General features: G+C 69.1%; 191 protein-coding genes, 1 tRNA gene, 2 pseudogenes and 1 riboswitch. Of the genes and pseudogenes, 113 read left to right on the top strand and 81 right to left on the bottom strand.

Features of this window, described 5'->3' with window-relative positions; genetic code table 11:
• The 3 genes from AVME950_RS09285 to AVME950_RS09275 form a co-directional block, all read left to right on the top strand.
• The coding region (locus AVME950_RS09285; RefSeq protein WP_284429538.1) for an RHS repeat-associated core domain-containing protein at window positions 1–680 on the top strand (680 nt) is incomplete at its 5' end.
• 13 nt (window positions 681–693) lie between these two features.
• Window positions 694–936 (top strand): hypothetical protein, encoded by a 243-nt coding sequence (locus tag AVME950_RS09280; RefSeq protein ID WP_284429537.1) that lies wholly within the window; start codon window positions 694–696, stop codon window positions 934–936.
• A gap of 203 nt (window positions 937–1139) precedes the next feature.
• On the top strand, window positions 1140–1694 hold the full coding sequence (locus AVME950_RS09275) for a tetratricopeptide repeat protein (protein ID WP_284429536.1): 555 nt from the start codon (window positions 1140–1142) through the stop codon (window positions 1692–1694).
• Between the two features lie 118 nt (window positions 1695–1812).
• Here the strand turns inward: AVME950_RS09275 and AVME950_RS09270 are convergent, their stop codons facing one another.
• Together AVME950_RS09270 and AVME950_RS09265 are read right to left on the bottom strand one after the other, a co-directional pair.
• Window positions 1813–4722, bottom strand: coding sequence for a response regulator (locus AVME950_RS09270; RefSeq protein ID WP_284429535.1), 2910 nt, complete (start codon window positions 4720–4722; stop codon window positions 1813–1815).
• A gap of 47 nt (window positions 4723–4769) precedes the next feature.
• On the bottom strand, window positions 4770–6116 hold the full coding sequence (locus AVME950_RS09265) for an ABC transporter substrate-binding protein (protein WP_284429534.1): 1347 nt from the start codon (window positions 6114–6116) through the stop codon (window positions 4770–4772).
• Window positions 6117–6411: 295 nt separating this feature from the next.
• On the opposite strand from AVME950_RS09265, the gene AVME950_RS09260 reads away from it, so the two are divergent.
• Entirely contained in the window at window positions 6412–10110 is a 3699-nt protein-coding gene (locus AVME950_RS09260; protein ID WP_284429533.1) for an IPTL-CTERM sorting domain-containing protein, read from the top strand.
• Window positions 10111–10242: 132 nt separating this feature from the next.
• Here AVME950_RS09260 and AVME950_RS09255 read toward each other — a convergent pair whose 3' ends face one another.
• Window positions 10243–10941, bottom strand: coding sequence for a response regulator transcription factor (locus AVME950_RS09255; RefSeq protein WP_284429532.1), 699 nt, complete (start codon window positions 10939–10941; stop codon window positions 10243–10245).
• 201 nt (window positions 10942–11142) lie between these two features.
• Between AVME950_RS09255 and AVME950_RS09250 the strand changes: the two genes are divergently transcribed.
• Together AVME950_RS09250 and AVME950_RS09245 are read left to right on the top strand one after the other, a co-directional pair.
• Window positions 11143–11463 (top strand): hypothetical protein, encoded by a 321-nt coding sequence (locus AVME950_RS09250; RefSeq protein WP_284429531.1) that lies wholly within the window; start codon window positions 11143–11145, stop codon window positions 11461–11463.
• A 30-nt stretch (window positions 11464–11493) separates the two neighbouring features.
• Window positions 11494–11742 carry a hypothetical protein gene (locus AVME950_RS09245; protein WP_284429530.1) on the top strand — a complete coding sequence of 83 codons (249 nt, stop codon included), beginning with the start codon at window positions 11494–11496 and terminating at the stop codon, window positions 11740–11742.
• Window positions 11743–11771: 29 nt separating this feature from the next.
• Here the strand turns inward: AVME950_RS09245 and AVME950_RS09240 are convergent, their stop codons facing one another.
• From AVME950_RS09240 to AVME950_RS09215, 6 genes are all read right to left on the bottom strand, one after another.
• Entirely contained in the window at window positions 11772–12821 is a 1050-nt protein-coding gene (locus tag AVME950_RS09240) for a serine/threonine protein kinase (protein ID WP_284429529.1), read from the bottom strand.
• Entirely contained in the window at window positions 12814–14259 is a 1446-nt protein-coding gene (locus AVME950_RS09235) for a bifunctional serine/threonine-protein kinase/universal stress protein (RefSeq protein ID WP_284429528.1), read from the bottom strand. The genes AVME950_RS09240 and AVME950_RS09235 overlap by 8 nt, the downstream gene beginning before the upstream one ends.
• Before the next feature lie 34 nt (window positions 14260–14293).
• Entirely contained in the window at window positions 14294–15052 is a 759-nt protein-coding gene (locus AVME950_RS09230; protein WP_284429527.1) for a metallophosphoesterase family protein, read from the bottom strand.
• 362 nt (window positions 15053–15414) lie between these two features.
• On the bottom strand, window positions 15415–15831 hold the full coding sequence (locus AVME950_RS09225; RefSeq protein ID WP_272567092.1) for an organic hydroperoxide resistance protein: 417 nt from the start codon (window positions 15829–15831) through the stop codon (window positions 15415–15417).
• An 89-nt stretch (window positions 15832–15920) separates the two neighbouring features.
• On the bottom strand, window positions 15921–16394 hold the full coding sequence (locus AVME950_RS09220) for a MarR family winged helix-turn-helix transcriptional regulator (RefSeq protein ID WP_284429526.1): 474 nt from the start codon (window positions 16392–16394) through the stop codon (window positions 15921–15923).
• 288 nt (window positions 16395–16682) lie between these two features.
• On the bottom strand, window positions 16683–17531 hold the full coding sequence (locus AVME950_RS09215) for a 3-hydroxybutyryl-CoA dehydrogenase (RefSeq protein ID WP_284429525.1): 849 nt from the start codon (window positions 17529–17531) through the stop codon (window positions 16683–16685).
• A gap of 140 nt (window positions 17532–17671) precedes the next feature.
• Here AVME950_RS09215 and AVME950_RS09210 point away from each other — a divergent pair, with 140 nt between their 5' ends.
• Window positions 17672–19261, top strand: a complete 1590-nt coding sequence (locus AVME950_RS09210; protein ID WP_284429524.1) for a GMC family oxidoreductase — start codon at window positions 17672–17674, stop codon at window positions 19259–19261.
• Window positions 19262–19309: 48 nt separating this feature from the next.
• On the opposite strand, the gene AVME950_RS09205 is transcribed toward AVME950_RS09210, so the two are convergent.
• The 6 genes and pseudogenes from AVME950_RS09205 to AVME950_RS24380 all read right to left on the bottom strand — a co-directional run.
• Complete coding sequence (locus AVME950_RS09205; RefSeq protein ID WP_272567099.1) at window positions 19310–20152, bottom strand: ABC transporter permease; 843 nt, start codon at window positions 20150–20152, stop codon at window positions 19310–19312.
• 42 nt (window positions 20153–20194) lie between these two features.
• Window positions 20195–20986 carry an anti-sigma factor gene (locus tag AVME950_RS09200; RefSeq protein ID WP_284429523.1) on the bottom strand — a complete coding sequence of 264 codons (792 nt, stop codon included), beginning with the start codon at window positions 20984–20986 and terminating at the stop codon, window positions 20195–20197.
• The gene (locus tag AVME950_RS09195; protein ID WP_272567101.1) at window positions 20983–21639 is read right to left on the bottom strand and encodes a sigma-70 family RNA polymerase sigma factor; all 657 of its coding nucleotides are present in this window, start codon (window positions 21637–21639) and stop codon (window positions 20983–20985) included. Before AVME950_RS09195 ends, AVME950_RS09200 begins: the two co-directional genes overlap by 4 nt.
• Before the next feature lie 46 nt (window positions 21640–21685).
• A complete protein-coding gene (locus AVME950_RS09190; protein ID WP_284429522.1) occupies window positions 21686–22255 on the bottom strand; it encodes a DUF3455 domain-containing protein in 570 nt (189 codons plus the stop codon).
• A gap of 151 nt (window positions 22256–22406) precedes the next feature.
• Window positions 22407–22748, bottom strand: coding sequence for an ATP-binding cassette domain-containing protein (locus AVME950_RS24385; RefSeq protein ID WP_498739044.1), 342 nt, complete (start codon window positions 22746–22748; stop codon window positions 22407–22409).
• A 15-nt stretch (window positions 22749–22763) separates the two neighbouring features.
• Window positions 22764–23279: pseudogene (locus AVME950_RS24380) on the bottom strand (ATP-binding cassette domain-containing protein); the annotation flags it as partial.
• A gap of 161 nt (window positions 23280–23440) precedes the next feature.
• Here AVME950_RS24380 and purT point away from each other — a divergent pair.
• The 8 genes from purT (at window position 23441) to AVME950_RS09145 (ending at window position 30938) form a co-directional block, all read left to right on the top strand.
• A complete protein-coding gene (gene purT / locus AVME950_RS09180; RefSeq protein ID WP_284429521.1) occupies window positions 23441–24643 on the top strand; it encodes a formate-dependent phosphoribosylglycinamide formyltransferase in 1203 nt (400 codons plus the stop codon).
• Window positions 24644–24961: 318 nt separating this feature from the next.
• Entirely contained in the window at window positions 24962–26200 is a 1239-nt protein-coding gene (locus AVME950_RS09175) for a SpoIIE family protein phosphatase (protein ID WP_284429520.1), read from the top strand.
• A 14-nt stretch (window positions 26201–26214) separates the two neighbouring features.
• A complete protein-coding gene (locus AVME950_RS09170; protein WP_284402851.1) occupies window positions 26215–26787 on the top strand; it encodes a SiaB family protein kinase in 573 nt (190 codons plus the stop codon).
• 33 nt (window positions 26788–26820) lie between these two features.
• Window positions 26821–27210, top strand: a complete 390-nt coding sequence (locus AVME950_RS09165) for a DUF1987 domain-containing protein (protein ID WP_284405222.1) — start codon at window positions 26821–26823, stop codon at window positions 27208–27210.
• Window positions 27211–27215: 5 nt separating this feature from the next.
• The gene (locus tag AVME950_RS09160; protein ID WP_284429519.1) at window positions 27216–27962 is read left to right on the top strand and encodes a GGDEF domain-containing protein; all 747 of its coding nucleotides are present in this window, start codon (window positions 27216–27218) and stop codon (window positions 27960–27962) included.
• On the top strand, window positions 27959–30199 hold the full coding sequence (locus tag AVME950_RS09155; RefSeq protein WP_502869372.1) for a putative bifunctional diguanylate cyclase/phosphodiesterase: 2241 nt from the start codon (window positions 27959–27961) through the stop codon (window positions 30197–30199). The genes AVME950_RS09160 and AVME950_RS09155 overlap by 4 nt, the downstream gene beginning before the upstream one ends.
• A 149-nt stretch (window positions 30200–30348) precedes the next feature.
• Entirely contained in the window at window positions 30349–30477 is a 129-nt protein-coding gene (locus AVME950_RS09150; RefSeq protein ID WP_284429518.1) for a hypothetical protein, read from the top strand.
• Between the two features lie 59 nt (window positions 30478–30536).
• Window positions 30537–30938, top strand: a complete 402-nt coding sequence (locus AVME950_RS09145; RefSeq protein ID WP_284429517.1) for a hypothetical protein — start codon at window positions 30537–30539, stop codon at window positions 30936–30938.
• Window positions 30939–31008: 70 nt separating this feature from the next.
• On the opposite strand, the gene AVME950_RS09140 is transcribed toward AVME950_RS09145, so the two are convergent.
• The gene (locus AVME950_RS09140) at window positions 31009–32001 is read right to left on the bottom strand and encodes a LacI family DNA-binding transcriptional regulator (RefSeq protein ID WP_284429516.1); all 993 of its coding nucleotides are present in this window, start codon (window positions 31999–32001) and stop codon (window positions 31009–31011) included.
• A gap of 257 nt (window positions 32002–32258) precedes the next feature.
• Between AVME950_RS09140 and ptsP the strand changes: the two genes are divergently transcribed.
• The 3 genes from ptsP (at window position 32259) to AVME950_RS09125 (ending at window position 37765) form a co-directional block, all read left to right on the top strand.
• Window positions 32259–34814 carry a phosphoenolpyruvate--protein phosphotransferase gene (ptsP, locus tag AVME950_RS09135; protein WP_284429515.1) on the top strand — a complete coding sequence of 852 codons (2556 nt, stop codon included), beginning with the start codon at window positions 32259–32261 and terminating at the stop codon, window positions 34812–34814.
• Window positions 34815–34908: 94 nt separating this feature from the next.
• On the top strand, window positions 34909–35922 hold the full coding sequence (locus tag AVME950_RS09130) for a 1-phosphofructokinase family hexose kinase (RefSeq protein WP_284429514.1): 1014 nt from the start codon (window positions 34909–34911) through the stop codon (window positions 35920–35922).
• Between the two features lie 43 nt (window positions 35923–35965).
• Entirely contained in the window at window positions 35966–37765 is a 1800-nt protein-coding gene (locus AVME950_RS09125; RefSeq protein WP_284429513.1) for a PTS fructose-like transporter subunit IIB, read from the top strand.
• Between the two features lie 47 nt (window positions 37766–37812).
• Here AVME950_RS09125 and AVME950_RS09120 read toward each other — a convergent pair whose 3' ends face one another.
• The 3 genes from AVME950_RS09120 to AVME950_RS09110 are packed head-to-tail and all read right to left on the bottom strand — an operon-like array spanning window position 37813 to window position 42588.
• Window positions 37813–38955, bottom strand: a complete 1143-nt coding sequence (locus AVME950_RS09120) for a GGDEF domain-containing protein (protein WP_284429512.1) — start codon at window positions 38953–38955, stop codon at window positions 37813–37815.
• Window positions 38956–38986: 31 nt separating this feature from the next.
• A complete protein-coding gene (locus AVME950_RS09115) occupies window positions 38987–40468 on the bottom strand; it encodes an AMP nucleosidase (RefSeq protein ID WP_284429511.1) in 1482 nt (493 codons plus the stop codon).
• A 47-nt stretch (window positions 40469–40515) separates the two neighbouring features.
• Window positions 40516–42588 carry a putative bifunctional diguanylate cyclase/phosphodiesterase gene (locus tag AVME950_RS09110; protein WP_284429510.1) on the bottom strand — a complete coding sequence of 691 codons (2073 nt, stop codon included), beginning with the start codon at window positions 42586–42588 and terminating at the stop codon, window positions 40516–40518.
• Window positions 42589–42694: 106 nt separating this feature from the next.
• Here AVME950_RS09110 and dbpA point away from each other — a divergent pair, with 106 nt between their 5' ends.
• From dbpA to dtd, 7 genes are all read left to right on the top strand, one after another.
• Window positions 42695–44101: an ATP-dependent RNA helicase DbpA gene (gene dbpA, locus AVME950_RS09105; RefSeq protein ID WP_284429509.1), complete on the top strand. Its 1407-nt coding sequence runs from the start codon at window positions 42695–42697 to the stop codon at window positions 44099–44101.
• Between the two features lie 165 nt (window positions 44102–44266).
• Window positions 44267–44986 carry a GntR family transcriptional regulator gene (locus AVME950_RS09100; protein ID WP_284429508.1) on the top strand — a complete coding sequence of 240 codons (720 nt, stop codon included), beginning with the start codon at window positions 44267–44269 and terminating at the stop codon, window positions 44984–44986.
• A 19-nt stretch (window positions 44987–45005) separates the two neighbouring features.
• Entirely contained in the window at window positions 45006–46010 is a 1005-nt protein-coding gene (locus tag AVME950_RS09095; RefSeq protein WP_284429507.1) for a tripartite tricarboxylate transporter substrate binding protein, read from the top strand.
• Between the two features lie 4 nt (window positions 46011–46014).
• Window positions 46015–46845 carry an amidohydrolase family protein gene (locus AVME950_RS09090; protein ID WP_284429506.1) on the top strand — a complete coding sequence of 277 codons (831 nt, stop codon included), beginning with the start codon at window positions 46015–46017 and terminating at the stop codon, window positions 46843–46845.
• Window positions 46846–46955: 110 nt separating this feature from the next.
• Complete coding sequence (locus AVME950_RS09085) at window positions 46956–47771, top strand: oxidoreductase (RefSeq protein ID WP_284429505.1); 816 nt, start codon at window positions 46956–46958, stop codon at window positions 47769–47771.
• A gap of 166 nt (window positions 47772–47937) precedes the next feature.
• On the top strand, window positions 47938–48897 hold the full coding sequence (locus tag AVME950_RS09080; protein WP_284429504.1) for a cation diffusion facilitator family transporter: 960 nt from the start codon (window positions 47938–47940) through the stop codon (window positions 48895–48897).
• Window positions 48894–49358, top strand: a complete 465-nt coding sequence (gene dtd / locus AVME950_RS09075) for a D-aminoacyl-tRNA deacylase (RefSeq protein WP_284429503.1) — start codon at window positions 48894–48896, stop codon at window positions 49356–49358. Before AVME950_RS09080 ends, dtd begins: the two co-directional genes overlap by 4 nt.
• A gap of 97 nt (window positions 49359–49455) precedes the next feature.
• On the opposite strand, the gene ybeY is transcribed toward dtd, so the two are convergent.
• Window positions 49456–49914, bottom strand: a complete 459-nt coding sequence (ybeY, locus tag AVME950_RS09070; protein ID WP_272567140.1) for an rRNA maturation RNase YbeY — start codon at window positions 49912–49914, stop codon at window positions 49456–49458.
• Window positions 49915–49958: 44 nt separating this feature from the next.
• Window positions 49959–50918 carry a PhoH family protein gene (locus AVME950_RS09065; RefSeq protein ID WP_284392929.1) on the bottom strand — a complete coding sequence of 320 codons (960 nt, stop codon included), beginning with the start codon at window positions 50916–50918 and terminating at the stop codon, window positions 49959–49961.
• Window positions 50919–50966: 48 nt separating this feature from the next.
• Between AVME950_RS09065 and ruvA the strand changes: the two genes are divergently transcribed.
• The 5 genes from ruvA to AVME950_RS09040 all read left to right on the top strand — a co-directional run bounded on the left by ruvA (window position 50967) and on the right by AVME950_RS09040 (window position 57242).
• The gene (ruvA, locus tag AVME950_RS09060; protein WP_272567143.1) at window positions 50967–51539 is read left to right on the top strand and encodes a Holliday junction branch migration protein RuvA; all 573 of its coding nucleotides are present in this window, start codon (window positions 50967–50969) and stop codon (window positions 51537–51539) included.
• Between the two features lie 124 nt (window positions 51540–51663).
• Window positions 51664–53223: a trypsin-like serine peptidase gene (locus AVME950_RS09055; protein WP_284429502.1), complete on the top strand. Its 1560-nt coding sequence runs from the start codon at window positions 51664–51666 to the stop codon at window positions 53221–53223.
• Window positions 53224–53376: 153 nt separating this feature from the next.
• Window positions 53377–55290, top strand: coding sequence for a trypsin-like peptidase domain-containing protein (locus tag AVME950_RS09050; protein WP_284429501.1), 1914 nt, complete (start codon window positions 53377–53379; stop codon window positions 55288–55290).
• Between the two features lie 10 nt (window positions 55291–55300).
• The gene (gene ruvB, locus AVME950_RS09045; protein ID WP_272567148.1) at window positions 55301–56374 is read left to right on the top strand and encodes a Holliday junction branch migration DNA helicase RuvB; all 1074 of its coding nucleotides are present in this window, start codon (window positions 55301–55303) and stop codon (window positions 56372–56374) included.
• A gap of 235 nt (window positions 56375–56609) precedes the next feature.
• A complete protein-coding gene (locus tag AVME950_RS09040; RefSeq protein WP_284429500.1) occupies window positions 56610–57242 on the top strand; it encodes a phage tail protein in 633 nt (210 codons plus the stop codon).
• A 152-nt stretch (window positions 57243–57394) separates the two neighbouring features.
• Here AVME950_RS09040 and AVME950_RS09035 read toward each other — a convergent pair whose 3' ends face one another.
• The 6 genes from AVME950_RS09035 to AVME950_RS09010 form a co-directional block, all read right to left on the bottom strand.
• Window positions 57395–58564, bottom strand: coding sequence for a DSD1 family PLP-dependent enzyme (locus AVME950_RS09035; protein ID WP_284429499.1), 1170 nt, complete (start codon window positions 58562–58564; stop codon window positions 57395–57397).
• Window positions 58548–59186, bottom strand: a complete 639-nt coding sequence (locus AVME950_RS09030; RefSeq protein WP_284425884.1) for a histidine phosphatase family protein — start codon at window positions 59184–59186, stop codon at window positions 58548–58550. Before AVME950_RS09030 ends, AVME950_RS09035 begins: the two co-directional genes overlap by 17 nt.
• Before the next feature lie 17 nt (window positions 59187–59203).
• On the bottom strand, window positions 59204–59833 hold the full coding sequence (locus AVME950_RS09025) for a DUF4136 domain-containing protein (RefSeq protein ID WP_284429498.1): 630 nt from the start codon (window positions 59831–59833) through the stop codon (window positions 59204–59206).
• A gap of 61 nt (window positions 59834–59894) precedes the next feature.
• A complete protein-coding gene (gene ttcA, locus AVME950_RS09020; protein WP_284429497.1) occupies window positions 59895–60881 on the bottom strand; it encodes a tRNA 2-thiocytidine(32) synthetase TtcA in 987 nt (328 codons plus the stop codon).
• Between the two features lie 5 nt (window positions 60882–60886).
• Window positions 60887–61258, bottom strand: coding sequence for a dihydroneopterin aldolase (locus AVME950_RS09015; protein ID WP_284392946.1), 372 nt, complete (start codon window positions 61256–61258; stop codon window positions 60887–60889).
• 42 nt (window positions 61259–61300) lie between these two features.
• Window positions 61301–62095 carry an SDR family oxidoreductase gene (locus AVME950_RS09010; RefSeq protein WP_284429496.1) on the bottom strand — a complete coding sequence of 265 codons (795 nt, stop codon included), beginning with the start codon at window positions 62093–62095 and terminating at the stop codon, window positions 61301–61303.
• A gap of 8 nt (window positions 62096–62103) precedes the next feature.
• Here AVME950_RS09010 and AVME950_RS09005 point away from each other — a divergent pair, with 8 nt between their 5' ends.
• Complete coding sequence (locus tag AVME950_RS09005) at window positions 62104–63222, top strand: class I SAM-dependent methyltransferase (RefSeq protein WP_284429599.1); 1119 nt, start codon at window positions 62104–62106, stop codon at window positions 63220–63222.
• Window positions 63223–63381: 159 nt separating this feature from the next.
• On the opposite strand, the gene AVME950_RS09000 is transcribed toward AVME950_RS09005, so the two are convergent.
• The 9 genes from AVME950_RS09000 to AVME950_RS08960 form a co-directional block, all read right to left on the bottom strand.
• On the bottom strand, window positions 63382–63831 hold the full coding sequence (locus tag AVME950_RS09000; RefSeq protein WP_284392952.1) for an RICIN domain-containing protein: 450 nt from the start codon (window positions 63829–63831) through the stop codon (window positions 63382–63384).
• Between the two features lie 278 nt (window positions 63832–64109).
• The gene (locus AVME950_RS08995) at window positions 64110–65183 is read right to left on the bottom strand and encodes an ABC transporter ATP-binding protein (RefSeq protein ID WP_284429495.1); all 1074 of its coding nucleotides are present in this window, start codon (window positions 65181–65183) and stop codon (window positions 64110–64112) included.
• A 1-nt stretch (window position 65184) separates the two neighbouring features.
• Window positions 65185–66078 (bottom strand): carbohydrate ABC transporter permease, encoded by an 894-nt coding sequence (locus AVME950_RS08990; protein WP_284429494.1) that lies wholly within the window; start codon window positions 66076–66078, stop codon window positions 65185–65187.
• Window positions 66065–66979, bottom strand: coding sequence for a carbohydrate ABC transporter permease (locus AVME950_RS08985; protein WP_284429493.1), 915 nt, complete (start codon window positions 66977–66979; stop codon window positions 66065–66067). The genes AVME950_RS08990 and AVME950_RS08985 overlap by 14 nt, the downstream gene beginning before the upstream one ends.
• A 7-nt stretch (window positions 66980–66986) precedes the next feature.
• On the bottom strand, window positions 66987–68318 hold the full coding sequence (locus AVME950_RS08980) for an ABC transporter substrate-binding protein (RefSeq protein WP_284429492.1): 1332 nt from the start codon (window positions 68316–68318) through the stop codon (window positions 66987–66989).
• Between the two features lie 18 nt (window positions 68319–68336).
• A complete protein-coding gene (locus tag AVME950_RS08975; protein ID WP_284429491.1) occupies window positions 68337–69293 on the bottom strand; it encodes a TauD/TfdA dioxygenase family protein in 957 nt (318 codons plus the stop codon).
• A 158-nt stretch (window positions 69294–69451) separates the two neighbouring features.
• Window positions 69452–70282, bottom strand: a complete 831-nt coding sequence (eutC, locus tag AVME950_RS08970) for an ethanolamine ammonia-lyase subunit EutC (RefSeq protein WP_284429490.1) — start codon at window positions 70280–70282, stop codon at window positions 69452–69454.
• Entirely contained in the window at window positions 70282–71679 is a 1398-nt protein-coding gene (locus AVME950_RS08965; RefSeq protein WP_284429489.1) for an ethanolamine ammonia-lyase subunit EutB, read from the bottom strand. Before AVME950_RS08965 ends, eutC begins: the two co-directional genes overlap by 1 nt.
• A 27-nt stretch (window positions 71680–71706) precedes the next feature.
• On the bottom strand, window positions 71707–72483 hold the full coding sequence (locus tag AVME950_RS08960) for a DeoR/GlpR family DNA-binding transcription regulator (protein ID WP_284405254.1): 777 nt from the start codon (window positions 72481–72483) through the stop codon (window positions 71707–71709).
• 409 nt (window positions 72484–72892) lie between these two features.
• On the opposite strand from AVME950_RS08960, the gene AVME950_RS08955 reads away from it, so the two are divergent.
• From AVME950_RS08955 to AVME950_RS08910, 10 genes are all read left to right on the top strand, one after another.
• Window positions 72893–73825, top strand: a complete 933-nt coding sequence (locus AVME950_RS08955) for a TauD/TfdA dioxygenase family protein (RefSeq protein WP_284429488.1) — start codon at window positions 72893–72895, stop codon at window positions 73823–73825.
• Window positions 73826–73896: 71 nt separating this feature from the next.
• A complete protein-coding gene (locus AVME950_RS08950) occupies window positions 73897–74946 on the top strand; it encodes an ABC transporter substrate-binding protein (RefSeq protein WP_487090798.1) in 1050 nt (349 codons plus the stop codon).
• An 8-nt stretch (window positions 74947–74954) separates the two neighbouring features.
• Window positions 74955–75947: an ABC transporter ATP-binding protein gene (locus tag AVME950_RS08945; protein ID WP_284429487.1), complete on the top strand. Its 993-nt coding sequence runs from the start codon at window positions 74955–74957 to the stop codon at window positions 75945–75947.
• Window positions 75944–76852 (top strand): ABC transporter permease, encoded by a 909-nt coding sequence (locus AVME950_RS08940; protein ID WP_284429486.1) that lies wholly within the window; start codon window positions 75944–75946, stop codon window positions 76850–76852. Before AVME950_RS08945 ends, AVME950_RS08940 begins: the two co-directional genes overlap by 4 nt.
• A 115-nt stretch (window positions 76853–76967) precedes the next feature.
• Window positions 76968–77162 (top strand): DUF2905 domain-containing protein, encoded by a 195-nt coding sequence (locus tag AVME950_RS08935; protein ID WP_272549218.1) that lies wholly within the window; start codon window positions 76968–76970, stop codon window positions 77160–77162.
• Between the two features lie 94 nt (window positions 77163–77256).
• Window positions 77257–78159 carry an amino acid ABC transporter substrate-binding protein gene (locus AVME950_RS08930; RefSeq protein WP_284429485.1) on the top strand — a complete coding sequence of 301 codons (903 nt, stop codon included), beginning with the start codon at window positions 77257–77259 and terminating at the stop codon, window positions 78157–78159.
• A gap of 149 nt (window positions 78160–78308) precedes the next feature.
• Entirely contained in the window at window positions 78309–79244 is a 936-nt protein-coding gene (locus tag AVME950_RS08925; RefSeq protein WP_272567180.1) for an ROK family protein, read from the top strand.
• Window positions 79245–79394: 150 nt separating this feature from the next.
• On the top strand, window positions 79395–80273 hold the full coding sequence (gene dapF, locus AVME950_RS08920; protein ID WP_284429484.1) for a diaminopimelate epimerase: 879 nt from the start codon (window positions 79395–79397) through the stop codon (window positions 80271–80273).
• Window positions 80270–80965: a DUF484 family protein gene (locus AVME950_RS08915; protein ID WP_284429483.1), complete on the top strand. Its 696-nt coding sequence runs from the start codon at window positions 80270–80272 to the stop codon at window positions 80963–80965. The genes dapF and AVME950_RS08915 overlap by 4 nt, the downstream gene beginning before the upstream one ends.
• A gap of 67 nt (window positions 80966–81032) precedes the next feature.
• Entirely contained in the window at window positions 81033–82040 is a 1008-nt protein-coding gene (locus tag AVME950_RS08910; RefSeq protein WP_284429482.1) for a tyrosine-type recombinase/integrase, read from the top strand.
• Between the two features lie 48 nt (window positions 82041–82088).
• Here the strand turns inward: AVME950_RS08910 and AVME950_RS08905 are convergent, their stop codons facing one another.
• Window positions 82089–83693, bottom strand: coding sequence for a methyl-accepting chemotaxis protein (locus tag AVME950_RS08905; protein ID WP_284429481.1), 1605 nt, complete (start codon window positions 83691–83693; stop codon window positions 82089–82091).
• Between the two features lie 217 nt (window positions 83694–83910).
• On the opposite strand from AVME950_RS08905, the gene AVME950_RS08900 reads away from it, so the two are divergent.
• Window positions 83911–85092, top strand: coding sequence for a class I SAM-dependent rRNA methyltransferase (locus AVME950_RS08900; RefSeq protein ID WP_284429480.1), 1182 nt, complete (start codon window positions 83911–83913; stop codon window positions 85090–85092).
• A 10-nt stretch (window positions 85093–85102) separates the two neighbouring features.
• Here the strand turns inward: AVME950_RS08900 and AVME950_RS08895 are convergent, their stop codons facing one another.
• Window positions 85103–86407: a sensor domain-containing diguanylate cyclase gene (locus AVME950_RS08895; RefSeq protein ID WP_284429479.1), complete on the bottom strand. Its 1305-nt coding sequence runs from the start codon at window positions 86405–86407 to the stop codon at window positions 85103–85105.
• A 208-nt stretch (window positions 86408–86615) separates the two neighbouring features.
• Here AVME950_RS08895 and AVME950_RS08890 point away from each other — a divergent pair, with 208 nt between their 5' ends.
• The 23 genes from AVME950_RS08890 to thiC all read left to right on the top strand — a co-directional run bounded on the left by AVME950_RS08890 (window position 86616) and on the right by thiC (window position 114137).
• The gene (locus tag AVME950_RS08890) at window positions 86616–87698 is read left to right on the top strand and encodes a CobW family GTP-binding protein (protein WP_284429478.1); all 1083 of its coding nucleotides are present in this window, start codon (window positions 86616–86618) and stop codon (window positions 87696–87698) included.
• Between the two features lie 175 nt (window positions 87699–87873).
• Window positions 87874–88611: an RNA polymerase-binding protein DksA gene (dksA, locus tag AVME950_RS08885; RefSeq protein WP_272567197.1), complete on the top strand. Its 738-nt coding sequence runs from the start codon at window positions 87874–87876 to the stop codon at window positions 88609–88611.
• 54 nt (window positions 88612–88665) lie between these two features.
• Window positions 88666–90390 carry an STAS domain-containing protein gene (locus AVME950_RS08880; RefSeq protein ID WP_284429477.1) on the top strand — a complete coding sequence of 575 codons (1725 nt, stop codon included), beginning with the start codon at window positions 88666–88668 and terminating at the stop codon, window positions 90388–90390.
• A gap of 110 nt (window positions 90391–90500) precedes the next feature.
• Window positions 90501–91046 (top strand): ATP-dependent protease subunit HslV, encoded by a 546-nt coding sequence (gene hslV, locus AVME950_RS08875; RefSeq protein ID WP_272567200.1) that lies wholly within the window; start codon window positions 90501–90503, stop codon window positions 91044–91046.
• Between the two features lie 82 nt (window positions 91047–91128).
• Window positions 91129–92460 (top strand): ATP-dependent protease ATPase subunit HslU, encoded by a 1332-nt coding sequence (gene hslU / locus AVME950_RS08870; protein ID WP_284429476.1) that lies wholly within the window; start codon window positions 91129–91131, stop codon window positions 92458–92460.
• Between the two features lie 298 nt (window positions 92461–92758).
• Entirely contained in the window at window positions 92759–93187 is a 429-nt protein-coding gene (mraZ, locus tag AVME950_RS08865; RefSeq protein WP_272569587.1) for a division/cell wall cluster transcriptional repressor MraZ, read from the top strand.
• A gap of 7 nt (window positions 93188–93194) precedes the next feature.
• Window positions 93195–94124, top strand: coding sequence for a 16S rRNA (cytosine(1402)-N(4))-methyltransferase RsmH (gene rsmH / locus AVME950_RS08860; protein WP_284429598.1), 930 nt, complete (start codon window positions 93195–93197; stop codon window positions 94122–94124).
• On the top strand, window positions 94121–94459 hold the full coding sequence (ftsL, locus tag AVME950_RS08855; protein WP_284405268.1) for a cell division protein FtsL: 339 nt from the start codon (window positions 94121–94123) through the stop codon (window positions 94457–94459). Before rsmH ends, ftsL begins: the two co-directional genes overlap by 4 nt.
• On the top strand, window positions 94456–96201 hold the full coding sequence (locus tag AVME950_RS08850) for a peptidoglycan D,D-transpeptidase FtsI family protein (RefSeq protein WP_272567204.1): 1746 nt from the start codon (window positions 94456–94458) through the stop codon (window positions 96199–96201). The genes ftsL and AVME950_RS08850 overlap by 4 nt, the downstream gene beginning before the upstream one ends.
• Window positions 96198–97703: a UDP-N-acetylmuramoyl-L-alanyl-D-glutamate--2,6-diaminopimelate ligase gene (locus AVME950_RS08845; RefSeq protein ID WP_284429475.1), complete on the top strand. Its 1506-nt coding sequence runs from the start codon at window positions 96198–96200 to the stop codon at window positions 97701–97703. The genes AVME950_RS08850 and AVME950_RS08845 overlap by 4 nt, the downstream gene beginning before the upstream one ends.
• The gene (locus AVME950_RS08840; RefSeq protein ID WP_284429474.1) at window positions 97700–99112 is read left to right on the top strand and encodes a UDP-N-acetylmuramoyl-tripeptide--D-alanyl-D-alanine ligase; all 1413 of its coding nucleotides are present in this window, start codon (window positions 97700–97702) and stop codon (window positions 99110–99112) included. Before AVME950_RS08845 ends, AVME950_RS08840 begins: the two co-directional genes overlap by 4 nt.
• Window positions 99103–100281: a phospho-N-acetylmuramoyl-pentapeptide-transferase gene (gene mraY / locus AVME950_RS08835; RefSeq protein WP_284393025.1), complete on the top strand. Its 1179-nt coding sequence runs from the start codon at window positions 99103–99105 to the stop codon at window positions 100279–100281. The genes AVME950_RS08840 and mraY overlap by 10 nt, the downstream gene beginning before the upstream one ends.
• A complete protein-coding gene (gene murD, locus AVME950_RS08830; protein ID WP_502869371.1) occupies window positions 100278–102335 on the top strand; it encodes a UDP-N-acetylmuramoyl-L-alanine--D-glutamate ligase in 2058 nt (685 codons plus the stop codon). The genes mraY and murD overlap by 4 nt, the downstream gene beginning before the upstream one ends.
• Window positions 102332–103630 carry a putative lipid II flippase FtsW gene (gene ftsW, locus AVME950_RS08825; RefSeq protein ID WP_284429473.1) on the top strand — a complete coding sequence of 433 codons (1299 nt, stop codon included), beginning with the start codon at window positions 102332–102334 and terminating at the stop codon, window positions 103628–103630. Before murD ends, ftsW begins: the two co-directional genes overlap by 4 nt.
• A gap of 79 nt (window positions 103631–103709) precedes the next feature.
• The gene (gene murG, locus AVME950_RS08820; protein ID WP_284429472.1) at window positions 103710–104774 is read left to right on the top strand and encodes an undecaprenyldiphospho-muramoylpentapeptide beta-N-acetylglucosaminyltransferase; all 1065 of its coding nucleotides are present in this window, start codon (window positions 103710–103712) and stop codon (window positions 104772–104774) included.
• The gene (murC, locus tag AVME950_RS08815; RefSeq protein WP_272567214.1) at window positions 104771–106204 is read left to right on the top strand and encodes a UDP-N-acetylmuramate--L-alanine ligase; all 1434 of its coding nucleotides are present in this window, start codon (window positions 104771–104773) and stop codon (window positions 106202–106204) included. Before murG ends, murC begins: the two co-directional genes overlap by 4 nt.
• The gene (locus AVME950_RS08810; protein WP_284429471.1) at window positions 106201–107226 is read left to right on the top strand and encodes a D-alanine--D-alanine ligase; all 1026 of its coding nucleotides are present in this window, start codon (window positions 106201–106203) and stop codon (window positions 107224–107226) included. The genes murC and AVME950_RS08810 overlap by 4 nt, the downstream gene beginning before the upstream one ends.
• Window positions 107223–108077 (top strand): cell division protein FtsQ/DivIB, encoded by an 855-nt coding sequence (locus tag AVME950_RS08805; RefSeq protein ID WP_284429470.1) that lies wholly within the window; start codon window positions 107223–107225, stop codon window positions 108075–108077. The genes AVME950_RS08810 and AVME950_RS08805 overlap by 4 nt, the downstream gene beginning before the upstream one ends.
• Before the next feature lie 16 nt (window positions 108078–108093).
• Entirely contained in the window at window positions 108094–109323 is a 1230-nt protein-coding gene (gene ftsA, locus AVME950_RS08800) for a cell division protein FtsA (protein ID WP_092741824.1), read from the top strand.
• Window positions 109324–109494: 171 nt separating this feature from the next.
• Window positions 109495–110721 (top strand): cell division protein FtsZ, encoded by a 1227-nt coding sequence (gene ftsZ, locus AVME950_RS08795; RefSeq protein ID WP_272549194.1) that lies wholly within the window; start codon window positions 109495–109497, stop codon window positions 110719–110721.
• Window positions 110722–110866: 145 nt separating this feature from the next.
• Window positions 110867–111790, top strand: coding sequence for a UDP-3-O-acyl-N-acetylglucosamine deacetylase (gene lpxC / locus AVME950_RS08790; RefSeq protein WP_272567220.1), 924 nt, complete (start codon window positions 110867–110869; stop codon window positions 111788–111790).
• 22 nt (window positions 111791–111812) lie between these two features.
• Window positions 111813–111989: a hypothetical protein gene (locus AVME950_RS08785; protein ID WP_272567221.1), complete on the top strand. Its 177-nt coding sequence runs from the start codon at window positions 111813–111815 to the stop codon at window positions 111987–111989.
• A gap of 45 nt (window positions 111990–112034) precedes the next feature.
• A riboswitch (TPP riboswitch) is annotated at window positions 112035–112158 on the top strand.
• A 116-nt stretch (window positions 112159–112274) separates the two neighbouring features.
• Entirely contained in the window at window positions 112275–114137 is a 1863-nt protein-coding gene (gene thiC, locus AVME950_RS08780; RefSeq protein WP_272567223.1) for a phosphomethylpyrimidine synthase ThiC, read from the top strand.
• A 60-nt stretch (window positions 114138–114197) separates the two neighbouring features.
• Here the strand turns inward: thiC and AVME950_RS08775 are convergent, their stop codons facing one another.
• Window positions 114198–115904, bottom strand: coding sequence for a methyl-accepting chemotaxis protein (locus AVME950_RS08775; protein WP_284429469.1), 1707 nt, complete (start codon window positions 115902–115904; stop codon window positions 114198–114200).
• 274 nt (window positions 115905–116178) lie between these two features.
• On the opposite strand from AVME950_RS08775, the gene AVME950_RS08770 reads away from it, so the two are divergent.
• Both AVME950_RS08770 and AVME950_RS08765 read left to right on the top strand, forming a co-directional pair.
• Window positions 116179–117834, top strand: coding sequence for a methyl-accepting chemotaxis protein (locus AVME950_RS08770; RefSeq protein WP_284405279.1), 1656 nt, complete (start codon window positions 116179–116181; stop codon window positions 117832–117834).
• Between the two features lie 221 nt (window positions 117835–118055).
• Window positions 118056–118646 carry an RcnB family protein gene (locus tag AVME950_RS08765; RefSeq protein ID WP_317356105.1) on the top strand — a complete coding sequence of 197 codons (591 nt, stop codon included), beginning with the start codon at window positions 118056–118058 and terminating at the stop codon, window positions 118644–118646.
• Between the two features lie 44 nt (window positions 118647–118690).
• Here AVME950_RS08765 and ruvC read toward each other — a convergent pair whose 3' ends face one another.
• The 3 genes from ruvC to AVME950_RS08750 are packed head-to-tail and all read right to left on the bottom strand — an operon-like array spanning window position 118691 to window position 121123.
• A complete protein-coding gene (gene ruvC, locus AVME950_RS08760; RefSeq protein ID WP_272567228.1) occupies window positions 118691–119239 on the bottom strand; it encodes a crossover junction endodeoxyribonuclease RuvC in 549 nt (182 codons plus the stop codon).
• A gap of 59 nt (window positions 119240–119298) precedes the next feature.
• Window positions 119299–120303 carry a phosphatidate cytidylyltransferase gene (locus tag AVME950_RS08755; RefSeq protein WP_272567229.1) on the bottom strand — a complete coding sequence of 335 codons (1005 nt, stop codon included), beginning with the start codon at window positions 120301–120303 and terminating at the stop codon, window positions 119299–119301.
• 1 nt (window position 120304) lies between these two features.
• Entirely contained in the window at window positions 120305–121123 is an 819-nt protein-coding gene (locus tag AVME950_RS08750; RefSeq protein ID WP_284429468.1) for a lysophospholipid acyltransferase family protein, read from the bottom strand.
• Window positions 121124–121334: 211 nt separating this feature from the next.
• On the opposite strand from AVME950_RS08750, the gene AVME950_RS08745 reads away from it, so the two are divergent.
• From AVME950_RS08745 to AVME950_RS08730, 4 genes are all read left to right on the top strand, one after another.
• Window positions 121335–122318 (top strand): Bug family tripartite tricarboxylate transporter substrate binding protein, encoded by a 984-nt coding sequence (locus AVME950_RS08745; RefSeq protein ID WP_272567231.1) that lies wholly within the window; start codon window positions 121335–121337, stop codon window positions 122316–122318.
• A complete protein-coding gene (locus tag AVME950_RS08740; RefSeq protein ID WP_284429467.1) occupies window positions 122315–122674 on the top strand; it encodes a cupin domain-containing protein in 360 nt (119 codons plus the stop codon). Before AVME950_RS08745 ends, AVME950_RS08740 begins: the two co-directional genes overlap by 4 nt.
• Window positions 122671–123465: an HpcH/HpaI aldolase family protein gene (locus tag AVME950_RS08735; protein WP_284429466.1), complete on the top strand. Its 795-nt coding sequence runs from the start codon at window positions 122671–122673 to the stop codon at window positions 123463–123465. Before AVME950_RS08740 ends, AVME950_RS08735 begins: the two co-directional genes overlap by 4 nt.
• 73 nt (window positions 123466–123538) lie before the next feature.
• Window positions 123539–124336, top strand: a complete 798-nt coding sequence (locus tag AVME950_RS08730; protein ID WP_272567234.1) for an IclR family transcriptional regulator domain-containing protein — start codon at window positions 123539–123541, stop codon at window positions 124334–124336.
• A 78-nt stretch (window positions 124337–124414) separates the two neighbouring features.
• Here AVME950_RS08730 and mtgA read toward each other — a convergent pair whose 3' ends face one another.
• The 4 genes from mtgA to AVME950_RS08710 all read right to left on the bottom strand — a co-directional run bounded on the left by mtgA (window position 124415) and on the right by AVME950_RS08710 (window position 129044).
• Complete coding sequence (gene mtgA / locus AVME950_RS08725; RefSeq protein WP_284429465.1) at window positions 124415–125146, bottom strand: monofunctional biosynthetic peptidoglycan transglycosylase; 732 nt, start codon at window positions 125144–125146, stop codon at window positions 124415–124417.
• 26 nt (window positions 125147–125172) lie between these two features.
• On the bottom strand, window positions 125173–126024 hold the full coding sequence (aroE, locus tag AVME950_RS08720; RefSeq protein WP_284429464.1) for a shikimate dehydrogenase: 852 nt from the start codon (window positions 126022–126024) through the stop codon (window positions 125173–125175).
• A 72-nt stretch (window positions 126025–126096) separates the two neighbouring features.
• Entirely contained in the window at window positions 126097–126957 is an 861-nt protein-coding gene (locus AVME950_RS08715; protein WP_272567239.1) for an energy transducer TonB, read from the bottom strand.
• The gene (locus AVME950_RS08710) at window positions 126954–129044 is read right to left on the bottom strand and encodes a ribonuclease catalytic domain-containing protein (protein WP_284429463.1); all 2091 of its coding nucleotides are present in this window, start codon (window positions 129042–129044) and stop codon (window positions 126954–126956) included. The genes AVME950_RS08715 and AVME950_RS08710 overlap by 4 nt, the downstream gene beginning before the upstream one ends.
• 83 nt (window positions 129045–129127) lie before the next feature.
• On the opposite strand from AVME950_RS08710, the gene AVME950_RS08705 reads away from it, so the two are divergent.
• Window positions 129128–130687, top strand: a complete 1560-nt coding sequence (locus AVME950_RS08705; protein WP_272567242.1) for a PglL family O-oligosaccharyltransferase — start codon at window positions 129128–129130, stop codon at window positions 130685–130687.
• Window positions 130688–130702: 15 nt separating this feature from the next.
• Here AVME950_RS08705 and AVME950_RS08700 read toward each other — a convergent pair whose 3' ends face one another.
• Complete coding sequence (locus AVME950_RS08700) at window positions 130703–131287, bottom strand: YqiA/YcfP family alpha/beta fold hydrolase (protein ID WP_284429462.1); 585 nt, start codon at window positions 131285–131287, stop codon at window positions 130703–130705.
• Window positions 131288–131397: 110 nt separating this feature from the next.
• Here AVME950_RS08700 and rodA point away from each other — a divergent pair, with 110 nt between their 5' ends.
• Window positions 131398–132561 carry a rod shape-determining protein RodA gene (gene rodA, locus AVME950_RS08695; RefSeq protein WP_272567244.1) on the top strand — a complete coding sequence of 388 codons (1164 nt, stop codon included), beginning with the start codon at window positions 131398–131400 and terminating at the stop codon, window positions 132559–132561.
• Window positions 132562–132603: 42 nt separating this feature from the next.
• Here the strand turns inward: rodA and AVME950_RS08690 are convergent, their stop codons facing one another.
• From AVME950_RS08690 to AVME950_RS08665, 6 genes are all read right to left on the bottom strand, one after another.
• On the bottom strand, window positions 132604–133914 hold the full coding sequence (locus tag AVME950_RS08690) for an MFS transporter (RefSeq protein WP_284393073.1): 1311 nt from the start codon (window positions 133912–133914) through the stop codon (window positions 132604–132606).
• Window positions 133915–133983: 69 nt separating this feature from the next.
• The gene (locus AVME950_RS08685) at window positions 133984–134664 is read right to left on the bottom strand and encodes a DUF4286 family protein (protein ID WP_284429461.1); all 681 of its coding nucleotides are present in this window, start codon (window positions 134662–134664) and stop codon (window positions 133984–133986) included.
• A gap of 128 nt (window positions 134665–134792) precedes the next feature.
• Window positions 134793–135725, bottom strand: coding sequence for a LysR family transcriptional regulator (locus AVME950_RS08680; protein WP_284405289.1), 933 nt, complete (start codon window positions 135723–135725; stop codon window positions 134793–134795).
• Window positions 135726–135753: 28 nt separating this feature from the next.
• Window positions 135754–137121 (bottom strand): amidase, encoded by a 1368-nt coding sequence (locus AVME950_RS08675; RefSeq protein WP_284429460.1) that lies wholly within the window; start codon window positions 137119–137121, stop codon window positions 135754–135756.
• On the bottom strand, window positions 137118–137798 hold the full coding sequence (locus AVME950_RS08670) for a DUF2848 domain-containing protein (RefSeq protein ID WP_284429459.1): 681 nt from the start codon (window positions 137796–137798) through the stop codon (window positions 137118–137120). The genes AVME950_RS08675 and AVME950_RS08670 overlap by 4 nt, the downstream gene beginning before the upstream one ends.
• A gap of 26 nt (window positions 137799–137824) precedes the next feature.
• On the bottom strand, window positions 137825–138499 hold the full coding sequence (locus tag AVME950_RS08665) for a GntR family transcriptional regulator (RefSeq protein ID WP_284429458.1): 675 nt from the start codon (window positions 138497–138499) through the stop codon (window positions 137825–137827).
• 160 nt (window positions 138500–138659) lie between these two features.
• Between AVME950_RS08665 and tldD the strand changes: the two genes are divergently transcribed.
• The 4 genes from tldD (at window position 138660) to AVME950_RS08645 (ending at window position 142505) form a co-directional block, all read left to right on the top strand.
• Window positions 138660–140120, top strand: a complete 1461-nt coding sequence (tldD, locus tag AVME950_RS08660) for a metalloprotease TldD (RefSeq protein ID WP_284405293.1) — start codon at window positions 138660–138662, stop codon at window positions 140118–140120.
• A gap of 40 nt (window positions 140121–140160) precedes the next feature.
• Complete coding sequence (locus tag AVME950_RS08655) at window positions 140161–140706, top strand: hypothetical protein (protein WP_284429457.1); 546 nt, start codon at window positions 140161–140163, stop codon at window positions 140704–140706.
• A gap of 258 nt (window positions 140707–140964) precedes the next feature.
• Window positions 140965–142086, top strand: a complete 1122-nt coding sequence (locus AVME950_RS08650; RefSeq protein ID WP_284429456.1) for a 3-deoxy-7-phosphoheptulonate synthase — start codon at window positions 140965–140967, stop codon at window positions 142084–142086.
• Between the two features lie 107 nt (window positions 142087–142193).
• Window positions 142194–142505, top strand: a complete 312-nt coding sequence (locus tag AVME950_RS08645; RefSeq protein WP_284393083.1) for a hypothetical protein — start codon at window positions 142194–142196, stop codon at window positions 142503–142505.
• Between the two features lie 97 nt (window positions 142506–142602).
• Here AVME950_RS08645 and mpl read toward each other — a convergent pair whose 3' ends face one another.
• Window positions 142603–144012, bottom strand: coding sequence for a UDP-N-acetylmuramate:L-alanyl-gamma-D-glutamyl-meso-diaminopimelate ligase (gene mpl / locus AVME950_RS08640; RefSeq protein ID WP_284429455.1), 1410 nt, complete (start codon window positions 144010–144012; stop codon window positions 142603–142605).
• A 188-nt stretch (window positions 144013–144200) separates the two neighbouring features.
• On the opposite strand from mpl, the gene AVME950_RS08635 reads away from it, so the two are divergent.
• The 8 genes from AVME950_RS08635 (at window position 144201) to AVME950_RS08600 (ending at window position 151058) form a co-directional block, all read left to right on the top strand.
• Window positions 144201–144797, top strand: coding sequence for a hypothetical protein (locus AVME950_RS08635; RefSeq protein WP_284429454.1), 597 nt, complete (start codon window positions 144201–144203; stop codon window positions 144795–144797).
• A 32-nt stretch (window positions 144798–144829) separates the two neighbouring features.
• Window positions 144830–145414 carry a TlpA disulfide reductase family protein gene (locus AVME950_RS08630; protein ID WP_284429453.1) on the top strand — a complete coding sequence of 195 codons (585 nt, stop codon included), beginning with the start codon at window positions 144830–144832 and terminating at the stop codon, window positions 145412–145414.
• A 108-nt stretch (window positions 145415–145522) separates the two neighbouring features.
• Complete coding sequence (gene accB / locus AVME950_RS08625; protein WP_272567273.1) at window positions 145523–145972, top strand: acetyl-CoA carboxylase biotin carboxyl carrier protein; 450 nt, start codon at window positions 145523–145525, stop codon at window positions 145970–145972.
• Window positions 145973–145979: 7 nt separating this feature from the next.
• Complete coding sequence (locus AVME950_RS08620; protein WP_272567275.1) at window positions 145980–146156, top strand: hypothetical protein; 177 nt, start codon at window positions 145980–145982, stop codon at window positions 146154–146156.
• Window positions 146149–147498, top strand: a complete 1350-nt coding sequence (gene accC, locus AVME950_RS08615) for an acetyl-CoA carboxylase biotin carboxylase subunit (RefSeq protein WP_284393093.1) — start codon at window positions 146149–146151, stop codon at window positions 147496–147498. The genes AVME950_RS08620 and accC overlap by 8 nt, the downstream gene beginning before the upstream one ends.
• Before the next feature lie 79 nt (window positions 147499–147577).
• On the top strand, window positions 147578–148480 hold the full coding sequence (gene prmA, locus AVME950_RS08610) for a 50S ribosomal protein L11 methyltransferase (protein ID WP_284429452.1): 903 nt from the start codon (window positions 147578–147580) through the stop codon (window positions 148478–148480).
• A 58-nt stretch (window positions 148481–148538) separates the two neighbouring features.
• Window positions 148539–150128, top strand: coding sequence for a DUF3426 domain-containing protein (locus AVME950_RS08605; RefSeq protein WP_284429451.1), 1590 nt, complete (start codon window positions 148539–148541; stop codon window positions 150126–150128).
• A gap of 33 nt (window positions 150129–150161) precedes the next feature.
• The gene (locus AVME950_RS08600; protein ID WP_284405300.1) at window positions 150162–151058 is read left to right on the top strand and encodes a carbohydrate kinase family protein; all 897 of its coding nucleotides are present in this window, start codon (window positions 150162–150164) and stop codon (window positions 151056–151058) included.
• A 101-nt stretch (window positions 151059–151159) separates the two neighbouring features.
• Here AVME950_RS08600 and AVME950_RS08595 read toward each other — a convergent pair whose 3' ends face one another.
• From AVME950_RS08595 to AVME950_RS08560, 8 genes are all read right to left on the bottom strand, one after another.
• A complete protein-coding gene (locus AVME950_RS08595) occupies window positions 151160–151768 on the bottom strand; it encodes a histone (RefSeq protein ID WP_284393101.1) in 609 nt (202 codons plus the stop codon).
• Between the two features lie 182 nt (window positions 151769–151950).
• Window positions 151951–153147 (bottom strand): ribonucleotide-diphosphate reductase subunit beta, encoded by a 1197-nt coding sequence (locus tag AVME950_RS08590; protein ID WP_284429450.1) that lies wholly within the window; start codon window positions 153145–153147, stop codon window positions 151951–151953.
• 137 nt (window positions 153148–153284) lie between these two features.
• A complete protein-coding gene (locus AVME950_RS08585) occupies window positions 153285–156227 on the bottom strand; it encodes a ribonucleoside-diphosphate reductase subunit alpha (protein ID WP_284429449.1) in 2943 nt (980 codons plus the stop codon).
• Between the two features lie 384 nt (window positions 156228–156611).
• On the bottom strand, window positions 156612–157253 hold the full coding sequence (gene ampD, locus AVME950_RS08580) for a 1,6-anhydro-N-acetylmuramyl-L-alanine amidase AmpD (protein WP_284429448.1): 642 nt from the start codon (window positions 157251–157253) through the stop codon (window positions 156612–156614).
• Window positions 157237–158739: a sigma-54-dependent transcriptional regulator gene (locus tag AVME950_RS08575; RefSeq protein ID WP_284429447.1), complete on the bottom strand. Its 1503-nt coding sequence runs from the start codon at window positions 158737–158739 to the stop codon at window positions 157237–157239. Before AVME950_RS08575 ends, ampD begins: the two co-directional genes overlap by 17 nt.
• 18 nt (window positions 158740–158757) lie before the next feature.
• On the bottom strand, window positions 158758–160464 hold the full coding sequence (locus AVME950_RS08570) for a two-component system sensor histidine kinase NtrB (protein WP_284429446.1): 1707 nt from the start codon (window positions 160462–160464) through the stop codon (window positions 158758–158760).
• Between the two features lie 13 nt (window positions 160465–160477).
• On the bottom strand, window positions 160478–160699 hold the full coding sequence (locus tag AVME950_RS08565) for a PP0621 family protein (protein WP_284425824.1): 222 nt from the start codon (window positions 160697–160699) through the stop codon (window positions 160478–160480).
• The gene (locus tag AVME950_RS08560) at window positions 160696–161493 is read right to left on the bottom strand and encodes a cytochrome C assembly family protein (protein ID WP_284429445.1); all 798 of its coding nucleotides are present in this window, start codon (window positions 161491–161493) and stop codon (window positions 160696–160698) included. The genes AVME950_RS08565 and AVME950_RS08560 overlap by 4 nt, the downstream gene beginning before the upstream one ends.
• An 89-nt stretch (window positions 161494–161582) precedes the next feature.
• Here AVME950_RS08560 and ffh point away from each other — a divergent pair, with 89 nt between their 5' ends.
• Window positions 161583–162962 carry a signal recognition particle protein gene (ffh, locus tag AVME950_RS08555; protein ID WP_272567296.1) on the top strand — a complete coding sequence of 460 codons (1380 nt, stop codon included), beginning with the start codon at window positions 161583–161585 and terminating at the stop codon, window positions 162960–162962.
• A gap of 292 nt (window positions 162963–163254) precedes the next feature.
• Here ffh and mdoH read toward each other — a convergent pair whose 3' ends face one another.
• The 6 genes from mdoH to AVME950_RS08525 form a co-directional block, all read right to left on the bottom strand.
• Window positions 163255–165327, bottom strand: coding sequence for a glucans biosynthesis glucosyltransferase MdoH (gene mdoH / locus AVME950_RS08550; protein ID WP_284429444.1), 2073 nt, complete (start codon window positions 165325–165327; stop codon window positions 163255–163257).
• Between the two features lie 404 nt (window positions 165328–165731).
• On the bottom strand, window positions 165732–167132 hold the full coding sequence (locus AVME950_RS08545) for a sigma 54-interacting transcriptional regulator (protein ID WP_284429443.1): 1401 nt from the start codon (window positions 167130–167132) through the stop codon (window positions 165732–165734).
• 19 nt (window positions 167133–167151) lie between these two features.
• Window positions 167152–167859 carry a hypothetical protein gene (locus tag AVME950_RS08540; RefSeq protein WP_284429442.1) on the bottom strand — a complete coding sequence of 236 codons (708 nt, stop codon included), beginning with the start codon at window positions 167857–167859 and terminating at the stop codon, window positions 167152–167154.
• Entirely contained in the window at window positions 167849–169309 is a 1461-nt protein-coding gene (locus AVME950_RS08535) for an ATP-binding protein (protein ID WP_284429596.1), read from the bottom strand. Before AVME950_RS08535 ends, AVME950_RS08540 begins: the two co-directional genes overlap by 11 nt.
• A gap of 11 nt (window positions 169310–169320) precedes the next feature.
• Window positions 169321–170664: a tRNA (N6-isopentenyl adenosine(37)-C2)-methylthiotransferase MiaB gene (gene miaB, locus AVME950_RS08530; protein WP_284429441.1), complete on the bottom strand. Its 1344-nt coding sequence runs from the start codon at window positions 170662–170664 to the stop codon at window positions 169321–169323.
• Window positions 170665–170780: 116 nt separating this feature from the next.
• Window positions 170781–171203 (bottom strand): hypothetical protein, encoded by a 423-nt coding sequence (locus AVME950_RS08525; protein WP_284429440.1) that lies wholly within the window; start codon window positions 171201–171203, stop codon window positions 170781–170783.
• A gap of 125 nt (window positions 171204–171328) precedes the next feature.
• On the opposite strand from AVME950_RS08525, the gene AVME950_RS08520 reads away from it, so the two are divergent.
• A tRNA-Met gene (locus AVME950_RS08520) sits at window positions 171329–171405 on the top strand.
• Window positions 171406–171541: 136 nt separating this feature from the next.
• On the opposite strand, the gene AVME950_RS08515 is transcribed toward AVME950_RS08520, so the two are convergent.
• Window positions 171542–172030, bottom strand: a complete 489-nt coding sequence (locus AVME950_RS08515) for a winged helix-turn-helix transcriptional regulator (RefSeq protein WP_349817229.1) — start codon at window positions 172028–172030, stop codon at window positions 171542–171544.
• Window positions 172031–172110: 80 nt separating this feature from the next.
• Between AVME950_RS08515 and AVME950_RS08510 the strand changes: the two genes are divergently transcribed.
• From AVME950_RS08510 to AVME950_RS08465, 10 genes are all read left to right on the top strand, one after another.
• Window positions 172111–172986, top strand: a complete 876-nt coding sequence (locus AVME950_RS08510; protein WP_284429439.1) for an SDR family oxidoreductase — start codon at window positions 172111–172113, stop codon at window positions 172984–172986.
• Window positions 172987–173169: 183 nt separating this feature from the next.
• Window positions 173170–174159, top strand: coding sequence for a LysR substrate-binding domain-containing protein (locus tag AVME950_RS08505; protein WP_284429438.1), 990 nt, complete (start codon window positions 173170–173172; stop codon window positions 174157–174159).
• Window positions 174156–175709: a flavin-containing monooxygenase gene (locus AVME950_RS08500; RefSeq protein ID WP_284429437.1), complete on the top strand. Its 1554-nt coding sequence runs from the start codon at window positions 174156–174158 to the stop codon at window positions 175707–175709. Before AVME950_RS08505 ends, AVME950_RS08500 begins: the two co-directional genes overlap by 4 nt.
• 94 nt (window positions 175710–175803) lie before the next feature.
• A complete protein-coding gene (locus AVME950_RS08495; RefSeq protein ID WP_284429436.1) occupies window positions 175804–176778 on the top strand; it encodes an ABC transporter permease in 975 nt (324 codons plus the stop codon).
• Complete coding sequence (locus AVME950_RS08490) at window positions 176775–177701, top strand: ABC transporter permease (RefSeq protein ID WP_272567310.1); 927 nt, start codon at window positions 176775–176777, stop codon at window positions 177699–177701. Before AVME950_RS08495 ends, AVME950_RS08490 begins: the two co-directional genes overlap by 4 nt.
• Window positions 177698–178741, top strand: coding sequence for an ABC transporter ATP-binding protein (locus tag AVME950_RS08485; protein WP_284429435.1), 1044 nt, complete (start codon window positions 177698–177700; stop codon window positions 178739–178741). The genes AVME950_RS08490 and AVME950_RS08485 overlap by 4 nt, the downstream gene beginning before the upstream one ends.
• Window positions 178738–179802 (top strand): ABC transporter ATP-binding protein, encoded by a 1065-nt coding sequence (locus tag AVME950_RS08480; RefSeq protein WP_284429434.1) that lies wholly within the window; start codon window positions 178738–178740, stop codon window positions 179800–179802. Before AVME950_RS08485 ends, AVME950_RS08480 begins: the two co-directional genes overlap by 4 nt.
• A gap of 65 nt (window positions 179803–179867) precedes the next feature.
• Complete coding sequence (locus tag AVME950_RS08475; RefSeq protein WP_284429433.1) at window positions 179868–181457, top strand: ABC transporter substrate-binding protein; 1590 nt, start codon at window positions 179868–179870, stop codon at window positions 181455–181457.
• Window positions 181458–181460: 3 nt separating this feature from the next.
• A complete protein-coding gene (locus AVME950_RS08470) occupies window positions 181461–182783 on the top strand; it encodes an acyl-CoA thioesterase/bile acid-CoA:amino acid N-acyltransferase family protein (RefSeq protein WP_284429432.1) in 1323 nt (440 codons plus the stop codon).
• A gap of 51 nt (window positions 182784–182834) precedes the next feature.
• The gene (locus AVME950_RS08465) at window positions 182835–184010 is read left to right on the top strand and encodes a CMD domain-containing protein (protein WP_284429431.1); all 1176 of its coding nucleotides are present in this window, start codon (window positions 182835–182837) and stop codon (window positions 184008–184010) included.
• Window positions 184011–184041: 31 nt separating this feature from the next.
• Here the strand turns inward: AVME950_RS08465 and AVME950_RS08460 are convergent, their stop codons facing one another.
• Window positions 184042–184773: a DsbA family protein gene (locus AVME950_RS08460; RefSeq protein WP_284429430.1), complete on the bottom strand. Its 732-nt coding sequence runs from the start codon at window positions 184771–184773 to the stop codon at window positions 184042–184044.
• Window positions 184767–185663, bottom strand: a pseudogene (locus tag AVME950_RS08455) (MBL fold metallo-hydrolase); the annotation flags it as partial. The pseudogene AVME950_RS08455 and the gene AVME950_RS08460, both read right to left, overlap by 7 nt.
• A gap of 123 nt (window positions 185664–185786) precedes the next feature.
• Here AVME950_RS08455 and AVME950_RS08450 point away from each other — a divergent pair.
• Entirely contained in the window at window positions 185787–186737 is a 951-nt protein-coding gene (locus tag AVME950_RS08450; protein WP_284429428.1) for a LysR family transcriptional regulator, read from the top strand.
• Between the two features lie 58 nt (window positions 186738–186795).
• On the opposite strand, the gene AVME950_RS08445 is transcribed toward AVME950_RS08450, so the two are convergent.
• The 4 genes from AVME950_RS08445 to AVME950_RS08430 form a co-directional block, all read right to left on the bottom strand.
• On the bottom strand, window positions 186796–187575 hold the full coding sequence (locus AVME950_RS08445) for an enoyl-CoA hydratase (RefSeq protein WP_284405319.1): 780 nt from the start codon (window positions 187573–187575) through the stop codon (window positions 186796–186798).
• Window positions 187576–187648: 73 nt separating this feature from the next.
• A complete protein-coding gene (locus AVME950_RS08440; protein ID WP_284429427.1) occupies window positions 187649–189439 on the bottom strand; it encodes a M61 family metallopeptidase in 1791 nt (596 codons plus the stop codon).
• Window positions 189440–189550: 111 nt separating this feature from the next.
• On the bottom strand, window positions 189551–190270 hold the full coding sequence (locus AVME950_RS08435; RefSeq protein WP_284408030.1) for a DsbC family protein: 720 nt from the start codon (window positions 190268–190270) through the stop codon (window positions 189551–189553).
• A gap of 87 nt (window positions 190271–190357) precedes the next feature.
• Entirely contained in the window at window positions 190358–191488 is a 1131-nt protein-coding gene (locus tag AVME950_RS08430) for an FAD-dependent monooxygenase (RefSeq protein ID WP_284429426.1), read from the bottom strand.
• A gap of 96 nt (window positions 191489–191584) precedes the next feature.
• Between AVME950_RS08430 and AVME950_RS08425 the strand changes: the two genes are divergently transcribed.
• The 4 genes from AVME950_RS08425 to AVME950_RS08410 all read left to right on the top strand — a co-directional run bounded on the left by AVME950_RS08425 (window position 191585) and on the right by AVME950_RS08410 (window position 194726).
• A complete protein-coding gene (locus AVME950_RS08425) occupies window positions 191585–192457 on the top strand; it encodes an MOSC domain-containing protein (RefSeq protein WP_272567326.1) in 873 nt (290 codons plus the stop codon).
• A 101-nt stretch (window positions 192458–192558) separates the two neighbouring features.
• Window positions 192559–193653, top strand: coding sequence for a redox-regulated ATPase YchF (ychF, locus tag AVME950_RS08420; RefSeq protein ID WP_272567328.1), 1095 nt, complete (start codon window positions 192559–192561; stop codon window positions 193651–193653).
• 403 nt (window positions 193654–194056) lie between these two features.
• Window positions 194057–194491, top strand: coding sequence for a hypothetical protein (locus AVME950_RS08415; protein ID WP_284429425.1), 435 nt, complete (start codon window positions 194057–194059; stop codon window positions 194489–194491).
• 25 nt (window positions 194492–194516) lie between these two features.
• Entirely contained in the window at window positions 194517–194726 is a 210-nt protein-coding gene (locus AVME950_RS08410; protein ID WP_284429424.1) for a hypothetical protein, read from the top strand.
• A 216-nt stretch (window positions 194727–194942) separates the two neighbouring features.
• On the opposite strand, the gene AVME950_RS08405 is transcribed toward AVME950_RS08410, so the two are convergent.
• Entirely contained in the window at window positions 194943–197360 is a 2418-nt protein-coding gene (locus AVME950_RS08405) for a DUF4238 domain-containing protein (protein ID WP_284429423.1), read from the bottom strand.
• A 335-nt stretch (window positions 197361–197695) separates the two neighbouring features.
• Window positions 197696–198829, bottom strand: coding sequence for a Kelch repeat-containing protein (locus AVME950_RS08400; protein ID WP_284429422.1), 1134 nt, complete (start codon window positions 198827–198829; stop codon window positions 197696–197698).
• Window positions 198830–199202: 373 nt separating this feature from the next.
• Between AVME950_RS08400 and AVME950_RS08395 the strand changes: the two genes are divergently transcribed.
• Entirely contained in the window at window positions 199203–200129 is a 927-nt protein-coding gene (locus AVME950_RS08395) for a YihY/virulence factor BrkB family protein (protein ID WP_284429421.1), read from the top strand.
• Between the two features lie 178 nt (window positions 200130–200307).
• Here the strand turns inward: AVME950_RS08395 and AVME950_RS08390 are convergent, their stop codons facing one another.
• Window positions 200308–200787, bottom strand: a complete 480-nt coding sequence (locus tag AVME950_RS08390) for a YqaA family protein (protein ID WP_372588224.1) — start codon at window positions 200785–200787, stop codon at window positions 200308–200310.
• 135 nt (window positions 200788–200922) lie between these two features.
• Between AVME950_RS08390 and AVME950_RS08385 the strand changes: the two genes are divergently transcribed.
• The 4 genes from AVME950_RS08385 to purH all read left to right on the top strand — a co-directional run bounded on the left by AVME950_RS08385 (window position 200923) and on the right by purH (window position 204886).
• Window positions 200923–201774 (top strand): c-type cytochrome, encoded by an 852-nt coding sequence (locus AVME950_RS08385; protein WP_284429420.1) that lies wholly within the window; start codon window positions 200923–200925, stop codon window positions 201772–201774.
• 122 nt (window positions 201775–201896) lie between these two features.
• Window positions 201897–202946: a tRNA dihydrouridine synthase DusB gene (gene dusB, locus AVME950_RS08380; RefSeq protein ID WP_272567353.1), complete on the top strand. Its 1050-nt coding sequence runs from the start codon at window positions 201897–201899 to the stop codon at window positions 202944–202946.
• Window positions 202943–203176, top strand: a complete 234-nt coding sequence (locus AVME950_RS08375; protein WP_005799570.1) for a Fis family transcriptional regulator — start codon at window positions 202943–202945, stop codon at window positions 203174–203176. Before dusB ends, AVME950_RS08375 begins: the two co-directional genes overlap by 4 nt.
• An 84-nt stretch (window positions 203177–203260) precedes the next feature.
• Window positions 203261–204886, top strand: coding sequence for a bifunctional phosphoribosylaminoimidazolecarboxamide formyltransferase/IMP cyclohydrolase (gene purH, locus AVME950_RS08370; protein ID WP_284429419.1), 1626 nt, complete (start codon window positions 203261–203263; stop codon window positions 204884–204886).
• Window positions 204887–204992: 106 nt separating this feature from the next.
• Here the strand turns inward: purH and AVME950_RS08365 are convergent, their stop codons facing one another.
• From AVME950_RS08365 to thiD, 3 genes are all read right to left on the bottom strand, one after another.
• Window positions 204993–206261, bottom strand: a complete 1269-nt coding sequence (locus AVME950_RS08365; protein ID WP_284429418.1) for a pectate lyase — start codon at window positions 206259–206261, stop codon at window positions 204993–204995.
• 174 nt (window positions 206262–206435) lie between these two features.
• The gene (hemL, locus tag AVME950_RS08360; protein WP_284429417.1) at window positions 206436–207749 is read right to left on the bottom strand and encodes a glutamate-1-semialdehyde 2,1-aminomutase; all 1314 of its coding nucleotides are present in this window, start codon (window positions 207747–207749) and stop codon (window positions 206436–206438) included.
• Window positions 207733–208686: a bifunctional hydroxymethylpyrimidine kinase/phosphomethylpyrimidine kinase gene (gene thiD, locus AVME950_RS08355; RefSeq protein ID WP_284429416.1), complete on the bottom strand. Its 954-nt coding sequence runs from the start codon at window positions 208684–208686 to the stop codon at window positions 207733–207735. The genes hemL and thiD overlap by 17 nt, the downstream gene beginning before the upstream one ends.
• Window positions 208687–208781: 95 nt before the next feature.
• Between thiD and AVME950_RS08350 the strand changes: the two genes are divergently transcribed.
• From AVME950_RS08350 to AVME950_RS08325, 6 genes are read left to right on the top strand one after another with little or no spacing between them, the layout of a single operon-like run.
• Entirely contained in the window at window positions 208782–208955 is a 174-nt protein-coding gene (locus AVME950_RS08350) for a rubredoxin (protein ID WP_272567365.1), read from the top strand.
• Between the two features lie 51 nt (window positions 208956–209006).
• Window positions 209007–209405 (top strand): response regulator, encoded by a 399-nt coding sequence (locus AVME950_RS08345; protein WP_092741676.1) that lies wholly within the window; start codon window positions 209007–209009, stop codon window positions 209403–209405.
• Entirely contained in the window at window positions 209405–209770 is a 366-nt protein-coding gene (locus AVME950_RS08340) for a response regulator (RefSeq protein WP_092741674.1), read from the top strand. Before AVME950_RS08345 ends, AVME950_RS08340 begins: the two co-directional genes overlap by 1 nt.
• Window positions 209771–209787: 17 nt before the next feature.
• The gene (locus AVME950_RS08335; RefSeq protein WP_284429415.1) at window positions 209788–210315 is read left to right on the top strand and encodes a chemotaxis protein CheW; all 528 of its coding nucleotides are present in this window, start codon (window positions 209788–209790) and stop codon (window positions 210313–210315) included.
• A 21-nt stretch (window positions 210316–210336) separates the two neighbouring features.
• Window positions 210337–212616 (top strand): methyl-accepting chemotaxis protein, encoded by a 2280-nt coding sequence (locus tag AVME950_RS08330; protein WP_284393221.1) that lies wholly within the window; start codon window positions 210337–210339, stop codon window positions 212614–212616.
• A 47-nt stretch (window positions 212617–212663) separates the two neighbouring features.
• On the top strand, window positions 212664–219080 hold the full coding sequence (locus AVME950_RS08325; RefSeq protein ID WP_284429414.1) for a hybrid sensor histidine kinase/response regulator: 6417 nt from the start codon (window positions 212664–212666) through the stop codon (window positions 219078–219080).
• Window positions 219081–219111: the final 31 nt, after the last annotated feature.

Genomic DNA, 219111 nt, shown 5'->3' with positions numbered 1-219111 from the left:
GGCTGATCACGGGGTTTGGAGAGGCGAACCCTACGACGGGAGCGACCGGCTACGCACAGAGCGGGCAGGGCAGTGCAGCCTATGCAGAAGCCATCAAGTTCGACCTGCGGTATCCGGGGCAGGTGTTGGATGAGGAGACAGGACTGGCGTACAACCTGAACCGGTACTACGACCGGGAGGGAGGGCGGTACTTCCAGGCCGACCCGATTGGACTGGAGGGGGGGTGGAATCGGTTTGCTTATGTGAGTGGCAATCCGCTGGCATGGACTGATCCCAAGGGCTTAGCAATTCCGGTAGTGGTAATTGCATGTATGAGTAATCCTTTATGTGCAACTGCTGCCGGAGGAGTTGCTGTTGCAGCAATAAATGCATGCAAACAAACGTTTGATTATTTATCTCCGCGCTTTAAAAACTGGTCGCTGTCGACTAGTAATCCAATGACTGGTGAGCCAGGTTGTGAAGTGGAATGTGAAAATAAAAGTGGTAATAGAAAACAAACGAGGCGGTATGGGCCGGACGGATTTCCTGAAACGGACACTGACTGGGACCATAGTCACGGAGGAATCGGCTCTCCACATTCACACGATTGGAGTCGTCCATCTGACGGGAGTCGACCTACTCACGGAAACCGTGGGGAAGGGCGACCTTCGGTGCCAGGTGATCCAGGACTTGTTAAATAAATAAGAGGTAAAAATGATTTACTTGGCAATTACACCTGTGGGCTTAAAAGAAGCACTTCAACTAAAGAGTAATGGCGGGAGTCATCATATTTGGTGTGGCTCAGATTTAGTTTTTGATTCAATATCAATTAAAGATGTTTCGCAATTTAATTATCCTTTAATGAGTGCGAGTTTGGATATTATTGAGGGCGCGTTGGAGACAATTAGGGAGCACCATCCGAATGAGGTTGTGTGGGTGGAAGGCTGTTTGCGATAGTTGAATGAAAAGCCGCTATAAATGGTCCGCGCGATGAATTGCAGCGTTCAAATTTTTATTAATGCATTGAACGCGGCAAAGCATTTAATTGCTGATCTTGGATAATGGCTGTATCGACTTTATAAGGACCGCGAAATTAGTGCCGATCCATTGTTCAGGAGCGTCCTGGTGCTCGCCGAGTGATGCTTAGATCAAGTCAATTCATGGCAGCACTGCAGGCCTCTGACGAAAATCGTAGTGAAGAGGCACTTCGACTGATGGAGCAATGTGCAACGGAGGGAGATCCCGTTGCGTGCTATTTCATGGCGCTTTGGTATCGCGATGGCGAAGGCGTTCTTGCGAGCGCGGTTCAAAGCGAGCATTGGATGCAGGAAATGCAACGGATCGCTGAGTCCGACAATGCCGAGGCTCAATGGGAATTAGGACAGGCCCTTCGATACGGCAATGTCTTTCCTTGTGACGTCCGACGTGCCAATTACTGGCTGGAGCGCGCCGCGGAAAACGGTTGGGGCGAAGCGCAACATCAGTTGGCGTGGTATCTGGAAACAGGGCAGTATGGCTATGCGGATGATAAGCAGATGGCCGAGCAGTGGTACCAACGTGCATTTGAGCAAGAGCATCCCGAGGCGCTTTACACATATGCCCTGCGCGAGTTCAAGGGCGGCACCATCACGGAGAAAGCGATTGAGTTGCTTAAGCGCGCGGCCGAGAAAGGGTTCAAGCAAGCGGAGCACGTCTTGCGTCAGCACACGCACTGAGCGATGGCCCATGTGATGGAGATTTCCCTCAGAAAGCGCTGAGGCAATGGATTGTTCGAATGCGAAAAGCCTAGCCTTTACCCTTATGGAATGGTGTCAATGGCGATGCGATGGGGGTTCACACGCAACTCAAGGCCATTTTCAACTCCTGGAGCCCAAGAGCCATCGCTTCCTCGGACCATCGAATAAGCGCATCCACCTGTATCCCATCCTTGGCATCTGCGGCCATCTCCAGCGCCCTGGTAATCCCACTCAACCGTTGCAACCCAAAACTCCCAACGGTGCCCCCCAACTCATGGACTTCCTGCCGCAGGCGGTCCCAGGCCTCGGCGCGGCGGGCGTCATGGATGCGGTTCATGCGCTGCTCGCAGTCGAGCATGAATCGGGTGACCAGCGCGTCGAAGCGGTCAGTGGCGAAAACACGGCGCAGTTCCTCCAAGGCCTTTTGATCGAAGAAAGCATCCGCACCCACCTCGGCGGCCCCTTTGACGAGGGCCGGCAGAGCATGGTGGTCGTCGGCCTCTGCACTCGGTGATGTGCATGCCGTTGCAGGCGCCGGGGCAGCAGACGCCGAAGGTACCTCGTGCCCCCCCGGCACCAGCCACCGCGACAGGGTGGCCCACAGCCTTTCCTCCAGCACCGGTTTGGCCAGGTGATCGTTCATGCCGGCCGCCCGGGTGCGCTCGATGTCCTGGCGCGCGGCGTTGGCGGTCATGGCAATGACGGGCAGGTGGGCGAAGCGCGGGTCCTGGCGCAGCGCGCGGGTGGCGGTCAGGCCGTCCATCACGGGCATTTGCATGTCCATCAGCACGGCGTCGTAATGGGTGACGTCGGGCGCTTCGTCGAGGCGGCGCAGGGCTTCGGCGCCGTCGCTGGCGGTGTCCACGTGCAGGCCGCCGGATTCCAGCAGGCCTGCGGCCACCAGGCGGTTGAGTTCGTTGTCGTCCACCAGCAGCACGCGCAGGCCGGCCAGCGCCGCGGGGGCGCTCGGGGCGCGGGCACCGCGCTCGCCCGGGGCGGGCAGGGCCGGGCGGGCGCTGCGCTGCACGCGGGCAGTGAACCAGAAGGTGCTGCCCGCGCCGGGCGCGCTGTGCACACCGGCATCGCCCCCCATCAGCAGGGCCAGTTGCCGCGAGATGGCCAGGCCCAGGCCCGTGCCACCGAAGCGGCGGGTGATGGTGGCGTCGGCCTGGTGGAAGGCCTGGAAGAGGTGGGATTGCTGCTCGGCGGTGAGGCCGATGCCGGTGTCGCGCACGGCGCAGTGCAGCACCAGGTCGCCTTGCGCGCCCGCTCCGTCGGCATGCGGACCGTCGTCGGCCGGCGTGGGGGCGTGCACTGAGACGGTCACAGCGACTTCGCCCGCTTCGGTGAACTTGATGGCGTTGTTCACGAAGTTGACCAGCACCTGCCCGATGCGGTGCGGGTCGCCCAGCAGGTAGGGTGGCACGCCCTCGGCCACTGCCACGTGAAAGCGCAGGCCCTTGGCCTTGGCCTTGTCGTCGAACAGTTCCGACAGGTCGGCGAGCAGGGTGGGCAGCTCGAACGGCACGGTTTCCAGCACGAGGTGGCCGCCGTCGATCTTGGAGAAGTCGAGCGTGTCGTTGACGATGCCCAGCAGCCGGCGTCCGGCGCGGTACATCTGGTCCATGCGCTCGCGCTGCGGCGGGGTCAGGGCCTCGTCCTTGAGCGCGAGCTGGGCCAGGCCCAGGATGGCATTCAGCGGGGTGCGGATCTCGTGGCTCATCACGGCCAGGAAGGTGGCCTTCTCTTCGGCGGCCTGGGCCAGCGCGCGGGCCTGGTTCTTCTGCTCGGTGACGTCCAGCCACACGCCGTTGAACAGCACGGCGCCATCGGGCAGGCGCCGCGCGGTGGCCAGGGTCTTGAGCCACCGCGTGCGGTCGCCGTGCGCCACCTCGACGTCGAAGTCCAGCGGCTGCAAGGTGCGCAGGCTGTGCTCGAAGCGCTCGCGCAGCGCGTCCTGCCCGGATGGCGGCAGGCCGTAGGTCTGCTCGACGGGGCCTTCCAGGCGCAGCAGTTCGTGCGCGGGGCGGCCCTGCAGTTCGGCGGCCTTGTCGCTCACGAAGAGAAAGCGCTGCCAGCCATCGGGGCGCACGTGCATCTGGAACACCGCGCCCGGGATGGCGCCGGTCAGGTCCACGAGCTGCTCGGACAGGCGGCGCGCCTCGGCGCTCGCGGCCACCTCGATCGCCAGGCGGTCGGCGCGCTGCATGCTTTCCTTGAACACCTGCAGCGCCTTGGCCATGGTGCCCACTTCGTCGCGCCGCTCGGTGCCGGTGACGGTGTCGTCGTATTCGCGGTCGGTGAGCCGTTCCATGTGCCGCGTGAGCCGCAGGATGGGGCGGGAGATCTGGAAGACGGCCACCCAGGACGACAGCGCGATCACCAGGGCCAGGCCGATGCCCACGGCCAGCGCGGTGGTCAGGATGGTGTCGCGCGTGACCTGTCCGAGCCGCACGGACGATTCCTGGAACTGCGTGACGGAGTCGTTGCGCTGCTGGTTCATGTCCCGCTGCAGCGCGCGCAGGGCGGGCTCGAACTCGCCGTGGATGATCTGCAGTGCCCGGTCGCCACGCCAGCGCGATGCGGCGTCGACGATGCGCGCGGCCAGCGCGAAGGCCGCCGTGGCGCGCTGGCGGATGGACTGCAGCTGCGCGGCATTGGCGGGCACCAGGGCTTCGGTGGTGTCGATCTGCTGGTTGAACTGGGCCTGCAGCTGGGCCAGGCGGGTCAGGGCGGCGCGCATGGTGGCCTCGTCCTGCTCGGTCAGCACGGCATACACGAGGCGGCTCGATTCACTCAGCAGCAGGGCGGCATCGCCGATGTGCAGCGCGCTCTGCGCCTCGCGCTCGATCAGCGCGTTGTACTGCTGGTCGATGCCGCGCATCTTGCTGGTGGCGTAGAGCATCGATGCCGTGGAGATGACACCCATCAGGCCCACGAGAAAGACGATCTTCGCGGTGAGCGGCAGGTGGGAGAAGGACCGCAGGACATACCGGGACAAGGACATGGTCGCTCCGTGGAAGGGTGGGCGCAAAAGCGGCGTGCGGTTAGGGGTCAGGGCTTACGGGCGATGGCCGCGCGCAGCGCCGCCACGGCGCCGGGTGTGTCCAGCCGCCCCTGCAGGTGGCGGGTGACCACGTCGTAGACGGCGGCCTTTACCGCGGAGGGATGGGCATTGCCCATGGCGATGGAGCCCATGAGGGTGCGGCGCATGTTGGCGCCGCGCAGGTCGGTGATGGCGCGCTGGCCGCAGCGGTTGAACGGGGCCTGCTGCACGTCCACGCGCGCGGGCGCCGCGCCGGTGCGCACGTTCACGGCCACCTGCAGGTCCGGGTCCATGAGGATGGAGGCGAAGCGCTCCTGCGCCGCGCGCTGGCGTGCGGGCTGCTTGAAAAAGACGAACTGGTCGCTGTTGAAAAGGTACATGCCCTGGGTGTCGGGAAAGCGCCAGCACTGGTAGTCGCGGTCGGGCTGCATGCCACGCACCTTGAACTCGCCGTCCACCCAGCTCCCCTGCACCTGCAGGAGGGCCTGCCCGCCGGCGACGAGGTCGGTGGCCTGGTCCCAGCGGCGGCGCATGAAGCCCGCGTCCAGGTACCGGGCCAGTTGCCGCATGCGCTCGAAGATCACGGTGGTGACCGGGGCGTCGAGCGCGGTCGGGTCCAGGTCGAGAAAGGCGCGCCGGTAGAACGCCGCGCCGCCGGTGCCGGCCGCGACCGATTCGAACAGCAGCGTGTGTTCCCACGCTTCCTTGCCGATGGCCAGCGGCTGGATGCCGGCGGCGCGGGCCCGGTCCAGCAGGGCGATCAGGTCGTCCCAGGTGTCGGGCGGCGCGGCGGCTCCCAGTCGGCGCGCCAGGGACTGGTTGACCCAGAGCCAATTGGTGGAATGCGCGTTAAACGGGGCTGCCACCCACTGGCCCTGCCATTTGGAGAGCTGCTGGATCTCGTTGGGGACGACCTCGTCCCATTCCTCGCGCGCGGCGACGTCGTTCAGGTTGTCCAGCAGCCCGCGCCGTGCCCATTCGTGGATCTCGTAGCCGATCATCTGCGCGGCGGTGGGCACCCGCCCCGCGCGCACGCGGGCCGCCAGCACGTCGGTGTAGCGCGCGGTGCCGCTGCCGGGCGAGAAGTCTTCCTTCCAGGCCAGGCCCCGCTGGCGCGTGAAGTCGCGGATCGCGTCCATGCTGGCGCGCTCGCCGCCCGCCACCCACCAGTGGAACACCTCCACGCCCGCCGGCTCGCTGCGGGCGGGCCCGGCCAGCGCGGCCCAGCAGGCCAGGCCGAGCCACAGCAGGGGGCGGAGCCGCCACCACGAAACGGACCGGAGCGGTGGGGGGCGGGTGGGACGAACGGTGGGCACGCCGGCAAAGGGGAGGGCGGCAAGGAAGGCGGGCAGCATGCCGGCAAGTGTCCGCGATGGGCCGCGCGGGAAGGCCGAAGGCCCATGCCGACGGACGTTGCGGCGCGCGCTGCATGTGGTGCCGAACGCACAAATGCAAGACCGAATGTCAACAATTGTTGAATTCTGAAAACCGCAGAGCCCACCCCCTAGATTCGCGGCACTCCCGGCCACGCCGGCAAGGCACCGCGCGCCGGTCCTCCCTTGCCAACGACCCCCTTCCGGCCCTCGCCAGGGCCCCCCGCGGCGTCGCGGCGTGCCCGGACCTGCTCACTACAACAATCTGGAGATCGGTATGGTTCTTTCCTTTGCACGGCGGGCTGCGGGCCTGCTGTGGCCTGCTGCTTTCGCTTCTGCGCCCGCGCGCAGACCTGCCGCCCGCCCAGGCCTGCCGGGCGGGCGGGGATACGGGCTGCTGCTGGCCGGGTGCCTGCTGGCACCCGGGGCCGTGCTGGCCCAGACCACCGACATCCTGGTCAACCAGGACGCGGTGCCCGCATCCGCCTCGGGCCCGGCGGGCGGCACCTTCCATTACGTGGTGACGGTGCGGCACAACACCGGCAGCGCGGCCACCGGCGTGGTCCTTACCGACAAGCTGCCCGTGGGCGCGGTGTTCCAGTCGGTCACGACGACCCCGGCGGGCATGGCCTGCACGCCGGCCATCACCCCTGGCACGGCCATCACGGTCGCCAACCAGACGGTGCAGTGCGACCTGGGCTCGATGGCGGTCAATTCCACCAAGGTGGTGGATTTCGAGGTGGTGCTTCCGACGGTCTCGACCAACTGGATCAACAACGCCCGCGTGACGCGCAACGAGACCGATTCGGACCCCAGCAACGACGCGCTGGACCGCCGCATCACCACGACCGAGGCCGCCGACCTGGCCCTGGCCGTCACCACCAACCCCACGGCGCCTCCCGGCAACCCGCTCTCACCCGGCCAGCCCTACCGCTATGTGGTGGACGTGAGCAACCAGGGACCCATCGGCATTCCCGCCGCAGGGCGCGTGGAGGTGATGTTCAGCGTGCCCACGGGCGCCTCGTTCACCCGCGTGGGCGGCAGCAACGGATGGACCTGCACGCCCACGGCCTCGAACGCTTCGCCGCTCGTGTCCCCCGGCGCGCCGACGCCCGCCACGGTGGTCACCTGCTCCTACGCCGGTGCGCTGGCCAATGGCGGCACGGTGCCGTCGCTGGAGGTGGACGCCGCTCCCAATGTGACCGGCTCCATCACGACGTCGTTCTCGGTCAAGGGCTACAAGGATGCGTCCACGGAAATGCCCGACGGGCAGACCGCCAACAACACCGGCACGGCCGAAGTCAACGTGGCCGGCACGGCCTCGGACGTCTCCGTCACCAAGGCCGTGAACGGTGCCACGACCTATGGGCTCAACGACCAGGTGACCTACACGGTCACGCCCCGGCTGAACGGCGGCACCTTGCTCACCGGCGTGCCCGTGCAGGTGGTCGACACGCTGGGTGCGGGCCTGTCGTTCGTGTCCGCCACGGGCACGGGCTGGACCTGCAGCGCGGCGGGCCAGGTGATCACCTGCGACCTGCCCGGCGGCTATGCGGGCGCCAACTTCAGCAACCTGCCGGCGATCACGGTGGTGGCATTGGTGCAGCAGACGGGCACGCTGCCCAACACCGTCACGATCGACGTGCCGACCCGCACCGATCCCGACACGACCAACAACTCGCCGGCCAGCGTCTTCATCACGGCGACCAACGTGGCCGACCTGCAGATCACGAAGACCGCGTCCAACTACGTGAACGGCCAGGGCGTGGCCGTGGCCATCGGCCAGACCTACCAGTACCGCCTGACGGCGCGCAACCGCGGACCGCTCGCCATCGCGCCGGCCGCCGCCACCGTGCCGGCCGCCCCGAGCATCGTCGTCTCCGACTCGGTGCCCGCCGGCGTGACCCTGACGGGCCTCAACGCGGCCTCGGGCGCGGGCTGGACCTGCTCGGCACTGCCGCTGGTGGGCCCGGGCACCTTCACCTGCGAGCGCACGGCCGGACTGGCCGTGAATGCGAATGCCCCCGACATCGTGGTCAACGCAGTGCGCACGACCGCGGGCTCGGCCACCAACAACGCCTGCGTGAAGTTCAGCCCCGAGACGGGCGGCACCCGCGAGGACCCGTGGTACACCGACCCCGCGCACGGCATCAACTGCCAGGGCGTGGGCGTCGGCGCATCCGACCAGACCCCCGGCAACGAGGTGCAGGCGGACCTGAGCATCGTCAAATCCGTGGACAAGCCCACGGTGCCTGCCGGCGACGTGCTGACTTACACGATGTTGGTGACCAACAACGGCACCAGCGCCGCCACCAACGTGAGCCTGCGCGACGTGCTGCCCAGCCTGGTGACCAGCGCATCGGCCCCGGGCCTGGTGTCGGTGAACACCACCGCCGGCACCTGCACGCCCTCGGGCGCGTCCAACGTCAACACCGCCACGCTGCTGTGCTCGCTCGGCACGCTCAACAGCGGCGCCAGCGCGACGGTGACCGTGGCGATCCGGCCCACGGTGGCCACCACCGCGACCCGCACCAACACCGCCACGGCCTATTCGCCCGAAGTGGTGGACCCGGTCCTGGGCAACAACACCGCATCGGTGACGAGCCAGGTCACGGCCCGGGTGGACCTGGTGGCCTCCAAGACCGTCTCGCCCACGCCGACCGCGATCTCGGGCGAACCCATCACGTACGTGGTGCGCGCCAGGAACAACGGCCCGTCGTCGGCCGAAAACGTGTGGCTGAGGGACGTGCTGCCCGCCAACGGGGTGCTGATCGGCACGCCCGTCGCCTCCAACGGCGGCGTGTGCGATGCGGTGCCCCCCGGCAACGGCGGCACGCTGAACTGCCGCTGGGGCACCACGGGCAACAGCGTTTTCCTCGCCAACGGCGGCCAGTACGAGGTGACCTACCGCCTGCGTGCGGCGGGCGCCTGGGCCCCGGGCGTGAAGCTCTCCAACACGGTCGAGATCGGCACCGCGACGGACGAGCCCGTGCTGACCAACAACCAGGCCGCGGCCGAGATCACGCTGACCCAGCCCGAGCTGGACATCCTGGTGTCGATGGCGCACAGCGCCGACGCCATCGCCCTGGGCGCCGAGACGACCTACACCATCACCGTGAAGAACTCGGGCCCGTCGTTCGGTACGAACGTGGTGATGACGGACACGTTCCCGGTGACCCACCCCACGAACGGCGCCTCTTCGGCCACATTCGGCTTCACGGGCGGCCTCACGGTGGACAAGGGCGGCGTCTGCACCGTGCCGGCCATCGGCGCGACCTCGGGCGGCGTGTCGTGCACCTTCCCGGGCCTGGCCAAGGACGAGGTGGCCACCATCACGTTCAAGATGAAGGCGACGAGCCTGCCGGCCGGGGCCGCGTCGGGCACGATCTTCCACAGGGCCGTGGTGTCGGTAAGCGAAACCGAGTTCCTGCAGGGCGGACAGAACACGCAGGTCAACAACACCACGTACGACCAGACCTCCACCAAGCGCGACCCGATCGCCACCGACCTGTCGATCCTCAAGGCCGGCCCCGATGGCCCGATCGCCCCGGGCGCGGACGTGGACTACACCTTCACCGTGCGCAACAACGGCAACCTGACCAGCAACGGCGCCCAGGTGGTGGACCCGCTGCCCGCGGGGCTGACGTTCGTCTCCTCGTCCGACTGCGTGGCTGCGGGTACCTCGGTGACCTGCTCGGTGGGCGAACTGCTGGCGGGCGCGAGCCGCACCCTGCGCGTCAAGACGCGCCTGGCGCAGCCCTACACCGGCAACGGACCGCTGGTGAACACGGCGACGCTGGACGCGCCGGGCGACACCGACCCCACCAACAACACGTCGAGCAAGACCACGACCGTGCAGCCGCCGCCCGATGCGATCGCCAGCGTGCCGACGCTGTCGCAGTGGGCATTGATCCTGCTGTCGTGCCTGCTGGGTGGACTGGCGCTGCGCCAGTCCCACGGCCCGCGCCGGCGCTGACCTGCCACGGGGGGGCTCACCCCCAGGGAAAAAGGGCGGTCCCGAATGCGGGACCGCCCTTTTTTTTGATGGATGGCGGATCAGGGGGCTGAGAGAGTCGTCGGCGCGTGACGCCGGCGCTGGCGCGCAGGGTCAGGCGGATTGTGTGGCGTCGACCACGTCCAGGCGGTAGCCCATGCCATACACCGCGTTGACGACGTAGCCGTTCTCCGGCGACAGGGCCAGCTTGTTGCGCAGCCGCGAGACGTGCGTGTCCAGCGAGCGCGAGGGCACGTCCTGCACCTCGCTCCAGACGCTCTGGCGCATGTGCTCGCGCGACAGCAGGCGGCCCGCGTTCTGGAACATGAACAGCGCCAGGTCGTATTCCTTGTTCTTCAGGTCCACGGCCGTGCCGTCCATCCACAGCGTGCGCGTCTTGGGCTCGAAGCGGTAGCGGCCGAAATCGAGCGTGCGCGCCACGGTGGACGGGTACGCCCGGCGCAGCAGCGCCGCGGTGCGGGCCATGAGTTCGCCCATGCGGATGGGCTTGGTCATGAAGTCGTCGGCGCCACAGTTGAGCGCCTCGACCACGTCCTGCTCGGCATTGCGGCGCGTCACGAACAGGATGGGCATCTGCGGCGCCAGGCCGGCGCGCAGGGTGCGCACCACTTCCATGCCGCTCATGTCCGGCAGGTGCCAGTCCACGATCAGCAGATCGAAGGTCTCTGTGCGCAGCGCCTTGAGCAGGCTGGTGCCCTCGGTGAAGGGGTGGAACAGGTGCCCGGCATGTTCGACAGAGGCCTGGATCAGCTCCATCAGGATCGGGTCGTCGTCAAGGGCAGCGATACGCATGGGACACCAGGAAACGGCAAAGGCAATGGAATACGGATCGCCGGTAGGGCGCGGCGAGGTGCCGAAACTACCTTTTAATTTCGCTATCGGTTGGAATGTGACAATTGTTAACATTCATCGAAAATCCGCGGTATGTATTTGTGGCATCGACGCATCGGTGGCGCTTCGGGTGCGCCGGGGCCCCTTGTGTCGCGCGCAGACATGGCCGCATTGGCAGCCGCGGTTTCGTTTGAATGCTCCGTTCTTCGCCTTGCCTCGCCGTTGCCCAGCGCTGCCAGGGGATATGGGCCGTTCAAAGACTTTGAGGACAGCTTCATGGGCAATTGCATCGGCGGCTCCAGCGGGACCGCTTCCGTTCGCCGCCGTGAGGATCAAGGCACGGCAAGTACCAATGCCGGTGTGCAGGCCGAACAATCGGCATCGGCTGCGTTCGGCGTCGATGCGGCGCTGTCCGGGCTGCGCTCCCGCGAACGGAGAATCAATGGACTGCTGGGCCCCGACACCAATGAGTTGCTTGGTTAGCCCGTACGCAGGGAACTCGAATCCTTGCGCATGCGGGTGCAGTCAGCGGCGGGAGATTTGACGGCGCTGCAGCAAACGCTGAATCGCCAGAACTCTCAACGCATCGACCTGGGCGATGACCCGGTGGGTGCCGTGCGATTGTTGACCGCACAGTCCGAACGATTGGGAAGGCAAGTGGAGCCCGTCATCCAGAGACACGAGGATGCCATCGACGACCTGCAGAACCGCGCGGGCTTGGCAGAGGATCATCCGTCCATGCGCCTTTCGCAGGGCCGCTAAGGCCATCGAGCATCTTGTGCTCGCCGCTCTTATGCCGACAGCGGCGCTTCCTGCATCGCCTCCATCTGCTCGCGCAGCATGTCGACCTGCCCGCGCCAGTAGTCGCTGCTGCCAAACCAGGGGAAGTTGATCGGAAAGATCGGGTCGTTCCAGCGGCGCGCCAGCCAGGCGCTGTAGTGGATCAGCCGCAGCGTGCGCAGCGGCTCGATCAGGGCCAGCTCGCGCCGGTCGAAGGGGCGGAACTGCTCGTAGCCGTCCAGCAGCGCGGACAGCTGCACGGTGCGCTGGCGGCGGTCGCCGGACAGCAGCATCCACAGGTCCTGCACGGCCGGGCCGGTGCGCGCATCGTCCAGGTCCACGAAGTGCGGGCCGCCGCCGGGCCGGTCGGTGGGCGTCCACAGCACGTTGCCGGGGTGGCAGTCGCCGTGCAGGCGCAGCGGGCGCGCATCCTTCAAGGCAAACGTGCCGCCTGCCGGGGTATTCCATGCACTTTGTGCTATTAATTTAATAGCATCTTCGCAGGCGCTGCGCCAGGCCGACTGCTGGTCCAGCGGGATGATCTCCTGGGCCAGCAGCCAGTCGTGCGGCTCCTGCGCGAAGGTGGCCGCGTCCAGCGCCGGGCGCAGCGCGAAGGGCCGGGCCTCGCCCACGGTGTGGATGCGGGCGAGGAAGCGGCCGATCCACTCGAGCACCTCGAAGTCGTCCAGCTCGGGCGTGCGCCCGCCGCGCCAGGGGCTGACCGAGAACGCGAAACCCGCGTGCTGGTGCAGCGTGCGGCCCTGCAGCACCAGCGGGGCGACCATGGGCACCTCGGCCTGGGCGAGTTCGGCGGCGAACGCGTGCTCTTCCAAAATCTGCGCATCGCTCCAGCGGCCCGGCCGGTAGAACTTGGCGACGACGCGGCTGCTGTCCTCCAGCGACACCTGGTACACGCGGTTTTCGTACGAGCCCAGGGCCATGAGGCGGCCGTCACCGTACAGGTCCACGCTGGCGAGCGCGTCCAGCACGAGGTCGGGGGTGAGGGGCGCGTAGGGATGCGAAGAAGAAGGGGTGGGCTCGGTGCCGGGCAGGTTATCCATGGGGAGCATTGTCGCCCCCGGCCAGTTCGGTGAAGGGCAACTGCTGCTTGACCAGGATGACGGTGCATGGCGCATCGCGTGCCACGCGGATCGGAATGGTGTCGATGAAGCGCTGCAGCGGCACGCCGTGCGTGGCCGCGCCCAGGATCATCACGCCCACGCGGTTGCCCTGCGCGTAGCGCACCAGGGCCTGGGCCACATCGCTCGCCTCGATCACCTGGTGGCTGGCGCTGTGGCCGGCCAGGTCGAGCCCGGCGGACCACTGGCGCAGGCGCACCAGGTGGCGGCGGTGCAGCGTGGTTTCGCTGCGCTCGCTGTCCGATGCGCTGCTGGCCGAGGGCGAGATCACGGTCACGCAGGCCAGCCGCGCCCCGGGGCGGATGCCCAGCGAGCGCGCCGCCGCCTGGCGCAGCGAGTACAGCGTGGCATCGCTCGCGTCCTCGCCCGGCACGGCCACCATGAGGATGGGCGCCGCCTCGATCTGGCGCGCCGGCAGCGGGCTGGGCTGGTAGTGCATGCCCGCCGCCTTGAGCCAGCGGCGCAGGTGCGCCCGCACGCCCGGCCCGCGCAGGCGCCGGCCGCGTTCGGTGACCGGCACCTGCTCGGGGTGCGTCAGGTCGAAGGCCAGGTGCGCGGCCGACGGATAGCGCTGCGCGGCCTCGGGCTCCAGGCAGCGCAGGATGATCTCCTGCAGCCACTCGGGCACCTGCGGCCGGTGGCGACGCGGCGGCGCGGGCGTCATCCACAGCCGCTGGCGCAGGCCGCCGCGCGTGGTGGGGGCACCGAAGGGCAGCTCGCCCGTGGCCAGTTCGTACAGCATCACGCCGATGGCGAAGAGGTCGCTGCGCAGGTCGCCGCGCACGCCCACCACCTGCTCGGGCGCGATCCAGGCGGGCGAGCCCACGGCCTCGCGCATCTCCTCGGCCAGCAGGTCGGGGTAGTGCGCGTGGCACGAGAGGCCGAAATCCAGCAGCACCGCGCTGCCGTCCGCTCGCAGCAGCACGTTGGCGGGCTTGAGGTCGAGGTGGCACACGTTCTGCTGGTGCAGGCTGTGCGCGGCGTGCGCCATGGCCGCGCCCAGTCGGGCCACGGTGGTGGCGTCCGGCGGCTGCGGCAGGTCCAGCCAGTGCTGCAGCGTGTGGCCTTCGATGTATTCCATCACCAGGTAGGGCAGCCGCGCCAGGTCGCCCGCGGCGACGAAGCGCGGCACGTGGCTGCCGCTCAGCGTGGGCAGGATCTGCAGCTCCACCTCGAAGCCGACGATGGTCTCGGCGCCATCGCCCGCCGTCATGCGCGGGATCTTCATCGCCAGCGGAAAGCCCGCGTCGCGCGCGGCGCCTGCATAGCCCACGCGGTACACGTGCGCCATGCCGCCCGCGTGCAGGCATTCGTGCACGACGAAGCCGTCCACCTCGGTGCCGGGCGCGAGCAGCTTCATGCAGCGCTCCGGGCGGGCCGCGCGATGGCCGCGCTCAACGCCCCAACTCCAGCCGGTCGGCGAAGAACGCAGGCAGGCCGGCGGCGCGCACGGCGGCCGCGGCCGCGGCATGGTCGTAGGGCACGCGGTGGAAGGTGACCGTCGCGGCGTGGTCGTCGAACAGCGCATACATGGCGCGCACGTCGCGGTCGCGCGGCTGGCCCACGGAGCCCGCGACGCCCAGCCACTGGCGGTGCGGCGGCACCGGCACGGGCACGCCGGGCTGCGGCGCAAAGCGCATCAGCTTGGCGGTGGGCGTGAGGAAATACAGCGCCTGCTCGTGCACGTGGCCGCAGAACACGTAGCGGATGGCGGGGTCGAGCTGGCTGGCCGCGGCCATGCTGCGCTCGGCCGCGCCCGCGTCCTGCACGTAGTGCCAGTGGCTGGGCTGGTCGGCGCTGGCGTGCACCAGCAACGTGTTCGCACCCAGGCGGCGCGTGAGCGGCAAGGTGGCCAGAAAGGCGCGGTGCCGGGGCGACAGCTGCGCATGCGTCCACTGCGCGCTCTGGTCGCCCATCTGGATGGGCGTTGCGGGCGGGTCCAGCGCCGCGACGTCGTGGTTGCCCAGCACGCAGGGCGCGCCCTGGGCCGCCAAGGCCATGGCCTGCTCGACCACGGCCACGGGGTCGCCGCCGTAGCCCACCAGGTCGCCCAGCAGCGCGAACTGCTCGGCGCCCTGGGCGCGGGCATGCGCCAGGCAGGCATCGAGGGCATGGCGATTGGCGTGGATGTCGGCGAGCAGGGCGATCTTCATGGCGGACGCGGCGGGTGCGCGAGGCTGGGGTCAAGGGTGCGAAAAGGCATCGGCCCGCGGGGGCGGGGCCGCCTGCGATGATGGCTCCGAATGGTGCCATTGGCGGGGGTGAGTGCGCGGGAAGCGCAAAAAAGGTGCCATCGCGCGGGTGTCGCGGCGTGCATCGCCGCCGGGTGTCGCTGCGGCGCCCCGCTGGCGCCCGCTTCGATGGAGTGGGTTGCTACATTTTTGGTAGCACCCGAGGCAAATGAAACCCCGGCATCACGGCGAATCAGGCCAGGGAGGCGTACCGGGCCCCACGCAAAAAGCCCCCCGGCCGCGTCGGATCGCGGCCGGTGGGCTTTTTTTCAGGCCAATGCCGATCAGGCCAGCGTGATCGTCACGTCGATGTTGCCGCGCGTGGCGTTGGAGTAGGGGCAGACCTGGTGGGCGGCGTCCACCAGTTGCTGCGCCTGGGCGCGGTCCAGGCCGGGCAGGCTGACCTTCAGGCGGGCGGCGATGCCGTAGGCGTTGGGGATCTTGCCCAGATCGACTTCGGCGTCCACGGACACGTCCTGCGGCACGGCGATCTTCAGTTGGCCGCCCACGGCCTTCAAGGCGCCGATGAAGCAGGCGGAATAGCCGGCGGCGAAGAGCTGCTCGGGGTTCGTGCCCGTGCCGCTGGTGCCGGGGGCGGAGAGCGTCACGTCCAGGCGTCCGTCATCGGTGCGCGAGGCGCCGTCGCGGCCGCCGGTGGTGTGGGCGCGGGCGGTGTAGAGGACTTGGTCGAGCGATGGCATGGTGATTCCTTTGCAGTGAATGCCCGCGGTGCGGGCGGTTGAGGGACAAAAAAGACAACGAAAGCGAGAACGAAAGTGAGGACGGGCTGCTAGCCGGACCCGATCCGGCGGCGCAGCTGCTGCAGCTGCCGGGTCAGCGCGGTGAGTTCGGGCAGGGTGCACTGGCTGCTTTCCAGCACGCAGGCGGGAATGGCTTCGGCACGGTCGCGCAGGGCCCGGCCGGCGGGGGTGAGCGTGGTGCGCACACGGCGCTCGTCCTGCGCATCGCGCAGCCGCGTCACCAGGCCCGAGGCCTCCAGGCGCTTGAGCAGCGGGGTGAGCGTGCCGGAGTCCAGGAACAGGCGCTCGCCCAGTTCGGAAACGGTGATGCCGTCGCGCTCCCACAGCGACAGCATCGCCAGGTACTGCGGGTAGGTGAGGCCGATGGATTCCAGCAGCGGCTTGTAGAGCTTGGTCATCGCCAGCGACGCGGAATAGAGCGCAAAGCAGACCTGGTTGTCCAGCTGCAGCAGAGCGGGGCTGGGCGTGGAGACCGGGTGGGCGAGGGCGTCGGGGCGGGGCATGGGCTGGATTGTGATACCCAATTCAATTGCGCGCAATTGAATTGGGTATCACCCCATCGGCGCTGGGGGTTTGACGTGCGGCGTGCAGGCGGCAGCGCCGAATGGGTGTACTCCGGGGCGGTGGAAGGTCCTTTGGCGCGTGCGTCCTGCCGCCGAGGGTGTGCGTCAAAGTGGCCTCCGGCGCAATGAATTCTAGGGCATTGTGCTATTAAAAATATAGCAAAAAGCCCTGACCCGTTGGAGGAGGCCGGGGCTGCCCACTGCCCACTGCCCATGGCCCGGGTAAGGTCAGTAAGCGTACACGCCATGCCCGGTCTTGCGGCCCAGGCGACCGGCGGCCACCATTTCCTTGAGCAGCGGGCAGGGGCGGTATTTGCTGTCGCCGAACTCGGTCAGGTACACGTTCATCACCGCCAGGCACACGTCCAGGCCGATCATGTCCGCCAGCGCCAGCGGGCCGATGGGCTGGTTGCAGCCGAGCTTCATGCCCGCGTCGATGTCCTCGGGCGTGGCCAGGCCCTCGGCCAGCACGAAGAACGCCTCGTTGATCATCGGCACCAGGATGCGGTTGACCACGAAGCCGGGCGCGTTTTTCACGGTGATGGGGCTCTTGCCCAGCGACTCGGACAGGGCCTTCACCGTGTCGTGCGTGGCATCGCTGGTCTGCAGGCCGCGGATGATCTCCACCAGCGCCATCATCGGCACCGGGTTGAAGAAATGCATGCCGATGAAGCGGTCGGGCCGCGACGTGGCGGCCGCCAGTTGCGTGATGGAGATCGACGAGGTGTTGGAGGCGATGATGACCTCCGGCGCCACGATGGCGTCCACCTGCTTCAGGATCTTCACCTTGAGCTCGTGGTTCTCGGTGGCCGCCTCGATCACGATCTGCGCGGCCTTGAGGTCGTCGTAGTTCGCCGAGGTGCGGATGCGCGAGAGGGCCGCGTCCTTGTCGGCGGCGGTGATCTTTTCCTTCTTGATGAGCCGGTCCAGGCTGCCGGCCACGGTGGCCAGGCCCTTTTGCACGGCGGCCTCCGAGATGTCCACCATCACCGTGTGGATGCCCGACACGGCGCAGGCCTGCGCGATGCCGTTGCCCATGGTGCCTGCGCCGATGATGCCGACGGTCGTGATCGTCATATAAAGTCTTTCCGGCCAAATAGCCAAATCAAAAAAACAGGGGTTGCGCGGATCGGCGTGATCGTATCGGCAATCGCGGGCGGCGCGGCCGGTGCGCCGCCCCAGCGGCCGCGGCCGCTGGCACAGAGGAGACAACGGACATGTTCGACTACATCGTGATCGGCGGTGGTTCGGCCGGCTGCGTGCTGGCGGGGCGCCTGACCGAAGACCCCGCCGTGCGCGTGTGCCTGCTGGAGGCTGGACCGCCCGACACCAGCGCCCTCATCCACTGCCCGGCCGGCATCGCCCTGATGGCGCGCACCGGCGCCTTCGGCTGGGGGCAGCACACCACGCCACAGCCCGGCCTGAACGGGCGCCGTGGCTACCAGCCACGCGGCAAGGTGCTGGGCGGCTCCAGCTCGCTCAACGCCATGATCTACCTGCGCGGCCAGCCGGCCGACTATGACCACTGGGCCGCCGAGGGCAACCCGGGCTGGGCCTGGAGCGACGTGCTGCCGTACTTTCGCCGCGCCGAGCACAACGAGCGCGGCGCCGACGCCTTTCACGGCACGGGCGGCCCGCTGAACGTGATGGACCTGCCGGCGCCCCACCGCATCGCGCGCGATTTCATCGAGGCCGGCGTGCAGGCCGGCCATGCCCGCAATCCCGACTTCAATGGCGCCACGCAGGAGGGCGTGGGCTGGTACCAGGTCACCCACCGCGCGGGCGAGCGCTTCAGCGCCGCCAAGGCCTACCTCGCCCCGCACCGCGGCCGGCCCAACCTGCAGGTGGTGACGCACGCGCGCGCCACGCGCATCCTGTTCGAGGGCCGGCGCGCCGTGGGCGTGGAGTACCGCCAGGGCGGGCAGTCGCACACGGTGCGCGCTGCGCGCGAGGTGCTGCTGAGCGCGGGCGCGCTGCTGTCGCCGCAGTTGCTGATGCTGTCGGGCGTGGGGCCGGGCGCGGCGCTGCATCGCCATGGCATCGCCGTGGTGCACGACCTGCCCGGCGTGGGCGAGCATCTGCACGATCATCCCGACGTGGTGCAGGTGATGGACGCGCCGCGCCTGACGGACCTGTTCGGCCTCTCGCCCACCGCCGCGTGGCAGATGCTGCGCGGGGTGCGCGAATGGCGGGCGCACCGGCGCGGCATGCTGGTGACCAATTTCGCCGAAGCCGGTGGCTTCATCCGCAGCCGCCCCGAGGAGGCCGCGCCCGACCTGCAGCTGCACTTCGTGATCGGCAAGCTCGTCGACCACGGCCGCCGCACGCTGCTGGGCCACGGCTACTCATGCCACGTGTGCCTGCTGCAGCCCCTGAGCCGCGGCCGGGTGACGCTGGCCGGTCCCGACCCGCACGCCCTGCCGCTGGTGGACCCGGCCTTCTTCGCCGATCCGGACGATCTGCAGCGCATGGTGCGCGGCGTGCGCCGCATGCGCGAGTGGCTGGCGCAGCCGGCGCTGGCCGCCCATGGCGCGCGCGAAATGCCGGCCTCGGCCGCGGCGCAGACCGATGAGGCCATCGGGCAGTTCATCCGCCAGCATGCCGACACGGTGTACCACCCGGTGGGCAGCTGCCGCATGGGGCCCGGCGCGATGGACGTGGTGGGCGCGGACCTGCGCGTGCACGGCCTGGACGGCCTGCGCGTGGTCGATGCGTCGGTCATGCCGCGCATCGTGAGCGGCAACACCAACGCGCCGACCATCATGGTCGCGGAAAAGGCAGTGGACCTGCTGCGCGCAGCGGCCTGAGGCGGATCGCGCAGCTACGCTGCTGGTGAGGCCTCAAGGCGTGTTCCATCAGGCCTGGAACCGCTTGCGCGTGAGCGCCAGCGCCGTCCAGAACGCCACCACCGTGGTGACCACCAGCACCAGGCCGTGGCGCAGCGGGTGCGCGGGCCACTGGTCCATGAACAGCGGGCGCACCAGCTCCACCGCGTTGGCCAGCGGCAGCCAGTCGGACACATGGCGCACCACGGCGGGCAACTGCTCGCGCGGGAAGAACACGCCCGACAGGAACATCATCGGCGTGAGCACCAGGGTGAAGTAATAGGTGAAGAAGTCGTAGCCCTTGGCCAGCGCGTTGAAGATCAGCGCGATGCTGGAGAACATCACCCCCACGAACAGCAGCACGGGCCAGGCCACGAGCAGCTTGGGGCTGTGGCTGATCTTCAACGCCAGCATCACGCCCAGGATGGCGGTGACGGTGAACACGGCCTTGAAGGCGGCCCACAGCATCTCGGCCAGCACCACGTTGTCCAGGCTGACCGGCGCGTTCATGATCCCGTCCCAGGTCTTTTGCACGTGCATGCGCGAGAAGGCCGAGTACAGCGCCTCGAAGCTGGCCGCGTTCATGGCGCTCATGCAGATGGAGCCGCTCGCCAGGAACAGGATGTAGGGCACCTGCGTGCCCCCCACGTTCACCTGGCCCACCAGCGCGCCCATGCCGTACCCGAAGGCGACCAGCCACATCAGCGGCTCGGCGATGTTGCCCACCAGGCTGGGGATGGCCAGCTTGCGCCACACCAGCAGGTTGCGCAGGAAGACGGGCCACCAGCGGGCGGACAGCTCGGGCGCGCGCCAGATCGAGGGGGTGGCCGGTCGGGCCGGCGTGGCGGGGCTGGGGTGGGGGGCGGTGGACATGGCGCTATTGTGCGGCGGCCGAGCGGCGGGCCGCGGCCGGGCTCACAGCACCTTCACCGCCCGGCCGATGTACTGGATCGGGCCGGTGGGCTTGCCGATGGGCGAGCCGCTCGGGGGCTCCAGCGTCAACTCGAACAACTGGTTGGGCTGCAGCGGCGGCAGCTTTTCCAGCGCCAGCTGCAATGACTGGCCGGGCTGGACCAGTCCCAGCGAGACCGGCCCGCTCCAGCTGTCGGCCTTGGTCCAGAACTCCAGCGCGCGGCCCGCGGGCACTTCGGCCACGCCCAGCGGAATGAGCTGGAGCGCGCTGGGCGAACTCGCCTGCACGACCCAGCCAGGCGCCTTGTCCTGCGGTGCCACCAGCACCACCATGAACTGCGGGGGCACGGCCCGCGGCGCCACGCGGGTGACCAGCACCGCGGCCAGCACGGCCGCCATGGCAAAGCCCGAGCCCGCCAGCCCGCGCCACAGGCCCAGGTGGTTCCACCAGTTTCGGGAAGGCCGGGCCGGCGCCGGCCGGGGCGCTGGCGACGCGGCCGGTGAATGGGAATGTGAATGGGCGGCGGGCGCGCTGGCCTGTGCGCCGTCGGCGGCCTGCAGCGAGGCATCGATGCGCGTCCACAGCTGGGCCGGCGGTGCGATCGGCTCGGCCAGCCCGGTCAGCGGCAGCAGCCGCGCTTCCCAGTCGGCCACGGCGCGCTGCAGGGCCGGGTCCGATGCCAGGCGCTGCGCCACGCGGGCGCGGGCGGCGGCGGACAAGGTGCCCAGAACGTACTCGCCGGCCAGCAGGTTCAGGTCTTCGGGCACGGCGGGATGGGGGATCGGCGCGGTCATGCCATGCACTCCCGCAGCGAGGTCAGGCTGCGCCGTATCCACGCCTTCACGGTGCCCAGCGGCGCGCCCAGGCGTTCGGCGATCTCGCCGTGCGAGCAGCCATCCACATAGGCGTGCAGCACGCAGTTGCGCCGCGCCGGGTCCAGGCCCTCCAGGCAGTGCTGCAGGCGGCCCAGGCTGGCGTTGAGTTCGAAGGCTTCCGCGATCTCGCGGTGGGCCTGCACCGACTGCTCGGCCTCCAGGGCCTGCACGGTGTCGTCGTCCACGTCGAGGTGGCGGCCCGCATCGCGCACGGCGTTCAGGGCCAGGTTGCGCACCACGCTGTAGATCCAGCCGCGGGCGCTGCCCCGGCTGGCATCGAAGCTGCCGGCGCGCGTCCAGATGTTCACGCAGGCGTCGTGCACGATGTCCTCGGCCAGCGCCCGCTGCCGCACGATGCGCCAGGCCACGCCCAGCAGGCGCGGCCCCTCGTGCTCGTACAGGCGGCGCATGGCCTGCCGGTCGCCCGCCGCGCAGCGGGCCAGGGTGGCTTCGTAGTCGAAGTCGTCGTCAGCGGCAGGCGTGGAAGGCAAGGGGCGGTGGCTCCAGCGGTCGAAGGCCGGGCGCTGGCGTCGATCGGCCGCCCGGAACGTGGGCCGCATGGTAGCCGACATGACCGTGCTCCAAAGGCTTTCGACCCTGAAAGACCCGCCCGGGCCGTCAGGCGGCCTTCCAGAAGATGTAGTCGGCCTGGTACTTCACGGTCTGGCGGTCGCCCTTGTTGGTGGCGGTGCAGGCCGCGGCCGGGGCCACGCCGCCCTTGAGCGCCACGCGCTGGATGAAGGTCACGCCCGTCAGCGTGCCCGAGCCCATGGCCGGGTTGGCCTTCACGAGCTGGTAGGGCAGGTTGCCGGTGCCGGCCGGCGCCACGGCCAGCTGCGTGGCGGTGACCTTGGAGCCGTCCTGCGCCTCCCAGGTGGCGGGCGGGCCGTAATACGTGCCCACCTGCTTGCCGCTGCGGTCGTTCAGCACGGCCTTCGGTCCCACGAACACCCATTCGGTCTGGCCGGGCATGTTGGCTTTGTCGCGGCATTCGTAGGTGATGTCGCCCACGCCCACGGTTTCCCAGGCCACCTTGTTGCCGGCCGGCACCTTGATCGACTCGGGCAGGCTGTCCTGCGAGAACTTCGGGCCCGATGCCGACATGGAGCCGCAGGCCGCGAGCAGGGCCGCGGCGGCGATGGCGCCGGTCAGGGGGATGAGGCGAGAGAGCGTTGGCTGGATGGTCATGGCGTTTCCCTTGTCTTCGGTTGGGTTGAAAAAAGCAGCAGCAATCTCCGCTGCTGCAGGTACTACCCATGGGAACGCCGTTTGGATGCAGGCCGCGCGAAATATTTTTTTCGAAAGCCGCGCGGCCCGGCTTTTTTACCAGGCGGCCGGTTCAGCCGTCTTCGCGGATCTGCCGGCCGGTGAGTTTCAGGAACAGGTCTTCCAGGTTGGCCGGCCGGTGCAGCGTGCGCAGGTGCCCGTGCGTGCTGAGGGCGGCCAGCAGCGGCCGGGCGTCGTGCGTGTAGAAAAACACCGTCTCGCCGCTCACCTCCACGCGGGCGGCGAGCGGGCGCAGGGCGGCGTCTTCGGCCAGCGCCACGGCGCCCACGCCGAACAGTTCCACCACGTCGGGCTCCAGGTGCTCGGCGATCAGCTCGCGCGGGCGGCCTTCGGCGATCTTGCGGCCGTGGTCCAGCACCAGCAGGCGCGAACACAGGCGCTCGGCCTCGTCCATGAAATGCGTGGTCAGCAGGATCGACTTGCCCTGCTGCACCAGCAATTGCAGGCGCTCCCACATCAGGTGGCGGGCCTGCGGGTCCAGGCCGGTGGTGGGCTCGTCCAGCAGCAGCAGGCGCGGGTCGTTCACCAGGGCGCGGGCCAGCGACAGGCGCCGCTTCATCCCGCCCGACAGCTCGCCCGGCTTGGCGCCGGCCTTGTGCGTGAGTGCCGCGAACTCCAGCAGGCGCGGCACGCGCTCCTGCATCACCGCGCCCTTGAGCCCGAAGTAGCGGCCGAAGATGCGCAGGTTCTCCGCGCAGGTGAAGTCCGGGTCCAGTGTGTCGAACTGCGTCACCACGCCCAGCTGCGCCTTGATGGCCAGCGCGTCCTGGGGCATGGCCAGCGGCGTGCCGGCCCCTTCCGGGTGGAAGTGCACGCTGCCGCCGTCGGGCGCGGTCAGGCCCAGGCACATGCGGATGGTGGTGGTCTTGCCGGCGCCGTTGGGGCCGATGACGCCCAGGCATTCGCCGGGCGCGATGGAGAACGAGACATCGTCGACCACCGTGGCATCGCCGTAGCGCTTGTGCAGGTGATCGATCTGGAGAAGGGGGGGATGCGCCATGGGCGTCTATTATTGTTCGCCGTCCTCCGGGACCGCGCCCCCGTTTTTTCCCGACCCTTCTTCTCCATTCCATCCCTTCACCTGCTATGACCACTCTCGGCACCCCCCTTTCGCCCTCGGCCACCAAAGTCATGCTGCTCGGCTCGGGCGAGCTGGGCAAGGAAGTCCTCATCGCCCTGCAGCGCCTGGGCGTGGAGACCATTGCCGTGGACCGCTACGAGAACGCGCCCGGCCAGCAGGTGGCCCACCACGCGCGCACCATCACCATGAGCGATCCGGCCCAGCTGAAGGCGCTCATCGAGGCCGAGCGGCCCCACCTCGTGGTGCCCGAGATCGAGGCCATCGCCACGCCCATGCTCGAAGAGCTGGAGGCCGCCGGCACCGTGCGCGTGATTCCCACCGCGCGCGCCGCGCGCCTGACCATGGACCGCGAAGGCATCCGCCGCCTGGCCGCCGAAACGCTGGGCCTGCCCACCAGCCCCTACCAATTCTGCAATTCGCTGGAAGAGCTGCAGGCGGCCATTGACGGCGGCATCGGCTACCCCTGCATCGTCAAGCCCGTGATGAGCAGCTCCGGCAAGGGCCAGAGCAAGATCGACGGCCCGGCCGACGTGCAAAAGGCCTGGGACTACGCCATGGCCGGCGGCCGCGTGAGCCATGGCCGCGTCATCGTCGAAGGCTTCATCGACTTCGACTACGAGATCACCCTGCTCACCGTGCGCGCGCTCGGCGAAGGCGGCCAGCCCGAGACGCACTTTTGCGAACCCATCGGCCACATCCAGGTCAGCGGGGACTACGTGGAAAGCTGGCAGCCCCAGCCCATGCGCCCCGCGGCCCTGGAGCGCGCCCGTGAGATCGCCAAGGCCGTGACCGACGACCTCGGCGGCCAGGGGCTCTTCGGGGTGGAACTGTTCGTGAAGGGCGATGCCGTGTGGTTCAGCGAGGTGAGCCCCCGCCCGCACGACACGGGCCTGGTCACCCTGGCCACGCAGGTGCAGAGCGAGTTCGAGCTGCACGCGCGCGCCATCCTGGGCCTGCCCGTCAACACCGCCCTGCGCAGCCCGGGCGCCAGCGCCGTCATCTACGGCGGCATGGATGCGCAAGGCATCGCCTTCGACGGCGTGGACGATGCCCTGCGCGTGCCGAACACCGACCTGCGCCTGTTTGGCAAGCCCGAGAGTTTCGTGAAGCGGCGCATGGGCGTGGCGCTGGCGTTCGATGCCGATGTCGAGGTGGCGCGGGAGCGTGCCAAGCTGGCGGCCGGCAAGGTCAGGCCACGCAAAGCGTAAGCATCGGCATTCACACCACCGATCCGACCGCGGTGGCGGGGCGCTGTCGTCGGGGGCCGAATCGAAACGGCAGGCATGCGCGCAGCGTGCCGGCCCCCGGAGCGTGGCCTCCTTGCCGTGCGCCGCCGTGGGGCTCGCCCCTTCATCGCAACGGAATGGGAAAGCACCCGTTCCTGGCACACCCCCCTTCCTTCTGAAGCCGCCCCTTCAATGGCCCGGAGGCTCGACGGCCTCTGCGCAGCGCCATACCGTCACCATCCTGTCATCGAAGCGAAACATGGAATGAATAACATTTGCTAACAAACACCCCTGGCCCCCATGTCCGCAAATTCCGAGTACCTGAGCAGCTTTCGGCCCCGTTTCCGTCAGCCCAGTGCGGCGGACCTGTGCACCATGGTGCCCTGCATGACGACCGACCAGACCAACGAACAGGTCATGGAGGTGTTCGGCCAGCACCGCGACCTCGTCAGCCTGCCCGTCGTGGAGGGTCGGCAGCCCATCGGGCTGATCAACCGCAACATCTTCCTCTCCCAGATGAGCAAGCCGTTTCGCATGGAGCTCTACGGCCGCAAGAGCTGCATCGCGTTCATGGACAAGGAACCGCTGATCGTCGATGCCGCGCTGGACATCGAGGCGCTGACGTTCAAGACGGTGGAATGCGGCGAAAAGGCCCTGTCCGATGGTTTCATCATCACCCACGAGGGCGCCTTCATCGGTGTGGGCAACGGGCTGCAGCTGATGCGTGTGGTGGCGGACATGCAGGCCTCGCGCAACCGCCAGGTCATGCACAGCATCGAATATGCGAGCGTGATCCAGCAGTCCACGCTGCGCAGCTCGCTCGAGGCGCTGGCACGCGTGTGCCCCGGCGCGCATCTGGTCTGGGAGCCGCGAGACGTGGTCGGGGGCGATTTCTACCAGTTCAGCACCGAGCCTGACGGCTGGTTCGCCACCGTCGCCGACTGCACGGGCCATGGCGTGCCGGGCGCCTTCATGACCCTGATCGCCTCCACCAGCCTCAACCAGGCGATCAAGCAGCACGGCGCCCGCGATCCCGCGCAGCTGCTGGGCAGCGTGAACCGCAGCATCAAGCAGATGCTGGGGCAGCAGGATGCGCAGGAAGGCACGGAGCGCTCCAACGACGGCATGGATGCCGCCTGCTTCTGGTTCGAGCCGGCGCAGGGGCGCCTGGTCTTCGCGGGGGCCCGGCTGTCGCTGTTCCTAGTGCGGCCCGGCGCCGACGCGGTCGAGATCATCGAGGGACAGCGCAAAGGCGTGGGCTACGTGGACAGCGACTTCGATTTCGCCTGGAACAACCAGGAGCTGATCCTGCCCCCCGGCACGCTGGTTTTCGTCAGCACCGACGGCCTGATCGACCAGGTGGGCGGCCCGCGCGCGATCGCGCTGGGAAAACGCCGCGTGCGGGAGCTGCTTTTCGAGCAGCGGGAGCGCACGCCCGCGGAGATCAACCGGGCCGTGCTCGATGCGCTGGAGCAGTGGCAGGGCCAGGGCGATCACCACCGCCGCGACGACCTCACCTTTTTTTGCTTTCGCACCTGAGACGGAAATCCGCCATGCCCTCGTTCATGAACGCTGAAAACCCCGGTTCCTTCTTCAACCTGGCCAGGCAGCACCGCGTCATCTTCTACTACGTGGGCTACTTCTCTCAGAACATCATCGCGGCCATGGCCGATGCGGTGAAACTGCAGCTGGAGGTCGCCGACGTGGCGGGACCGACCCGGCGCAAGCTGTTCTCGTCCTTCGTGGAGATGGCGCAGAACATCATCCATTACTCCGCCGACACCCTCACGCCGCCCAGCCATGACAACGGCGAACTGCGCCACGGCTCGGTGTGCATCCGCCGCGAAGCCGACGGCAGCTTCCTGCTGCTGTGCGCCAACCCGGTGGAGCCCCGCATCGCCGACGAACTGCGCGAGAAGCTGGCCGCGCTGCGCAGCATGACGCTGGAAGAGATCAAGCAGGCCTACCGCCAGACCCTGCGCGAGGAGACCCCCGAGGGCAGCAAGGGCGCAGGCATGGGTTTCCTCACCATGGCACGCGACGCCCGTGAGCCGCTGGAATTTGGCTTCGACGCGACGCAAGGACCCGACCAGGCACCGGTGTTCTATCTGAAAGCGGCGATCTGACGCGCCAAGCCCGCAAACGAATCGAGATCACAGATGGACAACCTCTACATCGCACCGACCCCCAGTTCACCGGAGGTGGACTTCAAGTTCGACGCCCATACGCTGAGCTTGCGCGGCGAGTCCTACCCCGAGAATGCCGCGGCGTTCTATGGCGACGTTCTCACGCAGCTCAGGGCCTACCTGGCCGGGCAGGTGGACACCAAAATCGAGGTGAGCATCGCGCTCGCCTACTTCAACAGTTCGAGCACCAAGATGCTCTTCAACCTGATCGAGGCGCTCAGCGATGCGGCCGGCGCGGGCAACGAGGTCGTGGTGCACTGGTACCACGATGAGGAGGACGACACCATCCTCGAATTCGGCCAGGAACTCAGCGAAGACTTTCCCGCCATCCATTTCTCGACCCACCCCGTCAGCGCGGCCTGATGCCCATGGACGCCGCGACCCCCCCGGACCTGTTCGAAGCCGAAAACCAGGCCTTGCTGGTCGCACGCAGCGCCTACCAGCGGCATGCAGGCCTGGAAGAGGCCCCCTGCCGTCAGGCGCTGGGGGACCTGCTGGTCGCCTACGAGCGGCTGCTGCGGGAGACGCGCCGCCTGGTGCGCCGCAGCGACCGGGCGGAGCTGGACATGAACCAGCTGAACCTTCGGCTGCAGGACCTGGCGGCCCAGCTGGAGTACCGGGCCAACCACGACCCGCTGACCGGCGTGCTCAACCGGGCGGCCATCATCGAGCGGGTCAACCAGCAGCTGCGAAGCGGCGGCCTCGCGCTGATCGTGCTGGACATCGACCATTTCAAGCGCATCAACGACAGTTTTGGCCACCCGATGGGCGACCGGGTGATCCTGGGCGTGGTCGCCTGCCTGCAGGCCGTCGTGCCCCCGACCGCGCAGGTCGGCCGGGTCGGCGGCGAGGAATTCACCGTGGTGCTGCCGGGGCAGGGCCACGACACGGCGATGCCGGTGGCCGAGGCCTTGCGCGAGGCCATCGAGTCCCACCGCTTCGACCTGCCCGATGGCAGCGGCATCACGGCCAGCTTCGGGCTGAGCTGCCTGGCGCAGGGCGGCACCTTCGACAACGCCTATGGTCTGGCGGACGAGGCCTTGTACGTCGCCAAGCGCGGCGGCCGCAATCGCGTGTCGCTCGCCCCGTGCAGCCGCCACCTGCCTGCCGCATGAACGCCGGGGTGGTGCCCGACTGTCCCGCGCCGCAAGTCGCCGCCGCGCGCACCGTCCGCACCTGCGACCCGCAGGGCGGGCCCGACTGGCGCATCCTCGTCGTGGACAGCGACGCGGGCGTGCATGCGGCCATGCGCGCGGCGCTGCAGGGGCGCACGCTTTTCGGCCGCGCCCTGGTGTCGCGGCACGCTTTTTCGGGCGAAGAAGCGCGCGCGTTGCTCGTGGGCGAGCCGAACGTGGCGATGGTGCTGCTCGACGTGGCTTCGGAGCCAGTGGGCAGCGCCGTCGCGGCAGCCGGCACCCCCTTGGCGCTGGTGGACTTCATCCGCCACACCGCACGCCTGCCCAATGCACGCATCGTGCTGCGAACGGGCCAGCCCGGGCCAATCATGGACCTGGACACCCTGCTGCAGTACGACATCAACGACTACCGCCCCAAGTCCGAGCTGACGCATGACCGGCTGCTGGCCCTGGTCGTCACCTCCGTGCGGTCCTACCAGCGGCTGTGCGCCGCCGAGGCCAGCCGCCGCAGCCTGGAACTCATCGTGCGGTCCAGCGCGTCCTTGCTGGAGACCACCGATCCGCGGGCTTTCGCCTCGGGCGTCATCACCCAGCTGGCGGCATTGCTGGGTGTCGCATGCCATGCGCTGGTGTGCGCGCAGCAGGGAGAGACTGCAGACCGGTTCCAGGTGCTGGCGGCGGCCGGCCGGTTCGCCGGCCTCGCCGACGGCCCGTTCGACGCCGTTGCCGCCCGGCCCGAATGGGGCGTGCTGCGCCGTGTGCTGGAAGGCCGCGGCAATGGGTATGCCGCCGATGGCGGCGTGGCGCTGCACATCGGGCACCAGGGCCGGCAGGGCATGGCCGTCTTCATCGACGTGCCCGCGGCGCGCGGCGCGCTCGATACCCAGATGCTGGACGTCTTCTGCGCCAACCTGGGCACCCTGCTGCACAACCACGGCCTGCTCGCGCGGCTGCATGAATACGCCTATTACGACCCGCTGGTCCGCCTGCCCAACCGCGCGCACTTCGTCGAGAAGGTGGACGAATGCGCCCGCCTCGGCACGCGCGGCCACATCCTGGCGCTGCTCGACATCGACGATTTCAGCGCCACCAACGACGTCATGGGCCACCGCTTCGGAGACTGCCTGCTGGAGCGGGTCGCCCGCGCCCTGTCCGCGGCACTGCCACCGGGCGTGCTGCTGGCCCGCCTGGGGGCGGACACGTTCGGCGTGCTGGGGGCGGTGGCGCAGGTGTCGCTGCAGCGGCTGCTGGACTGCGTCCGCCAGCCCCTGGCGGTGAATGGCGTGGCGCAAAAGGTGTCGCTCACCTGCGGCTATGTCTTCCTGCCCGAGGTGCCGCAGGCGGGCGCCGACCTCGTCAAGGACGCCACCATCGCCTTGAAGCGCGCCAAGCGCGACCACCGCGGTCAGCACCTGGAATATTCGGACCACATGGGGGCCGAGGCGCGCACCCGGGCGCTGCTGCTGTCCGACCTGCGGGCGGCCATCGACACGGCCAAGCTCTTTCTGGTCTATCAGCCGCAGATCGACCTGGCGACCCGGCGCCTGGTGGGGCTGGAAGCCCTGGTGCGCTGGCGCGCGGACGACGGCCAGCTGATATCGCCCGACCAGTTCATTCCGGTGGCCGAGCATTCGGGACTCATCGTGGCGCTGGGCAAGTGGGTGCTGTCCACCGCGTGCGCCTGCATGCGGGAGTTGCTGGCGGCGGGCCATGCGCCCGGGCGCATGGCGGTCAACGTGTCGTCCGTGCAGTTGCAGGACCCCGCCTTTTTCGACACGGTCTGCGCGGCCCTGGCGGACAGCGGGCTAGAGGGGCCGCAGCTGGAGCTGGAGATCACGGAGTCAGTGGCCGCTCTGCCCACCCAATTGCTGAACTCGACCCTGTCCAGCCTGCGCGCGCAAGGCATCTCCATCGCGATCGACGATTTCGGCACGGGCTATTCCTCGCTGAGCTACCTGGAGCGCCTGGCGCTCGACCGCATCAAGATCGACCGCTCCTTCGTGCGCCACCTGGGCGAGCCGCACGGCGTCCGGATCGCGGAAATGGTGGCGCAACTGGGTCGCAAGCTCGGGCTGCAGGTGCTGGCCGAGGGCATCGAGGATGCCGCGGCGCTGCGCGCCCTGCTGGACATGGGCTGCCATGAGGGCCAGGGGTACCACATCGCCGTGCCGATGGAGAAGGGGGCCCTCATGGCCTGGCTGCAGCAACGGCGGTGAGACGGGGCCGAGTTCGCCACCCGGGAGTCTGCCCACGATTCGTTTCGCGCCGTCCCTGGTGACACTTTGCAGCATGCGCCCACGCCCATCTGTGCCTGTTGCGATGGGTTTTGGTTAGCATGCCACTCCACATCAAAAGGGAGTCTGATTTGTTGCTGATCGAACAGACGGGGCGCATGGTTCCTCCGAGAGTCAAGCCCGCCACCAGCCCTGCGCTCGCGCTAGGCACCATGCACATCACCACCGGCATCGTCATTCATCCAAAGGCGAAGTGGTGAATCGATTCATTGGGTGGGCGTTTTTGGCGTTGCCTTTCTGCGCCAACGCCAGCGATTCCTTGCTCAAAGCCCAGGTGGAGTCACTGCCCATTCACGTGCAAAAGGTCGAAACCTGCGGCGCCTGGAGCCAGGCGGACCGGGCAGGTTACTACCGCGTGGTCGTTGTCGATGTGCACGAAGGGGCGGGCAGCGAGATCTACGTGCAGTGGCTCACGCAGCCGACGCAGGAGCGGAGGTCGGAGTTGGTCCGGACCCTGGCGTTTCCCGAACTCAATGACGATCACAGCCAGTACGCCATTCAGGAAATGCGGTGCAGGAAGGTGGGCAGCGGAATCGAGATCGCGATCAAGGCGCAGTACGAGCACGACACGGTGGAAAAGACCCATGCCATTCGGGTCCTTGTCAAAGCAGCGGGAACCTACGCGATATCGGGCATGGCGCGCGGCAGCCAACGGCGCTGAGCCTGGATGGGGGTGTGCTGCGCATCGCTCGGCGGACGATGCCCTGCCAACCGTTTCGAGCGCAGCCTCGTCATCCCCTGCGCGTGGAGCCCCGCGCCAGCAGCGCTCCTTCCAGCACCACCCGCCGTACCGTCCGTTCGGGCTCTGCCAGCCGCTGCAGCAGCAACTCGGCCGCGGTGCGCCCGATGTCGTAGGTGGGCTGCGCGATCACCGTCACGTCCAGGGCCGGCAGGGCCGTCCAGTCGTTGTTGTCGAAGCCGGCCAGGCCGATGTCGTTCGGCATGGATAGGCCCGCGGCCTGGATCGCGTGCACCGCCCCCAGCAGCAGCAGGCCGTTCGTGGCCAGCATGGCGTCCGGGCGCGGCATGCCCCCGGTGCCCGCCAGCAGCGCCGTGGCGGCGGCCATGCCGGCCTCGCGCGTGGGGGCGACCCAGTGCGGATCGGGCGCCAGCCCGCGTTCGCGCAGCGCATCCGCGTAGCCGGCCTGGCGCTCCTGGCCCGTGGTGCTGTGCGTGCCGGCCAGCACGGCGATGCGGCGGTAGCCGGCGTCCATCAGGTGTTCGGTGGCCCGCCGGGCGGCCGCGCGGTTGTCCAGCACCACGCGGTCCGCGCGGGTGGTGTCCAGGGCGCGGTCCACCAGCACCATCGGAAACGGCCAGTCGGCGGGCCGCAGGCGCTTGAGGCCTTCCATGGTGGGCGAGAGGATCACGCCGCTGGCCTGCTCGTCGGCCATCAGTTCAAGGTAGGACTGCTCCTTGGCCGGGTCTTCGTCGGTGTTGCACAGGATGAGCCGCAGGCCGTGGCGGTAGGCCACGTCCTCCACCGCGCGGCCCACGTCGGTGAAGAACGGGCTGCGGATGTCCGAGACGATCAGCCCCACCAGCGAGGCCCGCTGCTGGCGCAGGCGCCGGGCCGCCAGGTTGGGGCGGTAGGCAAGCGCGGCGATGGCCTGCTCGACGCGCTCGCGCAGCGGCGTGCGCACGGCGGCAGGGTTCGACAGCACGCGCGATACGGTGGTGGTGGAGACGCCCGCGCGCTCCGCGACGTCCTTGATGCTGGCCAAGCGGCTTTCTCCTACAAAAGAACCCGGCGTTCTGGTATCGATTCCTGAAATCGCTTTGCGACGGCCGATCTTGTCGCCATCAGCGACCGATCGGTGCGCTGATTTTGCGCCGCCTCGCGGGGGGTGCCGTGGCATTCGTTCATAGGGGATTACCCGAATTTCCATAAGGGAGGGGTGCTTCGTGGCCTTGTCCGCCCTGAAAAGCGGTTTCATAATCCCGCTCTGGAATCGATACCAAAACAAGGAGACATCGCACCATGTCCACGATCCCGGTCGAGGTCCGCCTGGGCGCCGCGCCCCACAACCGAGAAGACGCCGTGCGCGCCGCGGGCGCCCTGCTGGCCCAGGCCGGCCATGCCCAGCCCGCCTACACCGACAGCCTGCTGCAGCGCGAGAAAGTCGCCAACACCTTCCTGGGCCAGGGCCTGGCCATTCCGCACGGCATGGTCGAGGACAAGCACCTCGTGCGGCGCACCGGCCTGGCCGTGCTGCAGGTGCCGGGCGGTGTGCGGTGGGGCGACGATGCCAAGCAGGCACGCCTGGTGGTGGCCATTGCCGCCGCGTCGGATGAGCACATCGCGGTGCTGCGCCGCCTGACCCGCCTGATGCGCGACGACGCCCTGATGGACCGCCTGGCGACCACGCGCGATGCCGGCGAGATCGTGCGGGCGCTCACGGGCGAGGAGTCCGCAGGGGCGGCCGAGGCCGCCGGGCTGGAGGACTTTCCGCTCGGCCACGAGCTGTCGCTCAACTACCCCAACGGCCTGCATGCGCGCCCGGCCGGGCAGTGGGCGCAGGCGGTCAAGCGCTTCACCGCGCGGGTGCACGTGCGCTGCGGCGACACGGTGGCCGATGCCAAGAACCTGGCCGCGCTGCTGAGCCTGGGCGCGGGCCGGGGCGCGCAGCTGCGCCTGTCGGCGCAAGGCCCCGATGCGCCGGCGGCGCTGGCGGCCCTGCGCGACACCATCGTGCGGCTGGGCGAGGAGGAAAGCCGCCAGGCCGAGCTGTCCGCCGCCCGCCAGGCGCAGGCCCAAGGGTTGGGGCGCGAGCTGGGCGACTGGCAGCCCACGGCCCGCCAGACCTTCACCGGCATTGCGGCCAGCCCGGGCCTCGTGATCGGCACGCTGGTGCAGGCCGGCGCCGCGGCGCTGGAGGTGGACGACCGCTTCACCTCCGTGGCCGCCGAGGCCGCCGCGCTGGACCAGGCCCTGGCCGCCGCGCTGGCGCAGTTGCAGCAGCTGGCCGATGGCGCGCGCGCGGCGGGCAAGGCCGAGCAGGCGGGCATCTTCACCGTCCACGCGGGCCTGCTGCAGGATGCCGACCTGCTGCTGGCCACCAGCCGCAGCGTGGTGCAGGGCCATGGCGTGGCCTGGGCCTGGCGCCGCGCGGTGGGCGAGCGGGTGGCCGCGCAGCGTGCGCTGGCCGATGCCACGCTGGCCGCGCGCGCGGCCGATGTGCAGGACGTGGGCGAGCGCGTGCTGCGCCACCTGCTGGGGCGCGGACACGAGGCCGAAGGCGGCGCCGCCGCTGCGTGGCCGGCCGATGCCATCTTGCTGGCCGACGACCTGTCGCCCTCGGTCACCGCGCAGATCGACACCGCCAAGGTGCGGGGCTTTTGCACCGCGCGCGGTGGCCCGACTGCCCACACCGCCATCCTGGCGCGCGCCCTGGGGCTGCCCGCCGTCGTGGCGGCCGGCCCCGGCGTGCTGGGCGCCGATGCCGCGGCCGGCACGCCCGCCATCCTGGACGGCTACCGCGGCCGGCTCTACGTGGGCCCAAGCGAGACGGCGCTGATCGAGGCGCGCGAGCGCATGCAGCGCCTGGCCCGCCGGCAGGAGGAAGAGGCCCGCACCCGCCAGCTGCCCGCCACCACCACCGACGGCCACACGGTGGAGATCGCCGCCAATGCCAACCGGGCCGACCAGGCCACGCACGCGCTGGCGGCGGGTGCCGAGGGCGTGGGCCTGATGCGCACCGAATTTCTGTTCCTGGAGCGCGACGCGGTGCCCGATGAGGACGACCAGTACGCCGTGTACCGCGCCATGGTCGAGGCCCTGGACGGCCGCCCGCTGATCGTGCGCACGCTGGATATCGGCGGCGACAAGCAGGTGCCGCACCTGGACCTGCCGGTGGAGGACAACCCCTTTCTCGGCCTGCGCGGCGCGCGGCTGTGCCTGCGCCGCGACGACCTGCTGGTGCCGCAGCTGCGGGCGCTGTACCGCGCGGCGCGGCACGGCCCGCTGTCGGTCATGTTCCCGATGATCAGCACCGTGGAAGAGGTGCACCAGCTGCGCCAGCGCATGGAGGCGGTGCGCCGCGAGCTGGACGCGCCCCAGGTGCCCGTGGGCATCATGATCGAGGTGCCCTCGGCCGCGCTGATGGCCGACCGGCTGGCGGCGCACGTGGATTTCTTTTCCATCGGCACCAACGACCTCACGCAGTACGCGCTGGCGGTGGACCGGCAGCACCCGGAGCTGGCCGGCATGGCCGACAGCCTGCACCCCTCGGTGCTGCGGCTCATCGAACGCACCATCGCCGGCGCCCGGGCCCATGGGCGCTGGGTGGGCGTGTGCGGCGGACTGGCGGGCGAGCCGCTGGGCGCGGCGCTGCTGGCCGGCTTGGGCGTGCAGGAACTGAGCATGAGCAGCGGCGACATCGGCAGCGTCAAGGCGCTGCTGCGCCGCCATTCCCTGGCCGAACTGCAGGACCTCGCCCGCCGCGCGCTGGACGTGGACACCGCCGACGAGGTGCGCGCCCTGGGCGCCGCGCTGCGCCCGGCCGGCCCGGTGGCCGACACAGGGGGTGTACCATGAGATTTGCTATTAAAAATATAGCGGTATGCCATAGTGTTGATTGTGCTGGGACCGTTTTTGATGCGGCATGTGCCATGCCGGGAAAGGCCGCACCATGACGCCCGAAGTTCTGGCCGGCGCGGCCGCGCCTGCCCGCGTGTTCACCATCACGCTCAACCCGGCCATCGACCAGACGGTGCGCATTCCCACGCTCGTGCCCGGCGCCGTGCACCGGGCGCTGGGGCAGCAGACCGAGGCCGGCGGCAAGGGCATCGGCGTGGCGGCGGTGCTGGCGGCCCTGGGCGTGCCGGTGACCGCCAGCGGCTGGCTGGGCGCCGAGAACGACGGCGTGTTCACCACCGCCTTCGCCGCCAGCGGCATTGCTGACGCCATGGTGCGGGTGGCGGGCAGCACCCGCACCAACATCAAGCTGGCCGATGCCGCGCGGGGCGACTCGACTGACATCAACCTGCCCGGCCTGTCCCTGCCGCCCGAGGCGCTGGCGCAGGCCGAAGCCCGGTTGCTGGCCACGCTGCAGCAGCAGGTGCAGTACGGCGACTGGTGCGAGCTGGCCGGCAGCCTGCCGCCCGGCGCGGCGGCGGGCGTGTGGGAGCGGCTGGCGCGCGCCCTCGCGGCCCAGGGCGCGCACATCGTGATCGACACGGGCGGCGACGTGCTGCGGCAGCTGCTGCAGCGCCTGTCCGACCCGGCCACCGGCCCGGCGGTGCCGGTGGCGCTCGTCAAGCCCAACCGGGCCGAGCTGGAAGAACTGGCCGGCCGCGCGCTGCCCACGCTGGCGGAGGTGGCCGAGGCCGCGTCCGATTTGTGCCGGCGCTACGGCGTGCGGCAGGCGGTCGTCTCGCTCGGCGGCGATGGCGCGGTGATCGCCACGCCCCAGGGGCGCTGGCATGCCGAGGCACCGCGCGTGCCGGTGGCCACCACGGTGGGGGCGGGCGACGCGCTGGTGGCCGGAACGCTCGCCGCGCTCGCGCAGGGCGGCACCTTCCCCGGCGCGGCCGCCTTCGGCATGGCCTGCGCCGCCGCGCGCATCCAGCGCATCGCGCCCGGCCTGCCGCCGCGTGCCGAGGTGGATGCCATCGCCGCCGCCATCGCGCCGCAGCCGGTCTGACCGGCCCCGCCCCCTCAAACGAATCCGCACGGAGACCCATCCCATGGCCCACCTCATCGCCATCGCCGCCAGCCAGGCCGGCCCGGCGCACAGCTTCATGACCGGCGAGGCGCTGCGCGCCGCCGCCGAACGGCTCGGCCACCACATCGCCCTGAGCGTGCGCAGCAGCCTGGGCGCGCAGGGCGGCTGGACGGACGACGAACTCTCGCGTGCCGACGCCGTCATCATCGCGGCCGACATGGCCGTGGACCGCAGCGGCCTGCCTGCCGCACGCCTGCACGAGACCACGCCGGGGGCCGTGCTGGCCGATGCGGCCGACGTCGTGCGCGCCGCGCTGGCGCGCTCGGGCGCAGGCGGTGGGACCGTGGCGGCGCACGGTGGGCCGGCTCCAGCCGTAGCGGCGGTGCCGGCGGTGGCCACTGCCGACGTGGCGCGCCCCCTTCGCATCGTCGCCATCACCTCCTGCCCCACGGGCGTGGCCCACACCTTCATGGCGGCCGAAGCGCTGGAGCAGGGCGCCCAGGCGCTGGGCCACACCATCAAGGTCGAGACGCAGGGCTCGGTCGGCGCGCAGAACGCGCTCACGGCGGACGAGATCGCCCAGGCCGATCTGGTCGTCATCGCCGCCGACACGCAGGTGGACCGGGCTCGCTTCGCTGGCAAGCGGCTCCATGCGACCGGCACCAAGGCCGCGATCCATGACGCGGCCGCGGTGTTCGCCCAGGCGGCGGCGCAGGCCACCGTGTGGGGCGATGCGCCCGCAGCGGGCGCGGCCGCGACGCCCGGGGCGGCGCCTGCCGGCGCCGCCGCCCGCAGCACGGAGCGCACCGGCCCCTACAAGCACCTGATGACCGGCGTGTCGTTCACGCTGCCCTTCGTGGTCGCGGGCGGGCTGCTGATCGCGCTGGCCTTCGCGCTGGGCGGCATCTACGTGTACGACGACGCGCACCAGGGCACGCTGGGCTGGACGCTGTTCCAGATCGGCGCCAAGGCCGGCTTCACGCTCATGCTGCCGGCGCTGGCGGGCTACATTGCGTTCTCCATCGCCGACCGGCCGGGCATCGCGCCGGGCATGATCGGCGGCCTGCTCGCGGGCACCGTGGGCGCGGGCTTCCTGGGCGCCATTGCCGCGGGCTTCATCGCGGGCTATGCGGTGCACTGGATGAACCGCGCCATCCGCCTGCCGCGCACGCTCGACGGGTTGAAGCCCGTGCTGCTGCTGCCGCTGCTGGGTACCTTGGTGGTCGGCGTGCTCATGATGATGGTCATCGGCAAGCCCATGGCCGGCGTGATGGCCGCGCTCACCGAATGGCTCAAGGGCCTGCAGACCGGCAGCGCCGTGCTGCTGGGCGTGATCCTCGGCGCGATGATGGCCTTCGACATGGGCGGCCCGGTCAACAAGGCGGCCTATGTGTTCTCCACCACGCTGATCGCCAGCGGCGTGGCCAACCCGATGGCCGCCACCATGGCCGCGGGCATGGTGCCGCCGCTGGGCATCGCGCTGGCGTGCTGGGTGTTCCGCAGCCGCTTCAGCGCCGAAGAGCGCGAGGCCTCCAAGGCCGTCGCGGTGCTGGGCCTGGCGTTCATCACCGAAGGGGCCATTCCGTTCGTCGCGCGCGACCCGCTGCGGGTGATTCCCGCCTGCATGGCCGGTGCGGCGGTGGCGGGTGGCCTGTCGATGATGTGGAACATCGGCCTGCAGGCGCCGCACGGCGGCGTGTTCGTGCTGGCCATTCCGAACGCGGTCAACCACGTGGTGCTGTACGCGCTGGCGATCGCGGCCGGCACGGGGGTGACGGCGCTGGCGCTGGGGGTGCTCAAGCGGCGGGTGGTGGTGGCGTAGCGCCCTCGGCGCAGGGGGCGGCACTGCCCGTTCTGCGTTCTGTTTTCCTAGCCCATGGCCAGCTGCCGCCGCCCCTGTTCCTTGGCGGCATATAGCGCCGCGTCCGCGCGGGCCATGAGCTCGGCCAGGTCCTCTTCGCCGCCGTGCCACAGCGCCGCGCCGGCGCTGTAGTCGATGGGAAACCCCAGGGCCTGGGCGCTTTCGGCCTGCAGGCGTTCGCGCAGGCGCTGGTCGAAGCGTTGCGCTTCTTCCTGCTGCGCATGCAGCAGGAGCACGCCGAATTCCTCGCCGCCGAACCGGCACACGGTGTCATGCGGCCCGGCCATGGACTGGGCGAGCCGGGCGAACCAGGCCAGGGCGCGGTCGCCGGCTTCGTGGCCGTAGGCGTCGTTGATGCGTTTGAAGTGGTCCAGATCCAGCAGCAGGGCGGCCAGGGACAGGCGCTGGCGCGCGGCGCGCTGTCGCAGGGCCTGGCCGTGCGATTCGAAGCCGCGGCGGTTGAGCAGGCCGGTGAGCGGATCGGTCATGGCCAGGGTGCGCAGTTGCTGCTCGGCCTCGTCGCGCCAGGCCACCAGCACGGCCACCGTGCCCAGCACGAGGGTGACGTTGGCGGCCACGGCCGCGGCGATGTTGACGGGGTGCGGCGTGCGGAAGCTGGGGTAGGCGTCGGTGAAGGCGCCCAGCACGCCGCGCGCGGCGGTGAACGCAGCCATCGTGGCCAGGCAGCCCATGAGCAGCAGGCGCCAGCGCCGGTCCACCGAGTGCGCTGGATGGGCCGGGTAGAGCGTGGCGCGCGCCACGGCCAGCAGCAGCGTGGCCAGCAGCAGGTTGGCCCAGCCGACGCGAAACGCGTAGTGCGAAAAGCCCAGGGTGTAGCCCAGCGGGATCGCCACCACCAGCGCCTGCACCAGGCGCCGCCCGGGCCGGGGCCCCAGCCAGATCGCCAGGGCCTCGAAGAGGGCCCATTGGGCCAGGGAATTGGCGGCCATGGACAGGGTGGACAGGGTCTGGTCCCACGCGTAGGAGGACGCGATGATGGCCGCCCAGGCCAGGCCCTGCAGCAGCAGGCTGGCTTGCACCCAGCGCGCGGCGGTGCCCGCGCCGCGGCCCATGATCAGCGGCAGGGCCGCGGAGAGCATGCACAGGTTGGTGGCCGTGATGGCCATCAGGGTGACGAAATCCAGCCGCATCAATCCCTGGTGGCGGCGCCCACCCGGTGCGTCACTGGAAGGCCACCTCGGCGAAGCTGCGCAGCTTGCGGCTGTGCAGGCGGCTCACGCCCCCGGCCCGCAGGATGTCGATGGCGCGCATGCCGATGCGCAGATGCTGGTCCACGCGCTCGCGGTAGAAATGGTTGGCCATGCCGGGCAGCTTGATCTCGCCGTGCAGGGGCTTGTCGCTCACGCACAGCAGGGTGCCGTAGGGCACGCGGAAGCGAAAGCCGTTGGCGGCGATGGTTGCGCTCTCCATGTCCAGCGCGACGGCGCGGCTCTGGCTGAACCGGCGCTGGGGCATGTTGTCGGGCAGCAGCTCCCAGTTGCGGTTGTCGGTGCTGGCCACGGTGCCGGTGCGCATGATGCGTTTCAGGTCGGCGTCCTCGATCTGCGTGACGTCGGCGACGGCCTGCTGCAGCGCCATCTGGATCTCGGCCAGCGCGGGAATGGGCACCCACAGCGGAAGCTCTTCGTCGAGCACATGGTCTTCGCGCACATAGGCGTGGGCCAGCACGTAGTCGCCCAGCTGCTGGCTGTTGCGCAGGCCCGCGCAGTGGCCCAGCATCATCCAGGCGTGCGGGCGCAGCACGGCGATGTGGTCGGTGATGGTCTTGGCATTGGACGGCCCCACGCCGATGTTGACCATGGTGATGCCGCTCTTGTCCGCCCGCATGAGGTGGTAGGCCGGCATCTGCGGCAGCCGAGGCGGGGCCACGCCCAGCTCGTCGCCCGGCTGGGCCGGCAAGCCGGCGCGGCGGGTGACGACATTGCCCGGTTCGATGAAGGCGACGTACTCGCTGTCCGGCCTGGCCATCTCGGCATGGCCCAGGCGCACGAATTCGTCGATGTAGAACTGGTAGTTGGTGAACAGCACGAAGTTCTGGAACCACTCGGGCGCGGTGCCGGTGTAGTGGCGCAGCCGGTGCAGCGAGTAGTCCACCCGCGGCGCGGTGAACAGCGACAGGGGCTGGGCCTCGCCGGGGCGGGGCGCCCAGGTGCCGTTGGCGATGCCGTCGTCCATGGCCTCCAGGTCGGGCAGGTCGAACACGTCGCGCATGAGCATGCGGCGCTGGGCGGTCAGCGTGCCCTCGATGTGGTCGTGCTCGGCGAACGAGAAGTGGATGGGGATGGGCTGGCTGCTGATGCCCACCTCCAGCTCGATGTTGTGGCTGTTGCGCAGCAGGCGGAACTGCTCGGCGTAGTAGTTGGCGAAAAGGTCGGGCCGGGTGAGGGTGGTTTCATACCGCCCCGGGCCTTCCACGAAGCCGTAGGCCAGCTGGGTGGCGGCGCGGGCCACGGTGGTGGTCTGCACCCGCACGAAGGGGTAGAAGGCCCGCACGTGGCTGGCCGGGGTCTCCCCGGCGACGAAGCGCTGCATGGCATCGCGCAGGTGCCCGATCTGCTGCTGGTAGATGCGCTGCACCTGCGACAGCGCCTCGGCGGGATCGGTATGAAGGGTGGGCTCGGTGAAGTCGGGGATCTGGGCCATGGCCCCTATTGTCCACGGGCGCGCGGGTCTGCCCGATGACGGGCCCGCTATCTTTTTTTCAGCAGCCACTCGCGCGTCTGGCGCGGGTCCATGGGCGGCGAGATCAGGTAGCCCTGCGCCAGATGGCAGCCCAGGGCGCGCAGCAGGTCGCGCTGGGCGTCGGTTTCCACCCCCTCGGCCACGGTCTGGATCTGCAGGCTGCGGCCCATCTGGACGATGGCGGTGACGATGGCCACGTCGTCTTCGTTGGCGGGCGTGTCCGAGACGAAGGAGCGGTCGATCTTGAGCTTGTCGATCGGGTAGCGCTTGAGGTAGGCGAGCGACGAGTAGCCGGTGCCGAAGTCGTCGATGGACACGCGCACGCCCAGGGCCTTGAGCGCGTCCAGCGTGTGGCGCACCTGGTCGGCATCGTGCATGAGCACGGATTCGGTGAGCTCGATCTCCAGAAAGCGCGGTGCCAGGCCCGTCTGGCGCAGCACGCCCGCGATCTCGCCGGCCACGTCGCGCTGGCGGAATTCGAGCGCCGAGAGATTGACCGCCACCGGCACCTGCGGCAAGCCCTCGTCGTGCCAGGCCCGGATCTGCCGGCAGGCCTCGACCAGCACCCAGCGGCCGATCGGCGTGATGAGACCGCGCGCCTCGGCGAAGGCGATGAAGTCGATGGGCCCCACCAGGTCGCGCTCGGGGTGGCGCCAGCGTACCAGCGCCTCGAAGCCCACGAGCGCACCGTCGTCCAGGCGCACCTGCGGCTGGTAGTGCAGCACGAACGCGCCGTGCAGGATGGCGTCGCGCAGCAGGCGTTCGTGCTGCAGCACGCCGGTGGAGGGCGTCTCCATGCCCGGGGCGTAGGCCTGGCGGTTGGCGCGGCCGCTGTCCTTGGCCTGCTGCATGGCGGCGTCGGCCCGGCGCACCAGCTCGGCGGCGGTGTCGCCGTCGTCGGGGTACATGCTCACCCCGATGGAGACCGACACCGACAGCGGCGTGCCGTCGGCATGGAACACGGCGCACACGTCGGCCAGCAGCTGGTCGGCCACCGCCAGGGCGGAGGGCCGGTCTTGCGCGTCGCGCAGCACCACGACGAACTCGTCGCCACCCACGCGCGCCACGATGTCCACCGAGCGCACGCCCTGCACGAGCCGGCGGGCCACCTCGCACAGCAGCATGTCGCCGGCCTCGTGGCCCAGCGAGTCGTTCACCGTCTTGAAATGGTCCATGTCGATGAACAGCACGGCGGCGGCCTGCGGCGTGCGCTGTGCGGCCTCGATCACGGCGGTGAGCCGCTCCATGAGCGTGGTGCGGTTGGGCAATTGCGTGAGCGCATCGTGCCGCGCCAGGAAGGCCTCGCGCTCCTGGGCCTGGCGGCGCGCGGTGATGTCGCGAAGCACCGCGATGCGGTAGTCCGATCCCTTCCAGGGCATGGTCTTGCCGACGATCTCCACGGGAACGGCATGGCCGTCCTGGTGCAGCACCGTGACTTCGTAGGGCTCTTCGCGGCCCTCGCGCACATAGGCCTCGGTGACGGGGCGGAACTCCTCGCTCACGAAATCGAGCATGCGCCGGCCGCGCCCCTCGGCCAGGGAGTAGCCCATCAGCCGCGTGAGCGCTTCGTTGAAGTCGGTCACCAGGCCTTCGCGGTGGAACACGATGGCCTCTTCGGTGGCCTGCGAGAACTTGCGCATGCGCTCTTCGCTCTCGCGCACCGCGCGTTCGGCCTCCCAGTGGTGGGTGATGTCGTTGATGAGCACGAAGGCGCCCATCAGTCCCAGCTTGGGGTGCAGGTGGGGAATGAGGTTGACCTCGATCATGCGCGGCGGCCCGCTACGCACCCGCTGCTTGCGCGTGTATTGCACGCGCTCGCCCCGCAGCACCTGCTGGATCTGGGGCTGGATCGAGGCCCAGGCGCTGTCGCCGATGGCTTCCTGCACCGTCTTGCCCAGGATCGCCTCCACCGTGTGGCCGGTGGATTCGGCGTAGCCCTGATTGGCAAAAACACAACGCAGGGTGGACGATTCGAAGTAGGCCAGCAGCGCCGGAACGGAGTCGGCCAGCAGCCGCAGCAGGGAACTGCTGCAGTGGGGGTCCTGGGAAGGACCGTCCGCTCGGCTTGATGTGTCTGGCATGTCCCACCCTTGTATCTCGAAGTTTTATAGCCGATCGGGGCGCCGCTGGCGAGGGGTGCAAGCCCTTGCCCGCCTTGCGCCGGCCGGGCCCCGGGATAATCCGGGGATGACTTCTTCCGTTTCCGGCGCTGGCGCCGAGTTCTCCTCCCTGGCGCTGCACCCCGCGACCCTGTCCAACCTGCAGCAGATGGGCTACACCCGCATGACCCCGATCCAGGCCGCGAGCCTGCCCGTGGCCCTGCTGGGCCGCGACCTGATCGCCCAGGCCAGCACCGGCAGCGGCAAGACGGCGGCCTTCGCCCTGGCGCTGCTGGCCAACCTCAATGCGCGCCGCTTCGCGGTGCAGGCCCTGGTGCTGTGCCCCACGCGCGAGCTGGCCGACCAGGTGGCCACCGAGGTGCGACGCCTGGCCCGCGCGCAGGAGAACATCAAGGTGGTCACCCTGTGCGGCGGCGTGCCGCTGCGCGGGCAGATCGCCAGCCTGGAGCACGGCGCGCACATCGTGGTGGGCACGCCCGGGCGGGTGATGGACCACCTGGAGCGCGCCACGCTCGATCTGCAGGCGCTCAACACCCTGGTGCTCGACGAGGCCGACCGCATGCTGGACATGGGCTTTTTCGACGACATCGCCAAGGTCGCGCGCCAGTGCCCGGCCGAGCGCCAGACGCTGCTGTTTTCCGCCACGTACCCCGAAGGCATCGAGCGCCTGGCGCGCCAGTTCATGAAGGAGCCGCAGCGCATCACGGTGCAGGCCCAGCATGGTTCGGCCAAGATCGCGCAGCGCTGGTACGAGGTGAAGGAGAGCGAGCGCCTGCACGCCGTGTCGCAGCTGCTGAACCACTTCCGGCCCGAATCGGCCATCGCCTTTTGCAACACCAAGCAGCAGTGCCGCGACCTGGTGGGCGTGCTGCAGGCGCAGGGCTTTCACGCGCTGGCCCTCTATGGCGAGCTGGAGCAGCGCGAGCGCGACCAGGTGCTGGTGCAATTCGCCAACCGCAGCTGCTCGGTGCTGGTGGCCACCGACGTGGCCGCGCGCGGCCTGGACATCGCCCAGTTGCAGGCGGTGATCAACGTCGACGTGACCCCCGATCCCGAGATCCATGTGCACCGCATCGGCCGCACCGGCCGCGCGGACGCCGAAGGCCTCGCCTTGAGCCTGGCCAGCCTGCCCGAGATGGGCAGCGTGGGCAAGATCGAGCAGCTGCAGGGCCGCGAGTCGGAATGGCACCCGCTGTCCGAGCTGACCGCCGCTCCCGGCGGGCCATTGCTACCGCCCATGGCCACCATCCAGATCATCGGCGGGCGCAAGGAAAAGATCCGCGCGGGCGACGTGCTGGGCGCGCTCACCGGCGAGATGGGCTTTGCGCGCGAGCAGGTGGGCAAGATCAACGTGAACGATTTTTCCACCTACTTGGCGGTGGAACGGGGCATTGCCCAGGACGTGGTGCGGCGCCTGGCGGCCGGCCGGGTCAAGGGCAAGCTCGTGAAGGCGCGGCTGGTGGATGGCACCTGACGGCCTTTGACGGCCTTTGACGGCCCCTGAGGGGCCCTGGCGGTGGCGGGGGTGGCGGGGCCGGCGCCCCCGGGTTTGTCCCGATCGCGCCGCCTGCGCCCTGTTTTAGACTGCAAGTCATCTAGAGGAGTAGATCAATTGCCGTCGCCCGCATCCCCTCCCGCCGTGGCGGAACACCCCGGCCTCGCCCGCTATGCCGCGCTGGCGGCCGCGCTGCGGCATCGCGTCGTCCGGGGCGAATGGCTGCCCGGCACGGCCCTGCCGGCCGAGCAGGCGCTGGCCGCCGAGCATGGCGTGGCGCTGGGCACGCTGCGGCGCGCGCTGGAACTGCTGGTGGAGCAGGGCCTGATCGAGCGCATCCACGGCAAGGGCACCTTCGTGCGCAGCGGCATTGCCGGCGCGTCAATGCTGCGGTTCTTTCGCTTCGGAGAGGGCGCGGCGGGGCAGGAGCCCGCTTCGCGCATCCTGTCGCGCCAGGCCATGGCGGCCCCGGCCGAGGCGGCCCGCGCGCTGGGCCTGGCACCGGGCGAGCCGGTGCTGCGCCTGCACCGCCTGCGGCTGATCGACGGCGAGCCCTGCCTGCTGGAGCACATCTGGCTGCCGCTGGACCGCTTCGCCGCGCTGGCGGAGGACGACACCGCCGCCTGGCCGCCGCTGCTCTATCCCTTCTACGCCAGCCGCTGCGGCGTGCACGTGCAGCGGGCGGTGGACGACATCGGCTTCGGCGTGCTGTCCGCGCCCCAGGCGCGCAGCCTGGGGCTCGCGGCGGGGCACCCGTGCGCCGTGGTCACCCGCCGTGCCATGGACCTGGCCGGCCGCTGCGTCGAATGGCGCGTCACGCGCGGCGATGCCCACGCCTTTCACTACACCGTCACCCTGACCTGAACCGAACCTGGAGACCCGCATGCCTTCCATCGCATCCCCCGCCAGCGGCGGCGCCCGCCGCCGCTGGATCCTCGGTGCCGCCGGCGCCGCCCTGGCCGCGCCCTGGGTGGCCGGCCGCGCGCAGGGCATCGGCGGCAAGCCCGTGACGCTGGTGGTCTCCTACCCCGCCGGCGGCGGCGCGGACCTGATGGCGCGCATCATCGCGCCGCGGCTGGGCGAAGCGCTGGGCCAGAACGTGGTGGTGGACAACAAACCCGGCGCCAGCGGCCAGATCGCCGGCGCCTACGTGGCGCGTGCCACGCCGGACGGCAGCACGCTGCTGCTGGACGCCTCGTCCTTCGCGGTCAACCCCGCGCTCTATCCCAAGATGGCCTACGACACCGACAAGGCCTTCACGCCGCTGGCCGTGCTGGCCACCTTTCCCAACGTGCTGGTGTGCTCCGCGGGGTTCCAGGCGCGCAGCGTGCAGGACGTGATCGCGCTGGCCCGCGCCAAGCCGGGCGAAGTGGCCTATGCGTCGTCCGGCAACGGCTCGGCGCAGCACCTGGCGGGAGCGCTGTTCGAGGAGCGCGCCGGGGTGCGGCTGTCGCACATTCCCTACCGGGGCGGCGGCCCCGCGATGAACGATGTCATGGCGGGGCAGGTGCCGCTCTTTTTCGCCAACGTGGCCTCGGCGCTGGGCCACATCCGCTCCGGCAAGCTGCGCGCGCTGGCCGTGACGGCCGCGCTGCGGGCCCGTTCGCTGCCGGAGGTGCCCACCATGACCGAAGCGGGCGTGCGCAAGTACGAGGTGCTGGAATGGAACCCGGTGCTCGCCCCCGCCGGCTTGCCCGCCGCCACGCGCACGCGCCTGGTCGATGGCATCCGCAAGGCGCTGGGCGATGCCGAGGTGCTGGCGCGCATCCGCGCGCTGGGCGGCGATGTGTTCGCCGATGCATCGCAGGCCTCGGCCGGGGCCTTCATTCGGGCCCAGCAGGGGCAGTGGGCCCAGGTGGTGCGCGACCGCAACATCTCGGTCGGCTGAACTGATGCCGAAGGACGTCGACCGCGCCCCCCACCCTGATGCCTGGGACGTATCCGGTGCCTGCTGGGACGCGCACGTCCATGTGTTCGACGCCGATGCGCCGACCCAGCCCGGCCACTACCGCCCCGCGCACCATCCGCTGGAGCGCATCGAGGCCCTGGCTGCCGCCCATGGGGTGCGGCATCTGGTGCTGGTGCAGCCCAGCGTGTACGGCACCGACAACGCGGTGATGCTGAGCGCGCTGGCCGCACGGCCCGGCCGGCACCGCGGCGTGGCCGTGGTGGACGCCGCGGTACCCGACGCGCTGCTGGACCGCATGCACGCGCTGGGCGTGCGGGGCGTGCGCTTCAACCGCGTCTCGCCGGTGGGCAACGGGCCCGAGGCGTTTCGCGCCCTGGCGCCGCGCCTGCGCGAGCGCGGCTGGCACGTGCAGTGGTACGCGGGCCCGGAGCATCTGGCGGAGATCGCGGCGCTGCACGCCGGCACCGGCGTGGCCTGCGTGCTCGACCACCTGGCGGGCCTGCATGCCGAGTTGCCGGCGGACGACGCGGCATGGAGCGCCCTCGCGGCGCTGGCCGTGCAGGGCGCGTGGATCAAGCTGTCTGGCTGGTACCGGCTGCGCGCCCAGGCGCCTTACGGCGCGCTGCAGGAGACGGTCCGGCGCGTGGCGGACCTGGCGCCCGGGCGGCTGGTGTGGGGCTCGGACTGGCCGCACACGTCGTTCGCTGCTGATGCCATGCCGGCCTACGCCTCGGTGTGGCAGCCGGTGGTGGAGGCGCTGGGCCCGGACCGGGCCGGCACGGTCCGGCAGAACGCCTCGCGGCTGTATGCCTGACGGAGAGACACCCCAACGTGCTTTGATAATATCTTTTTAGTATCGACTTAATACTGTTTCGATAGTAATATCCCTTCGTCGGCCATCCGGCCCATGACGAAAGGAAAACAATGCGCAAGACGAACAGGGGTATCGCCGTCGTGACGGGGGCGTCGTCGGGCATCGGGCTCGTGACCGCCCGGTCCCTGGTGCAGGCGGGCTACCAGGTCTTCGGCACCAGCCGCAAGGCATCCGCCGATCCGCCCGACGGTGTCACGATGCTGGCCTGCGACGTGACGGACGAGGCGTCGGTCCAGCGCCTCGTGGACGAGGTGGCCAGGCGGGCAGGGCGCATCGATCTGGTCGTCAACAACGCCGGCGTGGGCCTGCTGGGCGGGGCCGAGGAATCCTCGATCGGGCAGGCGCAGCGCCTGTTCGACGTCAACGTCTTCGGCGTCGCCCGCGTCGTCAACGCGGTGCTGCCGCTCATGCGGGCCCAAAAGAGCGGCCGCATCATCAACATGAGCTCGATCCTGGGGCTGATTCCGGCGCCCTTCAACGCCTTCTACGCATCGACCAAGCACGCGATCGAGGGCTACTCGGAATCCCTCGACCACGAAGTGCGCCGGTTCGGCATCCGCGTGGTTCTGGTGGAGCCCGGTGTGACGCGCACGGCCTTCGAGGAAAACCTGTCGCGCGCCGACCGCCCCCTCGCGGACTATGCCGACGATCGCGCCCGCAGCGAAGCGCTCATGCGCCAATGGGTGGAGGCGGGCGATGCGCCGCAGATCGTCGCCGACGCCGTCGTGAAGGCCGCCACGGCCATCCGGCCCAAGCTGCGCTATTCGGCCGGCAAGCAGTCCACCCAGGTCCGCTCGCTGCGCCGCTATCTGCCCGAAGGGCTGGTCGACAAGACGCTGCGCAAGTTCAACGGCTTGCCGGCCTGAGCCGGGCGGGCGCGAGCGCTCTCTCTCATCCCCTTCCGGGTGCCGGCCAGGCCGCAGTGGATGGGGGCCTCGCGGGCGTGGCGGGCTCGCCGTGGCAGGCCGCCGGCGGGTCGGGATGGCGCCGTTCGGGGCAGAATGGCGGCCCCGGCGCTTTCCTTGCCAGCCCATGCCCTCCCGCCCCCTGCCTTCCGATCCGAGCGCCCCGGGCCGCACCGGTCCTGCCGCGCCCGCGCCCCGCACGCTGCTGTGGGGCTCGGTGGCCGTGGCGCTGGTCACCATCGTGCTCAAGACGCTGGCCTGGCACCTCACCGGCTCGGTGGGGCTGCTGTCCGATGCGCTGGAGTCGTTCGTCAACCTGGCGGGCGCGGTGTTCGCGCTGGCCATGGTGACCGTGGCACAGCGCCCGGCGGACGACGACCACCCCTACGGGCACCACAAGGCCGAGTATTTTTCTTCAGGGTTCGAGGGCATCCTGATCGTGGGGGCCTCCGCCGCCATCTTCTGGGCGGCGGCGCACCGGCTGTCCTCGCCGCAGCCGCTGGAGCAGGTCGGCTGGGGCCTGGCGCTGTCGGTGGTCAGCTCGGCGCTCAACGGCGGTCTGGCCTGGCTGATGTTCCGCTCCGCGCGCGTGCACCGGTCGGTGGCGCTGGAGGGCGATGCGCGCCACCTCGTCACCGATGTCTGGACCTCGGCGGGCGTGGTCGTCGGCATCGGCGCGGCCAGCGCGACCGGCTGGCTCTGGCTGGACCCGGTGGTGGCCATGGCCGTGGCGCTGAACATCCTGAGGGAAGGGGCGCACATGGTATGGCGCGCCTCCCAGGGCCTGATGGACGCGGCCGTGGAGCCCGAGGCGCAGGCGGCCATCGACGCGGCGCTGCGCGGCTTCGCGCAGGGCGCGCCGCAGGTGCGCTTCGACCACCTCATCACGCGCCAGGCCGGGCAGCGCCGCTTTGCCGGCCTGCACATGCACGTGCCCGCCGAGTGGAGCCTGGGGCGCGCCGCCCAGCTGCGCGGCGCCGTGGAGGCCGCCCTGATGCGCGCCGTGCCCGGGCTGCGCGTGACCATTGAGCTGCTGCCCGTCGGGGTGGAGGCATTTCTGGAAGAACCGAAGGATTCCCCACCATGATGAGCGTGTTGCAGCGCGTGCGCGAAGCGCGCGTGGAAGTCGATGGCGAGACCGTGGGCCGCATCGGCCCGGGCCTGCTGGTGCTGCTGTGCGCCGAGCGCGGCGACACCGATGCCGAGGCCGACCGGCTGCTGGCCAAGCTGCTCAAGCTGCGCGTGTTCACCGACGAGGCGGGCAAGATGAACCGCAGCGTGCAGGACGTGGGCGGCGGCCTGCTCGTCGTGAGCCAGTTCACGCTGGCCGCCGACACCTCCGGCGGCAACCGCCCGAGCTTCACCCAGGCGGCGGCGCCGGACGAGGGACGGCGGCTGTACGACCTGTTCGTGGCCCGGGCACGGGCGCTGCACCCGGTGGTGGAAACCGGGCGCTTCGCGGCCGACATGCAGGTGCATCTGGTGAACGACGGGCCGGTGACGATCCCGCTGCGCATGGCGCCAGTGGATGGTTTGCTATCGAAATAATAGCTAAACAGGCAATCAATACCACGGCATGGGGTTGTTTGGAGGCCCCATCCGGCCTTTCAGCGGCGGGTAAGGCGCGGCCCGCGCCGTGCTCGACTCAGCCCGCGTACGGGTCGTCGAAGCCCAGTTCCTGCAGGATGGCCGTCTCGTAGGCCTCCATCTCGTCGGCGTCCTCGGCGCTGGTCTCGTGGTCCCAGCCCTGGGCGTGCAGCGTGCCGTGCACCAGCAGGTGGGCGTAGTGCGCGCGCAGGTCGCGGTTCTGCTCGCGCGCCTCGCGCGCCACCACGGGTGCGCACAGCACGAGGTCGGCCATCACCAGGGGCTCCTGTGCGTAGTCGAAGGTGAGCACGTTGGTGGCGTAGTCCTTGCGGCGGTACTCGCGGTTAAGGGCCTGGCCTTCTTCGGCATCGACGATGCGCACGGTGATCTCGGCGTCGCTGGACAGCGCGTGGCGGATGAAGCGCGCCGCGGCATGGCGGGGCAGGGCGGCGCGGTGTTCCTGCACCCCGGGAAAGCGCGCGAACTGCAGCGACAGGGTCAGATGGTTCAGTGTCATTTGGGCCTCTGGCGCATGTTTCACTAGGGCGTTGTGCTATTGATTCAGGAGTGTCCTGCGCGGCTGCCCGCCGCGCGCTGGGCATCGTAGGCGTCCACGATGCGGGCGATGAGCGGGTGGCGCACCACGTCGGCGGTGGTGAACCGGGTGATCGCGATGCCCTTGACGCGCTTGAGCACCCGCTCGGCGTCGATCAGGCCGCTCATCGCGCCCTTGGGCAGGTCGATCTGGCTCACGTCGCCCGTCACCACGGCGCGGGCGCCGAAGCCGATGCGGGTGAGGAACATCTTCATCTGCTCGGGCGTGGTGTTCTGGGCCTCGTCCAGGATGATGAAGGCGTTGTTCAGCGTGCGCCCGCGCATGAAGGCCAGCGGCGCGATCTCCAGCGCGTTGCGCTCGAAGGCCTTCTGCACCTTCTCGTAGCCCATCAGGTCGTAGAGCGCGTCGTACAGCGGGCGCAGGTACGGGTCCACCTTCTGCGTGAGGTCGCCGGGCAGAAAGCCCAGGCGCTCGCCGGCCTCGACCGCCGGCCGCGTCAGCACGATGCGCTGCACCGCGTTGCGCTCCAGGGCGTCCACCGCGCAGGCGACGGCCAGGTAGGTCTTGCCGGTGCCGGCGGGGCCGATGCCGAAGGTGATGTCGTGGCTGGCGATGTTGTCCAGATAGTTGCTCTGCGTGGGGGTGCGCGCGCGCAGGTCGGCGCGGCGGGTGTTGAGCGTCACCGCGCCGTCACCGGGCGCCTCCAGCATGGAACTGTCGCCGGCCAGCATGAGCTGCAGGTGCTCCTCGGCGATGGGCCGCTCGGCCATTTCGTACAGCGCCTGGAGCAGCTCCATTGCCTGGGTGGCCTTGGCCTTCGGTCCATCCACCTTGAACTGCTCGTGCCGGTGCGCGATGCTGACGGACAGCGCCGTCTCGATGGTGCGCAGGTTGGCATCGGCCGGGCCGCACAGGTGCGACAGCCGGTTGTTGTTGTGGGGGGTGAAGGTGTGTCGCAGGATCACGCGGATAATTCCGGTTGGATGGCCGCAACGGTGCGGCGAAGGACATCAATGATAGGCAAACTCACCGGCACGCTGCTGGAAAAGAACCCGCCAGAAGTGCTGCTGGACTGCCACGGCGTCGGCTACGAGGTGCAGGTGCCCATGAGCACCTTCTACAACCTGCCGCCCGTGGGGGAGCGCGTGGCCCTGCTCACCCAGTTCATTGTGCGCGAGGACGCGCAACTGCTCTACGGCTTTGCCACGGCGCCGGAGCGCCAGGCGTTCCGCGAACTCATCAAGATCTCCGGGGTGGGCCCGCGCACCGCGCTGTCCATCCTGAGCGGCATGGGCGTGTCCGACCTGGCGCAGGCCGTGTCCCTGCAGGAGGCGGGGCGCCTGGTGAAGGTGCCCGGCATCGGCAAGAAGACCGCCGAGCGCCTGCTGCTGGAACTCAAGGGCAAGCTGGGGGCCGACATCGGCGCCCATGCGCACGCCACGAGCGACGCGCAGGCCGACATCCTGCAGGCCCTGCTGGCGCTGGGCTACAACGACAAGGAAGCCGCGGCCGCGCTGAAGGCGCTGCCCCAGGACGTGGGGGTGAGCGACGGGATCAAGCTGGCGCTCAAGGCGCTGGCCAAATGAAGGCCATGGGCTGACGAAGAACAACGAATGGGACGCCGCGCGCACGCCCACGGGCGGGGTGGCGCGGGTCCGGGTCGATCCATCAAAAAAAGGGAGTGAACGAAAGATGGCCAAAGGGAAATGGATGGCGCGCGCAGCCGCGCTGGTCGTGGTGGCGCTGGTGTCAGGGTGCGGCGGGGGCGACGGCGGCGCCTTCACCGTGAGCGCGGCGCCGTCCGAGGTGCTGCAGGTGGACTCGGCCGTGCAGCCGGCGGCTGCCGAGGCCGCGGTTTCCCGCACCAAGCAGCGCGCGGCGGGCCCGCGGGTGGAACCGGCCCGCGTGGCCTTGCCCGCCTTCGTGCGGCCCAAGGCGGCGCAGTCCCGGCACGACGGCGCCCGCTGGGTGGGCGATGCCCGCGCCATCGAGGCCACCACCACGGCGGACGGCCTGCAGCGGCTGCTGCAGTGGACCCCGTTGGCCAACGGCGGCATGAAAGCGGCCGTGAGTTTTGCGTCCGAAGACGCGCAGGGCCTGCGCCTGGGCGTGCGGGTGCGGCAGATCCCGGACGAGGCCGTGGTGCGGGTGTACCGCCAGGACCGTCCCGATGCGGTGTACGAGACCACCGGGCAGGCCATCCTGCAGGCCATCGGGCGCAACATCGCGGCGGGCGACGCATCGGACAACGCGCGCACCTGGTGGACCCCCCATTCCGGCGCGAGCGAGGCCACGCTGGAGATCGAACTGCCCGCCGGCGTGCCGGCCGCCGCGCTGGACGTGGCCGTGCCGGCGCTGGCGCACCTCTTCGAGAACCTGTCCCTGCCGCCGGAGGGCGCCCCGGCGGCCAAGGCGGTCGGCGACGCCATCGCCTGCAACCTGGATGCGAGCTGCTTCGACGAATACGCCGCCCAGCGCGATGCCGTGGCGCGGATGCTGTTCGTGGACAACGGCAAGGCCTACGTCTGCACCGGCACGCTGCTCAACGACCGCGATGCCACGCGCACGCCGTACTTCCTCAGCGCCAACCACTGCATCGCCTCGCAGACCGTGGCGTCCACCCTGCAGACGGACTGGTTCTTCCGTTCGCAGGCGTGCAACAGCGGCACGCTGTCGCCCCGCTCCACCGCGCGCACCGGCGGCGCGACGCTGCTCTACGCCAGCGCGGACACCGACACGGCCCTGCTGCGGCTGAACGAGGCGCCGCCCCCGGGTGCCGTGTTCGCCGCGTGGGACGCCAGCCCGCAAGCCGAATCGGCGGCTGTGGTCGGCATCCACCATCCCCGGGGCGACCTGCAGAAGATCAGCACCGGCAGCATCATGGGCACGCTGGCCTGCACCAACGACACGGACGGCTCCATGCTGTGCGACTCCTCCACGGACGCCTCGGCCGGCTACTACGACGTCGGGTTCGACCGCGGCACGGTGGAGGACGGCAGCAGCGGATCGGCCATCTTCCATGGCGGCCGCGTGATCGGGACGCTGTATGGGTTCGCCTCCAGCGCCCAATGCTCGGTCGACGACGTGCGGGTGTACGGCCGCTTCGATCTGGCCTACCAGAAGGCGCTCAAGCAGTGGCTGTCGCCCCCGGTGAGCGTGCCGGTGGCCTGGCGGCATCCCGCCCGCGGATTCGGGGCATCGCACGGGCCGGCGGGCCACTCCGGCGATGGCCCCGCTCCGTTCTGGCGAGAGCGGCTGGCCGCGCGGTAGCGGGCCGGGGAGCGCAACGGGGCCATGACGCGATGCCGCAACGCGGCGATGAAATCACCTGCCGGCAGCCACGGGGCTGTGGCACATTTTGCAATCCGGGGCGGCATGGGACCGCCCCGAACCGATGACAGGAGTTGTTCCATGCAGCTGGTAATGAGGCGAGTTCGATCTTTGGCGGTTCTGGCGGTGGCCTCGGTGCTGGCTGCCTGCGGTGGCGGCAGCGGCGGCGAGGCGGCGCAGTCCGCGGCCGCGCCGCAGGCCAGGGCACTGGTCTACAGCGTGGAGTCGCGCGAGCAGCCGGCTTCCGCCGTGCAGGACGTGGCGCGGGTCAAGGACCGCGCGGTCGGCGCGGCCATCGCACCCGCCCGCATCGCCCTCGGGCCGCTTGACCAGTCCAAGGAAGGGGCGGCCAGCGGCTTCGGCCCGCGCCAGGTCGGCAGCCCCCGCAGCATTGCCCAGACGGCCACGGCCAGCGCCACCTTGCAGCAGCTGCAGTGGACACCCACCGCCAGCGGCGGCCAGGTCGCCGCGCTCAGTTTCTCGGCCGACGGCGCGCACGGGCTGCGCCTGGGCGTGCTGGTGCGCCAGCTGCCCGGCAGCGCCGTGCTGCGCGTGTACAGCCAGGCCCGGCCCTCGGCGGTGTTCGAGATCGCCGGCCAGGAAGTGCTGCAGATCATCGAGCGCAACCAGGCGGCGGGCGATACCTCCGACGCCGGCCGCACCTGGTGGACGCCCGACACGGGCGGCGACGAGGCCACGCTGGAGATCGAGTTGCCATCCGGCACGCCCGCGAGCGCGATCGACCTGTCGGTGCCGCGCCTGTCGCACATCTACGACAACCTGTCGCTGCCCACGGCCGAAGAGCTGGAGCAGCAGACCAAGATCAACGAATCCGACGCCTGCAACCTCGATTCGACCTGCTATGACGATTACGCCGCCCAGCGCAACGCCGTGGCGCGGATGCTGTTCGTGCGCCCCGACGGCAAGACGTACCTGTGCTCGGGCACGCTGCTGAACGACCGCGACGGCACCGGAACGCCCTACTTCATCTCGGCCAACCACTGCATTTCCACGCAGACCGTGGCGTCCACCCTGCGCACCGACTGGTTCTACCGCTCCCCCAGCTGCAACAGCCGCACGCTGTCGTCCGCCACCACGGCCCGCACCGGCGGCGCCACGCTGCTGTACGCGACGGACAGCAGCGACACGTCGTTCCTGCGCCTGAACGAGGCCCCGCCCGCCGGCGCCGTGTTCGCCGCATGGAACGCCAATCCCCAGGGGCTGGGCGGCGCCATCGCGGGCATCCACCATCCCCGAGGCGACCTGCAGAAGATCAGCTTCGGCAACCTGGCATCCCTGACCGCGTGCTCGTCCATCAGCGACACCAACTTCACCTGTAGCGGCACCAGCGGCAACTTCTACCGGGTGACATGGAGCCAGGGTACGACCGAGGGCGGCAGCAGCGGCTCTGGCATCTTCTCCGGCGGCGCGCTGATCGGCACGCTCTACGGCGGCAGCGCCGTGTGCACCAACAAGGCGTCGTCGGACTACTACGGCCGCTTCGACGTGGCGTACAACGCGTCCATCAAGAACTGGCTGTCGCCAGCCACCAGCGCCAGCGGCCGCACCGCCGTGTACCGCTTCTTCAACAGCAGCACGGGCGCGCACTTCTTCACGGCGAGCGCGGGCGAGCGCGACTTCGTGATCAACACCTACCCGGCCTTCGCCTACGAAGGCGTGGCCTTCTACGCCTACGGCGGCGCCACCGCCGGCCAGAGCGCCGTGTACCGATTCTTCAACAAGAGCAACGGCGCGCACTTCTACACCATCGATGCGGGCGAACGCGACTTCGTGCGCGCCACCTACCCGTCGTTCGAGTACGAAGGCCCGATCTGGTATGCCCAGACCGGCGCCGGCAACGGCTCGACCGCGATGTACCGTTTCTTCAACAAGGGCAACGGCACGCACTTCTACACCATCAGCCAGGGAGAGCGCGACTTCGTGCAGGCCACCTATCCGGTGTACCAGTACGAAGGCCCCGTGTACTACGCCTGGACTTCCAACTGACCCGCAACGCATGAGCATCCAGACCGACGACTTCGCCCCCGCACCCGCCAAACGCGTGATCTCCGCCGCGCCGGCCTCCCCGCAGGAGGAAGCGCTGGAGCGGGCGCTGCGCCCCAAGCTGCTGCAGGAGTACGTCGGTCAGGCCAAGGCGCGCGAGCAGCTGGAGATCTTCATCGGTGCGGCGCGCAAGCGCGGCGAGGCGCTGGACCACGTGCTGCTGTTCGGGCCCCCGGGCCTGGGCAAGACCACGCTCAGCCACATCATTGCCGCCGAGCTGGGCGTGAACCTGCGCCAGACCTCCGGGCCCGTGCTGGAAAAGCCCAAGGACCTGGCCGCGCTGCTGACCAACCTGGAGCGCAACGACGTCCTGTTCATCGACGAGATCCACCGGCTCTCGCCCGTGGTGGAGGAAATCCTCTACCCCGCGCTGGAGGACTACCAGATCGACATCATGATCGGAGAGGGGCCCGCGGCGCGCAGCATCAAGCTGGACCTGCAGCCTTTCACCCTGGTGGGGGCGACCACCCGCGCCGGCATGCTCACCAACCCGCTGCGCGACCGCTTCGGCATCGTCGCGCGGCTGGAGTTCTACACCCCCGAGGAACTCTCGCGCATCGTCATGCGCAGCGCCGGGCTGCTCAACACGCCGATCCAGCCGGACGGGGGCTTCGAGATCGCGCGGCGATCGCGCGGCACGCCGCGCATCGCCAACCGGCTGCTGCGCCGGGTGCGCGACTACGCCGACGTGAAGGGCACAGGCCAGATCACGCTCGATATCGCCCAGCGCGCGCTCACCATGCTCGACGTGGACCCCCAGGGCTTCGACGTGATGGACCGCAAGCTGCTCGAGGCCGTGATCCACCGTTTCGACGGCGGTCCCGTGGGGCTGGACAACATCGCTGCGAGCATCGGCGAGGAGTCCGGCACCATCGAGGACGTGATCGAGCCCTACCTGATCCAGCAGGGCTACCTGCAGCGCACGCCGCGCGGGCGCGTGGCCACGCTGGCGGCCTATCGCCACCTGGGCGTGGCGCCGTCGCGCAACCCTGCCGACCTGTTCGGCGGGCCGCCTTCGGCGGCTTGACCCATCGCTTCCTGACCCCTTGTCCAACGCTCCTGCGGCTTCGTGGCAGCAGCCAGATTCGCGCAGGGGGATCGGCGCGCGTTGCATTCTCGACGCCCCGTGAATTCTCGCTTGTCGACCTTCGATTTCTGGTGTTTACTCCCTCTATCCGCCTTCGCTGCGAGATCGTCAAAAAGCATCGCTGCCAGGTGCGGATATTGATCGACAAACCTTTTTTTGGGAGAGGGATACTCACATGGATCCGATTCTGGGCCAGATCATTCTTTGGGCCGTGCCATGGGTTCCGCAGGGCTGGGCTCTGTGCGACGGCACACTGCTGTCAATCAATCAGAACCAGGCGCTCTACTCGCTGCTGGGCACCCGCTACGGTGGCGATGGCGTCAACACCTTCGGCTTGCCCGATCTGCGCAACCGGGTTCCGCTCGGTTCCCAGAACATGGTGACCATCGGCGGTACGAGCGGTGCCGCCACCGCGTCCACCAACGCCATCGGCGCTGCGATCCTGTCGCTCGCCAACCTGCCGGCCCACACCCATGGCGTGACGGTGGCCGCGGGCGGAACGGCCTCGGTGTCCATTCCCGCCGACGACACCACGGGCGACAACAACGTTCCTGGGCCGACTCTGATCGCCGGGAAGGCAACGGCGGGCAACAACACCGCCAAGGTGTACAGCTCCAAGTCCGCCACCACGACGCTCAAGCCCTTCGACGCACCCTTGACCCTGCCCGCCATCTCCACGCAAGCGGCTGGCAGCGCCACGCCCACGCCGGTGCAGATGAACGTGCCCGTCACGGTCAGCACGCTGCAACCCGGCCTCACGCTGAACTTCATCATCGCCGTGAACGGCATCTATCCGTCGCGCCCCTGACCGCGGATGGGCATGCAGGCAGTGGCCTACCTGCCGCCATGGCCACCTGGGTGCGACAAGCGCTTCGGTGGCGATGGCCGACGAGGCCGGGGAACCCGGCCTTTTTCTTTCTTGTTGCAGACCGTCGCGCAGGCGCCTGCCGGTGCTTCAGGTCAGGTCAGCGCGCCCCGGGCATCCACCCGGATGATCCGCTCCACCACGCCGTGCGCCAGTCCGCCGCGCACACCGATCAAGAAGTCGTACAGGTTCACCGTCGGATCGCAATGGCCGGGAATGAGCCACAGCATGCGGCCCAGCGAGGGCAGCCGGGCCTTGTTGCCGTCGGCGTAGAGAATGCCGTGCTCGTCGCCGCCGTTGGCATAGCGCAGCGCCCGCTCGGGCGGCAGCATCGCCACGATCGGCAGGCCGGAGTCGATGGCATGGCTCTTGTGGCCGGCATCGCACACCGCGTGCGTTTCCTGGCTGGAGATGACCTGGGTCTTGACGAACAGCGCATGCTCGAAGGCCGGCTGGGCCGGCTCGCGTTCGTTGCTGGCATAGTCCGCGTCCATGAACAGGAACGAGCCCGCCTGCAGTTCGCCGTAGACGCCGCTGGCGGCCTCGTGCACCAGCGTGCCGGTGCCCGCGCCGGTCACCAGCGGCACAGCAAGGCCGGCGGCGGTGATGAGGTCGCGCGTGTGGCGCGCGGCCTCCACCACGGCGGCGATGGCCTCCCGGCGGGCTTGGGCGCCGCGCAGGTGCTGCGCGCGGCCATGGTAGGCATGCAGGCCCGCGAAGCGCAGCCGGGCATGGCGCGCCACGGCCAGCGCCAGGGTCACGGCCGGTTCGCCGGGCGGCACGCCGCAGCGCCGCTGGCCCACGTCGATTTCCACGAACACATCGATGCCCGCATCGCTGGCGGTGACGGCCATGGCCTCGGCCAGGCGCTCGATGCCTTCCTCGCTGTCCACCGCCAGGGCCAAGCGCCCGCCGCGCAGGCCGAGCTGGTGCGCCAGGCGCGCCACGCGCAGCAGCTTGGCGGCGGCGATGACCTGGTTGCTGATGTACAGGTCGTTCACGCCGGCGGCGGCCAGCGCCTCGGCCTCGCTCACCTTCTGAACGCAGGCGCCCGTGGCACCGGCCTGCTGCAACAGCAGGGCGAGCTCGGCGCTCTTGTGCATCTTGGCATGGGGCCGCCAGCGCACCTGGTGCTTGCGCGCGAAGTCGGCCATGCGCTGGATGTTGCGCTCCATGGCGTCGAGATCGACGACGAGTGCGGGGGTGTCGATCAGGTCGACGCGCAGGCCGATGCTGGCGCGCAGGGATTCAGGAATGGGCTTCATCGCGCGTGGCGTCGTCCAGGTGCTGTGTGTCGGCCCAGCCGACCAGGGTGAGGCCGTCGCCGGTCCAGAGCAGGCGGTTGATGGCCGCGTTGGTGAGTTGCCAGGTGCGTGGGGCCTGCAGTTCCTGGCCGGTGGCGGCGCGGTACAGCACGTCCATCACGCCGCCGTGGGCGACCAGCACCACGAGTTCGCCGGGGTGGCGCTGCGCCAGCTGGTGGGTGGTGCCAAGGATGCGCTCGCGGAACACGATCAGCGACTCGCCCCCGTCGGGCACGAAGTGCGGATCGCGCTGGCGCCAGCGGCGGGCCTCCTCGGGCATTTCGGTCTCGATCTCGGCGAAGGTGCGGCCCTGCAGCTGGCCGAAGCTGCGCTCGCGCAGGCCGGGCTCGGCGACCAGCGGTGCGCCCGTGGTGTCGGCCACCGCCTGCGCGGTGGCATGGGCGCGCTGCAGGTCGCTGGCATAGATGGCGGCCACGGGCTCGCCGGCCAGGGCCTCGCCCACGCGGCGCGCCTGCCACAGGCCGGTGTGGTTGAGCGGAATGTCCAGATGGCCCTGGATGCGCGTGTCCACGTTCCAGGCGGTTTCTCCGTGGCGGATGGCGATGATGCGGGTGGCGTGCATGGCGGCGAGTTCGTCGATCAGGGGGCGGGCGGCGCCAGGGTGGTGCGCACCTGTCGCGAGCCCGCGGGGGGCTGCGGGAAACCGGTCAGGGCGGCGTCGAACAGGATGCCGAAGATGGCCGGGTCGCTGGTCCAGACGTCCTCGTGCACGGCGGAGGTCTCGTACACGATCTGCTGCGTGGCGGCGTCGCGCAGCACCAGGCTGGCCTCGCGGCGGTAGAGCGTGGGGGGGCGGTCCATCATCCAGCTGCCGCCCATGCCCCAGCCCCAGCGGCCGCCATGGCCCCCATAGCCGAGGCCCCAGCCCCAGCGGGGGTAGAACGGGTCGCCATAGTAGGGCCAGTAGGCCGGCGTGGCATAGCTTGCCTGCGCGCCGACCTGCAGCACGAGCCGGGCATTGGCGTCGTCGCGCTGCAGCCCCACGCGCGCCAGCGACTGCTGGGCCATGGCTTCGATGGGGGCGAACGATGCGGCCTGGGCCTGCTGCGAGGGCAGGCGCTCCAGTCGGTAGGTGGGCGGTGAGGGCAGGGCCGCCAGCGTCGAGTAGCTGTGCACCGCGCTGTCCACGGTGCGGGTGACGGCGCAGCCGCCGAGCATCAGGGCGGCCGTGGCCAGGGTGATGGAGAAAGCGCAGCGCAGGGTCTTCATGGGTGTCTCCGGAAAGGGGCCGTCATGGTGCGGTCAGCGCTGGGGCGAGGCGATGGGGCGTTCAGGACAGCTGGACCACCTGCACGCCGGGCAATCCGGGGGCGGCAGGGAAATCCTCGCGGTCGAACGCCTTGTCTCCGTCTTCGCTGGCGATGCCCGTCGCCTTCAGACCCTTGAAGTCGTGCAGTGTTCCATCGAGCAGGTGCGACGGCACGACGTTCTGCAGCGCGTTGAACATGTTTTCCACACGGCCGGGGAATTTCCTGTCCCATTCGCGCAGCATCTCGCCCACCTGCTTGCGCTGCAGGTTCTCCTGGCTGCCGCACAGGTTGCAGGGAATGATGGGGAAGTCGCGGTGCGCGGCCCAGCGCGCGGTGTCCTTCTCGGCCACGTAGGCCAGCGGGCGGATCACCACGTGTTTGCCATCGTCGCTCACGAGCTTCGGGGGCATGGACTTGAGCTTGCCGCCGAAGAACATGTTGAGCAGCAGCGTCTGCAAAATGTCATCGCGGTGGTGGCCCAGGGCGATCTTGGTGCAGCCCAGTTCGTCGGCCACGCGGTACAGGATGCCGCGGCGCAGCCGGCTGCACAGGCTGCAGGTGGTCTTGCCTTCGGGGATGAGGCGCTTGACGATGCTGTAGGTGTCTTCGTTCTCGATGTGGAACGGCACGCCCTGCGAGGCCAGGTACTCGGGCAGCACGTGCTCGGGAAACCCCGGCTGCTTCTGGTCGAGGTTCACCGCCACGAGGTCGAAGTGGATGGGCGCGCGCGCCTTGAGCTTGAGCAGGATGTCCAGCAGGGCGTAGCTGTCCTTGCCGCCGGACATGCACACCATGACCTTGTCGCCCTCCTCGATCATCTGGTAGTCCACGATGGCCTTGCCCACCTCGCGGCACAGGCGCTTTTCCAGCTTGTGGGTCTCGCGCTCGATCTTCAGGCGGGCCGGCGCCGCAGCGGCCTCGGCGCTTGCCGCTGCATCGGGCGTGCCGAGGGGCTCGGGGGCGTCGGCGGTCCAGCCGGGCGTGGGGTCGTTGAGGATGGCATTCATGGGGTTCACCACTGTCCTGTCTCGCTGCGGATGGCCACTTCGCAGTCGTCAAAAATTTCCAATTTGGCGATCTTCACGCGCACGCCCAGCACGCCGGGCAGCAGCATGAGCCGGGCGCTGAGCTTGCCGATCAGCGTCTCCAGCAGGTTCACGTGCTCGGCCGTGCACTCGTCGATGATGATCTGGCGCACCTTGCGGTAGTCCAGCACGTGCAGGATGTCGTCGTCGCTCGGGTGCAGGGGTTGCGTGCCCAGGTGCAGCTCGGCATCGACCTGGATGGGCTGCGGCGTGGTCATCTCGTGCGCGAGGATGCCCAGGTTGGCGTCGAAGCGCAAACCGGTGAGCGTGAGGATCTGGGTGCCTGCGGCGTTGTACATGGGGTATGGGAAGGAAAGGGGGAGGGCGGAGCCGGGCTGCGCTCACATCATCGAAAAGTCGCGCTCGAACCGCATCAGGTGCTGGCCGCCATCCACCAGCAGCGTGGTGCCGGTGATGGAGCGGTTTTCCAGCGCGAACTTCACGGTGGCGGCCACGTCGGCGGGCGTGGAAGACCGGCCCAGCGGGCTCAGCGCGTGCAGCTGGCGGAATTTCTCGCCTTCCAGCAGGTGGCTGGTGAGGGTGAGGCCCGGCGCCACCCCCACCACCCGCACCCGGGGCGCGAGGGCCAGCGACAGCATGGTGCCGGCCGCCTCCAGCGCCGCCTTGGAGAGGGTGTAGCTCAGAAAGTCGGGATTCTGGTTCCAGAGCTTCTGGTCGAGCAGGTTGACCACGGCGCCGTGGATTTCGCCCTGGTCGCCCTCCTCGCCCGCAGCCCGCTGTTCCAGATGCGCATGCAGGCCCTGGGCCAGCAGCACGGGCGCCGCGGTGTTGCTGCGCAGGTGCTGCTCCAGCGTGGCAAACCCGAAGCTCGCGGCATCGTCGTGCTCGAAAAGCGAGGCACTGTTGACCACCGCGTCCACCGCGCCGAAATGCTGCACCACGCGGGGCAGCAGGCCGCGCACTGCGGCCTCGTTCTGGAAATCGGCATCGAAATGGGCGCTGGCGCAAGAAAATCGCCGGCATGCTGCTACGGTTTCAATAGCATCCTGCTCGGAATGCCGATAGTGGACGGCCACCTGCCAGCCGCCGGCGGCCAGCGCGAGCGCGATGTCGCGGCCCAGGCGCTTGGCGGCGCCGGTCACCAGCACGGTGCGAGGACGGGAGGGGGAGGGCATCGGGGACAATCGGGACCGTGACGACGACAGAACCCCCAAGTTTAACGACCGCCCTGGCGGCCCACATTGGCCAGGCCATTGCGCAGGCCGGCGGCTGGATCGGCTTCGACCGCTTCATGGCCATGGCCCTGTACACGCCCGGCCTGGGCTACTACGCCAACGACTCCACCAAGTTCGGCCTGCTGCCCGGATCGGGCAGCGACTTCGTGACCGCGCCCGAGCTGAGCCCCCTGTTCGGCCAGACCCTGGCCGTGCAGGTGGGAGAGGCCCTGGCGCAGACCGGAACGCACGAGCTGTGGGAGTTCGGCGCGGGTTCCGGCGCCCTGGCGCTGCAACTGCTCGATGCCCTGGGCGAGGGGGTGCAGCGCTACACCATCGTCGATCTGTCCGGCAGCCTGCGCGCGCGCCAGCAGGTGCTGCTGTCCCCGCATGCGCACAAGGTGCGGTGGGTGGATGCGCTGCCCGATCGCTTCGCGGGCGTGGTGGTGGGCAACGAGGTGCTGGACGCCATGCCTGTGAAGCTGCTGGCCCGCCACGGCGGGCAGGCGGGCGGCGTGTGGCATGAACGCGGCGTGGTGCTGCAGGGCGATGCCTTCGCCTGGGCCGACCGGCCCACCGATCTGCGCCCGCCCGTGGAGGTGGAAGGCCCGCAGGACTACCTGACCGAGATCCATCCGCAGGGCGAGGGCTTCATCCGCACCCTGGCCGACCGGCTGGAGCGCGGTGCGGCCTTCCTGCTGGACTACGGCTTCGGCGAAGCGGAGTACTACCACCCCCAGCGCCACATGGGCACGGTGATGTGCCACCAGGGGCACCTGGCCGACAGCGATCCGCTGGTGGCGGTGGGCCGCAAGGACATCACCGCGCACGTCAACTTCACGGCCATGGCATTGGCCGCGCAGGACGCCGGCCTGCAGGTGCTGGGCTACACCACGCAGGCGCACTTTCTCATCAACTGCGGATTGGCCCAGCGCATGGTGGAGTTGCCCCTGCTCGAACGCGCGACGGCCGCCAAGCTGGTCATGGAGCACGAGATGGGCGAGCTGTTCAAGGTGCTGGCCCTGGGCGCGGGCGAACCGTGGGAGCCCATCGGCTTTTCGCAAGGGGACCGGTCCCACCGGCTTTGAAGTGCTGCCCTTCAATGCATCACGCCGTCCCGACCCTGATGGGGCGGACGGCGTGATGCGGCTCAGCTTGCAGCCTGCGCACAGGCAGGCGGCCTTCGCCGGAAAACCGATAATCCGATGCCATGGCGGGAAAATAGGGAGCCCGCCAAGGCATGGATATCAGGCTTCTGCCAATTCCAGCATCTTGGACAGGGCAGGAACCGGCAGGGAGCTCCATTTTTGATTCTGGCCGCCGTTATAGGGCCAGATCAGGATCGGGTTGCCGGGGGTAGGGTTGTTGTTGGCATTGTCCAGAACCATCTGGGGGTATTGGACGTTGGAAATAGTGGGTGCGCGGCCCACCCAGTTCCATTGCTGGCTGGTCCGTCCCAGCACCAGATTGGCCACGATGACCTGGCCCTGCTGGCCGTCATAGCCCTGAACGTCGAGGCAGAGGCTGGGGTTCGCCACCAGCGTGATGAAGCCGCTGTTGGGGTCCATGTTCCATTGAGAGGTCGTCCCACCGACCCCGGACAGCACATTCAGGGTGACCAGCGAACCTGCCGAGGGGCTGGCGACGCCGATGCAAAGGTTGGTATTTTGCAGGCTCTGGATTACGTATGCAGTCATTGCTAAACCTCCGTGTATTGTGGATTTGTCGTGCCATATGTTTTTGGCCGACACGCCATTCTGGTGGGAGGAGTATTGAATGCAATAGGGAATATCAGGCCGGGTGGTGGTAATTTGTGATGAATTGTTGGTGATTTCTGAAAATAACTGAATTCTTCTGAATCATTTCAAATCACCTATCAATATTCATATTGGTGATTATCAATTCGGCAGTGAATCACAGTGTCGGACATTGCCGAATTCGGATGCTTTCGAATCTCTCCGACCAGAACGGGGCGTCAATTCAGCCGCAGACCACTGGCCGCATCGAACAGGTGCGCCTGCGCCGCCACGGGCCGCAACTGAAGCGCGTCGCCCGGCCGCACGTCGATGCGGTCGCGGAACGCCGCCAGGATGTCGTGCCGGCCATCGAGCCGCAGCGCCACCTGGGTTTCCGAGCCCGTGGGCTCCACGACGACGACCTGGGCCGGCAGGCCCGCGCCGCTGGTGTCCAGCGCGAAGTGCTCGGGCCGGGCCCCGTACAGCACGTTGTCGCCATGGCGCCCACGGGGCGGGCCGGCCAGGGGCAGGCGCAAGCCGTCGTCGGTGACCACGCTGGCGTCGCCGTCCAGATGCAGCCGGCCGGGAATGAAATTCATGGCCGGCGAGCCGATGAACCCCGCCACGAACGCATTGGCCGGCCGGTCGTACAGATCGAGGGGCGCACCCACCTGCTCGATCACCCCGTCCTTGAGCACCACGATGCGGTCGGCCAGGGTCATGGCCTCCACCTGGTCGTGCGTGACGTACACCGTGGTGGTGCCCAGTCGTTGGTGCAGTGCCTTGATTTCGGTGCGCACCTGCACGCGCAGCTTGGCATCGAGGTTGGACAGCGGCTCGTCGAACAGGAAGGCATCGGGCTGGCGCACGATGGCGCGGCCCATGGCCACGCGCTGGCGCTGGCCGCCCGAGAGCTGGCGCGGCGTGCGGTCCAGCAAGGCTTCCAGGCCCAGGATGGCGGCCACCTCGTCCACCCGGCGCCGGATGGCGGCCTGGCTCTCGCCCTGCAGCTTCAGCGAGAAGCCCAGGTTCTGCGCCACCGTCATGTGGGGGTAGAGCGCGTAGTTCTGGAACACCATGGCGATGTTGCGGTCCTTGGGCGCCACGTCGTTGATCACGCGCCCGCCCAGCCGGATCTCGCCGCTGGTGATGGTTTCGAGCCCCGCGATGGCGCGCAGCAGCGTGGACTTGCCGCAGCCCGAGGGCCCGACGAGCGCGACGAACTCGCCGTCGCGGATGTCGATGTCCACCCCGTGGATCACGGGTGTGCCGCCGTAGTGCTTGACGATCTGGTGAAGGGACAGTTCGGCCATGTCAGTCCTTGACGCCGCCGGCCGTGAGCCCGCGCACGAGGTAGGTGCGCACGAGCACCGTGAAGATCACCACCGGAAACATCACCAGCGTGCCGCTCGCGGCGATCTTGGTCCACTCCCAGCCTTCGTACTGCAGGAAGTTGACGATGGCCACCGGGGCGGTGATGGCATTCGTGCGCGTGAGGATCAGCGCGTAGAAGAAGTCGTTCCAAGAGAAGATGAAGCACAGCACGGCGGTGGCCGCCAGCCCGGGGGCCGCCAGCGGCAGCGTGATGCGCCAGAAGGCCTGCCAGACGCCGCAGCCGTCGATGTAGGCCGCCTCTTCGAGCGCGGTGGGCACCGCTTCGAAGAAGGTCTGCATCAGCCAGATCACGATCGCCAGGTTGAAGGTGAGATAGACGATGGCCAGGCCCACGATGGTGTCCTGCAGGCCGAGCCAGCGGTAGGCCAGGAAGAACGGGATGGTGAAGGCGATGGGCGGCGCCATGCGCGTCACCAGGATCCACAGGGCCACCTGGCGCCGCCACCGGAACTGCCAGCGCGTGAGTGCATAGGCGGCCGGCACGCCGATCAGCAGCGACAGGCCGGTGGACAGGGTGCTGACCGCCAGGCTGTTCCAGAACGACTTGAGGAAGTTGCCCTGCAGCAGGCTGCGAAAGCCCTCCAGCGTGGGCGTGAAGAGCAGGCGGTCCTCGAAGATGTCCGCGCTGGGCCGGAAGGCCAGCTGCACCAGCCACAGGAAGGGGAACATCACCACCAGCAGCAGAGCGACGGCCACGAGGCCGCGCGCGTGGCGGCGCAGCCAGCCGGCGCGCCGTGCATCTGGCAAGGGCAGCGCGGCAGGGGGCGGTGTGAACGTGGAGGGCAGGGGCAGGGCGGCTTCAGCGTTTGTCATGGTCGTTCCATCCGAGGCGGCCCACCAGCCAGCTGAGCGCGAACACGCCCGCGAGAATCACCATCGCGATGGCGCTGGCATAGCCCCAGTAGGAGAAATTGAAGGCCTGGATGAAGCCGTAGTAGTTGGTCACCTCGGTCACCGTGCCCGGGCCGCCATCGGTCAGCACGTAGATCAGCGGAAAGGCCTTGAAGCTGTCGATCAGTCGGAACAGGCCGCACACCACCAGCACCGGCCGCAGGTAGGGCAGCACGATGTACCGGAACAGTTGCCAGCGGTTGGCGCCGTCCAGGCTCGCGGCCTCCAGCGGGTCGTCCGGCACCATCTGCAGCGTGGCCAGCACCATCAGCAGGGTGAACGGAAACCACTGCCAGGTGTCGGCGACGGAGATGGCCCACAGGGCCGTGTCGGGGTTGGCGATCAGCGAGCGCACCGGCAGGCCCACCGCCTCCAGCGCGCGGTGCAGCGGGCTCACGTCGGGCGTGTACAGGATCTTCCAGATCAGCGCCACCACGATGGGCGGCAGCACCATGGGGATCAGGAACGCCGTGCGCGTGGCGCCCAGCAGCTTGGAGCGCCCGTTGAGCAGCAGCGCCAGGCCCAGCCCCACGCCCAGTTGCAGCGCCACGCTGGAGACCGACAGCTGCAGCTGCGTGGCGATGGAGCGCAGAAAGCGCGTGTCCTGCAGCAGGTGGCGGTAGTTCACCAGCGGGTCGTCGAAGCGGAAGGTGCCGGCCGCGTCGGTGAGGCTCAGGGGCGTGAAGCTCGTCACCAGCAGCGCCGTGGCCGGCGCCAGCGTGATGACCAGCAGCACGGCCAGCGACGGCAGCAGGCCCCACAGGAAGGCGCGGCGGCGCGCCGCTGTCCAGCCGAGGCCGGGACGCAGGGTCAAGGTGCTCACTGCTGGCTCACAGCTTCAGCCCGGCGCGCTGGAGCTCGGTGATCGACTGCGCCTGCGCCTGCTGCAGCGCCTGCCGGGCGCTGGCCTGGCCGGAGGCGATCAGCGCGATCGCCTTGTTGAGCTGCTGGTCCACCTGCGGGTAGACCGATACCGTGCGGTACTTCATGTGCCCGGTCTTGGAGGCCAGCTCGATCGAGTCAAGTGCCAGTTGTGCCAGGTCGTTGCCGTTGATGACCTGCCTGGCGCGGAACTCCCTGGAGTCGATGTCAGAGCGGCGTGCCGGCGAGCCGTAGCCAGCCAGCACCGCTTTGCGCGTAGTCTGTTTGGACAGCGCCCACTGGATGAAGGCCCACGCGGCCTCCTTGTTCTTCGACCCCGTCGGAATGCCCAGGCCATGCACGGCCGTGCCCGGAAAGCGCCCTGCAGGCCCCTTGGGCACCTGGCCGAACTGCAGCGTCTTCAAGGTCTTGCTGGAGGCAGGGTCCCCCAGCTGCGCCAGATGCAACTGCCCCGCATCGGTGAAATTGACGCGGCCGAGCTTGAGCGCCTGGGTCACCTGGTCGGGCGTGTAGGTGATGGCACCGTCGGGCCCGAACTCTCGCAGCAGGCTGGCGTAGTACCCGGCCGCTGCGATGGCTTCGGGCGTGTCCAGCGTGGGGTACAGGTCGTCCGGTGCCTTGCGGAACACGTCGCCGCCGAAGGCGTGCAGATAGGGCACGAAGGTCCAGCCGTAGTGGCTGTCGGACACGAAGCCCGCCACGCGCTCCTTCTTGTTCACGGCGCGCAGCACCTTCACCAGGTCGTCCGTGGTGTCCGGGTAGGCCAGGCCGGCCTGCTGCACCAGGTCGAATCGCGAGGAGGCTGACAGCAGCGCCTCGGCCGTCCAGGGGATGCCGTAGAGCTTGCCGTCCTTGCCGGTCTCGGGCGCGCGGGCGCCGGGCAAAAAGTCGTTCACGTCCCAGTCGACGGGCGTGAGGTTGAGGTTCCTGATGAAATCGTCGAGCGGCGTGAGCCAGCCCGAGTGGATCCATCGGCTAGAGTAGATGAAGGTCACATTGACCACGTCGTAGGCCGAGCCTTTGGTGGACAGCTCCAGGTCGGCACGCTGGTTGTAGACCGGGAACGAGGGCGTGTCGAAGTTCACCCTGGCGCCCGTGAGCGACTCGAACTCGGGCAGGTACTGCTGCAGCAGCTTGGGGTAGGCCGCGCTGAAGGTCGAGACATTCAGGGTCACGCCCTGGAACTTCTTCGCACCGCTCTGCGCCTTCGCAAAGCCGGGCAGCAGGGCGGTGGCGCCCAGGGCCGATGCGGCCTGGAGCCACTGGCGTCGTTGGGTCATGTCGATGGCTCCGTGGCGTCAGGCGGTCGCGGTAATGACGCTGTCGATCTGCGCGTCGTTGGTGGCTTCGGGCCGCACGCGGGTGCGGCTGCGGCGCCCATCCACCGCCACGGCGGGCTCGCCGTGTACCGTGACGCGGCGCACCACGCGGGCCTGCGTGCCGTAGTCGTTGATCGCGAAATGCTGCGTCGCCCGGTTGTCCCAGATCGCCACGTCGTCCTGCTGCCACTGCCAGCGCACGGTGTTCTCCAGGCGGACCACGCGGTTTTGCAGGATCTCGAAGAGGCGTGCCGATTCGGTGCTGGAAAAGCCCGCGATCTTCTTGACGAAGTGGCCCAGCAGCAGCGCGCGCTCGCCCGACACGGGGTGCACGTGCACCACGGGGTGCTCGGCCTCGAACACGGAGGACACGAACACCTTGCGGTGGTGGTTCAGCCGTTCCTCCTCGACCACCACGCGCTCGGCGCCGTAGTCGTAGTCGTTGCTGTGTACGGCCCACAGGCCGTCCGCCAGGCGCTGGAGATCTTCGGGCAGGCGGGCATAGGCCGCGGCCGTGTTGGCCCACACCGTGTCGCCGCCGTAGGCCGGAATGGTCACGCCGCGCAGGATGCCGTACTTGGGGAATGCGTCGATGAAGGTCACGTCGGTGTGCCACGAATCGGCACGGCCACCGCCCTTGGAGGCGTCGAGTTCGAAGATGCGCGTGCCCGTGGGCGAGGGCACCGTGGGATGGGCCACGGTCTTGCCCAGGCGCGCGCCGAACGCCTGGTGCGCGGCATCGTCCAGGTGCGCCTGGCCGCGGAAGAACAGCACCTTGTGGCGCACCAGCGCGGCGGTGAGGTCGGCGATGGTCGCGTCGTCCAGTTCCCCCGACAGCTGGAGGCCGAGCACTTCACCGCCCAGGCTACCCGCCACGCGGCGGATGCGCAGGTTTCCAAAGGACGTATCGAACCGGGATGGGGATGTTTCGCTCACGGGCAGGCTCCAGCGGGGAAGGGGTGATGGCCCGATTCTGGAGACCGCCATGGCGGACGCGAAGCGACCAAATCGGATATGCAAGCGACCCGAACATCGGGCCATATCCATAGGCCGAAAAGATGGAAGGGCGCTGCCGGCCCGTTACCCGTTACCCGTTACCCGTCGGTCAGCGTGCCCTTGGCCGGTGCGGCGTCCAGGGTGGCTGCATCGCTGCGGTCCTTGAGCCCGATGCCGGTGAGCCCCAGGCGCCGGGCCTCCTGGCACAGCCACCACAGACGCGCTGCCGCCGCGGCCGGTGCCAGCCCTTCGTGCCGCACGTTGGAGATGCAGTTGCGCTGCGCATCGCTGCGGCCCACCTGCGGATGCCAGGTGAGGTAGATGCCCAGGCTGTCGGGCGAACTCAGGCCCGGGCGTTCGCCGATCAGCACCGCCACCAGGCGTGCGCCCAGCAGTGTGCCCACCTCGTCGCCCAGCGCCACGCGCGCCTGCGTGGCAATGACCAAAGGGCCGATGCGCCAGCCCTGCGGTGCCGTGCCCAGAATGGCGTGCACCAGCGGCGCGGCATGGCGTTCCACGGCCAGGGACGAGAGGCCATCGGCCACCACCAGCAGCAGGTCGCATCCCGCCTCCGGGGTGCCGCCATCGTGCTGGCGGCCCAGGCCGCGCAGGCGCTCGGCATCGGCATCGCCCAGGCGGCGGCCGAGGTCCGGGCGCAGCAGGTAGGTGGCACGGTCGGTGGCGGCGCTGGCCACCTGCAGCGGGGTGCCGCCTGCCGGGGCGAGCTGCGTGGCCAGGCCTTCGGCATCGAGTGGCCGGTGCACGGCATCGCGTGCCTGGGCGTGGGCCATGCCGAAGTCCAGCAGTTCGCGCGTGGGGATGGCGGTGCCTGCGCGCCCCAGCGCCAGCCGCGCCGCCGTGTGGGCGCGCAGGTCGTCCCAGGGATCGGGCGGGGGGCCGGCGTCCGGGGTGGCGGGCGTGTCGGCCATCAACCGGCCCCTCCGATGTGCCGCAACTGCGCCAGCGCGGGCCGCTGCTGCGCGGCGGGCAGCAGGCGACCGGCCCCGTCGGTCAGCTGCATGCGCTGCAGCCAGGCCTCGAACTCGGGTGCGCGCCGCAGGCCCAGCACTTCGCGCAGGTACAGCGCGTCGTGGAACGAGGTGCTCTGGTAGTTGAGCATGATGTCGTCCGCACCTGGAACGCCCATGATGAAGGTCAGGCCCGCCACGCCCAGCAGCGTCATCAGCGTGTCCATGTCGTCCGAATCGGCCTCGGCATGGTTGGTGTAGCAGACGTCGCAGCCCAGCGGCACGCCCAGCAGCTTGCCGCAGAAGTGGTCTTCCAGGCCCGCGCGGATGATCTGCTTGCCGTCGTACAGGTATTCCGGCCCGATGAAGCCGACCACGGTGTTGGTGAGCAGGGGCGAGAACGCGCGCGCCACGCCGTAGGCCCGTGCCTCGCAGGTCTGCTGGTCCACGCCGTGGTGGGCGTCGGCCGACAGGGCACTGCCCTGGCCGGTCTCGAAATACATGACGTTGTCGCCCAGCGTGCCGCGCCGGAGCGACAGGGCCGCCTCGCGCGCCTCATGCAGCAGGGCCAGGTTCACGCCGAAACCGGCGTTGGCCTTTTCGGTGCCGGCGATGGACTGGAACACCAGGTCCACCGGCGCGCCCTGCTCGATCATCTGGATGGTGTGGGTCACGTGCGTGAGCACGCAGGACTGCGTGGGGATCCGCAGCGTGGCAATCACCTCGTCAAGCCGGTGCACCAGGCCTGTCAGGGCCGCGATGCTGTCCGTGGCCGGGTTGATGCCGATCACCGCGTCGCCCGCGCCGTAGAGCAGGCCGTCGATCATCGAGGCGGCGATACCGCGCAGGTCGTCCGTGGGGTGATTGGGCTGCAGCCGCACGGCCAGGTGCCCGGGCAGGCCGAGGGTGTTGCGAAAGCGCGTGGTCACCCGGCACCGGCGCGCGATGGCCACCAGGTCCTGGTTGCGCATGAGCTTGCTCACGGCCGCCGCCATCTCGGGCGTGAGGCCCGGGGCTACCGCGGTCAGCAGGGCGCTGTCCGCAGCCAGCAGCCAGTCGCGCAGCCCCCCGACGGTGAGGTGGGCGATGGGCTCGAAGGCCGCGGCATCGTGCGTGTCGATGATGAGGCGGGTGACCTCGTCGTCCTCGTAGGGCACCAGCGCTTCACTCAGGAAGCGGTCGAGCGGCACATCGGCCAGGCACATGCGCGCGGCCATGCGTTCCACCGCCGTGCTCGCCGCGATGCCCGCCAGCACGTCGCCCGACCGGGCCGGCGTGGCCTTGGCCATCACGTCGCCCAGGTCGCGGAACTGCCAGCGCTGTCCGCCGGCGGTGTGGTGGTAGCGGCTGGCGGGCATGGGGCGTCGGGGGCCTTTCGTGGACGGTCAGGCGACGATGACGTGGCTGCCGGCCGCCTGCAGCGCCGACAGGCCGGGCAGCGCGCGCGAGCCCGCATCGGTCACGATGGTATCGATCTCGGGCAGGCCTGCATACACCACGCGGCTGGCCTGGCCGATCTTGCTGTGGTCGGCCAGCACGATGAGCCGCTGCGCCTGCGCCGCCATGGCGCGGGCGATGGCCGCCTCGTGGTGGTCGAAGCTGGTGGCCCCGTGCAGGCAGTGGATGCCCACGGGCGAAAGCAGCGCCACGTCGGCGCGGTAGCGGTGGATCTCGGCCACCGTGATGTCGCCGTGCGTGGCCCGCACCCCGGGGTCGGTGCGGCCGCCCAGCAGGATGACGTCGTTGCGCGCGGGGCGGCCGGCGTCGGCCCCGGCCAGCTGGAGCGCGGCGTTCAGGCTGTTGGTCACCACCGTCATCCCCGACAGGGACGACAGCTCCGCCGCCAGGAGGGTGGTGGTGCTGCCGGCATCGAGGAACAGCGTCTGCCCCGGCTGCAGCTGCCGCAGCGCGGCGCGGGCGATGGCGCGCTTTTCGCGCTCGCGCACCGCCTGGCGCACGGCCAGCGGGGGTTCGGGCGCCGGGCCGGGCGCGACCACGCCGCCGTGCACACGGCGCAGCACGCCCTGCGCCTCCAGCTCGACAAGGTCGCGCCGCACGGTCTCGCGCGAAACGTCGAGGTCCTTCACGATGCGCTCGGTGCTCACGCGGGTGAGTGTGGCCAGCAGCGTGCGGATGCGGATGAATCGTTCTTCCTGCAGCATGTCCTGTGATCCTGTCGTGTCGATTCGTTCGCGGGTGGGGATAGCGCAGGGGCCGTGCCCGCGGTCCGGTGGTGCCGGGTGGCTCCGTTCACCCGCAGGCGCCGGTGTCCTGGAGCATCGCGAAAGAACGGGGGAGGGTGTGTGCGTGTTCCGTGCGGCCCCGGTCGATGCGATGGGGTGCATGGGTGCCCAGTGTTATCTTTTGCATGAAAGGGCACAAGCACCCAATATGCCAAGGTCAGGCGTCCGTTTCGTGACGGGTGCCAGTGCCGGGCAAGCAGTGGGGGCGCCGTGTCGATAGATGATTTTGTAGTTAGCAATGCATAAATCATTCGTTCCGGTTTGGAGGTGTGCTGAATAAAGTGGCAACCCAGAGGGCCCCGCCGGGCCCGTTCAAAGGTGGTTCACCATGTCGGCAGTTCTGTCCCACGCCCCGGTTTCCGCGACGGCCATCGCCCTGGACGATGATGCCGCGCCGCAGCCCTTCGATATCCGCCCGGTGGCCGGCGCCGCAGGCCCGCTGGGCGCCGAGGTGGTGGGCCTCGATCTGTCGCGGCCCCTCGGCGCGCAGCACTTCGACCGCATCCACCGTGCCCACCTGGCGCACCACGTGCTGGTGTTCCGCGACCAGCGCATCACCCCGCGCCAGCACATCGATTTCAGCCGCCGCTTCGGCCCGCTGCAGATCCATGTGCTGAAGAACTTCCAGCTGGCCGATCACCCCGAGATCCTGATCGTCTCCAACATCAAGGACGCCGGCGGCCAGCCCATCGGGCTGGGCGATGCGGGCCATTACTGGCATTCCGACCTGTCGTACAAGGAAAAGCCCAGCCTGGGCTCGCTGCTGCACGCGCAGGAGTTGCCCTCAGAGGGTGGCGATACGCTGTTTGCCGACCAGCACGCGGCCTACGATGCCTTGCCCCAGGCGCTCAAGAACGCCATCGCCCCGCTGCAGGCCGAGCACAGCTACCTGGCCAAGTACGAGGAGCTGCGCGCCCGCAGCCCCTGGCGCCCGAAGCTCACGCAGGCACAGATCGACGAGGTGGCGCCCGCCGTGCACCCGGTGGTGCGCACCCACCCCGAAACCGGCCGCAAGGCGCTCTTCGTGAGCGAGCACTTCACCACGCGCCTCGTCGGCCTGCCCGACGATGAAAGCCGCGCGCTGCTGGACGAACTGTTCGCCGCCAGCGTGCGGCCCGAGTTTCTGTACCGGCACCGCTGGCTGCCGCACGACCTCGTGTTCTGGGACAACCGCTCGGTCATGCACCTGGCGGCCGGCACGCCCGACAGCGAGCGCCGCAAGCTCTACCGCACCACGGTCGAGGGTGACCTGCCGTTCTGAACGGCCGCCGCCTTCGCCCCTGCGTTTCTCCCTTCCCCTTCTTCTTTGCTTCTCGCTTCTCGCGCCAGGAAATGCCCACCATGCACCAGCCTTCACGCCGCGGCATCGCCCGCCGCACCCTTGCCGCCCTGGCCGCTGCCGGCCTCATCGCCTGCGGGGTGGGGCTGCCCGCCGCTTCGCACGCGGCTGAAGGCCAGTTGCGCATCGCGCAGCAGTTCGGCGTGGTGTATCTGCTGTTGAATGTGGCGCAGGACCAGAAGCTCATCGAAAAGCACGGCAAGGCGGCGGGCATCGACATCCAGGTCGATTACCTCCAGCTGTCCGGCGGCTCGGCGGTCAACGATGCCCTGCTGTCGGGCAACATCGACATCGCAGGCGCTGGCGTGGGCCCGCTGTTCACGCTGTGGGACCGCACCAAGGGCCGCCAGAACGTGAAGGGCGTGGCCTCGCTGGGCAACTTCCCGTACTACCTGGTGAGCAACAACCCCAAGGTGAAGACGCTGGCCGACTTCACCGAGCAGGACCGCATCGCGCTGCCCGCCGTCGGCGTGTCGGTGCAGTCGCGTGTGCTGCAGATGGCCTCGGCCAAGCTCTGGGGCGACAAGGAGTTCAACCGCCTGGACAAGATCCAGGTGGCCCTGCCGCACCCCGACGCCGCCGCCGCGATCATCAAGGGCGGCACCGAGATCACGGGCCACTTCGGCAATCCGCCGTTCCAGGAACAGGAACTGGCCGGCAACCCGGCCGCGCGCATCGTGCTCAACTCCTACGACGTGCTGGGCGGGCCTTCGTCGGCCACTGTGCTGTACGCGACCGAGAAATTCCGCCGCGAGAGCCCCAAGACCTACAAGGCGTTTCTGGATGGCCTGGACGAGGCCGCCAAGTTCATCACCGCCCACCCCGAGAAGGCGGCGGACATCTACCTGCGTGTGACCGGCGCCAAGACCGACCGGGACCTGCTGCTCAAGATCATCAAGAACCCGGAAGTCCAGTTCAAGGTGAAACCCGAGAACACGCTGGGCATGGGCCAGTTCCTGCACCGCGTGGGCGCTATCAAGAACGCGCCGACCACGCTCAAGGACTATTTCTTCGAAGACGCCCACACCGCGGGCGGCAACTGAAGCGCGCCATGCGGCTGGGACCCCTTTCCCCCGCGCTGATGGAGCGCCTGGAGCCCGAGACCGGCGGCGCCGGCGGTGGCGGTGGCGTGGCCCCGGCGGCCGGACCGCTGCCCAGCCGCGCGGCGGACCCGTCGGCGCTGCTGCACGTGGAAGGCGTGAGCATCGACTACCGCACGCGCGACACCGTGGTGCGTGCCACGCACCGGGTGGATTTCCAGGTGCATGCGGCCGACCGCTTCGTGCTGCTGGGCGCTTCGGGCTGCGGCAAATCGACGCTGCTCAAGGCCATTGCAGGCTTCATCCCGCCGAGCGAAGGCCGCATCGTGCTCGACGGCCAGCCCGTCACGCGGCCGGGGCCCGACCGTGTGGTGGTGTTCCAGGAGTTCGACCAGCTGCCGCCCTGGAAGACCGTGCGCGAGAACGTCATGTTCCCGCTGCTGGCCGCACGCCGCGCCAGCCGCGCCGAGGCCGCGGAGCGCGCGGCGCTCTACCTCGACAAGGTGGGGCTGTCCCGATTCGCCGATGCGCACCCGCACCAGCTGTCCGGCGGCATGAAGCAGCGCGTGGCCATCGCCCGCGCCCTGGCCATGCAGCCGCGCGTGCTGCTGATGGACGAGCCCTTCGCTGCGCTCGATGCGCTCACGCGCCGCCGCATGCAGGAGGAACTGCTGGGGCTGTGGGACGAGTTCCGCTTCACGCTCATCTTCGTCACCCATTCCATCGAAGAAGCGCTGGTGGTGGGCAACCGCATCGCCATCCTGTCGCCGCACCCGGGGCGGCTGCGCGCCGAGGTCAACTGCCACCAGTTCGGGCTGCACAGCCTGGGCGGCACGGCTTTCCAGGCCACGGCCCAGCGCATCCACCGGCTGCTGTTCGACGAGCCGGCGCCCGGTGGCGGCGCGGCCGGGCCGGTGCAGGCCGAGGTGCAGGCGCACGAGCGGGCCGTGCCTTCCGCCGCGGCGCGGTCGATCGGCGGCCTGCCTTTCCAGATTTCCGTATGACCGCTGTCCTCACTCCTCCCGTGGATACCGCGCCCCGTGCGCGGCCCGAGCCGCCCGTGCGGTCGGAGTTCGAAGGCCCGCTCGCGCCGCTCGAAGGCATTGCGCCCCAGCAGCCGCTGCCGCTGTTCGCACGCGTTTGGCAGCAGCAGGCCGTGCGCCGGCTCGCCATCCTGGCGGTGCTGGCCGTGCTGTGGGAGCTGCTGGCGCGCTGGCAGGACAACGATCTGCTGCTGCCCACCTTCGTGCAGACCGCCCGGGCCCTGGCCGAAGGCCTGGCGTCGGGCGAGCTGCTGGCCAAGGCCGCGATCTCGCTGTCGGTGCTGCTCAAGGGCTATCTGGCCGGCATCGCGGGGGCCTTCGTGCTGACCACGCTGGCGGTGTCGACCCAGTTCGGGCGCGATCTGCTGTCCACGCTGACCGCCATGTTCAACCCGCTGCCCGCGATCGCGCTGCTGCCGCTGGCGCTGCTGTGGTTCGGCCTGGGGCAGGGCAGCCTGGTGTTCGTGCTGGTGCACTCGGTGCTGTGGCCGCTGTCGCTGGCCACCTACGCGGGCTTTCAGGGCGTGCCCGAGACCCTGCGCATGGCCGGGCGCAACTACGGCCTCACCGGCATCCGCTACGTGCTGCAGATCCTGGTGCCGGCGGCGCTGCCGTCCATCCTGTCGGGCCTGAAGATCGGCTGGGCCTTTGCCTGGCGCACGCTGATCGCCGCCGAGCTGGTCTTCGGCGCTTCGTCGGGCAAGGGGGGGCTGGGCTGGTACATCTTCCAGAACCGCAACGAGCTCTACACCGACAAGGTGTTCGCCGGCCTGGCGCTCGTGATCCTCATCGGGCTGCTGGTGGAGACGCTGGGCTTTCACACCCTGGAGCGCCTGACGGTGCGCCGCTGGGGTGTGCAGCGCTGACCGAACGGCCCGCTGCACGGGGGGGCGCGCGGGTGGGGGCCATGCCCCTGGACTTTCAGGGCCCTGGCCGGCCGATCCTAGGGCTGAAAAGCCGCAAGCCCTACACTTGCAGCCCATGTTTCGCTGGCTGATCGTCGTTTTTCTCGCGCTGGTGCTCATCAACGGCCTCACGCCGCTGCTGCAGCGCCTGGGGATGGGGCGTCTGCCGGGGGACTTCCGATTCCGTCTGTTCGGTCGCGAGTGGTTCATTCCACTCACCAGCACGCTGCTGCTCAGCGCCTTGGCGAGCCTGATCGCCAAGTGGGTGTGAGGCCCGCGCGTCGCCTGTCACGGATTTTCCATCTGCCCTTGTCACACTGGGCGCGCCCGATGTCCCGGCCGCCCCTTTGAAAGTCGTTTTTCCCATGTTCCGCTCCATCGCCCGGCTGCTGCCGCTGCTCGCCTGCGCCATCGCGCCGTTTTCCGCCATGGCCCAGGGCCCGGCCAACACCTTGCAACGCATCCAGGAAACCCATTCCATCACCCTGGGCGTTCGCGAAGCGGCCTGGCCGTTCTCGTTCCTGGACGACAAGAAGGCCCCCGCGGGCTACTCCGTGGACCTGTGCCTGGCCGCGGTCGATGAGATCAAGCGCACGCTCAAGCTCAAGGAGCTGGACGTGAAATACAAGGTGGTGAGCGGCACGGAGCGCATCCCCAAGCTGGAAGCCGGCGAGATCGATCTCGAATGCGGCTCCACCACCAACACCAAGGCGCGCCAGGATCGCGTGGCGTTCAGCAACACCGTCTTCGTGGCGGGCATCCGCGTTCTGGTGCCCAAGGGCGTCAAGATGGATGTGCTGCAGGACCTGGCTGGACTGCCCGTGGCAGTGAGCAAGGGCACGACGTCCGAGAAGCTCCTGACCCAGCTCGCCGTCAACGAGGTGAAGATGCAGCTCAAGGTGTTCGCCTCCGACACCGAGGCCTACAAGGCCTTCCAGGACGGCACCGTGCGCGCCTATGCCAACGACGATTCGCTGCTGCTCGGCATGGCCGCCAAGAACAAGGCTGCGGACAAGGTGGAGCTGAGCAAGTTCGTGCTGTCGGTGGAGCCCTACGCCATCATGATGCGCAAGGGCGATACCGAACTGGGCGCCGTGGTGGACCGCACGCTGAACCGCCTGTTCTCGAGCCGCGAGATCGACCCGCTGTACAGGAAATGGTTTGCCACCGAGCAGTTCAACCTGCCCATGGCGCGCCTGAGCCGCGAGAGCTTCAGCCGCCCGAACAAGGAGCCGGGCGTGGCGATGGTCCTGGGCTACTCCATCTGAGGCCCCTGCCAGGCGCGCCGGCGGTCGGCCCTGGCCTACATGCCGCCGCCGCCGCCCCGCCGATACTGGCGGGCAACGCCTGCGTCCGTTGACCGCCGCCGCCCTTGCGGGCCGGCCGGGCCCAGGCCCTGCACGAACGCGAGGTGGTAATGAGAGCATGCATCGACATCGGCGGCACGAAGATCGCCGTCGCCCTGGCGCCCGCGGGCACCGGCCTGGCCGAACTGGTGGCGCGCCGCACCGAGCCCACCGCCAAGACCGGCGCACCCGACGCCCTGGCCCGGCAGGCCCTGCGCATGGTGGACGAGGCCTGCGCCGAAGCGGGCATCACCCGCGCGCAATTGCAGGCCACCGGCGTCTCGGCCTGCGGCCCCTTCGCGCTGCGCGACGGCCAGGTGGAACTGGCCACCCCCAACATCTGCGGTGGCCTGGCCGGCCCCGGGCGCGACGCGCCGAACGACTGGATGCAGATCCCCCTGCAGGCGCCGCTGGCGGCCGCGCTGGGCACGGTCCATGCGCAGAACGATGCCGTCGCCGCGCTGCTCGCCGAGCGCCGCTGGGGCGCGCTGCAGGGCCTGGACCATTGCGCCTACGTGACCTGGAGCACCGGCGTGGGCGTGGGCCTGTGCGTGGACGGCCGGGTGCTGCGCGGCAAGAACGGCAACGCGGGCCATGCGGGCCACAGTTTTTCCAGCGACGGGCCGGGCGATGCCCTGTGCGGCTGCGGCAACGTGGGCGACGTGGAGTCGCTCGTGGCCGGCAGCTCGATGCCGCGCCGCTTCGGCCACGACGCCGAACAGCTGGTCGATGCGGCCAAGCGGGGCGATGCCGCCGCGCACGCCGCGGTCGCGGGCATGTGCCGCGTGCTCGGCCGCATGCTCTACAACCTGGTGGCCACGCTGGACCTGCAGCGCATCAGCCTCGGGGGCAGCGTGTTCCTGCACCACCAGGACTACCTGCTGCCGCCGCTGCAGGCCGAGGTGTCGGCGCACCTGCCGGCGCTCACGGCCGGGGTGCGGCTCGTGCCGGCCGGCCTGGGCCTGCAGGTGGGCGACTATGCGGCGCTGGCGGTGGCAAGCGGCTGAGATGGATCAGCCTTCAACCGCCTTGCTCCGTTGGTTCGTCTGGCCGGGCTCCCGCACTGTCGGCGGCTTCCCGCCGGGTGGTCCGGCGGAAGGCCAAACCGCATGAACCGTTACATGGCGGCCCGGTCGGGGGGACGATAATCCGGCCCCATGCACATCCGCTTCACCAAGATGCAGGGCGCGGGCAACGATTTCGTCGTGATCGATGAAACCCAGGGCCGCCTCGGCCTCACCGCCGCGCAGTACCGCTTCCTGGGCGACCGCCACTTCGGCGTGGGCGCCGACCAGATCCTCACCGTCCGTCCCTCGCCCGCCGAGGGCATCGACTTCGAATACGTCATCCACAACGCCGATGGCGGCGAAGTGGAGCAGTGCGGCAACGGCGCGCGCTGCTTCGCCCGCTTCGTGCGCGACAAGGGCCTGACCACCCGCGACCGCATCCGCGTGCGCACCCGCGCCGGCGACATCGCCCCCGAACTCACCCCCGACGGCCGCGTGACGGTGGACATGGGCCGCCCGGTGCTCGATCCCGCGCGCGTGCCTTTCGACACCACGGGCCTCACCCCCATCATGCAGGGTTTGGGGCAAAAATGGCCTCTGGCGCATGATTCACTAGGGCGTGACGCTATTGTTTTTGTAGCAGTCGTTTCCATGGGCAATCCGCACGCGGTGCAGCTCGTGGACGACGTGGACACCGCGCCCGTCGCGCAGACCGGGCCGCTCATCGAGCGCCATGCGCGCTTTCCGCAGCGCGTGAACGCGGGCTACCTCCAGGTCGTGGACCGCACCCGGGTGCGCCTGCGCGTGTACGAGCGCGGCGCCGGCGAGACGCTGGCCTGCGGCACGGGCGCCTGCGCCGCCGTGGTGGCGGGCATCCGCCTGGGGCTGCTCGATGCGCGCGTGGACGTGCAGACGCGTGGCGGCCTCCTCACCATCGCCTGGAGCGGCGGCGACACGGACCCGGTCTTCATGACCGGTCCCGCCACCACCGTCTTCGAAGGCCAGATCGACATTCCCGACACACCATGACCATTCCCCACAACACCCAGGTTCCCCCCATCACCGAAGACGACATCGCCGAGTTCCTGGCGCAGACGCCGGGCTTTTTCGAGCGCCACGCCGAGGTGCTGGCCAGCGTGCAGATCACCAGCCCCCACGGCCAGCGGGCCGTGAGCCTGCAGGAGCGCCAGGCCGAGATGCTGCGCGAGAAGATCAAGGGCCTGGAGCAGCGCATCATGGAAATGGTGCGCAACAGCAACGAGAACGCCGCCATCGCCCACAAGATCCACCGCTGGACGCGCGAGCTGGCCGAGGCCCGCAACCCCTCCAGCCTGCCGCACGTGGTGGAGGAGGGCATCCGCCGCCTGTTCGACGTGCCGCAGGCCGCGCTGCGCCTGTGGGACGTGGCCCCCACCTATGCCGGTGCGGCCTACGCCCAGGGCGCGAGCGAGGATGCACGGGCCTTCGCTTCGTCGCTGACCATGCCGTTCTGCGGGCCCAACCTGGGGTTCGAGCCCACGGCGTGGCTGCCCGATGCATCGCAGGTGCAGTCGCTGGCCCTGCTGCCGCTGCGCGAAGGCGCGATCGACAGCACCGAGCCGGCCTTCGGTCTGCTGGTGCTGGGCTCGGCCGATCCGCACCGCTTCGATGCCGCCATGGGCACGGATTTTCTCGCCCGCATGGCGGAGCTGGCGAGCGGCGCGCTCTCGCGCCTGCGCTGAGCGGCGACGCCGGCCCCTTGCCCGCCGGCGCCTTCTGCCCTTCATTTTTCCTGCATCGCCGCCTGCCATGACCGAACCGGTGCCCACCACCGATGCCGAGCCGGCACCGGCCGCCACCGCGCCCACCGATCCGGCGGTGCTGCGCTACCTGGAGCACGTGCGCGTGGAAAAGCGCCTGGCCGCCCGCACCCTGGCCCTGTACACGCTGGACCTGCAAAAGCTCGCCCGCTTCGCCGAAGGCGCCGGCGTGCCGCTGCTCGGGTTGACCACCGCGCACATCCGCCGCTTCGTCGCGCAGATGCACGGCGGCGGGCGCAGTGGGCGCGGCATCGCGCTCATCCTCTCGGGATGGCGCGGGTTCTTCACGTGGGCCGGGCAGCAGGGCCTGGTGCCGCACAACCCCGTGCAGGGCGTGCGGGCGCCGCGCGCGCCCAAGCCGCTGCCCAAGGCCCTGCCCGTGGACGATGCAGTGCGCCTGGCTGAGTTCGAGCACGCGGGCGGAGACCCCTGGCTGGAGGCGCGCGACGCCGCCATGGTGGAGCTGCTCTACGGCTGCGGACTGCGGGTGGGCGAGCTGGTGGGGCTGGATGCCGTGCCCGGCCCCGACACCCAGCGCCAGGGCCGCGGCTGGATCGACCTGGAGGCTGGCGAGGCGCATGTGTTCGGCAAGGGCTCCAAGCGCCGCAGCGTGCCGGTGGGCACGGCCGCCCTGGCCGCGCTGCAGGCCTGGCTGGCGCAGCGCCCGCAGCCCTTCGGCGGCGCGGCGTCGGCGCGGCTGGATGCAGCGCTGTTCGTGGGCCAGCGCGGCCAACGGCTCACGGCGCAGTCGATCTGGCTGCGCCTGCGCCAGCGCAGCCAGCAGGCGGGGCTGACCACGCCCGTGCATCCGCACATGCTGCGCCACTCGTTCGCCAGCCACCTGCTGCAGTCGAGCGGCGACCTGCGCGCGGTGCAGGAGCTGCTCGGCCACGCCAACATCACCACCACGCAGGTCTACACGCGGCTCGATTTCCAACACCTGGCCAAGGTGTATGACGCGGCCCATCCACGGGCCCGAAAAAAATCCAGCGACTGAGGGGCCGGCCGCTGGTGCCGGGCCTGGAGGCCGGCCGCCAAGGCGGGATCAGCCGCGCACCAGGCGCCGAGGGATGCGCGGGGCCGCCAGGACCGGGCGCTGGGGCAGCTTGAAGGCCGCCACCGAGGCCAGCAGTTCGCGGGCCCGGCTGCTCAGGGCGGCGGCGGCCGCGGCCATCTCCTCGACCATGGCGGCGTTGTGCTGGGTGGTCTGGTCCATCTGTGTCACGGCGCCGTTGATCTGGTCCACGCCCTCGCTCTGCTCGCGGCTGGCGGCGGTGATCTCGCCGACCAGCCCGCTCAGGCCGCCGATGCTGCTCACCACGCTGCCCATGGTGTGGCCCGCGCGGTCCACCAGGGCCGTGCCCGCGTTCACACGCTCCACGCTGGCGGTGATGAGGCCCTTGATCTCGCCGGCCGCCTGCGCCGCGCGCTGGGCCAGGTGCCGCACCTCGCCCGCCACCACGGCGAAGCCCCGGCCCTGGTTGCCGGCGCGGGCCGCTTCCACGGCGGCGTTCAGCGCCAGGATGTTGGTCTGGAAGGCGATGGCATCGATCACACCGATGATGTCCGCGATCTGGCGGCTGCTGTCGTTGATGCCGCGCATGGTCTGGATCACGTCCGACACCACCGCGCCGCCCTCGCGGGCCACGGCGGACGCGGTCTGCGCCAGCTGGTCGGCCTGCCGCGCGCTGTCGGCGTTGTGGCGCACGGTGGCGCTCAGCTGCTCCATGGACGCCGCCGTCTGCTGCAGCGCGCCGGCCTGGCCCTCGGTGCGCGCCGACAGGTCGCCGTTGCCCTGGGCGATCTGCGCGGCAGCGGCCGAGACGCTCTCGGCGCCCTCGTGGATGGCGGTCACCACGGTGGCGAGGTGGTCGCGCATGTGGCGCAGCTGCGCCATCAGGCTGGTGTCGTCGCCGGGGGCGAGGGCGATGGCCACGGTGAGGTCGCCCTGGGCCACGCTGCGCGCCAGGGCGGCGGCGGTGGCGGGCTCGGCGCCCAGTTCGCGCAGGATGCTGCGCGCCACGAGGTAGCCGAAGCCGAGCGCGGCCAGCACGCCCGCCGCCACGGCCACCACGATCCCCAGGCGGGTGTCGGCGAAGGCCACCTCGGCGGCTTCGTAGTCGGCCTGCGCCGTGTCCAGCTGCACCTGCGTGAGGGACGACAGCACCGTCTGCAGCGGGTCGAGCGCCGGGTACATCTCGCGGGCGGCGAAGGCGGTCAGCCCCGGGATGTCGCCGGCGTGCAGCAGGCCTTCGAGCCGCGCCACCGCCGCATCGGCGGCCAGTTGCAGCGGGCGAAATTGCGCGACCAGCCGGCGCTCCTCGCCGATCAGCGGGGCGGACAGGTAGGCCGACCACTGGGCGTCGATGTCCTTGCGTGCGCTGGCGATCGAGTCGAGGCCCTGGCGGGGCGTCATGGCGCCGTCGCGCACCTTGTGCGCCGTGTCCACGACGTTCACGGCATAGGCGTCCGCCACGATCTTGATCTGCTTGAGCGGCACGACACGGTCGTGATAGACCGACACGAGTGCGGCATTGGAGCCCGCCATGCCCAGCAGGCCGGCGGCGCCGACGCCGGCGGCGAGCAGGCACAGGAGGGCCAGGAGCAGGGCCAGGCGGGTGGCGACTTTCAAAGGACCGAAGTGCAGCATGTGGTGTTTTCTCCCTGAAATTGTTGGAATGCTTGGTGTTTGGATGTGCGTCTCCTGCCAGGGGGCTGGAGATGGGGTGGATGGTAGGAATCTGTGAGCGGATGTTTCTCAACAATGCTCAAATGTTGCTTTGCATCCTCCCGGCCTGGCCTCGCGCCATCGGGCCCGCGCCATGTCTTTCTCCGGGGCGGCGCACGGGCATCGCACAATCGCGGGCATGAAAACCCTACGCCTTCGACCCGGCAAAGAGCGCTCCCTGCTGCGCCGCCATCCCTGGATCTTCGAATCGGCCATCGCCAAGGGCGGCGGCGACAGCGGCGAGACCGTGCGCGTGGAGTCGCACGAGGGCCAGTTCCTCGCCTGGGCCGCGTTCAGCCCGACCTCGCGCATCCGCGCACGCGTGTGGAGCTTCGACGAAGCCCAGCGCATCGACGCTTCTTTTTTCATAGCAGCATGCCGGCGTTCCATATGCGCCAGAGGCCGATTCGGCATTGAAAGCGATGGGGTGCGCCTGGTGCATGGCGAGTCCGACGGGCTGCCCGGCCTGATCGTGGACCGCTATGGCGACACCCTGGTGGCGCAGTTCACCAGCGCCGGCACCGAGCGCTGGAAGGCCGTGATCGCCGACGCGCTGCTGCAGGAAACCGGGCTGGCGCGCCTCTACGAACGCTCCGATGCCAGCGTGCGCGGGCTGGAAGGGCTGGAGCCCGCCACCGGCTGGCTGCGCGGCGAGGGCGAGACGGGCCTGTCGATCCGCGAGCACGGCTGGCGCCTGACGCTGGACATCGCCGAAGGCCACAAGACCGGCTTCTATCTGGACCAGCGCGACAGCCGCAAGCGCTTCGCCGACGCCACGCAGCGCCTGGGCTTTCAGCGCGTGCTCAACTGCTATTGCTACACGGGCGGTTTCACCGTCGCGGCGCTCTCGGGCGGGGCGGGGCACGTGACCTCGATCGATTCGTCCGGCCCGGCGCTGGAGCGCGCCCGGGCGCACGTGGCCCTGAACGGCTTCGAGGCCGGGCGTGCGGATTTCCTCGATGCCGACGTGAACGCCTCGCTGCGGCAGTTCCTCAAGGAGGGGCGCACCTTCGACGCCATCGTGCTGGACCCGCCGAAGTTCGCGCCCACCGCCGCGCACGCCGACCGGGCCGCGCGCGCCTACAAAGATATCAACCGCCTGGCGCTGCAGCTGCTGGAGCCGGGCGGCATGCTGTACACCTTCTCGTGCTCGGGCGGCATCAGCGCCGACCTGTTCCACAAAATCGTCGCCTCGGCCGGGGCCGATGCGGGGGTGGACGGCTTCATCCTGGAGCGCCTGGGCGGCGCGCCCGACCACCCCATGACGCTGGAGTTTCCCGAGGGCGAATACCTCAAGGGCCTGGCGGTGATGCGCAAATAGCCGGCCGCGCTCAGCCGCCCGCGCCGAACACCTCGACGCGCCCGCGGCCGTTGTGCTTGGCCCGGTAGCAGGCCACGTCGGCATCGTGCAGCACCACGTCGGGGCTGTCGCTGTGGCTGGAGAAGACGCGCACCCCCACGCTGGCGCCCACGCGGAAGCGGGCGCCTTCGGCAGCGAAGTCCTGCTGGTGGATGGCCTGGACGATCTTCGCCCCCACGGCCTGCGCCTGCTGCGTCTCGCAGGCCTGCAGCACCACGACGAACTCGTCGCCGCCGATGCGCACCAGCGTGTCGGCCATGCGCACCGACTGGCGCAGCAGCACCGCCACCTGACACAGCACCTGGTCGCCCGCGCCGTGGCCCGCCGCGTCGTTCACGGCCTTGAAACCGTCCAGGTCGATGTACAGCAGGGCATGCGGCCCGGGCTGGCCGGACAGCGTCTGCACGATCGAGTGCAGCCCGCGCCGGTTCTGCAGGCCCGTGAGTGCATCGTGCAGGCTTTCCTCGCGCAACTGGTCCGTCAGCGCGCGCAGTTCGTCCTGGCGCCGCTTGTCGGTGCTGATGTCGGTGTGGAAGGCGCAGGTCTGCCCGTCGGCCATGCGGTTCATGGCCACCCGCACCCAGCGGCCGCCGGGGAGCGGCACCTCGAACGGCACCCCGGCGAAGTTCAGGCTGTCGTGCAGGGCGGCGACGATGTCTTCGGCGCGCGCCGCGTATTCGTCCGGGGCGCAGGCCGATGCCCAATGCTGGCGCACCACCTCGGCGTAGCTGCGCCCGAGTGCCGCCACCTTCGAGGGCAGGCCATACATGGCAAGAAAGTGGTCGCTCGCAAACACGATGCGCCCGTCGCCGCTTTGCACCGAGGCGCCGTCGCCCGCGTGTTCGAGCATCTGCAGCGCATCGCCGGCCGGCCGGTCGGCGGGAGGCGGTGCGGGCGCCTGGGTGGGCATGCGAAGGTTGGCCTCGGCCAGTTCCAGCCAGATGCGCACGCGGTGCCCGTCGCCCATGGAGGACGCCGCCACCCGCAGCCAGCGGCCCCGGTGCTGGAAGACGTAGGGGCGCGTCTGCTGCACGTGCCGCGCGATGCCGTCGGCCACATGGCGATCCAGGTAGCGCAGGTCGTCCGGGGCCAGGCGCTGGCGGTAGAAGCGGCGCAGGTTGTCCGCGTACGGCTCGCCGGCGTGGACGTGACCGTCGTGCTCTGGAAAGAAGCGCAGGAAGCTCTGGTTCCACAGCACGGTGCGGTGCTGGTCGTCGAAGGCGCACAGAGCGATGCCCAGGGAATCGAGCAGCGTGGCGGTCAGGCGGTAGTCCATGGCCAAAACGTATCAAAAAGCTTCTTCGATAGTCACTGTATAGCAGGCCGATGACGGTGTTGCGCTCGATGGGGGTGCTTGACAGCGCCGCTACACTGGATGATGGTCCTGCAGCCGCCTTCGCGGCCGCGCTGCAGAGGCCGGCGCGCCGTGCTTTTTCTTTCTTTCCGCGTTGCGGCACCCGCTGTTTCACCCAAGGCTTTTCTCCATGTCCCTCATTCCCGCCACCATCCTGACCGGCTTCCTGGGCTCGGGCAAGACCACGCTGCTCAAGCGCCTGCTGTCCGAGGCCCACGGCCAGAAGATCGCCGTGATCGAAAACGAATTCGGCGAAGAGAACATCGACAACGACATCCTGGTCACCGAGTCCAAGGAGCAGATCGTGCAGATGAGCAACGGCTGCATCTGCTGCACCATCCGCGAGGACCTGCGCGAGACGCTGCAGCTGCTGGCCGCCAAGAAGCGCAAGGGCCTGCTCGACTTCGACCGCATCGTGATCGAGACCACGGGTCTGGCCGACCCCGGCCCCGTGGCGCAGACCTTCTTCATGGACGAGGAGATCGCCGAGACCTACCTCATCGACTCCATCATCACCCTGGTGGACGCCAAGCACGCGCCCCAGCAGCTCAACGACCGCCAGGAAGCGCGCCGCCAGGTGGGCTTCGCCGACCAGATCTTCCTGTCCAAGACCGACCTCGTGGGCAAGGAAGAGGCCGACGCCCTGATCCACCGCCTCAAGCACATGAACCCGCGCGCGCCGATCAAGGCGGTGCATTTCGGCGAGGTGCCGCTGGCCGAGGTGCTGGACCTGCGCGGCTTCAACCTGAACGCCAAGCTCGACATCGACCCGGATTTCCTCAAGGAAGACGACCACGACCACGGGCACGACCATGGGCATGACCACCACGATCACGACCACGCGCATGGCGAGCATTGCGACCACCCCTCGCATCAGCACGGCCAGGGACATGGCCACCACCATCACCACGACGATGACGTCAAGAGCTTCGTCTACCGCGCCGAGCGCCCGTTCGACCCCGCCAAGCTGGAGGACTTCCTGGGCGCCATCGTCAACATCTATGGCCCGCGCATGCTGCGCTACAAGGGCGTGCTGAACATGAAGGGCACCGAGCGCAAGGTGATCTTCCAGGGCGTGCACCAGTTGATGGGCAGCGATCTGGGCCCGCAGTGGGCTGAGGGCGAGCAGCGCCTGAGCAAGATGGTCTTCATCGGCATCGACCTGCCCAAGGACATCTTTCTCCAAGGCCTGGGACAGTGCCTGGCCGAGTAGGACAGGACCCCGTTTGGGGCTTGCCGCACCGGCTTGTGTGATATCTGCCACTTTCCAGTTCGCGCCGGGCCTGGATCGATACAATCGCGCCCCGGTAAAACGCCGGAAGGCCTGCTACTGCCCCTGGAGCCGCGTCGCGTGCTCAGGGCCCGCCCCTACTGCGAGGAGACAGGAAGTGAAAGCCGAACCCAGCAAACCCGAGGCGGATGCCAAGGCACCCTCCAGCGGCACCGTCCGCGCGGCCGCCAAGGCGCCCGCCAAGTCCAAAGCCGCCGTGCCGGTGCCTGCCTCCGCGGGGCCGTCGAGCGAACCCGCGCGCAGTCCCCGGCCTTCTTCCCGTTTGGCCCAATTGACCGTACCATCCATGGCACCCGCGGTGGCCTCCACCGCCGCCAAAGCCAGCTATACACACACCATGCCTACGACCCTGCAACCGCAAAATTCCGTCGCGGCCGCCAAGAAAGATCCCAAGCTGGCCGGCAACTGGAAAACCAAGTCCGCCGAAGAGCTGAGCGACGCCGAAGTGCTCGCCATGCCGGACAGCGAGTACATGAACGAAAAGCAGCTGGCGTTCTTCCGCCACAAGCTGGTGCAGCTCAAGCAGGACATGCACAACAACGCCGGTGAAACCACCGAGCACCTGCGCGAAGACACCGTGGTCGTGCCCGATCCCGCCGACCGCGCCACCATCGAAGAAGAGCACGCCCTCGAACTGCGCACGCGCGACCGCGAACGCAAGCTGCTCAAGAAGATCGAGCAATCCATCGGCCGCATCGATGCGGGCGACTACGGCTACTGCGACGAGACGGGCGAGCCCATCGGCGTCGGCCGGCTGCTCGCGCGCCCCACGGCCACGCTGTCGCTGGAAGCGCAGCAGCGCCGCGAACTCAAGCAAAAGATGTTCGGGGACTGACCGGCCGATCCTGTCTCCCCTTTTTTGCGCGGCGAGCGACCTGAACCACCATCCATGAGCAAGGAAGAGTCTTCCCCCGGCCTGTTGTCCAAGATGGTTCGGTTCGTCCGCAACCCCACGGTCAACTGGACCGATCTCGACTCCATCGACGCCGACCGCGAAAGCCAGTACAGCAAGCAGATGCTCAAGGAGATGATCGAGCGCAAGCGCCGCAACGATTTCGTGCGGCGCCGGGAGTTCGATCAGTTGCGCAAGCTGCGCAAGCGCGAGGCCCTGCAGGGCCAGCGCACCGAAGACCCGACCGCGCGGCCTTCGTTCTTCCAGAGCAGCATGGCATCACCCGATGACCGGGCCGTCACGCTCAAGAAGATTGACGAGATCGAAGCGCAGATGTCCCAGCAGTGGTGGAAGAGCAAGAACACCCCCACGCCCAGCGAACTGGGCGACACCGCCCTCACCGATTCCACCATTGCCGCGGCCCACGACCGGGCCTTTGCGCCCACGGCGCCCGCCAGCCTGCCTGGCGTGCTGTCGGCCCCGACCGCCGTGCAGCCGCTGTTTTCGGGTGAGAGCCTGCTGCCCTCCGGCGCCCCCGAGGGGGCCGGCGCGGCGCCATCGCCTTCGCAGGCGGTGCCGGCAGCCGCCGCACAGGCCCCGCCACCGGCGCCCGACGTGGCGCCCGCAGAACCGGAGGAATTCGTGCACGAACCCGACCTCGAGGAAGCCGCCATCCGTTTTGCCAATGGCGACCATGCCGGCGCGGAGTCCGGCCTGCTCGAAGTGCTGGCGCAGCACGAGCAGGACGATCCCCAGCAGCAGCTGGAGATCTGGATGACGCTGTTCGACCTGTACCGCGCCATCGGGGAGCACGAGCGCTTCGATGCGCTGGCGATCGACTATGCGGCCCGGTTCAGCCGCTCGGCGCCGCTGTGGTTTTCCATGCCCGAACTGCTGGGCCTGCAGGCGCAGCCCGCGCCGGCCGCCACGGGCTTCCCGCAGCGCGAGTTCAGCTGGAACTCGCCGACCACGCTGGCCGCGCAATCGGTGGTGGCGCTGCAGGCGTCGCTCGCCCGCGCCGCCCCGCCCTGGACGCTGACCTGGTCGCGCCTGGCCGCCATCGACGAGGCCGCCGTGCCGCTGCTGGCTAACCTCTTCACGCAGTGGGCGGAGCAGGAGGTGCAGCTGACGTTCTTCGGCGTGGAGGCGCTCAACACGGTGCTGGAAGCCCGCACCCAGTCCGGAGACCGGGACACGTCGCCCGAGTGGTGGCGCTTGCGCATGGCGGCGCTGCGCCTCATGGGCCGCCCCGACGAGTTCGAACTCGTGGCACTCGACTACTGCGTGACCTACGAGGTCTCGCCGCCATCATGGATCTCGCCGCGGTGCAGTTATTCCAGCGACGACAGCGGCGCCCCGGTGCCCGCAGATGCCACGCCCTCCGATTTGCATGCCTCGGGCTACGGCGAACCCTCGTCCATGCCGGCGGGCCTGGAGAGTGCCGAGCCTTCGGCCTCGCTGTCCGGCCACATCGAAGGCGACGCGGTGCCGCTGCTGGCGCCGTTCGAGGAGCAGGTGAAGCCCGGCGCGCCGCTGATCATCGCGTGCGACCGCCTGGTGCGGGTGGACTTCGCGGCGGCCGGCTCGGTGCTCAACTGGGCGGCCGAGCAACAGGCCCAGGGCCATGCGGTCCACTTCGTCAACCTGCAGCGGCTGGTGGCGGTGTTCTTCAACGTGATCGGCGTGAACGAACACGCCTGGGTCGTTCCGCGCAAGAACTGACCCTCGGGCACAGGGCGCCGGCAGGGCGCGCTGGCCGCTCTTCATGCCCCGTGCAACGCCGTGCGCGGGGGGCGTTGCAAACCGTGCGGGCATCCCCACATGCCAACGCTATGGAACAGTTTCACGGCACCACCATCCTCAGCGTCCGCCGCCAGACGGCGGACGGCATCCAGGTCGCCATCGGCGGCGACGGCCAGGTCACCCTGGGCAACATCGTGGTCAAGGGCACCGCGCGCAAGGTGCGCAAGCTCTACCACGGCAAGGTCCTGGCGGGCTTCGCCGGGGCCACGGCCGATGCGTTCACGCTCTTTGAACGGTTCGAGGCCAAGCTGGAAAAGCACCAGGGCCACCTGACGCGCGCGGCCATCGAACTCACCAAGGACTGGCGCACCGACCGCGTCCTGCGCCGCCTGGAGGCCATGCTGGCGGTGGCCGACACCAGCGCCTCGCTGATCATCACTGGCAACGGCGACGTGCTGGAGCCCGAGCAGGGCATCGTGGCCATCGGATCGGGCGGCGCCTATGCGCACTCGGCGGCCAAGGCACTGCTGAACCACACCGAGCTCAGCGCGCAGGAAGTGGTCAAGAAGTCGCTGGAGATCGCCGGCGAATTGTGCATCTACACCAACATGAACCACACCATCGAGACGCTCTGAGCGCCCCGGCGGTTACTATTATTTTGATAGCTGTCTGCCTTAGAAGAATATGTGCTGACGGCTGATTTGATTGCAGATCCCCATGTCGTCCATGACCCCCCAGGAAATCGTCTCCGAACTCGACCACCACATCGTCGGCCAGGCCAGCGCCAAGCGCGCCGTCGCCATCGCGCTGCGCAACCGCTGGCGCCGCCAGCAGGTGGAAGGCAGCCTGCGCCACGAGATCACGCCCAAGAACATCCTCATGATCGGCCCCACCGGCGTGGGCAAGACCGAGATCGCGCGCCGCCTGGCCCGGCTGGCCGACGCGCCCTTCATCAAGGTCGAGGCCACCAAGTTCACCGAGGTGGGCTATGTGGGCAAGGACGTGGACTCCATCGTCCGTGACCTGGTCGAGATGGCCGTCAAGCAGGCGCGCGAGAGCGACATGAAGAAGGGCCGCGCCCGCGCCGAAGACGCGGCCGAGGACCGCATCCTCGACGTGCTGGTGCCGCCCGCGCGGGGCCATGCGGCGGCCGAGGCCGCGCCGCCGGCCGACAGCACCGCCCGGCAGGTGTTCCGCAAGAAGCTGCGCGAGGGCCAGCTGGACGACAAGGAAATCGAGATCGACGTGGCCGACGCCCGGCCGCAGCTGGAGATCATGGGCCCGCAGGGCATGGAAGAGATGGCCGAGCAGCTGCGCGGCATGTTCAGCCAGATGGGCCAGGAAAAGCGCCGCACGCGCAAGCTCAAGATCGCCGAGGCGCTCAAGCTGCTCACCGACGAGGAGGCCGCCAAGCTCGTGAACGAGGACGAGGTGAAGACCCGCGCCGTGCAGAACGCCGAGCAGAACGGCATCGTCTTCATCGACGAGATCGACAAGGTGGCCACCCGCCAGGAATCGAGCGGCTCGGACATCTCGCGCCAGGGCGTGCAGCGCGACCTGCTGCCGCTGGTGGAGGGCACCACCGTGTCCACCAAGTACGGCATGGTCAAGACGGACCACATCCTGTTCATCGCCTCGGGCGCTTTCCATCTGAGCAAGCCGAGCGACCTGATCCCCGAGCTGCAGGGGCGCTTTCCGATCCGCGTCGAACTCGAATCGCTGTCCGTGCAGGATTTCGAAGCCATCCTCACGCAGACGCATGCCTCGCTGGTCAAGCAGTACCAGGCCCTGCTGGCCACCGAAGGCGTTACGCTCGAATTCGCGCCCGAGGGCATCACGCGCCTGGCGCACATCGCCTTCGAGGTGAACGAGCGCACCGAGAACATCGGCGCGCGCCGGCTGTCCACGGTGATGGAGCGGCTGCTGGACGAAGTGAGCTTCGATGCCGCCCGTTTGTCCGGCCAGACGGTGGTGGTGGATGCCGCGTACGTGAACGCGCGGCTCGAGTCCTTGAGCCAGGACGAGGATTTGTCGCGCTATATCTTGTAAAAGATTCCGGCGTGTTGCGGGCCCCTGGATTCTTGCCCGGATTCCAGGTTGCCCGATAGCCTTCAGGTATCACTTGCATAGCCTGGGCTAAGTGCTTATTCAGTAAAGCATTTTGGGTGTTCTCCACTGGCACTGTCGGTGCTAAGTCGTTGATTTCATTGCAAAACTTTGTTGCACCTGGCGGGGCTCGGTATTTTTTTCCTGCTACAGTGCAAAAAAGTGCAATTAAGTGGTGAAAAGTGCCCTCGTGCGTCCATTCCGGATGCGCAGGCGCGACAACGAGCTGGGGTTCGATTCCGTGTTTCAAGGGGCGTCATCGCTGAGTCTGGATGCGAAGGGAAGGCTTTCCGTGCCTACCCGGCATCGTGACGTCCTCGCGGCGACCGCCAACAGTCAGCTCACCATCACCAAGCATCCGCACGGCTGCCTCATGGTGTTTCCCCGCCCCGAATGGGAAAAATTCCGCGAACGCATTGCCGAGCTGCCCATGTCCGCCCAGTGGTGGAAGCGCATCTTCCTGGGCAACGCGATGGACGTGGACATGGATGGCACCGGCCGCGTGCTGGTCTCGCCCGAACTGCGGCAGGCCGCCGGCATCACCAAGGACACGATGCTGCTCGGCATGGGCAACCACTTCGAGCTGTGGGACAAGGCCACCTACGAGGCGCAGGAGGCTGTTGCCATGCAGGCCGAGATGCCGGCCGCTTTCCAGGACTTTTCTTTCTGAGGCCATGGTGAACGCACCGCTGCAACACACCACGGTCTTGCTGGGCGAGGCGGTCGACGCCTTGCTGGGCGCCGCCGGCCCCGCGCCCGCCGGCGTGTGGATCGATGCCACCTTCGGCCGTGGCGGGCACTCCCGCAAGATACTGGACCGGCTGGGGCCGGGCGGGGGCCTCGTGGCGTTCGACAAGGACCCCGAGGCCATCGCAGAAGCAGCGCGCATCACCGATGCGCGCTTTTCCATTCGGCACGAAGGATTCCGCCATCTGGCCGAACTGCCCGAGCGCAGCGCCGCGGGCATCCTCATGGACCTGGGCGTGAGTTCACCCCAGATCGACAGCCCCGGCCGGGGCTTCAGCTTTCGTTTCGACGGCCCGCTGGACATGCGCATGGACACCACGCGCGGCGAGAGCGTGGCCGATTGGCTGGCCACGGCCGAGGTCGGGCAGATTGCGGAGGTGATACGTGACTACGGCGAAGAACGGTTTGCTGGCCCCATTGCAAAGGCGATTGTTGCTCGTCGCGAGGAGCGGGGCCCTCTTGCCACCACCGCTGAACTGGCCCAACTCGTGGCTGGCGCGGTCAAGACCCGCGAAGCAGGCCAGAACCCTGCAACGCGCACATTTCAGGCTCTTCGGATTTTCATCAACGCCGAGCTTGAAGAGCTGCAACAGGCGCTAGAGGCCAGCCTGCGGGTGCTCGCACCCGGTGGCCGGCTGGTGGTGATCAGCTTCCATTCGCTGGAAGACCGCATCGTCAAGCAGTTCATCGCCCAGCATTCCAAGGAGGTCTTTGACCGCCGCGCGCCATTTGCGCAGCCGCAGCCCATGCGGCTCAAGGCGCTGGACCGCATCAAGCCCACCGCAGCCGAGATCGAGGCCAATCCCCGCTCCCGCAGCGCGGTGATGCGCGTGGCCGAGCGCACGGAGGTGCAGCCATGACGCGCCTGAGCCTGGTGCTGCTGCTGGGAGTGATGGTGAGCGCGCTGTACCTCGTGCACATGCAGTACGAGTCGCGGCGCCTGTTCACCGAGCTGGACCGCGCGGTGGCCGAGTCGCGCCGGCTGGAGACCGAACACCAGCGCCTGCAGGTCGAAAAGCGCGCCCAGGCGACGCCGCTGCGGGTGGAAAAGCTCGCCCGCGACCGCCTGCAGATGCGCACGGCCACGCCGGCCATCACGCAGTACGTCGCCGACGACGGCACGCCGGTGGTCACGGCCGCCACGGCAGCGCCCGTGCCGGCCACGCCGGGTGGCGCGGGGAGCGTGCGCCGATGAGCCGCAGCGTCAACTACACCTCCAGCCCGCTGCTGGCCAGCAAGACGCCGGTCTGGCGCAGCAAGTTCATCGTCGCCATGGTGGCGCTGGGCTTCGTGGGCCTGGGCGCCCGCGCGGCCTACGTGCAGGTGTTCGGCAATGCGTTCTTCCAGCGGCAGGGCGAGGTGCGCTTCGCCCGCACGCTGGAGCTGCCCGCCAACCGGGGTCGCATCCTGGACCGCAACGGGCTGATCCTGGCCTCCAGCGTGCCGGCGGCCAGCATCTGGGCCATTCCGGAAGACGTGGAGCAGGACAAGCCCGAGGTGCGCGAAAAGCTCCAGCAACTGGCCAAGCTGCTGGAGATGCCGCTGCCCGCGCTCAAGACCAAGCTCGCGGACGAGGACAAGACCTTCGTCTGGATCAAGCGCCAGCTCGACTGGGAGGTCGGCCAGCAGATCGCCGCCCTCGACATCAAGGGCATCTACCAGCGCAAGGAATACAAGCGCCAGTACCCCGAAGGCGAATCGGCCGCGCACGTGGTGGGCTTCACCAATGTGGAAGACCATGGCCAGGAAGGCATGGAGCTGGCCTTCGACCAGCAGCTGGCCGGCAAGGCCGGCTCGCGACGCGTCATCAAGGACCGCCTGGGCCGCGTGGTGGAGGGCGTGGGCGCCGAGGTGCCGCCGGTGGACGGGCAGGACATGCAGCTGTCCATCGACAGCAAGGTGCAGTTCTTCGCCTACCAGAAGCTGCGCGACCAGGTGGCGCTGCACAAGGCCAAGGCTGGCAGCGTGGTGGTGATCGACGCGCACACGGGCGAGCTGCTGGCGCTGGCCAACTACCCGAGCTACGTGCCCGACAAGCGCCAGAACCTCACCGGCGAGCAGCTGCGCAACCGCGCGCTCACCGACGTGTTCGAGCCCGGCTCCACCATGAAGCCGTTCACCATCGGCCTGGCGCTGGAGACCGGCCGCGTGCGCCCGGAAACCATCGTGGACACCAACCCCGGCCGCGTCACCATCACGGGCTCGACCATCTCCGACACGCACAACTACGGCGTGCTCACGGTCGAGGGCGTGATCCAGAAATCCAGCAACGTGGGCACCACCAAGATCGCCATGCAGATGCCGGCGCGCGAGATGTGGGAGACCTTCTCGGCGGCCGGTTTCGGGCAGAAGCCGCAGATCCACTTCCCCGGCGTGGTGAGCGGCCGCCTGCGGCCCTACAAGACCTGGCGCCCGGTGGAGCAGGCCACCATGTCCTACGGCTACGGCCTGTCGGCCAGCCTGCTGCAGATGGCGCGCTCGTACACGGTGTTCGCCAACGGCGGCCAGATCATTCCCGCCACCATGCTCAAGTCGAGCACGCCGGCGGTCGGCGTGCCCGTGTTCTCCGAGCGCACGGCCGACCAGGTGCGCAAGATGCTGCAGATGGCCGCGGGCCCCGGCGGCACGGGCCAGCAGGCGCAGACCGTGGGCTACTCGGTGGGCGGAAAATCCGGCACCGCGCGCAAGCAGGTGGGAAAGAGCTATGCCTCGGGCAAGTACCGGGCGTGGTTCACCGGCATGGCGCCGATCGACAAGCCGCGCATCATCGTCGCGGTGATGATCGACGAGCCCAGCAACGGCGTGTTCTACGGCGGTGCGGTGGCGGCGCCGGTGTTCAGCGCCGTGGTGCAGCAGACCCTTCGCATGATGGGCGTGCAGCCCGACATGGCCGTCAAGCCCCAGATCGTGGCCAACACCGTGGAGGAATCGCTATGACGACGACCCCGCTGCTCACCTCGGTGCACGACGCCGTGCAATGGCTGGCCGCCCGGGTGACCGGTACGCTGCAGACCGACAGCCGGCTCATCCAGCCCGGCGACGGCTTCATCGCCTGGCCGGGCGCTGCCACCGATGGCCGCGCCCATGTGGGCGACGCGCTGGCGCGTGGCGCCATGGCCTGCCTGGTCGAGCACGAAGGCATCGAGGCCTTCGATTTCGCCCATGCGCCGGTGGCCGCGCTGCGCGGGCTCAAGGCCATCACCGGAACGCTGGCGGCCGAGTGGTTCGGCCACCCCACGCAGTCGATCGACGTGCTGGCGGTGACCGGCACCAACGGCAAGACCAGCGTCAGCTGGTGGCTGGCCGATGCGCTCAACCTGCTGGCGCGCAACGAACTGGCGGCGCCCGGCGGCTGCGCGCTGATCGGTACGCTGGGCGCCGGCGTGCCGCCCGCGCTCGAGTCCACCGGCCTCACGACGCCGGACCCGGTGCGCCTGCAGCGCGCCTTCGCCCATTTCGCCAAAGAAGGCCATGTGGCCTGCGCGATCGAGGCTTCGTCCATCGGGCTGGCGGAGCACCGCCTGACCGGCACGCGGGTGCGGGCGGCCCTGTTCACCAATTTCACCCAGGACCACCTGGACTACCACCCGAGCATGGCGGCCTACTGGCAGGCCAAGAGCACCTTGTTCGACTGGCCCGGGCTGCAGATCGCCGTGGTCAACATCGACGACCGGCACGGCGCCGAACTGCACGAGACGCTGTCCCAGCAGCCGCTGGACCTGTGGAGCGTTTCCCTGCAGGGGCCCGCACGGCTCCAGGCCCGGGACATCGCCTGGGGCGATGGCGGCCTGTCGTTCACCGTGGCCGAGGGCGCGCAAAGCCATGTGCTGCAGACGCGGCTCATCGGCCAGTACAACGTAGGCAACCTGCTGCTCGTGATGGCCACGCTGCGGGCGCTGGGCGTGCCGCTGGAGCATGCGCTCTACGCCTGCGCGCAGCTGTCGCCGGTGCCGGGCCGCATGGAGCAGATCCATGTGCCGCACCAGCCCCTGGTCGCCGTGGACTACGCCCATACGCCCGATGCGCTCGACCAGGCGCTGCAGGCGCTGCGCCCCATCGCGTCGGAGCGCGGCGGGCGGCTGTGGTGCGTGTTCGGCTGCGGCGGCAGCCGCGACCGCACCAAGCGGCCCCTGATGGGCGCGGTCGCGCAGCAGCGGGCCGATGCGGTCATCGTCACCAGCGACAACCCGCGCGGCGAAGTGCCGGCGGACATCCTTCACGAAATCCTGCAGGGCACCGTGGCCGGGCGCACCGTGCGCGCCGAGGTGGACCGCGCCGCGGCGATCGCGCTGGCGCTGTCCGAGGCCGGGCCGCGCGACGTGGTGCTGATCGCCGGCAAGGGCCACGAGGACTACCAGGAGGTGGCGGGCGAGCGCCGGCCGTTCTCCGACATGGCCCACGCCCAGGCCGGCCTGGCCGCCCGGGGAGGCCGCGCATGATGACGCTGCAGCAGGCGCTGGGGTTCATCCAGGCGCGCGTGCCCACGGCCCGGCTGGTGGGCGAGGGCGCGCTGCCGCTGTCCCGCGTGCACACCGACACGCGCACGCTGCAGGCGGGCGATTTGTTCGTGGCGCTCAAGGGCGAGCGCTACGACGCCAATGCCTTTCTGGCCGATGCGCGCACGGCCGGCGCCGCTGCGGCCGTGGCCCACGGCGGCCTGGAGGCCGCCGGCCTGCCCGGCATCGAGGTGCCCGATACGCTCGCGGCGCTTGGCGCCCTGGCCGCTGGCTGGCGTGCCCAGTTCCGGCTGCCGCTGATCGGGGTCACCGGCAGCAACGGCAAGACCACCGTCACGCAGATGATCGCGGCGGTGCTGCAGGCCTGGAAGGGCTCGGCCGCCTTCGCGACGCAAGGCAATTTCAACAACGACATCGGCGTGCCGCTGATGCTGCTGCGGCTCAACGCGGCGCACGAGGCGGCCGTGATCGAGCTGGGCATGAACCATCCGGGCGAGATCGCGTACCTGGCCGACCTGGCCCGCCCCACGGTGGCCCTCGTCAACAACGCGCAGCGCGAGCACCTGGAGTTCATGCACACGGTCCAGGCCGTGGCCGAAGAGAACGGCTCCTGCCTCTCGGCCCTGCCCGCCGATGGCGTGGCCGTGTTCCCGGCGGGCGATGCCTACACCGCGCTGTGGCGGCAACTGGCCGCGGGGCGCCGCTGCATCACCTTCGGCGCGGACGGGGCCGACGTGCGCTGCACCGCCGCGCGGTGGGAGGGCAGTGCCTGGCGCATCCGCATCGACACGCCGCAGGGCGGCTTCGATGCCACGCTGCGCATTGCCGGCATGCACAACGTGACCAACGCCCTGGCCGCCACGGCCTGCGCGTTGGCGGCCGGTGCGCCGCTCGACGCCGTGGCGCGCGGGCTCTCGGCCTTCATTCCGGTCAAGGGGCGCTCGCGCGCCTTCAGCGTGCCGCAGGACGGGCGCGTGGTCACGGCGGTGGACGACACCTACAACGCCAACCCCGACTCCATGCGCGCCGCCATCGACGTGCTGGCCGGCCTGCCCGGCCCGCAACTGCTGGTGCTGGGCGACATGGGCGAGGTGGGCGAGCAGGGGCCTCAGTTCCACGCCGAGGCGGGCGCCCAGGCGCGCGCCAGCGGCATCGGCAGGCTGTTCGCGCTGGGCGCGCTCAGCACTCACGCCGCGCAGGCCTACGGGCCGGATGCGCGGCATTTCGACGACATGGCATCGCTGCTCGCAGCGGTGCAGCAAGCCCTGCCCCAGGTGGGCAGCGTGCTGGTGAAGGGATCTCGGTTCATGAAGATGGAGCAGGTGGTGCAGGTGCTGGAAGCCCGTGCGGACACGACGAAGAACGCACGCGGGGGCACCACATGCTGCTGATACTGTCGCAATGGCTGCAAGGCCTGTCGCCGGAGTTCGGGTTCTTCCGCGTCTTCCAGTACCTCACGTTCCGTGCGGTGATGGCGGCGCTCACGGCGCTGGTGATCGGGCTGGCGGCGGGGCCGAAGGTGATCCGCATGCTCACCTCGCTCAAGATCGGCCAGCCCATCCGTGGCTACGCGATGGAATCGCACCTGTCCAAGAGCGGCACGCCGACCATGGGGGGCGTGCTGATCCTGGGCTCGATCGCGATCTCCACGCTGCTGTGGTTCGACCTGTCCAACCGTTTCGTGTGGATCGTGCTGGCCGTGACCCTGGGCTTCGGCGCCATCGGCTGGGTGGACGACTGGCGCAAGGTGGTGCGCAAGGACCCGGAAGGCATGCGCTCGCGCGAGAAATATTTCTGGCAGTCCGTCATCGGCCTGCTGGCGGCGCTCTACCTGGTGTTCAGCATTTCCGAGAACTCCAATTCGCGCGTGTTCGAGCTGTTCATCACCTGGGTGCAGTCCGGCTTTTCGCTGGACCTGCCGCCGCAGGCCGGGCTGCTGGTGCCGTTCTTCAAGGAGGTGAGCTACCCGCTGGGCGTGCTGGGCTTCGTGATCCTGACCTACCTCGTGATCGTGGGATCGAGCAACGCGGTCAACCTCACCGACGGCCTCGATGGCCTGGCGATCATGCCGGTCGTCATGGTGGGATCGGCGCTGGGGCTGTTCGCCTACGTGGCCGGCAGCACGGTGTACTCCAAGTACCTGCTGTTCCCGCACATTGCCGGCGCGGGCGAGTTGCTGATCTTCTGCTCGGCCATGGCCGGCGCCGGCCTGGCCTTCCTGTGGTTCAACACCCACCCGGCCCAGGTGTTCATGGGCGACGTGGGCGCGCTGGCGCTGGGCGGCGCGTTAGGCACCATCGCCGTCATCGTGCGCCAGGAGATCGTGCTGGCCATCATGGGCGGCATCTTCGTGGTCGAGGCGCTTTCGGTGATGCTGCAGGTCGCCTGGTTCAAGTACACCAAGAAGCGCTACGGCCAGGGCCGGCGGCTGCTCAAGATGGCGCCGCTGCATCACCATTTCGAGAAAAGCGGCTGGAAGGAGACGCAGGTGGTCGTGCGCTTCTGGATCATCACCATGCTGCTGTGCCTGATCGGCCTGACCACGCTGAAACTGCGATGAACCCGCACGACCCCCTTCTTCCTGGCGAGGCGCCAGGCCTGCCGCAGGGTGCCGATGGCCCCGGCGAGGGGGAGGGCGCGTCCATGGTTTCCCCGTCCGGGGTGGCGCCGGTGCAGGGCATGGACGCCATGCCGCCGCGCTCCGACGCATCCGGCGCTCCCGATTCGCCCGACGTGCCCTGCATGTCCGAAAGCGTGGCGCTGGCGCCGCAGGACCAGGACGCATCCTCCGCACCGGCCCCGCAGGCACCACCCGCCCCCGCGAACGACGCGATGGCGCAGGCGCTCGCCGGCATGACCGCGCCCGCGGTCTCGGCCGCTGCGGCCGCTGCGGCGTTCGTGGCGCAGATCTTCGCGGACGTGGGCTCGCCCGAGTCCGTCACCGCGGCCGGTCCGCGCGATCCGGGCGCGGCGCCATCCTCCGATGACGCGCCCCCGGCCGACGGCGCCACCGGCCCGGTGGCCGGCCCCACGCCGGTGCCGGCCGGCTGGCCGGGCGAGGGCGCTGCGCTGCTGCAGGGCCAGGACATTCTCATTCTCGGCCTGGGCGCTTCCGGGCTGGCCATGGCCCGCTGGTGCGTGCGCTGCGGCGCGCAGGTGACCGTGGCCGACACGCGCGAGGCGCCTCCGCAGCGCGGCACGCTGCATGCCGAGCTGCCCCAGGTGCGCTTCGTGGCCGGTGCGTTCGACGCCTCCCTGCTCGAAGGGCGCATGCCGCAGGCCATCTACCGCTCGCCCGGCCTGCGTCCCGACACGCTGGCCGCCCTGTCGTCCGAGGCCCGGGCGCGCGGCATCCGCATGGAGGGCGAACTCGCCCTGTACGCCATGGCGCTGCGCGAGCTGCGCGCCGCGCACGGCTACGCCCCGGCGGTGGTGGCCGTGAGCGGCACCAATGGCAAGACCACGGTGACTTCGCTCACCGGCCGGCTCGTGGACTGCGCCGGCAAGACCGTGGCCGTGGCCGGCAACATCGGCCCGACCCTGCTGGACACGCTGGGCCGGCACATCGATGCGGGCACCCTGCCCGAGGTCTGGGTGCTGGAGCTGTCCAGCTTCCAGCTCGACGGCGTGGCGGGCTTCGAGCCCACGGCCGCGGCCGTCCTCAACATCAGCCAGGACCACCTGGACTGGCACGGCAGCCTGGCCGCCTACGCGGCCGCCAAGGCGCGCATCTTCGGCGAGAGCGGCCTGATGGTGCTCAACCGTGAAGACCCCGAGGTCATGGGCATGCTGCCCGATGCCGGGCCGGCGCGCGGCGCGGCCAGGCCGGCGGCCGGGCGCGCGAAGGCCCCGAAGGTGCAGGTGCGCCCCCATGTCACGTTCGGCGGCGACATGCCCCAGCGCCCGGGCGATTTCGGCCTGGAGATCGTCAACGGCATGGCTTGGCTCGTGCGGGCCCAGGAGGCCGACGAAACCGCCCGCCGTTCGCGTGCGCAGGAAGAAGAGCTGCACATCCAGCGCCTGATGCCTGCCGATGCGCTGCGCATCCGCGGCCGCCACAACGCCGTGAACGCGCTCGCCGCGCTGGCGCTCGCCCAGGCCGCCGGCTGCGCGCTGGGCCCCATGCTGTACGGCCTGCGCGAATACCGCGGCGAGCCGCACCGTGTGGAGCCCGTGGGGCTCATCGGCGATGTGGAATATTTCGACGACAGCAAGGGCACGAACGTGGGCGCCACCGTGGCGGCGCTCACCGGCCTGGGCGCGGAGCGCCGGCTGGTGGTCATCCTGGGCGGCGACGGCAAGGGGCAGGACTTTTCGCCGCTGGCCGCGCCCGTGTCGCGCTACGCCCGCGCCGTGGTGTTGATCGGCCGCGACGCGCCCCAGATCCGCGCCGCGCTCAAAGACGCGGGCGTGGCCCTGCTGGACGCACCGACGCTGCCGCAGGCGGTGGACCTGGCCACGCAGCGCGCTCATGCCGGCGATGCGGTGCTGATGTCGCCCGCCTGTGCCAGTTTCGATATGTTCAACGATTACGAGCACCGCGCCCGCGTGTTTTGCGAAGCCGTGCAAGCGCTTGCGAACGATCGCGGCCAGGACCTGGAGGGCTCCGCATGAGCACCGCACCCGCATCCCCCGGCCTGCTGCAGCGCCTGTCCACCAGATTCGGCGGAAAGTTCGGTGGCGGGTTCGGCGGCCTGCCCGCCAAACCCGCCGACGTGCTGCCGGTGCGCGTGGGCGGCACCGAATACCGCCAGACCACGACCACGCCGGCCAGTGTGCTCGGCTTCGACCAGGCCCTCCTGTGGGTCGTGGTGGCGCTGCTCGCCTGGGGGCTGGTGATGGTGTATTCGGCGTCCATCGCCATGCCGGACAACCCGCGTTTCGGCAAGATCGCGCCCACCCATTTCCTGGTGCGCCACATCATGGCGCTGGTGATGGCCTTCGTCGCGGCCCTGCTGGCATTCCAGATTCCCATGTCCACCTGGGAGCGCGTGGCGCCGTGGCTGTTCGTGCTGTCGATCGCTTTGCTCATCGCAGTGCTGATCCCGCACGTGGGCACGGTGGTCAACGGCGCGCGGCGCTGGCTCTCGCTGGGGGTCATGAACTTCCAGCCGTCGGAGCTGGCGAAGTTCGCCGTGCTCATCTACGCGTCGGACTACATGGTGCGCAAGATGGAGGTCAAGGAGCGCTTCTTCCGCGCCGTGCTGCCCATGGGCGCGGCCGTGGCCGTGGTGGGCGCGCTGCTGCTGGCCGAGCCCGACATGGGTGCCTTCATGGTGATCGCCGTGATCGCCATGGGCATCCTGTTCCTGGGCGGCGTGAACGCCCGCATGTTCTTCCTGATCGCCGCCGTGCTGGTGGGTGCCTTCGCGCTCATGGTGATGATGAGCGACTGGCGGCGCGAGCGCATCTTCGCGTACCTCGATCCCTGGAGCGAAAAGCACGCGCTGGGCAAGGGCTACCAGCTGTCGCACTCGCTGATCGCCATCGGCCGCGGCGAGATCTTCGGCGTCGGCCTGGGCGGCAGCGTGGAAAAGCTGCACTGGCTGCCCGAGGCGCACACCGACTTCCTGCTCGCGGTGATCGGCGAGGAGTTCGGCCTGGTCGGCGTGCTCATCCTCATCGTGCTCTTCCTGTGGATGACCCGCCGCATCATGCACATCGGCCGCCAGGCCATCGCGCTGGACCGCGTGTTCGCCGGCCTGGTGGCGCAGGGCGTGGCCATCTGGATGGGCTTTCAGGCCTTCATCAACATGGGCGTGAACCTGGGCGCGCTGCCGACCAAGGGGCTGACCCTGCCGCTGATGAGCTTCGGGGGCTCCGCCATCCTGATGAATCTGGTGGCCATCGCCGTGGTGCTTCGGGTTGACTATGAAAACAAGCACCTCATGCGCGGAGGCCGCGTATGAGGTGCTTGTTTCAACAAAACGGGCACCGCATGGCGTCAGCCATGCCGGGCGCACAGCGCACGGTGCGGGGTGGACGCGTATGAGCGCACCCAAAACCGCGCTCATCATGGCCGGCGGCACCGGCGGCCACATCTTCCCGGGCCTGGCCGTGGCCGAGGAGCTGCGCACGCGCGGCTGGCGCGTGCACTGGCTGGGCACGCCCGGCAGCATGGAGTCGCGCCTGGTGCCGCCGCGCGGGTTCGCGTTCGAGCCCATCGATTTTTCCGGCGTTCGCGGCAAGGGGCTGCTCACGCTGGTCTTGCTGCCGCTGCGCCTGCTGCGCGCCTTCTGGCAGTCGCTGGCCGTGGTGCGCCGCGTGCGCCCCGACGTGGTCGTGGGCCTGGGCGGCTATGTGACGTTTCCGGGCGGGATGATGGCCGTGCTGTTGGGCAAGCCGCTGGTGCTGCACGAACAGAACTCGGTGGCCGGCCTCGTGAACAAGGTGCTGGCCGGCGTGGCCGACCGCATCTTCACGGCCTTCCCCGGGGTGCTCAAGAAGGCCCAGTGGGTGGGCAACCCGCTGCGCACCGCCTTCACGCAGCAGCCCGCGCCGGCCGAGCGCTTCGCCGGTCGCACGGGGCCGCTGCGCCTTCTGGTCGTGGGCGGCAGCCTGGGCGCCCGCGCGCTCAACGAGATCGTTCCGCAGGCCCTGGCGCTGATTCCGGCGGACCGCCGGCCCGTCGTCACCCACCAGAGCGGCGCAGCGCAGATCGATGCGCTGCGCGAGCACTACGCGAAGGCGGGCGTGCAGGCCACGCTCACGCCGTTCATCGACGACACCGCGGCGGCGTTCGCCGACGCGGACCTCATCGTCTGCCGTGCGGGCGCCAGCACCGTCACCGAGATCGCCGCCGTGGGCGCGGCGGCGGTGTTCGTGCCGTTCCCCCACGCGGTGGACGACCACCAGACCGCCAATGCCCGCTTCCTCGTGGACGCCGGTGGCGGGTGGCTCGTGCCGCAGCGCGACCTCACCCCCGAGTGGCTGGCGAAGTTGCTACAAAATTCAGAGCGCGATGCCCTAGTGGATATTGCGCAGAAGGCCAAAAACATGCAAAAGATCAACGCCACCCGCGAAGTGGCGACTGCCTGCGAGGAGCTGGCATGAAGCACGCCATTCGCCACATCCATTTCGTCGGCCTGGGCGGCGCCGGCATGTGCGGCATCGCCGAGGTGCTGTTCAACCTGGGCTACGGCATTTCGGGCTCGGACCTGTCCGACAGCGCCACCCTGCGCCGCCTGCAGGCGCTGGGCATCCGCACCTGCGTGGGCCATGCGGCCGCGCACATCGAGGGGGCAGATGCGGTGGTTACCTCCACGGCGGTGCAGGCCGACAACCCCGAGGTGCTGGCCGCCCGCGAAAAGAAGATTCCCGTGGTGCCGCGCGCGCTGATGCTGGCCGAGCTGATGCGCCTGAAGCGCGGCATCGCCATCGCCGGCACGCACGGCAAGACCACCACCACCAGCCTGGTGACCAGTGTGCTGGCCGAGGCCGGGCTCGACCCGACCTTCGTGATCGGCGGGCGGCTCAACAGCGCGGGCGCCAATGCCAAGCTGGGCAGCGGCGACTACATCGTGGTGGAGGCGGACGAGTCCGACGCCTCGTTCCTCAACCTGCTGCCCGTGATGGCCGTGGTGACGAACATCGACGCCGACCACATGGAAACGTACGGGCACGACTTCGGCCGCCTCAAGGGCGCGTTCGTCGAGTTCCTGCACCGCATGCCGTTCTACGGCACGGCGATCCTGTGCGTGGACAACCCGGCCATCCGCGACATCCTGGCCGACGTGACCTGCCCGGTGACGAGCTACGGCTTCTCCGAAGACGCCCAGGTGCGCGCGGTGGACGTGCGGGCCGATGCGGGCCAGATGCGTTTTCGCGTGCAGCGGCGCAACGGCGTCACGCTGCCCGACATCGACGTGGTGCTGAACCTGGCGGGCGAGCACAACGTGCTGAACGCCCTGTCGGCCATCGCGGTGGCGGTGGAGTTGAACATTCCCGACGACGCGCTGCTGCGCGCCCTGGCCCAGTTCAAGGGCGTGGGCCGGCGCTTTCAGCGCTACGGCGACATCGCCGCGCCGGGGGGCGGCAGGTTCGCGCTGATCGAGGACTACGGCCACCACCCGGTCGAGATGACGGCCACGCTGGCCGCGGCGCGCGGTGCCTTCCCGGGCCGGCGCCTGGTGCTGGCGTTCCAGCCGCACCGCTACAGCCGCACGCGCGACTGCTTCGAGGATTTCGTGAAGGTCATGGGCAGTGCGGACGCCGTGCTGCTGACCGAGGTGTATGCCGCCGGCGAGGCGCCGATCGTCGCCGCCGACGGCCGGTCGCTCACGCGCGCCCTGCGCGTGGCGGGCAAGGTCGAGCCGGTGTTCGTGGATGACGTGGCCCTGCTCGCGCAGGCGATCGTGGACAACGCCCGGGACGGCGACGTGGTGCTGTGCATGGGCGCGGGCTCCATCGGCGCCGTGCCGGCGAAGGTGGTGGAAATGCTGCAGAAAGAAGAAGCGCCAGCGTTGGCGGAGGTCGCGCGATGAGCCACGAAGACACCCCTGCCATCGACGTGCGCGCCCTGGGCAAGGTCGCGGTGCTGATGGGCGGCTCGTCCGCCGAGCGCGAGGTCTCGCTGATGTCCGGCGGCGGCGTGCTGCAGGCGCTGCGCGCCCGCGGCGTGGACGCGCATGCGTTCGACCCGTCGCAGACCGACCTGTCCGAGCTGCGGCACGGCGGCTATGCGCGCTGCTTCATCGCCCTGCACGGCCGCCATGGCGAGGACGGCACGGTGCAGGGCGCGCTCGAGCTGCTCGGCATTCCGTACACCGGCCCCGGCGTGATGGCGTCCAGCATCGCGATGGACAAGATCATGACCAAGCGCATCTGGCGCTTCGAGGGGCTGCCCACGCCGGACTGGCGCCTGGTGTCGAGCGCCGCCGAGACCGCGCAGGCGCTGCAGGCGCTGGGCGCGCCGATGATCGTCAAGCCCTCGCGCGAAGGCTCCACCATCGGCCTGACCAAAGTGACCTCGCCCGGGCAGTGCGAACAGGCCTACCTGCTGGCCTCCCGCTACGACCCCGAAGTGCTGTGCGAGGAATTCATCGAAGGCGACGAGACCACCTGCCCGGTGCTGGGCCAGGGGGCGGATGCGCATGCGCTGCCGGTGATCCGCATCGTGGCGCCGGCCGGCAACTACGACTACCAGAACAAGTATTTCACCGACGTCACGCAGTACCACTGCCCGAGCGGCCTGCCCGAGGCCGAGGAGCGCGAGATCCAGCGCCTGGTGGTCGAGGCCTTCCGCACGCTGCAGTGCCGGGGCTGGGCGCGCGCCGACATCATGATCCGCGCCAGCGACCGCAAGCCCTTCCTGCTGGAGATCAACACCTCGCCCGGCATGACCGGCCATTCGCTGGTGCCCATGTCGGCCCGCGCCAGCGGCGTGAGCTACGAGGCGCTGTGCCTGCGCATCCTGGCGAGCGCCTCGCTCGACGGGCTGCAGGGGCATGCCGGCGCCGGCGTCACCGTCCACGCCACCCCCACGGGAACCCCGGGAGCCGCATGACCGCCTCGCTGCCCGCACCGCTTGACGTCAAGCTCATGAACCTGACCGCCACGGTCCTGTTCGTGGGCTGCGCCGCGTTCGTGCTGGTGGTGGGCGGCTCGTGGATGCTGCGCCATCCGGCGTTCGCGATCGGGCGCATCGTGGTGCAGGGCGAGCTGGTGCACAACAACGCCGTCACGCTGCGGGCCAACGTCGGGCCGCACCTGGTGGGCAATTTCTTCACCGTGGACCTGCGCGCCGTGCGCGAGGCGTTCGAGCAGGTGCCCTGGGTGCGCCACGCGATGGTGCGGCGCGAGTTTCCCAACAGCCTGCGCGTGGAGCTGCAGGAGCACGATGCCGCGGCCTACTGGGGCGCCGAAGAGGGCTCCACCCTGGTCAACAGCCAGGGCGAGGTGTTCGAGGCCAACGGCGACGACCTGGACGCGGACGAACTGCCCCGCCTGCAGGGCCCGCAGGGTCAGTCGCTGGAGGTGCTGCAGATGTACCACCGCCTGCAGCCGGTCTTCGAGCCGCTGGACACCAAGGTCGATGCGCTGGAGCTCACCGGCCGCGGCGGCTGGCGCGCCACGCTGGACAGCGGCGCCGTGGTGGAACTGGGCGGCGGCACGCCGCAGGACGTGGTGCAGCGCACGCAGCGCTTCGTGCGCACGCTGGCGCGCGTGGCGGGCCAGTACGGGCGGCGCGCGGACGCACTCGAATCGGCCGACCTGCGCCACGCCGACGGCTATGCGCTGCGGCTGCGCGGGGTGACCACGGTCAATGGCGACGCCCCCAAGGCGGCCGCCCGGGCGCCCGCGCGCACTGCGCCGCAGCGCGCGCGCCCCGCCAGAACAACAGGGCAGAACCACTGAGGGCAGGACACAGAATATGGCAAGAGAATACAAAGACGTGGTCGTGGGGCTGGACATCGGCACCGCCAAGGTGATGGCGGTGGTGGCCGAGGTGCTGCCCAATGGCGAACTCAAGCTGGCCGGGCTGGGCGTCGCACCCAGCAATGGCCTCAAGCGCGGCGTGGTGGTGAACATCGACGCCACGGTGCAGAGCATCCAGCAGGCGCTGAAAGAGGCCGAGCTGATGGCCGACTGCAAGATCCAGCGCGTGTACACCGGCATCACCGGCAGCCACATCCGCGGGCTCAATTCGAGCGGCATGGTGGCGGTCAAGGACAAGGAAGTCACCCAGGCCGACGTGGCGCGCGTGGTGGAGACGGCCAAGGCCATCAACATCTCCAGCGACCAGCGCCTGCTGCTGGTGGAGCCGCAGGAATTCGTGATCGACGGGCAGGATGTGAAGGAGCCCATCGGCATGAGCGGCATCCGCCTGGAGGCCAAGATCCACATCGTGACCGGCGCGCAGAGCGCGGCCGAGAACATCATCAAGTGCGTGCGCCGCTGCGGTCTCGAGGTGGAGCAGCTCATGCTGAACCCGCTCGCCTCCAGCCAGGCCGTGCTGACCGACGACGAGCGCGAGCTGGGCGTGGCGGTGGTGGACATCGGTGCGGGCACGACCGACGTGGCGATCTTCACCGGCGGCGCGATCCGCCACACGGCCGTGATCCCGATCGCGGGCGACCTCATCACCAGCGACATCGCCATGGCGCTGCGCACGCCCACCAAGGACGCCGAGGACATCAAGGTCGAAAGCGGCTATGCCAAGCAGCTGCTGGCCGATCCCGAGGCGCAGGTGGAGGTGCCCGGCCTGGGCGACCGCAGCCCGCGCATGCTCAGCAAGCAGGCGCTGGCCGGCGTGATCGAGCCGCGCGTGGAGGAGATCTTCTCGCTGGTGCAGCAGGTCATCCGCGAGTCGGGCTATGAAGAGGTGCTGTCCTCGGGCATCGTGCTCACGGGCGGCAGCGCCATCATGCCGGGCATGGTCGAGCTGGGCGAGGACATCTTTCTGAAGCCCGTGCGCCGGGGCATTCCCAAGTATTCGAGCGCGCTGGCCGACATGATCGCCCAGCCGCGCGCCGCCACCGTCATGGGCCTGCTGGAAGAGGCGCGCCTGGCGCGCCTGCGCGGCTTCAAGGTGGCGCAAAAGAGCGGCTCGGTGAAGACCGCGTTCGGCCGCTTCAAAGATTTCATCGTGGGGAACTTCTGACATGTTGTCCCCTCAGCACTGGCTCGCTCGCGCCGGCCCCGATGCGCTGTTCTGGCAACGATGGCGGGGCACCGGCCCCCCTTTCGTGCCGCGGACCGCGCCCCACCCGATTCCAACCATCCAGCCGTTTTGGCCCCATGCAATTCACGTGAAAGACTAGGAGCACCCACCATGACCATCGAAATGATCGAAGCCGAAGAATTCAATCAGGGCACCCAGATCAAGGTGATCGGTGTCGGCGGCGGCGGCGGCAATGCCGTCGCCCACATGATCGCGCGCAATGTGCAGGGCGTGGAGTTCGTCTGCGCCAACACCGACGCGCAGGCCCTCACGCGCAGCCCCGCGCACCGCACCATCCAGCTGGGCGGCAGCGGCCTGGGCGCGGGCAGCAAGCCCGACAAGGGCCGCGATGCCGCCGAAGCGGCCGTGGAAGACATCCGCAGCGCCATCACCGGCGCGCACATGCTGTTCATCACCGCCGGCATGGGCGGCGGCACGGGCACCGGCGCGGCCCCCGTGATCGCGCGCGTGGCCAAGGAGATGGGCATCCTCACCGTGGGCGTGGTCACCAAGCCCTTCGACTGGGAAGGCGGCCGCCGCATGGCCAATGCCGACAACGGCCTGGCCGAGCTGGAAGCCAACGTCGATTCGCTGATCGTCGTGCTCAACGAGAAGCTGCTGGAAGTGCTGGGCGACGACATCACCCAGGACGAGGCCTTCGCGCATGCCAACGACGTGCTCAAGAACGCCGTGGGCGGCATCGCTGAAATCATCAACGAATACGGCCACGTCAACGTCGACTTCGAAGACGTGCGCACCGTGATGGGCGAGCCCGGCAAGGCCATGATGGGTACGGCCACGGCCGCCGGCCCCGACCGCGCCCGCATCGCCGCCGAGCAGGCCGTGGCCTGCCCGCTGCTGGAAGGCATCGACCTGTCGGGCGCCAAGGGCGTGCTGGTGCTGGTGACCGCCGCCAAGGGCAGCCTGAAGCTGTCCGAGTCGCGCCTGGCCATGAGCACCATCAACGCCTACGCCTCGCCGGACGCGCACGTGATCTACGGCGCCGCCTACGACGACAGCCTGGGCGAAGAGATCCGCGTGACCGTGGTGGCCACCGGCCTGTCGCGCCAGAACGCACGCCGCCAGCCCATCTCGGTGGTACAGGGCGGCCTGCGCACCGGTACGGACAACGTGGCCTACCAGATGCCCATGGCCGGCGCAACGCTGGGCGCGGGCCTGGTCGGTGGCGGCACCGCGCAGGCAGACTACGGCAACATGTCGGTGCCCAGCGTGTGGCGCACCAACCGCACGCAGGCGGCCGCCCGCGTGGACGCGCTGTCCTCGGGCGGCATGGACGACCTGGAAATCCCCGCGTTCCTGCGCAAGCAGGCCGACTGACGGGCAAGGCCCTGCGGGCCTTTCTTGTTCACAACACCGCCATGTTCCGCAAGGGGCTGGCGGTTTTTTCTTGCGCGCGTGGGCCTATTGCGCCCATAGCGGCAGCGATGCCCCATGATGGGGCCTCCCCCTCTAAAATCGACCGATGCTCCAGCAACGCACGATCAAGACCCTGACCCGCGCCGTCGGCGTGGGCCTGCACAGCGGCCAGCGGGTCGAATTGACGCTGCGCCCCGCCCAGCCCGACACGGGCATCGTGTTCCGCCGGGTGGACCTGCCCGAGCCGGTGGACATTCCCATCACCGCCATGGCCGTGGTGGACACGCGCATGGCCTCCACCATCGGCGTGGGCGGTGCGAAGGTGCACACGGTCGAGCACCTGATGTCGGCCTGCGCGGGCTTGGGGCTGGACAACCTGTACATCGACATCACGGCCGAAGAGGTGCCCATCCTCGACGGCTCCTCCGCCTCGTTCGTGTTCCTGCTGCAGAGCGCCGGCGTGGAGCTGCAGAAGGCGCCCAAGCGCTTCATCCGCGTGACGCGCCCGGTCGAGGTGCGCGAGGGCACGGGCCCGAGCACGAAGTGGGCACGGCTCGACCCGTACCACGGCTACAAGCTGCGCTTCGAGATCGACTTCGCCCACCCGGCGGTCGATTCCACCGGACAGAGCGTGGAGTTCGACCTCGGCTCCGGCAACTACACCCGCGACATCGCGCGCGCGCGCACCTTCGGCTTCACCAAGGACGTGGAGATGATGCGTGCCAGCGGCCTGGCGCTGGGCGGCGGGCTGGACAACGCCATCGTCATGGACGACTACAAGGTGCTCAACAGCGACGGCCTGCGCTACGACGACGAGTTCGTGAAGCACAAGATCCTCGATGCCATCGGCGACCTGTACCTCGTCGGCAAGCCACTGCTGGCGGCCTACAGCGCGTTCCGCTCGGGCCACGCGATGAACAACCTGCTGCTGCGCGAACTGCTCGCGCAGGAGGATGCCTGGGAAATCGCCACGTTCGACAACGAGCGCCAGGCGCCCGCCGGCTTCGCGCAGCCGGTGGCCGCGTGGTAGGGCGACGCCGGGGCCGCGCGGCATGCTGATCTTTCGCTGGATCGCCACCCTGCTGCTGCTCATGGCAGCGGTGTCGTTCGCGTTCTACGTGGGCACGGGGCAGGCGCGCTACAAGCGCTGGGGGCTCATCATCCTGAAGTGGACGGTGATCGCCGGCTTCGTGTTCTTCGCCGTGCTCATCCTGGGGCGCATCGCCTGACCGACACGGAGGGATGGCGGCGGGCGCGGGGGCTGGCCTATACTGGCGCCTGCTCCGGGGTGTGCTGATGCGCTGAGATGCGGGCGGCCTGACGAATGTCAGGCTGGCTTGCGAACCCGACGAACTTGATCCGGTTCATACCGGCGGAAGAAGAGCCGACCTCCCGTGACCGTGCCCGCACCCGCGTGGCACGCACCGCTTCACCAGGCGCCATGCGCCTGCGTTCCAGGCACAGGTCCATTTCCGGAGCAGCCCCACCGCCCCCGGAAACAGGAGACCTGCCCCATGAACGCACCCGAACCCCTCGCCCGCGAAAAATTCGCCGAACTGCTCGCGCTCACCCGCGCGCCCTTTCCCGCATCGCGAAAGGCCTACCTGCCCGGCCACACGCACGCGGACCTGCGCGTGCCGGTGCGCGACATCGCGCTCACCAACGGCGAGCAGGTCAGCGTGTACGACACCTCCGGCCCCTACACCGACCCCGAGGCCGTGATCGACGTGCGCCAGGGCCTGGCCAGCGTGCGCGGCGGCTGGATCACGGCGCGCGGCGACGTGGAGCACTACGAGGGCCGCCCGCCTGTGGCGCTGGACGATGGCCAAAAGAGCGAGGACGCCGCCCGCCTGGCCCAGCTGCGGGCCGAGGCCGCCGCGCTGCAGCGCCAGCCGCTGCGCGCCAAGAGTGGGGCCAACGTGACGCAGATGCACTACGCGCGCCGCGGCATCGTCACGCCCGAGATGGAATACGTGGCCATCCGCGAGAACGGCCGCCGCGAATGGATGGCGCAGTACATGCAGGATGCGGGCCGCGAGCAGCGCCTGATGGGCAACCCCATGGGCGCGAGCATCCCGAAGATCATCACACCCGAGTTCGTGCGCGATGAAGTGGCCCGCGGTCGCGCGATCATTCCCGCCAACATCAACCACCCCGAGGTGGAGCCGATGGCGATCGGGCGCAACTTCAAGGTCAAGATCAACGCCAACATCGGCAACTCGGCCGTCACCTCCAGCATCGAGGAAGAAGTGGAAAAGCTGGTGTGGGCCATCCGCTGGGGCGCCGACAACGTGATGGACCTGTCCACCGGCAAGGCCATCCACACCACGCGGGACTGGATCGTGCGCAACTCGCCGGTGCCGATCGGCACGGTGCCCATCTACCAGGCGCTGGAGAAGGTCGGCGGCGTGGCCGAAGACCTGACCTGGGCCATCTTCCGCGACACGCTCATCGAGCAGGCCGAGCAGGGCGTGGACTACTTCACCATCCACGCGGGCGTGCGGCTGGCCTACATCCACCTCACGGCCCAGCGCCGCACCGGCATCGTCTCGCGCGGCGGCTCCATCATGGCCAAGTGGTGCATGGCGCACCACAAGGAGAGCTTCCTGTACGAGCACTTCGAGGACATCTGCGACATCATGAAGGCGTACGACGTGTCGTTCAGCCTGGGCGATGGCCTGCGGCCCGGCTGCGCGTCCGATGCCAACGACGAGGCGCAGTTCGCCGAACTGCACACGCTGGGCGAACTCACCCAGACCGCCTGGAAGCACGATGTGCAGACCATGATCGAAGGCCCCGGCCACGTGCCCATGCACATGATCCAGGCCAACATGACCGAGCAGCTCAAGACCTGCCACGAAGCGCCGTTCTACACGCTGGGCCCGCTGACCATCGACATCGCCCCGGGCTACGACCACATCGCCAGCGCCATCGGCGCGGCCATGATCGGCTGGATGGGCACGGCCATGCTGTGCTACGTGACGCCCAAGGAGCACCTGGGCCTGCCCGACCGCGACGACGTCAAGCAGGGCATCATTGCCTACAAGATCGCTGCGCACGCCGCCGACGTGGCCAAGGGCCACCCCGGCGCCCGCGCGCGCGACGACGCGCTCTCCCAGGCGCGTTTCGATTTCCGCTGGCAGGACCAGTTCAACCTGGGCCTCGACCCCGAGACGGCCCAGGAATACCACGACGAAACGCTGCCGAAAGACAGCGCCAAGGTCGCCCACTTCTGCTCGATGTGCGGCCCCAAGTTCTGCTCGATGAAGATCACGCAGGAGGTGCGTGAGTTCGCCGCCAAGGGCCTGCAGGAAAAGGCGGTGGAGTTCCGCGGCACGGGCGGCGAGCTGTACGTGCCGATCCAGCCGGTGGGCTGATCGCCCTTCATGGGCGCAGGGCGCGCCGCCTGGCAAGGCGGCGGCGTGCCCTGGCGGACCTCAGGCGTGGCCCAGGCGCAGGGCCCGCACTGCAGGGACCGTTGCGGGCAAAGGCGCCGGCACGGGCGCGGAGAGGCGTTCCGCCGATTCGCTGGCCGCCGAGGAATGCGGCAACGCGAAGCGGCTGATCACCGACGACAGGTCGTGCGCCTGCCCGCGCAGGCTTTCCGCCGCGGCGGCGGATTGCTCCACCAGCGCCGCGTTCTGCTGCGTCATCTCGTCCAGCCGCGACATGGCGGCGTGGATGGCCGCGATGTCCTGGTTCTGCGACCGGGTGTGGCTGCGGATCTCGCCCATGGTCTGCGCCGTGTGCTGGATGGTGGAGACCACGCGCTCCATCGTGCGGCCGGCGTGCCCGGCCAGGCTGGCGCCCGAGGCCACCTGCTGCACGGACTCGGCGATCAGCGCCTTGATCTCCTTGGCGGCCTCGGCCGAGCGGTTGGCCAGGCTGCGCACTTCGGACGCCACCACGGCGAATCCCCGGCCCTGGTCGCCGGCGCGTGCGGCCTCCACGGCGGCGTTCAGTGCCAGGATGTTTGTCTGGAAGGCGATGGAGTCGATCACGCCGGTGATGTCGGCGATGCGGCGCGAGCCGGTGGCGATGCGGTCCATGGTGTCCACGACCTGCGTGACCACGCCGCTGCCTTCCTGCGCCACACTGGCGGCCTGCGAGGCCAGGGCTTCCGTGCGCTCGGCGGACGCCGCCGCATCCGCCACGCGGCGGGTGACCTGCTCCAGCGAGGCCGCGGTTTCCTGCAGCCGCGCGGCGGCCTCCTCGGTGCGGTTGGACAGGTCGGCGTTGCCGCCCGCGATGTCGGTCGAGGCGGCGCTGATGCTCTGCCCCAGGGTCTGCACGCGGTGCACCAGGCTGCGCAGCGCGCCCTGCATCACCGACAGCGAGGTGAGCATGCGGCCGGTTTCGTCGCGTTCGTGGCCGGCGATGTCCTGGCGCAGGTCCAGCCCGGCCACGCGGTCCGCCGTGGCGCTGGCGATGGCGATCGGGCGGGTGATGCTGCGCACCAGCCACAGCGCCAGCAGGGTGCCCAGGGCCAGCGACAGCGCGCCGAAGGCCACCAGCGCCCAGCGCGCCATGCCGCTCAGGCGCGCGACCTGCGCCGCCGCTTCGTCGATGTCCTGCCGCTGCGACTGCGAGAGCGCTTCGAGCGCCTGGAGCAGCGCCGTGGCCGAGGGCAGGAAGCGTTCACCGTAGACCTTGCGGATGCGCTCGGTGAGGCCCGAATCGCGCGCGGCCACCAGCTCCGTTCGCGCGGCCAGGAAGGTGGCGCCCATGGTGCGCACCTGCGCCACCTGCTGCATGTCATCGGTGCCTTCGAGCCGCCGGGCCAGTTGGGCGACCAGCGCGTCGTACTGCTGCTGGGTGCGCGCGATGTCGGCGCCGAGGATCTCGCCCACCTCGGGTTCGGAACTCAGTGCCACGGCCTTGTAGCGCTCGGCGTTGATGGCCTGCAGCCGGTACGCATCGGCCACCAGGCGCTCGGTCGCGACGCTGCGCTGCACCATGGCGTCCGTGGCGCGGCCGATGTGGTGCAGCGACCAGATGCCGATGGCCGAGCCCACTAGGCTCAGCGCCAGGACGGCGAGAAAGACAGTCAGCAGGCGCTGGCTCAGTGAGCCGGTGCCCGGCCGGACGGCAGTGGGGGCAGGGGATGCGTGGGACGCGGGAGATGCAGTGAAGGGGTGTGCCATGTGGAGTCCGAAGGTGTGGCGGGCGCCATGGCGGGGCCGGAAGGCGCGGGCCGGCGCGGTCGCGATGGCAGTGACTTTGCCCTCTATTTGTGACAATTTGTTTTCCACTGCGCGGTGTGAGGGCATGGCGCCGCGTGTTGGCCCCTCGGTGAATACCCCGTCGGCTATTGGCAGGGCGCCGCATATAGTGATCGCCGATGCGGCCCACGAGGCCGTGTTTTTTTGGTGGCGTGGTTATTGCTAACGCTCAAGTAACATTTTGTAGAGGAGAGCCATGAACGCTCTGGGCCGCCTGTCGATTCGCACCCGCCTGTATTTCGGGACGATCTTTTCCTTGGTGCTCCTCGTCGTCATCGGTGCCATGGGCTATCTCGCCCTGGACCGTACGCGGGACACGTTGCAGGTGCTGTTTTCGCAGCGCGTGCAGACCCTGACCGACATGGCCGAACTGCGCACCACACTGGGGAATCTGCGCCGGGCCGAGAAGGACATCATCATCAACTTCAACAACTCGGTCGAAGTGTCGGCCCTGCGCGACAGCTGGGGCAAGACGCTCGCCGCGCTGCGAAAGAGCTTGGCCGACGTGCGGCAGGCCCAGGCGGGGGATGCCGCCTTCGTCGAGGGCATCGACAAGTCGCTCGCCGAGATCAAGCAGTACGAAGCCGGCATCTCGCCCATCTTCGAGCAGATCGAGCGCGCGCAGATCGACGGGGCTGGGGGCGGCGCCTATGCCGACCGCCTCAAGCAGCACATGGAGGCCACCGACCAGCTGTTCGCCAGCCTGGCCACCACCGCGCGCCAGCAGATGGAGGAGGCGCGCCAGGGCGTGGAGGCGCGCACGGCCTTCATGTCGGCCGCGATCGGCGGCGGGCTCCTGCTGGGGCTGGCGGTGCTCATTCCGTTGACCTTCTTCAGCGTGCGCTCCATCACGCAATCGCTGGCCCAGGCGCGCGATCTGGCCGAGCGCATCGCCAGCGGCGATCTGTCGCACGAGGTGCATGCCACGCAGCAGGACGAGGTGGGCCAGTTGGTGACCGCCATGGGCCGCATGCAGGATTCGCTGCGCGGACTGGTGCGCCAGGTGCAGGAAGCGTCGGGCAGCATCTCCACGGCCAGCACCGAGATCGCCTCGGGCAACCACGACCTGAGCCAGCGCACCGAGCAGACGGCGGCCAACCTGGAAGAAACCGCGTCGTCCATGGAGCTGCTCACCAGCACCGTGCAGCAGAGCGCGCAGTCCGCGCGCCAGGCGAGCGAATTCGCCACCACCGCGGCCGAGGTGGCCGCGCGCGGCGGCGCCGTGGTGTCGCAGGTGGTCAGCACCATGGGGCAGATCACCGACAGCTCGCGCAAGATCGCCGATATCACCGGCGTGATCGATTCCATCGCCTTCCAGACCAACATCCTGGCGCTGAACGCCGCCGTGGAAGCCGCCCGCGCCGGCGAGCAGGGCCGCGGCTTCGCCGTGGTGGCCAGCGAGGTGCGCAGCCTGGCGCAGCGCAGCGCCGAGGCGGCCAAGGAGATCAAGGGCCTCATCGGCTCGTCGGTGGACCGCGTGGAAGACGGCTCGCGCCTGGTGAGCGAGGCCGGGGCGACCATGAACGAGATCGTGGGCAGCGTGCGCCGGGTGTCGGACATCATTTCCGAGATCACCGCCGCGTCGTCCGAGCAAAGCGACAACATCGGGCAGATCAGCCAGTCGGTGAGCCAGCTCGACCAGATGACGCAGCAGAACGCCGCGCTGGTGGAGCAATCCACCGCCGCATCGGAATCCTTGCGCGACCAGGCCAACCAGCTCACCCAGGCCGTGAGCCAGTTCAAGCTGAGCGATGCCGCCGAAGCCCCTGCGGGCCGGGTCGCCGCGCGTTCCCCTGCCGGCGTGCCGTCGCCCGCGGTGGCGCAGCAAGCCAAGGCGTTGCAGCTGCACTGAGCCTCGTCGACGGGGGCGGTGCAGGGTGGGGCTCCCTGCGCTGCCCACCCATGCCTATCCCGCGCCTGGCCCCCGCTGATGCATTTCGTTGCCGGTGTGCAGCGCGTGCAAACCTGTGGCAACCGCGGGAAAACCTCCGGTAAAGCAGGGCCGTCCCGGGACCGGGCCCCGGCAAATTGCGGCACCATGCGGGCATGTTCAACCTTTTCGAAAGGCTGGAAATGTCGCGAGACGCTTCGACCCTGCATGCCTTCCCCGGCCGCGCCGCCGCCGTGGGAACCTTCTTCACCGCTTCGACCGCTCCCACCTCCCGCCGCCTGCAGGGCTTGGCCGCCGCGTGCGTGGCCGTCCTTCTGGGCGCCGCATCGCTGGGCGCCGAAGCCCAGCCGCGCGACGATCGGCACGAGCAGCGCCATGGCCAGCGCCACGGCGGCCGGCATGACGACCGGGGCCGCGACGACGGACGCCATGGCGACCGCCGGCACGACGACCGCCGTGGCCCACCGGCCTATCGCCACCCGGGCCCGCCGCCGCAGGCCTACCACGGCGGCCCGGCGTACCGGCCCGGACCGCCGATGGTGCACCCCGGCCATCCGCAGATGCACGGGCAGCGCGGCGTCGGCCCGCAGCACAACTGGTACCGCGGCAGCCGCGTGCCGCCCATGTACCGCTCGCACCATTACGTGGTGAACAACTGGCGCCACCACCACCTGGCGCCCCCGCCGCGCGGATACCACTGGGTGCAGAACGGGCCGGACTACCTGCTCATCGCCATCGGCACCGGGGTGATCGCGCAGATCGTCTTCCAGTAGGCCGCCGGCCGGCAACAGGGGACGACGCCCGCGCACCCCGCCGGTCAGTAGCTGCGGCCGCCCTTGTACATGGCGTGCTGGCGCCGGTTGAGCGTGGCGGCCTCGCCCAGGCGCGCCATGGCCGCCCCCGCATGCGCGTGGGTGATGGCCATGCCCAGCGCATCGGCCGCGTCGGAGCCGGGCAGGCCCGGCAGGTGCAGCAGCCGCCGCACCATCTCCTGCACCTGGGTCTTGGCGGCCCGGCCGTGGCCGACCACGGCCTTCTTCATCTGCAGCGCGGTGTACTCGGCCACCGGCAGGTCGCTGGCCACCAGGGCGGTGATGCAGGCGCCCCGCGCCTGGCCCAGCAGCAGGGTGGACTGGGGGTTCACGTTCACGAAGACGATTTCCACCGTGGCCACGTCGGGCTGGTAGCGCGCCACCACCTCGGTGATGCCGTCGAACAGCACCTTGAGCCGGCCCGGCAGGTTGCCCAGCGCGAGCGCCGTGGTGCGGATCGTCCCGCTCGCGACGTAGCTCAGCGCGTGGCCGTCCACATCCACCACGCCGAAGCCGGTGGTCTGCAGGCCGGGGTCGATTCCCAGGATTCGCATGCGCTCACTTATTCATAGCATCAAGGGCAATAAGTTCTAGGGCATGGGGCCGATTTCGCCTACAGGCCGAAGTACCAGCGCACGGAGTGGAAGAACACCGGCGCCGCAAAGCACAGCGCGTCCACCCGGTCCAGCAGCCCGCCCGCGCCCGTGACCGACTGGCCCTGCATGCCCCAGCTGGTGATGCCACGGTCGCGCTTGAGCGCCTTCATCACCAGGTGGCCCAGGCTGCCCGCCAGGCACGCCAGCAGGGCCATGCCCAGCGCCTGCCCCGGCTTGAATGGCGTGATGAACGACAGCATGACCCCGGCCACGCCGCCCACCGCCACGCCACTGGCCCAGCTCAGCCACTGAAAGCTCTGGCTCACCTGCGGCGCCACCGGCTTGTGGGGGAACCGGCGGCCCAGCAGGTGCTGGGCGATCACGCCGGCCTGCACCACCACGACCAGGAAGAACACCAGGAAGGCGCCCTTGCCCTCGTAGCCCGGGAAGTCGAGCAGCAGCAGCGCGGGCACATGGCTCATGCCGTACACGCACACCATGATCCCCCACTGCAGCTTGGCGTTGCGCTCCAGGAAGCGCTCGGGGTCGTTGGCGAGCGCGCTGGCCACCGGCAGCGCGAGAAAGACGTACACCGGGATGAACACCGTGAACAGGTCGAACTTGCGCGTGCCCACGAGGATGAACTGCAGCGGCAGCACCACGAAGAAGGCCAGCACCAGGCTGCGGTGGTCGCCCCGGCGCGTGGGCGAGAGGGTGATGAACTCGCGCAGCGCGAAGAACGCCACGATGGCGAAGAGCACCGTGGCCACGGTATCGCCCAGGGCCCAGCCCACCCAGAACACGGTGGCCATGAACCACGAGGTCTTGAGCAGGCTCCAGAAGCGCCGCCATTCCTGCTGGTGCGCCTCGTGCTCGGCCTGGTCCTGCACGCCGGTGCCGCGCGCCTCGCGCAGCGTCTGGAAGAAAGCGTAGAGGGTGACCAGCGAGAGCAGGCCGAACATCGCGACGAAGAGCGCGCCGATCTGCTGCGTGGTGGTGAGGTTGCGAAGGAAGTCGTTCATGTCAGACCTCCCGCAGCGCGATGACGGCGCGGCGCGCGCGGTCCAGGAACGGGCGGCGCTCCTCGCCGGGCTCGACCTGGATCGGGGCGCCGAAGGTCACCGAGCACAGGATGGGCACGGGTACCACTTCGCCCTTGGGCATGACGCGCTGCACGTTGTGGATCCAGGCCGGCACCAGCACCGCCTGCGGGAACATCAGCGCCAGCTTGTACAGGCCCGACTTGAAGGGCTGGGGCTCATCGCCGTGGCCGCGCGTGCCCTCGGGAAAGATCACGATCGAATCGCCGCTGGACAGCGCCTGCACCAGCGGGGCCAGCGGGTCGTCGGGCGCGAGCGCGGCGCGCAGGGCCTCGGGTGTCGGCGGCGCGGATTCGGCGGCGGCTTCATGGGGCGCCGGGGCCGGGGTCTCCATCATCGATCCGCTCTGCGGAATGTCGACTGCGTTCAGGGCGGTTGGGCCGTCCGCCGGGGCCGGCGGGGCAGGGTCCAGGGCGGCCGTTTCGGCGCCCGGCGCCGCCGATGGCACCGCGGCAGGCGTGCCCGACTGGCGGTCCACGTACACGGCGTTGAACACCGCCGAGGTGATCCAGTGCCGAAAGGGCGTCTTGGTCCAGTAGTCCTTGGCGGCGATGGGGCGGGTGATGCTGCGCAGCTCCTGGGGCAGCGCGGCCCAGATCATCACCAGGTCGGCGTGGCTCTGGTGGTTGGCGAAATAGATGCGTTGCTCGGCCTTGGGCGGGCAGCCGTACCAGCGGGCCTGGGAACCGGTGAGAAATCGCACCAGTCCGAGTAGGAAAAGGCTCATCAACTTGGAAAGCATGGCGGCGATGATACGGGGGCGTGGCAGGGGGCCCGCGCCGGCCTGCACCGTGGGCCAGCGAGCCCCCTGCCACGGGCCGGCCGCGCACCGGGAAGATCCGTTCTGCGAAGTGGAATTTTCCAAGTTCGCGCTTTCCTTTCGCGAGGCCACTTCTAGACTGTCCGTACCGCTTCACCGCGGCGATTCCGCTAAAAAAGCAGGGAGTTTCTCCATGAACGTTTCGACCACACGCCGCCAGGCCCTGGTTCTGGGTGCCTCGGGCGCCTTGCCCATGCTGGCGAGGGCGCAGGCCGGCGCCGACTTTCCCACCCACCCCGTGCGCCTGATCGTGCCGTTCGCGCCGGGCGGCTCGACCGACATCCTCGGGCGGCTGCTGTCCAAGCACCTGTTCCCCGCCAGCGGCCAGCCGATGGTGGTGGAGAACATGGCCGGCGCGGGCGGCAACCTGGGCGCCGCGCTGGTGGCCCGGTCCCCGGCCGACGGCTACACCCTCGAGATCGGCGCCATGTCCACGCATGCCATGAATGGCAGCCTGTACAAGCAGTTGGCGTTCGATCCGATGAACGATTTCGACACCGTGGCCATGCTGGCCTACGCGATCAACGTCATCGCCGTCTCGCCCAGCGTGCCGGCGCGCACCTTCCCCGAACTGCTGGCCTACATCCGCGCCAACCCGGGCAAGCTCAACTACGCCTCGGGCGGCATCGGCACCCACAACCACCTCACGCTCGCGCTGCTGGCCAAGACGGCGCAACTGGACATCGTGCACGTGCCCTACAAGGGCGGCGGCCCGGCCGTCGCCGCACTGCTGCAGGGCGAATGCCAGATGTTCGCAGGCGGCGCCTCGCTGCTGCTGCCGCATGCGCAGGCCGGCAAGGTGCGCCTGATCGCCGTCACCGAAAAGACCCGCTCCGACCTGCTGCCCGACGTGCCCAGCGCGGCCGAGACGCTCAAGGGCTTCGAGGTCACCAACTGGTACGGCGTGTTCGCGCCCAAGGGGCTGGACGTGGCGCGCCGCGCCCTCATCAACCACGAGATCAACCGGGTGACCGGCCTGCCCGAGGTCGCCGAGCGGCTCAAGGGCCTGGGCATGGTGCGGGCGCCCGTGGACCCGGTTCAATTGCGCGAGATCCTGCAGGCTGACTACCGGCTGTGGTCTTCCACCATCAAGTCGCTGGGAATTTCCTCCGAATGAACGCCCCACACCCCCTGCCCATGGCGCTGAACAGCGTCGATTGGAATGCAATGGAATGGAAGCCCGTGCGCCACGGCATCGAACGCAAGGCATTCGGCAGCGAGCACGTCACGCTCGCGCTGCACCGGCTGCTGCCGGGCCACGAGCCACGTCCGCATTCCCATCCCCATGAGCAGGTGGTGTACATCCTGGCGGGCCAGATCGACTTCTACGTGGAGGGCCAGGTGGTGCGCCTGGGCCCGGGAAGCCTGCTGGTGGTGCCCCCCAACGCCATGCACCACGGCGTGGTGGTGGGGGACGAGCCGGTGCTCAATCTCGACGTCTTCACCCCCGCGCGCCCGGAATACCTGGCATGACGGCGGCCCGCCCCGGCGCCGCCGATGAGGCCCCGTCCCTGCGCGAGCGGCTGGTGGCGGGCGATTTTCTGTTCGCCACGTTCGTGAAGACCACCTCGCACCAGACGGTGGAGGTGCTCGCCGCCACGGGCCTGGACACCCTGGTGCTCGATGCCGAGCATGCGCCCTTCGGGCCGGAGAGCCTGGACCGCAGCCTGCTCGCGGCGCGCGCGTGCGCCCTGCCGGTGCTGGTGCGCGTGCCCTATCCGCGCGGCGCGGCCATCCAGCAGGCGCTGGACATGGGCGCGGCCGGGGTGATGGTGCCGCACGTGGACTCCGCCGCCATCGCGCTCGAAGTCGTGCGTGCGGCGCGCTACGGCGGCACCCGGGGCTATTCGGCCTCGCCGCGCGCCGGCGGCTACGGCCAGCGGAGCATGGCCGACCACCTGCGGCTGAGCGACGCGCACACCGCGGTGATCGTGCAGATCGAAAGCGGCGAGGCCGTGGCACAGGCGCGGGAGATCGCCGCTGTGCCGGGCGTGGACTGCCTGTTCGTCGGGCCGGCCGACCTGGCCGTGTCCCTGGGGGCCGACGGCCCGGGCGATCCGCGCGTGGCCGAGGCCATCGCCCGGGTGTGCGCCGCCGGGCGCGCCACGCAATGCGCCGTGGGGTGCTTCGTGTCCGATGCCGCGCAGGTGGCCGGCCTGCGGGCGCTGGGCATCGCATTCTTCGTCGTGGGCTCCGACCAGGCGCTGCTTCGCGCCGCGGCACGGCAGGCCATGGCGGGCGCGCTGGAATCCATCGCCGCCTGACCCCCTGGTACTACATATTGCGCGGGGTGTATGGCGTGCGCCATACTGCCCAACCCGAGACCGAGAGAGAAACATGAGTACCGAAGTCCGTTCCGTGCAGCGAGCGCTGCTCATCCTTCGCGTGATGAACGAGCGATCCACCTGGAGCCTGCAGGAGTTGCATCAGCGCACCGGCCTGGCCAAATCGACCCTGCACCGCCTGCTGAGCACGCTGGAGTCCGAGAAATACGTGCGCAGCGATCCGCACGCCTATGGGCAATACCAGCTCACGCTCGCCGTGGGTAACCTGAGCAGCGGCATCAACGAAAAGCTGCGCCTGGCCGAAGTGGCGGCGCCGCTGATGATCGCCACCACGCGCCAGATCAAGTGGCCGCTGTCCCTGGGGGTGATCGAAGGGCACCAGATCCGCGTGGTGTTCTGCACCATGCCCTACAGCCCGTACGCGATCCGGCCCTCCAGCCTGGGGCGCCGCTACGAGCTGATCCCGTCCGCGCTGGGCCGCACCTACCTGTCGTTCTGCAGCCGGGCGGAGCGCCGCATCCTGGTGGAGTCGGCCAACCTGAATGGCGACGAAAGCCAGAAGATCACCGACCTGTGGGCGATGCGCAAGATCGTGCAGCAGACGCGGCGCCAGGGCTACGCCATCCGCCACGCGCGCAGCAATGCCGAGAGCACGGCCTTCGCGGTGCCGGTGTTCGGCGGCGGGGTGTTGCGCGGTACGCTGGTGTATTCGACGTTCGCCAGCCAGATGGACGAGCGCATGCTCAAGCGTTTCCTGCCCCTGGTGCAGGCCACGGCGGACCGCATCGGGGAAGAGGCGGCCATCATGCCCGGCCAGCTGGGCGAGGCGCTGAACGGCCCGCACGTCTGACCCGGCTGCCTTGGGGCATGAGGGGACGGCGCGCCGCGCTCACCCTCAAGGCCATCCCAAGGCCATCCCAAGGCCGTCTCAGGGAAGTTCCGCCGAGCCCATGCGTCCCAGAATCACGCGCGTGCGGCCGGAGAGGTAGGCCGAGCCCGGCGCCTTCTCGAAGCGCTTGGGCTGCGGCAGCATCACCGCCAGCCGGGCGGCCTCGGCCGCGCTGAGCTTCGAGGCGCTCTTGCGAAAGTAGTGCTGCGCGGCGGCCTCGGCCCCGAACACGCCATCGCCCCATTCCACGCTGTTGAGGTAGATCTCCAGGATGCGCTGCTTGCTCAGCAACTGCTCCAGCGCCAGCGTGAGCACGAACTCCTGCCCCTTGCGCAGCAGCGTTCGTTCGCCCGACAGCAGCAGGTTCTTGGCCAGCTGCTGGGTGATGGTGGAGCCGCCGCGGATCTTGGGGTTGCGCACCGGCCGGTCGGGCTGCAGCTCCTGGCGCTTGGCGGCCTGGGCCTCGGCGCGGGCGTTGCGCTCCCAGGCCTTTTCGATCGCGTTCCAGTCCACGCCGTCGTGGTTGACGAAGCCGTCGTCCTCCGAGGCGATCACCGCGCGCTTGAGGGTGTCGGCGATCTGGCCGTAGGGCACCCACTGCTGGCGCCATTGCAGCGTGCCGTGGGCGGCCTGGCCCCAGGCCTCCGAGCGCTGGAAGGCGGTGGATTCGGGGTCGATCGCCACCATGGCCGCGATGCGGCCGACGAAGAACACCTGCAGCGCCACGAAGGCCAGCAGCACCAGCCCGATCCAACGCAGCAAGCCTTTCATGCCGTGGTCTCTCCCCAGAGGGCGGGTCAGTGGCCGGCGGCCATGGTGGTGCGCAGCTCGGCCAGCACCTGGGCCGCGGGCGGGCGCACGCCGCGCCACAGGGCGAACGCCTCGGCCGCCTGCTCCACCAGCATGCCCAGCCCGTCGCGCGGCACCGCGCCGTGGCGGGCGGCCCAGTCCAGGAACCCCTGCGCGGCGGGGCCATACATCATGTCGTAGGCCAGGCTGCCGGCCCGCAGCACGTGGGCTGGCACCGGAATGCCGCCGCCGCCCAGGCTGCTGGCGGTGGCGTTGACGATCACATCGAAATCGGCCTCCAGCGCATGATCCTCTAGGGCGTTTAGCTCTGTTTTTTGTAGCAAAGCCAGATCGGCATGCGCCTGCACCAGCGCCTGGGCGCGGGCCGCGGTGCGGTTGACCACCACGATGCGGCGCGGCCGTTCGTGCAGCAACGGTCCCAGCGCCCCGGCCGCCGCGCCGCCCGCGCCCACCAGCAGCACGTCGCTGCCCGCCAGCGGCACGCCGGCGTTTCGCACGATGTCGGCCACCAGGCCCAGGCCGTCGGTATTGTCGGCGGCGATGCGGCCGTCGTCGCCGAAGGTGAGGGTGTTGGCCGCACCGGCCAGCCGCACCCGCTCGCTGCCTTGGGCGGCCAGCCGCGCCGCGTCGAGCTTGAAGGGCACGGTCACGTTGCAGCCGCGCCCGCCCGCCGCGGCGAAGTCGGCCAGGGCCTGCGGGAAGCCGTCCAGCGGCACCAGCCGGCGGGCATACGACAGGCGCTCGCCGGTGAGTTCGGCGAAGCGCGCATGGATCCAGGGCGAGCGGCTGTGCTCGACCGGGTTGCCCATCACGCAGTAGGAATCCACGGGCGAAGTCATCGGGGTGTCGTGCGGAAGAAAAGCGGCAAGGAAAGTACGGCGCAGGACGTACGGCGAAGGGGGGGCGCGGCGTCAGCGCACGCTGGTTTCCAGGGTCTGGTCGCGCGTGAACTTGAAGCGCGAGACCACGGCGATCTGGTCGGCCTTGGCCCGCATGGCGGGGCCGAACACGCCGAACGGCCCGGCCGAGCGGGCGATGGCCTGGGCGCGGTTGTCGAGCAGGCGGTTGCCCGAGCCCTGCACGATCTCGGTCTCCAGCACCGTGCCGTCGTGGTTGACGGTCACGATCATCGTCAGCTCGCCGTAGAGTTTCTTGCCGCCCTGTTCGGGAAAGTTGTCGGTGCCCTTGTCCTCGATCTTGCGGCGCAGCCCGTCGTAGTAGATCGCGTAGACCTCCTCGCGCGTGGCGGGGCTGATGTAGCGCTTCTTGGGGCGGGCGTTCTCTTCGTTGATGCGCTTTTCGATCTCGGCCAGCAGCTTGATGAGCTGGCGGCGCTTTTCCTCCTGCGCCAGCGCGTCGGCGCTCTGGCTGGGCTGGCGCGGGTCGGGCACCGGCAGGGTGGCGAGCTGCTTGCGCAGCTGGGCCAGCAGCTGGCTTTGCTGCTCCTGCATGGCGTCGAGCTTGCGCTGGGCCTCCTCGAAATCGTCGCCCACCGCCGTGAGGGCCGAGTAGGGCAGGGGGCTGGTCGCGCGGCCCTTGGCGGCCTCGCCGCCTCCGGCCAGCGACGACTGCGCGATCGCCTGGGCCTTGTCCGGCCGCTCGCTGGACTTGGCGTTGACCAGGATCACTTCCAGCGGCGTGTCCTGGAAGACGCGGTTGAAGCTCTCGGGGTCGATGAACCGCACCGACAGCAGCACCGCATGCACGGCGATGGACACGCCGAGCGCCAGCTGCAGCGTGCTGAATCGTTGGAAGAAGGCGGGCAGTTTCACGGCGCCCGATTATCCGTGCTGGCGCTGGCGCCGGCCTCGGTTTCGTTCACGTCCACCGCGATGGCGATGGGGCCGGCCACGGCCTCTTCGTCGTCCTCGCCCGCCTCGTCGCCCTGCGGCGTGGCCTCGGCGCTGTCGGCGGGGCTGTCCAGGCGCTCCAGCACGGTGCCGTTCACGTCGAGCGTGATCTCGTCGATCTCACCGAGCTTGACGCGCACCCGCGCGCCGCGCGGCAGGTTCTGCGCGCCCAGCACGGGCAGCACCAGCGGCAGCGTGTCGGCCCGCACGAGGAAGCTCCCCCCGGGGCCTTCCTTGAACACGGTGGCCTCGATCTCGGTGATCTCGTTTTGCTGCAGGTACTGCAACGTCCAGAAGCGCTCCATGCCGGCCTGGTAGCCGTTGTAGGCGCTGTAGGCCGCATCGAAGCTGCTGATGACGGAGAACAGGTCCGCGTCCTTGGGCTTGAACGGCGCGGCCAGCGCGGCGGTCTTGCCGTGGCGCACGCACGCGATGATCTGCCACTGGTTCACCAGGTCCACGTAGCGGCGCAGCGGCGAGGTCGCCCAGGCGTAGCTCTTGACGCCGATGCCCGCGTGCGGCAGCGCCTTGGTGCCCATGCGCACCTTCACGCCGGGCGCCAGGCTGGCCTGGCTGCGGTAGATGCCGGGCACGCCGTGGTCGGCCAGCAGGCCGCCCCAGGTGCTGTTGGCCACGATGGCGGCCTCGGCCACGATCAGGTCCAGCGGGGCGCCGCGCCGGCGCGTGGTGATCGAGACGGTCTCGCGGCCCTGCGGCTCGGCGCCGTCGTTGCCGGTGAGGCGGAAGTTGTAGTCCGGCCGGTTGAAGGTCTCGGGCTTGCCGCGCACCACCTCGCGCTGGGCCTTGAGGCTTTGGGCCAGGCGGTACAGAAACGATAGCTGCCCGCGCAGCTCCAGCAAGCGCTGGGGGGCTTCCGGGGCCTGCACCGTGGGGTCGGTCAGCCAGGCTTCGGTGACGATGTGGTCCAGCTGGTCGTGGCGCAGGTTGGCCGCCACGGGCACGCGTTCCAGCTTGGTTTCGGTGCCGGTGACTTCGAGCGTGGCCTCGTCGATGGTCACGTAGAGCGACACGGCCGGGTTGGCGCGGCCCTCGTCCAGGGTGTAGATCTTCACCACCTCGTCGGGCAGCATGGTGATCTTGTAGCCGGGCATGTACACCGTGGACAGGCGGTTGCGCCCCAGCTGGTCGAGCGGCGTGCCCGGCACGATGGCCAGGCCCGGCGCCGCGATGTGGATGCCCAGCACCACGGTGCCCGTACCCAGGCCCTGCACCGACAGCGCGTCGTCGATCTCGGTCGTCTGGGAGTCGTCGATGGAATACGCCTGCACGGGCGCCAGCGGCAGGTCCTCGGGCGGCTGCGGCGCGGTGATCGCCGCAAAGCCGGTGCCCTTGGGAAAGTTGTCGAACAGGAAGCGCTTCCAGTGGAACTGGTAGGCCGAGTCGATGGCGCCGGCCCGCTGCAGCAGATCGAGCGGCGGCAGGTGGGTGGCGCGGCTGGCCTCCACCACGGCCTTGTACTCGGGCGCGTTCTTGTCGGGGCGGAACAGGATCTTGTAGAGCTGCTCGCGGATGGGCTGCGGGCATTCGCCCCGGCCGAGCTGCTCGGCCCAGTCGGCGATCTGCTGCAGCACGAGCTTCTTTTTCTCGATGGCGGCCAGCGCCTGTTGCAGGATCTCGGCCGGCGCCTTCTTGAAGCGGCCCTTGCCCGCGCGGCGGAAGTAGTGCGGCGCCTCGTACAGCGCGAACAGCGCGCCGGCCTGCTGGACGAGGGTGGCGTTCTCGGAGAAATAGTCCCGCGCCAGGTCGGCGAAGCCGAATTCGTCCTCGGGGGCGAATTCCCAGGCCAGGTCGAGCTCGATCGACGCGGCCACGGCCTGCGCCTGGGCGAGCATCTCGGCCGGGGCGGGTTTTTCGAACCGGATCAGCAGGTGGGCGGCCTTGACCTTCACCCTTTTGCCCGAGTCGAGCTCGATCTGGGCGGAGCTTTCGGCCTCGGAAAGGATGCGTCCGGCGAGAAATTTGCCGGCTTCTTCAAACAATGCATGCATGGGCGGGATTGTCCCATGGGCGCCCGAGGGGCCGAACGGGCGGCCCTGCCTATGATCGGCCCTTTGCCTTGGCCAACCGCCCCATGCCTTTGTTCAACGCTTTCGCCGCCGCGCTGGCCACCGTGGCCGTGGCGCTGCCGTTCCTGTTCGCGCACACCCAGGCGCCGCTGTCCAATTTCTGGCCGCTGATGGTGTCGGGGGCGTGCGCCCTCGTGCTGGCGGGCCTGGCGATCGGCGCGGCCCGGGTGCCGCCGGCCCGGGGAGGGCTGCGCCGCGGGGCCGCCTGGGTGCTGGCGGGCGGGCTGGTGCTGGCCGCGGTACTGGCCTCGGGGGTCGGGCTGGTGCAGTTTTTCTGGGGCGACGTGGGCGCGGCGCCGTGGATCTACCCCTCCACGCCGGGGCTGGCGCTGGGCAATCTGCGCCAGCGCAACCAGCAGGCCTCGCTGCTGGGCATGGGCGCCTGGGCCCTGGCCTGGATGGTGGGCCGCCTGCAGGCCGCGCTGCCCGGCACCCGCCAGCCGTGGCGGCCCGTGGCCGCGGGCGTGCTGGCCGCCTGGGCGCTGATGCTCATCAGCACGGCGGATGCGGCCACCGCCTCGCGCACCGGCATCCTCGAATGGGGCGTGATGCTCGGGCTGCTGGTGCTCTGGCGCCGCTCCCTGGGCGGCCTGCCCCTGGCCTTCGCCGCCACGGGGGGGCTGCTGTACGCGCTGGCGGCCTGGGCGCTGCCCTGGATGCTGGAGCGCTGGGCGGGCGTGTCGATGGACGGGCTGTTCCAGCGGCTCGCGGACGAGGGCCAAGGCTGCGTCAGCCGCACCGTGCTGTGGTCCAACATGCTTCACCTGATCGCGCAAAAGCCCTGGACCGGCTGGGGCTGGGGCGAGATGGCCTATGCCCACTACAGCACGCTGTTCCCGGGCGAGCGCTTTTGCGTGCTGCTGGACAACGCCCACAACCTGCCGCTGCACCTGGCCGTCGAGCTGGGCTTGCCCGTGGCGGGCGGGCTGTGCCTGCTGGCGCTGTGGGGCGTGTGGCGCCTGGCCCCCTGGCGCGAGACCGATCCGGTGCGGCAGCTGGCCTGGGGCGTGCTGGCCATCGTGGGCGTGCACAGCCTGCTGGAATTTCCGCTGTGGTACGGCCCGTTCCAGCTGGCCACGGGGTTCGCGTTGCTGCTGCTCGTGCGCCCGGCGCGGCCCTGGCGGCCCGGCCCGGCCTGGATCGCCGCCGCCGCGCTGGCCGGGGGTGCTGCGTTGGCCTTCGGGGGGCTGCTGGTGCGCGACTACGAACGGGTGAGCCAGCTCTACCGCGCCGTGCCCGACCGCGACCCGGCCTACCGCGAAGACACCGCCCGCAAGGTGCTGGGCGATATCGCCTTCTTCCGCGGCACGGCCGATTTCGCCACCGTGACGACGACGCCCGTGACCGCGCAGAACGCGGCCGACGTCCACACCCGGGCCACGCGGCTGCTGCACTACTCGCCCGAGCCCCGTGTCATCGAGGCGGTGCTGGCCAGCGCGGCATTGCTCGGGCGCACGGACGAGGTGGATTTCCACACGGTGCGCTACCGCATCGCCTATCCGCAGGAGTACGCGCGCTGGGCGGCCAGCCACCCGGCCGCCGCAGCCTCCGCCCCGCTGCCTTGATGCCCTGACCGCCTCTCAGGCCAAGCCGCAGAACCGCGCCACCGTGCCGATGTGCGCGGGAAAGTCGCTCAAGGCATGGTCGCCGCCCTCCAGCAGGACCACCTGCGCGGCGGCATAGCGGCCCGCCATCTCGCGCCAGTCCAGCAGCTCGTCGCCCTTGGCGATGACGGCCAGCTCCGGGCCGGCCGGGGGCCGGCCCCGCATGTCCAGCGCGCGCAGCTCGGCGATGTATTCGGGGCGGAAGAAAAAGCGCTCGGCCGGGTCGTGCCATGCGGTCTGCTCACCGATGTAGCGTTCCAGGTCGCGCGCCGGGTCCACGGCGGGGTTCAGCAGCACGCTCGGGCAGCGGGCCTGCTGCGCCACCCAGCTCGCGTAGAACCCGCCGAGGGAGGAGCCCACCACCGCCATCGTCCCCTGCGGCCAGTCCGCGATGCCCTGCGCCACGAGGCCCATGGCCGCCCGGGGCGAGGGCGGCAACTGCGGGCACCAGAAATGCACGCCCGGATGGTGGGCGGCCACGTGCGCCGCCATCTGCCGGGCCTTGGCCGACTGGGGCGAGGAGCGAAAGCCGTGCAGGTAGAGCAGGTGGGTGGTGGGCATGGTGGGGCGCGCGGCGGCGTGGAGCGATGCAGGCAATGGTGCGGCAGTGCCGGGGGCCTTCGATTGTGCCGGGACGGCGGCGCCTTCGGCCGGCCGGATAATCGCGCCCCATGTCCGCCGTCTTCGACAAACCCTCCCTGCTGCAGCGCGTCCTGCCCTTGTTCCGTGGCTTCGACTGGCTGCTCATCCTGGTGCTGTTGATGCTGGCATCGACCGGGCTGGTGGCCATGTATTCCTCGGGCTACGACCACGGCACGCGCTTTTACGACCATGGCCGCAACATGCTGCTGGCCGCCGGCATCCTGTTCGTGGTGGCGCAGGTGCCGCCCCAGCGGCTGATGGCGATGGCCGTGCCGCTGTACACGGTGGGGGTGGCGCTGCTGGTGGCGGTGGCGCTGTTCGGCATCACCAAGAAGGGCGCGCAGCGCTGGATCAACCTGGGGCTGGTCATCCAGCCCAGCGAACTGCTCAAGATCGCCATGCCGCTCATGCTGGCCTGGTGGTTCCAGCGGCGCGAGGGCCAGTTGCGGCCGCTGGACTTCGTGGTGGCCGGCGCGCTGCTGGCGGTGCCGGTGGGGCTCATCATGAAGCAGCCCGACCTGGGCACCTCGCTGCTGGTGCTGGCGGCCGGGCTGTCGGTGATCTTCTTCGCCGGCCTGCCCTGGAAGCTGGTGCTGCCGCCCGTGCTGATCGGGGGCATCGGCATCGCCCTCATCGTGTGGTTCGAGCCCCAGCTGTGCGCCGACGGGGTGCGCTGGCCCGTGCTGCACGACTACCAGCAGCAGCGCATCTGCACCCTGCTGGACCCCACGCGCGATCCACTGGGCAAGGGCTTTCACATCATCCAGGGCATGATCGCCATCGGCTCGGGGGGCTTCTGGGGCAAGGGCTTCATGGCCGGCACGCAGACCCACCTGGAGTTCATTCCCGAGCGCACGACCGACTTCATCTTCGCCGCGTTCTCCGAGGAGTTCGGGCTGGCCGGCAACCTGTTCCTGATCGTGTGCTTCCTGATGCTGGTGTGGCGGGGCCTGGCCATCGCGGTCGGGGCCACCACACTGTTCTCGCGCCTGATGGCCGGCGCGGTGTCGATGATCTTCTTCACCTACGCCTTCGTGAACATGGGCATGGTGAGCGGCATCCTGCCCGTGGTGGGCGTGCCGCTGCCCTTCGTGAGCTACGGCGGCACCGCCATGGTCACGCTGGGGCTGGCGCTGGGCGTGCTGATGTCCATCGCACGGGCGCAGCGCATTCCGCTGAACGAGCGCACATGAAAAAGCCGGCCAGGCGGCCGGCTTCGTGAGGGGCCGGGCGGCTCAGGCCTGCAGCGGCTCGTGCGCGGTCTCGCGGGCGACCAGCAGGGCCACCAGCGTGAGGCCCAGCGCGGCCGTCACGTAGAGCGACACCGCCACGGTGGAGCCGTACGACTTGAACAGCGAGGCGATGATCAGCGGCGCGAAGCCGCCCCCCAGGATGCCCGCCAGCGTGTAGGCCAGCGAGGCGCCGGCATAGCGCACCCGGTTGGGAAACTGCTCGGTCACGAAGGCGGCCTGCGGGCCGTACATCATGGCGTGGATCAGCAGGCCGCCGACCACCGCCGCGCAGATGGCGAGCGGCTGCGCCCGGTCCATCAGCACGAAGAACACGAAGGCCCAGGCAATGCCCAGCAGCGCGCCGGCGATGTACACCGGGCGACGGCCGATGCGGTCCGACAGCGCGCCGAACCACGGCACGGCGAGGGCGTTGCACGCCGCGCCGATCATGGTGGCGGTGAGCGCCAGTGGGCGCGACAGGTGCAGCACCGTGGTCACGTAGGTCAGGGTGAACACCACGACCAGCGCGTACAGCACGTCCGAGCCGATGCGTGATCCGCCGGCCACCAGCAGGCGCCGCCAGTGCTGCGAGAACACCTCCTTGATGGGCGTCTTGGCCGTGGCCTGGTGGGCCTCCATTTCGCGGAACACCGGCGTCTCGTCGACGCCGCGGCGCAGCCACAGGCCGAACAGCACCAGCGCCACGCTGGAGACGAAGGGAATGCGCCAGCCCCAGGCCTGGAAGTCTTCGGGGCTCAGCCAGGCCGAGACCAGGGCGATGAAGCCGGTGCCGATCAGCGTGCCGCACGACGGGCCGACCTGCGTGAACGAGGCGTTGCGCCCGCGCTCGGTGGGCTTGCCGTGCTCCATCGACAGCAGCACTGCGCCGGCCCATTCGCCGCCGAGCGCCACGCCCTGCACGAAGCGCAGCGCCACCAGGGCGATGGGTGCCCAGATGCCCCAGGTGCCGTACGTAGGCAGCAGCCCCATCAGCCCGGTCGAGACGCCCATGATCACCAGCGTGGCCACCAGCACGAAGCGCCGGCCCAGCCGGTCGCCCAGGTGGCCGAACACCATGCCGCCCAGCGGCCGGGAGATGTAGCCCACGGCATAGGTGGAGAACGCGAGGATGGTGCCGGTGAGCGGGTCGAAGGACGGAAAGAAGATGGCGTTGAAGACCAGCGCCGCCATGATGTTGTAGACCGTGAAGTCGTACCACTCGAGCGTGGTGCCGACCGAGCTGGCCATGGCAAGTCGGCCCATCTTGGGGGCGGCGGGGGGAGCGTGGGCGACGCCCTGGGGAACTGCACGCATGGGAGGATCTCCGGTGAAAGGCGATGAAGGAAAAATCGGGGGCGCAGGGGCCGGGAGTGGCAGAGGGGATCAGGCCAGGTCGGCCCGCGTGAGCTTCCAGCCCAGCGTGTACTGGGCCGCCGCCACGGCATCGGCCTGCAGCAGCGCACCAGCGCGCGCCAGTGCCTCGCGGTGCGCGTCGGCATGGCCGGTTTCCACCACCATGAGCGGCTGCAGCACGCGGCCCTCGGTGCGCTCCGTGGGCAGGGGTGTGCTCAGTACCGGGTCCGGCACCAGCAGGTACGACTGCACGAAGCCGGGCACCTGCGCGAGCTGGGTGCCGGCCTGCACGGCGCGCGCCACCAGTGCGGCGCGGTCATCGGCCGGCGGCAGGGCCAGCACGCTCAGGTGGCTGCCGGAGCCGAAGCCGGTGACGGCCTCCACCGCGCACACGCGGCGCATCGGGTTCCGCATGCGGCCCAGGTTGGTGACCGACCAGGGCGTCTGCCGGCCGAACGCGGCGCGGTACGCATCGGACGTGAAGGCCGCGAGCGACTGCGTGCGGTACAAGCCCAGGTACTTGCGGCCACCCTGCCGTGAAACGTAGCGGGCACCGGAGAGAAAACCGTCGATGCGTACGCGCTCTTCGACATGCTCGCGGTCATACCACTGGTTGAAGTCCGCCTCGTCGGCGGCATCGACATCGGCGGCCACGAAGAGCATGCCGTGCACGGTGCCGGGGGCGGCGGAGGGAAGGTTCTGGGAAGCCATGGGCACTTGCGATTCCTTGCAAAAAGACCAGGGAATCATCGGCCGCGCATCGGCGTGCCACAAACGGGTTTTTTTGCCCTGCGGCCATCAGAATTACTTGTCGGGTCGGATGCTTTTTCTGCACCAAATCAGGGTTCACCCTCTGTGCCCGGCGTCCGGAATGGTGCGGACAGCGAGGCAGCGAAGCGCTCGGATTCGCTGCACGCCAGCTCGGCCGCGCGGCGGATGGCGGCCGAGCCGCTGGCGTCCAGATGGCTCACCACGATGCGCTGGGGCGGCAGGGGCGTGTCGCACGCGATCACGCGCAGGTCGCCGCGCTCGATCTCCTCGCGCACGGGCGGCAGCGGGATCAGTGCGTTGCCGAACCCCGACTGCACCAGCCTCACGATCGCCGCCATCGAACTCACGCAATGCACCTTGCCCACGGGCATGCTGGCCTGCCGGTACAGCTGCTTGAGCGCCTGGTGGGGCTGTGATCCCGGGCTCATGGTCAGCACCGGCTGCAGCAGCAGGTGGGCGATGCGGCCTTCGTCGGGCTGGGGCGCGGAGGCGCCGGCGCCCACCCAGCCCATGGCCATCGGCGGGCAGGCCATGTTGACGATCTCGGCGCTGGCCATGGGGTCGGTCTGCAGCGCGATGTCGATCGCGCCGATCTGCAGGCGCTCGTGCAGGGCGAGGGTGGTTTCCGAGGTCAGCTGCACTTCGATGCCCGGGTGCAGGCGCTGCAGCGTGCCCAGGAAGTCCACCAGCCAGGTGTGCACCACGCTCTCGATCGCGCCGATGCGCACCAGGCCGAGAAGCTCCTGCTGCGGGTGCCCGAGCGCGATCATCTCGCGCTGCAGTTCCAGCATGCGCTCGCCATAGTCCAGCAGCCGCAGGCCCACGGGCGTGAGCCGCAGGTCGCGCGGGTCGCGCTCGAACACGCGGGCGCCGATCTCTTCCTCCAGCGAGGCGATGCGGTTGGAGATGGCCGCCTGCGTCACGTGCAGCCGCTCGGCCGCGGCGCGGAAGCTCCCGAGCCGTGCGATCCAGAGAAAGGCTTCGACGAAGCGGGTGTTCATCGCGCGCAGGGCCCTGGCCGCAAGCGTTTCAGCCCGCGCGCAGGCAGGCTTCGATGGCGCGGCCCACCTGCAGCACGCGCGCATCGGCGCCGTGCACGCCACCCACGGACAGGCCCACGGGCAGTTCGCCGGGCGACTGGCAGGGAAGGGAGAGCGCGCAGCCATCCAGGAAATTGAGCACCGTCGTGTTGCGCAGCACCAGCCCGTTGGTGGCGAAGAATCGGGCATCGTCGCCGGTGAGGTCCGCCAGGCGCGGCGCGCGCACGGCCACGGTGGGCATCAGCCAAGCGTCGAGGTCGCGCAGGCGCTCCCGGGCGGTGGCTTGCAGGCGCATCCGCGCGTCCTGCAGGTCGATGTAGTCGGCCGCGGAAATCGCGGCGCCGCGGCGGGTGCGCTGGGCGACGCGGTGGTCGTACTGCGCCTCTTGGGCCGGGTCTTCCAGCCGCGCGCGGTGCACCTGCCAGGCCTCGGCGGCGATCAGCCCGCCCGCGGCGTTGAGCGAGGGCAGCTCGTGCAGTTCGGTGAAGCCGAAGCGCACGATGCGTGCGCCGGCGGCGGACAGGCGCTGGAGCGCGCCGTCGAAGGCGGCCGCCACCTCGGGCTCGACGCCGTCCATGACGAAGTCGTCCGTCACCCCCAGGCGCAGCCCGGCCAGCGGCGTGGCGCGGGTGTCGAGCGCCTCGCCGCTCAGGATGGCATCGACGAGGGCGCAGCAGTCCACGCTGCGGGCCAGCGGGCCGGCCGAGTCCAGGCTGCGCGACAGCGGGTATGCCCCGGCCAGCGGCACCCGGCGGGCGGTGGGCTTGAAGCCCGTGAGCCCGCAGAACGCGGACGGAATGCGGATCGAGCCGCCCGTGTCGGTGCCCAGTGCCACGGTGGCCAGGTCGAGCGCCACGGTGGCGGCGCCGCCGGAGGTGGAGCCCCCGGTGATGCGGCTCGGATCGTGCGGGTTGGCCGGCGTGCCGTAGTGGGGATTGAGCCCCAGGCCCGAGAAGGCGAACTCGCTCAGGTTGGTGCGACCGAGCAGCACTGCGCCCGCGGCGCGCAGGCGGGCCACCGCGACGGCGTCGGCCTGGGCGGGTGCCCCGGCCATCACGGCCGATCCGGCTCGGGTCACCTGGCCCTGCACGTCGAACAGGTCTTTGATGGAAACGGGCAGGCCCGCCAGCGGCGAGGGCACGTGCCCGCCCGCGCGGGCGGCGTCGCTGGCGCGGGCCGCCTGCAGCGCGGCCTCGGCTTCGACCTCGCCCACATAGGCGTGCCCGCCCGCCGCGCGGTGCGTGGCGATGCGCGCGAGCGCCGCCTCGACCAGCGCCACGCTGGTGGTGTCGCCCCGGGCCAGGGCCTCGGCCTGTTCGCGGACGGTGGGGTGGCGGGTGGTGGCGAGGGCATTCATCGGGCGATCTCCAGGGCTTGGGTGGCGTAGTGGTGGTGCAGGCTGCGGTTCAGAACGGGGTCGTGCAATTCCAGCTCGAAGGCCTCGCCCCAGCCGAGTTCGCCGATCACCGCATGGGTACCGCAGAACATGGCCGTGTGGGCCGACAGGCCGCCTGCCGCATTCCATTTTTGCATCAGCTCGGCGGGGGGCAGGAGGCGGGCCAGGGCGCCTTCCTGGTACAGCGCGCGCACGCCGTCGCGGGTGCGCCAGCAGCGGGTGACCAGCTGGTCCCAGTGGCCCTGTACCTCCGACAGTTTCCATAGGGTGCGGCCCACGGGCTTGGCGCACATTTGCTTGGACACCGTGACGTCGTAGGCCTCGACGGTGCGGTCCGTGTGGTCCGAGCCGATGCCCACGAGCACGCCGTGCGCCTCGCTGGCCAGCAGCACGCATTCCACCTCGCCGCTGGAGTCATGGCCCGGAACCTGCACCGCGCTGCCCGTGTCGAGCAGCTGGCTGGCCACGCGGTAGAAGGTGGGCACCGTGGAGGGCGGCTTGACGCCGATCGCGGCCAGTTCGGCGATGTGGTGGTCCACCGCCGCGCGGTCGCGGCCGGCCCAGCCGGCGATGACGAGGTGGCGGATGTCCAGGGTGACCGGCCCGTGGCCGGCGAGATCGAAGGTGTGCTGGGGCATGGTGGGAGGCGAAAAGGGCGGAAGGATCAAAGTGCGCGGGTGATCGCGCGGCGGAAATCGTCGATGTGGCGCTGCATCGCGGCGGCGGCGGCATCGGGGTCGTGGCGCTCGAGCGCGGCCAGGATGTCCTGGTGCTCGTCGTGGATGCGCACGCTGTGCCCGGCCTCCGAGAGCGTCAGGAACCAAAAGCGCGCCTGCTGTTCGTGCAGCCGGCGCAGCAGGTCGGCCAGGACGGTGTTGCGGGCGGCGGCCGAGATCGCGCTGTGAAAGCGCAGGTCCAGCGCCATCAGCGCAGGCACGTCGTGTGCGGCCAGGAGCGCCGGGGCCTCGCCCAGCAGGTGGCGCATGGCGGCCAGTTCAGCGGGCCGGACCCGCTCGGCCGCCAGGCGCACGCACAGGGTCTCGTTGCAGGCGCGCACCTCGATCATGTCCAGCACCTCGTCCAGCGACAGCGGCGCCACCACGATGCCCTTGCGCGGCAGGATGGTCACGAGTCCTTCCATCTCCAGCCGGTGCAGCGCCTGGTGGATGGGCGTGCGGCCCAGGCCGAGCAGCGTGCCCAGTGCGCCTTCGTTGATCTGCGCGCCGGGTGCCAGCTCGCAGGCAATGATGCGGCGCTTGATGTCGGCGTAGGCCTGCTCGCGCAACTGGGCGCCGCCGCCGGGTGCGGCAGGAAGGGAGGGCTGGGGCAGGACGGGCATCGGGGCGGGTGGGCGGGGTCGGTGAAACCGAATGATATATCAGTGAAATATCACAGAGTCTGCCTGGCCATGGCCGATTCGCGCCGGCATGGCCGCGCCGCCGGGTGGGATGCTCGCAAAGCGCCATGCCGGCGGGCACCAAGGCTTCTAGAATCCGCCCATGATCTCCCGCGAACCCACCATCGAACGCCTGTCCGTCGCCCGCCGCCTGCTCCTGGAGCCTTTCGGCCTCGACGAAACCCATCTGGCGCGCGCGCTCGCCGACATCCGGGCCCATCAGGTGGACGATGCCGACCTGTATTTCCAATACACGCGCAGCGAGGGCTGGAGCCTGGAAGAAGGCATCGTCAAGACCGGTTCGTTCAGCATCGACCAGGGCGTCGGGGTCCGGGCCGTGAGCGGCGAGAAGACGGCTTTCGCCTATTCCGACGACATCTCCGAGGCCTCCCTGCTCGATGCCGCCCGCACCGTCCGGGCGATTTCGGCGGCCTCGCAGGAAAAGCGGGCGAAGATCTCGCTCAAGAAGATCTCCGCCAGCCGCTCGCTCTATCCCGGCACCGATCCCATCGCTTCGCTGGACAGCACGGCCAAGGTGGCGCTGCTGGAAAAGGTGGAGCAGCAGGCCCGCGCCAAGGACCCGCGCGTGGCCCAGGTGATGGCGGGCCTGGCCAGCGAATACGACGTGGTCCTGGTGGCGCGCTCCGACGGCACGCTGGCCGCCGACGTGCGCCCGCTGGTGCGCCTGTCGGTCACCGTGATCGCCGAGCAGGCCGGCCGCCGCGAGGTGGGCTCGGCCGGCGGGGGCGGGCGCTTCGGTCTGGCCTATTTCGACGATGCGCAGATCACCCGGTACGTCGACGAGGCCGTGAACGCCGCCCTCGTCAATCTGGAGTCGCGCCCTGCGCCCGCGGGCGAGATGACCGTGGTGCTCGGCCCCGGGTGGCCAGGCGTGCTGCTGCACGAGGCCGTGGGCCACGGGCTGGAGGGCGATTTCAACCGCAAGGGCTCGAGCGCCTTCAGCGGCCGCATTGGCCAGCGCGTGGCGGCCAAGGGCGTGACGGTGCTGGACGACGGTACCCTGGCCGACCGCCGCGGCTCCCTCAACGTGGATGACGAAGGCCACGCCAGCCAGCGCAACGTGCTCATCGAGGACGGCATCCTCAAGGGCTACATCCAGGATTCGATGAACGCGCGCCTGTCGGGCGTGGCGCCCACCGGCAACGGCCGGCGCGAGAGCTACGCGCACATTCCCATGCCGCGCATGACCAACACCTACATGCTGGGCGGCGACAAGGACCCGGCGGAGATCGTCGCGAGCATGAAGCGCGGCCTCTACGCCACCAACTTCGGCGGCGGCCAGGTGGACATCACCAGCGGCAAGTTCGTGTTCTCGGCCAGCGAGGCGTATTGGGTCGAGAACGGCAAGATCCTGTACCCGGTCAAGGGCGCGACCATCGTCGGCAGCGGTCCGGAATCCCTCAAGAAGGTGACCCTCATCGGCAACGACATGGCGCTCGACAGCGGCGTGGGCACCTGCGGCAAGGAAGGCCAGAGCGTGCCGGTCGGCGTGGGGCAGCCCACGCTGCGCATCGACGGCCTGACGGTCGGCGGCACCGCATAAAGCCCCGGGCGGCGACGGACCTTCCAGGCGTGCACCCACCATGCCTGACCCGTCGTCCAGCCAGCTGCTGAACACCGCACAGTCGTTCGGCGATGTGAGCCGGCTGCTGCGCGAAGGCGTGGCCGACGAAGAATCCCGCCAGTTCCGCGATGCGCTGACGTCGCTGTCCGCGCTCATCGAAGATGCCGCGCACCTGCGCCGCGCCTGCGCCGATCCCTCCGCCATCTTCTGGAGCCTCGAGCACCTGAAGCGCGCCGCGCGCGAGCACCAGTTCTTTCTCACCGGGCTGGGCTCCGCCTGGCATGCGCTCTACGAACTGGGGGCCTACCAGCAGGCCCTGAAAGACCTGCGCGATGCCATCGAGATCTGGCACCAGGCACTGACCCGCCAAAGCCGCAGCGAGCCGGCCTGCTTCGATGCGTTCGAGCGCCTGGCCTGGCGCACCCTGGGCGAGGCAATGCTGGTCATCGACATGTACGAGCAGGGCGGGGCGATGCTCAGCGAGCCTTCTCCAGAGCCCGCCGCGGCCCGGCGGCGCCCGATGCTGGCGCGCCTGCGCCGCTGGTGGGCTGGGCGCGGGCGATGAAAGCGCGGCACCCCGCTTGTGGCAGCGCTGCAACGCGCCGGGGATGTTGCGGCGCAAAAATCGGTGTTACATTGCCACCGATGCAAGTGCGTAGCGCGTTTTATTTTTGGTTTTACTTCTCTGTCCCAGGCGGATGAGAGGTCAGCGCGCAACCACCCGAGCACCCCTCCTCTAGAAACCGCCGAAGCTGAAAAGCCCGGCGGTTTTTTGTTTTTCCGCTCCCCTTTTTTTTCCGATTCAACCCACGAGGACGCAACCATGACGGCCACTGCCAACCCCACCAGCGATGCCTGGTACCGCGACGTCGAGAAGACCAGCCAGACCGACGACGAACGTATCAAGGACATCACCGTGTTGCCCCCTCCAGAACATCTGATCCGCTTCTTCCCCATCCGGGGAACGGCGGTGGAATCCCTGATCACGCGCACGCGGCGCGGCATCCAGGACATCATGGCGGGCCGGGACGACCGGCTGCTGGTGGTGATCGGCCCCTGCTCCATTCACGACCCGGCCGCCGCGCTGGAATACGCGCGGCGCCTGAAGGCGGTGCGCGAGCAGTACGCCGACACGCTGGAGATCGTGATGCGTGTGTACTTCGAGAAGCCCCGCACCACGGTGGGCTGGAAGGGCCTGATCAACGATCCGTACCTGGACGAGAGCTACCGCATCGACGAAGGCCTGCGCATCGCGCGCCAGCTGCTCATCGACATCAACCGCATGGGCGTGCCGGCGGGCAGCGAGTTCCTGGACGTGATCTCGCCCCAGTACATCGGCGACCTCATCAGCTGGGGCGCCATCGGCGCGCGCACCACCGAAAGCCAGGTGCACCGCGAACTGGCCTCGGGCCTGTCGGCGCCCATCGGCTTCAAGAACGGCACGGACGGCAACATCCGCATCGCCACCGACGCGATCCAGTCCGCCAGCCGCGGCCACCACTTCCTGTCGGTGCACAAGAACGGGCAGGTGGCCATCGTCAACACGCAGGGCAATCCCGACTGCCACGTGATCCTGCGCGGCGGCAAAGCGCCCAACTACGACGCGGCCAGCGTCGCCGCGGCCTGCCAAGACCTGGAGGCCGCCAAGTTGCCCGCCACGCTGATGGTGGATTGCAGCCATGCCAACAGCAGCAAGCAGCACGAAAAGCAGCGCGACGTGGCGCGCGAGATCGGCGCGCAGATCGGGGGCGGCTCGCGCTGCGTGTTCGGCGTGATGATCGAGAGCCACCTGACCGCCGGTGCCCAGAAATTCACGCCGGGCAAGGACCAGCCGGGCGCCCTGGAGTACGGCAAGAGCATCACCGACGCCTGCCTGGGCTGGGACGATTCGCTGTCGGCGCTGGCCGACCTGTCGGCAGCCGTGGCCGCCCGCCGCGCCCGCTGAAAAACCAGGGGCCGGGGCAGCGGCGTGCGATGTAAGCTCGATGGCCCCGCCGCGGGCATTGGCTTGCGTGGCCGCCCTTGGCCCCACCTCAACCAGGAAAACAATCCATGCGCAGAGAAGTCTCGATCACCCTGGCGCCGGGCCAGGAATTCCGTTTCGACCTGGAAGGCTCGCAGCCTTTGAGCAATGAAGACGCCCGCCGCTGGCTGGACGAGGCGTTCATCAGCCTGGAGTGCGAGCCTCTGCGGGCCAGCGGCAAGGTGCTGCTGGCCGACAAGGTGCTCACGGTGGCACAGGCTGCCGGGGCCCCGCTGCTGGCCGACGCGCAATGGGGCCGGCAGTTCGCCGAAGCCGCCAGCGCCGCACTGGCCCGACCGATCGTGCGGGTGGATGTCCCGGCCATGGCCGTGACGTATTGAAGAGGAAACGGTGAGCGGCAGGGCTGCTCAGGGCCGCTCTCGCTGCGCCATCAGCCGAATTGGCCTCCAGCGCATATTCTTCTAGGGCATATCGCTATTATTTCGATAGCAAATCGATGAGCTTGCCATGGATGCCGCCGAAGCTGCCATTGCTCATGCACACGATGTGATCGCCCGGCCGGGCCGCCTGGGTGATCTGTCCGATCAGCGTGCCGATGTCCGCCGCCGTCCGGGCCTTGTCGCCCAGCGGCGCGAGCACCTGGGCCGCGTCCCAGTCCAGGCCGGCGGTGTGGCAGAACGCCAGGTCGGCCGGCTCCAGCGCCCAGGGCAGCTGCGATTTCATGGTGCCCAGCTTCATGGTGTTGCTGCGCGGCTCGAACGCCGCGAGGATGCGCGCCGCCGGGCCCACGCTGCGGCGCAGCCCGTCCAGCGTGGTGCGCAGGGCGGTCGGGTGGTGTGCGAAGTCGTCGTACACCGCAATGCCGCGCACGGTGCCGCGCAGTTCCATGCGCCGCTTCACGTTCTGGAACCGCGCGAGCGCACGGCCGGCCTCTGCCGGCGCCACGCCCACGTGGTGGGCGGCGGCGATGGCGGCCAGCGCATTCAACTGGTTGTGCACCCCGGTCAGCGCCCATTCCACGCGGGCCACGGTCCGGCCCTGGTGGAGCACATCGAAGGCGTGCGGCTCGCCTTGCGCCGTGAAGTCGCTCACCAGCGCGCCGAAGCTCGCCACCTCGCTCCAGCAGCCGGCATGCAGCACGCGGGCCAGGCTTTCCTCCAGCCCGTTGACCACCACGCGGCCCGACGGCGGCACGGTGCGCACCAGGTGGTGGAACTGCCGCTCGATGGCCGGCAGGTCGTCGAAGATGTCCGCGTGGTCGAATTCCAGGTTGTTCAGCACCGCGGTGCGGGGGCGGTAGTGCACGAACTTGCTGCGCTTGTCGAAGAACGCGGTGTCGTATTCGTCCGCCTCGATCACGAACACGGGCGCATCGCCCGCCACGCCCGGGCCGGCCACCGGACGGCGCGCGGCGCCCAGTCGGGCCGACACGCCGAAATCCAGCGGCACGCCGCCCACCAGGAAGCCGGGCTGCAGGCCCGCGCATTCCAGAACCCAGGCCAGCATCGACGTGGTGGTCGTCTTGCCGTGGGTGCCCGCCACGGCCAGCACGTGCCGGCCCTGCAGCACGTGCTCGGCAAGCCACTGGGGCCCGCTGGTGTAGGCGGCGCCGGCGTCGAGGATGGCCTCCATCAGGGGGAATTTCGGCGTGCCGTCGGGCAGGCGCGCCCGGCTGACCACGTTGCCGATCACGAACACATCGGGCGCCAGCGCCATCTGGTCCGCGCCGTAGCCTTCGATCAGTTCGATCCCCAAGGCGCGCAGCTGGTCGCTCATCGGGGGGTACACGCCGGCGTCGCAGCCGGTGACCTTGTGGCCCGCTTCGCGCGCCAGTGCCGCCAGGCCTCCCATGAACGTGCCGCAGATGCCCAGAATATGAATATGCATGGGCGCAGATTCTAAGGTTCCAGGGCTGCAGGGCCGCCCGCGCAGATCCCTCTTGCCTCGATTGCTACATTTTCAATAGCAAGGTCCACGATGGGGCGCACCATGCCCCTGCCGGATGCGGGCGTTTTCCCGGGCCGCCTTCTTGCATTGAGGCCACAATGGACCCTTCCCCCCACCCGATCGCCGCCATGCCAAACGCCCTCGCCACCGAGATCGCCAACGCCGCGGCCCGCATGGTCGTCGAAGAAGGCCTGGAATGGGGCCCGGCCAAACGCCGGGCCGTTCGCCAACTGGGCCTGCCCAGCCGCACACCGCTGCCCGACAACGATCTGGTCGAGGATGCCGTGCGTGAGTACATCGGCCTGTTCTGTGCCGACACCCAGCCCCAGGAATTGCTCGCGCTGCGGCAGCTGGCGCTGATCTGGATGGAGCGCATGCAGGCGTTTCGCCCGCACCTGGGCGGAGCGGTGTGGCATGGCACGGCGACCCGGCTGTCCGACATTTATCTGCAGTTGTTCTGCGACGACTGCAAATCTGCCGAGATCGCGCTGATCGACCACCATGTGGACTACGAGCCGCGCACCGTCACCGGCTTCCATGGCGAGTCGGTCGAGGCGTTGAGCCTCTCCAGCCATTCGCCGGTGCTGGGCGAGATGATCGGCGTGCACCTTTTGATCTATGACCTGGATGACCTGCGCGGCGCATTGCGCCCCGATGCGCGGGGCCGGGCACCGCGCGGAGACATTCGCGCCGTGCGCAAGCTGTTGGAAAGCCCTCCCGAATGAATGTGTCACCGCCCTCCGATACGGGCACCCCTATGTCCCCACCCGCCCCCCGCCCGGCCCCCGCGGCCGGGTCCGATGCTGCGCCCCAGGCTTCGCGTCGCAGGTTGATGGCGTATGCCGGCGTGGCCGCCGCCGCCGGGCTGGGCGGCGCAGGGCTGGCGTGGTGGCGGTTCCAGCCGCACGCGGTGCTGTCCGGCGCCGAAGCCGCCCTGTGGGCCCAGCAGTTCGAGGCGCCCTCGGGCGGCGCGCCCGTGGCGATGGCGCGTTTTCGCGGCAAGCCGCTCTTGGTGAACTTCTGGGCCACGTGGTGCCCGCCCTGCGTGGACGAGCTGCCGCTTTTGAATGCGTTCTACCGGGAACATGCCGCCAAAGGCTGGCAAGTCGTGGGCCTGGCGATCGACCAGCCATCGTCCGTGCGGCAGTTCCTGGGCCGCCTGCCGCTGGATTTCCCGGTGGGACTGGCGGGGCTTTCGGGCACCGAACTGGGCCGTTCGCTGGGCAATCTCACCGGAGGCCTGCCTTTCAGCGTGGTGATGGGCGCAGATGGCAACATCGTGCACCGTAAAATGGGCCAGGTCACCGCAGAAGACCTCACCCAATGGGCTTCCCTGGGATAGCGGTCTGCAATCCACCGCGAAGATCAATGAATTTGCGCCCAAATACCGGCCATAGGTCGAATTTGGGGTAAATTCGCGCCCTATTTTGTTTTTGGCGTTGGAGTTCCCATGGATTTGCGAAAACTCAAGACCTTGATCGACCTCGTGTCCGAGTCGAATGTGTCAGAACTCGAGATCACCGAGGCAGAAGGCAAGGTCCGCATCGTCAAGAGCGGCGGTGCGGTGGTCCAGCAATATGTGGCCGCACCCGCCCAGCAGGCCCCGGCCCCCGCGGCGGCGGCCGCAGCCCCCGTGGCCGAGTTGCCTGCACCGGCCGCCCCGACCGGCCACATCGTGAAATCGCCCATGGTGGGCACGTTCTACCGCGCTTCCAGCCCGGGCGCCAAGTCGTTCGTCGAGGTGGGCAGCCAGGTCAAGGAAGGCGAGACGATCTGCATCATCGAGGCCATGAAGATCCTCAACGAGATCGAGGCCGACAAGTCCGGCACCGTCACGCGCATCCTGGGGGAGAACGGCCAAGCGGTGGAATACGGGCAGCCCCTGTTCGTGATCGAATAAATTGCGCATGTCTTCCTCGGTCCTTGTCGGGCGCGCCGGCCTCGTTGCCGGGCGCCAGGGAACGTCCATGTTTCAGAAAATCCTCGTCGCCGGTGCCGGCCGTCTTGCCCCGGGCAAGGCCACGCCAACCGCACTCGCATGCGCCCGCGCATGGGTGATGAGCCGCGAAGAAACCTATGTTTAAGAAAATCCTCGTTGCCAATCGCGGCGAAATCGCATTGCGCATCCAGCGCGCCTGCCGTGAACTCGGCGTCAAGGCCGTCATGGTGTATTCCGAGGCGGATCGCGATGCCAAGTACGTGAAGCTGGCCGAAGAGGCGGTGTGCATCGGCCCCGCGCCCTCGCCGCTGTCCTACCTCAATATGCCCGCCATTATCTCGGCCGCCGAGGTGACCGATGCGGAGGCCATTCACCCCGGCTACGGCTTCCTGTCCGAGAACGCCGACTTCGCCGAGCGGGTGGAAAAGAGCGGCTTCCAGTTCATCGGCCCCACCCCTGAGTCGATCCGCACCATGGGCGACAAGGTCTCGGCCAAGCAGGCCATGATCCGCGCGGGCGTGCCCTGCGTGCCGGGCTCCGAAGGCGAGCTGCCGGAAGACCCGGTGCAGATCCGCCGCATCGCCAAGGCGGTGGGCTATCCCGTCATCATCAAGGCCGCGGGCGGTGGCGGCGGGCGCGGCATGCGCGTGGTGCACACCGAGGCGGCGCTCGTCAACGCGGTGCAGATGACCAAGGCCGAGGCCGGCGCGGCGTTCGGCAATCCGGCCGTGTACATGGAGAAGTTCCTCCAGAACCCGCGCCACATCGAGATTCAGATCCTCGCGGACAAGCACCGCAATGCGGTCTATCTGGGCGAGCGCGACTGTTCCATGCAGCGCCGCCACCAGAAGGTGATCGAGGAGGCTCCTGCGCCCGGCATCCCGCGCAAGCTGATCGAGAAGATCGGCGAGCGTTGCGTGGCCGCCTGCAAGAAGATCGGCTACCGCGGTGCGGGCACGTTCGAGTTCCTGTATGAAAACGGCGAGTTCTACTTCATCGAGATGAACACCCGCGTGCAGGTGGAGCACCCGGTGACCGAATGGATCACGGGCGTGGACATCGTGAAGACGCAGATCATGGTCGCCGCCGGCGAGAAGCTGCCCTTCACCCAGCGCCAGATCGAGATCCGCGGCCATGCCATCGAATGCCGCGTGAACGCCGAGGACCCGTACAAGTTCATCCCCTCGCCAGGCCGCATCACCATGTGGCATGCGCCGGGCGGCCCGGGCGTGCGCGTGGACTCGCACGCCTACACCAACTACTACGTGCCTCCGAACTACGACTCGATGATCGGCAAGATCATCGTGCACGGCGACACGCGCGAGCAGGCGCTGGCCCGCATGCGCACGGCGCTGTCCGAGACCGTGATCGAGGGCATCAACACCAACGTGCCGCTGCACCGCGAGCTGATGGTGGACGCCAAGTTCGTGGCGGGCGGCACCAACATCCATTACCTGGAAGAGTGGCTGTCGCAGCACAAGCGCTGAGATCGCTGCGCGTGGTGGTTTTGCATGCTGGCACCTGGCAACGGGTGCCAGCATTTTCGTTTTCTCCCGGAGGTCTCCCATGTTTGAGCTGAGCCTGATGTGCCCCGAAGACCGGGTCGAGTCCCTGAGCGATGCGCTCGATGCGCTGCAGGCGCTGAGCGTGTCGGTCGAGGATGCCGACGCGCAGACCGATGCCGAGCAGGCGCTGTTCGGCGAGCCCGGCATGCCGCCGCCCAAGGACGGCTGGCAGCGCAGCCGGGTGGTGGCGCTGTTCCAGAACGAAGCCGAAGCGCAGGAGGCGCGGGCCCTGCTGGAGGTGCAGGATTTTTTCGAGGGCTGCCGCGTGCTGGGCGTGGCCACCGTGCCCGAGCAGGACTGGGTGCGCCTCACGCAGTCGCAGTTCGCGCCGGTGGACATCACGCCGGATTTCTGGATCGTGCCCACCTGGCACGAGCTGCCGGCCCAGGCCACGCGCAGCATCCGGCTCGATCCCGGACTGGCATTCGGCACCGGCACGCACCCCACGACGCGCATGTGCCTGCGGTGGATCGCGGCGAACGGCGCGCCGCACGGCGCCGGCGGCAACCCGCTGGGCCGCGTGCTCGACTATGGCTGCGGCTCCGGCATCCTGGCCATCGGCGCCGCCAAGTTCGGTGCGACGGATGTCGACGCCGTGGACATCGATCCGGCGGCCGTGGAGTCCACGCTGCTGAACGCCGAGGCCAACGGCGTGGCGCTGAAGGCCGGCCTGCCCGACCAGGCCAGCGGCACCTACCAGACGGTGCTGGCCAACATCCTCGCCACGCCCCTCAAGGTGCTGGCGCCGCTGCTGTGCGCGCATGTGGCGGCGGGCGGCCATCTGGTGCTGGCCGGTATCCTGGAGCGCCAGGCCGACGAGCTGAAAGAGGCCTATGCGCCGTGGCTGCCCCTGGAGGTGGCCGACACGCAGGAGGGCTGGATCCTGATGGTGGCCGCGCGTTGATGGGCAGGGCCGTGCCGCCCTCCGGGTGGGCATGGCGCCCACCTACAATCCCGAGCCGATGAGCCAGATCACACGCTGCCCCGCCTGCGGCACGACCTTCAAGGTCGTCGCGGACCAGTTGCGCATCTCCGATGGGTGGGTGCGGTGCGGGCAGTGCAAGGAAGTCTTCGATGCGGCGGCCCATCTGGTGCGCTCGGCGTCGCAGGACCTGCTGCCGGAGATGGCCATTCCCGAAGCTCCGCGCGCGGCCGTGCGGCCGCCGGCGCCTGCCGAACGGGCCTGGGGGGCTGGCGCGGCGAGCGTGCCGCAACCCTCTCCGACACCACCCGCGCCCGGCGTGCCACGCGGGCCCACCGTCTCCGGGGCCCTGGCTCCGCCACATTCTTCATTCCCTCCAACGCCAGCGCCGACCGCACCGCTGCCGATGGACGACCCCGCCCCGCCCGCGCCACTAGAGGTGCCGGAGCCGCCGCCGGTGCCGAGCTATCTCACGGCGCGGCCGCTGGCGTCGCCGGGCGTGGAGCCGCCCGCCGACTGGAGCCTGGAGCCTGCGTCTCCGCTGGTTTGGCGAACCCGCTCGAGCGCGACGGATTCCACTGCCGCGCCGGCCAAGCCCGTTCTACCTCCACTGCCATCGGGATGGGCCTTGCCGGGATCGGTGGCTGCCTCTGAACGGCCCATCGGTGCGGAGCCCGCCGCCCCGACACCCCCGCAGGACGAAGCGGCAGTGGCAGGGCGCGCGCACAGCGCACCGCCACCGGAGCCAGCGGGCTATGAACTGCCCTTCGCCGAGTTGCGCGATTCCGAATGGCCCGACGATCTGGACGACGGCCCGCTGCTCGCCGCCGCCGATGTGCCGGATGGCCACGGGCGGCAGGCTTCGACCGACGATGCCATCGCCAAGGCGGTGGCCATGGACATGGCCCTGGAAGCCATCGATGCCGACACCGATCCGGTGGCCATTGCCACGCAGGCCGGTGGTGGGCTGGAGGGCGTGGTGGCGTTGCCGGCAGAAGCGGCCATCGCCTCCGCGGCCCTGGCCGGTGCGCAGCCTTCCGTTCACCGCCTGCCGCTGCACTCGCCGGCGAAAGACGATGACGAAGACGACGATGCGGTGCATGCCACGGCCGCCGATGAGCCGGGCTTCATGCGCGCCGCGCGCCGCAAGGCCTTCTGGGGCAAGCCGGCGGTGCGGGCCGGCCTGGCCGTGCTGCTGATGGCCCTGGCCGCAGGCCTCGGCCTGCAGATGGCAGTGCAGGAGCGCGACCGGCTGGCATCGCAGTACCCCGGTGCGCGGCCCATCCTCCAGGCGCTGTGCGTGCCGCTGCAATGCGCCATCGCCGCCCCGCGCCGCATCACCGAAGTAGTGATCGACAGCTCGTCCTTCAACAAGGGACGGGGCGACTCGTACCAGCTGGCCTTGTCCATCAAGAGCCGTGCCGGCTTTGCCGTGGCCATGCCGTCGGTGGAGCTCACGCTGACCGACACGCAGGACCGGCCGGTGCTGCGCCGCGTGCTGCAGCCCCAGGACCTGGGGGCTCCCGCGGAAATCGCGCCCGGCGGCGAATGGAGCGGCACCTTGCCCATGGTGGTGGCCACGGGCGGCGCGCGTGTCTCCGGCTACCGTGTTCTGGCTTTCTATCCCTGATCTTCGGATCTTTTCTTCTTCACCGGATTTGTTATGGCTGCCTTGATTTGCGGTTCCCTGGCGTTCGACACCATCATGACTTTCGAGGGCCGCTTCGCCGAGCAGATACTGCCGGACCAGTTGCACATCCTGAACGTCTCGTTCCTCGTGCCTTCCCTGCGCCGGGACTTCGGCGGCTGCGCCGGCAACATCGCCTACAGCCTGAAGCTACTGGGCGGCGATCCGGTGCCCATGGCCATGCTGGGCAGCGACGGCGCCGGCTATCAGGAGCGCCTGCGCAGCCTGGCCATCGACACGCGCCACGTGGGACAGGTGGATGACCTCTACACGGCCCAGGCGATGATCATGACCGACCGCGACAACAACCAGATCACGGCTTTCCACCCCGGTGCCATGATGCAGGCCCACCGCTCGCGCATCGTGGCCGAGCCTGACGTGCGCCTGGCCATCATCGCGCCCGATGGCCGCGACGCCATGCTGCAGCACGCCGCGCAACTGGTCGAGGCGGGCATTCCGTTCGTGTTCGATCCGGGCCAGGGCCTGCCCATGTTCAACGGCCAGGAACTGGCGCAGTTCATCGAGCAGGCCACGTGGATCACCGTGAACGACTACGAAGGCCGCATGCTGTGCGAGCGCACGGGCTGGAGCCTGCAGGACATCTCCCGCAAGGTGCGCGGCCTTGTCGTCACGCTGGGCGCCGAGGGCTGCGACGTCTGGGAGAACGGCGAGCGCACCAACGTGCCGGTCGCGGCGCCGGCCGAGGTGGTGGACCCCACCGGCTGCGGTGACGCCTGGCGGGGCGCGCTGCTTTTCGGCCTGGAGCGGGACTGGCCCCTGGTGCGCTGCGCCGCGCTGGGCAACCGCATGGGCGCGCTCAAGATCGCGCAGCGCGGGCCGCAGAACTACGTGCTCGACTTCCACCCCGAGTAAGCCGAGGGCACAGGCCTGCTGCGGCACGATGCGTGTGCAGCAGGCATAAAAAAACCCGGTGCAGGGCACCGGGTTGGCGGGACTTCCCGTGGACGTGGGCCTTACGGCTTGCCACCCGTAGGGAAGGGCCAGGCGGCCTGGGGGTTCAGCGTGGTCTGGGCTGCAGGCGCGGGCGCAGGGGCCTTGGCGGCTTTCTTGGGCGCGGCGGCCTTCTTGGCGGCCGGTGCTGCGGCAGGCTTCTTGGCAGCAGGTGCGGCCGAGGTCTTCTTCGCCGACGTCACGGCCTTCTTGGTCGCGGTCGCTGGCTTGGCGCTGGCCTTCTTGGCCGCCGGTGCTGCGGCCTTCTTGGCCGGTGCAGCCGACTTCTTCACGGCCGTTGCCTTCTTCGCTGGCGCTGCGGCTTTCTTGGCCGGAGCAGCGGCCTTCTTGGCCGGCGCTGCTGCCTTCTTCGCAGCCGTCACCTTCTTGGCGGGGGCGGCGGCCTTCTTGGCGGGCGCTGCCTTCTTCGCTGGAGCGGCGGCCTTCTTGGCTGGTGCTGCTGCCTTCTTCGCAGCCGTTACCTTCTTGGCGGGGGCGGCGGCCTTCTTGGCGGGCGCTGCCTTCTTCGCCGGAGCGGCGGCCTTCTTCGCTACCACAGCCTTCTTGGCGGGGGCGGCGGCTTTCTTCGCGGGTGCTGCCTTCTTGGCGGCGGTCTTTTTCGCAGTTGCCATCATTTTCTCCTTGGGTCAATTTGCAAAGAGCACTCCACGCCTGCATTGGACATGGAGCGATCCATGGCGATGGGACGAGTCCCATCGCCATGAACACGGGAACGCCCCGCACGGCAGGGCTTTGCAGCGCTGCCGGTGAGGGACGTGGAATGAAAATGCATGGCCTGGAATGTGTCGGGAGGCTAATCCCAGGACAGTGCACCGCCGGACTGGTACTCGATGACGCGGGTCTCGAAGAAGTTGCGCTCCTTCTTGAGGTCGATCATCTCGCTCATCCAGGGGAAGGGGTTTTCTTCGTTGGGGAACAGCGCCTCCAGGCCGATCTGCGTGGCGCGGCGGTTGGCGATGTAGCGCAGGTAGCCCTTGAACATGGAGGCGTTCATGCCCAGCACGCCGCGTGGCATGGTGTCTTCGGCGTACTGGTACTCGAGCTCGACGGCCTTCATGAACAGGCCGTTGATCTCTTCCTTGAACTCCGCGGTCCACAGGTGCGGGTTCTCCAGCTTGAGCTGGTTGATCAGGTCGATGCCGAAGTTGCAGTGCATCGATTCGTCGCGCAGGATGTACTGGTACTGCTCGGCGGCACCGGTCATCTTGTTCTGGCGGCCGAGCGCGAGGATCTGCGTGAAGCCGACGTAGAAGAACAGGCCTTCCATCAGGCAGGCGAACACGATCAGCGACTTGAGCAGCGTCTGGTCGGTCTCGGGCGTGCCGGTCTTGAAGTTGGGGTCCATGATCGCCTCGATGAAGGGGATCAGGAACTCGTCCTTGTTGCGGATGGAGGCGACTTCGTTGTACGCGTTGAAGATCTCGCTCTCGTCGAGGCCGAGCGATTCGACGATGTACTGGTAGGCGTGCGTGTGGATCGCTTCCTCGAAGGCCTGGCGCAGCAGGAACTGGCGGCATTCGGGCGCGGTGATGTGGCGGTACGTGCCCAGCACGATGTTGTTGGCGGCCAGCGAATCGGCGGTCACGAAGAAGCCGAGGTTGCGCTTGATGATGCGGCGCTCGTCTTCGGTCAGGCCGTTCGGGTCTTTCCACAACGCGATGTCGCGCGTCATGTTCACCTCTTGCGGCATCCAGTGGTTGGCGCAGGTGGCGAGGTATTTTTCCCAGGCCCACTTGTACTTGAAGGGCACCAGTTGATTGACGTCGGTCTGGCCGTTGATGATGCGCTTGTCGGCGGCATTCACGCGGCGGTGCACGGTGTCGGCGGGCGGGGCAGAGGGGGTGGGCGTGCTGCCGGCGGGCAGGCTTTCGGCGGGTGCCGCAGCGGCTTGCGAAAGCGCGGACGGCGACTCCGCCGGGCGGTTGTTTTGCAGACCGCCGTCCAAGAGTTTCTGCGATGAGGGCTTGACTTCTTCGTCCCAGGTCAGCATAGGTTTTCCAATGGTCGGATTATGAAAGCAGCGCTGCAAAATTAAAAGCGCTGGAGCGTGATGCAGCCATGTTTTTGTTGCTTCACTGCACATGCGCGGCACCCTGATCGATCAGGGTGCCGCGCATGGCGTGCGCATCACTGGCAGGCTTCGCAGGTCGGGTCGTCGATCGCGCAGAACTTCACGTCGGTCGCGGGCAATGCCGCGGCCTGTGCCTGTGCTGCGGCCGCAGCGGCTTCGAGCGCGCTGGGCTTGGATGCGGCCTGCGCGCCGCCGCCGTCGGTGCCCGACGACACGGCGTTGAGCTGGCGCGTGTTCACGGTGCTCATCTCGACGTGCGTGGCGCTTTGCGTGCGCAGGTAATACGTGGTCTTGAGGCCGCGCACCCAGGCGAGCTTGTAGGTGTCGTCGAGCTTCTTGCCCGATGCGCCCGCCATGTAGATGTTCAGGCTCTGCGCCTGGTCGATCCACTTCTGGCGGCGCGATGCGGCCTCGACGAGCCACGATGGCTCGACTTCGAAGGCCGTGGAGTACAGCGCTTTGACGTCCTGCGGCACGCGGTCGATGGAGTGCAGCGAACCCTTGAAGTGCTTGAGGTCCATGACCATTACGTCGTCCCACAGGCCCAGGCGCTTGAGGTCTCGCACCAGGTAGCCGTTGATGACCGTGAACTCGCCCGACAGGTTCGATTTGACCGACAGGTTGCCGAACGAGGGCTCGATGGACGCATCGACACCAACGATGTTGGAGATGGTGGCGGTGGGCGCGATGGCCACGCAGTTGGAGTTGCGCATGCCGTCCTGCGCGATCTTCTTGCGCAGCGCATCCCAGTCCAGCGAGGACGAGCGGTCCACTTCCACGAAGCCGCCGCGGGCCTTCTCCAGCAGCTCGAGCGTGTCGAACGGCAGGATGCCGCGGTCCCACAGCGAGCCCTTGTAGCTTTCGTAGTGGCCGCGTTCCTTGGCCAGCTCGGTTGAAGCCCAGTAGGCGTAGTAGCAGATGGCTTCCATGGATCGATCGGCGAACTCGACCGCGGCCTGCGATGCGTAGGGAATGCGCAGTTCGTACAGGCTGTCCTGGAAGGCCATGATGCCCAGGCCCACGGGGCGGTGGCGCATGTTGGAGGCGCGGGCCTTTTCGACGGCGTAGTAGTTGATGTCGATCACGTTGTCGAGCATGCGCATGGCCGTGGAGATGGTCTTGCGCAGCTTGACGTGGTCGAGCTCGCGGCCGTTCGGGCCGTCCTTCAGATGGCGCAGCAGGTTGACCGAGCCGAGGTTGCAGACCGCGGTTTCGGTGTCGCTGGTGTTCAGCGTGATCTCGGTGCACAGGTTGGACGAGTGCACCACGCCGGCGTGCTGCTGGGGCGAGCGCACGTTGCAGGCATCCTTGAACGTGATCCAGGGGTGGCCGGTCTCGAACAGCATGGTGAGGATCTTGCGCCACAGGTCCGTCGCCTGCAGCGTGCGCGAGGGCTTGATCTCGCCGCGCGCAGCCTTTTCTTCATAGGCCACGTAGGCCTTTTCGAAGTCGGCGCCGAACAGGTCGTGCAGGTCGGGCACGTTGGAGGGTGAGAACAGGGTCCAGGTGCCCTTTTCCATGACGCGACGCATGAACAGGTCGGGAATCCAGTTGGCCGTGTTCATGTCGTGCGTGCGGCGGCGGTCGTCGCCGGTGTTCTTGCGCAACTCCAGGAACTCCTCGATGTCCAGGTGCCAGGTTTCGAGGTACGTGCAGACGGCGCCCTTGCGCTTGCCGCCCTGGTTCACGGCCACGGCGGTGTCGTTCACCACCTTGAGGAACGGCACCACGCCCTGCGATTCGCCGTTGGTGCCCTTGATGTGCGAGCCCAGTGCGCGCACGCGGGTCCAGTCGTTGCCCAGGCCGCCGGCGAACTTGGACAGCAGCGCGTTTTCCTTGATCGACTCGTAGATGCCATCCAGGTCGTCGGGCACGGTGGTCAGGTAGCACGACGACAGCTGCGAGCGCAGCGTGCCGCTGTTGAACAGCGTGGGGGTGCTGGACATGAAGTCGAACGACGAGAGCACCTCATAGAACTCGATGGCGCGCGCTTCGCGGTTGTCTTCCTTGAGCGCCAGGCCCATGGCCACGCGCATGAAGAACGCCTGGGGCAGTTCGATGCGGCTCTTGCGCACGTGCAGGAAGTAGCGGTCGTACAGCGTCTGCAGGCCCAGGTAGTCGAACTGCTGGTCGCGCTCGAACTTCAGCGCGGCGCCGAGCTTTTGCAGGTCGTACTCGAGCAGGCGGGGGTCCAGCAGGTCGTTGTCCACGCCCTTCTGGATGAACACGGGGAAGTAGTTCGCGTAGGCGGCGCCCATTTCGCCGGGCGCCACGTCGCGGCCCAGCACCTCGCGCACGATGGTGTGCAGCAGCAGGCGGGCGGTGGCGTAGGTGTAGTCGGGGTCTTTCTCGATCAGGGTGCGGGCGGCCAGGATGGAGGCCTTGTACACCTCGTCCATGGGCACGCCGTCGTACAGGTTGCGCATGGTTTCGGCCACGATGGGCGCGGCCTGGATGTCGGCGCCCAGGTTGGAGCAGGCGGCCTGGATGAGGCTCAGCATGCGCGCTTCATCGAGGGGCACGCGCTGGCCATGGTCGATCACGTGCAGGGTGGGCACGGCGGGGGTGCGCTGCTCCTGCTGATGGGCGCGCTCCTGCGAGCGGCGCTCACGGTACAGCACATAGGCACGCGCGACCTCGTGGTGGCCACCGCGCATCAGGCCCAGTTCGACCTGGTCCTGGACGTCCTCGATGTGGAACGTGCCGCCGCCCGGGCGCGAGCGCATGAGGGCGCGCACCACGTTCTGGGTCAGCGTGTCCACGACTTCGCGCACGCTGGCCGAAGCGGCACCCTGGGTGCCGTGCACGGCTAGAAACGCCTTCATCAGGGCCACTGCGATCTTCTGCGGTTCGAACGGCACCACTGCGCCGTTGCGGCGAATGATCTGGTAGTGCGTCAGCAGGTCGCTGCCGGGCTGCGCCGCCGGCGATTCGTCTGCGGCAGTGGGGGCTTGCCCGGTGGCTTGGCTGGTGGATGAAGGGTTTAGCGCAGCTTGCATGAAAAGTCCTTTGGGAGCTGTCGGAAAAGGCGAAGTTGGCGGGCCAAAAGGGGACGCCAAAACGAGAAAATGAGTGGGAGTGGAGTGCTGCTTGACACGCTATATCTAGCGTGTGTCTTGGCGTTGGACACTACCGGTAGTGTACAGCGCACTTAAGCAGTTGAGGTGAAGTCTTGATGGTTCCATATCCCGGAAGCCATTGAAGCGCAGGCCTCAGAGAGGCCGCGCAGATGCGGTTTTTTCGGAAAAAACGTGCTCTGGCGCCGGGTGCCGGACATTTCCATTTCGGAAGCCGCGCAGATGCTGTCTCTTTGCCTTGGTGCCGGGGGATCCGAATGTCGCGTTTTGATACCGATCGTGCCAAAGATTAGGGAAAACCCTCAATTATGGCGGTGGTCGGGTTGACTTCCGTGGAAACACGGCGGGTGGCCACGGCAGGTCCGCTCGAAGCCGTTGCCAGTCGAAGCCCGGCCCCGGGTCCTGCTTTCTGCCGGGAGCCACGTCTTCGTGGCCTGCCACGTGGGCGATGGGGTAGCGCAGCGGCAGGTCGGCGCAAAGCCGCGCCAGGGTGGCGTATTGGGCGGGCTCGAAGGTCTGGCCCTCCAGCCCTTCCAGTTCGATGCCGATCGAGTCATCGTTGCAGTTGGCGCGGCCCCGGTAGCTCGACGGCCCGGCATGCCAGGCCCGCAGATCGCAGTCCACGAACTGCCAGAGCCGGCCGTCGCGCTCGATGAAGAAGTGGGCCGACACCTGCAGCCCGCGGATGCCGGCGTAGTAGGGGTGCGCATCCCAGTCGAGGGTGTTGGTGAAAAGCCGGCGCACCTGCCCGCCGCCGTATTCGCCGGGGGGCAGGCTGATCGAGTGCACGACGATGAGATCGATGACCGCCTGGGCGGGGCGGGGGCCGAAGTTGGGCGAGGGCTCGCGCGTGGCGTCCCGGTACCAGCCGCCGTCCCACACCGGCCTGTCCTCCGCCTCCGGGCAGGGCACTGGGCCGGGGTGCGGTGCCTCATTCGCTGTCGTCATTCGCGTCGCTGTCGTTGGGCGCGGCGATGTCCAGGCGGGCGATGCGGTAGCGGATCTGCCGCAGGCTGATGCCCAGCCGCGCCGCGGTGGCGGTGCGGTTGAAGCCGGTATCCCGCAGGGCCCGCACCAGAATCTCGCGCTCTTGCTGGTCCAGCCAGGCCTGCAGGTCGCTGGGCAAGGGCACGGAGGCGGCCGGGTGGGCGCTGCGCGGTGTGCCGTTGCCGGGCGGATCCCCCCCGGGGGCGGGCGATGCGCCCGCATCGGCGCGCGCGGCATCGGCGGCCGAGGCGTGCGGGGGCTCCACGTGCAGCTCTTCTCCATCGCTCAGGGCGACGGCGCGGTGCAGCAGGTTTTCCAGCTCGCGCACGTTGCCGGTCAGCGGGTGCATGGCGATGCGGTCGAGCGCGTTCTGCGTGAGGGGCGGTACCGGCGCGCCCGATTCCTGCGCGATGCGCGCCAGCAGCGTGGCGCACAGGGCGGGCAGGTCTTCGCGGCGTTCCCGCAGCGGCGGGATGACCACTTCGATCACGTTGAGGCGGTAGTACAGATCCTGGCGGAACCGGCCGGACTGCACATCGGCCGACAGGTCGCGGTGGGTGGCGCTGACGATGCGCACATCCACGGTCTCTTCCCCCGTGGAGCCCAGCGCCCGCACGCTGCGTTCCTGGATGGCACGCAGCAGCTTGGACTGCATCGCCAGCGGCAGGTCGCCGATCTCGTCCAGGAACAGCGTGCCCCCGCGTGCCGCCTGGAAGTAGCCGTCGCGGTCCTGCGTGGCGCCGGTGTACGAACCCTTGCGCGCGCCGAAGAACTCGGCTTCGAGCAGGTTTTCCGGAATGGCGCCGCAGTTGACGGCGACCAGCGGTCCGTCCGCGCGCTGGCTGCTGGCATGCAGCGCGCGCGCCACGAGCTCCTTGCCGGTGCCGGATTCGCCGCGGATGAGCACGGGCGCCATGCTGCGCGCCACCTTGGCGATGCGCTGCTTGACGTTGCGCATGGCCTCGGACTCGCCCACCAGCCGGTCTAGCGACAGCGTGGTGCCGCCGGCCACGGCCTCTTGCGGGGCGCGCGGCGCGGTGCCGGGACGGGCCGAGCGGGGCGGCGGCACGCCGCCCGTGCCCTGGACCGCCGATGCGACGACCGAGCGGAACTGCTTGAGGTCCACCGGCTTGGTGAGGTAGTCGAAGGCGCCCGAGCGCAGGGCCTCCACCGCGTTCTCGGCCGAGCCATAGGCCGTCATGACCACACAGCGCTCGCGCCGCTGCTGGTCGCGCAGCTCGTGCAGCAATTCCATGCCGAAGCCGTCGGGCAGGCGCATGTCGGTGATCACGGCGTCGAACTTGCGGGCCTGCAGCTGCTGGCGGGCCTCCTGCAGGTTGCCCGCCGTCTCGACCCGGTAGCCTTCGCGCAGCAGCGTCAGCTCGTACAGGGTGCGCAGGTCGGGTTCGTCATCGACGACGAGGATCGTGGCGGCGTTGGCGTTCATGGACAGGTGCGGGCGGGGTCAGACGACGATTGTGTCAAACAGCGTGGTGTTCGGGTCCTGCGGCCGGGCGTTCTTGCGGAACACGACCGTGAACGCATTGCCGCCGACCGCCCCGCGCGGCAGGTTGCGGGTGAGGCGCTGGTAGCCGATCGACGCGCCGTGCCGCTGGCACAGCTCGCGGCAGATATAGAGACCCAGCCCGCTGGAGCGGCTTTCCGAGGAAAAGAAGGGCTCGAACAGGTGGCGCTCCACGGTCTTGTCCAGCGGCGCCCCGTCGCTCCACACCTGCAGTCCCACGGCGCCAGCCGCGCTGACGTAGGTGGCCACGTAGAGCGAGTCCGGCTCGCCGCCCATGTAGCGCAGCGCGTTGTCGAGCAGGTTGACGAGCACGCGGCGCAGGTGTTCGGCGTCGAACTCCACGGGCGCGCGGCCCGCCTCCAGCGCGAGCTGGGCTCGGCGCTTACCCGGTTCCTGCGCCTGCCAGTCGCCCCAGGCCTGCGCGACCGCATCGCACAGCACGACGGTGGAGGCGGGGGCATGGCTGATCTGGTGCTGTACCCGGGCGATGTCCAGCACCTCCTCCGCGATGCGGGCCAGCCGCTCGGCGTTCTGCTGCACCATGTGGGCCAGGCGCTTCTGGCCGGGCTCGTGCAGTTCTTCTTCCAGCAGGGCATTGGCCTGCATGATGGCCGCAAGGGGATTGCGGATCTCATGGGCCACGGCGGCCGACATGCGGCCCATCGAGGCGAGCTTTTCGGTGCGCAGGCGGGCCTCCATCTCGCGCAGGTCGTGCAGGAACATCACGCACAGGTGCTCGCCCCCGGTCTCGCGCGCGATCTCCTGCGACGACGTGAGCCAGGCCCGTACGTGCAGCGCCAGCGGGCTTTGCCCCGGGTGCAGCACGTCCACGTCGGCGCTTTGCGGCTGGCCTTTCTGGAAGGTCTGGCGCGCCATGGCCAGCAGCGGCTTCCAGGGCGAGGAATGGGCCATGGAGAACGGCAGGGCGTGGCGGGCGTTGGTGCCCAGCAACCGCAGCGCCGCGGGGTTGGCGATGCGCACGGTGTCGCGCTGGTCGAGCACCAGCACGCCGTCCGACAGGTTGTGGATGACCAGGGCGCTCACCTGTTCCTGCACCTTGGCTGCCATCTGGCTGGCCTGGGCCAGCTGCTGCTCCCGGTTCAGGCGCGAGGCGAGCTGGTGCACCAGGTAGGCGACGATGAAGTAGCCCGTGCCGGTGAGGGCCGTCTGGAAATAGCGCTGCGTGGCGTCGGAGCCGCCGCTGCTGCCCAGCCACCAGGCCCATGCCAGCAGCAACAGCGTCACCGCCGCGGTCGTGCCCAGGGCCAGGGTCAGCGTGCCCAGCACGCCGGCCATCAGGATGGGCAGGCCGAACAGGGGCGTGAAGTTCATGGAGCCCACGTGCAGGATCTGCAGTGTGCTGATCAAGGCCAGGTCCACGCCGATCGAGCACATCCACTGCAGCCACGAATGGGGCCCGGGCGGCGCATTGCCGGCCAGCACCAGCAGCAGCACGGTAGCCACCAGGTAGCCTGCGCAGATGCCCAGCAGCAGGGGTTCGTAGGACTGGTTCAGCGCCACGCCCAGGCCCTGCAGCAGCAGCAGGGCGGCGGCCACCATGATGCGGCCCGACAGGAAGCTGCCCCACAGCCGGGCGAAGGGGGCGTCGGCGGACAGCAGGGCGCTGGCGCGTTTCAGGGCCGGCACGGGCGGAGGCCTTTCACGCCGGCCCTTGGCGCTGGTGCTCGGGAGTGCAGTAGCTCGCGCCGCCGTCGGTCAGCGCCTCGGAGCGGGGGATGTGCACGCCGCACCGGGCGCAGGACACCATGGCCTGTGGCAAGGCGGGGCGCGCCGCGGCGGGCGGTGGCATCTCCCGGCGCCGCTGGTTGCGCCACACCCCGAACGCGATGACCAGCACCGCCAGCAGGACGAGGTACTTCATGCGGCGCGTCCCAGGACCACTTCGAGCACGAAGCGCGAGCCCACGTAGGCCAGCAGAAGCAGGCCGGCGCCGGCATACAGCACGCGCACGGCGCTGCGCCCGCGCCAGCCGAAACGCGCGCGCCCGATCAGCAGCACCGCGAACGTGATCCATGACAGGACCGAGAACACTGTCTTGTGCTCCCACTTCCAGGCCCGGCCGTACAGCGTTTCGCCGAACAGCCAGCCGGCCACCAGCGTGGCGGTGAGGAGCACGAAGCCGGCCATCACGAAGCGGAACGTGAGGCGCTCCAGGGTGAGCAGGGGAATGCCGCTGTGCGGGTCCGCGGCCTGGCGGATCTTGCGCTCCGCGCGGGTCATGAGCCAGGCATGGACCACGGCGGCGGCGAACAGTCCGTAGGACGCGATGCCCAGCGCCAGGTGCAGCGGCAGCCAGGCGGATGCGTTCACGTGCAGGGGCTGCCCCGGAAACAGCAGCGCGAGCACCACCGCCACGGAGCCCAGGGCGCCCAGCAGCCAGCGGGCCTGGAGTTCGGGAAACATCTGGCGTTCGACGGCATACACGGTGAGGACCAGCCATGCCGTCATGGAGAGGGCGGGCGCGAAACCGAAGTGCGGCGTGCCTCCGAGCAGGCTGTAGGCCAGCACCGCCGCATGCAGGCCCCAGGCGACCCAGAGCGCGGTGCGGCCCGTTTTGCCGCCGAACCGCGCGGCGGCCGCGGCGGGGGCGGCGTAAGCCATCGCCGCGGACAAGGCCAGCAGCCAGCTGACGGGGGACGCACTGGGTAAAATCATGGACTCACAGTTTAGCCCTTCGCCCGCCCCCGGCGGACCTGCCTGCGGCACCAGCCGCCCAGGCACAGGGGCACTTCCGGAACACTCCTATGGCCTCCGCCCTTACCGAAAAACTCACGCGACTCGTCAAGGAGATGCGCGGCCAGGCCCGCATCACCGAATCCAACGTCCAGGACATGCTGCGCGAAGTGCGCATGGCGCTGCTGGAGGCCGACGTGGCCCTGCCGGTGGTGCGCGACTTCATCGCCCGCGTGAAGGAAAAGGCCCTGGGCCAGGAGGTGCTGGGCTCCCTCAAGCCGGGGCAGACGCTGGTGTCGATCGTGAACCGCGAGCTGGCCGCCACCATGGGCGAGGGCATCGCCGACATCAATCTGGCGGCCCAGCCGCCCGCGGTGATCCTCATGGCCGGCCTGCAGGGCGCGGGCAAGACCACCACCACCGCCAAGCTGGCCAAGCACCTGATCGAAAAGCGCAAGAAGAAGGTGCTCACCGTGTCGGGCGACGTGTACCGGCCCGCCGCCATCGAGCAGCTCAAGACCGTGACGGCGCAGGCCGGCGCCGAGTGGTTCCCGAGCACGGCCGACCAAAAGCCCCTGGACATCGCCCGCGCGGCCATCGACTACGCCAAGCGGCATTATTTCGACGTGCTGCTGGTGGACACGGCCGGGCGCCTGGCCATCGACGAAGCCTTGATGAACGAAATCAAGGAACTGCACGCTGCGCTGAACCCGGTCGAGACGCTGTTCGTCGTCGATGCCATGCAGGGGCAGGACGCCATCAACACCGCCCGCGCTTTCAAGGAGGCGCTGCCGCTCACCGGTATCGTGCTGACCAAGCTGGACGGCGACTCGCGCGGCGGCGCGGCGCTGTCGGTGCGCCAGGTGACCGGTGCGCCCATCAAGTTCGCCGGGGTGTCCGAGAAGATCGACGGCCTGGAAGTGTTCGATGCCGAGCGCCATGCCGGCCGCATCCTGGGCATGGGCGACATCGTCGCGCTGGTCGAGCAGGTGAGCGCGGGCGTGGACATGGAGGCGGCGCAGAAGCTCGCGGCCAAGGTCAAGAGCGGCGACGGCTTCGACCTGAACGACTTCCTGTCGCAGCTGCAGCAGATGAAGCAGATGGGCGGCCTGTCCAGCCTCATGGACAAGCTGCCGGCCCAGTTCTCCGCCAAGGCCGGCCAGGTAGACATGGACAAGGCGGAGAAGGACATCCGCCGCAAGGAAGGCATCATCCAGAGCATGACGCCCCTGGAGCGCCGCAAGCCCGAACTGATCAAGGCCACGCGCAAGAAGCGCATCGCCGCCGGCTCCGGTGTGCACGTGCAGGAGGTGAACCGCCTGCTGAACGAGTTCGATCAGATGCAGGGCATGATGAAGAAGATGAAGGGCGGCGGCCTCATGAAGATGATGAAGCGCATGGGTGGCATGAAGGGCCTGGGCGGCGGCGGGATGCCGAAGCTGCCGTTCTGACCCGAGCCCAGACGCCCGCCGTGCCGGTCGGATCGTAGGCACCGGTGGTGGTGTTTTGCTATAAAAAATATAGCGATATGCCCTAGTGAATCATGCGCTGGAGTCCGAAACGACTTTGATCTGTCGGCGCCTGCGCTTGGTGGATGGAACCCGATCTCCGAGCTTGGCCGATCGCCATGCGCTCGCACCGGCCCGGTCACCATTCACCTTCCCATAGAAAAAGCCGACCCGAGGGTCGGCTTTTTCATTGAAGCGCCGCGGTGGGTGGCGCGCGTTGGCAGGTGGATGCCGTTCAGGCCGCCTTCAGCACCGGGGCTGCGGAACGCAGGGGGCGGTTCTTCAGCTGGGTGGCATGCATCCATGCGCGGCGCAGGACGGGCGGAGACCATGCCTCTTCGGGGATCAGCAGCAGGCGCTGGGCCCGCACGGCACGGCCCAGGGCGATCTGGCTGGAAACCACCACCAGCGGGATGGACAGGGCCAGCGGCAGGCCGACGGGCATGAGCCAGATCAGCGCGCTCGGGTCGATCAGCGCCACGCCCAGGCCCAGCAGGGCGATCACGCCGGTCATCGGGGCCAGCTGGCGAACCGCGTCGCTCCAGGGTACGGCGTTGGCTTCGCGGGGAGGCGATTTCCATTCCAGCTTCAGGCCGGTGAGGGCGATGATCACGAACAGCGAATGGGCCAGCATGCGGATCGGGGCCTGCAGGATGGCCAGCACGCTCTCCAGGCCGGCGCTCTTGATCAGGCTGGCGGTGCCGCCGTACTGCTTTTGCTCGCCCTTCATGAAGATCGCTGCCACGCCCAGGGCGCGGGGCAGGAACAGCATGCACAGCGTCCAGGCCCACAGCGCCATCAGTTCGCTGGGCAGGATGTTCCAGTCGGACACCAGGCGGGCGCCGGCCAGCCACAGGGCCGTGCCGAAGGTGATGAAGGCCAGCCACAGGGGCGCCGACAGGTAGGCCATCGCGCCGGTGACGAACATGGCGCGGTGCACGGGGTGGATGCCGGGCTCGGCCATCAGGCGGGCGTTCTGCAGGTTGCCCTGGCACCAGCGGCGGTCACGCTGCAGCTCGGACAGCAGGTCCGGCGGTTGTTGCTCGTAGCTGCCGACCAGGTCGGACACCAGCCACACGTGGTAGCCGGCACGGCGCATCAGGGCCGCTTCCACGAAGTCGTGCGACATGATGCCGCCGCTCATGCCGCCGGTGCCCTTGATCGGGGCCAGCGCGCAGTGTTCCATGAAGGGCTGTACGCGGATGATCGCGTTGTGGCCCCAGTAGTGGGACTCGCCCAGTTGCCAGAACTGCATGCCCAGCGTGAACAGGCGGCCCGTCACGCGGGAGGCGAACTGCTGTGCACGGGCGTGCAGGGTGACGTGGCCGATGGCCTGGGTGGCGGTCTGGATGATGCCGGCACGGGGATGCGCTTCCATCAGCTTGGCCATGGAGACGATGCAATCGCCGCTCATCACGCTGTCGGCGTCGAGCACGACCATGTAGCGGTAGTCCTTGCCCCAGCGGCGGCAGAAGTCGGCCACGTTGCCGGCCTTGCGGTGGCTGCGGCGGGTGCGCAGGCGGTAGTACACCTCGACCTGCGGCTGGTTGCCGTTGGCGGCCAGGGCGGCGCGCAGGTCTTCCCACGCGGCGCGCTCGGCGGCGGCGATTTGGGGGTCGTAGCTGTCGGACAGCACGAACACGTCAAAAGTCTTGGCATGCCCCGTGGCAGCCACGGATTCGCAGGTGGCGCGCAGGCCGGCGAACACGGTGGAGACGTCCTCGTTGCAGATCGGCATGATGATCGCCGTGCGTGCATCGGCGTTCAACGGGTTGTTGCGCACGCTGGCGGCGGATAGCGCGTGCGCGTCGCCCCGCAGCATGACCCAGAAGCCCATCACGCCGGTCAGGAAGCCGGTGACGACCCAGGTGGAGAGCAGGGCGAACAGGGCGAGTTGGCCGTATTCGAGCCAGGCGCTGTCGTAGCTGGGCTGCACGCCTGCGAACAGCGTGGTGGCGAGCGCGCTGCTGGCCACGGTCAGCAGCATGAACACCAGGCGGCGCTGCTGGGCGGCCTGTTGCCAGGTTTCGGTGATTTCGGAGCCTTCCGCGGGGCGGTTGCGCTGGCCGTTCAGGCGCATGAGCAAGGCGGTGCCGATGCTGTTCCAGAAGCCGCGCCATGGCAGGGGCGCCATGGAGCCGCGGTGCACCGGCGGTGCGGTGAGCGAGTTGGGGTGGCGTTCTTCGCGCAGCGTGCTGCGGTCAGAGGCCACCGGCCGGGGGTACGTGGCGCCGCGCCGCGCCACCACGGCGGGGGCGTGCGCAACAGCGCCGACACGTCCTGCACGGGAAGATTGATGTGGGTCCATGGTTCCCTCACTGCGAAGTTGGGTTGTCGTTGGGAAAGAAGCGGCCGTCCGGCTTTCGGCGACAAACGCGCCGAAGGCCGAGGACGGGGCCGGACGCGCAGAGGTTTCACCCCGGGCCGCCTGCGCCGGTGGCTGTCCTGCAGCCACTGCTGCTGCAGGGGTCCGGTTCGCATCAGCGCGGTGCGCTGGGCGGGCGGTGGAGGAGGAAATTTCTTGCGTCATGCCGGTCTATAGGGCAAACCCTGTGCCAGCTTCTAAAAGTCTTTTTAGATCAAAGACTTACGACGTTTTTGGCCTGTAAGTGGTTGTGCGGCGCAGCAAAACCACCTCAAAACGGCCGAATCTGTCGGGATTCAGCGACCCATCCCTGGGTTGGAAACCATATTTCCTTTTAAATCAACGACTTAGTCCTGTCGCTCATCGGCGACATCGTCCGCCGCACCCGCATCGGCCTTGAAATTGCCGGGGGTCAGCGCGTGCTTTTGCAGCAGCCGGTAGAACTCGGTGCGGTTGCGCTGCGCCAGGCGGGCGGCGTCGGCCACGTTGCCGTCCGTCATCTTGAGCAGGTCCACCAGATACTCCCGTTCGAACCGCTGGCGGGCCTCTGCGAAGCTGAGCACCTGGGCCGAGGGCGTGCGCAGGGCGCGCTGTACGAGGCCCAGCGACACCAGGGGCGTGGTGGACAGGGCGCAGACCTGTTCCACCACGTTGAAGAGCTGTCGCACGTTGCCGGGCCAGGCGGCCGTGGTCAGCGCCTTCAAGGCCTCCGGCGAGAAGCCGGACAGGCGCTTGTCGTACTTGCGGGCCAGGTTGTCCAGGAAGTGGTTGGCCAGCAGCGCGATGTCCTCGCGCCGGTCGCCCAGCGTGGGCAGGGTCAGCGTGACGACGTTCAGGCGGTAGTAGAGGTCTTCCCGGAACTGGGCGGCGGCCATGGCCGTCTCCAGGTCCCGGTGGGTGGCCGAGATGATGCGCACGTTCACCGGCGTCGCCTGGCTCGCGCCCACCGGGCGCACGGCACGCTCCTGCAGCACGCGCAGCAGCTTGACCTGCAGGGCAGGCGGCATATCCCCGATTTCGTCGAGCAGCAGCGTGCCGCCATCCGCCGCCTGGAACAGGCCCTTGTGGTTGGTCACCGCGTCGGTGAATGCACCCTTCATGTGGCCGAACAGCTCGGATTCGAGCAGCGCTTCGGGAATGGCGCCGCAGTTGACCGCCACGAAGGGCCGGTTGGCGCGCGGACTGGCGCGGTGGATGGCGCGTGCCAGCAGTTCCTTGCCGGTGCCGCTGTCGCCCAGCAGCAGCACGCTGGCATCGGACTGCGCCACCATGTGGGCCTCGGCCAGCAGGTCCGCCATGCGGTTGGAGCGGCTGATGATCTCGGCGCGCCAGGCGTCGTCGGCGCGGGTGGCCTGCGCCGTGGGCGTACTGAACGCCAGGGCCTGGGCGATCTTGTCCAGCAGGTCCTTGGCGTCGTAGGGCTTGGTGAGGTAGGTGAAGACACCGCGTGCCGTGGCCTCCACTGCGTCGGGGATCGTGCCGTGCGCGGTCAGCAGGATGACCGGCAGCGAGGGGTGGCGCGAGCGCACCTCGTCGAACAGCGCCAGGCCGTCGCGCCCCGGCAGCCGGACGTCGCTCAGCACGAGCTGGGGACGGTCGATGTCCAGCTGCGCTAGCGCGGCCTCGGCGGACGTCACCGCCGTGACCTCGTATCCCGCGCCCTGCAGGCGCAGGGACAGCAGCCGCAGCATGTCGGCGTCGTCGTCCACCACAAGGATGCGTTGGCGGTGTCCGGAGGAAGCTTTCATGGTGGCGATCGGTTGGCGGTCAGCGTTGGGGTTCTGCGGCGGGAGGGGGCTGCGCGCCCTTGGCGGGGTCGTTGACGCCGCCGGGCCGCGCGTTGAGGCTGCGCTCGATGGCGCGCATGGCCTCCAGCCGATCGTTCAGCTGGTCGATCCGCCGCTGGGCATCGCGCAGTTGCTGGTTCTGCCGGTCCAGCTGGTCTTCCAGCCGGCGCTGCTGCAGCAGCCGTCCTTCCAGCAGGCGGGCCAGCGGGTGCAAGGCCGGTGCGGGCGCCGTGGTATCGGCCATCACGCGCTGCACCAACCCGAGGGCCCGGGCCGTGTCGGGCGGCTGGCGCGTGTGCATGAGCACGATGGCCAGCTGCAGCGGCTTTTCGGGCGACTGCTGCTGCGCATTGGACAACTGCGTGATCTCGGCGGCAAGCTCCGCCGTGCCCATGCTGCGCACCTTGTCCGCGTACTGCAGCATCTGCCGCGGAACGGAAGGGCGCTGGCTGCCGTTGTCCTTGCTGGTGGGTTCGGACACCGGTGCGGGGGGCTCGTCGGGCTCTTCCTTCGGCGGCGGGGCGGTGGGTGCAGGCACTTCCACGGGCGGGGGCGGAGGCGGCGCCGGCGGTGGATTGGCGCAGCCCGTGCTCAGCAGGGCCACCGCCAGCAGCAGGCCGGCCGGCCCGGCGCTGCGCGCACCGAAGACCACTCGCGGGACGGAGTGCGACGGGAAATCAGGAGACATGGGGCAATTCAATGCGGAAGGGGGTGCGTTCGCCGTCTTCCACAAGGGTGACGTGGCCGCCGTGGGCGCTCACGTATTCCTGGACGATGGACAGGCCGATGCCCGTGCCGCGTGCGGCGTCCTCGGGTTGGCGCACACCCCGATAAAACGGTTCGAAGATGCGGGAGCGGTCATTCTCATGCACTCCGGGGCCGTCATCCGCGAAATCGATGCGAATCCGGTCGGGAAAACGTGACAAGGTGATCCGAATCGTTCCGCCGCGCGGCGAAAACCGGATGGCGTTCGACAGCAGGTTGCTGACCGCCGGGGCGATCTTCTCCGCGTCGATCTGCAGCGCCACCGGCGCGCCCTCCACCACCACGTCGAGCTTCTTGGCCTGCCAGTGCAGGCGCTGGGCCTCCACCTGGCTTTCGATGAGCGCGAGCAGGTCGGTCTCCGCGCGGCGCAACTGGCGCGCTTCGAACGCCGCGGCGTTGAAGCGCAGCAGCGCCTCGATCTCGCCCTGCAGCACCAGGGTGTTCTGGTGCAGGATGTCCACCACCTCGCGCTGGCCTTCGGTCAGCTCACCCGTCACGCCGTCCTGCAGCAGCGCCACGCCTTCGCGCATCGAGGCCAGCGGCGTCTTGAGTTCATGGGAGACGTGACGCAGGAAGCGGGCCTTGTCGGCATCCAGCTCCAGCAGCCGCATGCGCAGCCATTCCAGTTGCTGGCCCACGCGGCGGATGTCCACCGGGCCGGAGAGGTCCACCGCCTGCGACAGGTCGTTCTCGCCCAGCAGGCGGATGGCGTGCTCCATGCGCTTGAACGGCCGGGCCAGCCAGATGCCGAAGGCCAGCGCCAGGGCGAGCGCCAGCACGATCACGCCCACCACCTGGTGCGTCACCTCGCGCCGGCTGGCCTCGATCTTTTCCAGCAGTTCGGTGCTGCGCTGCGCATTCATGTCCTGCACGGTCTGGGCGATGGTGCCGTTGAGCGCGTCCAGCTCGAGGAACAGCGCCGCCACCACCCGCTCGTTTTCCAGCGACAGCGCCGCGGGGCCGTCCAGCAGCGACGTGACCTCGCCCAGGTGCTTGCGCCACTGGTTGGGCAGGTCCGGCGGCAGGCCCTTGGCCTCCAGCCGCTGCAGGATGTCGCGGGCCTCGCGCGAGACCTCGTCGAACCGCCGCCGCAGCGACTTGTCAGCCAGCACCAGGGACTGGCGCGCCGCGCGCTCCAGTGTCTGGCTGCGCCCGTTCAGGCTCTGCGCCGAAGCGTTGAGCTGGATCGCCTCGGCCGCGCCGTTGCGGCTCTGGCCCATCAGCTGCTCCAGCGTGAAGATCGCCCGCAGCGAACTGGCGCCGAGCAGTCCGGCGATCAGCAGGAAAGCCAGCAGCATCATCTGCTGGAACGACAGGCCACCGAGCGCAGCCACCCCTTGCTGCCGGCGCAGGAAGCGCATCGCGAATGCCATGCCCATGCGGCTCAGTGCGCCAGCGCCGGTTCGCGCACCACCACCTCGCCGCGCAGGGTGTAGGCCTTGGCCTCGGTGATGGCCACGTCCACCATCTGCCCGACCAGCCGGGGCTGGCCGACGAAGTTGACGACGCGGTTGCATTCGGTGCGGCCCATCAGCTCGCTGGCGTCGCGCTTGGAGGCGCCTTCGACCAGGATGCGCTGCACCGTGCCCACGCGGCTTTCGCTGATCGACTTGATGTTGCCGTTGATCACGGCCTGCAGTTCCTGCAGACGGCGCAGCTTCACCTCGTGCGGCGTGTCGTCGTGCAGGCTGGCGGCGGGCGTGCCCGGACGCGGGCTGAAGATGAAGCTGAAACTGTTGTCGAAGTGCACGTCGTCGATGAGCTTCATCATCTTGCGGAAGTCCTCTTCCGTCTCGCCTGGGAATCCCACGATGAAGTCGCTGCTCATGGCCAGGTCCGGCCGGATCGCGCGCAGCTTGCGCACGGTGCTCTTGTATTCCATGGCGGTGTAGCCCCGCTTCATGGCCATGAGGATGCGGTCGGCGCCGTGCTGGACCGGCAGGTGCAGGTGGCTGGCCAGCTTGGGGATGCGCGCATAGGCCTCGATCAGGCGCGGCGTGAATTCGTTGGGGTGGCTTGTGGTGTAGCGGATGCGCTCGATGCCTGGAATGTCGGCCACGTATTCCAGCAGCAGCGCGAAGTCGGCGATTTCCGCCGTGTCGCCCATCTTGCCCAGGTAGGCGTTCACGTTCTGGCCCAGCAATGTGATCTCTTTCACGCCCTGGTCGGCGAGCCCCGCGACCTCGACCAGCACGTCGTCGAACGGCCGGCTCACCTCCTCGCCGCGGGTGTAGGGCACCACGCAGTAGCTGCAGTATTTGCTGCAGCCTTCCATGATGGAGACGAAGGCGCTGGCGCCTTCCACGCGCGCGGGGGGCAGGTGGTCGAACTTCTCGATCTCGGGAAAGCTGATGTCCACCTGCGGGCGGCGCTGCACCTCGCGCTGGGCCAGCAGCTCGGGCAGGCGGTGCAGCGTCTGCGGTCCGAACACCACGTCCACGTAGGGCGCGCGCTTGATGATCTCGGCGCCTTCCTGGCTGGCCACGCAGCCGCCCACACCGATCTTCACGCCCCGCTCTTTCAGGTGCTTGATGCGCCCGAGGTCGCTGAAGACCTTCTCCTGCGCCTTCTCGCGCACCGAGCAGGTGTTGAAGAGGATCAGGTCCGCCTCGTCCACGTTCTGCGTGGGCTCGTAGCCCTGGGCGGCATGCAGCACATCGGCCATCTTGTCCGAGTCGTACTCGTTCATCTGGCAGCCGAAGGTTTTGATGAAGACTTTTTTGCTCATGGGGAATCTCTGGTGTCGGTAGCGCTGCCCGCGGCCAATGGCGGGCGGGGCCGGTCGTGCGGCTGGAAAGGGATGGCGCACCCAGCGGCCGCAGCGCTGGCGGCCCCCGGGCCTGCCTATCGCTTGGGAATCTCGGATTCGAAGATGAAATTGCGGTCCGTCGACGTCGCACCCTTGCGCGGCTGGGCCGCTTCATCCTTGCTGAGGATCCAGGCGGTCAGCAGCATGCCCGTGCTGGCCTCGACGACATAGTTCACCGTGAACTTCTGCCCGATCACCGAGTGGGCCATGACCAGCGTGTTCTGCGGGCTGAGCAGGCGCATGCCAGGGGCCATGCGGATGGCCTTGCCATCCAGCTGCGCATCGACGGTGCTGTTGATGGCCAGCGTGCCGCGCAGGGCATTTTCAGGAAAGGTGCGCACGCCGCCCAGGGGGGCGACCACCTGGGCCGCGGCGGGCAGGACCGCGCCGCAGAGCAGGGCGCTGGCCAACAAGGGCGCGAAGAGAAAGGAAAAACGAGCAGTGGGGCAGCGGTTCATGGTTTACATCCAGGGGCTGGGGGCGCGATTTTACGTGCAGGCCCGGGACGATCGCCGGCCGCGTTGGAGGGAGCGACAAGAAAAGTCTTGAACGCCAAAAAAGTCGCGCTATAATTGAAGGCTTAGGCGCTTTAGCTCAGTCGGTTAGAGCGATGGAATCATAATCCACAGGTCCGCGGTTCGAATCCGTGAAGCGCCACCAAACAAAAAAGGGGCTGCGTGCAAACGCAGCCCCTTTTGCTTTTTCGGCCCGCTGGCGGGCAAGGGATGGTGGGAATTCATGCTTCCCTCGTGCCCCATGGCCCCGGAGCCCGGCGGCCACGAAAGCCGCCGTCCAGTCACCCCATCGCGGCGGGTGCTACCGCCTCTGCCGGCCGTTGCACCACCGCGCCATCGAACCGTTCCCGCGCACTGCGGATGTTCCGATGGTTCATTTCCGCCCACTGCAGCAATTGCGACAGCGGCGCCAGCACCGACTGCCCCAAAGCCGACAGCCGGTACTCCACACTGGGCGGCTTGGTCGGAAAGACGTGCCGGGTCAGCAGGCCGTCGCGCTCCAGGGACCGCAGGGTCTGGGCCAGCATGCGCTTGGAGATGTCGGGCACGGCCCGTTGCAGTGCGCCGAAGCGCAAGGGGGCCGGGGCGAGCGTCAGCAGGATCAGCGTGGTCCATTTGTCGCCGATGTGGTCCAGCACGTCGCGCACCGGACACTGGCCGAGGTCCAGCCCTTCGGGGCGCTCGCGCATCCAGGCCTGGGTGGCAGCGAGGGCTTCAAGGGCCTCGGGGGCGGCCGGGGCAGGGGGGTGAGCGTCAGGTAACCAGGGCATGAAAAGCTGCCTTCTTGTGGAAAGTTGGGGCGGTTCCTAATATAGACCTCCTCTCCAATCCATACCTAGAGGATCTTTGCATGTCCACTTCTTCCCCCCGCCTGCTCGTCACCGGCGCCAATGGCCAGCTCGGCCGCCTCGTCATCCAGCAGCTTCTCACGCGGGTGCCGGCCTCGCAGATCGTGGCCTCGGTGCGCAACGTGGAGAAAAGCGCGTCCGTGCTGCCCGCAGGCATCGAGCTGCGCCAGGCGGACTACGGCGATGCGGCCTCATGGGATGCCGCGCTGCAGGGCATCGACCGCGTGCTGTTGATTTCTTCCAGCGAGGTCGGCAGCCGGGTCGCGCAGCATGGCAATGTCATCAGCGCGGCAGCCCGGGCAAAGGTGCAACTGATCGCCTACACGAGCGTGCTGCATGCCGACGTGTCTCCGCTGGGCTTGGCGAAAGAGCATCTGGCGACCGAGGTGCTGCTCCAGGAGTCGGGTGTGCCCTTCGTGCTGCTGCGCAACAACTGGTACACCGAGAACAATCTGATGGGCATTGCCGATGCGCTCGGCCGCGGCGTGCTGGTGGGCAGCTCGGGCGAAGGCCGGTTCGCTTCGGCGTCGCGGGAGGACTACGCCGCCGCGGCTGCCGCCGTGCTGGCCGCGAAGGACAGCCATGCCGGCAAGGTGTATGAACTCGCGGGCGACGATGCCTACACCCGGGCCGAGCTGGCGCAGGAAGTGTCACGCCAGGCCGGCAAGCCGCTGGCTTATCAGGACATGCCCGAAGCCGCCTACCGCGACCTGCTGGTGCAGGTGGGGCTGCCTGCGCCTGTGGCCGAGATGCTCGCGCAAAGCGACGCCAGCGCTGCCAAGGGCGCGTTGTTCGACAGCGGTCGCCAGCTCAGTGCGCTGATCGGCCGGCCCACGACGCCTCTGGCGGCGTCGGTGAGCGAAGCCCTGAAATCCTGAATTAGCAGGCCCAGCCTACCCCCACCCCCGCGTAGATTCCGGCCGGTCGCACGGCCGGGCGTTGCCGAAGGCGAGCGTCAAGCCCCCCGCTTGCGCCCCTTCGGCATTTGCATATGTGGTCAAAGTATTTGTAATTCGCATGCAAGGGCCTCATGATTTCGCAAAACGCATGAAATCAAGCCCATGGAATTGCGCCAGCTCGAAGCCTTCGCCGCGGTGATGTCCACCGGCAGCGTGACCGCGGCCGCGCGCCTGCTGGACCGCTCGCAGCCCTCCGTCAGCCGCTCGCTGCAGGAACTGGAGGCCGAGATCGGCTATGCGCTCTTCGCCCGCGGCGGCCCGCGCGTCACGCCGACCGAGCAGGGCTTTTTGCTGTACGAGGACGTGGAGCGCGCACTCGGCGGCCTGCGGCAGATCCGCGATCGCGCCGCCGAGATCGCGCGCGGCGAAGCCCGGCCCCTGCGCCTGGCCGCCACCTCGGCGCTGGCCGTGGGCCTGCTGCCCCAGGCGCTGCGCCTGGCCGAGCCGCACACCGGCAGCGCGGCCATCCAGTTGCGCAGCACCTCGCCCGAAGAGGTGGTGCATGCCGTGCTCACGGGCGCGGTGCAATTGGGGGCCACCAGCCTGCCGCTGGAGCACCGGGGGCTGCAGGTGCACTGGATCGCCCAGACCGCCTGCATGGCCGTGCTCCCGCAGGATGACCCGCTCGCCGCCCAGGCCGTGGTGCCGCTGGCCGCGCTGGCCGAGCGCCGACTCATCACCTTGAGCAATCCGTTTCGCCTGCGCGGGCGCATCGATCGGGCGCTGGCCCAGGTCGGCCAGCCGGGGCTGGCGCGCCGCGATGCGATCGAGACCAATTCGTCCGTCAACGCCCAGGCCGCCGTGCGCGCCGGGCTGGGCGTGGCAGTGCTGGAGCCGCTGACCGCGCTGGGCCTGCCCTGCGACGGCGTGGCCGTGCGGCCGCTGGACACCGACATTCCTTTTTTCTTCGGGGTCATCACGCCCCAGGCGCAGCCCGTCACGCCGCAGGTGCAGGCCGTGGCGGATGCGCTGCTGCAGGCGGCCCGGCCGCTGCCGGGCTTCGTGCAACACGCCCCGCAAGCGCATGCCGCGCTGCTGCAGGCGCTCTACGGCGGCGATGCCGGCCCCACTGCTTCCGAGGTTTCCGAATGACGATTGCCACCCCCACCGATTCCACCCTTGCGCCCGCGCCCGCCGGGCTGGCCGCCCTGGAGGCGCGCCTGCGCCAGGACCTGCAATGGCTGGGCCTGCCCGCGCGGCGCTGGGTGCCGCCCCGGCTGACCGAGGCGGGCGAGCCGGTGCTGGACGTGGCCATCGTCGGCGGCGGCATGGCCGGGCTGGCGCTGGGCGCCTCGCTGGCGCACATGGGTGTGCAGGCACCGCTGTTCGATCGTGCGCCCGAGGGCTTCGAGGGCCCTTGGGCGACCACCGCGCGCATGGAGACCCTGCGCTCGCCCAAGGAGCTGACCGGGCCCGCGCTGGGCCTGCCGGCGCTCACCTTCCGCGCCTGGTTCGAGGCGCAGTTCGGCCTGCCGGCCTGGGCGGCGCTCGACAAGATCCCACGCCTGCAGTGGATGGATTACCTGCGCTGGTACCGCCGCGTGCTGGGCCTGGACGTGCGCAACCGCCAGCGCGTGCTGGCCGTGCGCCCGCGCGCCGACGGCCTGGTGCGGATCGACCTGGCCGACGATGCCAACGGCGGCGCGCCCCACCACGTACTGGCCCGCCATGCGGTGCTGGCCACGGGCCGCGACGGCCTCGGCGGCCCCTGGGTACCCGACTGGGCGCGGGCGCTGCCGGCGGGCCGCTGGGCGCACTCGGCCAATGTGTGGGACGGCGCCGCGCTGCGCGGCCTGCGCGTGGCGGTGGTGGGCGGCGGGGCCTCGGCCATGGATTCGGCCGCCACGGCGCTGGAGGCCGGCGCCGCGCGCGTGGACCTGCTGGTGCGCCGCGCCGAGCTGCCCCGCGTGAACAAGGGCAAGGGCGCCGGCAACCCCGGCATGGCGCACGGCTTTTGGTCGCTGCCGGACGAATGGAAGTGGCGCTTTCGCCATTACCTGAACGTGCAGCAGGTGCCGCCGCCGCACGGCAGCACGCTGCGCGTGTCGCGCCACGCCAACGCGCACTTCCACCTGGGGGCCGGCGTGCACGGCGCGTCCGTGCGGCCCGATGGCGCGGTGCGCCTGGAGACCGCCAAGGGCCCGCTGGCCGCCGACTTCGTGATTTTCTGCACCGGCTTTCGCACCGACTGGGCGTTGCGCCCGGAGTTCGCCGCGTTCGCGCCGGCCGTGCGCCTGTGGCAGGACCGCTTCGTGCCGCCGGCCGGCGAGGACGATGCCGAGCTGGCCGCCTCGCCCGACCTGGGGCCGCTGTTCGAGTTCCAGGAGAAGGCGCCCGGCGCCTGCCCGGGCCTGGACCGCGTGCACTGCTTCAACTACGGCGGCGCGCTGTCGCAGGGCGCGGGCGCGGGCGACATCCCGCAGATCAGCGATGGCGCCCAGCGCCTGGCGCGGGGCCTGGCCGCCCGCCTGCTGGCCGACGACGCCGCGCTGCACTACGCGGCCATGCAGCGCTACGAAGAGCCCGAGCTGGACGGCGACGAATGGACGCCGGCGGCCTTCCCGGCCTATGGGCCCGAAGCCGCCGCGCCGGCCGCCAGCGCCCCGGCCCTCCCCGAAAGCGCCCCGGAGGTCACGCGATGATTGCTATGAAAATAATAGCTATATGCCCTAGTGGATATTGCACTGGAGGCCTTTTTGCCTTGAAGCGCTCGCGGCCGCCCGCGGCCCCGCGGCCATGACCGGCTGGCTGCTGCGCCGCCTGGGCCAGGCGCTGCTGGTGGTGCTGGCCATGACGGTGATCGTGTTCGTGGGCCTGCACGCCATCGGCAACCCGGTGGACATCCTGATCGGCGACGACATGAACCAGCAGGAGCGCCTGGCCGCCATCGCGCGGCTGGGGCTCGACCAGCCGCTGTGGCGCCAGTACCTGGCCTTCATCGACGGCGCGCTGCACGGCAGCCTGGGCAAGAGCTTCGTGTACCAGGAAGATGCCGTGCGCCTGATCCTGCAGCGCCTGCCCGCCACGCTGGAGCTGGCCCTGGCCGCGCTGGTGCTGGCGGTGGTGCTGGGCGTGCCGCTGGGGCTTTATGCCGGCATGCGGCCGGACAGCGCGGTGTCCAGGGCGCTCATGGCGGTCAGCATCGCGGGCTTTTCGCTGCCGGCGTTCTGGGTGGCGCTGATGCTCATCATGGTGTTCAGCGTGCAACTGGGGTGGATGCCCGCCAGCGGCCGCGGCGCCACGCGCGAGCTGTTCGGCGTGCCGTGGTCGTTCCTCACGCTCGATGGCCTGCAGCACCTGGCGCTGCCGGCGTTCAACCTGGCGCTGTTCAAGATCTCGCTGGTGCTGCGGCTCACGCGGGCCGGCGTGCGCGAGGTGCTGCCGCAGGACTTCGTGAAGTTCGCGCGCGCCAAGGGCCTGTCGCCCGCGCGGGTGATGTGCATGCACGTGCTGCGCAACACGCTGATCCCGCTCGTCACGGTGCTGGGCCTGGAACTGGGCTCGACCATCGCCTATGCGGTGGTGACGGAGAGCATCTTCGCGTGGCCCGGTGCGGGCAAGCTGATCCTGGACAGCATCAACAGCCTGGACCGCCCCGTGGTCGTGGCCTACCTGATGGTGGTGGTCGTGATCTTCGTGACGCTCAACCTGGTGGTGGACGTGCTCTACCGCCTGCTGGACCCGCGCGCCCGGGTGGAGGGCGCGGCATGACGCAGCCTGTGGTTTCGCCCGACGCTCCCGTGGCGCGGGGCTTCGACGACCGGTCGATCTGGTACCGCGTGGCGGCGGATTTCCTGCGCTCGCGCACCGCGGCCGCCGCGCTGGCCGTGCTGGCGCTGGTGGTGATCGCGGCGCTGGCCGCGCCCTGGATCACGCCGCAGAACCCCTACGACCTGATGCAGCTCGATGTGCTGGACGCGCGCCTGAAGCCCGGCGCGGCCAACGCCGAGGGCACCTTCACCTACTGGCTGGGCACGGACGGGCAGGGGCGCGATCTGTACTCGGCCATCGTGTACGGCCTGCGCATCAGCCTGCTGGTGGGCGTGGGCTCGGCCGTGGTGGCGGCGGTGATCGGCACGCTGGTGGGGCTGCTCGCGGCCTACGCGGGCGGCAAGGTCGATGCGCTGCTGATGCGCGTGGTCGACCTGCTGCTGTCGTTTCCGACCATCCTCATGGCGCTGATGATCCTGGCCTACGTGGGCAAGGGCGTGGGCAACGTGGTGCTCACGCTGGTGCTGCTGGAGTGGGCCTACTACGCCCGCACGGCGCGCGGCCAGGCGCTGGTGGAGGCGCGCCGCGAATACGTGGAGGCCGCGCGCGGCCAGGGCATTCCGGGCTGGCGCATCGTCACCGGGCACATCCTGCCCAACTGCCTGCCGCCGCTCTTGGTGATCGGCGCGCTGCAGGTGGCGCGCGCCATCACGCTGGAGGCCACGCTGTCGTTCCTGGGCCTGGGCGTGCCGATCACCGAGCCCTCGCTGGGCCTCCTGATCTCCAACGGCTACCAGTACCTGCTGTCCAACGAATACTGGATCAGCTTCTTTCCCGGCCTGGCGCTGCTGTTCACCATCGTCGCGATCAACCTCGTGGGCGACCAGTTGCGCGACGTGCTCAACCCGAGGCTGCAGAAATGATGGGCACCGCATCGTCTTCCCCGATCCCGGCGTCCGCCGCAGCCGTGCCCGCCGGCGTTCCCACGCTGGAGGTGCGCGATCTGCGCACGCGCTTTCACACCCGCGCCGGCGTGCTGCCGGTGGTGGACGGCGTGTCGTTCACGCTCGGGCGCGGCAAGGTGCTGGGCCTGGTGGGCGAGTCGGGCTCGGGCAAATCCGTCACCGGCTTCTCGATCATGGGGCTGGTCGATCCGCCCGGCCGCGTGGAGGGCGGGCAGGTGCTGTTCCAGGGCCGCGACCTCACCACGCTGCCGGCCGCCGAGCGGCGCGCGCTGCAGGGCAACCGCATCGCCATGATCTTCCAGGACCCGATGGCCACGCTCAACCCGGTGCTGCGCGTGGACACGCAGATGATCGAGGCCGTCAAGGCCCACCGCCGCGCCACCACCGCCGAGGCCCGCGCCCTGTCGCGCGACACGCTGGCGCTGATGGGCATTCCCAGCCCCGACGACCGGCTGCGGGCCTACCCGCACCAGCTGTCGGGCGGCATGCGCCAGCGCGTGGCGATCGCCATCGCGCTGCTGCACGGGCCCGACCTCGTCATCGCCGACGAGCCGACCACGGCGCTGGACGTGACCATCCAGGCGCAGATCCTGTCCGAGGTGCAAAAGCTGGTGCGCGAGCGCGGCACCTCGCTGATCTGGATCAGCCACGACCTGTCGGTGGTGGCGGGCCTGGCCGACGAGATCGCCGTGATGTATGCCGGGCGCATCGTGGAGCACGGCACGGTGGACGACGTGCTCGACCACCCGCAGCACCCCTACACCCAGGGCCTGATCGGCAGCCTGCCCAGCGCCAACCGGCGCGGCGAGCGGCTGCGGCAGATTCCCGGCATGGCGCCGTCGCTGCTGCACATGCCCCCGGGCTGTGCCTTCGCGCCGCGCTGCCCACGCGCCAGCGCCGCCTGCGGCGTGCCGCCGGCCATCACGCACCCGCGCGCCCAGGCCCCGGCGCACGCGGTGCGGTGCTTCCATCCCGGTGCTTCGGAGGGCGCGGCATGAGCGAGGTTCGCGACGTTCTTTCGCCGCCAGGCCCTGGCGGCGCCAACCCGGCCACGGCCGCCGCCCCGCCGCTGGTGGAGCTGCGCGGCGTGGCCAAGCGCTTCGGCCAGCAGCCGCCGCCGGGCCCCGTGGGCCGGGCGCTGCGGCGCCTGGGCCTGTCGAAGGCGCCCGTGGTGACCCACGCGGTCGACGGCGTGGACCTGGCGGTGCACGCGGGCGAGGTCGTGGGCCTGGTGGGCGAGTCGGGCTGCGGCAAGTCCACGCTGGGCCGCATCGCCGCCGGGCTGCTGCCGGCCACCGAGGGCGAGGTGCGGGTGGACGGGCGCCCGCTCGAAGGATTGAGCCACCGCGACCGGCTGGCCGCGCGGCTGCGCACGCAGATGGTGTTCCAGGACCCGTTCGCCAGCCTGAACCCGCGCCTGCGTGTCTCGCGCATCGTGGGCGAGGCGGCGCTGCTGCACGGCCTGACCGATGCCGCCGGGCTCGATGACTACGTGAGCGCCCAGCTGCGCCGCGCGGGGCTCGACCCGGCGCTGCGCCACCGCTACCCGCACCAGTTCAGCGGCGGGCAGCGCCAGCGCATCGGCATCGCCCGCGCGCTGGCGGTGCAGCCGGGCCTGCTGGTGTGCGACGAGGCCGTGGCGGCGCTGGACGTGTCGATCCAGGCGCAGATCCTCAACCTGTTCATGGACCTGCGCGACCAGCTGGGCCTGACCTACCTGTTCATCAGCCACGACCTGGGCGTGGTGGAACACGTGTGCGACCGCGTGGTGGTGATGTACCTGGGCCGCGTGGTCGAGAGCGCGCCGGTCGAGGAGCTCTTCGCCCGGCCCAACCACCCCTACACGCAGGCGCTGCTGGCCGAGATCCCGAGCGTGGCCGCGCGGCGCACGCGCTTTTCGTCCATCCGCGGCGAGATCCCCAGCCCCATTTCGCCGCCCTCTGGCTGCCATTTCCATCCCCGGTGCCCGCACGCCATGCCGCGCTGCGCCACCGAGGTGCCGCGGCTGCGCGGCATCGCCGTGCGGCACGAGCGCGCCTGCCACCTCAACGACGGCTGAGCGCTCACCGTCCAACGCCCGTTGCCCCCGCCGTATCCCGTTCGTTTTTTCCTGAAAGGCCCGCCATGACTTCCTTCCGCCTCGCCACCCTGGCCGCCGCCGCGCTGCTCGCCGCTACCGGTGCCACTGGCGCGCTCGCGCAGAACGGCAACACGCTGTCCATCGGCTTCGCCGACCCGGTGTCGTCGGTCGATCCGCAGCTCAACAACCACGCGGGCGACCGCTCGCTGGCGCTGCATTTCTGGGACTCGCTGGTCAACTCGCGCGACGGCGGCAAGCTGGAGCCGGGCCTGGCCGCCAGCTGGAAGACGCTGGACGACAAGACCTGGGAGTTCAAGCTGCGCACCGACGTGAAGTGGCAGGACGGCACGCCCTTCACCGCCGACGACATCGTGTTCTCGTTCCAGCGCGCGCGCAACGTGCCCGGCAGCGTGGCGTCCTATGCGGGCGCGCTGCGCACGGTCGAATCGACCACGGCCAAGGACGCGCACACCGTCATCGTCAAGACCAACACGCCCAACCCCATGCTGCCGCTGGAGATCGCCTCGATCTACATCGTGAGCAAGCACGTGGGCGAAAAATCGAAGACCGAGGACTACAACGCCGGCCGCGCCGTCGTGGGCACGGGGCCGTACAAATTCATCTCCTACGTGCCGGGCGACCGCACGGTGTTCGAGCGCAGCGCGAGCTACTACGGCACCAAGCCGCTGTGGGAGAAGGTGAACTACCGCTACATCAACAACGGCGCGGCACGCACCGCCGCGCTGCTGGCGGGCGATGTGGACGTGATCGACAAGGTCGCCGTGACCGACGTGGAGAAGCTGCGCAAGACGCCCAGCGTGAGCGTGTACACCTACCCCGGCCTGCGCGCGCTGCTGCTGCAGCCCAGCTTCAAGGCCGGCGCCAACGAGTTCGTCACCGACAACGCGGGCAAGCCGCTCGCGCAGAATCCGTTGCGGGACGTGCGCGTGCGCCAGGCGCTGTCGCTGGCCATCAACCGCAAGGCCATCGTGGACCGCGTGCTGCAGGGCACGGTGACCGAGGCCAACCAGTGGATGCCCAAGGGCAGCTTCGGCTACAACCCCGAGGTCAAGGACATTCCCTACAACGTGGAGCAGGCCAAAAAGCTGCTGGCCGAGGCCGGCTTTCCGCAGGGCTTCCAGATCACCATCCACGTGCCCGGCGACCGCTACCCGCAGGCCCCCGAAACCGTGCAGGCCGTGGCCCAGTTTTGGAGCCGCGCGGGCGTGAAGACCAAGGTGGAGGTGCTGCCCTGGGCCTCGTACGCCAGCCGTGCCAACAAGAACGACTTCGCCGTCAGCGTGATCGCCTGGGGCAACGGCACGGGAGAGGCCGGCTACGGCCTGCTGCAGACGCTCGCCACCACCGATGCCCAGCGCGGGCGCGGCGCCAACAACTGGGGCCGCTACAGCAACGAAGCGGTGGACAAGGCGCTCGATGCCGCCACGGTGGAGTTCGACGCGCGCCGCCGCGAGGCCGTGTTCCGCCATGCCGCCAAGCTGGTCACGGACGACGTGGGCCAGATCCCGCTGTTCCACTACCAGAACATCTGGGCGGCCAAGAAGGGGCTGAAGGTCGAGCCGATCCTGAGCGACCGCACCACTGCCCTGCAAGTCACCCGCGTGGGCAAGTAAGGCGTGGCCGCGCTCACCATCACCCCCGCCGACGCGCTGATCGACGTGCCGCGCCGCATCATGGCCAGCGGGCTCGTGCCGGGCGAGACCGTCACGCTGCGCAGCCACACCCTGCGCGGCCCGGGCGTCGCCTGGCGCGCCGAGGCCGTCTTCGAGGCCGATGCCCAGGGCACGGTGGACCTGTCGCGCGACGCGCCGCGGTCGGGCAGCTACGCCGGCGTGTCGCCCATGGGCCTGGTGTGGTCGCAGGTGCCCGACGGCGGGCAGGCGCCGCGCGCGCTGTTCGCCAGCACCCCGGCCGCGCCGCTGGCCACCGAGGTCACCCTGGAGCGCGGCGCGCCGGGCGGCGCGCCGCTCCCGGGCCGTTTCGTGCAGCACTTGGTCGGCCCCGGCGTGGTGCGGCGCGACGTGCGTGACGAGGGCCTGTCGGGCACGCTGTTCCTGCCGCCGGGCCCGGGACCGCACCCGGCCGTGCTGGTGCTCAACGGCTCGGGCGGGGGCATCAACGAGCCGCGTGCGGCGCTGTACGCCTCGCACGGCTACGCGGCGCTGGCGCTGGGCTACTTCCAGTCGCCGGGGCGGCCCGACCACATCTCGGACACGCACCTCGAATACTTCGAGACCGCGCTCGCCTGGCTGCATCGCACGGTGCGCCCGCGCGGCGGCTTCGTCGCGCTGAGTGGGCAGTCGCGCGGCGGCGAGCTGGTGCTGCTGCTGGGCACGCTGTTCCCGGAGCAGGTCTCGGCCGTCATCGGCTACGTGCCGGGCGCGGTGGTGCACAGCGCGCAGAACGCGTGCAACCCCGCCAACGGCCCCGACAGCCGCAACGGCCCGGCGTGGATCTTCCGCGGCCAGCCGCTGCCGCACCTGTGGGAGAACAACCGCACGGCCACCTGGGCGCCGTGGGACGAGGGACCCGAGCCGCGCCGCCATGCCAACGCGCTGCTCACCGCGCTGCAGGACGAGGAGGCCGTGGAGCGCGCCCGCATCCGCGTGGAGCGCATCCGCGGCCCGGTGCTGCTGCTGACCGCCGAGGACGACGGCTCCTGGCCCTCGTCGCGCTACGGCCGCATGGTCGTGGAGCGGCTGAAGGCCCATGCGCACCCGCACCCGGTGGCGCAGTACGACTACGCGGGCGCGGGGCATTCGATTTTGTTTCCCTACCTGCCCACCACGCAGACCGTGTACGCCCACCCGGTCTCGGGCCGGCTCAGCACCGGCGGCGGCGCGCCCGCGCCCAACGCCTGGGCCGACGAACACTCGTGGCGGCAGGTGCTATCGTTTTTGAAGCAAGCTGCCCTAGAAGAATCTGTGCTGCAACCCTAAAACACTGATATTCCTGGCGGCCGACATGAGGCCGCCCCACCGGAGCCGACCATGACCGATGCATCCCTTTCCCCCGATCGGGTGGACACCCTGGTGCCGCTGACCGCAGGCGACCCCGTGCACGCCGTGCGCCACCAGCGCGACAAGGTGGTCGCCGCCACCCAGGGCAGTTACGACAGCCTGTTCGATCCCGCGCTGGAGGGCCTCTCCCTGGCCGAACGCCTGCTGGCGGCGCGGGCCATCGCCACCCAGGCCGGCAGCGCGCCGGTGGCGGCGCACTACACGGCGCGGCTGCAGGGCTTGGCCGACCTCACGCCCGCGCAGCGCGCGGCCCTGGACCCGGGCGATTCGCCAGTGCAGGACCCGCGCCTGCAGGCCATCCTGCGCTTTGCCGACCTGCTGGCCGCGCGGCCGGTGGAGGGCGACCGCGAGGCGCTGCTGCAGCTGCCCGCCGCCGGCCTGTCCACGCCCGCCGTGGTGGCGCTGGCGCAGCTCATCGCCTTCGTGGCCTACCAGGTGCGCGTGGTGGCGGGGCTGCAGGCCCTGGCGGCGCTCGGCACGCCGGCGGCTTCGCCCGCCGCCGCCGCTGGCGAACCGGCCCCGGCCGCCGCGCCGTTCGTGCACCCGGCCAATCTCCCGAAGCCCGGCGAGCCCGTGCGCGTGAACGGCTACACCAGCGAGACGCTGGAGTGGAAAGCCTGGCTGCCCGTGCTGGACCTGGCGCAGGCCTCGCCCGCGCAACTGGCGGTGCTCGAGGCCAGCCACCCCAAGGCCAAGACCAGCGATTACTACCGCGTGCTGGTGCACCAGCCGCGCATCCTGGAGGAGCGGTCGATCGTGTTCAACGCGATCATGTACGCGCCCGGCGGCCTGTCGCGCGCCGAGCGCGAACTCGCCAGTGCCGTGGTCTCGCGCGTGAACGGCTGCGTGTACTGCGCCTCGGTGCATGCGCAGCGGTTCGAGCAGCTGGCCAAGCGCAATGACGTGATCGTGCAGGTGTTCACCGAGCCACAGGGCGCGGGCACCACCGCGCGAGAACAGGCCATCGTGCAGGCCAGCATCGACCTCACGCGCGCGCCCGGCGCGTTCGGTGCAGACCAGGTGCGGCCGCTGCGCGCGGCCGGCCTGTCGGACCTGGAAATCCTCGACGCCGTCCACGCCGTGGCCATCTTCGCCTGGGCCAACCGGCTGATGCTCAACCTGGGCGAACCGGTGTTCCCCGGCTGAAAAACGCAGGGCAGGGGATGCCCGCCCGCCATCAGATCGCGCAGCCGTCCGGGCCACAGGCCAGGGCACTGCCGGCCGGCGCGATGGCGGCCCGCCCGGCCTCCAGGTGCTGGCGCAGCACGGTCTTCCAGGCCTCGGGCTGGCCCAGCCAGGGGCCGATGTCCAGCGTCTGCAGCGGCGAGCCCGGCTGCTCCAGCGCCAGGGTGGGAAAGCCCTGGCCGCCCGCGCGGGCCAGCCATTGGCGGCTTTCCGCGAAGTGCGCCTGCGTGGGTGCGCCTTGCCACTGCGCGAAGGCGGCGCGGAACGCCTCGGCGTCCAGGCCCAGTTCGGCCGCCAGATCCTGCAGCACGGCGGCGTCCGCCACGCGGCGGCCTTGCACATAGTGCGCCTGCTGGATGCGGTGCGCCATGTCCAGCCCGCGCTGGCCCAGGGCCTGGGCGGCCAGGATGGCGGTGGTCGGTGGTTCCGAATCCATCACCGCCGTCGGGTCGCGCAGCAGGCCTTCGAAGTACGCCTCGCCGAAGGGCTGGCCGGTGAGCTGGGCGATGCGCCGGTCGTGCGGCACCACGTGGTCGCGCCACCGGGGTGTGATGGCGATGCGGTTGGGGCCGGCCAGCATGCCGCCGCCGTGCAGCGCGATCGCCAGGCCCGGCACCTGCCGCGCGGCTTGCACCAGCGGCGCGGCGGCGTAGCACCAGCCGCACAGCGGGTCGAAGACGTAGTGCAGCACCGCAGACGGTGCGGCGGCGTTCACTGAGGCCATTTCATTTCGCCCTTGATGACCTTGGCGCCCAGCTCCAGCGACGACGATTCGCCCAGTTGCGGATAGCGCTTCTTCATGGCGGCGACCAGCGCGGCCGAGTCCTTGGCGCGGGCGGCTTCTTCCTCGAAGGCCTTCACGTAGCCGCGGGTGAATGCCACCGAGGCCGTGCTGCGCGGCTCCCGGCCGCTGGCGTCCGGCACGAAGTGGCCCGGTACCACGACCTCCGGCTGCAGCGCGTCGATCTGGTCGAGCGTGGCGAGCCAGTCGCGGCGCGATTCGGGCGTCTGCGTGTCGGCCATCCAGACGTGGATGTTGGCGGCCACCGGCACGCCGCCCACCACGGCTTTCAGCGAAGGAATCCACACCACCGTGCGGCCGGGCGTCGGGCCGTTCAGGCCGACCACCTGGATGGCCTGGCCTTCCAGCGTGATGGTGTCGCCCTGCAGCGGCTCGGGCACCACCAGGGCTTGGGGCGCGTTGCCCTTGAGGATGGGGCCCCAGTGGGCGAGCTTGCCGTCCTTGGAGGCCTGGATGCCGGCCACCGTCTGCGGCGTGGCGACGATGCGGGCCGCGGGGAAGGCGGCTTTTATGACGTCCAGGCCGAAGTAGAAATCGGGGTCCTTGTGGCTGATGTACACCGTGGTCAGCTTCTTGCCGCTGGCGTGGATTTTCTCCACCAGCGCCTGGGCGTCGTCGCGCTGGAATTGCGCGTCGATCAGCACGGCTTCGGTCTCGCCCGTGATCAGCTCCGACGACACGGGGAACAGGCTCTTGGTGCCGGGGTTGTACACCTGCAGCTGCAGCGGGCCGGCGGCCAGCGCCACGGCGGCGAAACCGAGGCTGGCGGCGCCGGCGATCAGGGTGCGAAGGAATCGGGGGGTGCGGGACATGGCGGGCTCCTGGTCAGCGAGGGTTTGGATAAAGGAAATAAGGAATGGGCTGGATCGTAGGTTGCCTGGATCGGCCGAAAAACCCCCTACCATGCAAAGCTTTGTTGCATCGATCGATCGAATATGGACCGCCTCACCGCCGCCGACGTCTTCGTGCGCATCGCCGAGCGCGGCAGCATGACCGCCGCCGCCGAATCGCTGGACATGTCGCGCGCCATGGTCACGCGCTACCTCGCGCAGATGGAGGCCTGGGCCGGCGCCCGGCTCCTGCACCGCACCACGCGGCGCCTCGGCCTCACGGCGGCCGGCGAGCAGGCCCTGGCGCGCTGCCGGCGCATGCTGGAGCTGGCCGCCGAGATGGCGGTGCCGGTGGGCGAGGGGGCCGAGGTGCCGCGCGGCCTGCTGCGCATCGCCAGTTCGCAGTCGCTCGCGCAGGAGGTGCTGTCGCCCGCGGTGGCCGAGTTCCTGCGCCGCCATCCGCTGGTGGCCATCGACCTGCACATCGATTCCCGGCCGGTCAACCTCGTGCAGGAGCGCATCGACCTGGCGGTGCGCATCAGCAACGACCTGGACCCCAACCTCATCGCCCGCACGCTGGGCGAATGCGCATCGGTGGTGTGCGCCGCGCCCGCCTACCTGGCCGCCCACGGCACGCCGCGCCGCGCGCAGGACCTGGCGACGCACAACTGCCTCACGTATTCGTACTTCGGGCGCAGCCTGTGGGAGTTCACGCACCGGGGCGAGCGCATCGCGGTGCCGGTGGGCGGCAACCTGAGCGCCAACGAATCCCAGGTGCTGCTGGCCGCCGCGCTGCACGGCGCGGGCGTGACGCTGCAGCCGGTCTATGCCGCCGCGCCGCTGATCGCGCAGGGGCGGCTCACGGCGCTGCTGCCGGCCCATGCGCCGCGCACGCTGGGCGTGCACGGCGTGTACGCCTCGCGCCGGCAGGTGCCGCCGGCGCTGCGCGCGCTGCTGGATTTCCTGGTGGAGCGCTTCGCCGATCCGGCGCACTGGCAGGCCGGGCTGCCGGTGCCGGCCGCCAAGGCGCCATCGCCGGCGAAAAAAAGCCGCTGAAGGCAGCGGCGGGGGTCGGTGCCTCAGCCCCTTGGCAGGGGCCGCGCGGTATGGCGCCTCACTGGTGGGTGAAGGTCGCCTTGCGCTTGTTCACGAAGGCGTCCATGCCTTCCTTCTGGTCGCTGGTGGCGAACAGCGCGTGGAACAGGCGGCGCTCGAACATCACGCCGTCCGACAGCCCGCTCTCGAACGCGCGGTTGACCGATTCCTTGGCCGCCATCACGGCGATCTGCGAGAAGTCGCTGATCTGCAGCGCGGCGCCCAGGGCCTCGTCCATCAGCTGGGCGAAGGGCACGACGCGGCTGACCAGCCCGGCGCGCTCGGCCTCGGCGGCATCCATCATGCGGCCGGTGAGGGCCATGTCCATGGCCTTGGACTTGCCCACCGCGCGCGGCAGGCGCTGCGTGCCGCCGGCCCCGGGGATGACGCCCAGCTTGATCTCGGGCTGGCCGAACTTGGCGTTGTCGGCCGCGATGATGAAGTCGCACATCATGGCCAGCTCGCAGCCGCCGCCCAGGGCGAAGCCGCTCACCGCGGCGATCACCGGCTTGCGGATGGAGCGGATGCGCTCCCAGTTGCGCGTGATGTAGTCGCCCTTGTACGCATCGGCGAAGCTGTACTGCGCCATGGCGCCGATGTCCGCGCCTGCGGCGAAGGCCTTTTCGCTGCCGGTGACGATGACGCAGCCGATCTTCTCGTCGGCGTCGAAGGCCTGCAGCGCCTCGCCCAGCTCGTTCATGAGCTGGTCGTTCAGCGCGTTCAATTGCTTGGGCCGGTTCAGCGTGATGACGCCGACCTTGTCCGCCTCGATGCGGACCTCGATGACTTCGTAGGCCAAGGGGTATCTCCGTTGCTCGTTGTGATCGGCAGACTATACCCAAGGGGCTCCCGAAAGCCTCTGCAAGCTTTCTCTATTGGCCCGCGCCGCCGTCCAGCCAGCGGTTGGCCAGGGCCGCATCGGCCACCGACAGGCCGATGGTGTCGACCTCGGCCTCGGCGCCCGCATGGGCCGTCGAGGGCAGTTCCAGCGGCAGCTCCAGCAGCCGCCGGTCCCGCGCCACCAGCGCCGTCACGCGGGGCTCCACGCCGGCGTAGAGCGGCACGTCGTCCAGCCGCTGCACGCGCCAGGCCTCACCCTGCACCTCGATCCCCAGCCATTCGTCGCCGGCCGCGAAGCCCGCCTGCTCGGCCAGGCCGCCGCGCAGCACCACCTTGATCTGCAGGCCCTGGCCCTCCGCCACCCGCACCCCCAGGCGCTGGGCCAGCTGCGCCGGCTCGCCCTGCAGCGTCACGCCGTTGGCCGCCAGCAGCTCGGCCAGGGGCAGATCGTCGGTGCCGTGCACCCACTGCGCGATCTCGGTGGCGAACGAGCGGCCCGCCAGCGCCTGGATCGCGTCGAGCAGGTCGGCTTCGGACATGGGGCCGGCGGCGCAGCGTTCCCACAGGGCGCGCATCACGTCGTCCAGCGTGGCCTGGCCTTCGCGGCGCAGCGCGAGGTCCAGGCACAGCGCCACCAGCGAGCCCTTGGTGTAGTAGCTCACCGTGCTGTTGGGCGTGTTCTCGTCCTGGCGGTAGTACTTGACCCAGGCGTCGAAGCTGGCCTGCGCCACCGACTGCACCTTGCGGCCGGGCGTCTGCAGCACCTGGTTGACGGTCTTGGCGAGCAGGCGCAGGTAGGTGGCGTTGTCGATCAGGCCCGCGCGGCGCAGCAGCAGGTCGTCGTAGTAGCTCGTGAAACCCTCGAAGAACCACAGCAGGCGCGTGTAGTTCTCCTGGGTGTAGTCGTACTGCGCGAACTCCGCCGGGCGCAGGCGCTTGACGTTCCAGGTATGAAAGTGCTCGTGGCTCACCAGCCCGAGCAGCGTGTTGTAGCCCTCGGGCGCGCGTGCCTGGCCGATGCGCGGAAGGTCGCGCCGCCCGCAGATCAGCGCGGTGGAGTTGCGGTGCTCCAGGCCCCCGTAGCCGTCGTCCACCACGTTCAGCAGGAACAGGTAGTTCTGGTAGGGCGGCTTGCCGCTGCCGTGCCAGAAGCGGATGCCGGCCTCGCAGATGCGGCGCACGTCGGCCACGATGCGGTTGCCGTCGAATGAAGGCGCGGCGCCCGCGATCACCAGCCGGTGCGGCACGCCGCAGGCCGTGAAGCGGATGCTCCAGAACGGGCCCATCTCCACGGGGCAGTCCACCAGTTCGTCGTAGTGCTCGGCGCGGTAGGTTCCGAAGCCGGCGCGCGTGGTCTTCTCGGCGGCGAGCCCGGTGGCGACGGACCAGCGCGCCACGGCGGGCGTGCTCACGATTTCCAGGTCGTGTCGCGCGGACTCCTGGCCGTGCACGCGCAGGCACAGGCTGGTGCCGTTGAAGAAGCCGCGCGTGGCATCCAGAAAGGCGGTGCGCACCGAGGTGTCGTAGGCGCAGACTTCGTACGTGAGCACCAGCGGGTGGTCGTTGCGGCACTGCACCTCCCAGCGGCACTTGTCCATCTGGGCGAGGGGCACGTCCTTGCCGTCCTGCTGCGCGCGCAGGTTCTGCAGGTTCTTGGCGAATTCGCGCACCAGGTAGCTGCCGGGAATCCAGACGGGCAGCGACAGCGCCTGCCGGGCCGCGGGCCTGGCCACCGTCAGCGTCACGCTGAACAGGTGGGCGTGCAGTTGCGCGGGCTCGACGCGGTAGTGGACGGCGGGGTGGGCGTGGCGAAGGGCGGACATGGTGCGTGCGGCGCTGAAGGGTCGGGGAAGGCCCGGGCCGGCGCAGGGAGTGGTCCGCGCCGCCCGGCGGTCAGGAGCGTGCGCCGCGGCAGCCGCCGCGCACGCCGGGGCTCAATTGCCGGAGCCGCCGGCGTCGGCCATGCGCTTTTCGACTTCCTGCGCGTTGATCGCGCCCGGCACGCGGGAGCCGTCGGCGAAGATGATCGTCGGCGTGCCGGTGATCTTGTGCTTCTTGCCGAAGGCCAGGTTGCGCTGCACGGCCGCGGTGTCGCAGCTGGCGGCGGGTGCCGGCTTGTCGCGCACCATCTGGTCCTGCCAGGCCACTACGCGGTCCTTGGCGCACCAGATGTTGCGGGACTTCTCGGCCGAATCGGGGCTCAGGATGGGGTACAGGAACATGTACACCGTGACGTTGTCCACGTTCTGCAGGTCCTTCTCGAAGCGCTTGCAGTAGCCGCAGTTGGGGTCCTCGAACACCGCGATCTTGCGCTTGCCGTTGCCGCGCACGATGGTGAAGGCATCCTTGAACGGCAGCGCGTCAAAGTCCACCGCGGTGAGCTTGTTGATGCGGTCTTCGGTCAGGTTGCGCCGGGCCTTGGTGTCGATCAGCTCGCCCTGGATCAGGTAGTTGCCCTTGGCATCGGTGTAGAACAGGTCGGTGCCGATGCGCACCTCGTACAGGCCCTGCATGGGCGTGCTGCGCACCTCGTCGATCTTCTCCAGCTGCGGAATGCGGTCGGACAGGGCCTTGCGGATGACCGTTTCCTGGGCGAACGCGCCGAGGGACAGGGTGAGCGCGGCGCCGGCCAGCAGGGAAGGGATCAGTTTCATGCGATTCTTTCGTTCTTCAACTCGTTGTTCATCAATGCGCCGCGGCGCTCGCCAGCGGCCCGCCTTGCGGCCCTTCGGTCCATCCCGTCAGCGCAGGCCCATGGCCTGGCGCGTCACCCAATCCTTGAGCGGGCCGCTGCGCTCGAAGCCCTTCATGCCCCAGTTGCGCAGCGCCATCAAAGGCCCCTCGCTGCGCGAGAAAAGCTGCTGCAGCCCGTCCATCGTCCAGCCCATCGGCAGCAGGGCCGCCTTGCGTTCGCGCTCGTACTGGCGCAGCAGCCGCAGGTCGCCCACGCCGCGCCAATAGTCGCGCCCGTTCAGCACACGGGCCAGCGCCTGGGCATCGCCCAGCCCCAGGTTCAGGCCCTGGCCGGCCAGCGGATGCACGTTGTGCGCCGCATCGCCCGCCAGCGCCCAGCTGCGCGCGGCGCCCGGTTGGCCCGGCGCTGCCATGGGGCCGCACCAGCGGTCCGCGCGGGCCTGCTGCAGCGGCCAGGCCGTGCGGTCTGCGCTCAACTGCAGGGTACCCAGCGTGTTCTGGCTGGCTTGCTGGATCTGCTGCTCGAATTCGGTGGGGTCCAGGGCCGCCAGGCGCTGCGCCCGGTCCTGCGAGACTGACCAGACGACCGCGACGGAGTTCCCCGCGGCGCCGTCCAGCGGCAAAAAGGCCAGGATGCCATCGGGCAGGAACCACTGCCGCGCCACCTGGCCGTGGGGCCGTTCGCATTGCAGCCGGGTGGCGACCGCGTGCTGCCCATACGGCATGGTGGCGAAGTCCACGCCGAATTCCTCGCGCGTGCGGCTGGCGCGGCCCTCGCACACCACGGTGAGCGCGGCGGGCACCGGGGCGTCCACCCATTCGGCCTGGGGCTGGAACCGCAGGGCATCGGCCAGGCGGGCCTCCAGCGCGGGCACGTCCACGATCCAGGCCAGCGCTTCGGTGCCCTGGCGTTCGGCATCGAACGTCACCTCGCCGCCCTGGTCGCCATGCACCTGCATCTGCCGCACCGCGGTGGCGTGGGCGGCATCGGGCCACCCGCGCACCGATTCGAGCAGCCCGCGCGAGGCGGCGTTCAAGGCATAGGCGCGCACATCGGCCGCCGGGGGGGCGGGCGTGCCGACCAGGGCCACGCGGAGCCGTTCGCGGGCCAGCAGCAGGGCCAGGGTGCGGCCCACGACGCCAGCGCCACGGATACATACATCAAAGGTTTGGGCCATGCCGGGCATTGTAGGAGCCGGCCAAGGCGGCGCGGGCGGGCACAATCCCGCTTTCACCGATGGTTTTCGCGCCCGCGCCCCTGGAGCTTTTTCCCCGTGACTTTCCGCCCCGACCACGACCTTGCCGGCACCATCGCGCGCCTGTTCGTCCACCCCGTCAAATCCTGCGCCGGCATCGAAGTGCGCCAGGCGCTGCTCACCGACACCGGGCTGGACCTGGACCGCGCCTGGATGGTCGTGGACGCGGCCGGCCACTTCCTCACCCAGCGCACGCTGCCGCGCATGGCCCTGGTCCGGCCCCAGCTCAAGGTGCATGAGATGGTGCTGCGCGCCCCCGGCATGCTCGCGCTGCACGTGGCGATCGATCAGGTGGAGGGCCCCGCCACTGTGCAACTGTGGGACGACACGGTGCCCGCCTGGGACATGGGCCCGCTGGCCGCCCAGTGGTTCACCGACTTCCTGGGCCAGCCCTGCCGCATGGTGCGGTTCGACCCCGAGCACCGCCGGCTGTCCAGCCCCAAGTGGACCGACGGCCTGGAGGTGCCCAACCTCTTTTCCGACGGCTTCCCGCTGCTGCTGGCCAGCCAGGCGTCGCTGGACGGGCTGAACGAGCGGCTGCGGGCCGCCGGCCACGCGGCCGTGGGCATGGAGCGCTTTCGCCCCAACATCGTGGTCGATGGACTGCACGCGCACGACGAGGACCGCATCGACCGGCTCTACATCGGCACCGGGGAGGGCGAGGAAGTGCACCTGCAGCCCACCAAGCCCTGCGCGCGCTGCCCCATCCCGGACATCGACCCGGCCACCGCCGCCAGCAGCCCCGAGGTGAGCGACATGATGCGCACCTACCGCCACGACCGCCGGCTGGGCGGCGCCGTCACCTTCGGCATGAACGCCATCGTGCGCGAAGGCGCGGGCCGCATGCTGCGCGTGGGCCAGCCCGTCGCGGCCGATCTACGCTTCGACTGAATCGCCCGCTCGAAAAGGGCCGGGATCCGCCCGGCCGCCAGGGCCCCGGGCCCACCCCGTAAAATCGCGGGTTTGTCTCCCGAACACCTGAAAGCCCTGCCATGAGCCTGAAATGCGGCATCGTGGGCCTGCCCAATGTGGGCAAGTCCACCCTCTTCAACGCGCTGACCAAGGCCGGCATCGCCGCCGAGAACTATCCGTTCTGCACCATCGAGCCCAACACGGGCGTGGTGGAAGTGCCCGATCCCCGCCTGCAGCAACTCGCCGGCATCATCACGCCCGAGCGCATCGTGCCGGCCATCGTCGAGTTCGTGGACATCGCGGGCCTCGTGGCCGGCGCCAGCCAGGGCGAAGGCCTGGGCAACCAGTTCCTCGCGCATATCCGCGAGACCGACGCCATCGTGAACGTGGTGCGCTGCTTCGAGGACGACAACGTCATCCACGTGGCCGGCCGCGTGGACCCGATCTCCGACATCGAAGTCATCCAGACCGAGCTGTGCCTGGCCGACCTCGCCACGGTGGAAAAGGCGCTCAACCGTTACAGCAAGGCCGCCAAGTCGGGCAACGACAAGGAAGCCGCCAAGCTGGTGTCCCTGCTCACGCCCATCCAGGCCGCGCTCGACCAGGGCAAGCCCGCGCGCACCGTGCCATTGAGCAAGGAAGACGCCCCGCTGCTCAAGCCCTTCTGCCTCATCACCGCCAAGCCCGCCATGTTCGTGGGCAACGTGAGCGAAGATGGCTTCGAGAACAACCCGCTGCTGGAGCGCCTCAAGGAATACGCCGCCGCCCAGAACGCGCCCGTCGTGGCCATCTGCGCCAAGATGGAAGCGGAAATGTCCGAGATGAGCGACGAGGACCGCGACATGTTCCTGGCCGAGATGGGCCAGGCCGAGCCCGGCCTGAACCGCCTGATCCGCGCCGGCTTCAACCTGCTGGGCCTGCAGACCTACTTCACGGCCGGCGTGAAGGAAGTGCGCGCCTGGACCATCCACGTGGGCGACACCGCGCCCCAGGCCGCCGGCGTGATCCACGGCGACTTCGAGCGCGGCTTCATCCGTGCCCAGACGATCGCCTTCGAGGACTTCATCGCCTTCAAGGGCGAGCAGGGCGCCAAGGACGCGGGCAAGATGCGCGCGGAAGGCAAGGAATACGTCGTCAAGGATGGCGACGTGATGAACTTTCTGTTCAACGTTTAAACCGGCACGCGTCGGTTTTTCCAAGCTTGGCCGACGTTTGCGGGCGTCGGCCAGCGCTCAGAAAAATGCAGGCCTGTCTGGTGGCGCTCTCGATTCCTTGATTTCAACAAGAGCGAAATAGCGCTTCTTGGACAGAGCTTTGCCGCAGATGCATATTGCAGTGGCGGAGTTCAGCCAGGCCGTTGACCTGAACGCTCGCGATAAGCTTCTCGCAGCAGACATCTATGGGCCAGCATGCTCTCTTTCGGCTGAACAGTAGTTTCAGGCTGATTTCGGGCTTTTACCCAATCCCCCATTGGCAGGCAGTTTTAGTCCCCAAGCGATTGGTTCCCATTGGCGTGGCGTGAAAACACGGTCTGCGACTTTGGGTGGGATGGCGAATGATGTGCTGTGCAACTGCAGCTTGAAGAGCGAGAAAAATATGCTGTTAACCGATATAGCCGTCGAACACACTCTAATGTCCAAAAATGGGGTTCGTCAGACTTTCTTGCTCCATCCGTTTACCGATACACAGCGAGAGTCGCTTGGTAAATTCGAGATCGTTCGTGACGTCAGTCGGCCAGGATTCAAAGACGTCAAACGTTCGACCTTCGTGACCTTTCAACAATTAGCGGAGTTGTATGCGAAAGGTGCACTCGAAGAATTCGGGTTTTCCGTTCGCATGTGTCCGGGTCAGGGCACGTACCCCGCCAAGAATCCAGCAAAAAAGATACTGCCAACCAGCATCAAGCCAGGCTCACCGTTCGACCTGGCTGTTCAAAAGGTGGATGTTTCAAAACCTGCTAGTCGCGAATTGAGAACCGCCTTGCTTCGCACCGACGTCCAAATTGAAGGGTGACGACGGTGATTGATATGGAGTACCTGTGAATCCATCCGTTGCCCATGCTGAACTCATCGCCACTTTCAAGCGGGCCGAGGCAGATGCCGCTCACAAGTTCGGCTTGATCAAAGCTGCTGCGGTTAAAGGCCCGAAGGCAATCCAAGCCGCCTCCGAAACCGCTGCAAAGGCCGCAAAACGCAGGGACTCGTATGCAAAAAAGCTGGGCAATCTGGGGGTGAGCGTCAAGGATTGAGCACGGCCAAGCCTACAGCGTGATGTGTGGAGAGATGCATGAGCCGCTTCAGGCTGGAAGCGGACATCAATGCAGCCTCCAGCAAAAGGACTTGACCCACTCGCGCCCATGGACAAGGCCATCGCAGAGTCAATATTCCACCACTGCAGATACACCGAGCCCGGTGCGCAAACTCGCTCAGTTGCGCCACAGTTTCGGACCCCTTGCAGCGGGCGACTATGCAGCATTCACGGTGGGCTCAATGAACGGGGCTAAGCGCACCGGTGCCACGTCTTCAGTTCGCCCGAATGTCAGCACCAGTCGAGAAACATCGGTGCGCCGAAATCCCCCCGCTGGTGCAGATGCTCGTACGTTGTAGATCATCAACCCTTCGTCCTCTGGTCCTGGCGCTGCCTCAGCAGTCACATGCTCAGAATCGACCGCAAGCTCTTCACCCTGACGCAACGTCCTAAACGCGGTCCTAAGAAGGTGTCCAGCGGCATCGGCTCCTGCTGGCTTGGACACATGGTGGTACGTCAGGCTTGGGAGTTTGAAATGCAGGGCGTCTATTTGACGAATGACAGTCGCCGCATTTGAATCCGGTTCATATGCGTGCACTCCGTCCGACGCATGAAGTCGCTTCCATTGCGTGTCGGAGTTCGTGTACACAAAAGCGCCGGTCAAGGTGGCAACGAAAAGGCCGGTCTCTCGTGCAAAGGACTTGATGATCCTGAACTCACCCTCAAAGTCGTCGGAGATGGGCATCAGCAAAGCCAGAGGGTCCAGTTCTGCTTCTTGTTTCCAGAGTGCTATGACAGAGTCGATATCGGCATCGGACAGCTCATCGGAGCCCCTGGGGATGCGTTCCTTGATGTAAGACTTCATTTGCTCTGCTGGCAGGCGTTTCAAGAATCGCCGCTTTTCGTCCTGTTCCAAGAAGCGCACCATCGCATCGTCAATAGGGCCGATTTCAATATTCTCTTTGCGATCCGCGATGGCCTTAATCTCCTCACGGTAGCCCAGATCGAAATCCAACGGATCTGGGACGAGGTGAAGCCGTCCCGCCTCGATTGCGCGTTCCAGGACCAAAAGCGTGAATGCGTTGCGAACGGTCTGCTCGCGATGATTTGCCGGCTGATGAATCGGGCTGAACTCCTTGCGCACCGTATCTGCGTTTATGAAGGGATGGACCACCACCAGTTCGTCCACATACGCCAACATACCGGTGATCGACTCCGAAAGGAAACGCGGGTCGATAGATCCCATGAAAAGCGCGCGAGAGCGTCGGCGCTGAGGGCTCGGAAGAAGGTCTATCAGTTGTGTGTCTCTGGGCCAAAGTGCTGCTTGAACCTTGTAGATGCGGCTGACCTGTTCATCGCTGAGTGTGCGCCGCATGCGCAGCCATGAAGCGTCCGAGCCGTCCAGCTGCAGGATGTTTTTTATGGCTCGAATCAGGGCGAGATTGCGTTCCCTGATGCTCATGACGCGCCAAGACGGGCGTATATGCGCCTCAATGTCCGCGCAGCATTCACTGAACTTCAGCCCACCCCCGCAGCCACATTGATCCTCTGGCTGCGGGTTCGTAATCGGCCGAGGTTTGGCGGTCAATTCGTGAGCCTTCGATGTGCGGCCGAACTGGTCTCGGTAGGCAGTCGAGCCGTCGGCGTAGCCGATGAACACCTCGCCGCCAAACTTGAAAAGCCCGTCACGGGGCAGAAAGATCGGCGAGATTTCAGCCCATGAGAGGTTGCAGTAGCGCTCCGGATAGAGCCATTCAGGCCTACCTGCAGCCACGTACTGCTTGGCTCTCGACCGCAGCACGAGGTTGATGGCATGCACTTCATCGTCTGTCAGATGGCGTCCGCGAATCAAGGCGTCCGTACGGGCCATCGCGTCACCACGGAAGCGAGCGTTGGTACGGCGAGCCAGGAGGTTGGCCTCAGAAGGGCTCTCTGCATACTCGAGGTTGGTCAGAATGAGGCAGTGATTGGCATCCAGCGCGAAGATGGTCTGCGTTCCCACCATCTGAACCCCAGGCTCACCGGGGTACTTGCATCCAGTCGAGTCGGGTGACATCTTCGGATTGAAGACCGTGACCGGGTGATCGCTCACCAAGAATTTGACGGTCGCCTTCGAGGCTGAAACGATTTCCCGGACACACTCGGTCCACATCGCACAATGCATCTGGCGCAAGGACTGCATCTGCAGCATCAGGTCAAGCTGCGGCAGCCCGTCGTAGTGCTTCAGGATCCAGTCAAGCCCCTTCGGTGTGCGCAATTTCTGAGCGTCTAGATAGTCGAAGAAGTCCTGAAACCTTCGATGGATCTGAGTTTGATCCCCTGATATCCAGCCACGAACAGCGTCCGCCCCGGTTTTGTCGATGGGTCCAAAGAGGAACGTCTCGATATCGTCGTTGAGGATCGAGCCAAATCGTGTCGTGTAGAGGTCTAGCTCAACGAAGGCAAGCTTTGGCCCCAATTCTTCTACTTCGGGCTCAGCAAGGGTACTCCCGTTGGGCAAGCTCTTGACACCTGGCTGGAGGTTTCGCACGTATAGCTTGTGCCTGCCTTTGGGCATGAATCCGCGCTGATACCACTTCGGAACGTAGTGGTTGTCGCGCGTGACCTGCTTCTCTTTGGTCTTCGGTTGGTTCATGGATCGTTTCAGTAGTCCTTGGCAAAGCGTGTCGCGTTTACCTCACTTTGCGGCGAGCACTTATGCATGTACCGTCATGTTTTACTGTCTGCTGCAGTCCAAATGGCCGCTTTCGCTTCATAGTCGACCTTCAGGTTGACTGACAAGTGCACCCTCTGGGTCGATTACAGCGCCGCCTGTCCGTCGGTGCTCACATTTAGCCGATGGATTTCCATGGCCCGTCTGGGACATCAAGCGTCTGAGCAGAAAGACGACTACCCATCGAATCCTGCTCATGCCTGAGCGCCCAGACCAGCGTCCGAAGGCTGCCTTGCGCAGCCCACGGGCGCCCCCGGTCAGCGGGGCCGGAACGCGTAGACGTCAGGATTCCACACCTGCCCGCCCTCATCGTTCTGGCACGAGAACCCGAAGCCCGAGAACACGTACATCACGCCTCCCACCGCGGCCGCGTTGGTGCGTTTGATCGCCGGGAAGGCATCGCCACCCGGGGCCAGCAGGCGCCATGTGCGGTCATGCAGGTTGAAGCGCCACAGTTCGGACGTGGCGTTCTGCGGGAACGCGGCGCCGCAGCCGGAACTGCCCCCCGGCAGGTCGCCCCCGGCCATCAGCAGCGCGTGGCCGATCTGCACGGTCGATCCCTGGTGGCGGGGCGTATCGACGTTTTTGTCGGCTTCAGCGGGCGTGATGTTCTGCCACTGGTGGGTGGCGAGGTCGAAGCGCCAGGTGTCGTTCAACGAGACGAAGCCGTCGCTGTCGCTGAATTGCCCGCCGTAGAGCGTCAATTGCCCGTCCCATGCGCGCCCGGCCACCGCGGCCTCATGGCGCGAGGTCGGCGAGTTCGCGTCGCCATTGGCGATTATTTGAGTCCACAGGTTGGTGCGCAGGTCGAAGGCCCACAGGTCGTTCAAGGTGTGGAAGTCGGTCTGGATGCCGCCGAACACATAGACCTTCTCGCCGTCCACCCACATGGCGGGGCGCGATCGGGCCGAAGGCCCCGGATTGCCGGGCTGCAACTGCGTCCAGCGGTTCAGCAGGGCGCTGTAGGCCCACAAATCGTCGAAGAACGTGAGCGAGGAAAGGTCGGCGCTGTAGTTGGCGCCGCCGAACACCAGCATCCAGTGCCGCGCCGGCACGGCGGCACTCGCGGCGAAGGCCCGGGCCGGCGGCTTGGCGCCGGAGGGCGACAGCGGCGTCCATCGGGCCAGGCGGGGGTCGAAGCGGTACAGGTCGTCGTAGAACGTGTTCTCGCCACTGGCGAAATCGTCCTTGACCCCGCCGAACAGGTAGATGGACCCGAGGACCGGCGCCACTGCGGGCGTCGAACGCACGGACGGCCCCTCGCCCGTGGTGACCAGCCGCGTCCAGCGGCCGTCTGCTGGTAATGCTTCTGCTGCTGCGCTCCCATGCGCCTGCGCCCCGGGGGCGACCAACGCCAGGGCCATTCCCAGGCCCCACAGAAATCGTTTCATGAAATTCCTCCGTTGTAATGATTGAAATGAACCCGGTCGTCCGGACTTCTCCGGAAACAACCGCGCGCAGTCTATCTTTCCGCTGTTCGGAATATTGGATCGGTCACCACTGGATGCATCTGTAACCTGTGCAGGCTGTCCAAGGGCTTGCGCGCTGCAGCCAGCGGCGCTGGCATCGTGGTGTGGCGGTCCCCCTTGGGCGGCTTCGGATGTTCTTCGAGTCCTACAGAGGGCCTGCGTGGCTTGGGCGACAGTCAGCGGGTGCGGCACCAAGCCCGCTGGGCCTGCTGGCGCTTCGCGTGTCGATGGGTTGGTTTCACACAAGCGCCGATCGATCGGCGGAACGAAGAAGGATGCAGAGTTGGACAAACGCATGGCACCGAAGACCATCCTGCACCGCGTGCGGCAAATCGCCTGGTCCGTTCCGGGGCTGCCCGTCATCGCCCTGGCGGTCCGCAACTACATCCTCCACCAGAGCGCCAACCAGGCCGGGAGCATGGCGTTCTCGTCGGTGCTGGCGATGTTCCCGCTGCTGATCCTGTTGTCGGCCACGGCGGCCTATGTGGGCGAGCCGGGGGACGCGGCGGCCCTGGCCCAGCGCGTGCTCGAATACGCGCCGCCGGTGGTGCGCGACGCGATGCAGCCGGTGATCCAGCAGGTGCTGGCGCAGCGCAACCAGGCGCTGCTGGCGATCGGCTTTCTGGTCACGCTGTGGACGGCGTCGTCGGGCATGCAGGCGGTGCGCACGGCGCTCAACCGCTCGTACGGCATCGAACGCGGCCTGCCGTTCTGGAAGGCGCGCATCAAGGTGACGGTGTTCACGGTGGTGGTGGGCGGCGGCATCTTCGCGGCGTTCAGCTCGGTGATCGTCATGCCCTACGTGTGGCAGCTGCTGGAGCGCAACGTGGGCGTGGGCCAGGAGACGCCCTGGCTGCGCAACAGCGTGCGCTACGGCTCGGCGTTTTTGGTGCTGACGGTGCTGTACGCGCTGCTCTACGGCTGGCTGCCCGATCTGCGGCAGCGGCTGCGCACCGTGGTGCCGGGCGCCATCGTGGGCGCGGCGATGTGGGTGGGGGCGGCCGCCACCCTGTCGTACACGCTGCGCAGCGCCGGCAAGCTCGCGCTGGTCTACGGCAGTTTCGCGGGCGTGGTGGCCACGCTGGTGTTCCTGTACATCAGCGCCACCACGTTGATCTTCGGGGCGGAGGTGAACGGGGTGCTGCGCGACAGGGCGGCGCTGCCGGAAGACTGGGGCGGCCCCGATGCCTCGCAAGGAGAGTCACCCGCGCCCGGGGCGTGATGCGTTCGGACCGTCCTGGATGCAAACCTTGGGCAGGACCGCCGGGCGTGGCGGGGTGTGAAGTGCGGACGCATGCCCGAACCCGGGCCAGGTGCATTCAGCCGGTTCAGGGTGAAAACCAGCCCCAGCGCATGAATCGCTAGGGCATATTGCTATTGAATTAATAGCGTTTTGAAGGTCAGCGCCCCGCCTCGGGCCAGAGGTACAGCAGCCCGGCCGTCATGGCCAGGTAGCGCCCGAACTTGCCCACCGCCATGTAGGCCACGCAGGGCCAGAAGGGCAGCTTGAGCCAGCCGGCCACCGCGCACAGCGGATCGCCCACGACGGGAAGCCAGCTCAGCAGGCAGGCCTTGGGGCCGAAGCGCTGCAGCCAGGCGAGGGCGCGGGGATTGGAATGCTCGCCCCGGGCGCGGTCCACGGCCTTGTGCGCGCCCAGGCCCATCCACCAACTGAGGGCGCCGCCCAGCGTGTTGCCTGCGGTGGCCACCAGCACGGCGGGCCAGAAGAGTTCCGGGTTGAGCTTGATGAGGCCGAACACCGCGGGCTCGGAGCCCAGCGGCAGCAGCGTGGCGGAGATGAACGACACCATGAACACCGTGCTGAGGCCGTACTGGGGCAGCGCCAGCAGGTCCATGAGGTGGTTCATCCAGATTTCCATAAGTGGGGCGCAGTTTAGGGGACGCCGGCGCGCCTTCGCTGTCGGACAGGCGCTTGGGCTCCGCTACGATCGCGCCGCGGTGCGGCCCACCGGTGGGCCGCCGCCGCACACCCATACAAGAGGAGGTTCCCCACCATGCAATGGTTCGATGTTTCCGTCCCGGCCGTGCGCCGGGCCCTGGCCGTGGGCGCGCTCGGCCTGGCGTGCTGGCTGGCCGGTGCGGCGCAGGCCGCCGTCCTGCACCTGGAGGGGCCGGGCGGTGCACGGCAGGTCGATACCGAAACGCTGCTGCGCCACCCCGAGGCGCGCGACATCGACGTGCCGGCGGACGTGGCCTACCACCGGCCCATGCGCTACCGCGCCGTGCCCCTGGCCGCCGTGCTGAACGGCCTGGGCCTGGGCGCGGGCGACGTGCTGGAGGCGGTCGCGCTCGATGGCTTCGTCGCCCAGTTGCCCGGCGCGCTGGTGCTGCGCCCGGGTCGGGGCCAGGCCTGGCTGGCGGTCGAGCCGGCCGGTGCGCCCTGGCCTGTGCTGCCGGGCAAGGCGTCGGGCCCCGGGCCGTTCTACATCGTCTGGCCGGTGGCCGACGGCGTGCTCAGCGAGCAGTGGCCCTATGCCGTGGCCCGGCTGCACGTGCGCGAGGCACCGGAAAAGCGCTGGCCCCGGATCGGCGTCGCGCCCGAGGTGCCCGCGGGCGATGCGCGCCGGCGCGGCCAGGCGATCTTCGTGGCGCAGTGCTTCGTCTGCCACACCATGAACGGCGGCGGCGAGGCTCGCCTGGGCCCCGACCTGAACCTGCCGATGAGCCCCGTGGAGTACTTCCAGCCGCAGGCGCTGCGCCAGCTGGTGCGCAACCCGGCCAGCGTGCGCCAGTGGCCCGGGCAGTCGATGCCCGGCTTCGCGCCGGACCGGCTCAGCGACAGCGATCTGGACGATCTGGTGAGCTACCTGCAGCACATGGCCCGCGAGCGCCGCGGGGCGCGCTGAAGAACGGCGCGGCGGGCCGCCGATGGGTGCCGTGGCGGCGCCGGAAGCACTTTTCATTTGCTGAAATTTTGAGCAGCTACAATCCTGCCTCCTTTTTCAGCACGCGCTGCCTCCCCCCTCCCATGCACATCGGCCACATTCCTTTGGCGAACCGCCTGTTCGTCGCCCCGATGGCGGGCGTCACGGACCGGCCGTTCCGCCAGCTGTGCAAGGCGCTGGGGGCGGGCTACGCGGTGAGCGAGATGGTCACCTCGCGCAAGGACCTGTGGGACAGCCTCAAGACCTCGCGCCGGGCCAACCACGAGGGCGAGCCCGGCCCCATCGCCGTGCAGATCGCCGGCACCGACGCGCAGATGATGGCCGAGGCCGCGCTCTACAACGTGGACCGGGGCGCGCAGATCATCGACATCAACATGGGCTGCCCGGCCAAGAAGGTCTGCAACAAATGGGCGGGCTCCGCCCTGATGCAGAACGAGGCCCTGGCCCTGGAAATCGCCGAGGCCGTCGTCGGGGCCTGCGCCCCGCGCAACGTGCCCGTCACGCTCAAGATGCGCACCGGCTGGAGCCAGGAGCACAAGAACGCCGTGGCCCTGGCCCGGGCGTTCGAGGGCGTGGGCATCCAGATGCTGACGGTGCACGGCCGCACGCGAGAGCAGGGCTATCGTGGCCAGGCCGAGTACGACACCATCGCCGCCGTGAAGGCCGCGGTACGCGTGCCGGTGGTGGCCAACGGCGACATCACCTCGCCCGAGAAAGCGCGCGAGGTGCTGGCCGCCACGGGCGCCGACGCGATCATGATCGGGCGGGCGGCGCAGGGCCGGCCGTGGATCTTCCGCGAGATCGGCCACTACCTCGCGACGGGCGAGCATCTGGCGCCGCCGCTGGTGGCCGAGGTGCGGCGCCTGCTGCTGGACCACCTGCAGGACCACTATCGCCTCTACGGCGAGTTCACCGGCATGCGCAGCGCGCGCAAGCACATCGCCTGGTACGTGCGGGCCCTGCCCGGCGGCGAGGCGTTCAGGCAACACATCAACACCATAGAGGACTGCTCCGAACAGTGGCACGCGGTGGCCCACTATCTGGATGCGATCGGGCAACGGATGGACCGGCTGCCCCCCGCGCACACCGAGGACGCAGACCCCAGCGAAAAACAGGAAGACCTGGCGGCATGAGCAAGAAACACATCGAAGAGTGCGTGCGGGAGAGCCTGCAGGGCTACTTTCGCGACCTAGGGGGCGAGACGCCGGACGGCATGTACGACATGCTGGTGCGCGTGGTCGAGAAGCCCCTGCTGGAAGTGGTCATGAGCCACGCCGACAACAACCAGTCCCGCGCCGCCGAATGGCTGGGACTGAACCGCAACACCTTGCGCAAGAAGCTGGTGGAGCACAAGCTGCTGTAACGGCGGTTGCTACATATTTAATAGCAATATGCCCTAGTGGATATTGCGCTGAAGCCCGATTTCAATCAAACCCCACCCCCTGCCATGAACGCACTTCTCTCCGTCTCCGACAAGACCGGCATCGTTGAATTCGCCCAGGCCCTGCACGCGCTGGGCATCCGGCTGCTGTCCACCGGCGGCACCGCCCAGCTGCTGGCCAAGGCCGGCCTGCCCGTGACCGAAGTGGCCGAGGTCACGCAGTTCCCCGAGATGCTGGACGGCCGCGTGAAGACGCTGCACCCCAAGGTGCACGGTGGCCTGCTGGCGCGCCGCGAGCTGCCCGAGCACATGGCCGCGCTGGCCGCGCACGGCATCGACACCATCGACCTGCTGGTGGTCAACCTCTATCCCTTCGAGGCCACGGTGGCCAAGGCCGGCTGCACGCTGGCCGACGCGATCGAGAACATCGACATCGGCGGACCCGCCATGGTGCGCAGCGCCGCCAAGAACTGGAAGGACGTGGGCGTGGTGACCGACGCCTCCCAATACGAGAGCGTGCTGGGCGAGCTGAAGGCGTCGGGCAAGCTGTCGGATGCATTGCGCTTCGGCCTGTCGGTCGCCGCGTTCAACCGCATCGCGCAGTACGACGCGGCCATCAGCGACTACCTCTCGTCCGTCACGTTCGAGGCCGAGAAGCTGGCCGAGGACTACGTGCCCGCCCGCACGGCCTTCCCCGGCCAGAGCAACGGCATCTTCACCAAGGTGCAGGACCTGCGCTACGGCGAGAACGGCCACCAGCAGGCCGCGCTGTACCGCGACCTGTACCCCGCGCCCGGCTCCATCGTCACCGGCGTGCAGCTGCAGGGCAAGGAGCTCTCGTACAACAACATCGCCGACGCCGACGCCGCCTGGGAATGCGTCAAGAGCTTCGACGTGCCGGCCTGCGTGATCGTCAAGCACGCCAACCCGTGCGGCGTGGCCGTGGGGCTCGATGCCCTGGGCGCCTACGGCAAGGCGTTCCAGACCGATCCCACCAGCGCGTTCGGCGGCATCATCGCCTTCAACCGCCCGGTGGACGGCGCGGCGGCGCAGCAGATCGCCAAGCAGTTCGTGGAGGTGCTGATGGCCCCCGACTTCACGGCCGAGGCGCTGGAGGTCTTCAAGGCCAAGGCCAACGTGCGGCTGCTCAAGATCGCGCTGCCCCCGGCGCTGGACGCGGCGCAATACGCGCTGGGCAGCAACACGCCCTGGCACCGCGGCCGCAACGCGGTGGACGCCAAGCGCATCGGCTCGGGCATGCTGCTGCAGTCGGCCGACAACCATGAGCTGTCGATGATCGACATCAAGGTCGTCACCCAGAAGCAGCCCACGCTGGAAGAGATGGAAGACCTGCTGTTCGCCTGGAAGGTCGCCAAGTACGTCAAGAGCAACGCCATCGTGTTCTGCAAGGGCGGCATGACGATGGGCGTGGGCGCCGGCCAGATGAGCCGCCTGGACTCGGCCCGCATCGCCAGCATCAAGGCGCAGCACGCCAACCTGTCGCTGGCCGGCACGGTGGTGGCCAGCGACGCGTTCTTCCCCTTCCGCGACGGCCTGGACGTGGTGGTGGACGCGGGCGCGACCTGCGTCATCCAGCCCGGCGGCAGCATGCGCGACCAGGAAGTGATCGACGCCGCCAACGAGCGCGGCGTGGCCATGGTGTTCAGCGGCGTGCGCCACTTCCGCCACTGAGCCGGTCGGCAGGAACCTCCCCCAAGCGCGAAGGCCCTGCCAGCGCGGGAAAGGCAGACCCTGCCTTCCTGCGCTGGCAGGGCCTTCGCCGTTGCGGCGTGTCAGGTCACCCGGCCGTCTGCACGGACTGGCGCACGCTGCCGGCGCCCTGCACCTTGCTGGGGTCGCCCGCCATCACGTTCACCGGCGTCTTGCCGCCATCCACATCGGTGTTCGCGATGTTGACGGTGGAGTGCCTGGAGTCGAAGCGGAAGGTGAAGGCCTTGAGGTTCTGCAAGGTCGAATCGGAGATGTCCACGTTCGCCGTGATCGGGTAGCCGCCGCGCGTGACCGCCAGCTGGCCGATGTTGTCGGCGTAGATGCCCTGGAGCTTCAGATTCACGTCGCCGTTGATCTGGATCGCCTTGTCGTGGCTGTTCTGGAACGACGAGTTCGTGATCTCCACCTGGGCCGGGCCGCTCGGAAGGTCCTTCGCCGAGATGCCGGCGCGCTGGGCGTCGACCGCCTTGTTCTCCGCGCCGTCCACGGTGACGAAATCGTCCCCGGTCTGCAGGCCGTGCACGTTGTCCAGCTTGGCATCGCCCAGCAGGTGGATGCCGTCCCCGCCCTTGAACTGCAGGTTCTTGATCGATGCGCCCGGCTCGAGGATGAACATCGGCAGTCGCGTCTCCGCGGTGCCGCCGCCGTTCAGCCCGGCGCCGGCGTTGAACAGCTTACCTTGCCCGTCGTAGGTCGTGCCCGCCTTCACGATGATGGGCTTGTTCACCTCTTCCACGCCCGTGGGCTCGGCGACCTTCATGTTCGCCGGCGGCTTGGTGACGGCTGCATTCGTTGACGGGGATGGGGCTGCGGTGGGGGCTGACGACGGCGCGGTCGCCGGTGCCTTGCCGCCCGAACCCGCCTCCGTGGGGGGCGGCGGCGCAGGCGTCGGCGATGGCTTGGGCGCGTTCGCGATCGTGGACGGGTCGGGGGTGGGCGTGGGCGTGGGCGCCGCTGCCGTCGGCGCCGGGGCCGGGGCCGGCGTTGGCGTTGGCGTTGGCGTTGGCGTTGGCGTGGCCGCGGCGGGGGACGGTGCCGGCGACGGTCCCGAAGAAGGAGCGGCGGCGGGCGAGGGCGATGCAGACGGGGCCGCAGATGGCGCCGGCGAAGGGGACGGCGACCCGCCGCCGGAGCTGCCGGATGAACCGGACCCCTGCTGGCCGGTCAATTCCTTGATGAGCTTTTCCAGGAACCCCTTGAGCAGGGACTCGATGGCTTTCTGCAGCGTCTGGCTGTCGGTGCCCGAGGCGGAGGACGGGGAATTTCCGGACTGGACCTGGGCCTTGCGGTGGGTGTTCCAGGCACTGAAGGAAGAAAGAAGGTCGATGGGGCTCATGGGTGCTCGCGATCCCGGCGGAACGGACCGTCGGTCAAAGTGCCACGCAACATGCGTGGCTTCGCGAACACTGTGCGCCGCGCGCCTGCTTTGCAGGGCCGCCGCGCGAAGCGGCGCCGCACCACCCGAAGCGCCGCGGGTGGGCCGCGATCGGCCCCGCGGGCGGCTCGATTCCTAGCGGGCGGCGAGCGTGCGGAACACGTCGCGTGCGATCGCCACGGTCTCGTCGATGTCCTGCGCGGTGTGCGCGCTGCTCACGAAGCCGGCTTCGTACAGTGCCGGGGCGATGTACACGCCGCGGTCCAGCAAACCATGGAACAGCGTGTTGAAGCGCGCGCCGTCCGTCGCCATCACCGTGGGGTAGTTTTGCGGCAGCTCGGGCAGCAGGAAGAAGCCGAACATGCCGCCTTCGCTGTCGGCGCTGAACGGCACGCCTTCCGCCTGCGCGGCCTGCGCCAGGCCTTCGACCAGCGAGCGGGTGCGTGCGCCCAAGGCGTCGTAGAAGCCCGGCCGGGCGATCTCGCGCAGCGTGGCCAGGCCGCAGGCCGTCGCCACGGGGTTGCCCGACAGCGTGCCCGCCTGGTACACGGGCCCGAGCGGCGCCAAGTGCTCCATGATCGCGCGCGGCCCGCCGAACGCCGCCAGGGGCATGCCGCCGCCGATCACCTTGCCCAGCACCGTGAGGTCGGGCCGGAAGCCGGGGATGCTGCGGGCGTACAGGCTTTGGGCGCTGCCCAGCGCCACGCGGAAACCGGTCATGACCTCATCGAACACCAGCAGCGCGCCGTACTGCGTGCACAGCTCGCGGCAGCGCTGCATGAACGGCACGCTGGCGCGCACGAAGTTCATGTTGCCGGCGATCGGCTCGATCATCAGGCAGGCCAGGTCCCGGCCATGCAGGGCGAAGGCCTCCTCCAGCTGCGCGATGTCGTTGTATTCGAGCACCAGGGTGTGCTGCACCACCTCGGGCGGCACGCCCGCACTCGTGGCATGGCCGAAGGTGGCCAGGCCCGAGCCGGCCTTCACCAGCAGGGCATCGGCATGGCCGTGGTAGCAGCCATTGAACTTGATGATCTTGCTGCGGCCCGTGGCGCCGCGCGCCAGGCGGATGGCGCTCATGCCGGCCTCGGTGCCCGAGCTGACGAGGCGGATCATCTCCATCGAGGGCACGTGCGCGATGATGGCCTCGGCCAGTTCGACCTCGCGCTCGGTCGGGGCGCCGAAGCTGAAGCCCTCGACCGCCGCCTTCTGCACCGCCTCGAGCACGGCCGGGTGGCCGTGGCCCAGGATCATCGGCCCCCAGGAGCCGATGTAGTCGATGAAGCGCTGGCCGTTGGCGTCCCAGAAGTAGGCGCCTTGCGCACGCTGCACGAAGCGCGGCGTGCCGCCCACGGCCTTGAAGGCCCGCACGGGCGAATTGACGCCGCCGGGGATGAGCGCCTTGGCGCGTTCGAACAGGGAGAGATTGAGGTCAGTGCTGGGTGTCATGGGGTGGCATCACGAAGCCGTCGATGGCGGTGGGGTCGGGGGTGGGCTCGCCGTCTTCGTCATCCTCGTCGTCGTCGGGCTGCGCCCAGAACATGCGGTCGGGGATGATGTGGCCCATGCCCGGGCGAAAGCCGGCGTCCAGACAGCGGTCCAGGTAGGCGAGCGCTTCGCTGGTCGCCTCGCCCAGGTCGTTGCCGCTCGCGACCAGCGCCGTCAGGGCGGCCGAGAGCGTGTCGCCGGCACCGGCGAAGGTGGCCTCGAACAGTTCGAACTTGCCGCTGCCCAGCACCGTCTGCGGCGAGGCCAGCACGTTCTCCACGAACTGCTCGGGCGCGGGAATGCCGGTCACCAGGACATAGGGCACGCCCAGTTCGGAGGCGGCCATGGCCAGATCGCGCGCGGAGGGCTTCTTCTCGCTGGTCCAGTCCGGCAGCAGCCAGCGCCACAGGGTGCTGTGGTTTCCGACCAACAGCGAGACCTGCGGCAGCAGCAGTTCCTGAAAGGCGTCGAGGTACTGGTCGATGAGATCGTCCCGCCACCAGGACAGATTGGGCATGTAGGCGATCACGGGCACGTCGTCGTAGTCGGACGCGATGGACGCGATGGCGCTCAGGTTCTCGGGGCTGCCCGCGAAGCCCACCTTGATGGCCTGCACGGTGAGGTCTTCCAGCACGGTGCGGGCCTGCTCCGCCACCGCCTCGTCGTCGAAGGCGTAGTGGTCGAAGATCTCGGCCGTGTCGCGGATGTAGGCGCCCGTGGCCACCGCGATCGGGTGGCCGCCCACGGAGGCGATGGTGGCGATGTCCGCCGTCAGCCCGCCGGCCCCGCTCGGGTCGTTGGCGTTGAACACCATCACGCAGGCGGGGGTGGCGCCATCGTCGTCGGCTTCATCGGGGGATGGGGAGGGGTCTGGGGGGAGGGGGGAATCTGTGGTCATGGCGCCGCACCAGCGTAACGGTTGGCACGGAAACTGCCTTCCCGTTGAGATGCTTGGATACAATCGTTGCATTCTATGTGAAGGCCATTTAAGCTGTGACGGACCCTAAAACCTGGATGTGCTTGATTTGCGGTTGGATATATGACGAGGCAACAGGTTCTCCTGAGCACGGAATAGCGCCCAATACGCCGTGGGATCAGGTGCCCATGAATTGGACCTGTCCGGAGTGTGGTGCTCGCAAGGAAGACTTCGAAATGGTCCAGATCTGAGGCGCGGCTCCTGCCAGCGTTGTTATTCCCCCTTCAGGAGCGGTGACGAAATTGACTACAACAGGCGCATCCTTCAAGGTGCTCGTCGTGGATGACAGCAATACCATCCGCCGCAGCGCAGAAATCTTCCTCAAGCAGGGTGGCCACGAAGTGCTGCTCGCCGACGATGGCTTCGATGCCTTGGCCAAGGTCAACGACTACCAGCCCCAACTGATCTTCTGCGACATCCTGATGCCCAAGCTGGACGGCTATCAGACCTGCGCCATCATCAAGCGCAACGCGCGCTTTGCCGACACGCCCGTCGTGATGCTCTCCTCCAAGGATGGCGTTTTCGACAAGGCGCGTGGACGCATGGTGGGGTGCCAGGAATATCTCACCAAACCATTTACCAAAGACCAGCTGCTGAAAGCGGTTCAGCAGTTCGGTAATGCCCAACAAGGAGCGATGTAATGCCTATCCAGAAAGTACTGGTCGTTGACGACTCGAAGACCGAGTTGATGTTTCTGACCGACTTGCTGCAAAAAAAGGGCATGCAGGTCCGCACCGCGGAAAATGCCGAAGAAGCCTTCCGCCGCCTCGCGGAAGAAAAACCCGACCTGATCCTCATGGACGTCGTGATGCCGGGCCAGAACGGCTTCCAGCTCACGCGCGCCATCACCCGCGACCCCCAGTTCGCCGACGTGCCGATCATCATGTGCACCAGCAAGAACCAGGAGACCGACCGGGTGTGGGGCATGCGCCAGGGCGCTCGCGGCTACATCACCAAGCCGGTGGATCCTGCCGAGTTGCAAGCCAAGATCGACGCACTGAACTAAAAGCGCCCGGACCGTCCATGGCCAACCGTGAAGCGCTGAGAGAGCTCCAGACCCGCCTTGCAGCCCGCCTGCAGGCGGCGCGGGGCGAGGGTGTGTCTGTTTCGTCCTGGCTGGCCGTCGAGTCGGCGGGGCGCCGTTTCCTGCTGCCGCTGGGCCAGTCGGGAGAGATCTTTCCCTGGGCGGGCGTGCAGACCGTGCCCTATACCCATGCCTGGTTCCTCGGTGTGGCCAATTTGCGCGGCTCCCTGATCGGCGTGGTCGATCTGGCAGGTCTGCTCGGTTTGCCATCCAGCCGCACCGAGCAGGCGCTGGCCGATGCCAGCCTGCTGGCTTTCAATGCGGTGCTCGATGTGAACGCCGCGCTGCTGGTCGATCGCCTGGCCGGCCTGCGCGGCACGGAAGCCTTCGTTTCCTCCGAGCCCCCCGCCGAAGACGCGCCCCCGTTCTACGGCACCACGTATCTGGATTCCCAGGGAGTCCAATGGCAGGAGCTCAACCTGCAAGCCCTGTCCCAACACCCCGCTTTCCTCAGCATCAGTGCTTGAGTTTTTCTGTAAGGCCGCACCATGTCCGTCGTCAACCCATTTGCAAAAATGTTCAACCGCAAGCCCGCCGAGCCGGATGCCAACCCAGGGCTTTCGGGAGCGGATGCCGGGCTGGATCCGTTGACGTCCGACGCATCCTCGCTGCGTGACTCCTACCAGGCGGACGCCATGAACAGCGTGCAGGGTGACCCTTCTGCGATCTCGCAGTTCGCAGAGGGCGAGGTCGCCGACGAAGACCTGATCTCGCTGCCCCTGCTGGGCCGGGCCACGGCCGCCAGCCACCAGCGGCGCCTGCTGATGCTGCTGGCCATCGGCGTGATCGTGCTGGCGGCCATCGCCGGCTGGGTGCTGCAGCAGGCCGACCGTTCCGCGCAGCAACTGGCCGCGACCGGCCAGTCGCTGATGCAGTCGCAACGCCTGGCCAAATCCGTTTCGCAGGCGCTGGTGGGCAGCCCGCAGGCCTTCCCGGACGTGATGGAAAGCTCGGGCTCGCTGGCACGCGACGTGCGCGCATTGAACAGCGGCGACAACGAACGCAACGTGCAGGCGCTGGGCGAGACGTTCAAGCCCGACCTGGAGGCCGTGACGCCGCTGATGGAGCGCGCCGAGCGCAACGCCAGCGTGGTGATGGGCCAGCAGAAGATCCTGACGCAGGTGGGCGACGCGCTTCGCACCATCAACCGCCAGTCGTCCGATCTGCTGGAAATCGCTGAAACGATCTCCTCGCTCAAGCTGCAGCAGAACGCCCCGGCCGCTGAGATCTCCGCCGCCGGCCAGCTGGTGATGCTGACCCAGCGCATCGGCAAGTCCGCCAACGAATTCCAGACCACCGAAGGCGTGAGCCCCGAGGCCGTGTTCCTGCTGGGCAAGGACTTGAACTCGTTCAAGGAAATCGCCCAGGGCATGCTGGACGGCAGCGCCGACCTGCGCCTGGCCGCCACCCGGGATGCTCAGACCCGCGAGCAACTGGAAAGCCTGATCAAGCTCTACGAACAGACGCGTTCGCAAGCCAGCGCCATTCTGGGCAACCTGCAAGGCCTGGTGTCCGCCCGTGAAGCGCAGTCCGCCATCATTGCCGACAGCGAACCCCTGCGCCGCCAGCTCGAAGGCCTGCAGACCAAGCTGTCGTCCCAGACGGGCCTGGGCGCCGGCCAGTTCGCCGCGCTGGCCATCGCCGGCCTGTTCGTGCTGCTGTGCGGTATCGGCATCTCGCGCGTCCAGCTGATGGACAGCCGCTCGCGCCAGGCCTCTGCCGAATCGCAGCAAAAGGACGCCCGCCGCCAGGAGCAGGAAGCCAAGCGCGTGAACGACGCCAACCAGGCCGCCATTTTGCGCTTGATGAACGAACTGCAGTCGGTCGCCGAAGGCGATCTGACCCAGGAAGCCACCGTGACGGAAGACATCACCGGCGCCATTGCCGACTCGGTGAACTACACGGTGGAAGAGTTGCGCCAGCTGGTGGGCAGCGTGCAGAACACGGCCACCCGCGTGGCACAGACGACGTCCCAGGTGGACAGCACCTCGACCGAGCTGCTGGCCGCTTCGACCGAGCAGCTGCGCGAAATTCGCGAAACCGGCCGCTCGGTGCTCGACATGGCGAGCCGAATCAACGAAGTGTCCACGCAGGCGCAGGAATCCGCCTCGGTGGCGCGCCAGTCGCTGCAAGCGGCCGATTCCGGCCTGCAGGCCGTGCAGAACGCCATCGGCGGTATGAATTCCATCCGCGACCAGATCCAGGACACCTCCAAGCGGATCAAGCGCCTGGGCGAATCGTCGCAGGAGATCGGCGAAATCACCGAGCTGATTTCCGACATTACCGAGCAGACGAACGTGCTGGCACTGAACGCCGCCATCCAGGCCGCATCGGCCGGTGAAGCCGGTCGCGGCTTCTCGGTGGTGGCGGAAGAAGTGCAGCGGCTGGCCGAGCGCTCCGCCGATGCCACGCGCCAGATCTCGGCGCTGGTGAAGGCCATTCAGACCGACACGCAGGATGCCGTGGCCGCCATGGAGCGTTCCACGCAGGGTGTGGTGGAAGGGGCCCGACTGTCCGACAGCGCCGGTACGGCCCTGACCGAGATCGATCGCGTGTCGCGCCGCCTGGCCGACCTGATCGAGCAGATTTCGTCCTCCACGTCCCGCGAAGCCGAACTGGCCAACGAAGTGGCCGACAACATCCAGCACATTTTTGCGGTGACCGAACAGACCGGCGAAGGCACCCGCACGACGGCACAGCAGGTGCGCGAGCTGTCGCACATGGCTGAAGAACTGCGCCAGTCGGTTGCACGTTTCAAGATCGCCTGACGCGCGGACCCATCAACGAACTGGCTCGCGGAGCCGGGGACGAATCCATGTCATCTACTGACGCCGCAAACGCACCCGCCGCAGACTGGACCCAGGGTGAGCAGGACCTGGGTCCTCTTGCTTGGGTGCTCGATGAGTTGCGCAAGTCCCTCGACGGCGCCGTCAAGGCCATGCGCCGATTCGTACGCGACGCCGAACTGGCGCGCGAATCCGATCTGGCGTCGCTCGACGCCGGCACGTTGCGCATCGCGCGGCAGCAATTGCACCAGGCCAGCGGCGCGCTGGAGATGGTGGGCATGGGCCCGCCCGCGCTCGTGCTGCGTGCCATGGAAGCGGCGGTGCAGAAGTTCGTGCACCGGCCCGAACTGTGCAGCGACGAAGCCGCCGGCGTGATCGAGCGCGCGAGCTTCGCGCTGGTCGAATACCTGGAAAGCGTGCTGGCGGGCAAATCCGTCTCCCCGGTGGCGCTGTTTCCCCAATACCGCGATGCCCAGGCGCTGGCGGGCGCGGAACGTGTGCACCCGGCCGACCTGTGGCCGGTGGAGCGGCGCTTTCGCGAGCCCGACTTCGCCGTGTCCGTGCCGCCGCTCGACTACGGCCCCGAGGCGCGTGCGCGGCTCGACTCGGCCGTGCTGCGCATCGTCAAGACGGGCGACCTGACTGCGGCAAGCGATCTGCGCGACATCTGCCTGGCCTTCGTGGCATCGCAGTCGGACCGCCAGTCGCGTGCGTTCTGGAAGATCTGCGCGGGCTTCTTCGAGGCGCTGTCCAAGGGGCGGCTCAACCCCGATCTGTACGTGAAGCGCGTGGCCTCCCGCGTGCTCATGCAATATGCCACCCTGGCCAAGGGCGATCCGACCATTGCCGATCGGCTGGTGCAGGACCTGCTCTTTTTCTGCTCCCAGGCGCGGCCGCTGGCGGCCAACGAACCCGCGGGCGATGGATCGGCGCTGCAGGCCGTGCGCCAGGCGTTCGGCCTGGACCGATTCAAGGCCGTCGATTACGAAACCCCCCGGTTCGGCCTGTTCGATCCGGCGCTGCTGGCCCAGGCGCGCAAGCGCATGTCGGCGGCCACCGAAACCTGGTCGGCCCTCGCAGGCGGCGACCGCAACAAGCTCAAGCCGGCCACCGACCAGTTCAGCCTGGTGTGCGATTCGCTGTCCAAGCTGCATCCGGGCAGCGACAGCCTCGCCAAGGCGCTGACCCGCGCCGTGGAGGTGACCACCCGCTCCGGAGAGCCCCCGTCGCCGGCCCTGGCCATGGAGGTGGCAACGGCAGTGCTGTACCTGCAGGCCACGTTCGAAGAACTGGACTCCGCGCACGAATACATGACGGACCGCGCCGCGCGTCTGGCGGAGCGCCTGGACAACGTGACCGCGGGCGGCGAATCGGCCCCCCTCGAGCCCTGGATGGAAGAGCTGTACCGCCGCGTCAGCGACCACCAGACGATGGGCAGCGTGGTGGACGAGCTCCGGTCCACGCTCGGCGAGGCCGAAAAGGCCCTGGACCAGTATTTCCGCAACCCGGACGACCTGTCCACGCTGGCGCCCGTGCCGGGTCGCCTGGCGCAGATGCGCGGCGTGCTGTCGGTGCTGGGCCTGGACCAGGCATCTTTGGCAGTGCTGCGCATGCGCGACACCGTGGAGCGTCTGCTGATCGGTCAGGTTCCCGCAGCCGAGCGCCAGCAGGTGTTCGAGAAGCTGGGCAGCAGCCTGGGGGCCCTGGGTTTCCTGATCGACATGCTGAGCTACCAGCGCACCATGGCGCGCAAGCTGTTCGTCTATGACGAAGAGCTGGGCGAACTGCGCATTCTCATGGGCCGCGCCCGTGGCCGTGCCACCGATGCGCCCGAGGAAGTGAACGCCAAGGTCGAAGAGCGCGGCCCCGTGGTCGCGCCCGAAATCGTTCCCCGCGTGGAGCCCGCGCCCAAGGTGGTGCAGGAGTCGCTGGGTGAACTGGCCCCGACGCTGGAAGAAGTGCTGGAGTTGCCTTCCTCCGCCGCGGCGCTGGCCGAGGCCCCGCCGGCCGCCATCGAGCCCGTGGAGAGCCTTCCCCCCGCGCCTGCGGCGCCCGCACCGGCCCCCGTGGCGGCTGCCGATGCCACGCAGGACGATGAGGAAGACGAACTGCTCGACATCTTCCTGGAAGAAGCGCGCGAAGTGGTGGCCAACGGCCTGGCCGCGGTCGACGCCCTGACGGCCAAGCCGGCCGACCTGAGCGAGCAGACCACGCTGCGGCGCGCGTTCCACACGCTCAAAGGCAGCTCGCGCATGGTCGGCCTGGATGCTTTCGGCGAAGCGGCCTGGTCGATGGAGCAGGTGCTCAACGCCTGGCTGGCGGAGCAAAAGCCCATGCCCCCGGCCCTGCTGCAGCTGTCCGGCGAGGCCTTGCGGGCCTTCGGCGCCTGGGCGGACGACATTGCCGCGGGCGATGCCTCGGCCTGGCAGCCCCGGGCGTTCAACGCTTCGGCCGAAGCCATGCGCGACACCGGCACCTTCCTGCCGTTGGCCGTGCCCTCGGCCGGTGGCGTCGTGGCCGAAGCGGTGGCCGAGCCGGTGCCGACCGTGGCCGAGGACCTGCCGGAGCCCTTGCCCGAGATCGATCTGCCTGCCGAAACGCCGGAGTGGCAGGCCACCCCCGCTGCTGCCGAGACCATCGAGGCCGCCGAGGCCGTCGAACCCGCGACGGCATCCGTGCCGGCCCATGAGTTCGACCTGATCCTCGAAGACGAGCCGCCGATGCTCGACTTCGCAGACACCGAAATGCCGGAACTGGCCGGTGCCGAACCAGCGCCGCAAGAGCCTGCGCAAGCCGCCGCGCCCGAAATGGCCGAAGACATCGACTTTTCGGTGTTCGCCGAGGCCCTGGCGGAAGAATTGCCCCCGGTCTCCGAGGCCCCTGCGCAGGGGCCGGTGCAGGACGTGCCGCTGCCTTCGCTCGACGATGTGCTGGTGGACGCTGCAGAACCTGCGGCGCTGTCCGAACTGTCGCAGGCCGAGCTGGCCGATCTGGCACTGGACCTGCCCGAAGACCTGGCGGCCGAGGCCTTGCCCGAGCTGGCCTTGGATGACTCTCTGCTGGAAATGCCCGAACTGGAGTCCGACGCGGCAGGTGTGTTGCTGGACGCCGCCGCCCACCAGGACGATCTGGCAACCGAGCCAGAACCACAGGCCGAGCCCGAGCCCGAAATGGCCTCCGTGCGGGACATGGTCGAGGTCGTGGAGGCCATGGAGGACGGGGTCGAGGACGTGCCGGCCGAACCGGTGGCCGACGCCGAAGCCGACGCCGAAGCGGCCGCGCAGGACGAGGCGGTGAAGGTCATCGAGACCTTGCGCATCGGCATCCCGCTGTACAACGTGTACCTCAACGAGGCCGACGAATGGTCGCGCCGCCTGGCCACCTGCCTGCAGGAATGGGCGTTGGAACTGCACGAACCGTTGCCCGACACGGCCGTGGCCCTGGCGCATTCGCTGGCCGGCAGCTCGGCCACCGTGGGCTTCCATGCCCTGTCGGAAATGGCGCGTGCCCTGGAGCATGCGCTGCAGCACGTGCAGCTGCGCGGGGAAGGCACGGCCGATCAGGCCCGCGTGTTCCTGGCGGCGGCCGACGACATCCGCCGCCTGCTGCACCAGTTCGCCGCAGGCTTCCTGAAAGAACCGAACCAGCAGGTGCTGGCCGAGCTGCGCGAGATCTTGCAGACCGAGGTCGGCAGCGGCCTGGCCGCGCTGGAGAGCGAGAGCGAGAGCGAGAGCGAGGCCCTGGCCGACGAGCCTGCGCAGGCCTTGCAGGAACTGCCCCCGGCCGAAGCACTGGCTGCCGAACCCGTGCAGGTGCCGTCGGTCGAGGAGACCGCCGAAGCCGACGTGCCGGGCGAAGAGACTTCGCCGGAACCGGTGCAAGAGGCCCAGACGGATTCCGCAGAGGCCCCGTCCGAGCCCGAAGACGTGCCCGCACCGGTGGCCCGGGGCTACGTGGCGCCTGCGTTGTCGGTCGTGGTGTCCAACCCGTACGACGACGAGGTGGACGCGGCCATCGCCCATGCGGTGGCGCAGTCGTCCGATATCGACGACGACATCGACGCGCTGGACGTCATCGACCCGGACCTGTTCCCCATCTTCGAGGAAGAGGCGATCGAGTTGCTGCCGGTGCTGGGTGCCGCGCTGCGGCAGTGGGCCGCCCGTCCCGAGAACCTGGGCGCCCGCAGCGAACTGCTGCGCGCCCTGCACACCCTCAAGGGCAGCTCGCGGCTGGCCGGTGCCATGCGCCTGGGCGAGATGGCCCACCGCCTGGAGTCGGCCGTCGAGCAGATCGACGTCGAAGATCCCAAGGCGGAGCTGATCGAGCCCCTGCTGGCCAGCTTCGACGGCCTGCAGGCCAGCTTCGATGCGCTGCGCAAGATCGGCTCGCAAGGCCTGGCCGAGCCCGTGGCCGTGGCCCCGGTGCCCGCCTCCGAGCGGCAGGATTCGCCGCCATCGTTGCCGGCCTCGGCCGAGGCCCCCGAGGCACCGGTGCTGCAGAAGCTGCCCGCGGTGCGCCTGCCGGCGGCCTCGCAGCTCACGGCCGTGCGGCCCGTGTCGAGCCAGTCGGTGCGCGTGCGTGCCCAACTGCTCGACCGGCTGGTCAACCAGGCGGGCGAGGTGATGATCGCCCGTTCGCGCCTGGATGTGCGTCTGGGGCAGATGAAGGGTTCGCTGGCCGATCTGTCGGGCAACCTGGATCGCCTGCGCCAGCAGCTTCGCGACATCGAGGTGCAGGCGGAGTCGCAGATGCAGTCGCGGCTGGCGCTGTCCAAGGATTCGGCCGCAGGCTTCGATCCGCTCGAGTTCGACCGCTTCACGCGGGTGCAGGAACTGACGCGCATGATGGCCGAGTCGGTGAACGACGTGGCCACGGTGCAGCGCAACCTGCAGCGCTCCATGGAAGGCGCGGAAGACGATCTGATCGCGCAGGGCCGCCAGGCCCGCGAGCTGCAGCGCGACCTGCTGCGCACCCGCATGGTGGAGTTCGAAGGCATTTCCGAGCGCCTGTACGCCGTGGTGCGCCAGGCGTCCAAGGAGACCGGCAAGCAGATCAAGCTGGACATCTCCGGCGGCTCCATCGAGATGGACCGGGGCGTGCTGGACCGCATGACGCCCGCCTTCGAACACCTGCTGCGCAATTGCGTGGCCCACGGCATCGAGGCCCCCGAGGTCCGGACGGCCGCGGGCAAGCCGGCGTCGGGCACCATCACGGTGGACCTGCACCAGGAAGGCAACGACGTCTCGGTCGAGTTCCGCGACGACGGCGCGGGCCTGAACATCGACCGCATCCGCGCCAAGGCCGTGGACCAGGGGCTGATCCCCGCGGACGCCGAGCTGAGCACGGCCGATGCCGCCAACCTGATTTTCACGCCGGGCTTCTCGACGGCGAACGAGATCACCGGCCTGTCCGGGCGGGGCATCGGCATGGACGTCGTCCGGGCCGAAGTCAACGCCCTGGGCGGCCGCATCGAGACCCACACCACGGCGGGGCAGGGCACCTCCTTCCGCATGGTGCTGCCGCTCACCACGGCCGTGACGCAGGTGGTGATGCTGCGCGCGGGCGACCTGACCATCGGCGTGCCGGCCAACCTGGTGGAGATCGTGCGCCGCACGACTGCCAGCGAGCTGGATGCCGCCTACCAGCAAGGCGCGTTCGAGGACGGCGTGGAGGCCTTGCCGTTCTTCTGGGCGGGTGCCTTGCTGCAGTCTTCGCAGCGCAGCAGCGAGACCTCGGGCAAGACCCGTCCGGTGGTGGTGCTGCGCAGTGCGTCGCAGCGCATCGCGGTGCACGTGGACGAAGTGCTGGGCAACCAGGAAGTGGTGGTGAAGAACCTCGGGCCGCAACTGTCGCGCCTGCCAGGTCTGGCTGGCATGTCGGTGCTGGCCTCCGGTGCCGTCGTGCTGATCTACAACCCGGTGGCGTTGTCCACGGTGTACGGCGACCAGGTGCGGGCTCAGCTGGCAGCGGTGTCGGCGCCGGCCGGTAGTGCCGAAGCGCAAGGCGGCGGCGATGGCGAGCGCAAGGCGGCGGTGCCGGCCCTGTCGGCGGCCAGCCAGGTGCCCCTGGTGCTGGTGGTGGACGATTCGATCACGGTGCGCCGCGTCACGCAGCGCCTGCTGCAGCGCGAAGGCTACCGCGTCGTGCTGGCGGCCGATGGCCTGCAGGCCCTGGAGCGGCTGCAGGAAGAGCGCCCGACCGTCGTGCTGTCCGACATCGAAATGCCGCGCATGGATGGTTTCGACTTGGCCCGGAACATCCGTGCCGATGCGGTGCTGCGCGACCTGCCGATCATCATGATCACCTCGCGCATCGCGCAAAAGCACCGCGAGCATGCGGCCGAACTGGGGGTGAACCACTACCTGGGCAAGCCGTATTCGGACGAGGAGCTGCTGAGCCTGGTGCAGCACTACGCGCGGGCAGCCGCCGAAGCCGCCGTGGCCTGAGCCACCCTGCTGCCACCGCCATGAGGGCCGC

The sequence above is a fragment of the Acidovorax sp. SUPP950 genome, assembly GCF_030158935.1.
GTDB lineage: Bacteria > Pseudomonadota > Gammaproteobacteria > Burkholderiales > Burkholderiaceae_C > Paracidovorax.
Note: the sequence above shows the minus strand (reverse complement) of the source record. Positions and strands in the feature narration are given on the sequence as shown.

Bases quoted from the DNA above. Each gene is read 5' to 3' on its own strand.
- AVME950_RS08605 (WP_284429451.1), top strand. From the start codon at position 148,539: ATGAGCCAGATCACACGCTGCCCCGCCTGCGGCACGACCTTCAAGGTC.
- AVME950_RS09095 (WP_284429507.1), top strand. From the start codon at position 45,006: ATGCCTTCCATCGCATCCCCCGCCAGCGGCGGCGCCCGCCGCCGCTGG.
- AVME950_RS09220 (WP_284429526.1), bottom strand. From the start codon at position 16,394: ATGCCCCGCCCCGACGCCCTCGCCCACCCGGTCTCCACGCCCAGCCCC.
- mpl (WP_284429455.1), bottom strand. From the start codon at position 144,012: ATGCATATTCATATTCTGGGCATCTGCGGCACGTTCATGGGAGGCCTG.
- AVME950_RS08980 (WP_284429492.1), bottom strand. From the start codon at position 68,318: ATGACCCAACGACGCCAGTGGCTCCAGGCCGCATCGGCCCTGGGCGCC.
- AVME950_RS08685 (WP_284429461.1), bottom strand. From the start codon at position 134,664: ATGGCTTCCCAGAACCTTCCCTCCGCCGCCCCCGGCACCGTGCACGGC.
- AVME950_RS08850 (WP_272567204.1), top strand. From the start codon at position 94,456: ATGAGCCGCAGCGTCAACTACACCTCCAGCCCGCTGCTGGCCAGCAAG.
- AVME950_RS09030 (WP_284425884.1), bottom strand. From the start codon at position 59,186: ATGCACGCCACCCGCATCATCGCCATCCGCCACGGAGAAACCGCCTGG.
- AVME950_RS09260 (WP_284429533.1), top strand. From the start codon at position 6,412: ATGGTTCTTTCCTTTGCACGGCGGGCTGCGGGCCTGCTGTGGCCTGCT.
- accC (WP_284393093.1), top strand. From the start codon at position 146,149: ATGTTTAAGAAAATCCTCGTTGCCAATCGCGGCGAAATCGCATTGCGC.
- AVME950_RS08770 (WP_284405279.1), top strand. From the start codon at position 116,179: ATGAACGCTCTGGGCCGCCTGTCGATTCGCACCCGCCTGTATTTCGGG.
- AVME950_RS09015 (WP_284392946.1), bottom strand. From the start codon at position 61,258: ATGTACAACGCCGCAGGCACCCAGATCCTCACGCTCACCGGTTTGCGC.
- murG (WP_284429472.1), top strand. From the start codon at position 103,710: ATGAGCGCACCCAAAACCGCGCTCATCATGGCCGGCGGCACCGGCGGC.
- dapF (WP_284429484.1), top strand. From the start codon at position 79,395: ATGCACATCCGCTTCACCAAGATGCAGGGCGCGGGCAACGATTTCGTC.
- AVME950_RS09215 (WP_284429525.1), bottom strand. From the start codon at position 17,531: ATGACGATCACGACCGTCGGCATCATCGGCGCAGGCACCATGGGCAAC.
- AVME950_RS08440 (WP_284429427.1), bottom strand. From the start codon at position 189,439: ATGTCCGCCCTTCGCCACGCCCACCCCGCCGTCCACTACCGCGTCGAG.
- AVME950_RS08935 (WP_272549218.1), top strand. From the start codon at position 76,968: ATGTTTCGCTGGCTGATCGTCGTTTTTCTCGCGCTGGTGCTCATCAAC.
- AVME950_RS09110 (WP_284429510.1), bottom strand. From the start codon at position 42,588: ATGCCAGACACATCAAGCCGAGCGGACGGTCCTTCCCAGGACCCCCAC.
- AVME950_RS09225 (WP_272567092.1), bottom strand. From the start codon at position 15,831: ATGCCATCGCTCGACCAAGTCCTCTACACCGCCCGCGCCCACACCACC.
- dusB (WP_272567353.1), top strand. From the start codon at position 201,897: ATGCACATCGGCCACATTCCTTTGGCGAACCGCCTGTTCGTCGCCCCG.
- AVME950_RS09040 (WP_284429500.1), top strand. From the start codon at position 56,610: ATGGATCCGATTCTGGGCCAGATCATTCTTTGGGCCGTGCCATGGGTT.
- AVME950_RS09125 (WP_284429513.1), top strand. From the start codon at position 35,966: ATGGCCCACCTCATCGCCATCGCCGCCAGCCAGGCCGGCCCGGCGCAC.
- AVME950_RS09050 (WP_284429501.1), top strand. From the start codon at position 53,377: ATGAGGCGAGTTCGATCTTTGGCGGTTCTGGCGGTGGCCTCGGTGCTG.
- AVME950_RS08750 (WP_284429468.1), bottom strand. From the start codon at position 121,123: ATGCTTTCCAAGTTGATGAGCCTTTTCCTACTCGGACTGGTGCGATTT.
- AVME950_RS09170 (WP_284402851.1), top strand. From the start codon at position 26,215: ATGCCCTCGTTCATGAACGCTGAAAACCCCGGTTCCTTCTTCAACCTG.
- AVME950_RS08940 (WP_284429486.1), top strand. From the start codon at position 75,944: ATGACCGCTGTCCTCACTCCTCCCGTGGATACCGCGCCCCGTGCGCGG.
- AVME950_RS08590 (WP_284429450.1), bottom strand. From the start codon at position 153,147: ATGCTGACCTGGGACGAAGAAGTCAAGCCCTCATCGCAGAAACTCTTG.
- AVME950_RS08365 (WP_284429418.1), bottom strand. From the start codon at position 206,261: ATGAGCCCCATCGACCTTCTTTCTTCCTTCAGTGCCTGGAACACCCAC.
- AVME950_RS08515 (WP_349817229.1), bottom strand. From the start codon at position 172,030: ATGCCCTGGTTACCTGACGCTCACCCCCCTGCCCCGGCCGCCCCCGAG.
- AVME950_RS08705 (WP_272567242.1), top strand. From the start codon at position 129,128: ATGCCTTTGTTCAACGCTTTCGCCGCCGCGCTGGCCACCGTGGCCGTG.
- AVME950_RS08375 (WP_005799570.1), top strand. From the start codon at position 202,943: ATGAGCAAGAAACACATCGAAGAGTGCGTGCGGGAGAGCCTGCAGGGC.
- AVME950_RS09200 (WP_284429523.1), bottom strand. From the start codon at position 20,986: ATGACCGCGCCGATCCCCCATCCCGCCGTGCCCGAAGACCTGAACCTG.
- dbpA (WP_284429509.1), top strand. From the start codon at position 42,695: ATGACTTCTTCCGTTTCCGGCGCTGGCGCCGAGTTCTCCTCCCTGGCG.
- purT (WP_284429521.1), top strand. From the start codon at position 23,441: ATGACCACTCTCGGCACCCCCCTTTCGCCCTCGGCCACCAAAGTCATG.
- AVME950_RS08755 (WP_272567229.1), bottom strand. From the start codon at position 120,303: ATGAACGACTTCCTTCGCAACCTCACCACCACGCAGCAGATCGGCGCG.
- AVME950_RS08775 (WP_284429469.1), bottom strand. From the start codon at position 115,904: ATGGCACACCCCTTCACTGCATCTCCCGCGTCCCACGCATCCCCTGCC.
- AVME950_RS09235 (WP_284429528.1), bottom strand. From the start codon at position 14,259: ATGAAGCTGCTCGCGCCCGGCACCGAGGTGGACGGCTTCGTCGTGCAC.
- prmA (WP_284429452.1), top strand. From the start codon at position 147,578: ATGTTTGAGCTGAGCCTGATGTGCCCCGAAGACCGGGTCGAGTCCCTG.
- ftsA (WP_092741824.1), top strand. From the start codon at position 108,094: ATGGCAAGAGAATACAAAGACGTGGTCGTGGGGCTGGACATCGGCACC.
- AVME950_RS08735 (WP_284429466.1), top strand. From the start codon at position 122,671: ATGACGGCGGCCCGCCCCGGCGCCGCCGATGAGGCCCCGTCCCTGCGC.
- AVME950_RS08560 (WP_284429445.1), bottom strand. From the start codon at position 161,493: ATGATTTTACCCAGTGCGTCCCCCGTCAGCTGGCTGCTGGCCTTGTCC.
- AVME950_RS08740 (WP_284429467.1), top strand. From the start codon at position 122,315: ATGAACGCCCCACACCCCCTGCCCATGGCGCTGAACAGCGTCGATTGG.
- AVME950_RS09010 (WP_284429496.1), bottom strand. From the start codon at position 62,095: ATGCCCTCCCCCTCCCGTCCTCGCACCGTGCTGGTGACCGGCGCCGCC.
- AVME950_RS09240 (WP_284429529.1), bottom strand. From the start codon at position 12,821: ATGGATAACCTGCCCGGCACCGAGCCCACCCCTTCTTCTTCGCATCCC.
- AVME950_RS08645 (WP_284393083.1), top strand. From the start codon at position 142,194: ATGCGCAGAGAAGTCTCGATCACCCTGGCGCCGGGCCAGGAATTCCGT.
- AVME950_RS09130 (WP_284429514.1), top strand. From the start codon at position 34,909: ATGACGCCCGAAGTTCTGGCCGGCGCGGCCGCGCCTGCCCGCGTGTTC.
- ruvA (WP_272567143.1), top strand. From the start codon at position 50,967: ATGATAGGCAAACTCACCGGCACGCTGCTGGAAAAGAACCCGCCAGAA.
- AVME950_RS08765 (WP_317356105.1), top strand. From the start codon at position 118,056: ATGTCGCGAGACGCTTCGACCCTGCATGCCTTCCCCGGCCGCGCCGCC.
- mdoH (WP_284429444.1), bottom strand. From the start codon at position 165,327: ATGGACCCACATCAATCTTCCCGTGCAGGACGTGTCGGCGCTGTTGCG.
- AVME950_RS08430 (WP_284429426.1), bottom strand. From the start codon at position 191,488: ATGGCCCAAACCTTTGATGTATGTATCCGTGGCGCTGGCGTCGTGGGC.
- aroE (WP_284429464.1), bottom strand. From the start codon at position 126,024: ATGACTTCGCCCGTGGATTCCTACTGCGTGATGGGCAACCCGGTCGAG.
- AVME950_RS08880 (WP_284429477.1), top strand. From the start codon at position 88,666: ATGAGCAAGGAAGAGTCTTCCCCCGGCCTGTTGTCCAAGATGGTTCGG.
- AVME950_RS08630 (WP_284429453.1), top strand. From the start codon at position 144,830: ATGTCCCCACCCGCCCCCCGCCCGGCCCCCGCGGCCGGGTCCGATGCT.
- AVME950_RS09275 (WP_284429536.1), top strand. From the start codon at position 1,140: ATGGCAGCACTGCAGGCCTCTGACGAAAATCGTAGTGAAGAGGCACTT.
- AVME950_RS08655 (WP_284429457.1), top strand. From the start codon at position 140,161: ATGCCTGACCCGTCGTCCAGCCAGCTGCTGAACACCGCACAGTCGTTC.
- murC (WP_272567214.1), top strand. From the start codon at position 104,771: ATGAAGCACGCCATTCGCCACATCCATTTCGTCGGCCTGGGCGGCGCC.
- AVME950_RS08785 (WP_272567221.1), top strand. From the start codon at position 111,813: ATGCTGATCTTTCGCTGGATCGCCACCCTGCTGCTGCTCATGGCAGCG.
- lpxC (WP_272567220.1), top strand. From the start codon at position 110,867: ATGCTCCAGCAACGCACGATCAAGACCCTGACCCGCGCCGTCGGCGTG.
- AVME950_RS08465 (WP_284429431.1), top strand. From the start codon at position 182,835: ATGACCGATGCATCCCTTTCCCCCGATCGGGTGGACACCCTGGTGCCG.
- AVME950_RS08840 (WP_284429474.1), top strand. From the start codon at position 97,700: ATGATGACGCTGCAGCAGGCGCTGGGGTTCATCCAGGCGCGCGTGCCC.
- AVME950_RS08330 (WP_284393221.1), top strand. From the start codon at position 210,337: ATGTCCGTCGTCAACCCATTTGCAAAAATGTTCAACCGCAAGCCCGCC.
- AVME950_RS09055 (WP_284429502.1), top strand. From the start codon at position 51,664: ATGGCGCGCGCAGCCGCGCTGGTCGTGGTGGCGCTGGTGTCAGGGTGC.
- AVME950_RS08545 (WP_284429443.1), bottom strand. From the start codon at position 167,132: ATGAAAGCTTCCTCCGGACACCGCCAACGCATCCTTGTGGTGGACGAC.
- thiC (WP_272567223.1), top strand. From the start codon at position 112,275: ATGAACGCACCCGAACCCCTCGCCCGCGAAAAATTCGCCGAACTGCTC.
- AVME950_RS08895 (WP_284429479.1), bottom strand. From the start codon at position 86,407: ATGGACTACCGCCTGACCGCCACGCTGCTCGATTCCCTGGGCATCGCT.
- AVME950_RS08335 (WP_284429415.1), top strand. From the start codon at position 209,788: ATGGCCAACCGTGAAGCGCTGAGAGAGCTCCAGACCCGCCTTGCAGCC.
- AVME950_RS08965 (WP_284429489.1), bottom strand. From the start codon at position 71,679: ATGCCCGCCAGCCGCTACCACCACACCGCCGGCGGACAGCGCTGGCAG.
- AVME950_RS08485 (WP_284429435.1), top strand. From the start codon at position 177,698: ATGATGGGCACCGCATCGTCTTCCCCGATCCCGGCGTCCGCCGCAGCC.
- AVME950_RS08745 (WP_272567231.1), top strand. From the start codon at position 121,335: ATGAACGTTTCGACCACACGCCGCCAGGCCCTGGTTCTGGGTGCCTCG.
- AVME950_RS08665 (WP_284429458.1), bottom strand. From the start codon at position 138,499: ATGCCCGTCCTGCCCCAGCCCTCCCTTCCTGCCGCACCCGGCGGCGGC.
- AVME950_RS09000 (WP_284392952.1), bottom strand. From the start codon at position 63,831: ATGACTGCATACGTAATCCAGAGCCTGCAAAATACCAACCTTTGCATC.
- AVME950_RS08945 (WP_284429487.1), top strand. From the start codon at position 74,955: ATGCGGCTGGGACCCCTTTCCCCCGCGCTGATGGAGCGCCTGGAGCCC.
- AVME950_RS09085 (WP_284429505.1), top strand. From the start codon at position 46,956: ATGCGCAAGACGAACAGGGGTATCGCCGTCGTGACGGGGGCGTCGTCG.
- ruvB (WP_272567148.1), top strand. From the start codon at position 55,301: ATGAGCATCCAGACCGACGACTTCGCCCCCGCACCCGCCAAACGCGTG.
- AVME950_RS08600 (WP_284405300.1), top strand. From the start codon at position 150,162: ATGGCTGCCTTGATTTGCGGTTCCCTGGCGTTCGACACCATCATGACT.
- AVME950_RS08810 (WP_284429471.1), top strand. From the start codon at position 106,201: ATGAGCCACGAAGACACCCCTGCCATCGACGTGCGCGCCCTGGGCAAG.
- AVME950_RS08990 (WP_284429494.1), bottom strand. From the start codon at position 66,078: ATGACAAACGCTGAAGCCGCCCTGCCCCTGCCCTCCACGTTCACACCG.
- AVME950_RS08700 (WP_284429462.1), bottom strand. From the start codon at position 131,287: ATGCCCACCACCCACCTGCTCTACCTGCACGGCTTTCGCTCCTCGCCC.
- AVME950_RS08435 (WP_284408030.1), bottom strand. From the start codon at position 190,270: ATGAAACTGATCCCTTCCCTGCTGGCCGGCGCCGCGCTCACCCTGTCC.
- ftsW (WP_284429473.1), top strand. From the start codon at position 102,332: ATGAGCACCGCACCCGCATCCCCCGGCCTGCTGCAGCGCCTGTCCACC.
- hslU (WP_284429476.1), top strand. From the start codon at position 91,129: ATGTCGTCCATGACCCCCCAGGAAATCGTCTCCGAACTCGACCACCAC.
- dtd (WP_284429503.1), top strand. From the start codon at position 48,894: ATGATGAGCGTGTTGCAGCGCGTGCGCGAAGCGCGCGTGGAAGTCGAT.
- AVME950_RS08680 (WP_284405289.1), bottom strand. From the start codon at position 135,725: ATGAACACCCGCTTCGTCGAAGCCTTTCTCTGGATCGCACGGCTCGGG.
- AVME950_RS08480 (WP_284429434.1), top strand. From the start codon at position 178,738: ATGAGCGAGGTTCGCGACGTTCTTTCGCCGCCAGGCCCTGGCGGCGCC.
- rodA (WP_272567244.1), top strand. From the start codon at position 131,398: ATGTCCGCCGTCTTCGACAAACCCTCCCTGCTGCAGCGCGTCCTGCCC.
- AVME950_RS08585 (WP_284429449.1), bottom strand. From the start codon at position 156,227: ATGCAAGCTGCGCTAAACCCTTCATCCACCAGCCAAGCCACCGGGCAA.
- AVME950_RS08910 (WP_284429482.1), top strand. From the start codon at position 81,033: ATGACCGAACCGGTGCCCACCACCGATGCCGAGCCGGCACCGGCCGCC.
- AVME950_RS09190 (WP_284429522.1), bottom strand. From the start codon at position 22,255: ATGACCATCCAGCCAACGCTCTCTCGCCTCATCCCCCTGACCGGCGCC.
- ruvC (WP_272567228.1), bottom strand. From the start codon at position 119,239: ATGCGAATCCTGGGAATCGACCCCGGCCTGCAGACCACCGGCTTCGGC.
- AVME950_RS08490 (WP_272567310.1), top strand. From the start codon at position 176,775: ATGACGCAGCCTGTGGTTTCGCCCGACGCTCCCGTGGCGCGGGGCTTC.
- AVME950_RS09270 (WP_284429535.1), bottom strand. From the start codon at position 4,722: ATGTCCTTGTCCCGGTATGTCCTGCGGTCCTTCTCCCACCTGCCGCTC.
- AVME950_RS08955 (WP_284429488.1), top strand. From the start codon at position 72,893: ATGTCGGCAGTTCTGTCCCACGCCCCGGTTTCCGCGACGGCCATCGCC.
- AVME950_RS09155 (WP_502869372.1), top strand. From the start codon at position 27,959: ATGAACGCCGGGGTGGTGCCCGACTGTCCCGCGCCGCAAGTCGCCGCC.
- AVME950_RS08890 (WP_284429478.1), top strand. From the start codon at position 86,616: ATGTCCCTCATTCCCGCCACCATCCTGACCGGCTTCCTGGGCTCGGGC.
- AVME950_RS09165 (WP_284405222.1), top strand. From the start codon at position 26,821: ATGGACAACCTCTACATCGCACCGACCCCCAGTTCACCGGAGGTGGAC.
- AVME950_RS08905 (WP_284429481.1), bottom strand. From the start codon at position 83,693: ATGCTGCACTTCGGTCCTTTGAAAGTCGCCACCCGCCTGGCCCTGCTC.
- AVME950_RS09175 (WP_284429520.1), top strand. From the start codon at position 24,962: ATGTCCGCAAATTCCGAGTACCTGAGCAGCTTTCGGCCCCGTTTCCGT.
- mraY (WP_284393025.1), top strand. From the start codon at position 99,103: ATGCTGCTGATACTGTCGCAATGGCTGCAAGGCCTGTCGCCGGAGTTC.
- AVME950_RS08675 (WP_284429460.1), bottom strand. From the start codon at position 137,121: ATGAATGCCCTCGCCACCACCCGCCACCCCACCGTCCGCGAACAGGCC.
- murD (WP_502869371.1), top strand. From the start codon at position 100,278: ATGAACCCGCACGACCCCCTTCTTCCTGGCGAGGCGCCAGGCCTGCCG.
- ampD (WP_284429448.1), bottom strand. From the start codon at position 157,253: ATGACGACAGCGAATGAGGCACCGCACCCCGGCCCAGTGCCCTGCCCG.
- mtgA (WP_284429465.1), bottom strand. From the start codon at position 125,146: ATGAAAGGCTTGCTGCGTTGGATCGGGCTGGTGCTGCTGGCCTTCGTG.
- purH (WP_284429419.1), top strand. From the start codon at position 203,261: ATGAACGCACTTCTCTCCGTCTCCGACAAGACCGGCATCGTTGAATTC.
- AVME950_RS09115 (WP_284429511.1), bottom strand. From the start codon at position 40,468: ATGGCCCAGATCCCCGACTTCACCGAGCCCACCCTTCATACCGATCCC.
- AVME950_RS09265 (WP_284429534.1), bottom strand. From the start codon at position 6,116: ATGCTGCCCGCCTTCCTTGCCGCCCTCCCCTTTGCCGGCGTGCCCACC.
- AVME950_RS08845 (WP_284429475.1), top strand. From the start codon at position 96,198: ATGACGACGACCCCGCTGCTCACCTCGGTGCACGACGCCGTGCAATGG.
- AVME950_RS08960 (WP_284405254.1), bottom strand. From the start codon at position 72,483: ATGCTGCAGGAAGAACGATTCATCCGCATCCGCACGCTGCTGGCCACA.
- AVME950_RS09080 (WP_284429504.1), top strand. From the start codon at position 47,938: ATGCCCTCCCGCCCCCTGCCTTCCGATCCGAGCGCCCCGGGCCGCACC.
- ttcA (WP_284429497.1), bottom strand. From the start codon at position 60,881: ATGAATGCCATCCTCAACGACCCCACGCCCGGCTGGACCGCCGACGCC.
- AVME950_RS08805 (WP_284429470.1), top strand. From the start codon at position 107,223: ATGACCGCCTCGCTGCCCGCACCGCTTGACGTCAAGCTCATGAACCTG.
- miaB (WP_284429441.1), bottom strand. From the start codon at position 170,664: ATGAGCAAAAAAGTCTTCATCAAAACCTTCGGCTGCCAGATGAACGAG.
- hslV (WP_272567200.1), top strand. From the start codon at position 90,501: ATGGAACAGTTTCACGGCACCACCATCCTCAGCGTCCGCCGCCAGACG.
- accB (WP_272567273.1), top strand. From the start codon at position 145,523: ATGGATTTGCGAAAACTCAAGACCTTGATCGACCTCGTGTCCGAGTCG.
- AVME950_RS08475 (WP_284429433.1), top strand. From the start codon at position 179,868: ATGACTTCCTTCCGCCTCGCCACCCTGGCCGCCGCCGCGCTGCTCGCC.
- thiD (WP_284429416.1), bottom strand. From the start codon at position 208,686: ATGACCACAGATTCCCCCCTCCCCCCAGACCCCTCCCCATCCCCCGAT.
- AVME950_RS08510 (WP_284429439.1), top strand. From the start codon at position 172,111: ATGTCCACTTCTTCCCCCCGCCTGCTCGTCACCGGCGCCAATGGCCAG.
- AVME950_RS08500 (WP_284429437.1), top strand. From the start codon at position 174,156: ATGACGATTGCCACCCCCACCGATTCCACCCTTGCGCCCGCGCCCGCC.
- AVME950_RS08535 (WP_284429596.1), bottom strand. From the start codon at position 169,309: ATGGCATTCGCGATGCGCTTCCTGCGCCGGCAGCAAGGGGTGGCTGCG.
- AVME950_RS09205 (WP_272567099.1), bottom strand. From the start codon at position 20,152: ATGTCCACCGCCCCCCACCCCAGCCCCGCCACGCCGGCCCGACCGGCC.
- eutC (WP_284429490.1), bottom strand. From the start codon at position 70,282: ATGGCCGACACGCCCGCCACCCCGGACGCCGGCCCCCCGCCCGATCCC.
- AVME950_RS08395 (WP_284429421.1), top strand. From the start codon at position 199,203: ATGGCACCGAAGACCATCCTGCACCGCGTGCGGCAAATCGCCTGGTCC.
- AVME950_RS08595 (WP_284393101.1), bottom strand. From the start codon at position 151,768: ATGGCAACTGCGAAAAAGACCGCCGCCAAGAAGGCAGCACCCGCGAAG.
- tldD (WP_284405293.1), top strand. From the start codon at position 138,660: ATGATCTCCCGCGAACCCACCATCGAACGCCTGTCCGTCGCCCGCCGC.
- AVME950_RS08505 (WP_284429438.1), top strand. From the start codon at position 173,170: ATGGAATTGCGCCAGCTCGAAGCCTTCGCCGCGGTGATGTCCACCGGC.
- hemL (WP_284429417.1), bottom strand. From the start codon at position 207,749: ATGACACCCAGCACTGACCTCAATCTCTCCCTGTTCGAACGCGCCAAG.
- AVME950_RS08915 (WP_284429483.1), top strand. From the start codon at position 80,270: ATGACCATTCCCCACAACACCCAGGTTCCCCCCATCACCGAAGACGAC.
- AVME950_RS09090 (WP_284429506.1), top strand. From the start codon at position 46,015: ATGCCGAAGGACGTCGACCGCGCCCCCCACCCTGATGCCTGGGACGTA.
- AVME950_RS08540 (WP_284429442.1), bottom strand. From the start codon at position 167,859: ATGTCTCCTGATTTCCCGTCGCACTCCGTCCCGCGAGTGGTCTTCGGT.
- AVME950_RS08900 (WP_284429480.1), top strand. From the start codon at position 83,911: ATGAAAACCCTACGCCTTCGACCCGGCAAAGAGCGCTCCCTGCTGCGC.
- AVME950_RS08525 (WP_284429440.1), bottom strand. From the start codon at position 171,203: ATGAACCGCTGCCCCACTGCTCGTTTTTCCTTTCTCTTCGCGCCCTTG.
- AVME950_RS09025 (WP_284429498.1), bottom strand. From the start codon at position 59,833: ATGAAGACCCTGCGCTGCGCTTTCTCCATCACCCTGGCCACGGCCGCC.
- AVME950_RS09250 (WP_284429531.1), top strand. From the start codon at position 11,143: ATGGCCGCATTGGCAGCCGCGGTTTCGTTTGAATGCTCCGTTCTTCGC.
- AVME950_RS08385 (WP_284429420.1), top strand. From the start codon at position 200,923: ATGCAATGGTTCGATGTTTCCGTCCCGGCCGTGCGCCGGGCCCTGGCC.
- AVME950_RS08565 (WP_284425824.1), bottom strand. From the start codon at position 160,699: ATGAAGTACCTCGTCCTGCTGGCGGTGCTGGTCATCGCGTTCGGGGTG.
- AVME950_RS09255 (WP_284429532.1), bottom strand. From the start codon at position 10,941: ATGCGTATCGCTGCCCTTGACGACGACCCGATCCTGATGGAGCTGATC.
- AVME950_RS24385 (WP_498739044.1), bottom strand. From the start codon at position 22,748: ATGGACGAGGCCGAGCGCCTGTGTTCGCGCCTGCTGGTGCTGGACCAC.
- AVME950_RS08950 (WP_487090798.1), top strand. From the start codon at position 73,897: ATGCCCACCATGCACCAGCCTTCACGCCGCGGCATCGCCCGCCGCACC.
- ychF (WP_272567328.1), top strand. From the start codon at position 192,559: ATGAGCCTGAAATGCGGCATCGTGGGCCTGCCCAATGTGGGCAAGTCC.
- AVME950_RS08995 (WP_284429495.1), bottom strand. From the start codon at position 65,183: ATGGCCGAACTGTCCCTTCACCAGATCGTCAAGCACTACGGCGGCACA.
- AVME950_RS08450 (WP_284429428.1), top strand. From the start codon at position 185,787: ATGGACCGCCTCACCGCCGCCGACGTCTTCGTGCGCATCGCCGAGCGC.
- AVME950_RS09245 (WP_284429530.1), top strand. From the start codon at position 11,494: ATGCGGGTGCAGTCAGCGGCGGGAGATTTGACGGCGCTGCAGCAAACG.
- AVME950_RS08405 (WP_284429423.1), bottom strand. From the start codon at position 197,360: ATGAACCAACCGAAGACCAAAGAGAAGCAGGTCACGCGCGACAACCAC.
- ftsL (WP_284405268.1), top strand. From the start codon at position 94,121: ATGACGCGCCTGAGCCTGGTGCTGCTGCTGGGAGTGATGGTGAGCGCG.
- ffh (WP_272567296.1), top strand. From the start codon at position 161,583: ATGGCCTCCGCCCTTACCGAAAAACTCACGCGACTCGTCAAGGAGATG.
- AVME950_RS08930 (WP_284429485.1), top strand. From the start codon at position 77,257: ATGTTCCGCTCCATCGCCCGGCTGCTGCCGCTGCTCGCCTGCGCCATC.
- ptsP (WP_284429515.1), top strand. From the start codon at position 32,259: ATGTCCACGATCCCGGTCGAGGTCCGCCTGGGCGCCGCGCCCCACAAC.
- AVME950_RS08325 (WP_284429414.1), top strand. From the start codon at position 212,664: ATGTCATCTACTGACGCCGCAAACGCACCCGCCGCAGACTGGACCCAG.
- ybeY (WP_272567140.1), bottom strand. From the start codon at position 49,914: ATGACACTGAACCATCTGACCCTGTCGCTGCAGTTCGCGCGCTTTCCC.
- AVME950_RS09280 (WP_284429537.1), top strand. From the start codon at position 694: ATGATTTACTTGGCAATTACACCTGTGGGCTTAAAAGAAGCACTTCAA.
- AVME950_RS08340 (WP_092741674.1), top strand. From the start codon at position 209,405: ATGCCTATCCAGAAAGTACTGGTCGTTGACGACTCGAAGACCGAGTTG.
- AVME950_RS09120 (WP_284429512.1), bottom strand. From the start codon at position 38,955: ATGCGGCTGGATTTCGTCACCCTGATGGCCATCACGGCCACCAACCTG.
- AVME950_RS09230 (WP_284429527.1), bottom strand. From the start codon at position 15,052: ATGAAGATCGCCCTGCTCGCCGACATCCACGCCAATCGCCATGCCCTC.
- AVME950_RS09210 (WP_284429524.1), top strand. From the start codon at position 17,672: ATGTTCGACTACATCGTGATCGGCGGTGGTTCGGCCGGCTGCGTGCTG.
- AVME950_RS08710 (WP_284429463.1), bottom strand. From the start codon at position 129,044: ATGCATGCATTGTTTGAAGAAGCCGGCAAATTTCTCGCCGGACGCATC.
- AVME950_RS08730 (WP_272567234.1), top strand. From the start codon at position 123,539: ATGAGTACCGAAGTCCGTTCCGTGCAGCGAGCGCTGCTCATCCTTCGC.
- AVME950_RS08620 (WP_272567275.1), top strand. From the start codon at position 145,980: ATGTCTTCCTCGGTCCTTGTCGGGCGCGCCGGCCTCGTTGCCGGGCGC.
- AVME950_RS09035 (WP_284429499.1), bottom strand. From the start codon at position 58,564: ATGAAGCCCATTCCTGAATCCCTGCGCGCCAGCATCGGCCTGCGCGTC.
- AVME950_RS08400 (WP_284429422.1), bottom strand. From the start codon at position 198,829: ATGAAACGATTTCTGTGGGGCCTGGGAATGGCCCTGGCGTTGGTCGCC.
- AVME950_RS08635 (WP_284429454.1), top strand. From the start codon at position 144,201: ATGCCAAACGCCCTCGCCACCGAGATCGCCAACGCCGCGGCCCGCATG.
- AVME950_RS08670 (WP_284429459.1), bottom strand. From the start codon at position 137,798: ATGCCCCAGCACACCTTCGATCTCGCCGGCCACGGGCCGGTCACCCTG.
- AVME950_RS08460 (WP_284429430.1), bottom strand. From the start codon at position 184,773: ATGGCCTCAGTGAACGCCGCCGCACCGTCTGCGGTGCTGCACTACGTC.
- AVME950_RS08575 (WP_284429447.1), bottom strand. From the start codon at position 158,739: ATGAACGCCAACGCCGCCACGATCCTCGTCGTCGATGACGAACCCGAC.
- AVME950_RS08650 (WP_284429456.1), top strand. From the start codon at position 140,965: ATGACGGCCACTGCCAACCCCACCAGCGATGCCTGGTACCGCGACGTC.
- AVME950_RS08925 (WP_272567180.1), top strand. From the start codon at position 78,309: ATGAGAGCATGCATCGACATCGGCGGCACGAAGATCGCCGTCGCCCTG.
- AVME950_RS08690 (WP_284393073.1), bottom strand. From the start codon at position 133,914: ATGCGTGCAGTTCCCCAGGGCGTCGCCCACGCTCCCCCCGCCGCCCCC.
- AVME950_RS09195 (WP_272567101.1), bottom strand. From the start codon at position 21,639: ATGTCGGCTACCATGCGGCCCACGTTCCGGGCGGCCGATCGACGCCAG.
- AVME950_RS08495 (WP_284429436.1), top strand. From the start codon at position 175,804: ATGACCGGCTGGCTGCTGCGCCGCCTGGGCCAGGCGCTGCTGGTGGTG.
- AVME950_RS08390 (WP_372588224.1), bottom strand. From the start codon at position 200,787: ATGGAAATCTGGATGAACCACCTCATGGACCTGCTGGCGCTGCCCCAG.
- AVME950_RS09160 (WP_284429519.1), top strand. From the start codon at position 27,216: ATGGACGCCGCGACCCCCCCGGACCTGTTCGAAGCCGAAAACCAGGCC.
- ftsZ (WP_272549194.1), top strand. From the start codon at position 109,495: ATGACCATCGAAATGATCGAAGCCGAAGAATTCAATCAGGGCACCCAG.